The sequence below is a fragment of the Nocardia crassostreae genome, from assembly GCF_001613405.1.
Classification (GTDB): Bacteria; Actinomycetota; Actinomycetes; order Mycobacteriales; family Mycobacteriaceae; genus Nocardia; species Nocardia crassostreae.
The window spans coordinates 114,751-325,187 of record NZ_BDCH01000029.1 but is presented as its reverse complement, the minus strand read 5'-3'; the positions used below and the strand labels follow the sequence as shown (position 1 = coordinate 325,187).

The 210,437-nt window shown below is 67.5% G+C and carries 205 protein-coding genes, 2 tRNA genes, 11 pseudogenes and 1 riboswitch (1 of these 219 running past the window's edge); of the genes and pseudogenes, 84 read left to right on the top strand and 134 right to left on the bottom strand.

Annotation, left to right across the window (positions count from 1 at the left end):
- A partial coding sequence (locus NC4_RS41200) for an RHS repeat-associated core domain-containing protein (RefSeq protein ID WP_501193521.1) occupies positions 1-830 on the bottom strand: 830 nt, incomplete at its 3' end.
- Between the two features lie 28 nt (positions 831-858).
- On the bottom strand, positions 859-4,632 hold the full coding sequence (locus NC4_RS29860) for a DUF6531 domain-containing protein (RefSeq protein WP_084529891.1): 3,774 nt from the start codon (positions 4,630-4,632) through the stop codon (positions 859-861).
- A gap of 160 nt (positions 4,633-4,792) precedes the next feature.
- Between NC4_RS29860 and NC4_RS29855 the strand changes: the two genes are divergently transcribed.
- Complete coding sequence (locus NC4_RS29855; RefSeq protein ID WP_157555296.1) at positions 4,793-5,143, top strand: hypothetical protein; 351 nt, start codon at positions 4,793-4,795, stop codon at positions 5,141-5,143.
- Positions 5,144-5,296: 153 nt separating this feature from the next.
- Here the strand turns inward: NC4_RS29855 and NC4_RS44865 are convergent.
- From NC4_RS44865 to NC4_RS29835, 3 genes and pseudogenes are all read right to left on the bottom strand, one after another.
- Positions 5,297-5,967 (bottom strand): annotated as a pseudogene (locus NC4_RS44865) (putative T7SS-secreted protein); the annotation flags it as partial.
- Positions 5,968-5,970: 3 nt separating this feature from the next.
- Positions 5,971-6,615, bottom strand: coding sequence for a hypothetical protein (locus NC4_RS29840; protein WP_067544747.1), 645 nt, complete (start codon positions 6,613-6,615; stop codon positions 5,971-5,973).
- 4 nt (positions 6,616-6,619) lie between these two features.
- Positions 6,620-7,084, bottom strand: a complete 465-nt coding sequence (locus NC4_RS29835; protein WP_245722007.1) for a hypothetical protein — start codon at positions 7,082-7,084, stop codon at positions 6,620-6,622.
- A gap of 180 nt (positions 7,085-7,264) precedes the next feature.
- On the opposite strand from NC4_RS29835, the gene NC4_RS29830 reads away from it, so the two are divergent.
- Together NC4_RS29830 and NC4_RS29825 are read left to right on the top strand one after the other, a co-directional pair.
- Complete coding sequence (locus NC4_RS29830) at positions 7,265-7,912, top strand: hypothetical protein (protein WP_157555295.1); 648 nt, start codon at positions 7,265-7,267, stop codon at positions 7,910-7,912.
- Between the two features lie 22 nt (positions 7,913-7,934).
- Positions 7,935-8,273 carry a hypothetical protein gene (locus NC4_RS29825; RefSeq protein WP_157555294.1) on the top strand — a complete coding sequence of 113 codons (339 nt, stop codon included), beginning with the start codon at positions 7,935-7,937 and terminating at the stop codon, positions 8,271-8,273.
- A 21-nt stretch (positions 8,274-8,294) separates the two neighbouring features.
- Here the strand turns inward: NC4_RS29825 and NC4_RS29820 are convergent, their stop codons facing one another.
- From NC4_RS29820 to NC4_RS29790, 7 genes are all read right to left on the bottom strand, one after another.
- Entirely contained in the window at positions 8,295-8,876 is a 582-nt protein-coding gene (locus NC4_RS29820; RefSeq protein ID WP_067544741.1) for a dihydrofolate reductase family protein, read from the bottom strand.
- 101 nt (positions 8,877-8,977) lie between these two features.
- On the bottom strand, positions 8,978-9,913 hold the full coding sequence (locus NC4_RS39500) for a thioredoxin domain-containing protein (protein ID WP_218021327.1): 936 nt from the start codon (positions 9,911-9,913) through the stop codon (positions 8,978-8,980).
- 80 nt (positions 9,914-9,993) lie between these two features.
- Positions 9,994-10,851 (bottom strand): bifunctional DNA-formamidopyrimidine glycosylase/DNA-(apurinic or apyrimidinic site) lyase, encoded by an 858-nt coding sequence (gene mutM / locus NC4_RS29810; RefSeq protein ID WP_067544739.1) that lies wholly within the window; start codon positions 10,849-10,851, stop codon positions 9,994-9,996.
- 6 nt (positions 10,852-10,857) lie between these two features.
- Complete coding sequence (gene rnc / locus NC4_RS29805; protein ID WP_067544737.1) at positions 10,858-11,631, bottom strand: ribonuclease III; 774 nt, start codon at positions 11,629-11,631, stop codon at positions 10,858-10,860.
- Between the two features lie 23 nt (positions 11,632-11,654).
- Positions 11,655-11,837 carry a 50S ribosomal protein L32 gene (gene rpmF, locus NC4_RS29800; protein WP_067544735.1) on the bottom strand — a complete coding sequence of 61 codons (183 nt, stop codon included), beginning with the start codon at positions 11,835-11,837 and terminating at the stop codon, positions 11,655-11,657.
- A gap of 2 nt (positions 11,838-11,839) precedes the next feature.
- On the bottom strand, positions 11,840-12,505 hold the full coding sequence (locus tag NC4_RS29795) for a YceD family protein (RefSeq protein ID WP_067544861.1): 666 nt from the start codon (positions 12,503-12,505) through the stop codon (positions 11,840-11,842).
- 122 nt (positions 12,506-12,627) lie between these two features.
- Positions 12,628-13,374 (bottom strand): DivIVA domain-containing protein, encoded by a 747-nt coding sequence (locus NC4_RS29790; RefSeq protein WP_067544733.1) that lies wholly within the window; start codon positions 13,372-13,374, stop codon positions 12,628-12,630.
- Between the two features lie 431 nt (positions 13,375-13,805).
- On the opposite strand from NC4_RS29790, the gene NC4_RS29785 reads away from it, so the two are divergent.
- Positions 13,806-14,357 carry a GtrA family protein gene (locus NC4_RS29785; RefSeq protein ID WP_084529890.1) on the top strand — a complete coding sequence of 184 codons (552 nt, stop codon included), beginning with the start codon at positions 13,806-13,808 and terminating at the stop codon, positions 14,355-14,357.
- A gap of 329 nt (positions 14,358-14,686) precedes the next feature.
- Positions 14,687-15,607, top strand: a complete 921-nt coding sequence (locus NC4_RS29780; RefSeq protein WP_157555293.1) for a putative endonuclease domain-containing protein — start codon at positions 14,687-14,689, stop codon at positions 15,605-15,607.
- Between the two features lie 250 nt (positions 15,608-15,857).
- On the opposite strand, the gene coaD is transcribed toward NC4_RS29780, so the two are convergent.
- Positions 15,858-16,343, bottom strand: a complete 486-nt coding sequence (gene coaD / locus NC4_RS29775; protein ID WP_067544729.1) for a pantetheine-phosphate adenylyltransferase — start codon at positions 16,341-16,343, stop codon at positions 15,858-15,860.
- 105 nt (positions 16,344-16,448) lie between these two features.
- Between coaD and NC4_RS41870 the strand changes: the two genes are divergently transcribed.
- Together NC4_RS41870 and NC4_RS41865 are read left to right on the top strand one after the other, a co-directional pair.
- Positions 16,449-16,586, top strand: coding sequence for a hypothetical protein (locus tag NC4_RS41870; RefSeq protein ID WP_218021326.1), 138 nt, complete (start codon positions 16,449-16,451; stop codon positions 16,584-16,586).
- 15 nt (positions 16,587-16,601) lie between these two features.
- A complete protein-coding gene (locus tag NC4_RS41865) occupies positions 16,602-16,916 on the top strand; it encodes a PaaI family thioesterase (RefSeq protein WP_281186478.1) in 315 nt (104 codons plus the stop codon).
- A gap of 4 nt (positions 16,917-16,920) precedes the next feature.
- Here the strand turns inward: NC4_RS41865 and NC4_RS29765 are convergent, their stop codons facing one another.
- From NC4_RS29765 to NC4_RS29755, 3 genes and pseudogenes are all read right to left on the bottom strand, one after another.
- Positions 16,921-17,562 carry an RsmD family RNA methyltransferase gene (locus NC4_RS29765; protein WP_067544725.1) on the bottom strand — a complete coding sequence of 214 codons (642 nt, stop codon included), beginning with the start codon at positions 17,560-17,562 and terminating at the stop codon, positions 16,921-16,923.
- Positions 17,559-17,828: a hypothetical protein gene (locus NC4_RS29760; RefSeq protein WP_157555292.1), complete on the bottom strand. Its 270-nt coding sequence runs from the start codon at positions 17,826-17,828 to the stop codon at positions 17,559-17,561. The genes NC4_RS29765 and NC4_RS29760 overlap by 4 nt, the downstream gene beginning before the upstream one ends.
- Positions 17,825-21,228 (bottom strand): annotated as a pseudogene (locus tag NC4_RS29755) (pyruvate carboxylase). The gene NC4_RS29760 and the pseudogene NC4_RS29755 overlap by 4 nt, the downstream one beginning before the upstream one ends.
- Positions 21,229-21,453: 225 nt before the next feature.
- A riboswitch (cobalamin riboswitch) is annotated at positions 21,454-21,656 on the top strand.
- Between the two features lie 155 nt (positions 21,657-21,811).
- On the opposite strand from NC4_RS29755, the pseudogene metE reads away from it, so the two are divergent.
- Positions 21,812-24,058 (top strand): annotated as a pseudogene (gene metE, locus NC4_RS29750) (5-methyltetrahydropteroyltriglutamate--homocysteine S-methyltransferase).
- 150 nt (positions 24,059-24,208) lie between these two features.
- Here metE and NC4_RS29745 read toward each other — a convergent pair.
- Both NC4_RS29745 and prpB read right to left on the bottom strand, forming a co-directional pair.
- Positions 24,209-25,345 (bottom strand): bifunctional 2-methylcitrate synthase/citrate synthase, encoded by a 1,137-nt coding sequence (locus NC4_RS29745; RefSeq protein WP_067544720.1) that lies wholly within the window; start codon positions 25,343-25,345, stop codon positions 24,209-24,211.
- Between the two features lie 4 nt (positions 25,346-25,349).
- The gene (gene prpB, locus NC4_RS29740) at positions 25,350-26,258 is read right to left on the bottom strand and encodes a methylisocitrate lyase (protein ID WP_067544857.1); all 909 of its coding nucleotides are present in this window, start codon (positions 26,256-26,258) and stop codon (positions 25,350-25,352) included.
- Positions 26,259-26,284: 26 nt separating this feature from the next.
- On the opposite strand from prpB, the gene NC4_RS29735 reads away from it, so the two are divergent.
- Positions 26,285-26,464, top strand: a complete 180-nt coding sequence (locus NC4_RS29735) for a DUF1737 domain-containing protein (RefSeq protein WP_067544719.1) — start codon at positions 26,285-26,287, stop codon at positions 26,462-26,464.
- A gap of 38 nt (positions 26,465-26,502) precedes the next feature.
- Here NC4_RS29735 and NC4_RS29730 read toward each other — a convergent pair.
- A pseudogene (locus NC4_RS29730) lies at positions 26,503-28,011 on the bottom strand (MmgE/PrpD family protein).
- Between the two features lie 603 nt (positions 28,012-28,614).
- On the opposite strand from NC4_RS29730, the gene NC4_RS29725 reads away from it, so the two are divergent.
- Complete coding sequence (locus NC4_RS29725; RefSeq protein WP_067544718.1) at positions 28,615-29,154, top strand: GNAT family N-acetyltransferase; 540 nt, start codon at positions 28,615-28,617, stop codon at positions 29,152-29,154.
- Between the two features lie 113 nt (positions 29,155-29,267).
- Here NC4_RS29725 and NC4_RS29720 read toward each other — a convergent pair whose 3' ends face one another.
- Positions 29,268-29,639, bottom strand: a complete 372-nt coding sequence (locus tag NC4_RS29720) for an SgcJ/EcaC family oxidoreductase (protein ID WP_067544717.1) — start codon at positions 29,637-29,639, stop codon at positions 29,268-29,270.
- A 4-nt stretch (positions 29,640-29,643) separates the two neighbouring features.
- The gene (locus NC4_RS29715; protein WP_169814889.1) at positions 29,644-30,480 is read right to left on the bottom strand and encodes a helix-turn-helix domain-containing protein; all 837 of its coding nucleotides are present in this window, start codon (positions 30,478-30,480) and stop codon (positions 29,644-29,646) included.
- A 341-nt stretch (positions 30,481-30,821) separates the two neighbouring features.
- Here NC4_RS29715 and NC4_RS29710 point away from each other — a divergent pair, with 341 nt between their 5' ends.
- Positions 30,822-32,036: a DUF445 family protein gene (locus NC4_RS29710; RefSeq protein WP_218021324.1), complete on the top strand. Its 1,215-nt coding sequence runs from the start codon at positions 30,822-30,824 to the stop codon at positions 32,034-32,036.
- A 218-nt stretch (positions 32,037-32,254) separates the two neighbouring features.
- Complete coding sequence (locus NC4_RS29705; RefSeq protein WP_067544713.1) at positions 32,255-33,676, top strand: short-chain fatty acyl-CoA regulator family protein; 1,422 nt, start codon at positions 32,255-32,257, stop codon at positions 33,674-33,676.
- 146 nt (positions 33,677-33,822) lie between these two features.
- On the opposite strand, the gene recG is transcribed toward NC4_RS29705, so the two are convergent.
- Entirely contained in the window at positions 33,823-36,096 is a 2,274-nt protein-coding gene (recG, locus tag NC4_RS29700) for an ATP-dependent DNA helicase RecG (protein ID WP_067544711.1), read from the bottom strand.
- 40 nt (positions 36,097-36,136) lie between these two features.
- Positions 36,137-37,897, bottom strand: coding sequence for a DAK2 domain-containing protein (locus NC4_RS29695; protein WP_067544709.1), 1,761 nt, complete (start codon positions 37,895-37,897; stop codon positions 36,137-36,139).
- A gap of 292 nt (positions 37,898-38,189) precedes the next feature.
- Here NC4_RS29695 and rpmB point away from each other — a divergent pair, with 292 nt between their 5' ends.
- Together rpmB and NC4_RS29690 are read left to right on the top strand one after the other, a co-directional pair.
- The gene (gene rpmB / locus NC4_RS39495) at positions 38,190-38,381 is read left to right on the top strand and encodes a 50S ribosomal protein L28 (RefSeq protein WP_011210730.1); all 192 of its coding nucleotides are present in this window, start codon (positions 38,190-38,192) and stop codon (positions 38,379-38,381) included.
- 107 nt (positions 38,382-38,488) lie between these two features.
- Complete coding sequence (locus NC4_RS29690) at positions 38,489-38,971, top strand: GNAT family N-acetyltransferase (protein WP_245722006.1); 483 nt, start codon at positions 38,489-38,491, stop codon at positions 38,969-38,971.
- Here NC4_RS29690 and NC4_RS29685 read toward each other — a convergent pair.
- The 3 genes from NC4_RS29685 to thiL are packed head-to-tail and all read right to left on the bottom strand — an operon-like array spanning position 38,955 to position 41,009.
- A complete protein-coding gene (locus NC4_RS29685) occupies positions 38,955-39,185 on the bottom strand; it encodes a hypothetical protein (protein ID WP_157555291.1) in 231 nt (76 codons plus the stop codon). The genes NC4_RS29690 and NC4_RS29685 overlap by 17 nt on opposite strands.
- Positions 39,186-39,242: 57 nt before the next feature.
- The gene (locus tag NC4_RS29680; protein WP_067544855.1) at positions 39,243-39,920 is read right to left on the bottom strand and encodes a uracil-DNA glycosylase; all 678 of its coding nucleotides are present in this window, start codon (positions 39,918-39,920) and stop codon (positions 39,243-39,245) included.
- Positions 39,921-39,968: 48 nt separating this feature from the next.
- Complete coding sequence (gene thiL, locus NC4_RS29675) at positions 39,969-41,009, bottom strand: thiamine-phosphate kinase (RefSeq protein ID WP_084529905.1); 1,041 nt, start codon at positions 41,007-41,009, stop codon at positions 39,969-39,971.
- A 432-nt stretch (positions 41,010-41,441) separates the two neighbouring features.
- Between thiL and NC4_RS29670 the strand changes: the two genes are divergently transcribed.
- Positions 41,442-41,999: a DUF3515 domain-containing protein gene (locus NC4_RS29670; RefSeq protein ID WP_067544851.1), complete on the top strand. Its 558-nt coding sequence runs from the start codon at positions 41,442-41,444 to the stop codon at positions 41,997-41,999.
- A gap of 77 nt (positions 42,000-42,076) precedes the next feature.
- On the opposite strand, the gene NC4_RS29665 is transcribed toward NC4_RS29670, so the two are convergent.
- Positions 42,077-42,439 (bottom strand): DUF6191 domain-containing protein, encoded by a 363-nt coding sequence (locus NC4_RS29665; protein WP_245722018.1) that lies wholly within the window; start codon positions 42,437-42,439, stop codon positions 42,077-42,079.
- 10 nt (positions 42,440-42,449) lie between these two features.
- Between NC4_RS29665 and NC4_RS29660 the strand changes: the two genes are divergently transcribed.
- Complete coding sequence (locus NC4_RS29660; RefSeq protein ID WP_157555290.1) at positions 42,450-42,920, top strand: DUF5946 family protein; 471 nt, start codon at positions 42,450-42,452, stop codon at positions 42,918-42,920.
- 35 nt (positions 42,921-42,955) lie between these two features.
- Here NC4_RS29660 and NC4_RS29655 read toward each other — a convergent pair whose 3' ends face one another.
- Together NC4_RS29655 and NC4_RS29650 are read right to left on the bottom strand one after the other, a co-directional pair.
- The gene (locus NC4_RS29655; RefSeq protein ID WP_067544701.1) at positions 42,956-44,053 is read right to left on the bottom strand and encodes a D-alanine--D-alanine ligase family protein; all 1,098 of its coding nucleotides are present in this window, start codon (positions 44,051-44,053) and stop codon (positions 42,956-42,958) included.
- Positions 44,054-44,430: 377 nt separating this feature from the next.
- On the bottom strand, positions 44,431-45,426 hold the full coding sequence (locus NC4_RS29650; protein WP_067544847.1) for an NAD(P)H-dependent glycerol-3-phosphate dehydrogenase: 996 nt from the start codon (positions 45,424-45,426) through the stop codon (positions 44,431-44,433).
- A 117-nt stretch (positions 45,427-45,543) separates the two neighbouring features.
- Between NC4_RS29650 and cofC the strand changes: the two genes are divergently transcribed.
- The 3 genes from cofC to NC4_RS29635 all read left to right on the top strand — a co-directional run bounded on the left by cofC (position 45,544) and on the right by NC4_RS29635 (position 49,516).
- On the top strand, positions 45,544-46,278 hold the full coding sequence (cofC, locus tag NC4_RS29645) for a 2-phospho-L-lactate guanylyltransferase (RefSeq protein ID WP_067544845.1): 735 nt from the start codon (positions 45,544-45,546) through the stop codon (positions 46,276-46,278).
- A 62-nt stretch (positions 46,279-46,340) separates the two neighbouring features.
- Positions 46,341-48,560 carry an RNA degradosome polyphosphate kinase gene (locus NC4_RS29640; protein ID WP_067544699.1) on the top strand — a complete coding sequence of 740 codons (2,220 nt, stop codon included), beginning with the start codon at positions 46,341-46,343 and terminating at the stop codon, positions 48,558-48,560.
- Positions 48,557-49,516, top strand: coding sequence for an NUDIX hydrolase (locus tag NC4_RS29635; protein ID WP_084529889.1), 960 nt, complete (start codon positions 48,557-48,559; stop codon positions 49,514-49,516). Before NC4_RS29640 ends, NC4_RS29635 begins: the two co-directional genes overlap by 4 nt.
- A gap of 1,047 nt (positions 49,517-50,563) precedes the next feature.
- On the opposite strand, the gene NC4_RS29630 is transcribed toward NC4_RS29635, so the two are convergent.
- The 3 genes from NC4_RS29630 to leuC all read right to left on the bottom strand — a co-directional run bounded on the left by NC4_RS29630 (position 50,564) and on the right by leuC (position 53,426).
- Entirely contained in the window at positions 50,564-51,199 is a 636-nt protein-coding gene (locus NC4_RS29630) for an HU family DNA-binding protein (protein WP_067544698.1), read from the bottom strand.
- Between the two features lie 156 nt (positions 51,200-51,355).
- Positions 51,356-51,964 (bottom strand): 3-isopropylmalate dehydratase small subunit, encoded by a 609-nt coding sequence (gene leuD, locus NC4_RS29625; protein WP_067544841.1) that lies wholly within the window; start codon positions 51,962-51,964, stop codon positions 51,356-51,358.
- A gap of 37 nt (positions 51,965-52,001) precedes the next feature.
- Positions 52,002-53,426, bottom strand: coding sequence for a 3-isopropylmalate dehydratase large subunit (gene leuC, locus NC4_RS29620; RefSeq protein WP_067544696.1), 1,425 nt, complete (start codon positions 53,424-53,426; stop codon positions 52,002-52,004).
- Positions 53,427-53,544: 118 nt separating this feature from the next.
- Here leuC and NC4_RS29615 point away from each other — a divergent pair, with 118 nt between their 5' ends.
- The gene (locus NC4_RS29615; RefSeq protein ID WP_067544694.1) at positions 53,545-54,246 is read left to right on the top strand and encodes an IclR family transcriptional regulator; all 702 of its coding nucleotides are present in this window, start codon (positions 53,545-53,547) and stop codon (positions 54,244-54,246) included.
- A 167-nt stretch (positions 54,247-54,413) separates the two neighbouring features.
- Positions 54,414-54,914, top strand: a complete 501-nt coding sequence (locus NC4_RS29610; protein ID WP_067544692.1) for a pyridoxamine 5'-phosphate oxidase family protein — start codon at positions 54,414-54,416, stop codon at positions 54,912-54,914.
- Positions 54,915-54,969: 55 nt separating this feature from the next.
- Here NC4_RS29610 and NC4_RS29605 read toward each other — a convergent pair.
- The 4 genes from NC4_RS29605 to NC4_RS29590 all read right to left on the bottom strand — a co-directional run bounded on the left by NC4_RS29605 (position 54,970) and on the right by NC4_RS29590 (position 57,617).
- Positions 54,970-55,042 (bottom strand) — tRNA-Glu (locus tag NC4_RS29605).
- 69 nt (positions 55,043-55,111) lie between these two features.
- Positions 55,112-55,183 (bottom strand) — tRNA-Gln (locus NC4_RS29600).
- 177 nt (positions 55,184-55,360) lie between these two features.
- Positions 55,361-56,830 carry a glutamate--tRNA ligase gene (gene gltX / locus NC4_RS29595; protein WP_067544690.1) on the bottom strand — a complete coding sequence of 490 codons (1,470 nt, stop codon included), beginning with the start codon at positions 56,828-56,830 and terminating at the stop codon, positions 55,361-55,363.
- Between the two features lie 13 nt (positions 56,831-56,843).
- Positions 56,844-57,617 (bottom strand): fumarylacetoacetate hydrolase family protein, encoded by a 774-nt coding sequence (locus NC4_RS29590; protein ID WP_067544839.1) that lies wholly within the window; start codon positions 57,615-57,617, stop codon positions 56,844-56,846.
- A gap of 336 nt (positions 57,618-57,953) precedes the next feature.
- Here NC4_RS29590 and NC4_RS29585 point away from each other — a divergent pair, with 336 nt between their 5' ends.
- The gene (locus NC4_RS29585; protein ID WP_067544688.1) at positions 57,954-59,108 is read left to right on the top strand and encodes an MFS transporter; all 1,155 of its coding nucleotides are present in this window, start codon (positions 57,954-57,956) and stop codon (positions 59,106-59,108) included.
- 190 nt (positions 59,109-59,298) lie between these two features.
- Here NC4_RS29585 and NC4_RS29580 read toward each other — a convergent pair whose 3' ends face one another.
- A complete protein-coding gene (locus tag NC4_RS29580; RefSeq protein WP_067544686.1) occupies positions 59,299-60,306 on the bottom strand; it encodes a 3-isopropylmalate dehydrogenase in 1,008 nt (335 codons plus the stop codon).
- A gap of 219 nt (positions 60,307-60,525) precedes the next feature.
- Between NC4_RS29580 and NC4_RS29575 the strand changes: the two genes are divergently transcribed.
- On the top strand, positions 60,526-60,765 hold the full coding sequence (locus NC4_RS29575; RefSeq protein ID WP_067544684.1) for a hypothetical protein: 240 nt from the start codon (positions 60,526-60,528) through the stop codon (positions 60,763-60,765).
- Between the two features lie 106 nt (positions 60,766-60,871).
- Here NC4_RS29575 and serA read toward each other — a convergent pair whose 3' ends face one another.
- The 5 genes and pseudogenes from serA to NC4_RS29560 all read right to left on the bottom strand — a co-directional run bounded on the left by serA (position 60,872) and on the right by NC4_RS29560 (position 65,223).
- Positions 60,872-62,470 carry a phosphoglycerate dehydrogenase gene (gene serA, locus NC4_RS29570; protein WP_067544837.1) on the bottom strand — a complete coding sequence of 533 codons (1,599 nt, stop codon included), beginning with the start codon at positions 62,468-62,470 and terminating at the stop codon, positions 60,872-60,874.
- A gap of 435 nt (positions 62,471-62,905) precedes the next feature.
- Positions 62,906-63,271, bottom strand: a pseudogene (locus NC4_RS43400) (globin domain-containing protein); the annotation flags it as partial.
- A 27-nt stretch (positions 63,272-63,298) separates the two neighbouring features.
- Complete coding sequence (locus tag NC4_RS29565) at positions 63,299-63,925, bottom strand: hypothetical protein (RefSeq protein ID WP_067544682.1); 627 nt, start codon at positions 63,923-63,925, stop codon at positions 63,299-63,301.
- Between the two features lie 131 nt (positions 63,926-64,056).
- Positions 64,057-64,398: a ferredoxin reductase domain-containing protein gene (locus NC4_RS41860; protein WP_218021323.1), complete on the bottom strand. Its 342-nt coding sequence runs from the start codon at positions 64,396-64,398 to the stop codon at positions 64,057-64,059.
- 24 nt (positions 64,399-64,422) lie between these two features.
- Positions 64,423-65,223: a globin domain-containing protein gene (locus NC4_RS29560; RefSeq protein ID WP_218021322.1), complete on the bottom strand. Its 801-nt coding sequence runs from the start codon at positions 65,221-65,223 to the stop codon at positions 64,423-64,425.
- Between the two features lie 678 nt (positions 65,224-65,901).
- On the opposite strand from NC4_RS29560, the gene NC4_RS29555 reads away from it, so the two are divergent.
- Positions 65,902-66,702 carry a nucleotidyltransferase domain-containing protein gene (locus tag NC4_RS29555; protein WP_067544680.1) on the top strand — a complete coding sequence of 267 codons (801 nt, stop codon included), beginning with the start codon at positions 65,902-65,904 and terminating at the stop codon, positions 66,700-66,702.
- Here the strand turns inward: NC4_RS29555 and NC4_RS29550 are convergent.
- A pseudogene (locus NC4_RS29550) lies at positions 66,683-66,901 on the bottom strand (cold-shock protein). The gene NC4_RS29555 and the pseudogene NC4_RS29550 overlap by 20 nt on opposite strands.
- 159 nt (positions 66,902-67,060) lie before the next feature.
- The gene (locus NC4_RS29545; protein WP_218021321.1) at positions 67,061-69,028 is read right to left on the bottom strand and encodes an ATP-binding protein; all 1,968 of its coding nucleotides are present in this window, start codon (positions 69,026-69,028) and stop codon (positions 67,061-67,063) included.
- Positions 69,029-69,370: 342 nt separating this feature from the next.
- On the opposite strand from NC4_RS29545, the gene NC4_RS29540 reads away from it, so the two are divergent.
- From NC4_RS29540 to NC4_RS44175, 3 genes are all read left to right on the top strand, one after another.
- Positions 69,371-70,021 carry a dihydrofolate reductase family protein gene (locus NC4_RS29540; RefSeq protein ID WP_067544676.1) on the top strand — a complete coding sequence of 217 codons (651 nt, stop codon included), beginning with the start codon at positions 69,371-69,373 and terminating at the stop codon, positions 70,019-70,021.
- Between the two features lie 54 nt (positions 70,022-70,075).
- Positions 70,076-71,158 (top strand): heparan-alpha-glucosaminide N-acetyltransferase domain-containing protein, encoded by a 1,083-nt coding sequence (locus NC4_RS29535; protein WP_169814888.1) that lies wholly within the window; start codon positions 70,076-70,078, stop codon positions 71,156-71,158.
- Positions 71,159-71,230: 72 nt separating this feature from the next.
- The gene (locus NC4_RS44175; RefSeq protein ID WP_067544674.1) at positions 71,231-72,292 is read left to right on the top strand and encodes an MBL fold metallo-hydrolase; all 1,062 of its coding nucleotides are present in this window, start codon (positions 71,231-71,233) and stop codon (positions 72,290-72,292) included.
- Between the two features lie 7 nt (positions 72,293-72,299).
- On the opposite strand, the gene NC4_RS29525 is transcribed toward NC4_RS44175, so the two are convergent.
- Positions 72,300-72,779 carry a GNAT family N-acetyltransferase gene (locus NC4_RS29525; protein ID WP_218021320.1) on the bottom strand — a complete coding sequence of 160 codons (480 nt, stop codon included), beginning with the start codon at positions 72,777-72,779 and terminating at the stop codon, positions 72,300-72,302.
- 164 nt (positions 72,780-72,943) lie between these two features.
- Here NC4_RS29525 and NC4_RS43390 point away from each other — a divergent pair, with 164 nt between their 5' ends.
- On the top strand, positions 72,944-73,465 hold the full coding sequence (locus NC4_RS43390) for a NaeI family type II restriction endonuclease (RefSeq protein WP_067544670.1): 522 nt from the start codon (positions 72,944-72,946) through the stop codon (positions 73,463-73,465).
- Complete coding sequence (locus NC4_RS43385; RefSeq protein WP_245722005.1) at positions 73,422-74,045, top strand: NaeI family type II restriction endonuclease; 624 nt, start codon at positions 73,422-73,424, stop codon at positions 74,043-74,045. The genes NC4_RS43390 and NC4_RS43385 overlap by 44 nt, the downstream gene beginning before the upstream one ends.
- Here the strand turns inward: NC4_RS43385 and NC4_RS39485 are convergent.
- Both NC4_RS39485 and NC4_RS29515 read right to left on the bottom strand, forming a co-directional pair.
- Positions 74,004-74,444 (bottom strand): SNF2 family DNA/RNA helicase, encoded by a 441-nt coding sequence (locus tag NC4_RS39485; RefSeq protein WP_245722004.1) that lies wholly within the window; start codon positions 74,442-74,444, stop codon positions 74,004-74,006. The genes NC4_RS43385 and NC4_RS39485 overlap by 42 nt on opposite strands.
- 129 nt (positions 74,445-74,573) lie before the next feature.
- Positions 74,574-75,062 carry a very short patch repair endonuclease gene (locus tag NC4_RS29515; protein ID WP_067544668.1) on the bottom strand — a complete coding sequence of 163 codons (489 nt, stop codon included), beginning with the start codon at positions 75,060-75,062 and terminating at the stop codon, positions 74,574-74,576.
- A gap of 95 nt (positions 75,063-75,157) precedes the next feature.
- Between NC4_RS29515 and NC4_RS29510 the strand changes: the two genes are divergently transcribed.
- On the top strand, positions 75,158-76,381 hold the full coding sequence (locus NC4_RS29510) for a DNA cytosine methyltransferase (protein ID WP_245722002.1): 1,224 nt from the start codon (positions 75,158-75,160) through the stop codon (positions 76,379-76,381).
- 55 nt (positions 76,382-76,436) lie between these two features.
- On the opposite strand, the gene NC4_RS29505 is transcribed toward NC4_RS29510, so the two are convergent.
- Together NC4_RS29505 and NC4_RS29500 are read right to left on the bottom strand one after the other, a co-directional pair.
- Positions 76,437-77,642 carry a restriction endonuclease gene (locus tag NC4_RS29505; protein ID WP_067544831.1) on the bottom strand — a complete coding sequence of 402 codons (1,206 nt, stop codon included), beginning with the start codon at positions 77,640-77,642 and terminating at the stop codon, positions 76,437-76,439.
- A 79-nt stretch (positions 77,643-77,721) separates the two neighbouring features.
- On the bottom strand, positions 77,722-78,354 hold the full coding sequence (locus NC4_RS29500) for a TetR/AcrR family transcriptional regulator (protein ID WP_067544666.1): 633 nt from the start codon (positions 78,352-78,354) through the stop codon (positions 77,722-77,724).
- A 125-nt stretch (positions 78,355-78,479) separates the two neighbouring features.
- Between NC4_RS29500 and NC4_RS29495 the strand changes: the two are divergent.
- From NC4_RS29495 to NC4_RS29485, 3 genes and pseudogenes are all read left to right on the top strand, one after another.
- Positions 78,480-79,250 (top strand): annotated as a pseudogene (locus NC4_RS29495) (SDR family NAD(P)-dependent oxidoreductase).
- Positions 79,251-79,775: 525 nt separating this feature from the next.
- Entirely contained in the window at positions 79,776-80,753 is a 978-nt protein-coding gene (locus tag NC4_RS29490) for an alpha/beta hydrolase (protein ID WP_169814887.1), read from the top strand.
- 122 nt (positions 80,754-80,875) lie between these two features.
- Entirely contained in the window at positions 80,876-81,118 is a 243-nt protein-coding gene (locus tag NC4_RS29485) for a hypothetical protein (RefSeq protein ID WP_067544662.1), read from the top strand.
- A 9-nt stretch (positions 81,119-81,127) separates the two neighbouring features.
- Here the strand turns inward: NC4_RS29485 and NC4_RS29480 are convergent, their stop codons facing one another.
- Entirely contained in the window at positions 81,128-81,868 is a 741-nt protein-coding gene (locus NC4_RS29480) for a TetR/AcrR family transcriptional regulator (protein WP_067544660.1), read from the bottom strand.
- Between the two features lie 84 nt (positions 81,869-81,952).
- On the opposite strand from NC4_RS29480, the gene NC4_RS29475 reads away from it, so the two are divergent.
- Positions 81,953-82,540, top strand: coding sequence for a hypothetical protein (locus NC4_RS29475; protein WP_157555289.1), 588 nt, complete (start codon positions 81,953-81,955; stop codon positions 82,538-82,540).
- 132 nt (positions 82,541-82,672) lie between these two features.
- On the opposite strand, the gene ilvC is transcribed toward NC4_RS29475, so the two are convergent.
- The 3 genes from ilvC to NC4_RS29460 form a co-directional block, all read right to left on the bottom strand.
- Entirely contained in the window at positions 82,673-83,674 is a 1,002-nt protein-coding gene (gene ilvC, locus NC4_RS29470) for a ketol-acid reductoisomerase (protein WP_174566905.1), read from the bottom strand.
- A gap of 103 nt (positions 83,675-83,777) precedes the next feature.
- Entirely contained in the window at positions 83,778-84,281 is a 504-nt protein-coding gene (gene ilvN, locus NC4_RS29465) for an acetolactate synthase small subunit (protein ID WP_067544654.1), read from the bottom strand.
- The gene (locus NC4_RS29460) at positions 84,278-86,233 is read right to left on the bottom strand and encodes an acetolactate synthase large subunit (RefSeq protein ID WP_067544652.1); all 1,956 of its coding nucleotides are present in this window, start codon (positions 86,231-86,233) and stop codon (positions 84,278-84,280) included. The genes ilvN and NC4_RS29460 overlap by 4 nt, the downstream gene beginning before the upstream one ends.
- Before the next feature lie 373 nt (positions 86,234-86,606).
- On the opposite strand from NC4_RS29460, the gene NC4_RS29455 reads away from it, so the two are divergent.
- From NC4_RS29455 to NC4_RS43380, 3 genes are read left to right on the top strand one after another with little or no spacing between them, the layout of a single operon-like run.
- The gene (locus NC4_RS29455) at positions 86,607-87,056 is read left to right on the top strand and encodes a PH domain-containing protein (protein ID WP_157555288.1); all 450 of its coding nucleotides are present in this window, start codon (positions 86,607-86,609) and stop codon (positions 87,054-87,056) included.
- Positions 87,057-87,113: 57 nt separating this feature from the next.
- A complete protein-coding gene (gene ilvD, locus NC4_RS29450) occupies positions 87,114-88,955 on the top strand; it encodes a dihydroxy-acid dehydratase (protein ID WP_067544648.1) in 1,842 nt (613 codons plus the stop codon).
- Positions 88,956-88,969: 14 nt separating this feature from the next.
- A complete protein-coding gene (locus NC4_RS43380) occupies positions 88,970-89,269 on the top strand; it encodes a hypothetical protein (RefSeq protein ID WP_067544646.1) in 300 nt (99 codons plus the stop codon).
- A 116-nt stretch (positions 89,270-89,385) separates the two neighbouring features.
- Here the strand turns inward: NC4_RS43380 and NC4_RS43375 are convergent, their stop codons facing one another.
- On the bottom strand, positions 89,386-90,033 hold the full coding sequence (locus tag NC4_RS43375; protein ID WP_067544644.1) for a DoxX family protein: 648 nt from the start codon (positions 90,031-90,033) through the stop codon (positions 89,386-89,388).
- Positions 90,034-90,242: 209 nt separating this feature from the next.
- Here NC4_RS43375 and NC4_RS29435 point away from each other — a divergent pair, with 209 nt between their 5' ends.
- The gene (locus NC4_RS29435; protein WP_067544643.1) at positions 90,243-91,394 is read left to right on the top strand and encodes a PQQ-dependent sugar dehydrogenase; all 1,152 of its coding nucleotides are present in this window, start codon (positions 90,243-90,245) and stop codon (positions 91,392-91,394) included.
- A gap of 110 nt (positions 91,395-91,504) precedes the next feature.
- Positions 91,505-92,221, top strand: coding sequence for a hypothetical protein (locus NC4_RS29430; RefSeq protein ID WP_067544641.1), 717 nt, complete (start codon positions 91,505-91,507; stop codon positions 92,219-92,221).
- An 11-nt stretch (positions 92,222-92,232) separates the two neighbouring features.
- On the opposite strand, the gene NC4_RS29425 is transcribed toward NC4_RS29430, so the two are convergent.
- The 6 genes from NC4_RS29425 to NC4_RS29400 are packed head-to-tail and all read right to left on the bottom strand — an operon-like array spanning position 92,233 to position 98,953.
- On the bottom strand, positions 92,233-93,000 hold the full coding sequence (locus tag NC4_RS29425) for a MerR family transcriptional regulator (RefSeq protein WP_067544639.1): 768 nt from the start codon (positions 92,998-93,000) through the stop codon (positions 92,233-92,235).
- 29 nt (positions 93,001-93,029) lie between these two features.
- The gene (locus NC4_RS29420; RefSeq protein ID WP_245722001.1) at positions 93,030-93,878 is read right to left on the bottom strand and encodes an alpha/beta fold hydrolase; all 849 of its coding nucleotides are present in this window, start codon (positions 93,876-93,878) and stop codon (positions 93,030-93,032) included.
- Between the two features lie 54 nt (positions 93,879-93,932).
- Positions 93,933-95,447, bottom strand: a complete 1,515-nt coding sequence (gatB, locus tag NC4_RS29415) for an Asp-tRNA(Asn)/Glu-tRNA(Gln) amidotransferase subunit GatB (RefSeq protein WP_067544829.1) — start codon at positions 95,445-95,447, stop codon at positions 93,933-93,935.
- A 45-nt stretch (positions 95,448-95,492) separates the two neighbouring features.
- Positions 95,493-97,805 (bottom strand): ABC transporter permease, encoded by a 2,313-nt coding sequence (locus tag NC4_RS29410; RefSeq protein ID WP_067544635.1) that lies wholly within the window; start codon positions 97,803-97,805, stop codon positions 95,493-95,495.
- Positions 97,802-98,599 (bottom strand): ABC transporter ATP-binding protein, encoded by a 798-nt coding sequence (locus NC4_RS29405; RefSeq protein ID WP_084529884.1) that lies wholly within the window; start codon positions 98,597-98,599, stop codon positions 97,802-97,804. The genes NC4_RS29410 and NC4_RS29405 overlap by 4 nt, the downstream gene beginning before the upstream one ends.
- Before the next feature lie 45 nt (positions 98,600-98,644).
- Positions 98,645-98,953 (bottom strand): hypothetical protein, encoded by a 309-nt coding sequence (locus NC4_RS29400; protein WP_067544633.1) that lies wholly within the window; start codon positions 98,951-98,953, stop codon positions 98,645-98,647.
- A gap of 191 nt (positions 98,954-99,144) precedes the next feature.
- On the opposite strand from NC4_RS29400, the gene NC4_RS29395 reads away from it, so the two are divergent.
- The 8 genes from NC4_RS29395 (at position 99,145) to NC4_RS29365 (ending at position 106,209) form a co-directional block, all read left to right on the top strand.
- Positions 99,145-100,533 (top strand): sensor histidine kinase, encoded by a 1,389-nt coding sequence (locus NC4_RS29395; RefSeq protein WP_067544631.1) that lies wholly within the window; start codon positions 99,145-99,147, stop codon positions 100,531-100,533.
- Positions 100,530-101,216, top strand: a complete 687-nt coding sequence (locus NC4_RS29390; protein ID WP_067544628.1) for a response regulator — start codon at positions 100,530-100,532, stop codon at positions 101,214-101,216. The genes NC4_RS29395 and NC4_RS29390 overlap by 4 nt, the downstream gene beginning before the upstream one ends.
- 57 nt (positions 101,217-101,273) lie before the next feature.
- Positions 101,274-103,019, top strand: coding sequence for a serine/threonine-protein kinase (locus NC4_RS29385; RefSeq protein ID WP_067544626.1), 1,746 nt, complete (start codon positions 101,274-101,276; stop codon positions 103,017-103,019).
- A 43-nt stretch (positions 103,020-103,062) separates the two neighbouring features.
- Entirely contained in the window at positions 103,063-103,953 is an 891-nt protein-coding gene (locus tag NC4_RS29380) for a serine hydrolase (protein WP_245722000.1), read from the top strand.
- A gap of 211 nt (positions 103,954-104,164) precedes the next feature.
- Positions 104,165-104,620 carry a serine hydrolase gene (locus NC4_RS43370; protein ID WP_245721999.1) on the top strand — a complete coding sequence of 152 codons (456 nt, stop codon included), beginning with the start codon at positions 104,165-104,167 and terminating at the stop codon, positions 104,618-104,620.
- A gap of 36 nt (positions 104,621-104,656) precedes the next feature.
- The gene (locus tag NC4_RS43365; RefSeq protein WP_067544620.1) at positions 104,657-104,941 is read left to right on the top strand and encodes a hypothetical protein; all 285 of its coding nucleotides are present in this window, start codon (positions 104,657-104,659) and stop codon (positions 104,939-104,941) included.
- A gap of 20 nt (positions 104,942-104,961) precedes the next feature.
- Positions 104,962-105,084, top strand: coding sequence for a hypothetical protein (locus NC4_RS44170; RefSeq protein WP_281186471.1), 123 nt, complete (start codon positions 104,962-104,964; stop codon positions 105,082-105,084).
- A 93-nt stretch (positions 105,085-105,177) separates the two neighbouring features.
- Positions 105,178-106,209, top strand: a complete 1,032-nt coding sequence (locus NC4_RS29365) for an ATP-dependent 6-phosphofructokinase (protein ID WP_067544617.1) — start codon at positions 105,178-105,180, stop codon at positions 106,207-106,209.
- A gap of 62 nt (positions 106,210-106,271) precedes the next feature.
- Here NC4_RS29365 and NC4_RS29360 read toward each other — a convergent pair whose 3' ends face one another.
- Positions 106,272-106,472 carry a DUF397 domain-containing protein gene (locus tag NC4_RS29360; RefSeq protein ID WP_067544615.1) on the bottom strand — a complete coding sequence of 67 codons (201 nt, stop codon included), beginning with the start codon at positions 106,470-106,472 and terminating at the stop codon, positions 106,272-106,274.
- Positions 106,469-107,350 (bottom strand): helix-turn-helix domain-containing protein, encoded by an 882-nt coding sequence (locus NC4_RS29355; RefSeq protein WP_067544613.1) that lies wholly within the window; start codon positions 107,348-107,350, stop codon positions 106,469-106,471. The genes NC4_RS29360 and NC4_RS29355 overlap by 4 nt, the downstream gene beginning before the upstream one ends.
- Positions 107,351-107,684: 334 nt before the next feature.
- Here NC4_RS29355 and NC4_RS40640 point away from each other — a divergent pair, with 334 nt between their 5' ends.
- On the top strand, positions 107,685-107,897 hold the full coding sequence (locus NC4_RS40640) for a hypothetical protein (RefSeq protein WP_157555287.1): 213 nt from the start codon (positions 107,685-107,687) through the stop codon (positions 107,895-107,897).
- A 16-nt stretch (positions 107,898-107,913) separates the two neighbouring features.
- Here the strand turns inward: NC4_RS40640 and NC4_RS41425 are convergent, their stop codons facing one another.
- The 5 genes from NC4_RS41425 to NC4_RS29335 form a co-directional block, all read right to left on the bottom strand.
- A complete protein-coding gene (locus tag NC4_RS41425; RefSeq protein WP_157555286.1) occupies positions 107,914-108,078 on the bottom strand; it encodes a hypothetical protein in 165 nt (54 codons plus the stop codon).
- Between the two features lie 40 nt (positions 108,079-108,118).
- Positions 108,119-109,366: a hypothetical protein gene (locus NC4_RS40630; protein WP_157555285.1), complete on the bottom strand. Its 1,248-nt coding sequence runs from the start codon at positions 109,364-109,366 to the stop codon at positions 108,119-108,121.
- Between the two features lie 262 nt (positions 109,367-109,628).
- The gene (locus NC4_RS44165) at positions 109,629-111,044 is read right to left on the bottom strand and encodes a serine/threonine-protein kinase (protein WP_084529882.1); all 1,416 of its coding nucleotides are present in this window, start codon (positions 111,042-111,044) and stop codon (positions 109,629-109,631) included.
- A gap of 73 nt (positions 111,045-111,117) precedes the next feature.
- Positions 111,118-111,783, bottom strand: a complete 666-nt coding sequence (locus NC4_RS29340; protein ID WP_067544609.1) for a response regulator — start codon at positions 111,781-111,783, stop codon at positions 111,118-111,120.
- A 165-nt stretch (positions 111,784-111,948) separates the two neighbouring features.
- Complete coding sequence (locus tag NC4_RS29335; protein WP_067544607.1) at positions 111,949-113,175, bottom strand: sensor histidine kinase; 1,227 nt, start codon at positions 113,173-113,175, stop codon at positions 111,949-111,951.
- Between the two features lie 167 nt (positions 113,176-113,342).
- On the opposite strand from NC4_RS29335, the gene NC4_RS29330 reads away from it, so the two are divergent.
- The 3 genes from NC4_RS29330 to NC4_RS29325 are packed head-to-tail and all read left to right on the top strand — an operon-like array spanning position 113,343 to position 115,477.
- A complete protein-coding gene (locus NC4_RS29330) occupies positions 113,343-113,846 on the top strand; it encodes a phospholipase A2 (protein WP_157555284.1) in 504 nt (167 codons plus the stop codon).
- Between the two features lie 21 nt (positions 113,847-113,867).
- Positions 113,868-114,017 carry a hypothetical protein gene (locus tag NC4_RS40625; RefSeq protein ID WP_157555283.1) on the top strand — a complete coding sequence of 50 codons (150 nt, stop codon included), beginning with the start codon at positions 113,868-113,870 and terminating at the stop codon, positions 114,015-114,017.
- Positions 114,017-115,477: an alpha/beta-hydrolase family protein gene (locus NC4_RS29325; protein ID WP_245721998.1), complete on the top strand. Its 1,461-nt coding sequence runs from the start codon at positions 114,017-114,019 to the stop codon at positions 115,475-115,477. Before NC4_RS40625 ends, NC4_RS29325 begins: the two co-directional genes overlap by 1 nt.
- On the opposite strand, the pseudogene NC4_RS45320 reads toward NC4_RS29325, so the two are convergent.
- Positions 115,371-117,536 (bottom strand): annotated as a pseudogene (locus NC4_RS45320) (ADP-ribosylglycohydrolase family protein). The gene NC4_RS29325 and the pseudogene NC4_RS45320 overlap by 107 nt on opposite strands.
- A gap of 158 nt (positions 117,537-117,694) precedes the next feature.
- Between NC4_RS45320 and NC4_RS29310 the strand changes: the two are divergent.
- The gene (locus NC4_RS29310; protein ID WP_067544599.1) at positions 117,695-118,585 is read left to right on the top strand and encodes an SDR family NAD(P)-dependent oxidoreductase; all 891 of its coding nucleotides are present in this window, start codon (positions 117,695-117,697) and stop codon (positions 118,583-118,585) included.
- A gap of 75 nt (positions 118,586-118,660) precedes the next feature.
- On the opposite strand, the gene gatA is transcribed toward NC4_RS29310, so the two are convergent.
- Positions 118,661-120,130 carry an Asp-tRNA(Asn)/Glu-tRNA(Gln) amidotransferase subunit GatA gene (gatA, locus tag NC4_RS29305; protein ID WP_067544597.1) on the bottom strand — a complete coding sequence of 490 codons (1,470 nt, stop codon included), beginning with the start codon at positions 120,128-120,130 and terminating at the stop codon, positions 118,661-118,663.
- Complete coding sequence (gene gatC / locus NC4_RS29300) at positions 120,127-120,423, bottom strand: Asp-tRNA(Asn)/Glu-tRNA(Gln) amidotransferase subunit GatC (protein ID WP_067544595.1); 297 nt, start codon at positions 120,421-120,423, stop codon at positions 120,127-120,129. Before gatC ends, gatA begins: the two co-directional genes overlap by 4 nt.
- Before the next feature lie 240 nt (positions 120,424-120,663).
- Here gatC and NC4_RS29295 point away from each other — a divergent pair, with 240 nt between their 5' ends.
- Entirely contained in the window at positions 120,664-121,314 is a 651-nt protein-coding gene (locus NC4_RS29295; protein WP_067544593.1) for an ACT domain-containing protein, read from the top strand.
- An 81-nt stretch (positions 121,315-121,395) separates the two neighbouring features.
- Here NC4_RS29295 and NC4_RS29290 read toward each other — a convergent pair whose 3' ends face one another.
- Together NC4_RS29290 and ligA are read right to left on the bottom strand one after the other, a co-directional pair.
- Complete coding sequence (locus tag NC4_RS29290; protein ID WP_067544823.1) at positions 121,396-121,893, bottom strand: GNAT family N-acetyltransferase; 498 nt, start codon at positions 121,891-121,893, stop codon at positions 121,396-121,398.
- Between the two features lie 104 nt (positions 121,894-121,997).
- A complete protein-coding gene (ligA, locus tag NC4_RS29285; RefSeq protein ID WP_067544591.1) occupies positions 121,998-124,088 on the bottom strand; it encodes an NAD-dependent DNA ligase LigA in 2,091 nt (696 codons plus the stop codon).
- A 301-nt stretch (positions 124,089-124,389) separates the two neighbouring features.
- Between ligA and NC4_RS29280 the strand changes: the two genes are divergently transcribed.
- Positions 124,390-124,809: a PPOX class F420-dependent oxidoreductase gene (locus NC4_RS29280; protein ID WP_067544589.1), complete on the top strand. Its 420-nt coding sequence runs from the start codon at positions 124,390-124,392 to the stop codon at positions 124,807-124,809.
- A gap of 4 nt (positions 124,810-124,813) precedes the next feature.
- Here the strand turns inward: NC4_RS29280 and NC4_RS29275 are convergent, their stop codons facing one another.
- On the bottom strand, positions 124,814-125,185 hold the full coding sequence (locus tag NC4_RS29275) for a hypothetical protein (protein WP_067544587.1): 372 nt from the start codon (positions 125,183-125,185) through the stop codon (positions 124,814-124,816).
- Positions 125,186-125,201: 16 nt separating this feature from the next.
- Positions 125,202-125,993: an AAA family ATPase gene (locus NC4_RS29270; protein ID WP_245721997.1), complete on the bottom strand. Its 792-nt coding sequence runs from the start codon at positions 125,991-125,993 to the stop codon at positions 125,202-125,204.
- 161 nt (positions 125,994-126,154) lie between these two features.
- On the opposite strand from NC4_RS29270, the gene NC4_RS29265 reads away from it, so the two are divergent.
- On the top strand, positions 126,155-126,949 hold the full coding sequence (locus NC4_RS29265; RefSeq protein ID WP_067544584.1) for an ArsR/SmtB family transcription factor: 795 nt from the start codon (positions 126,155-126,157) through the stop codon (positions 126,947-126,949).
- 39 nt (positions 126,950-126,988) lie between these two features.
- On the opposite strand, the gene NC4_RS29260 is transcribed toward NC4_RS29265, so the two are convergent.
- Positions 126,989-127,309 (bottom strand): cupin domain-containing protein, encoded by a 321-nt coding sequence (locus NC4_RS29260; RefSeq protein ID WP_067544582.1) that lies wholly within the window; start codon positions 127,307-127,309, stop codon positions 126,989-126,991.
- Between the two features lie 78 nt (positions 127,310-127,387).
- Between NC4_RS29260 and NC4_RS41855 the strand changes: the two genes are divergently transcribed.
- Entirely contained in the window at positions 127,388-128,176 is a 789-nt protein-coding gene (locus NC4_RS41855; RefSeq protein WP_218021319.1) for an aminotransferase-like domain-containing protein, read from the top strand.
- Positions 128,177-128,822: 646 nt separating this feature from the next.
- Here NC4_RS41855 and NC4_RS29250 read toward each other — a convergent pair.
- The 6 genes from NC4_RS29250 to NC4_RS29225 all read right to left on the bottom strand — a co-directional run bounded on the left by NC4_RS29250 (position 128,823) and on the right by NC4_RS29225 (position 136,491).
- Positions 128,823-129,662, bottom strand: a complete 840-nt coding sequence (locus tag NC4_RS29250; protein WP_067544580.1) for an SAM-dependent methyltransferase — start codon at positions 129,660-129,662, stop codon at positions 128,823-128,825.
- 100 nt (positions 129,663-129,762) lie between these two features.
- Positions 129,763-130,809: a methionine synthase gene (locus NC4_RS29245; protein ID WP_245721996.1), complete on the bottom strand. Its 1,047-nt coding sequence runs from the start codon at positions 130,807-130,809 to the stop codon at positions 129,763-129,765.
- 213 nt (positions 130,810-131,022) lie between these two features.
- A complete protein-coding gene (gene mnmA / locus NC4_RS29240; RefSeq protein WP_067544578.1) occupies positions 131,023-132,144 on the bottom strand; it encodes a tRNA 2-thiouridine(34) synthase MnmA in 1,122 nt (373 codons plus the stop codon).
- Entirely contained in the window at positions 132,145-133,365 is a 1,221-nt protein-coding gene (locus NC4_RS29235; protein WP_067544576.1) for a cysteine desulfurase family protein, read from the bottom strand.
- 218 nt (positions 133,366-133,583) lie between these two features.
- Entirely contained in the window at positions 133,584-134,606 is a 1,023-nt protein-coding gene (locus NC4_RS29230; RefSeq protein ID WP_067544574.1) for a winged helix-turn-helix domain-containing protein, read from the bottom strand.
- A gap of 361 nt (positions 134,607-134,967) precedes the next feature.
- Positions 134,968-136,491, bottom strand: coding sequence for a DUF4419 domain-containing protein (locus NC4_RS29225; RefSeq protein WP_067544572.1), 1,524 nt, complete (start codon positions 136,489-136,491; stop codon positions 134,968-134,970).
- Between the two features lie 82 nt (positions 136,492-136,573).
- Here NC4_RS29225 and NC4_RS29220 point away from each other — a divergent pair, with 82 nt between their 5' ends.
- Both NC4_RS29220 and NC4_RS39460 read left to right on the top strand, forming a co-directional pair.
- The gene (locus NC4_RS29220) at positions 136,574-137,386 is read left to right on the top strand and encodes a class I SAM-dependent methyltransferase (RefSeq protein WP_067544562.1); all 813 of its coding nucleotides are present in this window, start codon (positions 136,574-136,576) and stop codon (positions 137,384-137,386) included.
- A gap of 54 nt (positions 137,387-137,440) precedes the next feature.
- Positions 137,441-137,839, top strand: coding sequence for a hypothetical protein (locus NC4_RS39460; protein WP_084529881.1), 399 nt, complete (start codon positions 137,441-137,443; stop codon positions 137,837-137,839).
- On the opposite strand, the gene NC4_RS29215 is transcribed toward NC4_RS39460, so the two are convergent.
- The 9 genes and pseudogenes from NC4_RS29215 to NC4_RS29180 all read right to left on the bottom strand — a co-directional run bounded on the left by NC4_RS29215 (position 137,784) and on the right by NC4_RS29180 (position 145,433).
- Complete coding sequence (locus NC4_RS29215; RefSeq protein ID WP_067544560.1) at positions 137,784-138,656, bottom strand: lysophospholipid acyltransferase family protein; 873 nt, start codon at positions 138,654-138,656, stop codon at positions 137,784-137,786. The genes NC4_RS39460 and NC4_RS29215 overlap by 56 nt on opposite strands.
- Positions 138,657-138,794: 138 nt before the next feature.
- Positions 138,795-139,643, bottom strand: coding sequence for a GNAT family N-acetyltransferase (locus NC4_RS29210; protein WP_084529880.1), 849 nt, complete (start codon positions 139,641-139,643; stop codon positions 138,795-138,797).
- Positions 139,644-139,906: 263 nt separating this feature from the next.
- The gene (locus NC4_RS45245; RefSeq protein WP_439957567.1) at positions 139,907-140,221 is read right to left on the bottom strand and encodes an S-adenosylmethionine:tRNA ribosyltransferase-isomerase; all 315 of its coding nucleotides are present in this window, start codon (positions 140,219-140,221) and stop codon (positions 139,907-139,909) included.
- 40 nt (positions 140,222-140,261) lie between these two features.
- Positions 140,262-140,942 (bottom strand): annotated as a pseudogene (locus NC4_RS29205) (S-adenosylmethionine:tRNA ribosyltransferase-isomerase); the annotation flags it as partial.
- On the bottom strand, positions 140,939-141,565 hold the full coding sequence (locus NC4_RS29200) for an SDR family NAD(P)-dependent oxidoreductase (RefSeq protein ID WP_067544558.1): 627 nt from the start codon (positions 141,563-141,565) through the stop codon (positions 140,939-140,941). The pseudogene NC4_RS29205 and the gene NC4_RS29200, both read right to left, overlap by 4 nt.
- A 47-nt stretch (positions 141,566-141,612) precedes the next feature.
- A complete protein-coding gene (locus tag NC4_RS29195; protein ID WP_067544556.1) occupies positions 141,613-142,374 on the bottom strand; it encodes an ABC transporter permease in 762 nt (253 codons plus the stop codon).
- The gene (locus NC4_RS29190) at positions 142,371-143,390 is read right to left on the bottom strand and encodes an ATP-binding cassette domain-containing protein (protein WP_084529879.1); all 1,020 of its coding nucleotides are present in this window, start codon (positions 143,388-143,390) and stop codon (positions 142,371-142,373) included. The genes NC4_RS29195 and NC4_RS29190 overlap by 4 nt, the downstream gene beginning before the upstream one ends.
- 58 nt (positions 143,391-143,448) lie before the next feature.
- Complete coding sequence (locus NC4_RS29185; RefSeq protein ID WP_084529878.1) at positions 143,449-144,054, bottom strand: PadR family transcriptional regulator; 606 nt, start codon at positions 144,052-144,054, stop codon at positions 143,449-143,451.
- Between the two features lie 86 nt (positions 144,055-144,140).
- A complete protein-coding gene (locus NC4_RS29180) occupies positions 144,141-145,433 on the bottom strand; it encodes an NAD(P)/FAD-dependent oxidoreductase (protein WP_067544551.1) in 1,293 nt (430 codons plus the stop codon).
- Between the two features lie 112 nt (positions 145,434-145,545).
- On the opposite strand from NC4_RS29180, the gene NC4_RS29175 reads away from it, so the two are divergent.
- Together NC4_RS29175 and NC4_RS29170 are read left to right on the top strand one after the other, a co-directional pair.
- Positions 145,546-146,406 carry a LysR family transcriptional regulator gene (locus tag NC4_RS29175; protein ID WP_067544813.1) on the top strand — a complete coding sequence of 287 codons (861 nt, stop codon included), beginning with the start codon at positions 145,546-145,548 and terminating at the stop codon, positions 146,404-146,406.
- A 36-nt stretch (positions 146,407-146,442) separates the two neighbouring features.
- Positions 146,443-146,877 carry a DUF1707 domain-containing protein gene (locus NC4_RS29170; RefSeq protein ID WP_067544549.1) on the top strand — a complete coding sequence of 145 codons (435 nt, stop codon included), beginning with the start codon at positions 146,443-146,445 and terminating at the stop codon, positions 146,875-146,877.
- A gap of 70 nt (positions 146,878-146,947) precedes the next feature.
- Here NC4_RS29170 and NC4_RS29165 read toward each other — a convergent pair whose 3' ends face one another.
- Both NC4_RS29165 and NC4_RS29160 read right to left on the bottom strand, forming a co-directional pair.
- Entirely contained in the window at positions 146,948-147,886 is a 939-nt protein-coding gene (locus NC4_RS29165) for an aminoglycoside phosphotransferase family protein (protein ID WP_067544547.1), read from the bottom strand.
- Positions 147,887-147,901: 15 nt separating this feature from the next.
- Entirely contained in the window at positions 147,902-148,330 is a 429-nt protein-coding gene (locus tag NC4_RS29160) for a hypothetical protein (RefSeq protein ID WP_157555282.1), read from the bottom strand.
- Positions 148,331-148,562: 232 nt separating this feature from the next.
- On the opposite strand from NC4_RS29160, the gene NC4_RS29155 reads away from it, so the two are divergent.
- Positions 148,563-149,546, top strand: coding sequence for a dioxygenase family protein (locus NC4_RS29155; protein WP_067544545.1), 984 nt, complete (start codon positions 148,563-148,565; stop codon positions 149,544-149,546).
- A 58-nt stretch (positions 149,547-149,604) separates the two neighbouring features.
- Here the strand turns inward: NC4_RS29155 and NC4_RS29150 are convergent, their stop codons facing one another.
- Both NC4_RS29150 and NC4_RS29145 read right to left on the bottom strand, forming a co-directional pair.
- Positions 149,605-150,297, bottom strand: a complete 693-nt coding sequence (locus NC4_RS29150; RefSeq protein WP_067544543.1) for a molybdopterin-dependent oxidoreductase — start codon at positions 150,295-150,297, stop codon at positions 149,605-149,607.
- A 114-nt stretch (positions 150,298-150,411) separates the two neighbouring features.
- Positions 150,412-150,996 carry a TetR/AcrR family transcriptional regulator gene (locus NC4_RS29145; protein ID WP_067544541.1) on the bottom strand — a complete coding sequence of 195 codons (585 nt, stop codon included), beginning with the start codon at positions 150,994-150,996 and terminating at the stop codon, positions 150,412-150,414.
- Positions 150,997-151,081: 85 nt separating this feature from the next.
- Here NC4_RS29145 and NC4_RS29140 point away from each other — a divergent pair, with 85 nt between their 5' ends.
- Positions 151,082-151,468: a nuclear transport factor 2 family protein gene (locus NC4_RS29140; protein WP_067544539.1), complete on the top strand. Its 387-nt coding sequence runs from the start codon at positions 151,082-151,084 to the stop codon at positions 151,466-151,468.
- Positions 151,393-151,677, top strand: a complete 285-nt coding sequence (locus NC4_RS45315) for a heavy-metal-associated domain-containing protein (RefSeq protein WP_501193520.1) — start codon at positions 151,393-151,395, stop codon at positions 151,675-151,677. Before NC4_RS29140 ends, NC4_RS45315 begins: the two co-directional genes overlap by 76 nt.
- 5 nt (positions 151,678-151,682) lie before the next feature.
- Here the strand turns inward: NC4_RS45315 and NC4_RS29135 are convergent, their stop codons facing one another.
- From NC4_RS29135 to NC4_RS29120, 4 genes are all read right to left on the bottom strand, one after another.
- Complete coding sequence (locus NC4_RS29135) at positions 151,683-152,594, bottom strand: RpnC/YadD family protein (RefSeq protein WP_067544537.1); 912 nt, start codon at positions 152,592-152,594, stop codon at positions 151,683-151,685.
- A gap of 103 nt (positions 152,595-152,697) precedes the next feature.
- Entirely contained in the window at positions 152,698-153,960 is a 1,263-nt protein-coding gene (locus tag NC4_RS29130; protein WP_067544535.1) for a glycosyltransferase family 4 protein, read from the bottom strand.
- A complete protein-coding gene (locus NC4_RS29125) occupies positions 153,960-155,513 on the bottom strand; it encodes a 1,4-alpha-glucan branching protein domain-containing protein (RefSeq protein WP_067544533.1) in 1,554 nt (517 codons plus the stop codon). Before NC4_RS29125 ends, NC4_RS29130 begins: the two co-directional genes overlap by 1 nt.
- Complete coding sequence (locus NC4_RS29120; RefSeq protein ID WP_067544531.1) at positions 155,510-156,292, bottom strand: class I SAM-dependent methyltransferase; 783 nt, start codon at positions 156,290-156,292, stop codon at positions 155,510-155,512. Before NC4_RS29120 ends, NC4_RS29125 begins: the two co-directional genes overlap by 4 nt.
- Positions 156,293-156,483: 191 nt before the next feature.
- Between NC4_RS29120 and NC4_RS29115 the strand changes: the two genes are divergently transcribed.
- Positions 156,484-157,269 (top strand): electron transfer flavoprotein subunit beta/FixA family protein, encoded by a 786-nt coding sequence (locus tag NC4_RS29115; protein ID WP_067544529.1) that lies wholly within the window; start codon positions 156,484-156,486, stop codon positions 157,267-157,269.
- A gap of 36 nt (positions 157,270-157,305) precedes the next feature.
- Complete coding sequence (locus tag NC4_RS29110) at positions 157,306-158,265, top strand: electron transfer flavoprotein subunit alpha/FixB family protein (protein ID WP_067544527.1); 960 nt, start codon at positions 157,306-157,308, stop codon at positions 158,263-158,265.
- A 151-nt stretch (positions 158,266-158,416) separates the two neighbouring features.
- Here the strand turns inward: NC4_RS29110 and NC4_RS29105 are convergent, their stop codons facing one another.
- Positions 158,417-158,827, bottom strand: a complete 411-nt coding sequence (locus NC4_RS29105; protein WP_067544525.1) for a hypothetical protein — start codon at positions 158,825-158,827, stop codon at positions 158,417-158,419.
- A gap of 204 nt (positions 158,828-159,031) precedes the next feature.
- On the opposite strand from NC4_RS29105, the pseudogene NC4_RS29100 reads away from it, so the two are divergent.
- Positions 159,032-160,294: pseudogene (locus NC4_RS29100) on the top strand (serine hydrolase domain-containing protein).
- 2 nt (positions 160,295-160,296) lie between these two features.
- Here NC4_RS29100 and NC4_RS44160 read toward each other — a convergent pair.
- From NC4_RS44160 to NC4_RS29085, 3 genes are all read right to left on the bottom strand, one after another.
- On the bottom strand, positions 160,297-160,839 hold the full coding sequence (locus NC4_RS44160) for a DUF1697 domain-containing protein (protein ID WP_067544809.1): 543 nt from the start codon (positions 160,837-160,839) through the stop codon (positions 160,297-160,299).
- A gap of 33 nt (positions 160,840-160,872) precedes the next feature.
- Positions 160,873-161,619, bottom strand: a complete 747-nt coding sequence (locus NC4_RS29090; RefSeq protein ID WP_067544524.1) for an acyltransferase — start codon at positions 161,617-161,619, stop codon at positions 160,873-160,875.
- 77 nt (positions 161,620-161,696) lie between these two features.
- A complete protein-coding gene (locus NC4_RS29085) occupies positions 161,697-163,217 on the bottom strand; it encodes a multicopper oxidase family protein (RefSeq protein WP_067544522.1) in 1,521 nt (506 codons plus the stop codon).
- Positions 163,218-163,653: 436 nt separating this feature from the next.
- Here NC4_RS29085 and NC4_RS29080 point away from each other — a divergent pair, with 436 nt between their 5' ends.
- From NC4_RS29080 to NC4_RS29070, 3 genes are all read left to right on the top strand, one after another.
- Positions 163,654-165,084 (top strand): sensor histidine kinase, encoded by a 1,431-nt coding sequence (locus tag NC4_RS29080; RefSeq protein ID WP_067544520.1) that lies wholly within the window; start codon positions 163,654-163,656, stop codon positions 165,082-165,084.
- On the top strand, positions 165,084-165,746 hold the full coding sequence (locus NC4_RS29075; RefSeq protein WP_067544519.1) for a response regulator: 663 nt from the start codon (positions 165,084-165,086) through the stop codon (positions 165,744-165,746). Before NC4_RS29080 ends, NC4_RS29075 begins: the two co-directional genes overlap by 1 nt.
- A gap of 98 nt (positions 165,747-165,844) precedes the next feature.
- Positions 165,845-167,176: an outer membrane protein assembly factor BamB family protein gene (locus tag NC4_RS29070; RefSeq protein WP_245721995.1), complete on the top strand. Its 1,332-nt coding sequence runs from the start codon at positions 165,845-165,847 to the stop codon at positions 167,174-167,176.
- Positions 167,177-167,231: 55 nt separating this feature from the next.
- Here NC4_RS29070 and NC4_RS29065 read toward each other — a convergent pair whose 3' ends face one another.
- Positions 167,232-167,666, bottom strand: a complete 435-nt coding sequence (locus tag NC4_RS29065) for a MarR family winged helix-turn-helix transcriptional regulator (protein WP_067544517.1) — start codon at positions 167,664-167,666, stop codon at positions 167,232-167,234.
- A 128-nt stretch (positions 167,667-167,794) separates the two neighbouring features.
- On the opposite strand from NC4_RS29065, the gene NC4_RS29060 reads away from it, so the two are divergent.
- On the top strand, positions 167,795-168,799 hold the full coding sequence (locus NC4_RS29060) for an SMP-30/gluconolactonase/LRE family protein (RefSeq protein ID WP_067544515.1): 1,005 nt from the start codon (positions 167,795-167,797) through the stop codon (positions 168,797-168,799).
- Between the two features lie 39 nt (positions 168,800-168,838).
- Here NC4_RS29060 and NC4_RS29055 read toward each other — a convergent pair whose 3' ends face one another.
- Positions 168,839-169,282 carry a MarR family winged helix-turn-helix transcriptional regulator gene (locus tag NC4_RS29055; protein WP_067544513.1) on the bottom strand — a complete coding sequence of 148 codons (444 nt, stop codon included), beginning with the start codon at positions 169,280-169,282 and terminating at the stop codon, positions 168,839-168,841.
- 70 nt (positions 169,283-169,352) lie between these two features.
- On the opposite strand from NC4_RS29055, the gene NC4_RS29050 reads away from it, so the two are divergent.
- On the top strand, positions 169,353-169,823 hold the full coding sequence (locus NC4_RS29050; protein ID WP_245721994.1) for a MarR family winged helix-turn-helix transcriptional regulator: 471 nt from the start codon (positions 169,353-169,355) through the stop codon (positions 169,821-169,823).
- A gap of 5 nt (positions 169,824-169,828) precedes the next feature.
- Here NC4_RS29050 and NC4_RS29045 read toward each other — a convergent pair whose 3' ends face one another.
- From NC4_RS29045 to ctaD, 13 genes are all read right to left on the bottom strand, one after another.
- The gene (locus NC4_RS29045; protein WP_067544509.1) at positions 169,829-171,208 is read right to left on the bottom strand and encodes a THUMP-like domain-containing protein; all 1,380 of its coding nucleotides are present in this window, start codon (positions 171,206-171,208) and stop codon (positions 169,829-169,831) included.
- A gap of 10 nt (positions 171,209-171,218) precedes the next feature.
- Positions 171,219-172,196, bottom strand: coding sequence for a class I SAM-dependent methyltransferase (locus NC4_RS29040; protein ID WP_067544507.1), 978 nt, complete (start codon positions 172,194-172,196; stop codon positions 171,219-171,221).
- Between the two features lie 48 nt (positions 172,197-172,244).
- Positions 172,245-173,012 carry an enoyl-CoA hydratase-related protein gene (locus tag NC4_RS29035; RefSeq protein WP_067544805.1) on the bottom strand — a complete coding sequence of 256 codons (768 nt, stop codon included), beginning with the start codon at positions 173,010-173,012 and terminating at the stop codon, positions 172,245-172,247.
- Between the two features lie 10 nt (positions 173,013-173,022).
- Positions 173,023-173,874 carry an NUDIX hydrolase gene (locus NC4_RS29030; protein ID WP_067544505.1) on the bottom strand — a complete coding sequence of 284 codons (852 nt, stop codon included), beginning with the start codon at positions 173,872-173,874 and terminating at the stop codon, positions 173,023-173,025.
- Between the two features lie 58 nt (positions 173,875-173,932).
- On the bottom strand, positions 173,933-174,115 hold the full coding sequence (locus NC4_RS29025) for a hypothetical protein (RefSeq protein WP_067544503.1): 183 nt from the start codon (positions 174,113-174,115) through the stop codon (positions 173,933-173,935).
- A gap of 30 nt (positions 174,116-174,145) precedes the next feature.
- Complete coding sequence (locus NC4_RS44155; RefSeq protein WP_281186467.1) at positions 174,146-174,268, bottom strand: hypothetical protein; 123 nt, start codon at positions 174,266-174,268, stop codon at positions 174,146-174,148.
- A complete protein-coding gene (locus NC4_RS29020; protein ID WP_157555281.1) occupies positions 174,265-174,576 on the bottom strand; it encodes a hypothetical protein in 312 nt (103 codons plus the stop codon). Before NC4_RS29020 ends, NC4_RS44155 begins: the two co-directional genes overlap by 4 nt.
- Before the next feature lie 211 nt (positions 174,577-174,787).
- Positions 174,788-175,621 (bottom strand): ABC transporter ATP-binding protein, encoded by an 834-nt coding sequence (locus tag NC4_RS29015; protein WP_067544500.1) that lies wholly within the window; start codon positions 175,619-175,621, stop codon positions 174,788-174,790.
- Between the two features lie 53 nt (positions 175,622-175,674).
- Positions 175,675-175,866 carry a hypothetical protein gene (locus tag NC4_RS29010; protein WP_067544498.1) on the bottom strand — a complete coding sequence of 64 codons (192 nt, stop codon included), beginning with the start codon at positions 175,864-175,866 and terminating at the stop codon, positions 175,675-175,677.
- 218 nt (positions 175,867-176,084) lie between these two features.
- Positions 176,085-176,834 carry an aminoacyl-tRNA hydrolase gene (locus NC4_RS29005; RefSeq protein ID WP_067544497.1) on the bottom strand — a complete coding sequence of 250 codons (750 nt, stop codon included), beginning with the start codon at positions 176,832-176,834 and terminating at the stop codon, positions 176,085-176,087.
- Positions 176,835-176,907: 73 nt separating this feature from the next.
- A complete protein-coding gene (locus tag NC4_RS29000; protein WP_067544495.1) occupies positions 176,908-177,348 on the bottom strand; it encodes a protease inhibitor I42 family protein in 441 nt (146 codons plus the stop codon).
- Between the two features lie 96 nt (positions 177,349-177,444).
- Positions 177,445-178,674 (bottom strand): phosphoserine phosphatase SerB, encoded by a 1,230-nt coding sequence (serB, locus tag NC4_RS28995; RefSeq protein WP_067544492.1) that lies wholly within the window; start codon positions 178,672-178,674, stop codon positions 177,445-177,447.
- Positions 178,675-178,852: 178 nt separating this feature from the next.
- Positions 178,853-180,589 carry an aa3-type cytochrome oxidase subunit I gene (ctaD, locus tag NC4_RS28990; RefSeq protein ID WP_084529872.1) on the bottom strand — a complete coding sequence of 579 codons (1,737 nt, stop codon included), beginning with the start codon at positions 180,587-180,589 and terminating at the stop codon, positions 178,853-178,855.
- A gap of 187 nt (positions 180,590-180,776) precedes the next feature.
- Between ctaD and NC4_RS28985 the strand changes: the two genes are divergently transcribed.
- A complete protein-coding gene (locus NC4_RS28985) occupies positions 180,777-181,883 on the top strand; it encodes an iron-siderophore ABC transporter substrate-binding protein (protein WP_084529871.1) in 1,107 nt (368 codons plus the stop codon).
- A gap of 6 nt (positions 181,884-181,889) precedes the next feature.
- Here NC4_RS28985 and NC4_RS28980 read toward each other — a convergent pair whose 3' ends face one another.
- The 3 genes from NC4_RS28980 to mgtE all read right to left on the bottom strand — a co-directional run bounded on the left by NC4_RS28980 (position 181,890) and on the right by mgtE (position 184,832).
- The gene (locus tag NC4_RS28980; RefSeq protein ID WP_067544487.1) at positions 181,890-182,108 is read right to left on the bottom strand and encodes a hypothetical protein; all 219 of its coding nucleotides are present in this window, start codon (positions 182,106-182,108) and stop codon (positions 181,890-181,892) included.
- A 78-nt stretch (positions 182,109-182,186) separates the two neighbouring features.
- Positions 182,187-183,149, bottom strand: coding sequence for a class 1b ribonucleoside-diphosphate reductase subunit beta (nrdF, locus tag NC4_RS28975; protein ID WP_067544485.1), 963 nt, complete (start codon positions 183,147-183,149; stop codon positions 182,187-182,189).
- 234 nt (positions 183,150-183,383) lie between these two features.
- On the bottom strand, positions 183,384-184,832 hold the full coding sequence (mgtE, locus tag NC4_RS28970) for a magnesium transporter (protein ID WP_084529870.1): 1,449 nt from the start codon (positions 184,830-184,832) through the stop codon (positions 183,384-183,386).
- 515 nt (positions 184,833-185,347) lie between these two features.
- Here mgtE and NC4_RS28965 point away from each other — a divergent pair.
- The 3 genes from NC4_RS28965 to NC4_RS44150 all read left to right on the top strand — a co-directional run bounded on the left by NC4_RS28965 (position 185,348) and on the right by NC4_RS44150 (position 187,897).
- Positions 185,348-186,016, top strand: coding sequence for a response regulator transcription factor (locus NC4_RS28965; protein WP_067544483.1), 669 nt, complete (start codon positions 185,348-185,350; stop codon positions 186,014-186,016).
- Entirely contained in the window at positions 186,013-187,317 is a 1,305-nt protein-coding gene (locus NC4_RS28960) for a sensor histidine kinase (RefSeq protein WP_067544476.1), read from the top strand. The genes NC4_RS28965 and NC4_RS28960 overlap by 4 nt, the downstream gene beginning before the upstream one ends.
- 82 nt (positions 187,318-187,399) lie before the next feature.
- Positions 187,400-187,897: a histidine phosphatase family protein gene (locus NC4_RS44150; RefSeq protein WP_218021318.1), complete on the top strand. Its 498-nt coding sequence runs from the start codon at positions 187,400-187,402 to the stop codon at positions 187,895-187,897.
- Between the two features lie 269 nt (positions 187,898-188,166).
- Here NC4_RS44150 and NC4_RS28950 read toward each other — a convergent pair whose 3' ends face one another.
- Complete coding sequence (locus NC4_RS28950) at positions 188,167-189,138, bottom strand: DUF2332 domain-containing protein (protein ID WP_067544474.1); 972 nt, start codon at positions 189,136-189,138, stop codon at positions 188,167-188,169.
- Between the two features lie 125 nt (positions 189,139-189,263).
- Here NC4_RS28950 and NC4_RS28945 point away from each other — a divergent pair, with 125 nt between their 5' ends.
- Positions 189,264-190,076, top strand: a complete 813-nt coding sequence (locus NC4_RS28945) for an NmrA family NAD(P)-binding protein (RefSeq protein WP_067544473.1) — start codon at positions 189,264-189,266, stop codon at positions 190,074-190,076.
- 103 nt (positions 190,077-190,179) lie between these two features.
- Here NC4_RS28945 and NC4_RS28940 read toward each other — a convergent pair whose 3' ends face one another.
- The 5 genes from NC4_RS28940 to NC4_RS28920 all read right to left on the bottom strand — a co-directional run bounded on the left by NC4_RS28940 (position 190,180) and on the right by NC4_RS28920 (position 195,126).
- A complete protein-coding gene (locus NC4_RS28940) occupies positions 190,180-190,794 on the bottom strand; it encodes a DJ-1/PfpI family protein (protein ID WP_281186476.1) in 615 nt (204 codons plus the stop codon).
- 340 nt (positions 190,795-191,134) lie between these two features.
- Positions 191,135-193,216, bottom strand: coding sequence for a class 1b ribonucleoside-diphosphate reductase subunit alpha (gene nrdE, locus NC4_RS28935; RefSeq protein ID WP_245722014.1), 2,082 nt, complete (start codon positions 193,214-193,216; stop codon positions 191,135-191,137).
- A 59-nt stretch (positions 193,217-193,275) separates the two neighbouring features.
- Positions 193,276-193,746 carry a class Ib ribonucleoside-diphosphate reductase assembly flavoprotein NrdI gene (gene nrdI, locus NC4_RS28930; RefSeq protein ID WP_067544466.1) on the bottom strand — a complete coding sequence of 157 codons (471 nt, stop codon included), beginning with the start codon at positions 193,744-193,746 and terminating at the stop codon, positions 193,276-193,278.
- 57 nt (positions 193,747-193,803) lie between these two features.
- Entirely contained in the window at positions 193,804-194,037 is a 234-nt protein-coding gene (gene nrdH / locus NC4_RS28925; RefSeq protein ID WP_067544464.1) for a glutaredoxin-like protein NrdH, read from the bottom strand.
- Between the two features lie 525 nt (positions 194,038-194,562).
- Positions 194,563-195,126: an NAD(P)H-dependent oxidoreductase gene (locus tag NC4_RS28920; RefSeq protein WP_067544802.1), complete on the bottom strand. Its 564-nt coding sequence runs from the start codon at positions 195,124-195,126 to the stop codon at positions 194,563-194,565.
- Positions 195,127-195,225: 99 nt separating this feature from the next.
- Between NC4_RS28920 and NC4_RS28915 the strand changes: the two genes are divergently transcribed.
- Positions 195,226-195,894 carry a TetR/AcrR family transcriptional regulator gene (locus NC4_RS28915; RefSeq protein WP_439957566.1) on the top strand — a complete coding sequence of 223 codons (669 nt, stop codon included), beginning with the start codon at positions 195,226-195,228 and terminating at the stop codon, positions 195,892-195,894.
- A 77-nt stretch (positions 195,895-195,971) separates the two neighbouring features.
- Here the strand turns inward: NC4_RS28915 and NC4_RS43345 are convergent.
- Positions 195,972-196,540 (bottom strand): annotated as a pseudogene (locus NC4_RS43345) (NADPH-dependent FMN reductase).
- Positions 196,541-196,636: 96 nt separating this feature from the next.
- Here NC4_RS43345 and NC4_RS28905 point away from each other — a divergent pair.
- Both NC4_RS28905 and nadE read left to right on the top strand, forming a co-directional pair.
- Positions 196,637-197,266, top strand: coding sequence for a TetR/AcrR family transcriptional regulator (locus tag NC4_RS28905; protein WP_067544454.1), 630 nt, complete (start codon positions 196,637-196,639; stop codon positions 197,264-197,266).
- Positions 197,267-197,275: 9 nt separating this feature from the next.
- Positions 197,276-198,115 (top strand): NAD(+) synthase, encoded by an 840-nt coding sequence (nadE, locus tag NC4_RS28900; RefSeq protein WP_067544452.1) that lies wholly within the window; start codon positions 197,276-197,278, stop codon positions 198,113-198,115.
- Positions 198,116-198,193: 78 nt separating this feature from the next.
- Here nadE and NC4_RS28895 read toward each other — a convergent pair whose 3' ends face one another.
- The 4 genes from NC4_RS28895 to moaA form a co-directional block, all read right to left on the bottom strand.
- Positions 198,194-199,168 (bottom strand): aldo/keto reductase, encoded by a 975-nt coding sequence (locus NC4_RS28895; RefSeq protein WP_067544450.1) that lies wholly within the window; start codon positions 199,166-199,168, stop codon positions 198,194-198,196.
- A 63-nt stretch (positions 199,169-199,231) separates the two neighbouring features.
- The gene (locus NC4_RS28890) at positions 199,232-199,597 is read right to left on the bottom strand and encodes an iron chaperone (RefSeq protein ID WP_067544448.1); all 366 of its coding nucleotides are present in this window, start codon (positions 199,595-199,597) and stop codon (positions 199,232-199,234) included.
- A gap of 5 nt (positions 199,598-199,602) precedes the next feature.
- Complete coding sequence (locus NC4_RS28885) at positions 199,603-199,845, bottom strand: MoaD/ThiS family protein (RefSeq protein ID WP_067544445.1); 243 nt, start codon at positions 199,843-199,845, stop codon at positions 199,603-199,605.
- Positions 199,838-200,896 (bottom strand): GTP 3',8-cyclase MoaA, encoded by a 1,059-nt coding sequence (gene moaA, locus NC4_RS28880; RefSeq protein ID WP_067544440.1) that lies wholly within the window; start codon positions 200,894-200,896, stop codon positions 199,838-199,840. Before moaA ends, NC4_RS28885 begins: the two co-directional genes overlap by 8 nt.
- A gap of 86 nt (positions 200,897-200,982) precedes the next feature.
- On the opposite strand from moaA, the gene NC4_RS28875 reads away from it, so the two are divergent.
- From NC4_RS28875 to NC4_RS28865, 3 genes are all read left to right on the top strand, one after another.
- Positions 200,983-202,188, top strand: a complete 1,206-nt coding sequence (locus NC4_RS28875) for a molybdopterin molybdotransferase MoeA (protein WP_067544438.1) — start codon at positions 200,983-200,985, stop codon at positions 202,186-202,188.
- A 137-nt stretch (positions 202,189-202,325) separates the two neighbouring features.
- Positions 202,326-203,393: a bifunctional molybdenum cofactor biosynthesis protein MoaC/MoaB gene (moaCB, locus tag NC4_RS28870; RefSeq protein ID WP_067544437.1), complete on the top strand. Its 1,068-nt coding sequence runs from the start codon at positions 202,326-202,328 to the stop codon at positions 203,391-203,393.
- On the top strand, positions 203,386-203,805 hold the full coding sequence (locus tag NC4_RS28865; RefSeq protein ID WP_067544434.1) for a molybdenum cofactor biosynthesis protein MoaE: 420 nt from the start codon (positions 203,386-203,388) through the stop codon (positions 203,803-203,805). The genes moaCB and NC4_RS28865 overlap by 8 nt, the downstream gene beginning before the upstream one ends.
- A 64-nt stretch (positions 203,806-203,869) precedes the next feature.
- On the opposite strand, the gene NC4_RS28860 is transcribed toward NC4_RS28865, so the two are convergent.
- Positions 203,870-205,078, bottom strand: a complete 1,209-nt coding sequence (locus tag NC4_RS28860) for a solute carrier family 23 protein (protein WP_067544433.1) — start codon at positions 205,076-205,078, stop codon at positions 203,870-203,872.
- A gap of 183 nt (positions 205,079-205,261) precedes the next feature.
- On the opposite strand from NC4_RS28860, the gene pucL reads away from it, so the two are divergent.
- Complete coding sequence (gene pucL / locus NC4_RS28855) at positions 205,262-206,182, top strand: factor-independent urate hydroxylase (RefSeq protein WP_067544430.1); 921 nt, start codon at positions 205,262-205,264, stop codon at positions 206,180-206,182.
- Here the strand turns inward: pucL and NC4_RS28850 are convergent.
- Positions 206,164-207,948, bottom strand: a complete 1,785-nt coding sequence (locus tag NC4_RS28850) for a PucR family transcriptional regulator (protein WP_067544428.1) — start codon at positions 207,946-207,948, stop codon at positions 206,164-206,166. The two genes, pucL and NC4_RS28850, sit on opposite strands and share 19 nt — an antisense overlap.
- Before the next feature lie 236 nt (positions 207,949-208,184).
- Here NC4_RS28850 and NC4_RS28845 point away from each other — a divergent pair, with 236 nt between their 5' ends.
- Positions 208,185-209,261, top strand: a complete 1,077-nt coding sequence (locus tag NC4_RS28845) for a CobW family GTP-binding protein (protein WP_067544426.1) — start codon at positions 208,185-208,187, stop codon at positions 209,259-209,261.
- A gap of 312 nt (positions 209,262-209,573) precedes the next feature.
- Here the strand turns inward: NC4_RS28845 and NC4_RS28840 are convergent, their stop codons facing one another.
- A protein-coding gene (locus NC4_RS28840; protein ID WP_067544424.1) for a sulfate/molybdate ABC transporter ATP-binding protein crosses the window boundary here: on the bottom strand, positions 209,574-210,437 show its 3' portion. It continues 132 nt past the right edge of the window; 864 of the gene's 996 nt are visible here — the last part of the coding sequence; its start codon lies beyond the right edge, outside the window; the stop codon is at positions 209,574-209,576.

The following is a 210,437-nucleotide window of genomic DNA, read 5'->3' as shown; positions in this document are numbered from 1 at the left end:
ATCGGTGCCGGAATCAATCCAAGCGGGTCCTGCGTGAGAAATCGCCCGGTGCGAGGGTCGTAGACTCGATGAAAGTTGTAGTGGAGATCTGTTTCCGGGTCATGGATCTGCCCAGGGAATCGGAGAAGCGAATGACAGCTACCACTCCATGACATCGAGCCCCACAAGCAGGTGGTAGCTCTGCCGACCGTTTCGACGGCAATCGGATCTACGAGTTCTATCGGCGTTCCGATCAAATCCGTGAGGACCGCACAGAGAGAATGCCCGACAGTGGCATCGTCGGTCGTCTGCGCGAGAGGACTGTTGGTTAGAGGTTCGTAGTGCCAGCGAGTAGTGGCTCCGCGGGTGGTCTGCTCGGTGAGAGTCGTACTGTCCCACATGTACTCGATACGGCTGAGGAGTGCACCGCCGGGAGCGAGGTGTTGCTTGGAGCTGCGGCGACCCAACGCGTCGTAGGTGTAGTGCCACCACTGGCTATCAGGCGTCCAGACATCTGTGAGTTGGTCGAGGCTGTTGTAGTGGTAGTGCCAGATGTCGGCTTTGCGAGACAAGCGGGTGATGGCTTTGCGGATCAGGCGGCCGGATTGGTCGTAGTGATAGCGGGTGCGACCGTCCCGGATCAGAAGGTTGTGTCGGTACTCGCGGTGGGGGCTCTTGTCGGAAGGATCTGTTGCTTCATCGAACTCGGCTACAGAACCAACTGACATAGCAACGGTCGATTCGATGCCGGGGGTGCGACTGCTGGTTATGTTGCTGAGGGCGTCGTAGGTATAGCTCTCGGCGACGACGCCGTCATTGTCGAGTCTGGTGACACGGCCGAGTGGATCCAGGTCATAGGCGCGATAGCGGGTTGAGGCGTCATGGTGCCGTGTGGTGTGAGTGGTGATATATCCGTCTGGGCGCCATGTGTATTCGTCCGCGCGGAGTTGCCGGGGGCCGGAGCTGCCACTCGAGCCGAGACCAAGGTTGAGGAGGCGGACTGGATGGGCGGTTTCCTCTTGGCGTACAAGACGACCGACTGGATCGTGGGCGTGGTTGACGGCGAGTTCGCCAAGTTGCCAGCGGGACAGGCGGCCTGCTGGATCGTAAGTGAAGTCGATGTCGTGGCCGTCGGCTGTGAGGGTGCTGGGGCGGCCGAGGTAGTCGTAGTGCCAGCGGGTTTGGGCGCCGGTGGGGGTGGTGCGGTGGGTGCGGCGGGCGTACTGGTCGTGGGTGAACAGCATGGGCTGTTGGGTGTCGAGTTGTTGGGACTCGAGGAGGCCTGTTGCGGAATAGGTGAATTGGAGGGTGTGGGTGGTGGTGTCGGCGGTGCCGTTGGCGGCTGAGAGGAGGCGGCCTGCGGTGTCGTGGGTGTAGTGGATCCAGTCGCCGGAGTCGGTGGTTATGGAGGTTAGGCGGCCGAGGGGGTTGGCGGGTTATGCCGGTGGCGGGGGTGATGGTGGTGGTGCGGCCCGCTTTGTCGTGGGTGTAGTGGGTGGTGGAGTCGTTGTAGTCGGTTTGGGAGGTTAGGCGGCCTGCGGGGTCGTAGTGGTAGTGCCAGGTTTGGCCGTTGGGGTTGTGGACTGCTGTCAGGCGGCGTTCGGTGTCCCAAGTGAAAGTTGTTGTGGCGCCTGAGGGGTCGGTGCGGGAGGTGAGGAGGTCGAAGGCGCCGTAGGTGTAGGTGGTCAGGCCGCCTGCGGGGTTGGTGTGGGTGAGGAGGTTGTCTTCGCCGTCGTAGGTCCAGGATTCGTGGGAACCATCAGCGGCGGTGCGGTGCAGGAGCTTTCCGCTACTGGACCAGGTGAACAGCGTCGTTGCACCCAGGGGGTCGGTGACTCGGATCGGGCGGCCGAAGCCGTCGCGGGTGATGGTGGTTTCGGCGCCCAAGGGGTCGACTATGCGGGTTGGTAATCCTGCTGGGTCGGTTTCGATTCGGGTGATTGCGCCGTTGGGTTCGGTGATTGTGGCGGTCGCGCCGGAGGGGTGGTGGGTGTATTCGGTGCGGACGCCGTGGGGGTCGGTGGCGGCGGTGAGGTTGCCGGAGTCGTCCCATTCTCGGTGGCGGACGGTGCCGTCGACGTCGGTGATGCGGGTGGGGCGGTGGCGGAAGAGGTAGTCGAGGGTGATAGTGGCGCCGTCGGGCCGGGTTATGGAGGCTACGTCGCCCAACTCGGTGTAGGTGTAGTGGGTGGTGGCGCCGTCGGGGGCAATGACCTTCAGGGGGTTGCGGTCGGTGTTGTAGTCGTAGTGGGTGCGGCCGCCGACGGGGTCCATGAGGTCGCGGAGGCGGAGGTCGGCGTCGAAACCGTAGGCGGTGGTGGCGCCGAGGGAGTTGATGTGGGTGGTGAGGGCGCCGGTGCCGTCGCCGAGTGGGAGGTAGTCCCATTCGCAGTCGAGGACGCCGGATGGGCCGCGCTGGCGGATGACTCGGCCGCGCTCATCGTAGGTGTTGCGCATGTGGTTGCCGTTGGAGTCGGTCCACGACAGCATGCGGTGCTCGGTGTCGTAGGCGTAGTGGGTCGTTCCACCGTTGCCATTTGTCACCGACGTCAATTGGCCTGCGTCATAGCCGAATTCGCGAACACGGACCACGGCTTCGCCATCCACCACATCCAGGGCGGCGACGCGGCCATGCGCGGTGGTGATGTGGACGCGGTAGCCGCCGGTATGAGTAATCTCGGTCGGAGCGCCATCGGCGTCGTAGTGGAAGCGGATACGGTTGGCGTGGTGGTCGGTGATGGCGGAGAGGGCATAATTGCCGAGTTGCACATCGAGACCGGCCCGCACGGGTTCGGGTGCGAAGTGCCAGATGAGTTCTCGGTCCGGGTCCCACAGGCGGTAGGCACCGGTTTCGCTGCGGGTCAACGTCCAGCGCAGCACGCCTTTCAGCGGCGTCATCGGCTGTTCGGGTTCGGAATGGGGATAGGCCAGCAGCACACCGTCCTCGGCGACGACGGTCACGCCCTTCTCCCCCACCACCACACGCATATCCAAGGTCGCCGACCACGAGGGGCCGAACCAGCGGCCGAAGCGATAGTTCGAGCGGTGGCGGCGCTTCAACACCAGCGCGAGGATGCCGGGCAGCGTGAGATCCGTTTCAGGAAGCAGGAATTCACCGGTCGCCATGTCGACCGGGTCGCCGCCCTCGTTGACGTCGTCGGCGGTCTGGTCGTTCTCCTGCTTCACATCGTCGGCGTCGGGCTCCCGATTCTCGGGTGAACCGTCGGAGTCCTCGTCCTGGTCGGACCGACCGTCGTTGTCGTCGTCGCCGTCGGAATCCTGGTCGCTGGAATCCCCGTCGCGGTCAGAGTCTCGACCGTGGTTGGAGTCGTTGGCGTCCTCGTCAGCTCCGTCGGTGTCCTCGTCCCTGTGGTCCGGGTCCTGGTTCGTAGAGCGCTCATTCTCGGAATTGTCGTGCTGGTTGCCGTCGGCGTCCGAGTCCTGGTGCGAGCGCGAGTCGATGTTCGAGTTATGGGCATCCGGATCAGGCGTGGGTCGCGCTCGCGGCTGTTCCGAATCCTCGTCGCCGCGGGGCTTGCCGTTGTCGGCCGAATCGTCGTCGTGACGCTGGGTGTTCTCGTCTCGCCGTTCGGTGTCGTCGTCACGGTGCCCAGAGTCGTCATCACGGTGATCGGTGTCGTCACGGTGATCGGTGTCGTCACGGTGATCGGTGTCGTCACGACGCGGGGTGTCCTCGTCACGGCGCGAAGTGTTCTGATCGCGATTGGTGTCAGGGTCGCGGACCGGGCTGCGCGGGTTGGCGGGATCGGTTGATCGTGGGCCTGGGGTCGTGTCCGGTCCGCGGGGAGCGGTGGGCGCGTTGGGCGATGCGGCGTTGCCGGGGTGCGCGACGCCTGGCGCGGCTGGATTCCGTTGGTCGGTGTCGGTCCGGATGGATCCCGTGTCGGCGGAGTCGTCCGGTCGATTCCGGGGGTCGGTGGAGTCGGCGGTGTCGACGTCCTTCGCCGAGGTCGAGTTGGTGTCGAGGCCGGGCGTCGTGTTGTCCGGGTTGTGCTGGGCAGGAGGTGAATCCGGGGCGCGCACCGGTTCCGGTGAGCCGTCGCGCGGGGTGTCCGCATCGGGATCCGGTGTGGTGTCGACCGGTGGGGAATCCGAGTCGGGCTGAGTGCCCGGGGCGTCGGTATCGGGGTGAGTGCCCGGGGCGCTCGTGTCGGGGTTGGACTCGGGCGTGTCCACAGGATCGCTGGCCGGGCGCTGGTCGGGCGCATCCGGGTCCTGGTTGCGAGGGGCACTCGGGTCGGTGTCGGGGCGATCGGCCGGAATGTCGAAGTCCGGTTGGCGGCCAGCGGGATTCGCATCCGGGTCCGGGGTGGTGTCGCGGGGGAGTTCGGGGGTCTCCGAGCGGGGTGGGATGTCGTCGTCGGGGCTGGTGTTCGGCTCGTTCGTCGGCGCCTCGGTGTCCGGGCGGGTGGGTGGGTGGCGGGTCGTCGTTGCGGGCGGGAGATTCGGGGTTGGTGTGCGGCGCTTCGCTGTTGTCCGGGGTGGCGTCGCGTGGTGAATTCTGGTGGCCCGGTGAGGTATCCAAGCCGCCGGTGTCGTCGGTGGTGTCCTGACGGGCGGGGACTTGTTCTCCGGTGTCTGGACGGGCAGCTGGGGATTCGGGGGCCTGGCCGTCGGGATGGGTGTCGGCATTGATCCCGGATTGCGGGTCGGGGTTCGGGTCGCGGGGCGCGCCAGCGCTCGGCTGGTCGCTTCGCGGATTGTTGGCGGGGGCGTCGTTGGCGTTGGGGGCGTTGGTGTTTCCAGGATCCGTGGCACCGCCGTGGGTGTTGCCGGGGTCGGGGGTGCCGCCGTGGGTGTTGGCGGGATTCGGGGTGCCGCCGTCGGGGAGGGCGTCGGTGGCGCGGTTGGTGCGGCGGGCTACGTCGCTGACTCGGTCGAGGCCCGAGAGGACGGGTTTCAGACCGCCTGCGCCGCCGGTGGCGGCGGTGACGAGGAGGTCGCCGGTGAGGGATCCGGCGAATTCGAAGGGGTTGGCGGCGGCTTCGTCGATCACGGCGTCTACGGCGGCGCCCGGGTCGGAGGCGGCTACGACCAGGCCGGTGCCGAGGTCGGACATAGCGCCGAGGTATTCGGCGGGGTGGGTCATGTTGTAGGTGTCGGTCGGGTTGACCGAGCGGATGAACTGGACCATGCCGGATAAGCCGGTCAGCAGGCCGGATTCGAAGGACAGCTTGGCGTGTTCGCCGATGGCGAGCAGGTCGGAGAAGTCGGCGCTCAGCTTGGTGGTGAAGGGTGGTTCTTCGGGGGCCTTGGCGGTGGCTTCGGTGATTTTGGCGCTGGCGTCGTTGGCGGCGTTGTCGCGGTCGACGCGGGCTTGGCGGAGGATTTGGCGGGCGTTGTCGCGGAGGGAGGTCCAGGTGTCGGCGAGCGGGCCGTGGGATTTCTGTTGGTCGCCGGTCAGGCCGTTCCACCAGTCCTTCTTGGCTTCTCCTCGGTGTAGGCGCGTTCCCATTCGGTGATGGCGTCGGCGGCGCGGGCTTGCGCGGTTTTGACGGCATTGGCCCAGGCATCGAGGATTCCGGCTGCGGCGGTGAAGGATTCGGCGGAGTCCCACTAGAGTTTGGGCTGCTGGTTGTAGACGGCGTTGAAGCCGTCGGCGCCGTCGCCCTCCCAGCCCGCGGCGTCGATGGTGCGCAGCGCGTCCCCGGTCTGGGAGATGGAGGTGGCCATATCGCGTAGCGTGGTGGCGGCCTCGGTAATGGCGGTCGGCTCGCCGCGGATCAGCTCTTTCGGGTCCTTGGTCTGGCCGAGTTGGCGTTCCTCCAGCTCGCCCCCGGCCGCGGAGACGATCTGGTCGCCGAGGTCGTCGAGACCTTCGGCGAGGGAGTCCATGCCCAGCTTCTGCGCCACCGACCCGGCCGCGTCCAGGGCGTCGTCGGCCAGCTCCCCAGCCTTCTCGACGCCCTTTTCCCAGCTGCGGTCGATGATGTCGACGAGATTGTCGAGTTCATCGAAAAGACCCACGGCTCAGCCCTGTTGGCCCTGCTGGCCGGACAGAATGGCGGCGGCCTGCTCCGCGCCATCGGTATTCCAGCCCGCGTCGGGCAGCCCGTCATCGGAGTTGAAGATGCTGACCGGATTGGTCACCGCACCCACATTCGCCAGCGCCTGCGGCCCGACCGTCTGCACCACCTCGAGATTGGTATTGATCTTCGCCACCGCTTGATCGAAGGACTGCTGGGAGTAATCGGGATTCATGAGCTGGTTGATCGGATTGTCGGCCAGCGTCTGATCCCAGGTCCGCTCCTTGATCTCCTCACTCGACAGATGCGGATTGCCCAGCAGATGGGTGTAGATCTGCTTGAACGTATCGGAGCTCTGCTGCTCCATCATGTAGTAGCGCCCCGCCGCCAACCCGAGCGTCTCCGCGATCGAATTCCCCGCCTGCACCAGATACCGCACACCCCGCGACCAGCGCTCGGTGAACTCCTCGAACCCGGACTGCACCACCGCTTTCCCCGCCTCCAGCGGCGACAAACTCAGCAGCGAGAACCCGCGCCCCGACGACGCGGTCTCCTTGAGCCCGATCTCCGACAACTCACTGATGACCCCGGCGATCCCCTGCGCCGCATTGATCAGCACTTCCGGTGACACGTTCAACTTCTCGGCCACGGTCTCACGCCCCCTGTTCCCGCACGATCGCTGCTTGCTGTTCGGTCAAGTTCGGCGGGAACGCCATAGGCGCCGACCCGGTGATATCCACCGCCACCCCGGTCGGATTCACGCACGCGGCCGCGAAATCAGCCAGCCGCCAACCACTGATGGTCTGGAACGGGTACTCCCGATCCGCGTCGAGTTCCTCCCGCCGCGACAACCATCCCGCGTACTCCGCCACGCTGGTGAAAGCGCAAACCCACTCCACACCACGATATTTCGACGTGCTGAGCCGCTCACCCTCCGCCAGCGGCACCAGCAGCACGGCTTCCCGGAACGCCTCCCGCAATGCCACCGGATTGCCGAAACCCGCGTAGAACGACTCGATCTCCGTACGCAGCACGGCGACGCCCGGGCCGAGATCGATCATGAACTGGATCCCCTGCACCCGTGCGACCGCCCCCAGGCCCGCGTTCCCCAGCAGCATAGCCCGCGGCGATAGCGGATGCCTGTCAGGGCTCGAGGGCGGCCGTTGCCGTCTCGATCACACACCCGTGCTGGATGTTTCGGGCTGGAGCGAAATTCGCGCGCTGTGCGATGCGGCCGGTGTTAATCTTCGACGGCCTCTCGGTTGGGTGGGGATTTTCAGCGTATGAAGGAAATACGGATGGTAGAACGCGACGGCCAGCGCGGAAAATGGAATGTTTCGCGAGGAATTTTCTGGCCGGCAGTAATTCTCGCCGTCGCGGCGCTCACCGGATGTCAGTCGTCGAGCAACGAATCCGCCGACAAGACCGCGGATCCGGAGAGCGCCATGAGCGCGGCGAATGCCGTCTCCAACGCCTGCGAACTGCTCGATCCTTCGGTATTGAACACCTGGGAGTCGACGCCGGGCAAGCGGGAGCATCGTGAGGAGAACATGCTGGGCAGGCGGCTGACCTGTGATGTGGAGAACGAGTCGACGACCACCGGACGCCTGGCCGCCATGCATTTGAGCGCGATCGTGCACAGCAATGCGGGTGAGGCGCTGTCGGGCTACGACAGCGGAATCCGTTTCGCCGAGGCCGACTCGGACAAGAGCGCCAGCGGGCCGATTTCCGGAGTCGGAGAACGCGCGTATTTCGTGTGGACGAAGCGGGATTTCAATTCTTCCGCAATGCTCAATACCGCATCCGAATATCAGCTGCTGGTGCGTGACGGGGCGATCGAGATCCAGCTCGTGCTGTTCGTGGCCGCGCCGGACATCGATCAGGAGCAGGCGGCGCGGGTCACGAAGCCGCAGGCGCTGCGCATCCTCGAAACACTGAAGGGATAGACACGAAATGCATCGCATATCGATGGCAGCGGCTGTATTCGCCTTGGGCGCAGGCATTCTCACCGGGTGCGGCGGCGGGGGCGGGGACGACGAGTCGGCGGCCGACGCCTACTGCAACGCCTACAAGGACCTGGGTGGCGGCAGCTACGTCCCGAACACCTACAACTCCGAGACGCTCCCCAAGATCCGTAAGGTCGCCGAGGTAGCGCCCGCCGAAATCCAGAAGGACTGGGTGCGATTCGGCGAGATCCAGGAGCAGCTCGTCGCCGACGCGGGCAAGCCCAACTTCAGCCCACCCGCCGATATGGCCGATGTCGCCGAGCGCATCGTCAACTTCACCGAGAAGACGTGCATGAAATAGCAGCCCCTCCGGACCGCTGCCTCAGCGCACCCGGATGTACTTCAAGAAGGCCACGCCGTCCTCGAACACCCGGCTGGTGAGCACCCGGAAACGGGCGGCTTCGGGCAGGCGCGGCCCCTCGCCGAAGAGTGGGCGGCCCTTACCCAGCACGATCGGGTACAGCTTCAGGAAGACCTGATCGATCTCGGGCATGAGGGTCTGCGCCAGGTCACCGCCGCCGCAGAGCCAGATGCCGAGGCCCTTCTCCCGCTTCAGGTCGCGCACGCGGGCGAGGGGGTCGTCGGAGATCAATTCCACGTCCGGGTCCGGAGCCTCGCGCAGGCTCCGGGACACCACGAACTGCCGCAGATGCGCATATGGGCTGGAGGTGCCGGTGCGGACGCCGAAATCGTGGGTCTTGCGGCCCATGAGGACGGTGTCGAAGTACAGGTTGCGGCGGTCGACGCCGAGGGCCTCGCGCACCTTCGTCGGTAAGGTCTCGGGATACTGCGCGGTAATGGCGGGGCCGTGGTCGCCGCCGACCGGGAAGAAATCGACCGATCCGTCCTCGGTGGCGATGAATCCGTCGATGGTTGCCGCGACGTAATAGGTCAGTTTGCGCATTGGTCCCTCCAGCCGGCACCACACATGCCGCTGTCAAAAAGGTAGCGCTTCAAGGCCATCGACGGGGAGGCCAGATCCCACCCGATCGGATTTCGCCCCCGTCAGCCGAGATGCGGCTCCAGCTCGGCCACCAGGCGGGATTTGCCGCCGAACCCGATCACGCGGTGGATTTCCGCGCCGTCCCGGAACATCAACATGGCGGGGATACCGCGGAAGCCGAAGCGCTCCCAGATGCCGTCGAACTGGTCCACGTCGATCTTGCGGACCACGATCCGACCGGCCCACTCCCGCGCGAGTTCGGCCAGCACCGGTGTCACCCTGCGGCACGGCCCGCACCATTCGGCCCAGAAGTCGACGAGCAGCGGAACACCGGTGGAACTCTCGGCCGCGATATCGTCCGGCGGGATGGCCGGGAGCGTATCGCGTGCCGCCAGGTAGGCCTGCTGCTCCGCGGCCTCCTGCGCCAGCACCTCCGCCGGAACCGGTGTCCCGGCCGACCGCGCCCACTCCGTGAACTCCTCGAAACGCGGACCCGGAGCATCGTGCTTACCGCACGCCTCCGAAATGGCTCCGGACAACGTCTGCAAGGCCGCGCCGACCTGCGGACCCGAGGCCGTCAACCCGAACGCGCGCGCCGTCACCTCCCCGTCGTTCCGCTCCACTTCGAGGCCCTGCCACAGCGGCACCGTGTACTGCTCGTCATCGGTGACATGCCATCGCACGGTCATCTCACGAAGCTGCGCCAGCTCGCGCGCGGCGGCCTCCGCCTCGGTCAATCGCGTGCCCCGGCCGCGGACGTACTCGGTGAACACCTCGAATTCGGGGGAATCCGGTCTGCCGCCGAACCGCTGTCGCAGTGCGTCCATCAGCTCCTGATTCACCTCGGCGACGCTGCCGCCCTTCTTCTCGAAACCGAAGGCGGTCCAGCGGCCGATCATGACCTCGCCGTCCTGCTCGAACTCCACCCCCTCGAGCAGCTTGCAGATATAGGTTGCGTCACCGGGCAGTTCGACGGTGAATTCGTAATCGCTCTCCATGAGGCCCTCCCAGCGCTCGCGGATATGGCACGGACGCATCTCCCCCGATGGAAGCGCCGTAGTCGATTATGCCCGAGCGATCAGCCGCGCGGCCGGGGTTGGCAGCGCGGGCAGGAGAACGACGAGCGGTTCATGAACTTCTCGCGCACCATCGGCGCACCGCAGCGACGGCACGGCTCGTGCTCGCGCCCATAGGCATTGAGCGACCGCTCGAAATACCCGGACTCGCCGTTGACATTCACATAGAGCGCGTCGAAAGAAGTCCCGCCGACCGCGAGCGCCTCGCTCACGACGGCGTGCACCTCGGTGAGCAGCGTGTGCAGCTTGGGCCGCGTCAGCTTGGCGGCAATCCGCTCACCGTGAATACCGGCCCGCCACAGCGCCTCGTCGGCATAGATATTGCCGATACCCGAGACCACGGTCTGATCCAACAGCACCCGCTTGATCTCGGAGTGCTTGGCGCGCAACGCCTTCACCACCCGATCGGCGTCGTACCGCGGATCCAGCGGATCGCGCGCGATATGCGCGACGGGTTCGGGCACCAGCGTCCCGTCGACCTCCAGCAGATCCGACACCTGCCAGCCGCCGAAGGTCCGCTGGTCCACGAAGCGCAGTTCGCTCCCGGAATCCAGCCGCGCGATGATGTGCGCGTGCTTCTCCAAGGGCGCGTCACCGGGCTGCACGAGCATCTGCCCGCTCATGCCCAGGTGCACCACGAGGGAGGTATCCGGCTCATCGAAGGTGAGCCACAAGAATTTCCCGCGCCGCTGCGCGGATTCGACCCGCAGGCCGGTCAATCGGGCGGCGAGATCCTCGCCGCCGAGCACATGCCGTCGCACCGAACGCGGATGCTTGACGGTCACGGATTCGACGACGCGGGCCACCAGATGTTCGGTGAGCCCGCGCCGTACGACTTCGACCTCGGGAAGTTCGGGCATCGGCCCCTAGCTCTCGGAGCTGTCGGCCGTACCCTCGGCGGCTTCGTTCTCGGCGTTCAACGCCTGATACGCCGCGTCGGCGGCCTTCTGTTCCGCTTCCTTCTTGGAGCGGCCCACCCCCTGGCCGTAACCCTGACCACCGATCACCGCGGTCGCGGTGAACTCCTTGTCGTGGTCGGGCCCGGTGGAGGTGATCTCGTACGACGGCACGCCGATACCGCGCTCGGCGGTCAGCTCCTGCAGGCTCGTCTTCCAGTCCAGCCCGGCCCCCATGCGAGGACCGCGCTCGAGCAGTTCGGCGAACAGGCGCAGCACCACGCTGCGTGCCACATCGATGCCGTGCTGCAGATGCACGGCGCCGAGCAACGACTCCACGCCATCGGCGAGAATGCTCGGCTTGTCCCGGCCGCCGGTGAGCTCTTCGCCCTTACCCAGCAGCAGATGACGGCCGAGCCCGCCCTCACCGAGCCCACGGGCGACCTCGGCGAGCGCGTTCATATTGACCACGCTCGCGCGCAGCTTCGCGAGCTCACCCTCGGATTTGTCCGGATGCTCCAGATACAGGCGCTCGGTAATGCTCAGGCCGAGCACGGAGTCGCCCAGGAATTCCAGGCGTTCGTTGGTCGGCAGCCCGCCGTTCTCGTACGCGTAGGACCGGTGTGTCAGCGCAAGGCGCAACAGATCCGGACGCACGTCGACGCCGAGCGCCTCGATCAGGCTGGAATGTTCGGCTGAGTCACCTACGGCGGCAATCTCCGCCGCGTCCTTGCTGGCGGTCACGGTCGGCTGCTCGATCAGGCGAATCAGACCGCCGAGGTGACCTGGCGGCCCTTGTAGGTGCCGCAGGACGGGCACGCGATGTGCGGCAGGGTCTGCTGACCGCAAGCCCGGTTCGGGCAGGTGATCAGGGTCGGCGCGGTGGCCTTCCACTGGCTGCGACGCGCGTGGGTGTTGGCACGGGACATCCGGCGCTTCGGAACGGCCACGACTACTTCTCCTCTGTCCTCTGGCTCGACGCGCCATTGTGGCCCGCGAGGGTGGAATCTGTTGATGGGTCCGGCGCGACACCAGCGGTATCGCCTCCGGGGGCAACGGCGAAATTCGCGAGCCCGGCCCAGCGAGGGTCAAGTATCTCATGACCGTGACCGGAACCCGCAATCGCCATCCGTACACCGCATTCCGGGCACAATCCCGCGCAATCGGGTTCGCACAGCGGCTGCAACGGCAGTTCCAGGCCGACGGCGTCGATGATCACCGGTTCCAGATCGATGAAGTCATCGACCAGACGCGGGATCTCGTCTTCCTCGGTGGTCTGCTCCGTCGCGCTGTCCGGATAGGCGAAAAGCTCGGTGAGCTGCAGTTCGATCTCGTCGGTGAACGGTTCGAGGCAACGCGAGCATTCACCGTCGATGGGCGCGTGCACCGAACCGGTGACCAGCACGCCCTCGGAGACCGATTGCAGCGTGAGATCCAGTTCGACCTCGGCGCCGACGGGAATGCCGACCATCTCCAGGCCGATCTTGTCGGCGGTGGTGACGGTGCGACGCATTTCACGCAGAGACCCGGGCTTGCGTCCGAGACTGCGCGTATCCAGCACGAAGCCCGCGTCCGTCAGATGCTGACGACGCGAGGGCTTACCGGAATCGGCAGACATCACGAACTCACTCCGCTCCATAGACCTGCGCTTGCTCGGTTCCCGTGGAATGGGCAACCACTCAACAATACCGAAGAGCATGCTGCGAACCCAAACCGTGTCCGAGACAGGTGGCGCGGGTGCTAGCGGCGGAACTCCGAGGCGTAATCCGGCACGCTCGTACCGGAACGCACCTGGTGGCGACCGCGGCCGATGATCCGCAGCGTGCTCTGCAGGGTCTCCTCGAAGTCGGCCAGCTTGCCGTCGACGTAGTCGTCGCATTCCCCGCGCAGACGATCGGAGTCGGCCTGGGCGGTGTCGATGAGCCGGGCGGATTCGACATGTGCGGCGCGCACCACCTCGGTCTGCGAGACGAGGCTCTCCTGTTCGGCCTTGCCCTCGGCGACCGAGCGGTCACAGGAGGCCTGCCCGGCGGCGATCATGCGATCGGATTCGGTGCGGGCGCGGCCGGTGACGGCCTCGTACTCCTTATTACCGTCGGCGACGACGCGTTCGGCCTCGGCTTCCGCGGAGCCGACCAGGTGTTCGGCGTGGGCGCGGGCCTCGGCGACCATGCGGTCGGCGTGCGCCTTGGCGTCGGCGAGAATGCGGTCGGCTTCGTCGCGGGCGCCGGTGACGGCCTGATGGGCCTGTTCATTGGCGCCGGTGACGGCGGTCTCGGCGGCGGAGCGGGCATCGTTGACGATCTTGTCGCGGTGATCCAGGACGTCCTGGGCGTCGTCGAGTTCGCCGGGCAGCGCCTCGCGGACGTCGTCGAGCAGTTCGAGCACCTCGCCGCGCGGCACGATGCAATTGCGTGTCGGGGGGATGCCCCGCGCCTCTTCGATGATGGCCACGAGTTCGTCGAGTGCTTCGAATACCCGGTACATACAGCTACCCCATTCTCCTGCCTGGGCTCACGGCGAGACACTCCGCTTGTTGGCCAGTATGCCTGGGATCAGCCCGTCAAGCGTGGACGGTAACGGCGTGTCGGGCACTGTTTCGCACACCACAAAAACAAGTGGAGGAAACGCCTCCAGTTGGTGTTACCTTTGATGAGCAAGAAGGTGTTGGGCCGAGGCAACGGAGCCTCCCGAGTTGACAGTTCGATTCGTCCAGTCGATACTGAACAAATAGTACGAACTGAGACACTTGGCCGATAAGGCCCAACGTGTTCGCGCGAGCCGCGGTGCCTCGCAGTGGGGCGCACGGTGTCAGGCGGTATCAGCGATCTGTCAGAGAGCTGTAAGCGCCGACCGACATCGTGATCTCAACCGCCGGACAACGGCCCGCCGAACACGACGTAGAAATGGGAAAGACAATGGCTGTCCTCGATATCCCCCAGCAGGGCGTTTCGCCCCTCCCGGTCCTGGTCAACACCTATGCCTACGGCGCCCAGGCGCTCAGCGCCTACGGCGCCGACGTACGCGTCGCCGGGAACCGCTGGGCCGGACAGCTCGGCGCCTGGCTGCGCGGCGAGAACGCCTTCGCCCAGCTCATTCGGTTCGCCCTGGTCGGCGGGCTGAGCAATATCAGCTATGTGCTGCTCTTCCTGGCACTGTCGGGCAGCGGGCCGCTGCAGGCCAATCTGGCGGGCTCGGTGGTCAGCACCATGCTGGCCAATGAACTGCACCGGCGGCTCACCTTCCATGCGGGCGAGCGGGTCACCTGGTTCACCGCGCAGCTGGAGGGCGGCGGGCTGGCGCTGGCCGGGCTGGCCATCACCTCGGCGGCGCTGGCCATCCTGGAGACCAATGCGCCCGGGCTCGGCGATGTGATGCAGGCGCTCGCGGTGCTGGCGATCACCGCCGTGGTGGGCGGCATGCGGTTCGTCAGCCTGCGGCTGTGGGTGTTCCGCGCTCCGGCCAACTGACCAGATCCGAATACTCCGGAACCTCGCACTCCCCCGGGCCGAAAACCCGGTAAGAGTGCGAGGTTTCGCTATTTCCGGATCCAGTGGAACCCGATGAGGTCGTCGCTGCGTCAAATCCAGCATCGACCAACGAAAGGGTTCCGTTATGGAGCGATCGCGGGGATGTCTTGGGGGACGGCGGGATACACGCGGCACGAGACCACAACACCCACCCGCCCGGGTGACCGGCGGCTGCGTCGGCCACAGCTGGCGGCGGGGGCGGCCACGCCCGGAGGGGAACTGACCCGGTGGCAGGGGCAACGAAACGACAGTGCGCGACACCCGGTTTGGTGCGGAAGCTGCTCGAGGGGTGCGGCACTCCGACCACGCCGGGCCGCCACGAGGGCAGGCCCGCCCGCAACGAGAGCGGGCCGGGGATACGGGAGCGGCAGCGGCTGCTGATCGAGGCGATCCTGCCGGAGCTGGCCGACGAGTCGGTGCTGAGTCACCAATCGGCGGCGGTGTTGTACGGCACAGCGCTGTGGCGCACACCGCTGGACCGGGTGTGCGTCACCCGGAATCGACGCGGCGGCGGCCGAACCAGGCCTCATACGAAAGTGTATGGGTCACCGCTGGATTCGGTGGCGGAGGTCGACGGGCTATTGGTCACCACACCGGCGCGCACGGTGGTGGATCTGGCACTGACCCTGCCGTTCGATGCGGCAGTCGTCGCAGGCGATGCACTGGCAGGCATGTTCGGCCTCACCCCCGACGACCCCGCCGAGGAACTGGCGCGAGCCAAGTTCCGCCACGGCATCACCCGAGCCAAGCAGGCGGTCGCATTCGTGGACGGTCGAAGCCGCAGCGCGGGTGAGTCGTTGAGCCGAGCCATGATTCGCCGCTGCGGCCTGCCGCCACCCGCAACCCAGGGCACCGTCCTTACCCCCGACGGTCGTTTCATCACCCGCGCCGACTTCTACTACGAACAAGCAGGAGTCATCTGCCAATTCGACGGCCCGATCTACTACGGCCGCGCCCTCCGCCACGGCCACGACCCAGCCGAAGTGGTCCACCGCGAGCAGGCCCGCGAAACCTACCTCCGCGCCTTGGGATTCCACGTCGTCCGCTGGACCTGGAACGACCTCAGAACCGACGAACCCGGTCGCCGACTCCGCGCCGCCCTCACCCGAGGCCGACGCGACCGCCCCGACGCACGAATCGAGCCCACACCGGCAGTACAGGCACGCCAGGTCCCTACCCATCCGCTATGACAGCCCGACAGGCAAGCCGAATCCGCGTAGAAAAGATGCACGCCGGTTCGAGCACAGCCACTGCGAATCGGATGCCCCGCCTCGGCCGCAGCGTTCAGCGATGCGGATGAGGCGGTGGACACAGCCTCCGTCCGCGGCAGGCAGGGCCGTACCTACGGTCGGATGGACACGCGCCCGGCTTGGATCACCCAGTGTCCCTGTAAGACCGGCGATCCGGGCAGGGCGCGGAGGTGGAGGGTGCGCCCCTGGGTCAGCTGCGGCGTTCGGCTATGCGGTCGAGGAGGCGTTTGTGGACGGAAGGGGGGAGGAGGTCGGAGATGTCGCCGCCGTAGGCGGCTACTTCCTTGACCAGGGAGCTGGAGACGAAGCCGAAGGCGGGGTTGGTGGCTATGAAGAAGGTGTCCACGCCGGTGAGTTTGCGGTTCATCTGGGCCATTTGGAGTTCGTAGCCGAAGTCGGTGGCGTCGCGCAGGCCCTTGACTATGGCGGTGAGGCCCTGGCCCTTGGCGAATTCGACCAGGAGGCCCTGCCAGGACTCGACGCGCACGTTCGGGAGGTCCGAGGTGACCTCTCTGATCATTTCGACGCGCTCGTCGATGGTGAACATGCCCTTCTTGTTGGGGTTGATCACCACCGTCACGACGAACTCGTCGAACTGCACGGCAGCCCGCCGGATCACATCGAGATGCCCATTGGTCACCGGGTCGAACGAGCCCGGACACAGTGCTCCAGCCATGGCCGAACGCTACCGCACGCCCACCGACCACCGGATGCGCCCACCACCGGTGTCACCCGGCTGCCGTATCTTCGGTGTCGAAGCCGTTTCTGATCATCGGAGAGAATGTTGAGCGTCGAAGCCGATCTTGACCTGCTGCGCAGTCTGTCCGGCGCCGAATTCATCAACCTGCTGGGCAAAGGCGAGTTCCCCCAGTTCAGCAGTGTCGACGACCATCTCGGCCAAACGGTCGTCACCGCCTAGCGCGGCCGCGTCGAACTGGCCTGGACCCCTTCGGAAAAACTCTGCAATCCCGGCGGCATGATCCACGGCGGCTACGTGGCCATGATCCTCGACAATGCCGTCTGCTTCGCCTCCGCCAGCACCCTCGACCGCTTCATCCCCCAACTCACCCTCAACCTCACCATCGACTACCTACGCCCGGTGGCCCCCGGCCGGACCTACACCGTCGTCGGCACCAACGCCCACGGCGGCCGCACCCGCCTGGTCTCCAATGTCACCATCGTCGACTCCCAGGGCAAACTCCTCGCCCAAGCAGGCGGCAGCACCCTCCCCAACCCCGCCTTCAAATAGCCGATCAGCCCGCAGGCTCGAACTCGGCCAGATCGATCCGAGTCTCACCGTAGGTCCGCGACTTCAACGCCGAATACCCTGCGGGCCAATCCAACTCCGGTGACCGCGTCGACCGCTCGACCACGATGAGCGCACCGTCGTGCAGCCACCCTCCTGCGGCGAGCGCGCGCAGATCCGCGATCACCTCGGCGATATCGAGCGCATACGGCGGATCCGAGAACACCAGGTCATACGGCCCGCCCACGGGAGCCGCCGCACGTCCCGCATCGATCGCCGCCTCAACAGCTCCCCGAGCCCCGCGTCCCGCAGCGGACCCCACTGCCGTCCGTCCCAGCACCCCCGCCACGGTCCCCATGCGCAACTCCGCACCGGGCAGCCCGAGATCGCCGATATTGCCGCGAACAATGGCGGCCGCCTTGCGATCGGATTCCACCAGCAACGCATGAGAAGCCCCGCGCGACAATGCTTCCAACCCCAGCGCCCCGGATCCGGCATACAGGTCGAGCACCCGCGCCCCACCCAGATCCATACGCGCCATGATCACGCTGAACAACGCTTCCCGCACCCGATCCGAAGTCGGCCGCGTCCCGGCGGGCGGCACCCGCAACCGCCGCCCACCCGCGGTCCCGGCGACGATCCGCGTCATCGGCCGACCGCCGCCATGGCGGGCGAATCCAACCGGGGCGCACCGAAGTACACGGCGAGGCCGCGTGCGGCGACCCGTTGGCGCAGGGCCGCGCCAATCCTCCGATTCACATTGTCGGATTGGGCGACGCGGGATCCGGAGGCATCGGCCGATATTCGATTCCGTCGCTCAGTGGTCGCATCCACGCCGGGCATGACGGCAGGCCCGGTTGAAGTGGGCGCCCACCGCACGGCGGCGGTGGGCGGGGTGGGGAGGGTTGGCCTCATTCGGCCGCGGCCTCGTTGGTGCGGATTTCGATGAGGAGGTCGCCGCCTTCCACCTGTTGGACCTTGCCGATGGCGAGGCGCTTGACCAGGCCCGCGCGGGGGGCGGTGATGGCGGCTTCCATTTTCATGGCTTCGATGGTGGCGATGGTGTCGCCCGCGGCGATCGAATCGCCTTCGGAGACGGCCAAGGTGACGACGCCCGCGAAGGGGGCGGCGATGTGGCCGAGGTTGGTTTTGTCGGCTTTTTCGGCGGTGGGAACTTCGCTGGCAATGGAGCGGTCGCGGACGGTGATGGGGCGGAGTTGGCCGTTGAGGATGCACATGACCGTGCGCATACCGCGTTCGTCGGGCTCGGAGATGGCTTCCAGGCCGATGAGGAGGGTGACGCCCTTTTCCAGCTGGACGCGGTGTTCTTCGTCGTGGCGGAGGCCGTAGAAGAACTGGTTGGCGGACAGGCCGGTGGTGTCGCCGAACTTCTCGCGGTGGGCGAGGAATTCGGCGGTGGGGCCGGGGAACAGGAGGCGGTTGAGGGTGGCGCGGCGGTCGGCGGAGGTGCCGGACAAGCCCGCCTCGTCCTCGGCGGTGAGCTGGGTTTCCGGCTTGGCGGGGCCGCGACCGGCCAGGGCGCGGCTGCGGAAGGGCTCCGGCCAGCCACCGGCGGGGGTGCCGAGTTCGCCTCGGAGGAAACCGATTACGGAGTCGGGGATGTCGTAGCGGCCGGGATCTGCGGCGAAGTCGTCGACGTCCACGCCGGTGCCGACCAGGGCGAGGGCCAGGTCGCCGACCACCTTGGAGGACGGGGTGACCTTGACCAGGCGGCCCAGCATGCGGTCGGCCGCAGCGTATTTCGACTCCACCTCTTCGAACTGATCGCCGAGGCCGAGAGCGATGGCCTGCTGGCGCAGGTTCGACAGCTGGCCGCCGGGGATCTCGTGGTGGTAGACACGGCCGGTCGGGCCGGGCAGCCCGGATTCGAAGGGCCCGTAGACCTTTCGCAGGGCCTCCCAGTACGGCTCCAGATCGCACACGTTCTGGAGATTCAAACCCGTGTCGTACGGCGAATTCGCCGCCGCCGCAACGATTGCCGAGAGCGCGGGCTGAGAAGTGGTGCCCGCCATAGGAGCCGACGCACCGTCCACCGCATCGGCCCCGGCCTGCCAGGCGGCCAGATAGGTCGCCAGCTGACCGCCGGGGGTGTCGTGGGTGTGCACGTGCACCGGCAGATCGAAGTTCTGCCGCAGCGCCGTGACCAGCGTGTGCGCGGCGGGCGCGCGCAGCAGCCCGGCCATGTCCTTGATGCCGATGACATGCGCCCCGGCCTCGACGATCTGCTCGGCGAGCTTGAGGTAGTAGTCGAGGGTGTAGAGGTTCTCGTTCGGATCAGACAGATCGCCGGTATAGCTCATGGTGACTTCCGCCACCGCCGTACCGGTTTCGCGCACGGCGTCGATGGCGCGTCGCATCTGGTCGACATTGTTGAGCGCGTCGAAAATGCGGAAGATATCGATACCGGTGGCCGTGGCCTCGGAAACGAATGCGCGCGTGACCTTTTCCGGATACGGCGTGTAGCCCACGGTATTGCGCCCGCGCAACAGCATCTGCAGGTTGATGTTCGGCACCGCTTCACGCAGCGCGGCCAGCCGCTCCCACGGATCCTCGAACAGGAACCGCAGCGCCACGTCATAGGTTGCGCCGCCCCAGCATTCGATGGACAGCAACTCCGGCGTCATGCGCGCCACATGCCCGGCCACATCCAGCAGGCCATTGGTGCGCACCCGGGTGGCCAGCAGCGACTGATGCGCATCACGGAAGGTGGTGTCGGTGACCGCCACGCCCTCGCGATTGCGCAGCCACTGCGCGAAGCCCTCCGGCCCCAGCTCCAGCAGCCGTTGCCGCGAGCCGGACGGCGGCGCCACGGTGGTGTCGATGGCGGGCAGCTTGTCGTGCGGATACAGCTTGGTCGGCCGTGAGCCGTGCGGCTTGTTCACCGTGACATCGGCCAGGTACTGCAGGATCTTGGTGCCGCGGTCGGCCGAGCTCTTCAGCGTGAGCAGCTGCGGCCGCTCGTCGATGAACGAGGTGGTGACCTTGCCCGCCCGGAAGTCCGGATCATCGAGGACCGCCAGCAGGAACGGAATATTGGTCGTCACGCCACGAATACGGAATTCGGCCACCGCCCGGCGCGCCCGCGCAATGGCGGTCTGGAAGTCGCGCCCGCGGCAGGTCAGCTTGACCAGCATGGAGTCGAAGTAGGCCCCGACCTCCGCGCCGACATTCGCGCCGCCGTCCAGGCGCACGCCCGCACCACCCGGCGACCGGTAGCCGGTAATGCGGCCGGTATCGGGCCGGAAGCCATTGGCCGGATCCTCGGTGGTGATGCGGCACTGCAGCGCCGCGCCCCGGATGGTGATCGAATCCTGGCTCAGCCCGAGATCCGCCAGCGATTCACCGGCGGCAATGCGCATCTGCGCCTGCACCAGATCCACATCGGTGATCTCCTCGGTCACCGTGTGCTCCACCTGGATTCGCGGATTCATCTCGATGAACACGTGATTGCCGCGCTCGTCGAGCAGGAACTCCACGGTGCCCGCGCACGAGTAGCCGATCTCCTTGGCGAAGGCCACCGCGTCGGCGCAGATTCGGTCGCGCAGTGCGGGATCCAGATTCGGCGCGGGCGCGAGCTCGATCACCTTCTGATGCCGCCGCTGCAGCGAGCAGTCGCGCTCGTAGAGGTGGATGACATTGCCGTCCTGATCGGCGAGGATCTGCACCTCGATATGGCGGGGGTTGACCACCGCCTGCTCCAGGAACACCGTCGGATCGCCGAAGGCCGATTCGGCCTCGCGCGCGGCGGCCTCGACGGACTCGCGCAGCTGGGCCCGATCGGTCACCCGGCGCATACCGCGCCCACCGCCACCGGCGACGGCCTTCACGAAGATCGGGAAGTCCATGGACTCGGACGCCGCCATGAGCGCGTCCACATCCGCGGACGGCTCACTGGACTTCAGCACCGGCAGCCCGGCCGCCTTGGCGGCGGCAATGGCGCGCGCCTTGTTCCCCGTCAGCTCCAGCACCTGCGCGGACGGCCCGATGAAGGTGATGCCTTCCCGCGCGCACGCCGCCGCCAGATCCGGATTCTCGGACAGGAAGCCGTAACCCGGGTAGACCGCGTCGGCCCCGCGCTCTTGGCCGCCTCGATGATCCCCTCGACCGAGAGATACGCGCGCACCGGATGCCCGGGCGTCCCGATCTGATATGCCTCGTCCGCCTTCAGCCGATGGACGGAGTTGCGGTCCTCGTAGGGGAAAACCGCCACCGTTCCGATGCCGAGTTCGTAGGCCGCGCGGAAGGCGCGAATGGCGATCTCGCCGCGGTTGGCGACCAGGACTTTGGAGAACATGCGCCTTAAGGTACCTGCCCCGCGATATCGAACGGGCATCGAACTCGCTTCGCAGTCATCTTCACAACCGCGGGCCCCGGTCCTGCGAAGTTGTGATTCGCAAAGCTACACACCTCACCCCGTCGTCGCCGGTCGGGTGAGGTTCGGTTTCGAAACCGGGCCAGCTAAGGAATAGACTGCCCGGCGCAAGCGGTTCGCACCGTGGGAGACGAGTCGGAGCCCCGAACGTCCCACGGCAGCGTCGAAACCCGTTAACCGACGGGTGAAGAGGGAACCCGGTGAGAATCCGGGACTGTCCCGCAGCGGTGAGCAGGAACGACCGCCGTCAAATGCACTGGGCTCCACAGCCCGGGAAGCGACGGCCTGTAGGTCGGCCGATAAGGCCGGTGCCCGCGAGTCCGAAGACCTGCCGATTGTGCCGGGTACGCCGTATCCGGCGGTCTCCGCCTCGTGGAATGGGTGGTCGGGCCGGTGGTGTTTTCCGCATGCTCGCGCGAGCGTGTGTTCGGGGTACTCGGGTTCAGCCATGCCTGTGGGCGGCGGCCAGTGGCTCTGGAAACACTGGAGAACAGCTGTGACCAACATTTCCCCTTTCACCGCAACGGTTCTGGGCTTGCCGCGGATCGGTCCGCGGCGTGAGCTGAAGCGCGCCACCGAGTCCTACTGGGCGGGACGCAGCGATGCCGAGGCGCTGCACGCCGTCGCCAAGGAACTCCGGATCGCTCAGCTCACCGAACTGACCGCAGCCGGATTGGATTCGGTGCCGGTGGGCACCTTCTCGTACTACGACCAGATGCTCGATACCGCGGCCATGGTCGGCGCGCTACCGGCGCGGGTGGCCGGTATCGAGGATCCGCTGGATCGGTATTTCGCGGCCGCCCGCGGGAACGATTCGGTCGAACCGCTCGAAATGACCAAGTGGTTCGATATCAACTACCACTATCTGGTGCCGGAACTCGGTGCGGACACCCAGTTCACGCTGCATCCGGGCAAACTCCTCGACGAACTGCGGGAGGCGCTGGCGCTCGGCGTGCCCGCGCGGCCGGTGGTCATCGGGCCGCTGACCTTCCTGAAGCTGGCCAAGGATGCCGAGGGCGATCCGCTGCGGCGGATCGACGCGCTGCTGCCGCTGTACGTGGATCTGCTGGGTCAGCTGGCCGCGGCGGGCGCGCAGTGGGTGCAGATCGACGAGCCGGTGCTGGTGACCGATCTCACCGAGGCCGAGCTCGCGGTGGCCGGGCGGGTGTACGACGAGCTGGCGGCCGCGACGGATCGGCCCGCCATTCTGGTCGCCACCTACTTCGGGCGACCGGGGGCGGCGTTGCCGGTGCTGGCGGGCACGGGCGTCGAGGGTCTGGCGTTCGACTTCACCGCCGGGGCGACGGTCGACGATCTCGCCGGTGTGCCCGCGCTCGCCGGGAAGCTGGTGGTGGCGGGCGTCGTGGACGGCCGCAATGTCTGGCGCACGGATCTGGATCAGGCGCTGAGCACCCTCGGCACCCTGCTGGGCAGCACCGGGGCGCTGGTGGTGTCGACCTCCAGTTCGCTGCTGCACGTGCCGTATTCGCTCGAGGCGGAAACCGGGATCGAACCGGTGCTGCGGTCCTGGCTCGCCTTCGGCGCGGAGAAGATGGCCGAGGTGCGGCTGCTGGCCACCGCGCTGCACGACGGCACGGATGCCATCGCGGGCGAATTGGCCACCGCCCGTGCGGCGCTCGCCTCCCGGACCGCCGATGCGCGCCTGCGCAACGACACCGTGCGGGCGCGCCTGTCGGCCCTCGGCCCGGACGCCACCCGCCGCTCCCCCGCCGCGGAACGCCGTGTGCTGCAAGGGGAACGCCTGCCGCTGCTGCCGACCACCACCATCGGCTCGTATCCGCAGACTCCGGCCATCCGCAAGGAGCGGGCGGCGCTGGTCAAGGGCGATATCACCGCCGCGCAGTACCGCGAGCGGATGCGTTCGGAAATCGCCGATGTGATTGCGCTGCAGGAGAAGCTGGACCTGGACGTGCTGGTGCACGGCGAGCCGGAGCGCAATGACATGGTGCAGTACTTCGCCGAACAGCTGGACGGCTTCTGCGCCACCGCCAATGGCTGGGTGCAGTCCTACGGCACCCGCTGCGTGCGCCCGCCGATCCTGTTCGGCGATGTCACGCGGTAGCAGCCGATGACGGTGGAGTGGATCGAATACGCCCAGTCGCTCACCGACAAGCCGGTGAAGGGCATGCTCACCGGGCCGGTGACCATTCTGGCGTGGTCGTTCGTGCGTGACGACCAGCCGATCGAGGACACCGCGCGGCAGGTGGCCCTCGCCATCCGCGACGAGACGGTGGATCTGCAGGCGGCGGGCATCCGGATCATCCAGGTGGACGAGCCCGCGCTGCGCGAACTGCTGCCCTTGCGGGCGGAAGCCAAGCAGCAGTACCTGGATTGGGCCGTCGCGGCCTTCCGGCTGTCCACGGCCGGGGTGTCGGATGCCACCCAGATCCACACCCACCTCTGCTATTCGGAGTTCGGTGAGGTCATCGGCGCGATCGCAGAACTGGACGCGGACGTCACCTCGATCGAGGCGGCGCGCTCGCATATGGAGGTCCTCGACGACCTCAATGCGGCGGGCTTCGCCCTCGGCGTGGGGCCGGGCGTCTACGACATCCACTCCCCCCGCGTCCCGGATGTCGAGGAGATCACCACCTCCTTGCGTGAGGCGCTGAAAGCGGTTCCCGCCAAACGCCTCTGGGTCAACCCGGACTGCGGTCTGAAGACCCGCGGCCCGGCGGAGGTCGAAGCGTCGCTGCGGAACATGGTGGCCGCCGCGCAAGCCGTGCGCTGAGTGAATCCGGCGCGCTGAGTAGCGAAGTGGCCCCGCAGCCCGTCGGCTGCGGGGCCACCGCTGTCCAAGTATCGAGCCTCGAGCAGCTGACCCGGTACCCAGGTATCCGTGAGCTGCGACCGCCAGTGGAGACGGCTACGCGGGCGGTGCTCAGGCGGCTCCGCTCAGCGATCGCGGCGGCACTCCCGTGTATTCGGAGAGTGGGCGAATCAGCGCATTGGACTGGGACTGCTCGATGATGTGCGCCGTCCAGCCGGTAATGCGGCTCATGACGAAAATTGGTGTGAACATGTCGATGTCGAAGCCCATGAGGTAGTAGGCGGGGCCGGCGGGGAAGTCGAGATTCGGTTTGATGCCGTTCGCCTCGGCCATGGCGGCTTCGAGTTCGGTGTACATGCGCAGCCATTCGCGGCCGCCGGTGAGATCGGCGACATCCTCGAGGACGGCCTTCATGGTGGGGACACGGGAGTCGCCGTCCTTGTAGACCCGGTGGCCGAAGCCCATGACCTTCTGTTTGCGAGCGAGCCTGTCGCGCAACCACTCCCGCGCCCGTTCCGGCTTGCCGATCTCCAGCATCATGTGCATGACGGCCTCGTTGGCGCCGCCGTCCAGCGGGCCCTTCAGTGCGCCGATGGCGGCGGTCACCGCGCTGTACATATCGGATTCGGTGGAGGTGACGACGCGGGCGGCGAAGGTGGAGGCGTTGAAGCTGTGCTCGGCGTAGAGGATCAGCGAGGTCTCGAAGGCTTGCACCAGCCGCGGATCCAGCTGCCGGTCGGCCGGACCGGGCTCGCCGAAGCACATGTAGAGGAAGTTCTCGGCGAAGCCGCGATCCGGGTCGGGCGCAATGGGATCCAGGCCGCGGCGGCGGCGCATGTCGGCGGCGATCACCGTGGGCAGCACGGCGGTCATGCGTAGGGCCTTGGCCAGCAGTTCCTCCGCGCTGCGGCCCCGGTCCTCGAGCGGATCCTCCGCGCCGAGGTAGCTGACCACCGTGCGCACGACATCCATGGGATGACAGGTCTCGGGCAGCCGGTCGACGAGGGCCAGCAGCGACCGGTCCGCGCGCCGCAGCGCGCGCTCGCGTTCGCTCAGGGCGAGCAGTTCGGCGCGCTCGGGCAGCTCGCCGTGCCACAGCAGGTAGGCGACCTCCTCGAAGCGGCACTGCCGGGCCAGTTCCTGCACCGGATAGCCGCGGTAGGTCAGGGTGCTGGTCTCGGGCACCACCTTCGAGATGGCGGTGGTGTCGACCACCACCCCGGCGAGGCCCTTCTTGATCTCGGTCATCAGCTCACTCGCTCACGGTGAAATTGAATATGTCGGAATCGAATTCGTTGTAGCGGGCGTAGTCGAGCAGCTCGTAGAGGCGGGCACGGTGCTGCATGCGGTCCACGAGCGCGGCTTGGGTTCCGGTGGCGGCGATTTCGCGCAGACCGGATTCGACGGCGAACATGGCCAGGCGCAGCGTGGTCACCGGGTAGATGACGGCATTGACGCCCAGGTTCTCCAGTTCGGTGGACGAGAGCAGTTCGGACTTGCCGAACTCGGTCATATTCGCCAGTAGTGGGATATCCACGGCCGCAAGGAATTTTGCGAACTCACCGGCATCGGCGAGAGCCTCGGTGAAGATGAGGTCCGCGCCCGCGTCGGCGTACGCCTTGGCCCGGTCGATGGCGGCGTCGAGCCCCTCGGTGCCGCGCGCATCGGTGCGGGCGCAGATAACGAAGCCCGGATCGCGGCGGGCCGATACCGCCGCGCGCAGTCGTCGCACCATATCCGCCACCGGCACAACGGCTTTGCCGTCGAGGTGACCGCAGCGCTTCGGGTTCACCTGGTCCTCGATATGGCAGCCCGCCAGTCCGGCGTCCTCCAGCATCGTCACGGTGCGGGCGGCATTCATGGGCTCGCCGAACCCGGTGTCGGCATCGATGAGCACCGGCAGATCGGTGACCCGGGCGATCTGGCGGCCGCGTTCGACCACCTCGGTGAGGGTGGTCAGCCCGATATCCGGCAATGCCAGCTCCGCCGACACCACGGCCCCGGAGACATAGACGCCCTCGAACCCGACCTCCTGAATCAGCTTGGCCACCAGCGGATTGAACGCACCGGGAAACCGTTGGATACGCCCGCTCGCCAGCCCCGCCCGGAACGCGGCGCGCTTCTCGGTGGCCGTGGTCACGGCCGCCATCAGCCCGCTCATCGCGACCACCGCCCTAGGCTGGTGACATGACCGATCAACCGCTGCGCTACCGCCTGATCACCGGCCCGGACGATGCGAGCTTCTGCGAACGCATCAGCAAACTGCTCGACGCGGGCTATCGCCTGCACGGGTCGCCCGCGGTGACGTTCAACGGGACGAGCGTGATCGCCGCGCAAGCGCTGATCCTCGATTCGGCGGAGGGCTGACGGGCCGAGCTCGTCCCGGCCGGGGACTGTCGCGGCCATCAGAAGATCCCGCCGCGAATCTCGGGGGCGGTGGCCAGCACGGCCTCGGGGACGGTGAACGACAGCTGGTCCAGCTCACCGGGTTCCAGCGAGGGAGTGCGCTGCGCGGCGTCGAGGAAGCGGTCCTGTTCGGCGGGCTCCAGGACGCCCTCGGCGAGGGTGCGGAACTTCTCGATGTACTGCTCGCGGCCGAAGGGACGTGCGCCGAGGGGGTGCGCGTCGGCGATGGCCAGCTCGTCGATGATGGTTTCGCCGCTGGCCAGAGTGACCACGGCGCGGCAGCCGAAGGCTTTCTCGGCCGGGTCGGTGGAGTGGTAGCGGCGGGTCCACTCCGGGTCCTCGACGGTGGTGATCTTCTGCCATAGCGCGACGGTGTCGGGGCGCTGGGCGCGTTCGGGGGCGTAGGAGCGCTCGTGGTGCCAGGTGCCGTCCTGCAGGGCGACCGCGAAGATGTACGGGACCGAGTGGTCGAGGGTTTCGCGGCTGGCGTGCGGGTCGTACTTCTGCGGATCGCCGGAGCCGCTGCCGATCACCACATGGGTGTGATGGCTGGTGTGCAGCACGATCGAGGCGATCTGCTCGAGGTCACCGATCTGCTCGCGCATGCGCCGGGCGAGGTCGATGGGGGCTTGGCTCTGATTATTCGGCCGAATGCTCCTTGGTGTAGCTGTCCAGAATGCCGCGCTTGGCCTCACCCGGGCCGGGCAGCGGCACCTGGTACTCGGCCTCGAAACCGCCCAGCAGCCAAGCGATCACACCGTCCGCGCCCTCCCAGATCGGGGCGGGCGCGCCCTCACCGCGCATGGCCCGATCCACCGCCTCGACGGCCATCTTCCCGGCGAACGCGGGCGCGAAAGCCTTCCAGCTGGAGATCTCCCCCTTGCGGGACTGCCGCGTCGCCGTCGTCGTGTGCAGCGCCTGCCCGACCGCCTGATAGATGGTGTCGGCATCGAGCCCGAGCAGCGTGCCGATACCCGCCGCGGCCGACGGCCCGAGGTGGGCGACATGATCGATCTTGTGCTCGTGCAAGCAGATCGCGCGCACCAGATCGATCTGAATCTCGTACCCGGTGGCCAGCCCGCGAATCAGCTCCGCCCACTGCGCCCCGTATGCTACGCGACGGCCAGAATCGGCGGAATATTGTCCCCCGGATGCGAGTACTCCGCGGCCAGGAACGTGTCATGGAAATCGAGCTCCCGCACGGCCACCCCATTGGCCCACGCCGCCCACTCCGGTGAGAACCGCCGCCCCGCAGCCAATCCGAACACCGTGGCCCCCGGCCCAAACGGATGCGCCTCCGCCTGCCGCCGCGCCGCACTCACCGGCCGCCGCAATACCGAAGCCGCCGCCACGGCCGCATTGTCGATGATCCGATTGACGATCATCTCCTCGACATCGGCGGGCACCGCCACCGGATCCACAGCCACCCCGGCAATCCGGGTGGCAAGGTGTTCCTCCCTCGGGAACCGTTCCGCCGCAGAGCGGGCACGCACTGGATAGATCTTCATTCCCCCGACGCTACGCAGCCCTCCCACCTGGGAAAACGCCTCGCATCAGCAAAGTTCGGCGAGCGAATCCCATGGCAAAAGCGAATTCGCGAAGATGCCGCGCGCAGCGAACTGCGATTCGGCCACAGGGGTGGCAACCCACGATCCACCCACCCACCGAGGCCCGCACACGGACGAAGACGGCTTCGGTCAGCGGCACGGTGGTCTCTATACGCGGCACAGACCTCGGAAGCGGGGCCCAGGTGTTCGGCCGCTCGGCGGTATCTGCGCGGCCTCGACGACGGGAGCGGCACACCGGTGAGGTCGGGGTTATGGCACCGGGCGGTCTGCGCGGCGGGGGGCGATGCGGGGATCCGGAGGTTGATCAGTGTGTCAGTAGCGTCGCGATATGCCCGAGTTGATCGAACCCGCCGCGCATCTACATGCGGCCTGGCTCGCGGCGCGGCGGGATCGCCGCGATACGCCCCGCTCCTCCTACACGCCGCCCGCCCGCTTGCGCGCCGCCCCAGTTGTGCGGCGACATCGGTGGCGGCCTCCGGAGCGTCGTGCGCGAGGCCGATGTGACCATCCGGGAGTTGATCAGTGGCTCGGTAGGGTCGCGATATGCCCGAGTTGATCGCGCCCACCGTGGATCTGCATACCGCCTGGCTGGCAGCGCATCGGGAATGGGGGCCGGGGATGCACGAGGACGGGTTCGGGCTGCGGGCGACCGATCGGGTCGATGATCCTGCGGAGTTCGCCGCTTGGGTGGCTCGGTTGGTCGAGGATTCGGATCCGGCGCGGCTCGTGTGCACCTATCGGTGGATCGTCGACGGCGATCGGGTGCTCGGCGGTATCGCGCTGCGACACGGGTTCGGGGATTTCGTGCGGCACGCGGGCCATATCGGTTATGGCATACGGCCGTCCGCGCGGCGGCGGGGGCTGGCCACCTGGGCGTTGGGGCGGATGCTCGACGAAGCCCGCGCGCTCGGCATGGTGGAGGTGCTGATCGTGTGCGAGGACGTGAATACCGCCTCCGCCAAGACGATCAAACGGCACGGCGACGTTCTCGAAGGCGTGCGGGACTCCGAATACGGTGTGGTGCGGCGCTATTGGATCAGCCTTGGCGACCACACGCAATCCGCCGACATCATGTCGACGTAGTCGAAGCGGTTCACGGACAGCAATGTGTTGTGGCTCAGCGCGATCGGCCGGAATCCATCCTGGGTAGCGGGATGCCGGACGGCCGGTGTGGCTTCGGCACAAGCCATCGGAACTCAGGAGCCGAACGCGCGGGTGATCGGAGCCAGGTCGAAGTAGTCAAGCCAGGCGGCGATCTTGCCGTCGGTGACTTCGAAGACGCCCATGACGGGCAGGGCAGTTTCGTGGCCGTTGCCGCGCAGGGTGTCGGTGCGCTCGTTCATTACGAGAGTGCCGTGGGAGATCTGGCGGTGGATGGTGAAGTCTATGCCGTCGAGGGCGGCGGAGAATCCGGCGATGAAGTCGCGGATGGCGGTTCGGCCGATCACCGGGGCCATCGGGATGTTGTGGTACACAGCGTCTTCGGTGAAGAACAAGGCGATGTGGTCGGGGTCCGGCTTCGCCCAGGCGGCGCACATTTCGCGGACCAGGGCGTCAGGGTCGGGCATGGGGTTAACTCTCGAGACCGTCGGCTATGCGGCGGGCGGCGGCGGCCAGTTCCGCCAGGTAGCGGCGGCGTTCGGGGCGGGTGGCATCGGGGCGCAGCGGACCGATCTGGAGTTCCATGACGGCGTGGCCGCTGTCGTCGAAGACCGGTGCGCTGATGTAGCTCAGGGGTAGTGGGATATCGCGGTCGAAGGTGGCCTGGTCGTAGGCGCTGCCGACAATGGTGCCGAGTTGGGCGAGGACGCGGCCGCGTAGTTCATTGCTGGCGGGGTGGTCGGCGAGATGGTCGGCGACCTCGGAGAGCACGCGTGCGGTGGGCAGGCTGTCGGGTTCCAGCCGCCAGGCGCAGTAGCCGGTGGCGCGCAGGGTGGCGAGCACCGCGCGGTACTCGTCGCGCCGTTCCGGGCTGCGGGTAGCGAGCCAATACTGTTGGCGGGCAGTGCTGGAGTGGGCGATGATCGCCGCACCGGCGGGGGCGAGCAGGGGTATGCGGGCCCCCGATTCGATGCCTGCGGTGAGACGGTCGCGGGTGACGGCGACGAATTCCAGGTGCGCGCCGCTGAGAGCGGTGAGCACCGCACCGCAGTCGATACGGTCGGCGAGGCGTTCCAGCTCGGCGTCCAGCCACGCCCGGTCGGTATGGCGGTCCGCGGCCCGGTTACCGATGGCACTCAGGGCGGGCCCGAGCTCATAGCTCAGGTCGGGCAGACGACGCACCCAGTCATGTTCGGTCAGTGCGGTGAGGATGGCTCCGGCGGTGGACCGGTTCAGCTCCAAACCACCGGCGATCCCGGCGGCGGTGAGCGAACCCTGCTGTGCGGCCAGCAGTTCCACGATGGCCACGACCCGCTGAGTCGGCGGCGACGACTCAGCGCTCCGGGATCGCTCAGCGCGCGAGGGCTCCATCGGCCGGGCACTGCCATCGAGCCCGGCGGCCGTGCCGTCAGGTCCGACAGGCGCGCCGTCAAGTCCGACAGGCGCGCCGTCAAGTCCGACAGGCGGGTTGTCGGGCCTGGCGGGCGGGTTGTCGGGCCTGGCGGGCGTGCTGGGCGACGCGTCACGGGTCTTGCCAGCGGGCACGCGGGTCTCCTAGCCTGAGTAGCGATACGAATATCCGAATCGTTCGACATGAATAATCGCACCGAGGAGTGGGTCGTGGCAATCACGCAGGGGCCGATCGCGTCGTGATCGCCGATTTCGCCGAGCACTGGCCGCTGTACGCCTCCATTCCCGTCGTGGCCGCGCTCATCGGGTGGATCACCAAGATCGTCGCGGTGCGGATGCTGAAGTACCCGCTCGAATTCCGGGGCATCCCACCGTGGTTCGGCTGGCAGGGCGTGATTCCGCGATCCGCGCCGCGCATGGCGACCATTGCGGTGGATCTCATGTTCACCAAGCTCATCGACCCGCAGGACATCATCGCGCGCATCGATATCGCCGAGCTCACCACGCGCCTGCGCGAACCGCTCGACGCCGGGGTGGAGTACATGGTGCGCGAGATGATGATGAAGCATCAGCCCCGGCTGTGGGTGAACATGCCCGAGGCGGCGCAGCGCGCCATCATCGAACGGGCGCAGCGGGATCTGCCGCAGCTCATCGAGGACATCGTGTTCGATCTGCGCACCAATATCGATCAGGTGATGGACCTGCGCGGTATGGCCATCAGCGCGCTGGTCGACGACAAGGCGCTGCTGGTCGAGATGGTGGACCGGGTGGGCCGCCATGAGCTGCGGTTCATCGTGCGCTCCGGATTGATCTTCGGCACCGTGCTCGGCTTCGTGCAGATGATCACCTGGGCCTTCACCCACTCCCCTTGGCTCATGCCCGCTTTCGGCGGTTTCACCGGATTGGTGACCGACTGGCTGGCGTTGCAGATGATCTTCCGACCGATCCGCCCGGTCGGTATTGGACCGTTCAAGTGGCAGGGCCTCTTCCACAAACGCCGCGACCAGGTCTGCACCGATTACGGCGACCTCATCGCCACCGAAATCCTCACGCCCGCGCGGATTCTGGAAGCCGTCCTGAACGGCGAGCGAGCCGACCGGTTGGCCTCACTCCTGAACCGGCACGTCAGCGAGTTCCTCGAACTCCAGACCGGTCCGGCGCGCCCCCTGGTCATGCTGGTCGCCCGCGACAGCTACACCGCCCTCGAACGCGACGCCCTCACCTTCGTCCTCGATCACGTGAAAGCCGCCGCCCACGCCGATTTCGACCGGCACGCCATGGCGGCCCTGGATGTGCGCAGCCTCGTCATCGAGAAGACCAAGAAGCTCACCGACGACGAATACGAGGGCCTGCTGCGCCCGGCCTTCAAACAGGACGAGTGGAAGCTGGTCGCCATCGGCGCGGTCCTCGGATTTCTGGTCGGCGAACTCCAAGTTCACCTACTTTTGGGTTGAGAACCCCGGTTCCTGGGTACCTTCCCGATGCGGATCACGCCCGCCGCCCCGGGGGGCCGCGTACGATGGGGACCCACAAAAGGACCCGCCCCACGTATCGAATTCGCATGCTACGCAGCCGCGCCCCGGCAGCGAAAACGCTCGCAGAATCACCAAAATACAGGCGAGTCCCGTCATAATGCGATGTTTGCGAAGCAGTATGGGTACCATCTCGCACTGTGCGCAAGATGTATGCGGGGGCCCGACTACGACGGTTGCGCGAGGAACGCCGGATGACCCAGGCGGCCTTGGCCAAATCCCTGGACCTGTCCCCCAGCTATCTCAACCAGCTCGAGCGTGATCAGCGACCGCTGACGATCCCGGTGCTGCTGAAACTGAACTCCACCTTCGATCTGGATGTCCAGTTCTTCGCTGCCGACTCCGACGCCCGGCTGGTATCCGACCTCCACGAAATCCTGCTCGAGGCCGCGGGCGGTAATGCGGCCCCCGTCGCCGAGGTCGAGGATCTGGCCACGCGCATGCCCGAGGTCGCGAAAATCGTTGTGGCCATGCATCGCCGACTACGTGCGGCGACCGACCAGTTGGATCTTTTGTCCTCGAAGGTCGCCACCCCCACCGGCGCGCCCGGCGTCCCCATGCCCTACGAGGATGTGCGCGACTTCTTCTACGACCACCACAATCACATAGCCCAGCTCGACCTCGCGGCAGAGCGCCTCTTCGATGACTGCGGACTCGCCATCGGCTCGCTCGACCGCCAGCTCGCCCGCGTCGCCGAGGAGCGTGCCGGTGTCACCGTCCTGGTCCGCGGCGACGGCGCCGACCCGAATGTGCCCAAGCGCCACTACGAACCGGAAACCCGCACCCTCACCCTGGCCCGCCGCCTACGCCCCGGCCAGCGGGCCTTCCAGATCGCCACCACCCTGGCCTTCCTGCTGCACGGCAGCCTGCTCGACGAGGTCTTGGACGAAACGCCCTCCCTGAGCGGCGAATCCCGCACCCTGGCCCGAATCGGCCTGGCCAACTACTTCGCCGGGGCCCTCATCCTCCCGTACAGCAAATTCCTGCGCTCCGCCGAAGAGCTACGCTACGACATCGACCTGCTATCCCTACGTTTCGAGGTCGGCTTCGAAACCGTCTGCCACCGCCTCTCCACCCTGCAACGCCAAGGCCAACGCGGCGTCCCCTTCTTCCTCATACGCACCGACCGCGCAGGCAATATCTCGAAATGCCAGTCCGCCACCGACTTCCACTTCTCCCGCGTAGGCGGCAGCTGCCCCCTGTGGGTGGTCCACGAAGCCTTCGCCCACCCGGGCCGCATGCTCACCCAGATAGCAGCCATGCCCGACGGCCGCCGCTACCTCTGGATAGCCCGCACCACCACCCCCACCCCCACCGGCTTCGGCACCGCCGGAAAAGAATTCGCCATCGGCCTGGGCTGCGACATCGAATACGCCGACCGCCTCGCCTATTCCAAGGGCCTCCACCTGGACGACCCCGCCGCCGCCATCCCCATCGGCGCAGGCTGCAAGGTCTGCGAGCGCCCCAAATGCCCCCAACGCGCCTTCCCCCAAATAGGCCGCCCCCTAGCCATAGCCGAAAACACCAGCACCCACCTCCCCTACCCCCGCATCCCCCGCTAACCCCACCCCACCACCGAGTTCACACCCAATACCGCCGGTCCACACCCCCAATTGACCACCAATACCGGGTGTGAACCAAGCACAAGGGGTGTGAACCCGAGCTTTGCGCTTTGGGTTCAGCACACCGGAGCACGGCGAATTCGGACTTAAGACTTCGCTAGGTATTCGAGGCGTTCGCCGTCGACGGCGGCGTGCATCATGCTGGCGAGGCCCGGGTGGTTGGTCAGGCCGGGGTCGGACTCGACTACCTCGCGGGCCAATTGCTGTGCGGCGGTGATTACTTCGAGGTCGTCGAGCAGGGACAGGAGGCGGAGGCTTCGGGCGGTGCCGGATTGGGCCGAGCCCAGGACGTCGCCTTCGCGGCGTTGGCGGAGGTCCAGGACTGCGAGTTCGAAGCCGTCCGTAGTGCCCGCCACCGCTTCGAGGCGGGACATGGCTGTGCCCACCGGGTTTGATTCGGTGATGAGCAGGCACAGGCCCGCGTGTTTGCCTCGGCCTACTCGGCCGCGGAGCTGGTGGAGCTGGCTGACGCCGAAGCGGTCGGCGTCGACTATGGCCATGACGGTGGCGTTGGGGACGTCGACGCCGACCTCGACGACCGTGGTGCAGACCAGGACGTCGATGTCGCCGTCGTTGAAAGAGCGCATGACGCGGTCTTTCTCCTCGGAGGGGAGGCGGCCGTGGAGGAGGCCGACGCGTAGGTCCTTCAGAGGGCCGGTGCGCAGCATTTCGTACACGTCGACTGCCGCGTGGGTGGTGGGGCCTTCTTTTTCCTCTTCGGATTTCTTGCGGCCCTTGGCCTTACCGTTTCCGTTCTCGTCCTCGTCGCCGATGCGGGAGCAGACCACATACGCTTGACGGCCCGCCTGGACTTCCTCGTGGATGCGTTCCCAGGCGCGGTCGACCCAAGACGGTTTCACCTTGGCGGGCAACACTTTCGACGTGATCGGGGAGCGGCCGCGGGGGAGCTGGGTGAGGGTGGAGGTTTCCAGGTCGCCGAGAGTGGTCATGGCGATGGTGCGCGGGATCGGGGTGGCGGTCATGACCAGCAGGTGCGGGCTGACGCCGTTCTTGGCCTTGGCACGCAAGGCATCTCGCTGTTCCACGCCGAAGCGGTGCTGCTCGTCGACCACGACCATGCCGAGGTCGAAGAATTCGACGGCCTCCTGAATGAGGGCGTGGGTGCCGATGACCAGGCCCGCCTCGCCGGTGACGGCGTCCAGGAGGGCGGCCTTCTTCTGGCTCGCGGACATGGAGCCGGTCACCAGGACCACCTTGGTGGCATTGTCGGCCGCGCCCAGTTCACCGGCCTCGCCCAGATCGCCGAGCATATTCCGCAACGACCGATAGTGCTGGGCGGCAAGGACTTCCGTCGGCGCGAGCAGGGCGGTCTGCTGGCCGTTGTCGACCACCTGGAGCATGGCGTGCAGCGCGACGATGGTCTTGCCGGAGCCGACCTCGCCCTGCAGCAGGCGGTGCATGGGATGGTTGCGGCACAGATCGGCGGAGATCTCGTCGATGACGGTGCGCTGCCCCTCGGTGAGCTCGAAGGGGAGACGCTTGTCGAAGGCGGCGGCAATGCCGTCGGTGCGGGGCGGGCAGGGCTTGGCGGCGCGACCCTCGGTCTGATGGCGGCGTTCGGCCAGCACCAACTGCAAGGCCAGGGCCTCATCGAAACGCAGGCGGTTGCGGGCCTCCTCGATATCGGATTTGTGCTCCGGTAGGTGGATCAGGCGCAGGGCGTCGGAGATCGGGAGCAGGGAATGCTCGGCGCGCAGGTCCTCCGGGAACGGATCGTCGATGGGATCGAGCTGATCGAGGATCTGACGGACGCAGCGCAGCAGATCCCAGCTCTGCACCTTGGCGGTGGCCGGGTAGACGGGGATGAATTCGCGTTCGAAGAACGAGACATCCACGCCGCCCGCGCCTTTCGCGCTATTGGCCAGACCGCGCAGGGCGCCGCCGCCGCGGACCGAGGTCAGGTTCTCGACCGAACCGTCCTCCTTGTCGGGCAGGATCAGATAGTCCGGGTGCGAGAGGTTCCAGCGATCCGGTCGCCACCAGTGCACGGTGCCCGACATCATCGCTCGCACACCGTCTTTCACCAGATAGCGCACCTTGTCGCCATTGAAGAAAGTGATGTCCACCGGGCGCGGGCCGCCGGTGTCGAGGGCCACCTTCAGCAGGCTGCCGCGCCGGTTCTTCATGGGGCGCAGTTCGGTCTTGGTGACCCGGCCCATGACGGTGATGTGCTGGCCCTCCTCCGGCGCCTCCTCGGTGAGCGGCTGCCCCTGGGTGGCATAGCGCAGCGGATAGTGCCGCAGCAGATCCTCGACCGTGTGCATATCGAAAGCCTCGGCCAGCGGTTCGGCCGCCTTCACACCGAGCACATGGTCGAGCCGGTCACTCAGTGTCGCCATCAGAACCTCCCAAAGTGACCGGCACGGGCGGGTATGTCACCTATTCCACCCCGATCTGCACGAGATCCCCGGGCTGCCCGCCCGGGTACACCACCACCTCCACGCCCGGGAAGCCGGTGGCGACATGTTCGCTCAATTCATTCGAAAGTCCTTCGGGCGCATCGGCTCCCATGAGCATGGTCACCAATTCCCCACCGAGCCCGAGCATCCGATCCAGCAGCGTGCGCCCCGCCGCCCGCACATCCGGATCGATCACCACCACATCGTGCCCGACCAGTCCCAACCCGTCGCCCGCGGCGCAGTTCCCCACAATGGTCAAGGCCCGCTCCGGTGCGACTCGCAAAGCGCCCCACCGCGTTCCGGCCGCCGCCTCCGACATGGCGAAGGCATCGTCCACCGCGATCCGCCCCGCATCGTGCATGGACAAGGCGGCCAGCCCCTGCACCATGGACGCGCTCGGCAGCATCAAAACCTCCCGCTGCCCATCCCGAGCCGCCACACTCACCGCGACCAACTCGTGCGCGGGCAATGCCCCGTTCGGCAACACCAGCACCTCCCGATGCGGCAATCCCCGAATCCCCGCCAGCAATGCCTCCGGCGTCACCTCCCCTTCGAGCACGGCGGCCCCCGAATCCTCGAACAACCGCACCGCACCCTCCCCCGCGGCCACCGCCAGAATCCCCCGATCCACCGGCTGCTCCGGCGCATGCTCGGACACCGCCAGCGTCTCGATCCGGATCCCCGCGAGCACGCCCGCGGCCAACCCCGCCTCCACGGCGGCACCGGCATCCGCGCAATGCACATGCGCCGACCAGGCCCCCGCCCCGCCCCCCACCACGACGACCGAATCCCCCAACTCCGCCAGCCGATCCCGCAACCGCGCCGCCCGCCCGTCATCGGAATCGCTCAGCCGATACATGACCTCGTACATCGGAGCACTCGCCTCACCCACGGATCCCCCCACTCCACCGTAGGCCCGTTCCCCCGAATCCACTCCCACCCCAACAGAATTCGCGCCCCCCGATCGCACGATCACGTCCTGACCCGACGGTGCGAGCGATGCCGTTCCGAACTCGCCCCGCCGGTATGTCGGCCGCGTCGGCGGCTGCCCACCTGCCACGACAACCAACTCGTCCAACAGCACCAGCAACCCCCGCGCCCCGGCATCCACCACCCCCGCCTCGCGCAGCACGCCCAATTGCGACGGCGTCTCCTCCAACGCCTTGGCCGCCCCATCCGCCGCGGCCAGCGCCACCGCCGACAACGACCGCTCCGGACATTCCCTCGCACTCTCCGCAGCACAATCGAGCACGGTGAGCATGGTCCCCTCGATAGGCGAACTCAACGCCTCCCGAACCAATACCGCCGCCGCCCGCAACGCCACCCGAAGCGACCGCTCGGTGAGCGCTCCATCACACACCGCCTCCGCCACTCCCCGCAGCACCTGCGACAGGATGATCCCCGAATTCCCCCGCGCCCCCGCCGTAGCCCCCCGAGCCAAGGCCCCCGCAACCGAATAGGCGCTCACCGCCCCGCCCAACTCACGACCCGCGACCTCGGTCACACCCACGGTTTCGCCAGGAGACAACGAATCGGCGGATTCGGCGGCGCGGAGGGCGGCGCGCATGGTGTTGAGGAGGTTGGTGCCGGTGTCGGAGTCGGGGACGGGGAAGACATTGAGGGCGTTTATTTCGTCTCGGTGGCGTTCGAGGGCGGTCAGGCAGGCCTGGGCCCAGCGCAGTAGCGCGGTACCGTCGAGTGCGTCCCCTACCGCGGGCACCGTCACCGTCCTCTCGCTCATAGCGTGTTGTCGCGACCCCGGTGGCCAGCCTAGTCGCGACGGCCGACACCGTGCTGTCACCTGGTGTTGGTGCGATGGGCGAGGGTCAGCGAACGGGGGGCCAATTGGACATCGGACAGCAGGGGCGGTTAGTCTCGCAGGGTTGCCCGACGCGGGCACCGGTCCTGCCCTCTCAGGTTTCGGCTCGCGTTCGCCAGCTATTCGCTGGTAGGCACGTCCACGACATTTAAGTTTTCGGACACGCTGTGCACTGTGCAGCGGGTCCCAACATGACATGAAGGAGCTCGCGACTATGGCTGCCGTCTGCGACGTTTGCGCCAAGGGCCCCGGCTTCGGTAAGTCGGTTTCGCACTCGCACCGGCGCACCAACCGTCGCTGGAACCCGAATATCCAGACTGTTCGTGCGCAGGTTGCCCCGGGCAACACCCGCCGCATGAACGTGTGCACCTCCTGCCTGAAGGCCGGCAAGGTCGTGCGCGGCTGATTTTCAGCTTTCGAGAACCCCGGCACCCATAATGGGGTGGCCGGGGTTTTTGTCGTTCTCGGGAAGGGAGCCCGCACGTGCCGTCCGCATCGATGCCATGGCGCGTCGTGCCATTGGCAGCCGAGCACGTCCGCTCCCTCGCGGAATGCCATATCGCGTGCTGGCGCGAGGCATATCAGGAGCTGGTGCCCGCGCACGTGCTCGACGCCTTCGATGTCGATCGGCTGGCGGAGCAGAACGAGCGCATGCGCGTCGAATATCCCGACCTCAACACCGTCGCGGTCGTGGGTGACGAAGTCATCGGATTCGCTCGCGAAGGCGCGGCGCCGGACGAATCAGCGGTAACACCCCGCCAGCTCTTCGCACTGTATGTGCGCGCCGCCTGGTACGGCACGGGCGTGGCGCACGATCTGATGCGCGCGGTGCTGGTCGAGGATGCCGACACCAGCCTGTGGGTCTTCGAGGAGAATCCGCGCGCGCAGGCCTTCTACAAAAAGTACGGCTTCGAACTCGACGGCGAACGCCGAGTCGAAGCCTTCACTCCCGCACTCGAAGTGCGAATGGTGCGTCGAATTACTGGTGACCGGTGAAGCAGTCCAGCTGCTGACTGATCGACTGGAAGATGCACGCCACCCGGGACGTCACGCTCGACGACATCGTGGTCGCGCTATTGGTGTCGAACAGGCTCGCGACGGGAGCGGCCGGGGCCGTCTCGACGGGGGCCGGTTCCAACGTCAACGGCGCGGCATTCGCGGCGGGGGGCCACAGCGAAAGCGGCACCCGCGGCAAGCGCGACGAAAACACCACGGGCAGTCTTGTTCTGCATACACATGCTCCTGATCGGATCTACGGATACGCGCCCTACGGCAGACGCCAGTCCACCGGCGCGGCCCCTAATGTACCCAGCAATTCGTTGGTACGTGAGAACGGACGAGATCCGAAGAATCCTCGCGAAGCAGACAATGGTGAGGGATGGGCGGATTCGAGGTAGGGCGTCGACCCCAGCATCGGCTTCAACGTCGAGGCGTCCCGGCCCCACAGAATGGCGACAAGTGGCTGGTCACGGGCGACCAGCGCCCGAATCGCCTGCTCCGTCACCGCTTCCCAGCCCTTGCCCCGATGCGAGGCCGACTCGCCCGGGCGCACGGTGAGAACTCGGTTCAGCATGAGCACGCCCTGATCCGACCACGGCGACAGATCGCCGTTCGACGGCGTCGACAACTCCAGGTCCTTGGAGTACTCGGAGAAGATATTGGCCAGACTGCGCGGCACCGGCGAAACATCCGTCGCCACCGAGAAACTCAATCCCATGGCGTGACCCGGGGTCGGGTAGGGATCCTGGCCGACAATGAGCACCCGCACCTTGTCGAACGGCCGCTGGAAGGCGCGCAGCACATTCTCCCCCTTGGGGAGATAGCCACGCCCGGCGGCGTTCTCGGTACGCAGGAATTCGCCCATCTCGGCAATGCGGTCGGCCACCGGTTCGAGGGCCTCGGCCCAGCCCGAATCGATGACTTCCGACAGTGGTTTTCCGCCCATGTCGGGATAACCTATCCGGCCCACTTCCACGACGAAACCCCCACCCTCCTATGCGAAGGATTCCCAACCGGTAGGTCCGGACCGAGCGACCCCATCCACGGTCACCCCCGTGCCCGCGACCACGCGTCCAATGGCCACCCAACCCGCAGGCAGATCCCCATTTCCGGAAAACGTCGCCGCGAACGCATGGTCCTCCCCACCCGCCAGCACCCAGTCGAGCGCGTCCGCCCCGAGCGCCTCCGCCACCGTTTCGAGCGCCGCATCCCGCAGGGCCACCGAATCGAGATCGACAGCCACACCGGAAGATTCGGCGATATGCCCGAGATCGGCGAGCAGCCCGTCGGACACGTCCGTGAGCGCGGTGATGGCCACTGCGCCCGCCGAACTTCGGCCTGCCACAGCCTCACCCGTCCGCGCGGCGTCCGGTCTCGCCGCGGCACCCGGATGCGGTGCGGCCGACGGTCCCGGCAGCGCGCGACTGGGCAGTTCGAGTACCGCCTCGTAGCGCGGCTGTGGAACCCTGTGTGCGGCAACGGCTTCCGCGAAGCGGTCGAGATCCGCTCCGGCCGAGAGCGCGGCCAGGCCCGCCGCCGACCAGCCTAGGCGACCGGCCACCGCCACGATGTCGCCGGGGCGGGCGCCCGAGCGTGTAATCACTTCGGGCCCAAGAGGATCGCCGAATGCGGTTACCGAGATGACGATCTGCGAACTGCGCACCATATCGCCGCCCGCGATGGACGCTCCGGCGCGCTCGGCCTCGGCCCACATGCCGTCGGCGAGGGCTTCGACGAAGGCGACCGGGGTGTCGGAGGGGCAGCCCAGGGCGACCACGAAGGCGCTCGGGCGGGCGCCCATGGCGACCACGTCCGCGGCGTTCTGGGCGATGGCTTTGCGGCCGATGTCCTGGGGGCTGGACCAATCCAGACGAAAGTGACGATTCTCCAGCAGCATGTCGGTGGTCACCACGAACCGCCCCGCCGGTGCGGCGACCAGCGCGGCATCGTCGCCCGGCCCCATCAATACGCCCGGCGCCTGGGTGCGCCCGGCATTGATGCGGTCGATCAGCGCGAACTCCCCGAGCTCGCGCACGGTGGCGGCCGCTGACGGCTTGGACAGGTCCGGCCCGCTGCTGGCGGTGATGACGGTCTCCTCGGTACTGAGTGTGATGCGGCTGGCAAACGTATGAACGGTACCCTCGAACCCGCAATCGACGACCACCAGCCGGGCTCCGCTGTGCCCGGCGCGGCACGATCGGGGACCGACGACCGGATGAGCAACGACACCCGCGGCAGCGAACCGGAGAACACCCACCCGGACGCGACGGACCAGCCCGCAGCCCCACCCACCGCTGCACAGGATCCCGATCTCGGCGCGAACGCCACCCCTGCGGGAAGCCCCGACCGGTCCGATACCGCAGCCGCCGCGAACGGCACCGATTCCACCGACGACGCCGTCACGCTCGGAAAGTCGAGCGCCCCCGCCCCGGCCGAGACGAAGGCCGCCGATGCGGCGGCGCGTGAGCTGTCCGATGAGGATTTCTCTCCCCGGCGCTCCCCCGCGCTCATCGCGACCGCGGTCGCCCTCCCGATCGCGCTCGTGGTCGGTGTTCTCGTCGCGGGCGTCATCGCCAATCGCAATCCGGTCCGCGAACCCCTCGCCCTCGGCGCGGTGGATGCGCCCGGGGCCACCGGTCCGGCCTGCTCGACGCTGCTGCCCGAACTTCCGGACAAGATCGGCGATTACACGGCCGCCGAACTGCGGCAGCCCGCGCCCGCCGCGACCAAGGCGTGGCAGCTGCCCGAAGGCGGCGAACCCATTGTGCTGCGCTGCGGGCTGGGGCGGCCGCTGGAATTCAACCGAGCTTCCTCGTTGCAGGTGGTGAACGGTGTCAGCTGGTTCGAGGTGAAGGACCCCACGAGTGGGGCGACCTCCGGCACCTGGTTCGCCGTCGACCGCGGCACCTACATCGCCCTCACCATGGCCAACGACGCCGGACCCACTCCCCTACAAGAGGTCTCGAACGCCATCACCAAGGCCGTCCCCGAACAGCCCCTGGACCCGAACCCCCTCCCCAACTAGCTGGACAGGCGATCACCGGGAAGTGGTGGCGGCATCGGCCGAGTAGCCTCCGCCATCAGTTCCCGGTCGTGGTCGTTTCAGACCTTGCGGAGGACGGCTTTGCCGGAGGTGAGGTCGACGTCGATGCCGTCGACGCCGTCGCCGGGGTTCTCGCGGTGCATGAGGACGGATTGGCGTTGTTCGAATTCGGCCTGTTTGCCGGAGCTGAAGAGGGCATCGAACTGTTCGAAGCCGATGCCCGCGGCGCTGCGCGGGCCGTCAATGTGGCGCATCCAGGGCAGGACGGTCCGGCCGGTCAGTTTGCGGTAGGCCACCTCGGCGAAAGCTATCGCGATAATCAGCAGTGCCAGCCCGGGAATCGTCATGGCCACGATCACCTCACCGAGAGTACGCGCGGACGCGCCGATAGCGGGCTGCGCGGCGTGGCCCGAAAGTGCCATGCTCACCGGTATGACCGCAACAGCTGGGCGCTGCCGGGAATGCGGCGCCGCGCTACCCGAGTCCGGCGACTGCGCCGACCGGATTCCGGAGTTGCTCGAGATCGAGTGGCGGGTCCTGGACGGCAGCGAGGACAGCCTGCGCGCACCCTTCTTCGCCATCGCATCGTTCCAAGTGCAGCACCCGTCACGAATGACACCGGAAGCGACGGCCGGACTACGCATTCAGCTGACGCGCATGGTGCGCAACCCGATTCCCATCGCGAACCTGCGCATCGACGTCCGACGCGCCTTCCGCGACGTGAAGGTCAACAACCCCCAACCGGGCGACCGCTCCGCAGTGGACCCCCGCTGGCCAACCGTATGGCCGATGACCGCCGCCGATATCGTCACCCGCCCCGCAGGCGAATACATCGCCGCGGTCAGCGAATGGGCGCGCACCACCGCCGACACCATAGACCTGGCGATACCGCGCGAACACTGACCGAGCTCCCGCCGCGCGGACGGGAGCTCGATTCGTCAGCACAGGCCGGTGCCGCGCGCCAGGGCGGTCTCGATCAACGTGCTCACCAACGTCTTGTTATCGATCCCCGTGGCATCCCACATGCGCGGGTACATGGAGATCGCCGTGAACCCCGGCATGGTGTTGATCTCGTTGATGACCGGCCCTTGCTCGGTCACGAAGAAGTCCACCCGCGCCAGTCCCTGGCAGTCCAGGGCCCGAAATGCCTGTACCGCGATATCCCGAACCTGTTGCGCCACATCGTCGTCCAGCTTGGCCGGAACATCGAACTCGCAGACATCGTCGAGATATTTGGTATCGAAGTCATAGAACTCCGGGCCGTCGGAGCTTTTCTCCGGCATGCGGATCTCGGCCACCACACTGGCCTGCACCCGCCCGTCCGGAAACTCGAGCACTCCGCATTCGACCTCGCGCCCGACAATGCCCGCCTCGATGATCACCTTCGGATCCACCTGGCGCGCAACGGCAATGGCAGCCTCGAGCTCGTCCCAGCCGTCCACCTTGGTAATGCCGATGGAGGATCCGCCACGCGCGGGCTTCACGAAGACCGGCAGGCCGAGGCGCGCCTTGTCGTCCTCGGACAGCGTCGGCACACCGGGGCGCAGCACCACCTGCACGCCGATCGGAAGTCCTTCGGCGGCAAGGAGTTTCTTGGTGAACTCCTTGTCCATCCCGGCCGCGCTGGCCAGCACGCCCGGACCCACATAGGGAATCCCGGCCAGTTCCAGCAGACCCTGGATGGTGCCGTCCTCACCGAAAGCGCCGTGCAGCACCGGGAACACCACATCGACGCCGCCGAGCACGGTATCGGCGCCGTCGAGGGGAACCAACGCGCCGGACCGAGACGGGTCCGCGCTCAGGGTCAGTTCGGTGCCCGCACCGGTCACGGCCGGTAGCCCGCGCTCGGTGCGCGTCAGCTCGCGCGGATCGCCACTGGCCAGCACCCAGGTGCCGTCCTGCGTAATCCCGATCGGAACCGCCTCGTACCGTTCGGGATCGAGGCTGCCCAGCACGGTCCGGGCCGAAACGCACGAAACACCGTGCTCATTGCTCCGGCCGCCGAAAACCACCGCCACCCTGATCCTGTTGGTCATGCCCGGAACCGTACCCGGTCGCGGATAGCGGTGGTGTTACACGGTCGACTCAGAGCCCGGCGACCGCGGCCGCCGAGCTCCCGCTGACACAGTCGCGCCCGGAATGCCCGTTGTTACGCCGATCCGAGTCGACCGCACTCCACCGCCCGCACTCCACACAGAAACAGACCGGTCTCCAATAAGCCGCGAGCGCCCAACGCCCCGGTCGACGCCTCATCTCACCGGCATCGAGTGGGCCGAGCAACGGCAGTCGATCGCACGGGTTCCAGCAGACGCTTCCCCGGCGGAGAGTCCCTCGTGGCAGACCACATGCACCGCATTGGTGAGCGGTGCGGGACAACCGCGCGCCATGGGATACGGCGGGTGGGAGGGCCCGCTTACTCGGATTTGAGTCGCCGCCCCAGCAGTTGGCCGACCGCTTCCTCGGCAGAGAGGCCCTCGTGGCAGACCTGGTGCACCGCATTGGTGAGCGGCATCTCGACACCGTGCGCGGCGGCCAGTGCGCGCACCGATGTGCAGGACTTCACACCCTCGGCGACCTGGCCATGGGTGGCCAGTTGGGCGGTCTCCATGCTGCCGCCCTCGCCGAGCACGTAGCCGAAGGAGCGGTTGCGGGACAGCCTCGAGGTGCAGGTGGCGACCAGATCGCCGATTCCGGCCAGGCCCGCGAAGGTCACCGGTTCCGCGCCTACGGCCACGCCGAGGCGGATGATCTCGGCCAGGCCGCGGGTGATGAGGGTGGCAATGGAGTTGTCGCCCAAGCCCATTCCCGAGGCGGCGCCGCAGGCCAGCGCGATGACGTTCTTGCAGGCCCCGCCGATCTCGCAGCCGATCACATCGGAATTGGTGTACGGCCGGAAGTAGCCGGTGGCGATGGCGTGCTGCACGGCCTCGGCGCGCGCGGTGTCGGTGCAGGCGACCACGGTGGCGGCCGGTTGCCGCGCCGCGATCTCGTCGGCCAGATTCGGCCCGGACAGCACCGCGACCCGGCTCGGGTCGGCGCCGCTCACCTCGGCGATCACCTGGCTCATGCGCAGCAGCGTGCCGGTCTCGATGCCCTTGGCCACGCTCACCAGGGTGGAGTCGGCGGGGATGATGTCCCGCCAGGCCGCGAGATTCGGGCGCAAGGTCTGTGAGGGCACCGCCAGCACCACGATGTCGGCCCCGGCCAAGGCGAGCGCCGGATCATCGGTCGCCGCGATGGGCGGCAGTTCCACCTCCGTCAGATACGAGGGATTGCGGTGCTCGGACGTGATCGCCTTCGCCACCTCCGGCCGCCGAGCCCACATGGTGACCTCGGTTCCGGCCTCTGCCAACACCTTCGCGAGCGCGGTCCCCCAGGAACCCGACCCCATCACTGCAGCCCTAGCCATCAGCCCAATATAAGCGGGTGCACGGTACGGCATGCCGAGCACCACAAACCTCCGAATCTGGGCGCGAGTCCGACGCCCGCTCACCCGCCGGTCACCTTGGAGTGGGAGGATTCCGATATGTCCGCGGCCCGCTCCGAATACACGAATGGCGCAACCCACCGCCCGTCCGTGCACGCCGTGATCGCCGTCAAGAGCCTGGGCCAGGCCAAGAGCCGACTGTCCGATCGATTACATCCGCACGATCGGTCGCGACTGGTGCTGGCCATGCTCGCGGATACGGTGACAGCGGCCGTCGCGACGCACGGCATTGCCAGCGTCACCGTGGTGACCCCGGATCCGGCCGTCACCGATGTGGTGAGCGAGCTCGGCGCGCACGTGCACCCCGAACCGCATGATCATCCGACCGGCGGCCTGAACGCCGCCCTGTCCGCGGCCGCCGCGGCGGTCCGCCTCCGGCACGGTGCGGTCGATCTGCTTGCGCTGCAAGCCGATCTGCCCGCTCTGCGCCCGCACGAACTGTCCGACATGCTGGCCGCCGCCCCGCATCGCCGCTCGGTGGTGGCCGATCACGAGGGCAGCGGCACCGTCGCCCTGCTCGTCTGCGACGGATCCGCGCCGCTCGACCCGCTCTTCGGCCCGGATTCGGCCCGCCGCCATATCGCGGCGGGTGCTGTGGAGTTGCTCGGCGCGTGGCCGGGCCTGCGCCAGGACGTGGACACCGCGGCCGATCTGGAGCGCGCCGAAGCGCTCGGAGTCGGCGAGGCCACCGGGACGCTATTGCGTGAAATCAGCGTGTCGCGGGCGTGTCAAGGAGCGAAACAAGTCCGCCGAGCCGGGTCGTCGATGTGCTGACCCGGCGTGATGTGCGCTGCAATGGACGGTGTCACGTCGGCGCGACATACGGGACATAAGGAATGATCGTGAGAGTGAGCGATACGGAAACCGTGAAGCAAACACCGCTACGACCCGCGGCGCCGCCCGCGGCGACCCCACCGCCCACCGCCGCCCAGACGCGGTTGCCGCGGGACCGGTACGTGAACCGGGAACTGAGCTGGCTCGACTTCAATGCCCGGGTGCTGGCGCTGGCGGAGGACACCTCGCAGCCCTTGCTGGAGCGCGCGAAGTTCCTCGCGATCTTCGCCTCGAACCTCGACGAGTTCTACATGGTGCGGGTTGCCGGATTGAAGCGGCGCGCTGAAACCGGGCTGTCGGTTCGCTCGGCGGACGGGCTCTCGCCCACCGCGCAGCTGGAGGTGATCGCCGCCCGCACCCAGGATCTCGCGGGCCGCCACGCCCGCGTCTTCCTCGACCAGGTGCTGCCCGCGCTCACCACCGAGGGCATCGAGATCATCCGCTGGGCCGGACTCGACGACGCCGAGAAGCAGCGTCTGTCGGGCTACTTCCAGGACCAGGTCTTCCCGGTGCTGACCCCCCTGGCCGTCGATCCCGCGCACCCGTTCCCCTACATCAGTGGGCTGAGCCTGAATCTCGCCGTGACGGTGAAGGATTCGGTGACCGGCGGCGAACACTTCGCCCGAGTCAAGGTGCCCGACAATGTCGATCGCTTCGTGCGCGTGCGCCGCACCGTGGCCGCGGCCGGGCGCGACGGCAACTCCGCGGTCCGCGATTCCGCTGCCGCACAGGCTTCCAGCATGGCCGCCTTCCTGCCCATGGAAGAGCTCATCGCCGCGCACCTCGAACAGCTGTTCCCGGGAATGGAAGTGGTGGAACACCATTCGTTCCGGATCACCCGCAATGCAGATCTCGAGGTCGAGGAGGATCGCGACGAGGACCTGCTGCAGGCCCTGGAACGCGAACTCGCCCGCCGCCGCTTCGGCTCGCCGGTGCGCCTCGAGGTCTCCGACGATATGACCGAGCACATGCTCGATCTGCTGCTGCGCGAGCTCGACGTCGACCCGGCCGACGTCATCCAGGTGCCCGACCTGCTGGATCTGTCCTGCCTGTGGCAGGTATACGGCGTGGAACGGCCCAATCTCAAGGACGCGCCGTACGTCCCCGCCACCCCGCCCGCCTTCGGCGAACGGGAAACGCCCCGAAACGTTTTCGCCGCCCTGCGCGAGGGCGATGTGCTGGTGCATCACCCCTACGACTCGTTCTCCACCAGCGTGCAGCGGTTCATCGAACAGGCCGCCGCCGATCCGCAGGTACTGGCCATCAAGCAGACCCTGTACCGCACCTCCGGCGACTCCCCCATCGTCAACGCCCTCATCGACGCCGCCGAGGCCGGTAAGCAGGTGGTGGCGCTGGTGGAGGTCAAGGCCCGCTTCGACGAACAGGCCAATATCAAATGGGCGCGCGCGCTGGAGCAGGCGGGCGTGCACGTGGTCTACGGCCTGGTCGGGCTCAAGACGCACTGCAAGACCTGCCTGGTGGTGCGCCGTGAAGGCGCCACCATCCGTCGCTACTGCCACATCGGCACCGGCAATTACAACCCGAAGACCGCGCGGCTGTACGAGGACGTCGGATTGCTCACGGCCGCACCGGAGACCGGCGCCGACCTGACCGACCTGTTCAACTCGCTGACCGGGTACTCGCGAAAGGCCAACTACCGCAATCTCCTGGTCGCGCCCAGCGGCGTGCGCGCCGGAATCATCGAGCGGATCGAACGTGAGGTCGAACTCGCCGCCCAGGGCGAGCAGGCGCGAATCCGGCTGAAGGCCAACGCCATCGTCGACGAGCAGATCATCGACGCGCTGTACCGGGCCTCCCAGGCGGGCGTGTCGGTGCAGATCGTGGTCCGCGGCATCTGCGGCCTGCGCCCGGGCGTGCCCGGTATGAGCGACAACATCGAGGTGCGCTCGATTCTCGGCCGCTACCTGGAACATTCGCGCATCCTGCACTTCGAGGCGCAGAACGAGTACTGGATCGGCAGCGCCGACATGATGCACCGCAATCTGGACCGGCGCGTGGAAGTGCTGGCCCAGGTGAAGGATCCGCGCCTGGCCGATCAGCTCGGCGCGGTCTTCGACTCCGCGCTGTCGGAGACCACCCGCTGCTGGGTGCTGCAACCCGACGGCAGCTGGGCCGCCCAACCCGATCCCGATGTGCCCGGTGAGCAGATCCGGGATCACCAGGAGTACCTGATGAGACTGCGACGTCCGGACCGCCGGTGAACAAGTCGAGTTCCGATCCGGCCGCGGCGCTGAACGACCCGAAAGTCAGCGCCAATACCCTCGCCGCCGGTGCGGTGCTCTGGCGCTACGCCCGCGACGGCGGCATCGAGATCGCCATGGTGCACCGGCCCAAGTACGACGACTGGTCGCTGCCCAAGGGCAAATTGGATCCCGGTGAGACCCCGGCCGTGGCGGCGGTGCGCGAGGTGGCGGAGGAAACCGGCCTGAATTCGCGCCTGGGCCGCTATCTGGGCCACGTGACCTATCCGGTCACCGGCCACCGCAAGCTCAAGCGGGTCGACTACTGGGCCGCCCACGTGCTCAACGGCGCGTTCGAGTCCAACTCCGAGGTCGACGAACTCGTGTGGTGCGGCCTGGACGGCCTCATGGATGCGCTGTCGTACCCCATGGACCGCTCCATCGTCCGCAATTTCCTGCGCCTGCCCGCCGATACCGTGAACCTGCTGCTGGTCCGGCACGGCAAGGCGGGCCGCCGCGACCGCTTCCACGGCCCCGACGACGATCGGCCGCTCGAAAAGGCCGGTCGCGCACAGGCTCGCGACCTGGTCCCGAACCTGCTCGCCTTCGGCGCCGCCGAAATCTACTCCGCCCCACCGCTGCGCTGTGTCCAAACCGTGACCCCCGTGGCCGAGGCGCTGGGGGTCGACATCAAACTCGACCCGCTGTTCTCCGAATCCGGTTATGCCGCAGCCCCCGCGGCGGCCCTCGCCCGCGCCCGGGAGCTGGGCACCGACCCCACGGTCCAGGTGATCTGCAGCCAGGGCAAGGTGATTCCCGACCTCCTCGACTCCTGGGCGGCCGAAGACGGCCTGACCCTGCCCGCGGCGCGCAATCGCAAGGGCAGCGTCTGGGTGCTGTCGCTCTACAAGGGCCGGTTGGTCGCCGCCGACCACCTCGACCGCATTCTCGTCTCCCCCGATATCCCACGCGTGTAATTCCCCTCCCCGCACGGCATCCGGCCGGTCAAACGCCGGATTCCCCTCCCCCGCCGAGGATTTCCCACCCCGCCGCAGGGCCGAAAGCCGACCGGCTCGGGACACATCGGGCCGGTCACGGCCGGGATTCGGCGGCACACCGGCGCCGGTTCCCGATCCGCCTGAAGATCGAATTACACCGCCCCGCAGAGGTTCCGGTCGGTCAGAGGCCGGAACCGCGCGGCTCCGGACCACCCTCGGCCGGTCACAGCCCGAGTTCGCCGCCGAATCGGGAGCGATCTCCGCTCCCCATGAAGATCGAATTCCACCGCCCCGCATGGCCTCCGGCCGGTCACAGGCCGGATCCGCTGCCGATCGCGGGATTCCGGGACCGCTGCCCGCGGCCCGGATCCACGGCCGCCCCACGACATTCGGCCGGTCGCGGCGTGGATCTCACCATTCGGCTGGGGACTTCGGAATCGGGCGTGCCCCCGGATGCTCAGATCCCCCGCCGCCCTGTGACTTCCGGCCGCCTCCCGGACGGCATCCGGCCCGTCAGAGGCCGGATTTCGGTAAACATCAGATGATTTTCGCCGCATGCGGGGAATCGTCCGAAATCATTCGGCCGGTCGGACATTCGGCCGGTTGCACGCGTATTCCGCCATCCTGCGAACGCCAGGGCCGTGTTTGGCTACTTCTCGGTTGAAGATCGAATTCGTGCCCGCACACCGGACTTCCGGCCGCTCGAGGGCCGGATTCCGGGCCATAATCGACCATTTCCAAAGCCCGGATCGAAGATCGGATTCACCCTCGCCGCACGGCATTCGGCCGGTCACGGGCCGGATTTCGCCCGGCCGCAGGGCTTCCGGCCGATCAGGACCGATTTGCGGCCGCTCCGACGCTCGCGGCGGCTGCCACCGGGGCGGAGTGAGTTTCGCGGCGCACAGGGCGTCCTGGCGGGCCGTAGCGGCGCCGGGAATCCGCCGGGGACGCCGGGATTCGGCCCCGGACATGTGAGACGGCCCGGCAGGGCCGGGCCGTCTCACATGTCGTCCTGCAGAAAAACCGTCAGCGACGGGCAGTCCGCTTCGCCGCGGTCTTCTTGGCCGGAGCCTTCTTCACGGTCTTCTTGGCGGCCGTAACCTTCTTGACCGCGGTCTTCTTGGCCGGAGCCTTCTTGGCGGTGGCCTTGACCGTGGTCTTCTTGACCGTGGTCTTCTTGACCGCCGTCTTCTTCGCCGCCGTCTTCTTGGCGGTGGCCTTCTTGGCGGGAGCCTTCGACGCGGCCTTCTTCGCCGTGGTCTTGGCCGGAGCCTTGGTGGCCTTCTTCGCGGTCTTCTTCGCCGTGGTCTTCTTGGCGCCCGCCTTGCCCGACACCGGGGCAGCCACACCACGTTTCACGGCGGGGCCGCTCGACGCGATCTTCTGCTTACCGGCGATGATCGCCTTGAACTGAGCGCCCGGACGGAAGGCCGGCACGGAAGTCGGCTTCACCTTCACGGTTTCACCGGTGCGCGGGTTACGAGCCACGCGAGCGGCCCGCTTACGCTGTTCGAAGACACCGAATCCGGTGATGGTGACGCTCTGACCTTTGTTCACCGCGCGCACGATCGTGTCGACAATCTGCTCGACTGCCGCAGTAGCCGTACGCCTGTCAGTACCCAACTTCTCGGTCAGAACATCGATCAGTTCCGCCTTGTTCATTGAATCCTCCGCAGACTAATGGCCCGTCGTCGGACCGACTAGGTACCACGGTAAACCTTCTTTGGGCAAGAGTCTATGTGCCACGCCTATTTTGATGAGACATGGCACACGCCCAGCAACCGGGTTCAAGCGGTTTCAGCTAACCCGCACCAATGATTACGCTTGCGAAATACGGGCTGGAATGGTGGTGGGTTTCCAACTCGGCCTTGCGTTTTCGAACTCGCTGATCTGGTCGACGCGCCGGAGTGTCAGCCCGATGTCGTCCAGACCTTCGAGCAGACGCCGCCGTGTGTAGTCGTCAATATCGAACGGCAACACGACGGTTCCGGCGGACACTGTGCGGGCCTCGAGGTCCACCGTCAATTCCAAACCGGGCTGTTCCTCGAGCAACTTCCAGAGCAATTCCACATCGCTCTGCGGCATCCGGGCCGTCAGCAGCCCGTCCTTGCCCGCGTTCCCGCGGAAGATGTCGGCGAACCGGGAGGAGATCACCACCCGGAACCCGAAGTCCTTGAGCGCCCAAACGGCGTGCTCGCGTGAGGAACCGGTACCGAAATCCGGACCGGCGACCAGGACAGAACCCCGGTTGTAGGGCTCGGTGTACAGAATGAAGTTCGGATCCGAACGCCAGGCCGCGAACAGCCCGTCCTCGAATCCCGTTCGGGTGACGCGCTTCAGATACACCGCCGGGATGATCTGATCGGTGTCGACATTGGACCGGCGCAGCGGAACGCCGATCCCCTTGTGGACCTTGAACGCTTCCATCATTTCTCCTGGGTCTGGGGGCCGAAAGGGGCTGGGATCAGTTGAGATCCGCAGGTGAGGACAGGGTTCCGCGCACCGCGGTAGCCGCCGCCACCAGCGGCGACACCAGATGCGTGCGGCCGCCCTTGCCCTGGCGCCCTTCGAAGTTCCGGTTCGAGGTCGAAGCACAGCGCTGACCGGGCGAAAGCTGATCCGGGTTCATACCGAGGCACATCGAGCACCCGGCCTGCCGCCATTCCGCGCCCGCGGCGGTGAAAATCTCGCCCAGGCCCTCCTTTTCCGCCTGCAGCCGCACCCGCATGGAGCCCGGCACAATCAACATGCGTACGCCGTCCGCCACTTTCCGGTCCTTCAGCACATCGGCCACGGCACGCAAATCCTCGATCCGGCCATTGGTGCAGGAGCCGACGAAAACCGTGTCCACGGCGACATCTCGCAGCGGAGTACCCGGTTTCAGGTCCATGTATTGCAGCGCTTTCTCGGCCGCCGCGCGCTCGTTCTCGTCGAAGATCTGCTCCGGGTCCGGCACCGTGTCGCCCAGGGGCGCACCCTGTCCCGGGTTGGTGCCCCAGGTCACGAAGGGGGTCAGCGCCGCGGCGTCGATATGCACCTCGGCGTCGAACACCGCGCCCTCGTCGGTCTTCAGGGCATCCCAGGCCGCCACGGCCGCATCCCAATCCGCACCCTCGGGTGCATGCGGGCGGCCCTTCAGGAATTCATAGGTGACCTGGTCGGGGGCCACCATGCCCGCGCGGGCGCCCGCCTCGATCGACATGTTGCACATGGTCATCCGCGCCTCCATGGACATGGCGCGCACCGCTTCGCCGCGGTATTCGAGCACATAGCCCTGGCCGCCGCCGGTGCCGATCTGCGCGATGACAGCCAGAATGACGTCCTTGGAGGTGACGCCCTCGGGCAGCTGCCCGTCGACATTGATGGCCATCGCCTGGAACGGCTTCAGCGACAAGGTCTGCGTGGCCAGCACGTGCTCGACCTCGGAGGTGCCGATACCCATGGCCAGCGCGCCGAAGGCGCCGTGCGTGGAGGTGTGGGAATCACCGCACACCACCGTGGTTCCCGGCTGGGTCAGACCCAGCTGCGGGCCCACCACGTGCACGATGCCCTGATCCAGATCGCCCATCGGGTGCAGGCGGATGCCGAATTCCGCGCAGTTGCGCCGCAGCGTTTCCACCTGGGTGCGGGAAACAGGATCGGCGATCGGCTTGTCGATATCGATGGTCGGGACGTTGTGGTCCTCGGTCGCGATGGTGAGATCCGGGCGCCGCACGGGGCGATCGGCCGCACGGAGGCCGTCGAAGGCCTGCGGACTGGTCACCTCGTGCACCAGGTGCAGGTCGATGTAGATGAGGTCGGGTTCGCGGTTCGCGCCCTCGCCCGCGCCGCGGACGACGACGTGCTGATCCCAGACCTTCTCCGCCAGAGTGCGTGGCCGGTCGGCCATAGCTCCATCACCTCTCGATAGACATTCCCGCGCCCGGGCTGGTGACGCGGGGAGCGCGGCTCGCGAATCGGGCGGCTGGATTTGCATTTCCCAATATGCGAGACGCTAATATCGTTCTATGAGACAGCATAGCGGTATCGGTGTTCTGGACAAAGCCATGGCGGTCCTGCACGCCGTCGCCGAGCAACCCTGCGGCCTCAATGAGCTGTGCGCCCGCACCGGCCTGCCCCGCGCCACCGCGCATCGCCTGGCCGTGGGCCTGGAGACGCATCGCATGCTGGCCCGCGACAGCCAGGGACTCTGGCGTCCCGGCCCCGCGCTATCGGAGCTGGCGACAACCGCCAGCGACCCGCTCCTGGACGCCGCCGCCACAATTCTTCCGCGACTGCGCGAGATCACCGGCGAGAGCGTCCAGCTCTACCGCCGCGACGGCAATGCCCGCGTCTGCGTGGCCTCCATGGAACCCGCGGCCGGACTGCGCGACACCGTTCCGGTGGGCGCGCGCATGCCCATGACCGCGGGCTCGGCCGCCAAGGTCCTGCTGGCCTGGGCCGATGCCGACCTGCAGCGCACCGTGCTCCCGGAAGCGGTATTCGGAGAGCGCGCCCTGGCGGAGGTGCGCCGCCGCGGCTGGGCGCAGTCGGCCGCCGAGCGCGCGGCCGGGGTGGCCAGCGTGTCCGCGCCGGTGCGCGATGCCACCGGGGGCGTGGTCGCGGCCGTCTCGGTATCCGGACCCATCGACCGCATGGGCCGACGCCCGGGTGCGCGGTGGGCCGCCGATCTGGTGGCCGCCGCCGACGCCCTCCACAAGCGCCTCTGACGCCTCCGCGACCCCGTCGACGCCCTCGCCCCTACCCGGCGGGGGCGTCGACGTTTCAGCGGCCGTTCAGCACCCGGCACGGCCGTGTGACCCTCGCCATACGCCGTATGCCGGTTCATCCTCGACCAGTATTGGACCCGGGCAACTGACGGTGTAAGGAGTTACCCATGGGAGTTAATCAACGCGCGCAGATTGTGATGTCCGAGTCGGAGATCAGCGAATTTCTGGAGCGCAGCCGCATCGCGACCATGGCCACCGTGGGCGCGACGGGCAGGCCGCATCTGATCGCCATGTGGTACGGCCTGATCAACGGCGAGATCTGGTTCGAGACCAAGGCCAAATCGCAGAAGGCGGTGAACCTGCGCCGCGATCCGCGCATCACCGTGATGGTCGAGGCGGGCGATACCTACGACCAGCTACGCGGCGTATCCATCGAGGGTCGCGCGGAGATCATCGACGATGCCGAAGCGCTGTTCCAGGTGGGAATCAGCGTGTGGGAGCGCTACACCGGGCCCTACAGCGAAGAGGCCAAGCCGTTCGTCGAGGCCATGCTGAACAAGCGGGTGGCGATTCGCGTGGTGCCCGAGCGCATCCGCAGCTGGGATCACCGCAAACTCGACATGCCCGCAATGCCCAAGGGCGGCAGCACCGCAGCGCCGCTGGATTGAAAAGTCCGCACAAAAGCAAAGGCCCCCAGCCGATTGGCTGGGGGCCTTCACCTTGTAGTCCCGACGGGATTTGAACCCGCGCTACCGCCTTGAGAGGGCGGCGTCCTAGGCCGCTAGACGACGGGACCAGGATGCCGAGAATCAGGCGGACCGACCGCGTCATCTCGAACAAAACGAGAGTCTCGCGACTCTCGAAGCTGGGGTACCAGGACTCGAACCTAGAATGGCTGAACCAGAATCAGCTGTGTTGCCAATTACACCATACCCCATTGACCTGGGCTTTCGGTCTGCCCCGCTCGGGGCTTTCCGACCGCTTTCCGACCGCTTTCCGGCCGAGAAAGAGATTAGCAGGACTTGGCCGGTAATACACAAATCGGCTGTTCAGGGGCCGGTTTGGGCGGCTGTTCGACTGCCGTCACCGGCCCCACGACCCGGCCCGGGGACCGCTACTGCGCGATTCCCGCGAGCGCGGCCCGCAACCGGTCCATCGAGACCTCGCGGCCCAGCAGTTCCATCGACTCGTACAGCGGCGGGCTGATATGCGATCCGGTGACCGCCACGCGCACCGGACCGAAGGCCTTGCGCGGCTTGAGACCCAGCTCGTCGATGAGCGCCGTTTTCAGCGCCTCCTCGATCGCGGCCGCATTCCACGCCGAAACACCGGCCAGCGCCGTCACGGACGCCTGCAATACCGGAGCAGCATCGGCGGTGAGGTTCTTTTCCTTCGCGGCCTCGTCGATCGCGAACGCCCCGGCGGGTACGAACAGGAACTTCAGCAGACCCCACGCATCACCCAGCACGACGATTCGCGTCTGTACGAGTTCGGCCGCGGTAGCGAACAGCTTCTCGTCGATCTCGGCGCCGATATGCCCATGCTCGGTCAGATACTCGCGCAGCCGGTGAGCGAAATCACCCGCTTCCAGCAAGCGAATATGTTCGGCGTTCAGAGCATCGGCCTTCTTCTGGTCGAAACGGGCCGGGTTCGAATTAACTTTCGAAATGTCGAACACCTTGACCATCTCCGCCATGGAGAAAAGGTCATGATCATCCGCGATGCTCCAGCCGAGCAGTGCCAGATAATTCAGCAAACCTTCCGGAATGAACCCTCGGTCGCGATGGTGGAAGAGATTCGACTCGGGATCGCGCTTGGACAACTTCTTGTTGCCCTGGCCCATCACGAACGGCAGATGACCGAACTCCGGGGTGCGCTCGGCGACGCCGATCCGCTGCAAAGCCTCGTACAAAGCCAGCTGCCGGGGGGTCGACGACAACAGATCCTCGCCACGCAAAACGTGAGTGATCTTCATCATCGCGTCGTCGACGGGATTCACCAGCGTATAGAGCGGATCGCCATTACCGCGGGTGAGCGCGAAGTCGGGGACCACACCGGCCTTGAAGGTGGTCTCGCCACGCACCAGGTCGTGCCAGGTGAGGTCGCGATCGGGCATGCGCAGGCGGATCACCGCCGGGCGACCCTCGGCCTTGTAGGCGGCGATCTGCTCGGGGCTCAGATCCCGGTCGAAGTTGTCGTAGCCCAGCTTCGGATCGCGTCCGGCGGCCTTGTGCCGGGCCTCGACTTCCTCAGGGGTGGAGAAGGATTCGTAGGCCCCCCCCGCCTCCAGCAGCCGCCGCACCACGTCGAGGTGCAGGTCCTTGCGCTGCGACTGCCGGTACGGGCCGTAGGGGCCGCCGACCTCGGGGCCCTCGTCCCAGGTCAGGCCGAGCCAGCGCAGCGCGTCGAGAATCGCCTGGTAGCTCTCCTCGGAATCGCGTGCGGCGTCGGTGTCTTCGATGCGGAAGACGAAGGTGCCGCCGTGGTGGCGCGCATACGCCCAGTTGAACAGGGCGGTGCGAATCAGACCGACATGCGGTGTGCCGGTGGGTGACGGGCAGAATCGGACGCGAACGTCGGACATGTCTCTCCCTCGATCAGCGTTTGGCGGCAACGGGATTGGTGAGGGTGCCGATGCCTTCGACGGTCACCGACACGGTCTGACCGGCCTGCACCGGGCCGACGCCCTCGGGGGTGCCGGTGAGGATGACATCGCCGGGCAGCAGCGTCATCACGGTGGTCACCCATTCGATCAGCTTCGGAATATCGTGCAGCAGTAGCGAAGTGCGGCTGCGCTGTTTCACCTGGCCGTCGAGCTCGGTGACGATCTCCAGATCGGAAGGGTCCAGCGCGGTCTCGATCCACGGGCCCAGCGGGCAGAAGGTGTCGTAGCCCTTGGCGCGGGTCCACTGGCCGTCCTGACGCTGCTGGTCGCGGGCGGTGACGTCATTGGCGACGGTGTAGCCCAGGATCACGTCCTTGGCGCGGGCGGCGGGCACGTCCTTGCACGGGCGGCCGATGACAATGGCCAGTTCGCCCTCGTAATCGACCTGAGACGAGCTGGGCGGCAAGATGATCGGCGCGTTGGGGCCGACGATGGAGGTGTTGGGCTTCATGAAGATGACCGGATCGGCCGGGGCGGGGCCGCCCATTTCCGCGGCGTGCGCGGCGTAGTTCTTACCGATGCAGATCACCTTGCTGGCCAGAATCGGCGCCAGCAGGCGCACATCCGCGAGCTGCCAGCTGCGACCGGTGAACGTCGGCGTGCCGAACTGGTGTTCGGCGATCTCGCGGACGGTGGCGTCGCCACCGTCTCCCTCGACACTGACGAACGCGACTCCATCTGGGCTGGCAACTCGACCTAGGCGCATGGTTCGCATCCTATCGACCGGTCGCCACCTGCCCGAACGCGCCCGACCGCGGGGCGCGAGCGGGACGCGGGCGGCGGGCGGGCGCACCGCTGGCGGCCCGGTTTCCGGAGCGCGCGCGGGCTCGGCATCCCCGCGAGCATCGGGGCGCGCCGGATGTGGAAAGAGCTTGTACGCAAGACAACTGGCGGTACGGACCGGCCGCGCCGGAGCGGGATGAGCACTGTGAGCAAATAGACAGCTTGCCCCTCGAATAGCCACGCGCATCAGGTGTAACGTAACCAGCGATGTTCAAATGGTAAGATATCAGTTCCATATTGTGAGATGCGAGGTGAAGCCATGACCACCGTGACACAGATCGGGACGGCGAAACGGTGGAACATGCTCGCCCTCGGCGTCTTCGCCCAGGCCGCCAGCGCGGTCTTCGTACACGGCACCCCATTCCTGCTGCCCGCCCTGACCGATCGCGGAATGCCGCTGGCCACGGCCGGTCTGCTGGTGTCCATGCCGACGGTCGGGCTGGTCTGCACGCTGATCGCGTGGGGCTACATCGTGGACCGCATCGGTGAGCACAAGGTGCTGGCGGCCGGGCTGGCCGCCGCGTCCGTTTCCAGCTATGTCGTCCTGGGCGTGTTCCTGTTCCTGGGCGGCATGGGCGCGGCGAGCACCAATGGCGCGAGCGGGCGGGTCATCGTGGGCTGGTTTCCGAAGGATCGGCGCGGGCTGGCCATGGGGATTCGGCAGACCGCACAACCGCTGGGCGTCGGCATCGGCGCGCTGAGTATTCCGGCTGTCGCTGCGGCGCACGGGTTCTCGACCACCATCCTGGTTCCGGCCGTCATGGCGGGCGCGGCCGCGATCGGCTGCCTGATCGGCATCGTGGATCCGCCGCGGCCCGAATCCCCCAGCGACGCAGGCCGACCCGTGAATCCCTACCGTGGTGATTCAACGCTGTGGCGGATCCACCTGGTGTCGGTGCTGCTGTGCGTGCCGCAGGGCACGCTGTGGACCTTCGCGCTGCTGTGGCTGCATCGCGATGTGGGCTGGTCGCTGGCCGCGGCCGGGGCGCTGGTCACCGCGACGCAGATCCTGGGCGCGGGCGGGCGTATCGGGGCGGGGGTGTGGTCCGATCGCGTCGGGAGCCGGTTGGGTCCGCTGCGGATCGTCGCCATGGCGGCCGCAATCTCCATGGCGGGCTTGGCCTTCGCGGCCTGGACGCACTGGTGGTGGGCGGCGATTCCGATTCTGGTCGCGGCCTCGGTCATTACCGTCACCGATAACGGGCTGGCCTTCACCGCGGTCGCGGAGATCGCGGGTCCGTACTGGTCGGGTCGCGGGCTGGGCATTCAGAACACCGGGCAGAACCTGGCCATGGCGGCGCTGGCGCCCGCCTTCGGCGCGCTCATCACGGTCGCGGGGTTCCCGGTCACCTATGCGCTGACGGCGCTGATCGCCCTGGCGGCAGTCCCCTTGGTCCCCAGAGGTTCCCACTAGATCGGCCGTCATTCCGCAAATCCGGAAGGGATGCGCCCGTTACGTTTTCGCATCCCCTTGACAGTGCGTCGATTTCATCACAGTTACGACATCGACGTATCACGCTGTGTCGCAGCATAAATCGGAACCGGCCTGAACGGAACGGCCCCGCACCCGGAAGGGGTGCGGGGCCGTTCGGTCCGGGGGCGGCTCAGACGGCCGCGGCGATCCGATCGCCGATCGCCACGGTCGAGGCCGGAGCGGTCCGCGAGGCGAGATCCTTGGCAATGGCCGATTCGATCCGCGCGGCCGCTTCGGCATTGCCGAGATGGTTGAGCAGCAACGCGACCGAGAGAATCGCGGCGGTCGGGTCGGCCTTGGACTGACCCGCGATATCGGGGGCCGAACCGTGCACCGGCTCGAACATCGACGGATTGGTCCCCGAGGCGTCGATATTGCCGGAGGCGGCCAGGCCGATACCGCCGGAGACGGCGGCGGCGAGATCGGTGATGATGTCGCCGAACAGGTTGTCGGTGACGATCACATCGAAGCGGCCCGGATCGGTGACCATGTGGATGGTCGCGGCATCGATGTGCTGGTAGGCCAGCTCGATGTCCGGGTACTCCACGGCGACCTCGTTCACGGTGCGCTGCCACAGCGAACCGGCGAAGGTGAGCACATTGTTCTTGTGCACCAGGGTGAGATGGCCGCGGCGCTGCTCGGCCTTCTCGAAGGCGGAGCGCACCACGCGCTCGATGCCGAAGCGGGTATTGGTGGAGACCTCGGTGGCCACCTCGTGCGGGGTGTTCACGCGGATGGCGCCGCCGGTGCCGGTGTACGGGCCCTCGGTGCCCTCGCGCACGACGACGAAGTCGATCTCCGGATTGGCGGCCAGCGGCGAGGTGACGCCCGGGTACAGCTTGGACGGGCGCAGGTTCACATGGTGGTCCAGCTCGAACCGGGTGCGCAGCAGCAGACCGCGCTCGAGCACGCCGCTCGGCACCGACGGATCGCCGATGGCGCCCAGCAGGATGGCGTCGTGCTGCTTGAGTTCCGGCAGCACAGTGTCGGGCAGGATCTCCCCGGTCGCATGGAACCGCTTGGCTCCCAGGTCGTATTCGGTCTTCTCGACACCGGGCACCACCACGTCGAGCACCTTGAGCGCCTCGGCGATGACCTCGGGACCGATACCGTCTCCCGGGATGACAGCGAGTTTCATGACAACAATGCTCCGTTCAGCTGGGAAGAGAGTCCGCCCGCCACGATAGCGGGTGGATATCCGGCCGCTCCCACCAGGGCAAGCCGCTCCCACCCAGTGAGATTGGGCAGCAGCAGTTCGAACGGGATTCCTCCCACCCTGTGAGACTGGCGGCATGACGCCTCGGCATTCCCGGTACGCGATCGTCGAGTGCGCGGCGGTCCCGGTAGGTTCGGGGCCATGTTCGACAACTCTCGACTCGAGCACAAGATCGATCGCCTCGAACACAAACTCGACCTGATCATGAAGCACCTCGGCATCGAGGACCCGAGCCTGACGCTCGACTATGCCGAGATCGACGAACTCATCCAGCGCGGCAAGAAGATTCACGCGATCAAGGTCTATCGCGACCTCAACCCCGCGGCGAGCCTGGTGGAGGCGAAGGACGCCGTCGAGGCGCGGGAGCGCCGGGTGCGCTGACCCGTGCTGCTCGCCGTCTCACACCGCTCTCCTCATTTATCGGAAATGCGCCGAGCCCCTTCCACATCCGTGGAAGGGGCTCGGCGTCAGTGCTTCTCGAACCGTGTCAGCTCAGGTCGACCTGGGCGACCTTGGCCGCGCCGACGGCCTCGGCGATGGCGGTCTGGACGTCGGCCGGGACCTCCTTGTTGATACGGAGGACGACGGTGGCGCCGGTCTTGTCGAGGTCCTGCGACAGCTGGGCGGCGAGGATGTCGATATCGGCCTCGCCGAGCTTGGTGGCCAGGCGGCCCAGCTGGCCCGGCTTGTCCTCGTAGTTGAGGACGGCCAGGTTGAGGCCCTCGGCGCGCATGTCGTAGTTGCGGCCGTTGATGTTCACGATCTTCTCGACCTGCTGCGGCTCGGTCAGGGTGCCCGCGACATTCAGGGTGCGGCCGTCGCCGAATACGGCGCGCAGGTCGACCAGGCTGCGGTGGGTCGGGCTCTCGCTGTGCGTGGTGACGGTGGCCTCGAGGCCGCGGTCCTTGGCCAGCGACGGCGCGTTGACGAAGGTGACCGAATCCTCGATGAGCGCCGAGAAGACGCCGCGCAGGGCCGAGAGCTCCAGGATGGCAACGTCATTGGCGGTCAGCTCACCGCGGACCTGGACCTCCAGGCTGACCGGCAGCTCGGAGGCCAGCGCGCCGAGCAACGCGCCCTGCTTGCGGACGATCTCCAGCCACGGGGCGACCTCTTCGCTGACCGCGCCACCGGCGACATTGACCGCGCCGGGGACGAACTCACCGGCGAGGGCGAGTTGCACGGACTTGGCGACATCGGTGCCCGCGCGATCCTGGGCCTCGGCGGTGGAGGCGCCCAGGTGCGGGGTCACCACGACCTGCGGCAGCGCGAACAGCGGGCTGTCGGTGCAGGGCTCGGTCTCGAACACGTCCAGACCGGCGGCGCGCACGTGGCCGGAGGTGATGGCGTCGGCCAGGGCCTGCTCGTCGATGAGACCGCCGCGGGCCGCATTGACGATGATGACGCCCTTCTTGGTCTTGGCCAGGGTCTCCTTGTTCAGCATGCCCTTGGTCTCGGGGGTCTTGGGCAGGTGAATGGAGATGAAGTCGGCGCGCTCGAGCACCTCGTCCAGGGTCAGCAGTTCGATGCCGAGCTGGGCGGCGCGAGCCGGGGAGGTATAGGGGTCGTACGCGACGATCTTGGTCTCGAAGGCGGCGAGGCGCTGCGCGAACAGCTGGCCGATGCGGCCCAGGCCGATGACGCCGACGGTCTTGCCGAGGATCTCGACGCCGTTGAACTTGCTGCGCTGCCAGGTGTGCTCGCGCAGGGTGGCATCGGCGGCCGGGATCTGTCGGGCGGCGGCGAGCAGCAGGGTGACGGCGTGCTCCGCGGCGGTGTGGATATTCGAGGTCGGCGCGTTGACGACCATGACGCCGCGCTCGGTGGCGGCGGGCACGTCGACATTGTCCAGGCCGACGCCGGCGCGGGCGACGATCTTCAAGTTCTTACCGGCCTCGAGGACCTCGGCGTCGACGGTGGTGGCCGAGCGCACCAGTAGCGCATCGGCTTCCGGGACGGCCGCGAGCAGCTCAGGTCGGTTGGGGCCGTCGACCCAGCGAACCTCGACGCCGTCGCCGAGCGCGTCGACGGTCGACTGGGCGAGCTTGTCGGCGATCAGAACAACAGGGCGTCCGGCTTGGCTCACTGTGGGGTACTCCTGAGGAAGGGTTCCGGGATTTACGGGCGTCAGCTTAGTGGGCGCGATTTCGGCTGCCCTTACCGCCCGGTAGGCGGGTGCCGTCACACCGGTGACATGGGGGTTTTCCCACTCGGCGGGAATCTTTTGGTCGATTGTCCGATTCGGCTGCGGAACCGTGGTGCATGGCTCACAATCCCGGTCGCACGGCCCCGACCGGACCCCGAATCCGGCAATCTTTCCGCAACTTCGCTGCGGCCGGATCTGGTTTGTTGATCTTGATGAGCCGGATTCCGTTCTGCCGCTCCCGGGTTCGTGCCATCGCACGAACCGTGCGGGTACCGCGAAAGCCGGTCCCGGCGGTATTCCGGGACCGGCTCGCATGGTTCGCGCCGCGGCGCGGTATCGGACGGCGTACCAGTTCGCGGAGATCATGATGTCCGCGACGGCGCCGTAGGCGGCAGCCCAGGTATCGGCCAGTTCCGGCGTCCACGCCTCGCCGTGGAAATGCTCGAGGGTGGCCAGCAGCGAGGCGCCCGCCACCGGGTAGTGCGCGGCCACGACGCCGAGACCCGCGTGATGGCGGCCCAGCTGCTGCACGAACGACGGATCGGCGGCGAGGGTTTCGACATTGGTGAGAATGCGGCCCAGACCGGACAGGAAGCGGGCGCGCTGTTCGGACATATCCTCGGCGAACATGCCGCGGACCTCGGGGTGGCTGTCGAACAGGTGGTTGTAGAAGTACTCGACCGCTTCCGGGCCGACCGCTTCGACCTGCTTCCAACTGGCTTGCAAGGCTTCGATATTCATGTGTTTCTCCGTGGGCTGAACGGTGAATCAGTGGTGTTGTGCCGGTTCCGAGCCGTCGGCCGGTAGGCCGCGCGACGGGAAGGGGTCGCCGGGGAATGCCACGGCGGTGGCCTGGCCGCCCGGCAGCGGGAGCAGCGCCAGCTTGTCGACCTCAACCGAGAGGGTCGCGATCATGGTTTGCAGCTGGGAGCGCAGCAGATCGGAGTAGGCGCGCAGCTGCTCGTAGCGCTGGTCCTCGAGCTCCGGGTCGAGATATCCGTTGAATCTGGTGGATCCGACGGATTCCCTTGCCTGCTGCAGCATTTCCCGCTGTTGCGAGCGTGCCACGGCCATCAGGTCGCAGGCGTGCTGCTCCGCTTGTTCGACTATGGCATCCGCGGACTGCTGCGCGCGATTGAGCACATTCACCGCGCGGGTGCTGATGCCGAGCTCGTCCTTCTCCAATTCGCCTTGGAGCCTGGCGATTTCCCAGTGCGAGTTGGCCAGCTGCTGCTGCAGTTCGGCGACATCGCCGGGCGAGGCCATGGTCTGCATCTGCATCTGCAGGGCTTCGCTCTTGGCGGCCAGCTGCATGTTCTCGCGCTGCAACCGGGCCAGTTCCTGAGAGTTGCTGGTGAGGGTCAGATTCCGGTTCTCCCGGGCCAGCCGGGCCATGCGGGCGTGCAGCTGTTCGAGGAAGCGGTCGACCTCTTAGGCGTCATATCCCTTGCGCCCCAGGCGCGCTCCCCTGAACTTGGTGTTCCGGATGTCCTCGAACTTGTTGTTGTTCCGAATGTCCTCGGGTTTCACATCCATTGGGCAACCTTGTCCACGCTGCGGCCAACCTGATCGGTGGTGGGCGCTTGGCCGAACGTCTCGAATCTGATGGCGTGGCGCGGCATTCCGGCGGTGGTCAGCGCGGCGACCGTGGCGGTGACCATGGCGGGCGAACCGCAGACCAGCGCGGTGACGCCGGTCAGATCGCGGCCGCGCGCGGCAACCGCGCCGACCGTGCCCTGTACGCCGTGGAATCCCGGATCCTCGGATACGACGGGGGTGTAGCTGAACCACGGGTGCTCGGTGAGCGCCTGTAATGCCTCGCGGTCGTAGAGGTTCCACGAGGTGCGCACGCCGTGCAGCAGCTGCACGCGCGGCACGGCGCCGTGGCGGGACTACTGTTCGATGCCGTCCAGCACCGCGCGCAGCGGGGCCAGCCCGGAACCACCGGCGATGAGCAGCAGATTGTCGACCGCGCCGGGCGGAATCACGAAGGCATTGCCGACCGGGGCGCCCAGGCGCAGGCGATCGCCGGGCCGGGCATTGCGGGCGAAGGTCGCGCTGACCTCGCCGCCGTCGACGACCTGGACGTGAATATCGAAGGTGCCGTCGGGGCGCGGCGCGTTGGCGGGCGAGAAGTAGCGCCACAGCCGCGGGCGCTGCGGGATCTCGATGGCCAGGGACTGACCGGGCTGGTACCGATACGGTTGCTGCGGCCGGATGGTGTGCACGGTGACATCGATGCTGCGCTTCTCGGTGGCGACAATGTCGGCGTCCCACCAGGCCGGGGTGTCCGCGGCCTGTTCGGCGGCATTCACCATGATGTCGGCGACCGCGTAATAAGCGTCGGTCCAGGTCTGCGCGAGCTCATCGGTCCAGCGCTGGCCGTGGAAGTGCGCGAGCGTCGCGAGCAGCGAGGCCCCGGCGGCCGGGTAGTGCGCCGCCACCGCGCCGAAGCGGCGATGGTCGCGACCCAGCTGGACGACGAATTCCGGGTCGGCGGCGAGGCTTTCGACATTGCTGACAATGCGGCCGAGGGCGGCGAAGAACTTGTCGCGCTGGCCGGTCATCCGGATAGGGAACATGTCCCGCACCTCCGGATGGGCCAGGAACAGGTGCGAATAGAAGTATTGGATGGCCTCGTCGCCGATCCGCTCGACCGCGCGCCAACTGGCCTGTAGTGCCTCGATGTTCATGTGCGGCCCACCCGACGGGGCCTGGGGCGCCGGGGCGCTACCCGCTTCATCAACACTCTCCTCTGGACGGCCGCGACCGCACCTCTCGCAGTGCGGCAGATCCTTGGACGACCGTCCGAATAACGGTCAACCTAAGGCATGGGATCGGCGCTGTCTAAACGAAAGGGACGCAGTCGGATTCGGCTAACAATCAGCGAATCATGTACTCGGGAGGCGGATTTTCACTATTAGAGGAGGCGGCTATGAATAGCCGAAAGCCCGGCCTCGCCGCTGCGGAGCGCGAGGCCGGGCTTTCGAAGTCGAATTAGTTCGACGTCAGCAAGTCTTTACTTGCCGAAGGACCCGGTCCACAGGGTGTTCAGCAGGCCGTACAGAGCGGCGGAGCCGGTGTCGAGCAGGCCGTTCAGAGCAGCGGAACCGGTGTCAATGATAACGGGGATCATGAAATTACCTCTCAGTTTGAACTTACTGACGACGAGCCTATCGGGGGCATTTCACGACTCGTTACGAGGCATTAACACTCTGTGACCCAGGTCATAGGTTCTTAGTCATGTGACCTGGTTCATCACTAATCGAAATACGCCGCTATAACGGGCAAATCACGCCCCTGTTTTCAGGGGCATGACCGGCAGGAAATCGCGTGGACCAGCGCGCCCGCGGGCGCTAGCGTCCACGGGCATGACACTGCGTTCGATCCCCACTTCCATGGACACCGCGGTGGTCGCGACGATCGACGGCGAGCTGGATCGGATCGAGCGCGAGCACCGGGTGAAAGTGCTGCTCGCAATCGAGAGCGGCAGCCGGGCCTGGGGCTTTCCCTCGCCGGATTCGGACTACGACTGCCGGTTCGTCTACGTGCGGACGGCAGCGGACTATCTGACGCCGTGGGCGGGCCGGGACGTCATCGAGACGCCCCTGGTGGGGCTGCTGGATGTCAACGGCTGGGATCTGGTGAAGGCGCTACGGCTGCTGGTGAACGGGAACGCGGTGCTCATCGAGTGGCTGATGTCGCCGATCACATACCGCGGGGACGCGCAATTCCGGGATGAATTGCGGGCGCTCGCGGACGCGGTCGCCGATCGCAACCGTATTGCCCGGCACTACCTGCATCTGGGGCGACGACAGTGGCAACTGTTCGATTCGAACCGGTCGCTGAAGAAGGTGTTCTATTCGCTGCGACCGGCCATGGCATTGCGATGGCTGCACGAACATTCCGATAAATCGGTGGCTCCAATGCATTTGCCGACACTGCTCGCGGAATGCGATTTGCCAGCTGATTTCATGGCGTCGGTCACGGAATTGACGGAGTTGAAATCACGGACCCGGGAAATGGGATCCGGCGGTGTTCCGGCGCCGATAGCGGAATTCATCGAGGCCGAGTTCGAACGGGCCGCAGTGGAATTCGTCAAGGACGAACCGGCACAGCGGGAGCGCGCGAAAGAGCTCGCGGCGGAGTTCTTCAGAAGCCGCGTGCTCTGATCACGCGTACGCCGACGGCTTCCGGTCCCGGCTTGGTGCGGCGCACGTCGAATTCGACGCGTTGACCTTCCTCGAGGGACCGGAAACCGTCGCCCTCGACCTCGGTGTACTCCACGAACACGTCAGGGCCGCCATTGTCGGGCTGGATGAAACCGAAGCCCTTCTCACTGTCGAACTACTTGACGGTACCGTGCAACATTCCCCAAACCTTCTCGGATTTCAGCGCACGTCATGTCCGCGTGCGTGCGGACCATGGTGTCATGTCAACGGATGTGACGTGTACCCCACCCATCACATCCGCACCATCAATACCTCTTGATTCGAGCAAGCCTCAGCCCGCGCGGACGCCGCCGTCCGCCTACTCGTCGTCGCCGTTGTCGCGCATGGCGTAGACGCGCTCCAGGAAGTCGCGGTGGGCGCGCAGGGTGGAATCGAGCAGTTCACGCCAGGTGCGGCGGTCGACGCGCTGATCACTCATGAGCGAGGAGAGCGAGGCCGGGCCCAGGCGGTCGATGTGGTCGACGATGAATGTCAGTCGGCGGCGCGGGAATTGGGCGCCGATACGCGGATTCTCCTCGAGGAAACGGTCGAGTTCGTAGAGGTAGTTGACCGCGCGGTTGTACTCCTCGTCGGTGAGGTGGTAATACATGCGCTTGATCTCGACGATCCACAGTTCGCCGGAATCGTGCAGCAGTACGAAATCGGGTTCGCGCTTGTGGCTGCCGATGGCGGTGGTCACCAGGGCGGCGCCGAATTTCTGCGCGTACCAGCGTTCGAAGCTGGCGCGGACGCGTTTGAGGGATTCGTTCATGCCCAGCGGCGTCCATTCCGGGGCGAGCAGCCACGGGGCGGATTCGATGAGCTCCTGGAAAGGTCGCTCCAGCGAGCGGCAGTCGTCGATGAGGGCGCGCAGGCGGTCCACGACGGCGACGCGCTCGCTGGCGATCTGGCCGAGGGAGTAGATCTCGGCGACGCGGGCGCGTTCGAACAGGGCGACCACGACATCGAGTTCGGGATCGTCGCCGTCCTCGGCGATCTCCTTGAGGGTCTCGAGCAGGCTGCGCTGCGGACCCAGCGAGAGCGCCAGGCGCAGCATGTTCTGAATGTGAGCCGGATCATCGAGCGAGGCACGATCCTTGTGCGCCAACAGGATTCGCGCCGCTTCGACCACGGAATCGCGGAACATGCGGTCCCCCGGGGCAATTGCCTCCAGGGTTTCGTGCAGGCGGGAGCGTTCGACGAACTCCTCCCACACGCGGCGGCGAATGGATTTCTCACCGAGCCTGCCGATTTCCTTGATGAGGGCCTGCCCCCAGTGCGCGAGTGCTTCACCGCGCGGGGAGTTCCGGATGATGTCCTGGCGGTCGGAGCGCACCAGGTCCTCATCGTCGTCGAGCCAGTCGACATTGATGGCGCCGACCAGATAGGAGCGCAGTTTGAATTCGCCGGTGAATCCGGCGGGAATGCCGAAATCCCTTGTCTGAGCGACGATTTTGCCGCGCGCGTAGATACGCACACCGGCCATCGCCTCATCCCGGTACGGCTGCTTCGAGTAGGCGATCCAGCCGGTCACCGGCAGGTACTGATGCCCGAAACGCACCGGTACCCGCGCGGTGTCTATGCGGGTCTCCTCCATGACATCGATCGGCAGATCGCTGAGTGTGAAGCTCTCGCGGCCGTTGCTGTTGCGGACCTCGACCCGCCAATCGGCGCGCTCGATGCCGAAACGCGAGGCCAGCTGGCGATTCAGTTCGGTGCCGGTATTGACGCGCTTGCGGAAGAAATTGCTCAGGATGACGGTGGTGCCGCGCCTGGCGGTGAAGGTGCCGTCCAGGGCGCCGGGCTTCGGGTAGTAGTCGCGTTCGGTGTCGGTGAGCATCTCGTCCAGGTCCATGATGAGATGTGAGACCGGCCAGCCGAGATCGGTGTAGTCGCCGGGATAGCTGCCCGCGCTGATCACTTCGATGGTGCGGCAGATGCCGAAGGCCGCCAGTTTCCCGATTCCCTTGCGGCCCATGACAGGTCGCCGCCGTTCCCGGGACAGATCCGACCCGGTCCGCACCCGCCGGTCCGAGCCGACCATCAGATAATGGCTGTTGATCTCCTCGGTGGTCATGCCGTGCCCGTTGTCGGACACCACGATCCGGTAGGCGGGTTCGTCCGCGGCGCGGATATTCCCGGTGAGCGTGACACCCCACGGCAGTTCCACCGCCACCTCGGTGGCATCGGCATCGTAGGAATTGGCGATGAGTTCCGCCAGCACCGCCGAAACCCGGTCATAGAGCCGAATCCCGAGCTTGTCGATCGCCAGTCGGCTGATCCGCATCGTATACTTGTGGTCTTCGCATTCCTGCGTGGCCGCATGTACCTCGTTGTACATGGTGAGCCCCCAATTGCCCTACCGGTAGCCTTCGTTCAGCTACCACTGAATTCGATAGAACGCGACCCGGTTAACAAGGGGCTGAACATTTACCAACCGGTTCGTCACAGTGTGGTTCCGGCATTCACCAACCGGTAGCCCATGGCAACGGCAAGGTCTCGGTTACCGCATTCCGACGTCGGGAGCCCTTCGGAAGGGCTCGGTGCGACCCCGGCGGGACCGATTACTTCTCGCATCCCGCGGCGTCCTATCACCGACGGACAACGGCACCCACATGCGAGGTTCACCATGCCCAAGCTGCGCGTACACAACCTTTCCATCTCCCTGGACGGCTATGTCGCCGGGCCGAGTCAGGGGCCCGAGCATCCCCTCGGCATCGGTGGCGAGGACTTGCACACGTGGCTCTTCGACACCGACTACGGCCGCTATATGCAGGGCGAGCCCACCACGGGCATCCAGACCCTCGACGAGGAATACGCCGTCGCGGGTGATGTGAATATCGGCGCGACAATCATGGGGCGCAATATGTTCGGGCCGATTCGTGGCGAATGGCCGGACAACTCGTGGACCGGTTGGTGGGGGCCGAATCCACCGTATCACCACGATGTCTTCGTGCTCAGCCACTACCCGCGCCCGTCGGTGGAAATGGAGGGTGGAACGGTTTTCCACTTCGTGGATGACACGCCTGACACCGTATTGAAGAGCGCCTTCGAAGCGGCCGGGGGTCAAGACGTCCGATTGGGCGGCGGTGCGGCCACCGTCCGCGAATTCCTCCGCGCCGGGCTGGTCGATTCCCTGCATCTGGCGGTCGTCCCCATTCTGCTGGGTTCCGGGGCCCGCCTGTACGACGATCTCGGCGCCCTGCCCGGCTACGAATGCAGCCGCGTGGCGGCATCCACGGCGGTCACGCACGTGACGTTCACGCGTAGCGCGGGCTGAGGGCGACGAAAAACCTCATGACTTCCTAATGGTCGTCCCGGCACCATGCCCGGTATGACCACAACCGTTGCCGCCGCGCCCGCAGCGGTTACAGTGCCGTCGAGTTCGCGCATCATGGCCATCGACGCCGCCCGCGGGCTGGCGGTGCTGGGCATGATCGTCGCCCATATCGGCCTCACGCAGCCCCTGGCGTGGAACGAGCCCGGCAGCTGGCTGTCGATCGCGCACGGCCGCTCCTCGATCCTCTTCGCAACCCTGGCCGGGGTGTCCATCGCCCTGCTCAGCGGCAAGCAGCGGCCGCCCGCCGGTACGCAGCTGGTGACGGCCCGACTGCGAATCCTGGTGCGCGCCATCGTCTTGTTCGCCTTGGGCGGGCTGCTGACCGCGCTGGGCACCGATATCGCGGTAATCCTGCAGACCTACGCTCTGCTGTTCGCGCTGCGCATTCCCTTTCTGACGTGGACTCCGCGCCGTCTGCTCGTCCTCGCGGCGGGTTGGGCGCTCGTGGCGCCGCCGCTGACCGTGTGGTTGTCGCACATCCTGCCCGAAACCTTCCCGCCGACCGCCGAAATCTGTTCCGGCGCAAAGGTAACCGATCTCGCCGTGCTCGGCACCTATCCCGGTCTGGTGTGGATCACGTTCGCGCTCACCGGACTTGCCATCGGACGATCCGATCTGAGCTCGTCACTGCTCCGGATCCGGCTGGTCGCCGCCGGGATCCCCCTCATGGTCCTCGGCTACGGCAGCGCGTGGATGCTCGGCCGTTCCGTCTCCCCGGAAGCCTCCGACTGGGCCCAATTGCGCACCGCCGAACCGCATTCCGGCACCACCTTCGAGATCGCGGGCTCCCTCGGCTTCGCCCTGACCGTCCTCGGCGTCCTCCTGTTCATCGCGACACGCATTCGCCCCCTGCTGTTCCCGATGGCGGCCGTAGGCTCCATCCCCCTCACCGCCTACGCCGCCCACATCATCGCCGTCCGTTTCCTCCGCGACGCGGACATGACCGACAACACCCCCCTGGCCATCTTCGTGATAGTCACCCTCGCCGCCGCCACCCTCTGGGTCCTGGCCTTCGGCCGCGGCCCCCTCGAACGCCTGGTGACCTGGATCGGCGCCCGCTCCACCCGAGTTGCGTGACACCCTCGCCCGGTCCGTGCAGAATGCGGATCGGGCCGGGTGGCGCCCACCCACAACAACGGAAGGGGCCCGATGGCAAGCATCCCTCGCATCCTCACCACCCGCTTCGCCACACCTCCCCTGCCCCAACCCACCCTCGCGGACACCATCGCCGCCCGCCGCCACTTCTTCGGCGATTCGGCCGTAGACCCTGCCACCGGCGCCGTCCGCGACGACCAGGTCCTCATCTCCTGGTTCGGCTGCTCCAGCTTCGCAATAGCCATGTCCGGCACCGTCTTCCTCCTCGACGCCTGGATCCCCCGCGGCCTCACCTCCGGCTACGTCCCCACCACCCCCACCGAAGTAGCCGCCCTCCGCCCCACCGCCATCTTCATAGGCCACGCCCACTTCGACCACGCCGCCGACGCAGGCCCCATAGCCCAAGCCTCTGGCGCAGTGATCCACGGCACCGCCGACCACTGCGCCACCATCCGCAACCAAGTCAAGTCTCCCGAATTCACCTGCGTAGAACTAGGTTCCAGCTCCAACCTCCCCGGCGACCGCTACGACTTCACGCTGGCCCCCGGCCTATCCGTGACCGCGATCCGCCACCTCCACTCCGCCCGCACTCCCCGCGACGAATCTCCCAGCGCATCGTCGCCCGTCCGGCTCACCCCCTGCCCCTGCGACATCCGCACCCACCCACCAACCCTCACCGACGCCACCCACCTGGCCCGCAGCCTCCCCGCCTCCGAAGGCGGCGTCCTCCTCTACCAATTCCGCACAGAAACCTTCACCCTCACCTGGCACGACTCCAGCGGCCCCCTCCTAGACAAGGCCCCCAACGTCCTCGACCTCCTCCGCACCCTCCCCCCATCCAACGTCCACATAGGTGCCATCCAAGGCTTCAACCAATTCACCAACGGCCTCCGAGACCCCCGCACCTACATAGAAGCCCTCCGCCCAAAGTTCTTCATCCCCAACCACCACGACAACTGGCTCCCCCTCCTCACCGCCCGAGGCAAGGCCTTCCAAACCCCACTCCACGAGGAACTAGCCCGCATCCCAGAAGCCAACCGCCCCGACCTCCGCATGCTCCTCGACCCCACCGACTACTTGTCCTCCGGCCGCCTGACGTTCCCCACCACTCCCTGACCCGTACTCAACTGAACCGCAACACCATGGTGACGCTATTCCCCCCAGACCGATCGACCACCTCGGTCCCAGGAACCTCCACAAACCCCATCCGCTCATAAAGCCGCAACGCCGGATTAGTAATCCGCACACTCAAACTCACCCCCGGAACCCTCATCCGCGCCCGATCCAACAGCTCCCCGAGCAACGCGGTCCCCACCCCCGCCCCCCGCATCCCCGGCATCACTCCGATCGCCAACTCAGGCGTCTCATCATCCACATACCCATACGCCGGCCTCCCATGCGAAAACCGCCGAACCCAAGCCGCCCCCTGTACAACCCCGCCCACACCCCCAACCACCCCGAAGTCCCCTTCCCGGCCCCACCCCTCCACATAACAAGCCAACTCCGGCACCGCCTTCAACTCCTCCGGCGACACCATCCCTTCCTCCCCAGCATGCGCCGCCTCGAAAAGCATTGCCCACAAGAACTTCTCGTCCTCCAGCATGGCCTGCCGTACGAACAATCCAGATGTCATGGGCCAATCATGCCGCCAAGCCCGAGTCGTCACGCAACACCTGTGGGACAACTTCGACGAAGATCAACATAGACGCGGGGAAAACCTGCCACACTCCATCTGTGGAACCACGGGCTGAGGGAGAGTTTCGCGGGATGCTGTTTCAGCATCTGGACGAGGTCGATGCTTACAAGGAAACTCTTGAACGCCAGGAGCTTGAAGCGCTCGGCTCTGGCAGCGCAGGCTCTGATGCCTTGGCAAATACTGATCCCGGACTCGATCAGGTCGCAGCGGAACTCTTGCGTCTTGATCCGACCGGGCTGAGAACCGCAAAAGTCCTGCGCGATACCATCGACCAGCTCCTCAACGGGGAGGTGACCGGCAGATACGACTGGAACACCCTCATAAAGACGGAGAAAACGCACGCCGGAACGCTGGTCGAGATCAATATCCAGCGAGAGTTCCAGTTCGGCGACGGCCAGTTCATGGATTACTCGATCGCCGGGTTCAAGGTTGATTGCAAGTACTCCCAGAAGTTCGGCGGATGGATGATTCCGCCGGAAGCTGTCGGCCATCTATGCCTGCTGGTATGGGCTGACGACCGACTATACGAGCAAGTGGAGCGCCGGCCTTGTGCGCATCGAGTCGGGCATACTCGGCACAGGCAAGAACCGTGACTCCAAAGCGACAATCAGCGCTGCTGGCCGCGGCAAGATCCTCTGGCTGTGGCGTGACTGCCAACTCCCCGAAAACGTCCTCCTGCATCTTGATGATGTGACTCGAGAGCAGATCCTGATCAAAGGAACCCGCAAAGGGCAAGCACGCGTTATCGAGTTGTTCAGACGCGTACACGGCCGCCGCATCGGACGCGGAGTGGTCCGGACTGTCGCACAGCAAGTGGACTACATGGCCCGTGTCAGGGAAGGTGACCGTGGACGCGCCCGGCCGAAGCTCAGGGAAGAAGGCATCATCATCCTGGGCGACTATCCTGCGCACCAGGCTATTTCTCGTGATCTGGGTGGCCCGGTTCCGCAAGATGACGAATTTGTAGCCCATCGGGTTGCACGCGCCAGACCGGAACACGGTGACCGCCCGCGCGCAGAGATCCGAGGAGAGGACTGGGTTGTGGCCAAGCCTGGCGAAGCTGCGGACAGGCCGGCTCCCAAACTTCCTGATCCGCAAGGCGGTGTCAGCTCACCCGGAATGCCACCCGAGTCAGGACTCGCTGCTGGCCGACGCATCGAGATGCCGCAATAACGCACGAACGCCCGCAGCATCCATCCCAGCACCAGCCGCTGGCTCTTCCTGCAGATCGGCGAGCTGCTGAACAGCAGGGTCATCGAGAATGCGGCCCATGAACTCTAGCTTCTCCTCCAGCCACACGCGTACAACTTCGTCGACAGTCTTGCGTGTAGCAAGAATTGTCACTCTGTTCTCTGTGCCGGGAGCCAAGCTAAGACGGTGAATGCGATCCAAACTCTGCAGAAAACGCCCTGCCATGAAGTCACGGTCGACGTAGACCGCATCGTGGCAGACTGGTGGAGGCTTAGGCCCTCTCCCAGAATGGCCGGGTTGGAAAATAAATACCTGACAGTCCGGGTCCTGGCGGAAACGACGCAGCTGTTCCTCACGATCGAGGGAGCCCCCGTAAACCACAGCCGGACCGTAACCCCCGAGAAGCTTCTCCAGTTGCCCTCGGCGAGCCAGCAATCAACGTGGCTTTGACGCGCCCGTGGCAGCAAACCTAGCGTGTCGCTGGCGTCTCACGATCCGCTGTCCCAGTGATCACATATGATCGCTCACATGTTCGGATCCGCCCGTCAAGACACTGGTGACCGCAGTCACGGCATGCTCCAGCGTCTCGTGCTCCCACAGGCGGATTACCGTCCAACCAGCCTCTGCCAGAGCGGTATTCGCTGCATCGTCACGCGCGATGTTCCGCCGGAGCTTTGGCGCCCAATACCATTCGTTGGTTGTCGGTTGCCTGCCGTGTTCCGGGCAAACATGCCAGAAGCAGCCATCCACGAAGACCGCTACCTTCCGGGCCGTGAAAACGATGTCCGGCCGGACTCTCATCGATCCGAGGTCGAGCTTGAAATCCTTGCGATATCGATAGCCCAGCCGATGCAGCGCGGTTCGCAAGGCAACTTCCGGCTTCGTTCCGGTCCGACGGTTGGCCCGCATGTTCCGGGAGCGGCCCTCGTTGAGTGGAGCGGGGTAAAGCCCCCGCTCGTGGGCCCTTCTCCAGGCCTCTTCAGATCGGCTCTCAGTCACAGCTGTCCCAGTTCGAGGCAGATGGATGTCGTGCGGAAAGATACCCCCGCACACACGACCACTCGACCCCGGCCCCGTCATCGAAAGGCATCAGTGTGACCGACACTCGCGGCATCGAAAGCGTCGGCGCTGGTGACGTGGAGCCACCGTTCACCTCGATCGAGATCTGCGCAGGCGCAGGCGGCCAAGCCGTCGGCCTGCATCAGGCAGGTTTCGGCCATTTAGCCCTGGTCGAGATCGACCAGCATGCGATCCAGACACTCGAGCTCAATATCAGGGATCACAAACTGTGGGCGTGGGAGCGGGAGTACTGCGACATCCTCTCGGCCGACGTCAAAGATTTCGACCCTTTTCGTGACCTGGGCAAGGGTGCTGAGCTGCTGCAGAAGCGCGGGCTGGATCTCCTCGCTGGCGGCGTGCCATGCCCCCCGTTCTCCCACGCGGGCAAACAGCTGGGTAAGCACGACAAACGAGATCTCTTCCCGCGCATGCTGGAGCTGGTCGAGGTCTTGAAGCCGCGCGCGGTCATGATCGAAAATGTGCGCGGGATCATGGATCCGAAGTTCTCCGGCTACCGGGAATGGATCGTTGCAAAGCTTCAAGGTGGTACGTATTTCGGTGACGATGGCCAGTTCGCCGAGGAACCTGGACTCGGATACACGGTCTGCAAATGGGATGTTCTGGAAGCCAGCGACTTCGGCGTTCCACAGCTCCGGCCTCGAGCGATCCTCGTAGCGTTCCGAAACGACGTAATCGCGGATCTCAAGTATGAATGGCCCACGGCTACGCATGAGGATCCTGTCAGCGTCGCTGAGGTCCTGGAGCCATCGATGCGCGAGCGGTATGGGCGGTATTTCGAAGGCTTGCACGCCGAGCAATCGCACGCTGCATTCGACCGGTGGTTGCAGAAAGCGCGCGAACGTGACGCTGAGCTCAAAGGCCGTGGCGGAGGTATTGCCCCAACTCTTGTGGGCGGCTCGAAGAAGCACGGTGGTGCGGACCTCGGCCCGAATCGCGCAAAAACAGCGTGGAAGCAACTGGGAATTTCCGGCATGGGCGTTGCCAATGACATCGATACTTGCGCCCAGAAGCAGAGTGAGGACCGCGACCTGTTCGGGCCAGACGGGCCGATGCTCACGGTACGGCAGGCCGCCATGATCCAGGGATTCCCCTCCGAGTGGGACTTTTCGGGCGGAAAAACGGCACAGTACCGGCAGGTCGGCAATGCATTCCCGCCTCCCGTAGCGCGGGCGGTGGGTCTGTCGATTGCAGATGTCCTGAAGGCATCGGAAGAACGCGACCGGGAGTCAGGCAGCTGACCCGGTTCGAGGAATGCCACCAACCAGGTGCTCGGGTAGCAAGTAATCTGTTCGACTACTGGCTGCCCAGCTCTGGGAACTGGTTGTCCAGCCAAGACTGCACGGTTGGGACATCGCCGTAGCCTCGTTGGCGAAGGACATCAACAACATCCCTGCCGCACACCATCACGATGGGGTGGGCGTCTGTCCGAACCTCTTGATAGACCTGCTTGTTGAAGTACGACAACGTGACGAACACGCCGAACTGCCTGTGGCGCAATCGCGATATCAATCGGCTCATTTCCCGGACACCCACGCCATGCTCCTGGGAATAGCACTTCGCTTCCAGCGAGAACGCTATGCCAAGCCGGTCACCAGCAGGACCGAGGAGATATTCACCGATGGCGTCGCGGCCCCCGTCTCCGCTGGGAGGTGTGACCTCGCATTGCCCGGTCGACGGCGCGAACATCCTCCAGATCGCGACGGCGCAGTGCTCGAAGTCGGTCTCACGGCCTTCGAAGTGCCTGCGAATCGCCTGAAGAATCTTCACACCACCAGGATCGGCGGGGAGTTGCTGATCCTTTTCCCTGACAGTGAGAGTCGAGGGTGCGACGAGGGCATGATATGCGCGGCCCTCCACCCACTCCCTCCAGACCTTCGGGCATTCCAAAGCAGCGAGGGCGGACTGACCCGACTGGACTGCGTTCAGCCAAACCCTTGGCACGGCGTCCGCATCCAGGACGGTGAAAACCGCACGATAGTTCTGGAATCGCTCGCCGGATTTACTTCGCCAGATCGCCGTCAGATCCTCGTCCGCTGGCAGATTCGAGGCGCCCGGCGCCAGTAATCCGCGAAACCGGACCGCCCGTCCAGGTGCCGCCTTCTCGAAGAGGAGAAACGGCGGGACCTTCGCCCGCTCGGCCGACGAGCCGTGCGCAGCCTGGAAGACGTCGCTGAGCAGCCGGTTGCCACTTCGCGCGGTCTCGTGCAGACTCCGTCCAGGCTCACGGTTGTCGCCGTAGTAGGTAAAGATGCCGGTCTGGACATCGAGGTTGTCTGGCCAGTCCGGCACGGTGCCGCTCGTATAGAGCACCACCAGCCTGACCGTTGCCTCCTTCACCGACCCCTTGTACCGGAACCCGCCCTGATTACCTACCTGCAGCAGGCGAGCGAGTGGATCGTCCGCGGTACTGCCCTGATTCCCACCGAGATAGACGTGCTCGACACGGAGGTCCGACGCGGAGAGCTGATCAAAGGGAATGGCATAGTTACCGTCCGGCACGAAGGAATTGTAAACCGAACTGTCGCTTTTTCTTTCGCAACAAACAACCCTCGCCTCCTGCTCCCTGACGGAGCACACTTCATCGACCTATACCGAACCGGAACCCGCGGAGGCAGCGCACAACCAGATCTGCCGGCGATCCTTCGCCTGCCATCGGGCCTTCGCTGGCCGCCCACTGCTCCAAAGCAACACGGATAGCTCCGGCGGCGGCAGCCGCAGTCAGCCGCAACTTCAGCGAATCAGCTTGCAGACCAGCCAAATCAGTAAAGATTCGCAGCAACTCGCGTTCGCCCTCGAGGTTGATGCGCTGCCACATTGCGCGTAGAGCCGGATCGTCCCCCATAGCGCGCAGGAGACCGCGCGTGATTTCGAGGTCGTCGTTGTCGGGGTCGAGTGTCAGGGAGCGGACGGCGGCTGCTTCCAGTTCAGGGAAGGTCGGGAGGCGGTGGGTACCGACGGCTACTTCGGCTAGCCAGCGGCGGGCACCGGCGGCGAGCATGGGTTCGACTGCTTCTTCCTTGGTGCCGGCGTAGCGGTAGAAGGTGCGGAGGGCTATGCCGGATTCGGCGGCTATTTGGTCGGCGGTTACGGCGGCGGTGCCGTGGGTGGCGAAGAGGCGGGCGGCGGTGCGGGCTATGTCCAGGCGGGTTTCGGCTTTTCGGCGTTCGGCCAGGGTGTGGCGGGGGGAACGGTCGGGGGTTGGTGGGGGCACTTCTGCGCCTCTCTCCTGGGGGTGACCTCGGTAATCCTAGTTGGCGGGATGCCATTGTGTCATGACGTGCCATATCGGCGTAGCGTGCCAGGTGAGAGTTCGGATCGATTCGAGGAGAGTTCGCGATGGAGCGTTTTGCCGAGCGGCGGGTGCTGATTACGGGGGCTGGGTCGGGTATTGGGCGGGCTATTGTGTTTCGGATTCTGGCCGAGGGTGGGCGGGTTGTGGCTGCCGATATCAGTGCGGAGGGGCTAGCAGAGACTGTGAAACAGGCTGCTGAGTAGGGGGTTGCCGATCGGTTGAGCACTGTGGTCATCGATATTTCCGGTGAGGACTCGGTACGGGGTGGTGTTCGGGAGGCCGTTGCTTCGCTGGGCGGGGTGGATGTGCTGGTTAATGCGGCGGGGATTTTGCGGTCTGCTCATACGCATGAGATGGCGTTGGCGGACTTCAATCGGATTATCACGACCAACCTCACGGGGACGTTCTTGATGATTCGGGAGGCGCTGCCGAGCTTGTTGGAGTCGGAGAAGGGGGTGATTGTGAACTTTGCTTCTACGTCTACCTTTTTCGCACATCCCTACATGGCTGCTTACGCCGCTTCCAAGGGCGGGATCATGTCCATGACGCATGCGCTGGCTGCGGAGTACAGCAAGCGGGGATTGCGTGTGGTTGCGGTGGCGCCGGGGTCGATTTCCAGTGATATGACCGATGGGCGGGGGCCGGGGCTGCCCGCGGATGCGGATTACACGCTGTTCACGAAGCTGATTCCGGGGATCGGGCAGGGGTTCGCGGGGCCGGAGACGGTTGCGGGTGTGGTGGCTATGCTGGCTTCCGATGATGGGGCGTTCATTACGGGGACCGAGATTCGGATCGATGGCGGGACGCATTACTGACCCGTACCGGAGGGTGAGGCAGGAATCGCTCGGGATGGTGATGTGGACGCGCGGGATGCGCTCGGAGGATCACGGGTATGCGATTCCGCCTCTTATCCGTATGTCTTGCAGTGAGCTCGGTGGCCTGGATGGTTGCCGGAGGCTTCGCCTCGGCGACACCTGACGGGTCGTTGGGGTGGGAATCGTGCGCGGAGAAGGCCGAGTAAGAGTGTGCGATGTTGACGGTTCCGATCGATTGGGCGGAACCGTCGGGCGCGACGATCGAGATTGCGGTGATTCGGGATCGGGCCGATGAGCCGGGGGCTCGGATCGGGACGTTGGTGTCCATGCCGGGTGGGCCGGGGACCTCGGGGGTGGACGAAATTCTGCGTGGGGGAAAGTTCTCCGCGGAGTTGGGGAAGCGGTTCGACATCGTGAGTGTGGATCCGCGGGGCGTCGGGCGGAGCAATCCGGTGCGGTGTGATGGCGGGCTGGCCCGCAATCGGCCGAATATGGTGCCGGAGGCCGGGGGGGAATCTGGCGGAGGTGTGGCGGTACGCTCGCGAGCTCGCGGACAGTTGCCGGGAGTACACGGGGGCGCTCATGGATCATCTCGATGCGGAGAGTGTGGCGCGGGATGTGGAAGCGCTGCGGATTGCGCTCGGGGACAACGAGATCAGCTTGTACGGGCGGTCGTATGGGACCATGCCGGAGCAGTCGTATCTCGAGCTGTTTCCGGAGCGGGTGCGGGGGATGATTCTCGACAGCGTGGATGATCACAGTCTCGCGGGGGACGAATTCCTGGCGTCCGAGGCGCGAGCCGCCGAGGACAACTTCGCGGAGTTCGCGGCCTGGTGTGGACGCGACGCCGGATGCGCCTTGCACGGCAAGGACATTCCCGCGGTGTATCGGAGCTTGTACGAGCGAGCCGAGCGTGGGGAGTTGCGGAGCGGGGACAAGGCGTTGGGGCCGCTGGAGTTGAGTGCGGCGACGACACAGCGGCTGTACAAGCCCGAATGGTCAACTCTGGCAGGCGAACTGAAGATACTCGCGGAGCAACCGGCAGCGGCGCCGGGACCGGCGGTGCGACCGCAGCGCAGCGGGACGCCCGTCGAGATGCCGGAGATCATCTTCTGTTCCGATTGGGAATTCGAGATCGGGGATCAGGCGGAGTGGGTGCGGTTGTGGGGTGAGCAGAATCGGAATGCGCCCACGATCGGCACGCATTTCGCGTGGGGTGCGGGCAGTATCTGCTCCGGATGGCCGGTGCGGGCCGCCAATCCGCAGCACCTACCGCGGGTGGCGGGCGCTCCCCCGGTTCTCATTCTGAATTCGCGCCACGATCCGGCGACGCCGCACGAGTGGGCGGTCGGCGTTGCGGCGAATACGCCTGGTACAACACTGGTTACGTATGAGGGGTGGGGGCATGGGATCTACAATCGCAATGGCTGCACGACGGCCATTGCCGATCGTTATCTCATCGATCGAACCGTGCCGGTGGCGAATACGTTCTGTCCTGTGTAGCCGTCATCCCTGAGGACTACGAAACCCTGAATCTTCCCGAAATCGTGGCAGCACCATGGCGTTCGGAGTGGAAGAGGGAGGAGAGTCGGAGTATGCAGTCGACATTCAGCGGATCACGTCGGATGCTGGCACGCGCGGTCGTGGCGGGCGCGATCACCATCGTTCCGGTGGCGGCCCTGGCGGCTCCCGCCACAGCGGCGCCCTCGGTCAGCCAGGTAGTACACGACAGCGAAAAACCCAAGTGCCGGTACGAGTGGGATATGCGCTACGACCATCACGACAGGCAATGGGAACACGATTGGGTGTGGGTCTGCCCCGATAGAGACCGCGACGACCACGAGTACGACAACAATCCCAATCGCTGATCCGATGCCCTAGCCCATGATCGCGGCCGCGACGCCGTCGAGCACCAATTCGAGGCCGAAGGTGAAGTCGTCGTCGCCGGTGTCGGCGGACGCGGGCATGGCCTCGAAGATGCCGGAGGCGAAAAGCGCGGCGGCATCGGGGAATCGGGCCGGATCGACCAGTTGCACCACCTCGGCGCTGTAATCGCGCAGCGCCTGCGCCTCGTTCACCGCGGCGGCGCGGCGGCTCTCCGCGAGCTGGCTGCCCAGGACGAAGGCCTGGCGGACATAGCCGCCGACCACGGTGATGACACCGATCTTCGCGGGCCAATCCAGCTCCGTGGCGCGCAGGGCGCGTAGGCCCGCGTCCATCCAGCCGATGGCGTTCGGGCCGCGCGGCGGGCCGCTCACCGGGAGCTGCGCCAGCCAGGGATGACGGCGGAAGACCTCACTCTGCGACAGGGCCCAGGCACGCAGTGCGGCACGCCATTCGAGATCCGGGCCGGGTTCCGGGGCCGGACCGAAGGCGGCGTCGCCCATGAGGTCGACGAGTTCGTCCTTGGATCCGATGTGCCGGTACAGCGACATGGGCGTGACCCCGAGCGCCGCGGCGATCTTGGGCAGCGTCGCGCCCGCGGTTCCGTGGCGGTCGGCGAGATCCACGGCGGTCCCGACAATGCGATCCACGTCGAGTTCGGCGCGACGGCCGAGTCTCGAACCGGTCGGCAGCCGCCACAGCCGCGCCAAATCCTCCGGAGCCTTGCGCTCCACCGTGAATACCTCCTGGGCATCGGGACCGGTTCAGGTTAGCATATGCCTTATAGTATAAGAGATATACTTTTGAAAGGCGCAGCCATGGACACTCCCACCCTCCAGCGTGCGACCGGTCTCGCGGCCGTCACCGGCGCGATCTTCACCCTCATCGAACTGCCGCTCTACTTCGTCTACGGCGGCCCCCCGCCGGACTGGAACATCTTGACCCGCAGCCTGTTCGGCCTCCTCGGCCTGACGGCGCTGGTCGTCTTCATGACCGGATTCGGCACCCTGCTCAAACGCCTCGACGCGAACTACGACTGGGCCGCGACACTGGCCACGACGGCCGGATCCATGTGGCTCACAGTCGCTTTCATCGGCATGGGCGCGGAGGTCGGGGCGGCGATCCAGTCCCCCGAGGACATCGATCCCACCATCAGCGTCTCCCTCACCTACATCCTCTACGGCAGCATCTCGCACCTACTCGAGGCATTGTTCTTCTACGCCTTCGGAATCGCGGTCCTGAAGACCCGCCTGCTCCCCGAGTGGACCGGCCGCTCCGCCTTCGTCCTGGCGGTGATCAACCTGCTCTTCGTCCTGTCCCTGTTCTTCGGGAACACCCCGGCCAACTTCTACGCGGCCAATGGCTGGGGCACCGCCGCCACCCTCGGCGGCATCGTCATGCTGTGACTGCTCGCCATCGGCATCACCATGAGCCGCCGCACCACCGTCAACGCGTAACCCCCTGCCCCGGAACACGAAACGACCCGGCACCCCCGAAAAGTGCCGGGCCGTTTCCGCGCGTCGAACCGCGCGCGAGACTTATGCAGTCTCGGTGATCGGGCGGTCCACCCAGCTCATCAGACCGCGCAGCTTGGCGCCGGTGACCTCGATCGGGTGCTCGGCATTGGCCTTGCGCAGACCCTCGAGCTCCTTGTTGCCACCCTCGACATTGGCGACCAGGCGCTTGACGAAGGTGCCGTCCTGGATATCGGCCAGGATGGCCTTCATGCGCTCCTTGGTGCCCGCGTCGATGACGCGCGGACCCGACAGGTAGCCACCGAACTCGGCGGTGTCGGAGACCGAGTAGTTCATGCGGGCGATGCCGCCCTCGTACATGAGGTCGACGATCAGCTTGAGCTCGTGCAGCACCTCGAAGTAGGCCATCTCCGGCGCGTAACCGGCCTCGACCATGACCTCGAAACCGGTCTTGACCAGTTCCTCGGTGCCGCCGCACAGCACGGCCTGCTCACCGAAGAGGTCGGTCTCGGTCTCTTCCTTGAAGGTGGTCTTGATGACGCCCGCGCGGGTGCCGCCGATGCCCTTGGCGTAGGACAGCGCCAGCGCCTGGCCCTCGCCCTTCGGGTCCTGGTCGACGGCGATCAGGGCCGGAACGCCCTTGCCGTCGACGAACTGGCGGCGCACCAGGTGGCCGGGGCCCTTGGGGGCGACCATGGCGACGGTGACATTGGCCGGAGCCTTGACCAGGCCGAAGTGGATGTTCAGGCCGTGGCCGAAGAACAGCGCGTCGCCGTCCTTGAGGTTGGGCTCGATGTCATTGGTGAAGATGGACGCCTGCGCGGTATCGGGCGCCAGCACCATGATCACGTCGGCCCAGGCCGAGACCTTGGCGGGGGTGCCGACGGTCAGACCGGCCTCTTCGGCCTTCGGGCGGGACTTGGAGCCCTCGGCCAGGCCGACGCGGACGTCGACGCCGGAGTCGCGCAGGCTCAGCGAGTGGGCGTGGCCCTGGCTGCCGTAGCCGATGACCGCGACCTTGCGGCCCTGGATGATCGACAGGTCAGCGTCGTCGTCGTAGAACATCTCGACTGCCACTTTGGATTTCCCTTCTGATTACTGATGACGTTGTAGTCCCGGCTACAGCATGCCGGGTGTTCGGGCGTCGGGCCGCAGCGCGACCCGGTTACTAGCGGGTCGCGGTAATGGACTTGGGTCCGCGGCCGACTGCGACAACGCCCGACTGGACGATCTCGCGGATGCCGTACGGCTCGAGCATGCGCAGCAGTGCGTCGAGCTTGGAGCGGGTGCCGGTGGCCTCGACGGTGAGCGCGTCCGGCGAGACGTCGATCACCTTGGCGCGGAACAGGTTCACGGCCTCGATGACCTGGGTGCGGACGCTCGCGTCGGCGCGCACCTTCACCAGGATGAGTTCGCGGGCCACCGAGGAGTCGGCGTCCTGCTCCACGATCTTGATGACATTGACCAGCTTGTTGAGCTGCTTGGTGACCTGCTCGAGCGGCAGATCCTCCACCGTCACGACAATGGTCATGCGCGAGATCTCGGGGATCTCGGTGCCGCCGACCGCGAGCGATTCGATATTGAACCCGCGGCGGGAGAACAGCGATGCCACGCGCGCCAGCACGCCCGGCTTGTCCTCCACCAGCACGGAGAGGGTATGGGTGGTGCTCATTGTTCGGTCCCCTTCTTGGCGGCGCGCTCGTGAGCGGCCAGGGTGGCCTTCTCGTGGGACATGGCCTCGTGGATGACGGCGGGCTCGGAGGCCGATTCGTCGTCGTCGAACAGCGGGCGGATACCGCGCGCGGCCATGATCTCGTCATTGGAGGTGCCCGCGGCGACCATCGGCCAGACCTGCGCGTCCTTGCCGACAATGAAGTCGATCACTACCGGTCGGTCGTTGATGGCCTGCGCCTCGCGGATGGCGGTCTCCACATCCTCTTCCTTCTCCACGCGAATGCCGTGGCAGCCCAAGGCTTCCGCGAGCTTCACGAAATCGGGAATGCGCAGGGTGTGGGTGCCCAGATCGGTATTGGAGTAGCGCTCCTCGTAGAAGAGGGTCTGCCACTGCCGCACCATGCCCAGATTGCCGTTGTTGATAAGCGCGACCTTGATCGGCACGCCCTCGACGGCGCAGGTGGCCAGTTCCTGATTGGTCATCTGGAAGCAGCCGTCACCGTCGACCGCCCAGACCTCCTTGTCCGGTGCACCCATCTTGGCGCCCATGGCGGCCGGAACGGCGTAGCCCATGGTGCCCAGACCACCGGAATTCAGCCAGGTGCGCGGCTTTTCGTACTTGATGAACTGCGCGGCCCACATCTGGTGCTGGCCGACGCCCGCACAGTAGATGGCGTCCGGACCGGCGAGCTGACCCAGCTTCTCGATGACGAATTCCGGCGACAGCGACCCGTCCTTGGGCGGGGTCCAGCCCAGCGGGTACGACTCGCGCACGCTGCCCAGGTAGGTCCACCACTCGGTCAGGTCCAGCAGCGGGGCCTCGCCCGCGGCCGGATCCGCCTTCAAAGTGTCGATGAGTTCCTGGATGACCTCGCGGCAGTCGCCCACGATCGAGACGTCGGCGTGCCGGTTCTTGCCGATCTCGGCCGGGTCGATATCGGCGTGGATGACCTTGGCGCCGGGTGCGAAGGAGTCCAGCTGCCCGGTGACGCGGTCGTCGAAGCGCGCGCCCAGGGTGATCAGGAGATCCGAACGCTGCAGGGCGGCGACCGCGCCCACGGTGCCGTGCATGCCCGGCATACCCATATTGAGGGTGTGCGAGTCGGGGAACGCGCCGCGCGCCATGAGGGTGGTGACCACCGGAATGCCGGTCAGCTCGGCCAGTTCCAGGAGTTCCTTGGAGGCGTCGGCCTTGATGACGCCGCCGCCCACGTACAGCACCGGCGACTTGGCTTCCATGATCATCCGCGCGGCCTCGCGCACCTGCTTGCCGTGCGGCTTGGTGACCGGACGGTAGCCGGGCAGCCGCATCTCCGGCGGCCAGCTGAAGGTGGTCTGCGCCTGCAGGACGTCCTTGGGGATGTCGACGAGCACCGCGCCCGGACGGCCGGTGGCCGCCAGGTGGAAGGCCTCGGCGATCATCCGCGGGATGTCCAGCGGATCGGTGACCAGGAAGTTGTGCTTGGTGATCGGCATGGTGATGCCGGAGATATCGGCTTCCTGGAAGGCGTCGGTGCCGATCAGGCTGCGCCCGACCTGGCCGGTGATGGCCACCAGAGGCACCGAATCCATCTGGGCGTCCGCGATCGGGGTGACCAGGTTGGTCGCGCCGGGACCGGAGGTCGCCATGCAGACACCGACCTTGCCGGTTGCCTGGGCGTAGCCGGTGGCCGCGTGGCCCGCGCCCTGCTCGCGCCGGACCAGCACGTGGCGGACCTTGGTCGAGTCGAACAGCCGATCGTAGACGGGGAGAATCGCACCGCCCGGAATACCGAATACCGTGTCCACCTCGAGCTCCTCGAGGGTGCGGACGACCGATTGCGCGCCGGTGACCCGCTCGGGCGGGACCTGGCGACGATTCGGAGTGCTGGCCGGGGCCGCGCTCGGCTGGGCAGCTGAGGGCGCGGGCCTGCGGGCCGAGGGCCCGGGTCGGGCGGTAGGTGCGCTCACCGTCTGGTTCCTTACTGCTTGTCGTTCGAGTCCATGGGACTTGCCTGAACACAAAAAAGCCCTCGACAGCCGGGGCTGTTCGAGGGTGGCGCGTCGCAGTTGCGAGCTGACGTAAAAGACCTGGAAGTCGTCGGCTCAGCGCTGGACGCGCCGGCCGATTACGAGCAACTCGATTCGATTCACGCGGATGACGGTAAGCGTGCGCGAGTCGATGAGTCAAACATCTGACCATGTGTGTCTCATTATGTGAGACAGAGCGGTTGTTCGGGTTCGTTCAACACAATGCGAGGATGGGGGTGTGTCATCACCGCATCAGTCCGTGCCACCGGCTCGATCGTCCCACACGCCCGACTCTGGATCGGACACGGGTCGCGTGATCCGCATCCCCAGACTCGCCCACCTCGGGGTCTTCCTGCTGCTGTTCTCGGTGGCTTTCCCCTTCTTCGGGGCGCCCAAGGTGCTCTGGGTGCTCTTCGCCATTCCCATCGCCCTCGCTGTCTGGGTCGAGCGCGTCCGGACCAAGGTCTCGAGTTCCGGCATCGATGTGCGCTCCATGTTCGGATCCCGGCATATCGACTGGTCCGAGATCAAGGGCCTGCGCATCCCCAAGCGCGGCTGGCTGCAGGTGCATCTGGCCGATGAGACGGATGTGACATTGCCCGCGGTCGGCTACGACCGCCTCCGCGATCTGGTCGCGGCAAGCAATGGGCGAATCCCGGATCCGTTCATCGAGCCCGAGGACGCCGACGCCGAGGAAGAGGCGGCGGACACCGAGGCCGACGCCGAGAAATCGGGGCGGGAGCCCGGGAGTACCGTGGAATAGCTGTCGGATACGTTCCGGCGCGTCGCTACCAGCCCCCGCGACGAAATTCGAGGACCAATGCCACCGCTTCGCTCACGCACCACCACCATCGGCCGCAATGCCGCAGGCGCCCGCGCGCTCTGGCGCGCCACCGGTATGACCGACTCCGACTTCGGGAAGCCGATCGTCGCCATCGCGAACTCGTATACCCAGTTCGTCCCCGGCCACGTGCACCTGAAGAACGTCGGCGAGATCGTGGCCGACGCGGTACGGGCGGCGGGCGGCGTCCCGCGTGAGTTCCACACCATCGCGGTGGACGACGGTATCGCCATGGGTCACGGCGGCATGCTGTACTCGCTGCCCTCGCGCGAGATCATCGCCGACTCGGTGGAGTACATGGCGAATGCGCACACCGCCGACGCGCTGGTGTGTATCTCCAACTGCGACAAGATCACTCCCGGCATGCTGAACGCCGCCATGCGGCTGAACATCCCGGCCGTATTCGTCTCCGGCGGCCCAATGGAGGCCGGTAAGGCCGTGGTCGTGGGCGGCGTCGCCCAGGCCCCGACCGATCTCATCACCGCCATCGCGGCCAGCGCCTCCAGCGCGGTGTCCGAGGCCGGTCTGGACGAGGTCGAGCGCAGCGCCTGCCCGACCTGCGGCTCCTGCTCCGGCATGTTCACCGCCAACTCCATGAACTGCCTCACCGAGGCCCTCGGCCTGGCGCTGCCGGGCAATGGCTCCACCCTCGCCACGCATGCGGCCCGCCGTGCGCTGTTCGAGCGGGCGGGCACGGTCATCGTGGATATCGCCACCCGCTGGTACCGCGACGACGACGCCTCGGTGCTGCCGCGAAATGTGGCCAACGAGAAGGCTTTCCGCAATGCCATGGCCCTGGACGTGGCCATGGGCGGTTCCACCAACACCGTGCTGCACACCCTGGCCGCCGCACAGGAGGGTGAGATCGACTTCGATCTGGGCACCATCGACGAGATCTCGCGTCGCGTGCCCTGCCTGTCGAAGGTGTCCCCCAACTCCGACTACCACATGGAGGATGTGCACCGCGCCGGTGGCATTCCGGCCATCCTCGGCGAACTGCGCCGCGGCGGGCTGCTGGAGACCGATGTGACCACCGTGCACACCGCGTCCTTCGACGAGTGGCTCGATACCTGGGATATCCGCTCCGGCAAGGCTTCTCAGGAGGCCGTCGAGCTGTTCCACGCCGCACCCGGCGGTGTCCGCACCACCGAGCCGTTCTCCACCGAGAACCGCTGGTCCTCCCTGGACACCGATGCCGAGAAGGGCTGCATCCGCTCGGTCGAGCACGCCTACACCGTCGAGGGCGGGCTGTGCGTGCTGCGCGGCAATATCGCTCCGGACGGCGCCATCCTCAAGACCGCCGGTATCGACGAGGATCTGTTCACCTTCGAGGGCCCGGCCGTGGTGGTCGAATCCCAGGAGGAGGCGGTCTCGGTCATTCTGAACAAGCAGATCCAGCCCGGCGATGTGGTCGTGGTCCGCTACGAGGGTCCCGCGGGCGGTCCGGGCATGCAGGAGATGCTGCACCCCACCTCCTTCCTCAAGGGCGTCGGCCTGGGCAAGGTGTGCGCTCTCATTACCGACGGCCGGTTCTCCGGCGGCACATCGGGCCTGTCCATCGGCCATATTTCGCCCGAGGCGGCCAGCGGCGGCACCATCGGCCTGATCGAGAACGGCGACCGCATTCGCATCGATGTGCACACGCGTGCTCTCGAATTGCTGGTCCCCGATTCGGTTCTCGCCGAGCGGCGCGCCAAAATGGATGCGTCGGAACGGCCTTGGCAGCCCGCGCATCGCGATCGCCCGGTCACCACCGCGCTGCGTGCCTACGCCGCGCTGGCGACCTCGGCGGACAAGGGTGCTGTGCGGCGGGTGCCGTAAGAAGAGAGCAGGGAATGACAATCGAATACATCGGCAAGGCCGACTCCATGCTGGCCGAGTACACGGCGATGCTGGAGCGTAGCGGCTCCCGCAATGCGCAGGCGAAGGTCCTGCTCGCCGAGGCCGAGGAACTCGCCGCGGAGTCGCGGGAGCTGGAGTCGCGGGAATTCATGGCCAGCGCACCGGAACTCGCGCAGCTGAATGCGCACCGCGCGGCCTTGCACGAGCAGATCGACGCGAAATCCTCGCAGGTGATGCGCCTGCACCAGGAGACCTACGACGAGTGGGAGCGATTCACCAACACGCGGTGGTGATTTCGCGATCGACTGATCCGATGCGGCGACGGCGATCACCAGTACCGCGAAGGAGCCCACGAACGGCCGTGCCGCCCACCCGCGATTGCGGTCGAAGGCCAGTCGGCCCGGACCGGTCAGGATGAGCGCCGCGACGGCGCCGAGCAGAATGGACTCCAATTCGACGCCGGTCTCGGTCCGCGAGTTGTACTGGAATCCGGGCACCATGCCCTGCTTCCACATCCACGCGTCGAGAATGACGGCCAGCAGCGCGCCCGCCGCCAGCGGCGTGGCCAGGCCCAGAGGCCCAGCACCACCAGGATGCCGCCGCCGAGCTCGCCGACGATCAGGAGGCTGGCGGCGACGCTGGGCTGATCCCAGCCGCCGTTCTCCATCATGTTCTTGGTGCCCTCCAGCCCCGGGCCGTGGAACCAGCCGGTCAGCTTCTGCAGGCCGTGGTAGATGAAGGTGCCGCCGATGACCAAGCGCAGCACCAGCAATCCCAGATCCAGGGTGCCGCGCCGGTCGTCGCGGCGCAGCGGGCGCGAGGGCGCGTCGCCGGGGGCCGCCGGTGCGGGCGGAATGGAGGCGAAGCCGTAGGTGGGTGCGGTGTCGGCGGGTGACGACGCGCCCGGAATCGAATTCTTCAGCTCCGAGTAGAGCGGCACATCGGGTTCCAGCCCCAGATCCTCATCGGTGCGGGGCAGATCCTTGGTGAGCTTCTCGGTCTTGGCACCGGCCGGAGCGGCGAACTGCTCGGTGGGCGAATCGAAGGGGCTGCGCACCGGTTCACCCCCCCGACCGGGGCTGGGCGCTGCCCGGTGCGGCGGCGGACGGTTCGTTCGGCTTATCGGTCACGCGGGCAACACTATGCGCCCGAAGCGTCCGGCACACGGTGATAGGTGGGCGTGTCCACTGTCCAGTTCGCGCCGATAGACCGGAACGGGCCACCCCGTCCGCGCATCCGCGCCGGGTTTTCCGTAACGTCTGAGCCATGAGTTTGGTTGCCGCAGGCCGTATCGGGAGGGGCGCACGGAAGGTCGTGCTGGGCGTGACGCTCGGCGCCGTGCTGCTGTCCGGCTGCGCCCGGTTCGACGACAGCGCGTCGAGTCCGTTCACCACCGAGCCCTCCTGGCAGGACGCCGAACCGGAGACCAAGGATCCGCAGTCGCCGTCCACCTCGGCGCAGCGGCCGACCGGGCCGTGTATCGATCCGGATCCGGCGGTGGTGGTGTCCTGCCTGGGGATTACGGGCGGGGTGGTGACCACCTCCGAAGGCGCGCTGGTGGCGGAGCGGACCGTACCGGCCATCATGCGGGTCACGCCGACGGCCGATCCGAGCCAGGCGCCGCTGACGCCGGAGAAGGTGCGCGATATCCAGCAGGAGATCGACGTGTCGACAGCCGACGGCGGGCTCATGGATCTCGCCCTGTCGCCCTATTTCAATGAGGACGGGCTGATCTACGCCTATGTCACCAGTCCGTCCGACAACCGGGTGATCCGTATTTCCGAGGACGGGTCGGTGAAGCCGATCCTGACCGGAATCCCCAAGGGGCAGACCGGTAATCGGGGCGCCATCGATTTCTCCGGGCCGGAGGAGCTGCTGTTGCTCACCGGTGACGCGGGTAATCCGGCCGCCGCCGAGGATCCGAACTCGCTGGCGGGCAAGCTGCTTCGGGTCGACAATCCGGCGCCGAACAGCCCGCGGCCGACGGTGCTGATCTCGGGTATCGGAGTGGCCGGGGATGTGTGCGTCAGCAGCGACAGCGTCTGGGTGACCGACCGCACCGCCGTCGAGGATCGATTGCAGCGGGTCGCGCCCGACGGTGCGGTGACCAAGGCGTGGTCGTGGCCGGATCATCCCGGCGTCGCCGGATGCGCGGCCGCCACCGACGGGGTCGCGATCGCCATGACCGAGGCCAAGGCGCTGGCCTTCGCCAAGGTCGACCCGCCGACGCAGACCATTACCGAAGCGCCCTCGCTGACCGTGCAGGGCAAGTACGGCCGGTTGAACGGGGCCTCGCTGGGCGCCGACGGGGCCGTATGGGTCGGCACCGTGAACAAGGAAGCCGCTCCCGGTGAGTTCGACGACCGGATCGTGCGGATTCCGCCGCCTTCCGCGGGCAACGGCAGCGGACCGGATTAATACGAACCGTCATTCCCGGAATGGCGGCGGCGTTATCGCAATACAATGTGGTCGTATCACGTTCGAACGTTCGTCGAGTTTCGACCCTCTCGAGAGGGGTAACGGCCGAAATGATCACCGCGAGAATCGCCGCCGCCTGCGCCGCCGTCATCACGCTTACCGGCGCCCTGCTCACCGCGGCCACGGGCGCCGCCGCGGCCTACGGCCCCGCCTCCTGCGCGCCCGGTAATCCCTTACAGCCCACCGCGGAACTGTTCGGCACCTGGAATCGGGACACCATCACCGATCCGGCCGACCCCCGCATGAACGATCCGCTCACGCAGTTCGAGATCGAAGTGAACCTCACCGCGGCCATGGAACTCGGCCTCACGGTGCACTCCGAACCCATCGACGGCGTCTTCTGGTCCGAAGAGTCCCAGCAGATCACCTACGAGCCCGCCCGCCGCTTCGAACTGGCCTGCACCGGCCGCGACAACCTCTGCTGGATCGCCGACGACATCAAGGTCCGCTACAGCCAGGAAGCCGTCCTCGGCATCGAATTCCTGCCCGCCGACCACGAACGCGCCGACGGCTTCCTGGTCCGCGTCCCCGGGGTGGACGTGACCCGCTTCCACGACGCCCTCCTCTCCGACCCCGCGGCCCGCGACCGCCTGGGCGGCGGCTCGGTCACCGAGGACGGCACCCTCATCCTGGTCGCCGACCGAGCCGACCTCGACGCGGTCCAATCCTTCGTCGAAGGTCTGGGCGCACACTGGGATCCGGCCGCCGTCCGCTACGGCGACCGCCAACTCGTCACCGGCTACTGCTTCCCGGGCATCTATTTCTGAACGGCCGCAAGTCATTCGGTCCGGGTTCGGGCGAGGTTGGTCCAGCCGGTCCAGCCGCGCTCACGCAGTAACTCGATGAGTCTGCGTGCCGGAGGCGCGGTTTCGACGGCGAGCGTGTCCAGCAGGTCGGCCAGCGCGGGGGCGATATCGGTGCCGACATAGTCCTCGCCCTGCTCGTCGGCCAGTCGGGTGAGGTAGGCGGCCGTGGTGTCGGCCAATTCGACCAGCATCGGATCGTTGTCGGTCCCCTCGAGGGCTCGGCCCAGGGTGAGATAGAAGTCGAGGAGGGGACCGTCGAGCTGCTCCTGCTTGCGCGCGATCAGGTCCGGGACGTGTTCGGCGGCGTGCGCCACGAGCGGGATCCAGCCGTCGCGTTCCACGGCGATGATCCGCTCGTCGACACCGAGTGCACGCAAGCGGTCGAGGAATTCGACCACCTCGGACGGCAGGGCCAGGCTGTCGCCCGCGACGAGCCGCGCGATCCGCTCGCGGTGCCGCTCGCGCTGCCGGATCTCCGCTCGTAGCCGCTCGTCGATCCGCACGACGGCCGCGGCGAACTCCTCCGCATCGGCGCACAGCAGCTCCCGCACGCGTGCCAGCGGGACACCCGCCGCGGCGAGGGTCCGGATCTTGATCAGCTCGACCACCGCTGCGGCATCGTACCGGCGATAGCCGGAGTGGTCCCTTTCCGGTTCCGGCAGCAGCCCTTTCGCGTGATAGTGCCGCACCGCGCGCACCGTCACCCCGGCGTAGGACGCCAGTTCGCCGATGGTCAGCATGGGACCAGTCTCCTGAAACCGAGCGCCGGTTACGAATTCGCCCGGTCCGCCGGACCGTACGCATCCCGGATGATCCGCGCGACCTCGGCGGCATGGGTGACGACCAGCGCGTGGGTGGCGTCGAGCCACGTGGTGGCGATCTCGGGCCGCTCGCGAAGCAGCCGGTCGATACCGGCCCGCCAGAGCCGATTGTGGCGCGGAGCGCGCTCTCCGCCGTCACCGGCCATCGAAGCCGACATGATCATGTGGATCGGGCAGTCGATCATGCGGTAGCGCTCGATGATGCCAGGTCCGGCGATATCGATGTCGAGATCGATTCCGGAGCGGATCACGTCGAGCTCGAGATTGAGGTCGAGGATTTCCCGCGCGGTGAGCGATACCTGCCGCGGGGTGCCCGCAACGGTCCGCTGCCAGATCGCCAGGTTCTCCCACATGGCACGCAGCTCGGGGAGATCGGCCGCGGTGACGAACGGTGCGGGCACCGGGTTCGCGCCGTCGATGAGCACGAGCCCGGCGACGGCGCCGGGATGCTCGGCGGTGTAGTGCAGGATCAGGTCCGCACCGTAGGAATGGCCCGCGAGCACGGGCGCCGCGAGGCCCAGACGGTGCAGCGCGGTCAAGACGGCGGTGAGATCGCCGAGGAGCGCCTCTAAGGAGTAGTGCTCGGCGGGCGAGGTGTGGCCGTGACCGCGCAGGTCGAAGGTCACCAGGTGGTGGTCACGACGCAGGAGTTCGACCAGTTCGTGTAGTTCGGCCCGGGTCGAGGTCAAGCCGGGGCACAGGACCAGTGGGCGTCCGGCGCCGCCGTGCGACACCGGGATGGTGACGCCGTCGTGGTGGACCGTGAAGTGCTGGAGCGCATCGGTTTCCGCAGTCATGCCGACCATGCTGCGAGGTTGACCCTGCGTCAGGGTCAACCTGCTACGAGCTGCCTACTCCGCGACGCCGCAGGCGGCGAGGACGAGTTCGCGGACGCGGGCGGCGTCGGCCTGGCCGCGGGTGGCCTTCATGACGTCGCCGACGACCTTGCCCGCGGCCTGGATCTTGCCGGAGCGGATCTTGTCGGCGATGTCGGGGTTGGCGGCCAGGGCCTTGTCGACTTCGGTTTGGAGGGCGGAGTCGTCGGAGACCATGCCGAGGCCCTTGGCTTCGACGATCCGGGCCGGATCGCCCTCACCGGCGAGGACGAAGTCGACGACCTGCTTGGCGACCTTGTTGTTGATGGTCTTGGCCTCGACCAGGGCGGCGACCTCGGCGACCTGCTTGGGGGTGATGGGCAGGTCCTCGATGGAAACCTCACGCTCCTTGGCCTTTTCGGTCAGGGAGTTGACCCACCAGGCGCGGGCGGCCTCCACCGACGCACCGGCGTCGACGGTGGCGATGATGAGGTCGAGGGCGCCCGCGTTCACCAGATCGCGGAAGACCTCGTCGGACAGGCCCCAATCAGCCTGGATGCGGGCGCGGCGCAGCCACGGGTATTCGGGGATGGTGCCGCGCAGCTCCTCGACCCAGGCCGCGTCGGGGGCGATGGGCTCGAGGTCGGGCTCGGGGAAGTAGCGGTAGTCCTCGGCGGTCTCCTTGATGCGACCCGAGGAGGTGGAGCCGTCGGTCTCGTGGAAGTGGCAGGTCTCCTGGATGATGGTCCCGCCCGCGGCCAGCACCGCGGCCTGGCGGCGCATCTCGAAGCGCACCGCGACCTCGACGCTCTTGAGCGAGTTCACGTTCTTGGTCTCGGTGCGGGTGCCGAATTCCTTGGCGCCGATGGGCATGAGCGAGACATTGGCATCGCAGCGCAGCGAGCCCTGCTCCATCTTCACATCGGAGACATCGAGGGATTTGAGCACCTCGCGCAGCGCGGTCACATACGCGCGCGCCACCTCCGGGGCCCGCTCCCCCGCACCGGTGATGGGCTTGGTGACGATCTCGATGAGCGGCACACCGGCGCGGTTGTAGTCCAGCAGCGAGTGCGAGGCGCCGTGGATGCGGCCGGTCGAACCGCCCACGTGCAGCGACTTGCCGGTGTCCTCCTCCATGTGCGCGCGCTCGATGTCGACCCGGAAGACCGAGCCGTCATCGAGCACCACATCGAGGTAGCCATCGGTCGCGATCGGCTCGTCGCACTGGCTGATCTGGTAGTTCTTCGGCTGATCCGGGTAGAAGTAGTTCTTCCGCGCGAACCGGCCCCACGGGGTGATGGAGCAGTTCAGCGCCAGGCCGATCCGGATCGCCGACTCCACGGCCTTCTCGTTCACCACCGGCAGCGAACCGGGCAGGCCCAGACACACCGGGCACACCTGGGTATTGGGTTCCGCGCCGAACTCGGTGGGGCAACCGCAGAACATCTTGGTCGCGGTGCCCAGCTCGACATGCACCTCCATACCCAGCACCGGTTCGTACCGGCTGATGACGTCGGTGTAGTCCATCAAGTCGACCGTGGCTGCGCTCATGCGCACCATCCTATGAAATGCGGGATCGACCGGACGCATCAGTGCTCAGTCGACCGCGATGGCCTCCACGATGGGCAGCCGCGCGGCGCGCACCGCGGGCGGGATGGAATCGAGCAGCGCCAGGATCAAGGCGATGACCGCGTACACCACCAGCAGCGGACTCGGCTGGTAGACGACATCCACGGAGACCGTATTGGTCATGGCGATGGTGACCAGATAGTGCACGGCCGCGCCGATCGCCAGGCCCAGGCCCGCGCCCACCACGCCGATACCGGCGGCCTCGGCCAGCACCGCGCGCAGCAGGAAGCGGCGGCTGGTGCCCATGGCGCGCAGGACGCCGAGTTCACGGCGGCGTTCCAGGACCGAGAGCATGAGCGTATTGAGCAAGGCGATGGTGGCCACCAGCACCACGATCCAGAGAATCGAGGAGCTGAGCGACGTGCCCTGTTGCAAGCTCGACGAAATGGCCGCGACCGAGGCCGTGCCGGAGTCCACGTGCAGATCGGCCGGGACCACTTCGCGGATGGCAGCCTGCACCTGCGCCGGATCCGCGCCGGGCAGGAAGTCCACGCCGAGAATGGTTTCCCCGGGCCGCTGATACCACTGCCGCAGCACCTCGAGATCCATCAGCACCACGCCCGCGATGGCGGAGAAGTACGGGACCACCTCCAGCACCTCGACGCGGTGGATGCCGGTGGAGGTGGGCAGCTCGACCGTATCGCCCTTGCTCACGCCGAGCGACCGTGCCACATCACGGGATACGACCACGCCCTCGCCGAGTGCCATGCGGCGGAACACTTCCGCGCTCAGCGAATCGGTGACCGAGCTGCGCCCCTGGCCATCCTCGAAGGCCTGCAACATGACCCGGCCGCCGCCCAGGGTGGCGAAGGCCATCTGTGCCGAGCCGACACCCTCGACACCGGGCACTGCGGCGACCTTGGCCTTGAGGTCCGCAGGCAGGATGGGCCCGGTGGGGAACTCCGCCATCGAGCTCGGGCTGATGAACACGTCGGTGACGCCGAGCCCCTCGAATGTCTCGGCCGCGGAATCGACCATATTGCGGGTCGCACCGCCGATGGCCAGCGCGCTGGCGGTCATCGACAGACGGCCGAAATCGCCATTGGCCATATAGATTCCGGCGCCGACCAGCAGCCCGCCCAGCACCACCGCACCCCAGCGCAGCACCGGACTCGCGGTATCGGCCGTGGACGCGCCGACCGGCGCGAGCGCCTCGATGGGCTCCACCTTGTACACCTGGCGGGCCGCAATGGCCGCGGCGGCGACGCTGGCCAGCACGCAGGCCGCGACCGCCACGGGGACGGCATAGCCCGGCACGATGTACTCGGTGCGCGCCTCCACCGCATTGAGCATGGCCGCGGGTAGCCGATCGATGGCGCCGCGGCCCATGAGCAGGCCGAACAGCGATCCCACCAAGCCGCCGAACAGGCCGAGCAGCGCCGCCTCCGCGATCAGATCCCGCACCATGGGCCCGCGGCGGCCACCGATGGCGCGCAGCAGCGACAGCACCGGGCGGCGTTGCGCCACCGCCATACTCATGGCGTTGTAGATCAGGAACGCGGACACGATGAGCGCCGCCGCCGAGGAGGCGAGGGTCGAATAGCGCACCAGTTGCACGGTGCCGCCCGCCTGCACCGCGCGCAGTCCCGGATCGGCGACCACGGCGCGCCCCGCGACCACCTCCGTGAGCTTCGAACGCAACTGTGCCACATCGGCATTCGCGGTAGGCACGACCTGGATGGAGTCCAGCCGCCCAGCGCGGTCGGTGAGCTGCTGTGCCACCGGCAGCAGAGCGATGACGATATGCCCGCTGTTGAGCCGTTGCGACGCCTCGTCGTCGAGCACGCCGACGACCGTCGCGCTGACCGAGCCCAGCCGAAGCTGCTCGCCCACGTCGTAACCCATGGCCGCACCGGCCAGCACGCTGCCGGGCAGCAGTAGCTTGCCCGCCTGCTCGCGCAGCGCGCCGTTCACCTCGCCGCCCAGTTCGGAAGCGCTGGCGTCCGCGCCGATGAGCAGCGCCCGCTTGTCGTCGCCGCCGATGGACTGCCGCAGCATGGGCACGGCCGCCCGCACCCCGTCCACACCCCGGATCTGTTGCAGCAGGCCTTGATCGAACCCGGCATCGGTAACGCCGCTGACCTCCAGGACCGCATTGCCGCCCAGGCTGCGGCTGAGTTTGTCCACCGAGCCGGTAATCGATCCGGAGATGCTGAAGACCGAAACCAGCAGTCCGGCAGAGACTCCCATCACCACCATGGACATGGTGGTACGGCCGCGGTGCGCGAGCAGTTCGCCGATATTGAACAGCCGCAGCCGATCCCAGGCCGCGCGGATCATGCGCGCACCGCCCCGGCACCATCGGACGCAGCCCCGGCGTCGTCGGATTCGGGCGCGCCGAAATCGGTGGCCTTGCGGAAGGCTTCCGGAATGGCGCGTACCGCACCGTCATCGGTGCGTTCCACCCGCTCGGTGGAGCCGATGTGTCCGTCGCGCAGCGTGATGACCCGATCGCAGTAGCGCACCGCGCCCATATCGTGGGTCACCATCACCACCGAGTTACCGGCCTTGGTGATGTCGCCGAGCAATTCCAGAATGGCCGCGCCGGTCTTGGAATCCAGGTTCCCGGTGGGTTCGTCGGCCAGGATGAGCGGCGGATCCATGATCAGCGCCCGCGCCACCGCCACGCGCTGCATCTGCCCGCCGGACAGTTCCGCGGGGCGGTGCTCGGCGCGCTCGGACAGGCCGACCAGCTCGAGCAGTTCCAGGGCGCGCGGCTTGGCCTTGCGTAATCCGGTGCCGTCCAGCAGTTTCGGGATGGCAACGTTCTCCCAGGCCGACAGGGTCGGCAGCAGGTTGAAGAACTGGAAGATGAAACCGACCTTATGTCGCCGGAACTCGGACTGCCGATCGTCGTCGAGGTCGCCGATCTCCTTGTCCTGGAAGCGGATCGACCCCGAAGTCGGGGTGTCCAGCGCACCCAGCAGATGCAGCAGCGTGCTCTTGCCCGAGCCGGACGGCCCGATAATGGCAGTGAACTCACCCGCCTCGATGCGCAGGCCGATGCCGTCCAGCGCTCGCACGGACTGCTCCCCCACCCGGTATTCCTTGACGACGTCGGTCAGTTCCAGCATGGTCTTCCCCTTTTGGTGCGGCCGCCGCAGCGACGGCCCGATCTATCAGCTCGCGAGCGCTCGCGGACGCGGGCTGCGGTAGAGACGGTCGGTGTCGTAGGCGTCCAGGATCGCGCGCAGCGCGGGCTGTTCGGCGGCCAGTTCGTTGTGCACGTCCACCATCGATTTGCCTTGTGCCAGTGCGTGATCGAGTTTCACGGTGAGATGGTTCTCCCAGCGGTGCCGCAGGGCGAGCAGCACGCGGTCGAGGCCCGGCAGCTCGTCGAAGAGGTTCGGATCGAAGGGATCCCGGGCCGCCCGGTCCAGGACGGCGTGCAGGATGTCGGTGCGTGCGTGCAGGTCTGCCCAGGACATAGCCCCAGCCTTTCGTAACGCGCCCCAGATTCCGGTTGTGATCGGGCGCTGTGCCGATACCCCAGACGCTACGGACGGGCCGTGTTCCTGTCGTCGTGCCGCGGACGCGACTCGAGCTACTACCCCGGTAGGAGCCGCACACCTGCCCTCGGACGATGTACGCGGTCATCTCCGGCCATTAGCCTTGCAGAATGAACGTGACCAGCGCCACCCCGGCGGCCCTCGGGCGGGCGTTGCGGGAGCTGCGGGGCGTTCCGCGGGCCAGTGCGGAGCGAATCCGGCGGTTCGCCCGGAATCCCGCCGAGGAGTTCCGGCGCAATGTCGAGCGCACCGAGTACGGCTATCCCGTCCCGGTCGTCGCCATGATCGACGTCGTCGTCGTCCTGGTGGTCGGGATCATCGCCATGCTGCACCGCTACCAGGACGGATATTTTCCGAGCGTGCTGCCGATCGTCGCCCTGGTGGTGCTCAACCTGCACCTGCCGCTGTACGCCTTCCTGGGCATCTTTCCCAAACCGCTGATCGTCACCGTGCTCACGATGTCGGCCGCGGCGCTGTTCCTGGTACAGCCGGTTCCCACCGATATCGCGCCGTTCGTCCTGTTCGCCGCCGCAGGCGAGGTCGCCGCCATCACGCCGATGCTGGTGAGCATCCCCGTGGCCTGTGCCATGCTGGCCGAACTCGTGTTCTTCACCTCCATCGGACATGTCGACCTGCCGCTGCCGGTCTGGGTGGTCGGCATCCTGTGCGGCTGGATGGTCGGGCAACTGCTGAACTACCAACGCCGCTACCTGTTCCAGGAACGCGAGAATCAAGAGGTCAGAGCCGTGCAGGCCGCCGACGACGAACGCCGCCGCATTGCCCGCGAGGTGCACGATGTGATCGCGCACTCGCTGTCCATCACGCTGCTGCACGTGACCGCCGCCCGGCACGCGCTGCAAACCGACCGTGATGTGGACGAGGCGGTGGACGCGCTCACCGATGCCGAACGGCTCGGCCGCCAGGCCATGGCCGATATCCGGCGCACCGTGGGGTTGCTCGATCAACGGCCCGCATCGCAAGCGCCGGAACCCGGTCTGGAGGACGTCGGCGATCTGGTGGCGGATTTCGTCCGCGCCGGTATGACGGTGGACTACCGCCTCGACGGTGATGCCGCGTCGGTCTCGGCCGGTATCGGCTTGGCGCTGTACCGCATCAGCCAGGAATCCCTGGCGAATATCGCCAAGCACGCACCCGGGGCCAGGGCGCGGCTGCGGATCGCGATATCCGCCAGCGAGATCCGCGTCGATGTGAGCAATACGCTGCCTCCCGGCGCGGCCGCGCGCCCGGGCCGGGGTATGGGCATCTCCGGGATGCGCCAGCGCATCGGATTGCTCGACGGCACCCTGACCGCGGGTCCCTACGACGGCGGTTGGCATGTGCACGCGCGCATCCCGCTGACCGGCGAGCCGGTGACCGGCCTGGGCTGTATCGCCGTCGCCGCCGAGGATTCGCTGCGCACGGCCCTGCAATCGATGACCCGCAAGTTCGAGGCCCGCCCGGATGCGTTGGCGCCCAAGGAGATTCAGGAGGGTGCGTGACCGCGAACGCGGGCGAGGAGTTCGTCAATGTCCTCGTTGTGGACGATCAGGAACTGGTGCGCGGCGGGTTACGCCGAATCCTGCGCCGCCGTGACGGTTTCGCGGTCAGCGAATGCGCCGACGGCGACGAGGTGCCCGCCGCCGTCGCCGCCGATCGGCCCGATGTGGTGCTCATGGATCTGCGCATGAAGCGCATCGGCGGTATCGAGGCCACCCGCACGCTGCGGCTGCGCCCGGACGCGCCGCCGGTGCTGGTGCTCACCACCTTCGACGACGATCAACTGCTCTCCGGCGCGCTGCGCGCGGGGGCGGCCGGATTCCTGCTCAAGGACTCCCCCGCCGAGGATCTGATCCGCGCCGTGCGCACCGTGGCCGCGGGCGGGGCCTGGCTGGATCCGTCGGTGACCCCGCGCGTGCTGACCGCCTACCGCTCGGCGCGCCCGACGCCCGCGCCCGGCGACACCCACCTGTCCGAGCTCACCGTGCGTGAACTCGAAGTTCTCGAACTCATCGGCCACGGTCGGCTCAATGCCGAGATCGCGAACGAGCTCGGTATCTCCGAGGTGACCGTGAAAAGCCACGTGGGACACATCTTCGGGAAGCTCGGGTTACGGGATCGGGCGGCGGCGATCGTGTTCGCGTTTGACCACGGTGTAGTTTCCCCCGGAGAATCCACTTCTTAGAGGGGTGGGTCGCGGACATTTCGTCGTGCCCTCCCGGGAAGTTGGAGGTTTGACGGGGTGGAAGCACCGCCATCACGGGCCGGCGGCAGGTTCGGGCCGTACGAGTTGCGCTCGCTGCTGGGCAGAGGCGGTATGGGTGAGGTCTACGAGGCCTACGACACCGTCAAGGATCGGGTGGTGGCGCTCAAGCTGCTACCCGCCGAACTCGCGAAAGATCCCTCCTACCAGGAGCGTTTCCGCCGCGAATCACAGGCGGCGGCCCGGCTGGCCGAACCGCACATCATCCCCATCCACGACTGGGGCGAGATCGACGGTGTGCTCTACATCGATATGCGGCTGGTGCGCGGCCAGGATCTGCGCAGCCTGCTCGACTTCCAGGGCACCATGGCGCCGCTGCGCGCGGTCAATGTCGTCGACCAGATCGCGGCCGCCCTCGACGCCGCGCACTACTCGGGTCTCGTACACCGGGATGTGAAACCCGCCAACATCCTTGTCACTGATGCGGATTTCGCATATCTCGCCGACTTCGGCATTGCCCGCGCGGAGGGCGACACCACGCTCACCATCGCGGGCAGCGCCGTCGGCTCGTATGCGTACATGGCCCCGGAGCGGTTCGACTCCGGTCCGGTGACCGGGCGGGCCGATATCTACTCCCTCGGCTGCGTGCTGCACGAATGTCTCACCGGCAGCAAGCCGTTCCCGGCGGACAATATGAGTGTGCTGATCCGCGCGCACCTGTCCGAGCCGCCACCGCGGCCCAGCGCGCAGCAGGGCGGGATTCCGCCCGCCCTGGACGCGGTGGTCGCGCGGGCGCTGGCCAAGGATCCGAACAGCCGGTATCTGACGGCGGGCGAATTCGCGCGGGCCGCGCGCATCGCGCTCAGCGGCGGGACGGTCGCCGCCGCGCCGACCGAGGTGCTGCCGCTCGGGCGCACCGTACCGCCCGCACCGGAGCCGAGTGCGCCGCCGACCGTGCGGACCGCGCCGCCGGGTGTCCGCAATACCGATCCCACTGTGGTGCAACCGAATACCGGGAACTTCCCGCCGTACACCACGGGCAGCTTCCCGGTGGCGGGCGAGGAACCGGCGCCCACGGGCGAGCTGCCGGTCATCGTGCCCGCGGATCCGACCGTGGTGCGGGTCAGCGATCTGCACTACACGCCGCTGCCGCAGCAGGCGCAGCCGCGCGGACAGCAGCAACCGCAGCCGGTGTGGGGACACGCACAGCCGCAGGACTTTCCGTACGCGCCCGCGCCCGACCCATCGCTGTATCCGACCTCGGATCATCCGCGCTACGAGGATCCGCAGCCGCCGCCGCGGCGAACCTCGCGCAAGTCCATCGCGGTGCCCATGGCCATCGGCGTGCTGGTGATCGCCATGGCCGCCATTGCCGGTGCGGTGGGCTGGCAAGTCCTGGACGGCTCCCGTTCCGAATCACCGAAGACGACGGTGGCGCAGGACGATCCGAATATCACCGTGCCCTTGACCCAACCGAAGACCACGACGACCTCCGCGGCGCCCACGACGGTACAGCTGCCCGCGGGCGCGACACCGTGCACCCCGGTGTACGCCACCCTCGGCGGCTACACCACCTCCGCGATCGGAACCACTGTCACCAGTTGTCCTTTCGCGGAAGAAGTGCGCCGGGCGTATGCTGACTCGACGGCTGGCCGGCCGGGGACGGCAACCACGGTTGTGGCGGTCAGCCCGGTCACCGGCCGGGCGTACACGATGAACTGTACGGCGACAGGCAAATTGGTCACCTGCATCGGTGGCGAGAACGCGGTGGTGTATGTCTACTGATCCTATTCCGGCCTGTCGCAAGGCCGTTGCCCGAGGACTTGCGATGGCGGCCGTGCTCGCCGTCTCCGCCTGCGGAGTGGACCGGGTCGCGGGCAATCCGTTACCCGATCCGGCCGCCGTGGCGCTGGGCGCCGCCGGGGGTCCGGGCATGTCGATGATCGGACCTACCCTGCCCGATATGTTCGGGCTGCCCAATGTGGTTTCTCTCGCAGCCGATTTCGCCGATCTGGAGGCGGGACTGGACGGCAGCATAGGACTGGCCGTCATGCCCGTCGGCGGCGGCGATATGACGGTGCTGGGCGACTGGGTCGTCGGCGATGCCTGGTCGACCATCAAGGTGCCGCTGGCGCTGGCCGCGCTGCGCCAGGATCCCGAGGGGTTGCGCGATACCGCCGAGGCCGCCATCACCTATTCGGACAATGATGCGGCGCAGGCGCTTTGGGATTCACTCGGCACCGGCAACGAGGCGGCCGACGCGGTGAAGGCGGTGTTGCACGAGGCCGGGGATATGAATACCGATGTCGGGTCCCGGCACTCCGAGCTCGCCGCGCTGGGCGGCAATCAGCTCTACGAATTCGGCGCCACCGATTGGACACTGACCGATCAGGTGCGGTTCGCGGCGCAGTTGCCCTGCCTGCCGATGGCCAATCGGGTGGTCTCGTTCATGAGTGAGATCACCCCCAGCCAGAGCTGGGGACTGGGCCGGTTGATCGACGCCCAGTTCAAGGGCGGCTGGGGGCCGCACGACGATACCGGCAAGTACCTGGTTCGCCAGTTCGGTTTGATCCCAACGCTGTCCGGGCCCATCGCGGTGGCCATGGCCGCCGAACCGGAGTCCGGCTCCTTCGACGACGCCACCGACATGATGGACAAGATGGCCATGCTGATCGGGGAGCACCTACCGAACCTGCACGGCGGGCTCTGCAGCCACTGACACCGCCGTGCAGCCACTGACGCAATTGCGCCCGGACCGATAATCCGGGCGTACCTGCCCAATCCGGCAAATGGCGCTGAAATGCGGCTATACGCACTGCGTTTGACCCTGTCGCCCGGACCCATAACAATCCCTTGCGAATTGACGGGTTTATGTGTGTCTGCTAGGAACAGGGACTTACATGTACCCGGACACGATGGAGGTAAACCGGGTGGACGCATCGCAATCGCGGGCCGCTGATCGACAAGGCCTGCGAATTTCGCTGCGCCGCCGCTTCGCACGCGCGGCGGGTTGTGGTGCGGTGGCGGTACTACTGGCCGGGGTGATCGGCTGCACCGCCGAGGATCCGGTCATGGTGCCCAAGACCACCACCACCTCCGCCGGGCCCGCGACCACCACCGCGGGCATCGTCATGGCCATGCCCGGCAGTCTGGCCTGGGATTTCGGCAACGAGCTACGCCCGGCGCTGAACGGCAAGGTGGCCCTGGCGATTCTGCCGGTGGGCGGGGATCGCGTGGTGACCCTCGGCGATTGGACCAGTGGTCCGGCCTGGTCCACCATGAAGGTGCCGCTGGCCCTCGCCGCGCTGCGCCAGAATGCCGGGTACTCCGGCACCGCCGCCACGGCCATTACCTACTCCGACAATTCGGCCGCCGATACGCTCTGACAGTCGCTGGGCGCGCCCGCGGCCGCGGCACAGGCCGTGGAGGCGGTGCTGCGCGAGGGCGGCGATACCGTCACCACCGTGCCGTCGGCCCGGACGCGCTCGGAGTATTCGGCCTTCGGGCAGGCGGATTGGTCCATCGACGAGCAGGTGAGATTCGCCGCCAAACTGCCCTGCCTGGCGCAGTCCGAGAGCGTCACCAGCCTCATGGGGCAGATCAGCTACGGACAGCGCTGGGGACTGGGAATCTGGACGGCGCCGAATTCAAGGGCGGCTGGGGGCCCGATACCAGCGGAAACTATCTGGTCCGGCAGTTCGGGTTGATTCCGGTCGAGAAGGGCCAGGTGGCCATTGCGATCGCCGCCGCGCCCACCTCCGGCTCCTTCGACGACGGCACCGTCATGCTCAACAAGGTGGCGGCGCTGATCGGCGAGCATCTGGGCGAGCTGCAGGGCGGGGTCTGCTGAAACACGCGCCGACCGGCGCATCGGGCAGGTCTTAACCCGCGGTTCACGGGGGTGCGCCCCACGGACTCCCGCGCTCGGGGCAAGATAGGTCACATGCGCATCGGAGTCTTGACCGGAGGCGGGGACTGCCCTGGCCTGAACGCCGTGATCCGGGCCGTCGTTCGTACCGCGAACGGCCGCTGGGGGGATGCGATCGTCGGCTTCCAGGACGGGTGGCGCGGGCTACTTGAGGATCGCAAGATCCAGATCCTCAATAACGATCGCACCGACCGGCTGCTCACCAAGGGCGGCACCATTCTCGGCACCGCCCGCACCAATCCGGATGTGCTGCGCGCCGGCTTGCCCCGGATCAAGCAGACTCTCGACGACAATGGCATCGACGCGCTCATCCCCATCGGCGGTGAGGGGACACTGACCGCGGCCAGCTGGCTGGCCGACGAGGGCGTGCCCGTGGTGGGCGTGCCCAAGACCATCGACAACGATATCGACTGCACCGACACCACCTTCGGGCACGACACCGCCATCTCCATTGCCACCGAGGCCATCGACCGGCTGCACACCACGGCGGAATCGCATCAGCGCGTCATGCTGGTGGAGGTCATGGGGCGGCATGCGGGCTGGATCGCCATCAACTCCGGGATGGCGTCGGGGGCGCATCTGACGCTGGTGCCCGAGGTGCCCTTCGATGTGGACGAGATGTGCGCCATGATGAAACGGCGTTTCCAGCGCGGGGATTCGCATTTCATCTGCGTGGTGGCCGAGGGGGCCACGCCCGATCCCAAGTCCATGAGCCTGCGCGACGGCGGGATCGACGAGTTCGGGCATGTGCGGTTCACCGGTGTGGCGCAGCAGCTGGCGCCGGAGATCGAGCGGCGCATCGGCAAGGAGGTGCGGGTGACCGTGCTCGGGCATGTGCAGCGCGGCGGGACGCCGACGCCGTACGACCGGGTGCTCGCCACGCGTTTCGGCGTGCATGCCGCAGAAGCCGTGCATGCGGGGCAATTCGGGCAAATGGTTGCGTTGCACGGCACCGAAATCGAACTGGTGCCGCTGTCGGAAGCCACCAAACAGCTCAAACTGGTTCCGCAGGAACGCTACCGGGAAGCTGCGGCCTTCTTCGGCTGAGCACAGTGCTCGGGCCCCGTTTCGCGCGCGGGGCCCGATGCGTTTCCGTTCCGCGCCGCGCCCTAGCGGCGATCGAAGCGGCCGGTCACCAATGCCGCGGTGAACCGATCCCATTCGGCCGGGCCGAAAAACAATTTCGGACCGGTCGGATTCTTGCTATCGCGTACTCCCACACCGCTGTCCAGGAAGGCGATTTCCACGCATTCCTTCGCCCCGGTGCTGCGGGCGCTCTTGAACCACCGGACACCGGACGGTTCGTTCACGTCGCGTACTCCTTCGCTGCCTTCCGCAAGAGATCTCTGCTGCTCGCCTCATCCAGCGCCGCGCGCTCGATGGACTGGTACGCCTGGTGATATTTCTCGACTGCGGCCTGCTTCTCGAGATACAGGTCGCCCAGAAAGTTCTCCAGGTACACCACGGTGGGTTCGACCGGTCGGTTTCCGCTGTCCCGGCCGAATTCCAGAATCACGAACGGCCCGACGGTATGCCCGATCGGGACGCCCGCGGAGAAGGGTAGTACACGAACCGCTATCGACGGCAGTGTCGACATGTCCGCCACGCGCCGCAATTGCGCCGCCATGATCGGCGGAGCGCCCACGACCCGGCGTAATGCGGTTTCGTGGATCACGACGGCGAAGGTTGCGGGACTGCGTTTTCTGGTCAAAAGGGACTGGCGGCGGATCTTCAACTGCACCCGGCGGTCGATCTGATCGGGGGCAGCATCCGGCCAGTAATCGCTGATGAGAATGCGTGCGTAGTCGGTGGTCTGCATGAGGCCGGGGATCAGATCGGGCTGATAGGAGATCAGTGCGCGGGCCGAAGCCTCCAGGCCGACATACACATTGAAACCCTCCGGAATGAGGTCGTCGTATTCGTGCCACCAGGACTTGACACTGGCCTGCTGGGCCAGACCCAGCAGGGCGGTGGTGAACTCCTCGTCGAAGTCGTAGATACGGCACAATTCCCAGATATCGAGCACCCGGATCTTCTCGGCGTTACCGGTTTCCAAACGCTGGAGTTTCGATTCGCTCCACTCCATCAGGCCGGCCGCCTCGGCGATGGTCATATTGCATTGCATGCGCCCCTCGCGCAGGTATCGGCCCAGCTGGCGGCGCGGCAGAGTGGAACCATGGTCGGACATCGAATCCTCCCCCACGAAGGCGGTTTTCGGTCACTGTGAACGATGCTCCCATGCGATATGAATGCTGACCTGGCGGTTTCACAAAACTCCGCCGCCGCATGCGGAATCGATTGCTGTGTCGTCGCCCGGATGCTGTACTCGAGGCGCGCCCGGTGAGAGCCGGAACCCTGATGTCTGGACCACTCGTCCCCGAGCCGGGCGCACCACTTTTTCTACGCGCCCGTGAACAACCGTCGGCGAGCACGCGTATTCCTCATGCGAGCGGCCGAATCTCGATACGCTTGCCTCAGGTCCGACGCAGTGACCGCCCCGTGCACCCGCGCCGGATCACGTTTTGCACAGGACCCTGCGCTGCACCCCGGCGGAAACCATGATGTATCTCTTCGACTGCACCATCGACCCCGGCGACCTCACCCTCCCCCAGGCCCACCAAGCCATGCAGATCCACATGTGCTGCACCGTCGACAACTGCCTGGTACGCCGCCGCGCCCGCCAGATCCTCGTCGACACCGGCCAAATGGTCCTGGCCCAAGACGCCGCCCCCTAACCCCACCCGCCCACCGTCACCCCACCAGCGCCACCACCAACCCCCACGCCCCCACCGCCGTAGCCCGCGCCCCCTCCGCCCCCCAGAAACTCTTGTAGCCCCACCAAACCGGCCACAGCCGCCCACCGACGCTGCCCGCACCCTTGCGGCAGCAACCGGCCGCCTGGCAGATCGTCGTCACCGGCCAGATGGTCCCGGGCCCGCGCCGTCGTCCCCGGCACTCACCCGCCCAGTGTCACGACCACCAAGGCCAGCATCAACACCAGGGCCACCACGGCCAGGCCGAGCACCACCAGCGCGGTTGTCTGCGACGCCTCGGCTCGCGGGGGGTGTTGTGGCCCAACCAGACCGGGCGGATACGAACCGGGCGGTTGCTGCCCGAAGACCTGGAGGGCGAGACCGCCGCCTGCCGGGTACGCCCCGAACTCCCCGCCGAGGGCGGGTGGAGCGATCCGCCCCACGCCACTGCCCTCGACCTCGTCGCCAGACGGGACGAAGGCCCCGGACTCCGGATTCCTCAGTTCGGCACCGGGATACGCACCCGGATCCTCGGCCAGGGACGGTTGCGCACGGGATTCATCCGCGCGCACAGCCAGCGGCGTGACATCGGTCCGTGCTCGTGCGCGCTGCTCCGCCTCAGGCGAACTGCGCTGCCCTGCTTCCGGATAACACACCGACCCCGACTCGCCGCCGGGCTCTCGACTCGCGCCAGCACCTCCCGCTGCGGCCACATCCTCCGAATAGGCTGCGGTTCCAGACAATTCCGGCGTCACACCGGCCGCACCCCGAGTCGTCTCCACCGCGCCCAGCGGTATCCCCGTCGAGCCCGCAGCCATACCCGGCCCGGCCTCCGGGGTAGCGGCATGCGCTCCGGCCGCGCCGCGCGCCGGACTCTCGCCGAACGGTGCCGCAGCCTCGGAGCTCGGTGAATCCGACTCCTGCCGGAGGGTCTCGCCGCCTGGCGAATGCTGTGCGGCATTCCCGAACTCGGCATCCTGACCCGGCCGCGCCCAGCCGAACGCCACATCGGCGGCAGCTGCCCCGGCCTCCGCACCCGAGTAGCGTGCGGCAGTACCAGGGTCAGCCGCGTCGTCCTGCGCGCCTCCCCACGCTGGGTCCTGGTGTGCGTGGACGGCGGCGGGACCACCCACAGCCGGTTCGTCCGTGGCGCTGTCACCGCCGCGTGTCGCAGACCCGAATCCCTCGCGAGGTCTGGTCGCGGCCCCGCCCGAATGCGGTGTCGCTCCCGGGGATTCGTCTGCCTCGTCGACCGGCGGAGATCCCGTCGGCGACGGGCTTGCCGCCGCCGCGGTCCACTGCGGCGGGCACACGTGCTTCTTCTCCTCCGGGTTGAGCACCGCGTCGCCGCGCTGCGGCGTGTCAGGCCGACTGGCCGCCCCGGCACCGGAATAGCCTGCGGCGGTCGCCGGGTCCACCGGCTCGTCAACCGGAGCAATCGTTGTCGGCATCGCGCCGAACGCCGCGCCCAGCTCCGGTGCTGCGGCTTTGTCGATGGGTCGGCTCTGCGCCGCCTGTCCGGACCGCTCGGCCGCAACGCCGGAATGGGATGGGGGGTCCGCCGATTCGGGACCACCGGTGGCCGGTGCTTCGGGCCGAGGCAACAGGTCGGCCCGCTGCTCGGCGGCATCCGGGGGGCGTGATTCTGGACTTGCGGACCGGGCAAGGCCGGGGGCGGGCGACGCTGCGGCGGCGGCAACCTGTGGTTCCTCGTCAGTCGATTCGGAGGCACGGGGATCGTGTGAGCCGGGCGGTGCGGCCGAACTCGGTGCCTGAGATCCGGCCCGAGGGTCGGGTGGGGTGGCCGCGCTGGGCTTTTCGGCGGTACCTTCGATTTTCGATCTGGGCGATCCCGGGGGCGGCGCGGGGGCTCCGGGGCGGGGCAGTAGGTCGGTGCGCTGCTCGGAGGAATCCTGCTGGCGTGGTTCCTGGCTCGCGGGCAGGGGTGCGCCGGAATAGCCGGGGGGTGGAGCGGACGGCTGCGGAGCGGGGGCTGCGCGGGATAGCCGGAGGCCGGTTGTGGGGCCGGGGGTTGTTGGGGCACAGGCTGTTGCGGCGCGGGGTAGGCGGGAGCCGGGTAGCCCTGGGGTGGGGCGGGGTAGTTCTGGGCGGGGTAGCCCTGCGGGGGGACCTGGTAGCCGGGGGCGGGGTAGGACTGGGGGGTTGGTAGGTGGGGGGTGTGGCCGGATAGCCCTGTTGCGGGGCGTAGCCGGGTGGGGCGGGCTGGTAGCCGGGCTGGGCGGGTGGGTAGGGGGTGGCGGGGGTGCCCATTGGTTGTGGGGGCGTGGGGATTCTGGTGTCGGTGAGGGCGCGGCGGGCGGCCTTGGCGAAGGCGGAGCAGGAGGGGAAGCGGTCGGCGGGGCGTTTGGCCATGGCCTTGGTGAGGACGGCGTCCATGGCGGGGGTGAGGCCGGGGCGGCGCAGGCTCACGGGTGGGGGGAGGAGTTGGAGGTGGCCGCGGATGAGTTCGGCAGGGTGGGGAGAGTCGTAGGGGCCGATGCCGATGAGGAGCCAGTAGAGGGCGCAGGCCAGGGAGTACTGGTCGGTTGTGTGGTCGAGGTGGGCGCCGGTCATCTGCTCCGGGGAGGCGTAGGCGAGGGTCGCGGTGAACATCCCGGCCTGGGTGAGGTGGGTGGAATCCTCGCGCAGGCGGGCGATGCCGAAATCGGAGAGGAAGACGCGTTCGCCGTGACCGGCCACGGCGCGAGCCAGAATAATGTTGGCGGGCTTGACATCCCGGTGCAGGACGCCGCGAGAGTGGGCGTAGCCGAGCGCGGCGGCCACGCCCTCGATGATCTGCACCGCGCGCTCGGGGGGCAGCGTCACCGGATTGACGCTGGCGGCGTCGATACCGTCGATGAACTGCATGGAGATCCACAGTTGATCGTGCTCGGTGCCGCGGTCGTAGACCTCGACGATATTGGGGTGGTCCAGTTGCGCGACCAGGTCCGCCTCGCGTTCGAAACGCGCGCGAATCTCCCTGTCGGCGAACAGTTCCCGGTTCAACAGCTTGAGCGCGGTCAGCCGCCCCAGGCGGGGGTGACGAGCGAGATAGACCGAGCCCATCCCGCCCTGGCCGAGCAGTCGTTCGATGGTGAAACCGGCGAACACGTCACCGCTGTTCAGCACTTACGACCCCCTTTTCGGTGACGTACGGATCCGTGAGCCTACCGTCGGCGCGCCGCCGCGCCACTGCTCCGGATCAGCCGGGGGTGACCAGTCCCGATTCATAGGCCAGCACCACCGCCTGCGCCCGATCGCGCAGATTCAGTTTGGCGAAAACCTTCGAAACATGCGTATTCACCGTCTGTTCCGCGACGAACAGGCTCTCCGCGATCTCCGCATTGGACATACCGCGCGCCACCAACTCCAGCACTTCCCGCTCGCGCGGGGTCAGCGCCGCCAGCGCCGGGGCCGGAGCGCGGCGGGTATTGCTGCGCCGCCTGGTCACATCGGCGATGAGCCGCCGCGTCACGGTGGGCGCCAGCAGTGCGTCACCCGCGGCGACCACGCGCACCGCCCGCACCAACTCCTCGGCGGGCGCGTCCTTGAGCATGAACCCGCTCGCCCCGATACCGAGCGCCTCGTAGACATAGTCGTCGATATCGAAGGTGGTGAGCATGAGCACCCGCACCGGCGGATCGAACCCGGCCGACAGAATGGCGCGCGCCGCGTCGAGCCCATTCATCTCGGGCATGCGCACATCCATGAGCACCGCATCCGGGCGGAGCCGCTTCGCTTCCGCCACAGCGATTTTCCCGTCCGCGGCATCACCGACGACACTGATATCGGGCTGGGCCGCCAGCAGCGCCCCGAAACCCGCCCGCACCATCGCCTGATCGTCGGCGATCAACACCGTTATCGCCATAGTCCCACCTCGCGCACGCCACCGAGTTTGCCATGTCGCAGGCCGCCCGGCCGACGCCATGGCAGGTTCGCACCCCGACACGCTGGTAGGAGCCGTGGCATCCGACAACGCACCCGCCACGGCGCGCCCGCAGCGGGTGTATCCGACCCCGCAACGCGGGTGGCGCTAGCGGCCCGGCTCCAGCGCCACTGCGCCGGGCTCACCCGCGAGTACCGGCACCAGCGGCAGTTCGGCGTGGACGACGAACCCGCCGTCCGGGCGCGGTGCGGCGCTGAGGGTGCCGCCGACGGCGGTGGCGCGCGCCTGCATACCGGTGAGTCCGCTGCCCGGCGTCCCGGAGGGGTCGGCCGGGCGGGAGCCGATGGCGGGACCGTTCTCGACGGTGAGGGTCAGCGCCGCGCCGCGGGCGATGTGCACGCGCACCGGCGCCCCCTGCGCATGCCGCGAGGCATTGGCGAGGGATTCCTGCACGATGCGGTAGAGCGCCAGCCCGGTCGTCTCCGGAATGCTTTCGAGGGCTCCGTCGATGGTCCAGGCGAGCGGCACGCCCGCGCGCTGCGCGCCCTCCAGCATGGCCTGCACATCGGCCGCGGTGGGCTGCGGCGCGTGCTCGGGCAGCTGGCCGTCGCTGCGCAGCACGCCCAGCAGTCCGCGGCTCTCGTTGAGCGCCGAGCGCGCGCCCGTCCCGATGGATTCGAACTCCGCCCGCGCCTCGGGGGACAGATCATTGATCCGGTACGGCGCGGTCTGCGCCTGCACCACCACCATGGACATGTGGTGGGCCACCACATCGTGCAGGTCGCGGGCGATGCGGGCCTTCTCCTCCAGAATGGCGCGCCGGGCCCGCTCCAGTTCGGTCTCCTCCTCCTGCCGGACCAGAGCCTGGCGCGAGGACACCAGCCAGCGCACCAGCAGGCCCAGCACCACCAGCCCGGTAATGGCCACCGGCCAGCCGAACCCGGCGTCGGCGAAGCTGTCGCCGGTCGCGGCCATGGTGGTGCCGAACAGCAGCGAGGTCGCCACCCACACCACGCCGACGATCTGCATGGGCGATTGCACCGCCACGGCGGCCACCAGCGCGAACAGCGCCAGAATGTGAATCACCTGGAAGGGGATCGTATTGCCCGGTTGATGCGGGATGGCCATGGCGATGAGCGCCGCCGAGCCCGCGGAGATGGCCCAGCCCAGCGCCGGATTCACCCGCACCAGCAGGATCGGGAAGGCGGCAAGACCGGCGATGAAGGGTTGGGCGGCCGCCGGGACCTGATGGGTGATGTGCAGGGTGGGCCACGCCACCGCGATGAAGATGAGCGCCACCAGCACGGTGACCGCGTCGAACCACAGTCGCGCGTTCTTCGGACGGCGCTTGGGCGCCACGGTTGTTCCGAGCATGTCTATGACAGTAGAAACCATTATGGCTCCAGACCTCATACGGCCGGGGTATCTGTCACCCCCTACCGGAGTATTACCGGCTCATCCCGCTCCCCCGGCCCGCCCATGCGGGAACGGCCCCGCAGCGGGAGGCGGCATGATCACCCCGATTTCTAGCGTCGTTGTCCATGAGAGCGATCCGTTTGGCGTCCGCCGCGACCATGCTGTTCTCCGTTGCCGTGGTGTTCGCACCCGCCACCGCCGTCGCCGCCACCGCGCCGACTCTGCCCGAAGACAGCGCCGCCCGCCGCGCCATCCTGGAATCCACTGCCGCGCACCCGGATCCGTCCGTGGCCCCCGCCGATTTCGCGGCCGAGTTCGGCTACGCCCCCGTCCTGGAGTCCGGCCTGCTGGTCAACCCCGCCGGTGGCTGCTCCTCCCCCGTGCCGCTGCCCGCCGAGTTCGAACTCGCCTGCAAGGCCCACGATTTCGGCTACGACCTGCTCCGCTACGCCGACACCCACAACCAGCCCCTCGGCCCCTGGGCCCGCCAAACCCTGGACGCCACCCTCGAACAGCGCATGCACGCTTCCTGCGCCACCCGCCCCACCGCCTTCACCCGCACCCAGTGCCAGGTCATGGCCAGCGTCGCCACCACCGCCGTGGACCTCAACTCCATCCGCCAGAACTAAGGCGTCCCCATCCACGAGGCCATGTTCGACGACACCCCCGCCACCACCCCCTCTCCCCTGCGCATAGCCGGATTTGCCCTCGCGGCAACGGGTTCCCTCGCCCTCCTGCTACTCCTCCTCGGCGCCGCCCGCACCCGCTACACCGTCGCGCCCACCCCGGCGGTCGCGTGATGACCGACATCCGCACCACCGAGGTGGCAACCCACGCCGGACCCGTGCCCGACGAGTCACCGCTCTCGCCCGCGACCGCGGCGCGCGGCCGGGGCGCGCGGGGGCTGCCGAGAATGCGTCGTACGGGAGGTGGGGTCTCGTGGCCGCGGCTGGGTACCACCGCCGGGGTGGGGCTCGGGGCGCTGGCGTCGCTGGCTCCGGGGTTGTTGCCGCGGACCGCGTCGGCGCAGGCGGTGCTGACATCGTTGCTGGTGGTGCTCGCCTTGGCCGGGGCCGGTGTCGCACAGGTTGTGTTGCACCGCTTGCGGTTCGATACATCTCGGTGGGCTCGGTTCCGGAAGCCCGCACTGGGCGTGGCCGTGGCGCTGGTGATCGCGGCCGCGCTGCGAGCGTGGCATTGGCAGAACCGGCTGCGAGATGCCATGGGGGTGGCGCGGATCGGGCCGGAGTACTGGTTCCACTGGGGCGTCGGGGTCACCTTGATCGTCGGGGTTGTCGTCGCCGTCTGGATTGGATTGCGTTGGATCGCACGGCGATTGGGGCGTGCTCGGGGGCTGGCCGCACTGACCGTTGCCGCGATTGCCACACAGCTGGTGGTGGTGCCCGCGATCGTGGATTGGCGGCAGGCGGCGTATGCGGCCGCCGATGCGCGATTCGATCCCGCTGTGGTGCGGCCGGATTCGCCGACCCGGTCGGGGAGTCCGGAGTCGGCGATCGGCTGGCCCGCGCTGGGGGCGCAGGGGCGGCGGTTCGTCGCGGCCGATCCGGGGCGCGGGGTGCGGGTGTATGTGGGCCTGCATTCCGCACCGGATCTGGATGCGCGCGTGGACCTGGCGATTCGGGAGCTGGAGCGGTCGGGCGGATACGAGCGGCGCAATCTGGTGATCACGGTGCCGACCGGATCCGGCTGGATCGACGGCGAGGCCGCCGCCGGAATCGATGAGCGGTTCGGCGGGGATGTGGCGCTGGTCGGGTTGCAGTACTCGGCCGCGCCGAGCTGGGTGACCTTCCTGTTCGGCCGCACCGCCGCCCAGGAGTCGGCCCGGGCGCTGTTCACCGCCATCGAAGAGCGGGCCGCCCGCATGCCGGATCCGCCCCGGCTGTTCGTCTACGGCCAGAGTCTCGGCGCGCTGGGCGGCAGCTCGATCTTCGCGGACGATGCCGCCCAGGATCGGCGCACCTGCGGAGTCCTGTGGGCCGGTCCGCCCGCCGGGCAGGTGCATCGCGGCGGCGCGATGGTCCTGGCCAATTCCTCCGACCCGGTGGTGCATTGGTCACCGTCGCTGCTGTGGAAACCACCGAACCTCACCGGCACGCGCCCGGATGCCCCCATCCCGCAATGGATTCCCGGCATCAGCTTCGTCCAGACCGCCGCCGACCTGCTCGGCGCCCTGGACGCGCCCTCGGGCCACGGCCACCGCTACGGCACCGATCAAGGCACCACCATCCCCGACTGTTGAAGCGCGCCTTCCTATCCCGGATATCGGGTGAACCATTCGTCGGTCGGCTCGCCGTAGGCGTTGGGTTGGGGCCGAATTCGCGGCAGAAGTCGTCGGCCAGTCGTTCGATGATCGGGGCCGCGTCCAGGCCGGAGCGCCACTGGCCGGGCACGGCGCTCACGCCGAAGCGCGCGCCGAGCAGGGCGCCGCAGACGGCTCCGGTGGAGTCGCTGTCGCCGGAGTGGTTGACCGACAACAGCACTCCATTGCGGAAGATCTGCTCCGGCGTGCCACCGGCCGATTCCGCGCACAGGGCCGCGTAGACTCCGATGGCCAGGGCCTCGGGGCCGACCACACCGGAACCCAGCGATTCCAGGACCTCCAGCGGCGGCATGGGACTGCCCAGCCGCGCCGAGCCGTGCGCCAGCCGGATGGCGGCGGCCAGGGCCTGCGAGGTCTCCTGGTGCTCGCGATGCCGGACCAGTTCGGCGCGCGCCTGCTCCACCGCCGCCCGCAGATCCAGGCCGCGGCACAGTCCGAAGACAATGGCGGCGAGGGTCCCGGCGGGCAGCCAGCCGCCCGGATTGCCATGCGTGAGCGCGCCTGCGTCACAGGCTGTTTCGAAGGCGTACTCCAGCGAGTGGGTGAACCCGAACGGCACCGCGCGCACCAGCGCCGCGCAGCCCTTGGAATCGTTGATCGGGCGATTGCGCGTCCCCAGCGGCGCGCTCGGCTGCGCCTGCGCCGCCACCCGCTGCATGGCCGAGGTGGTGGTGTGCGTCGGGCCGCGATAGCTCATCAACTCCGGATATCCGGTCAGCCCGCTGCGCAACAGCAGCGGCTGCGCGGGCACGGTGATCCCCTGCCCCTGCAACCACACCAGCAGCGACTCCTGCACCAGCCCAACGGTAATGCCTTGAATCAACCCGTCGGTGGCGTCAGCCAGGCCGCGCGCCCGCACCCGCACCGACCCCCGGATGAGCGCGTCCATGGTGAACAGCGTCAGCTGTGTCTCATCGGAGATCCTGCCCCGGAAGCTGTTTCGCTCACCGGTCACGCCCCGCGGCCCGAATCGGTGCTTGATATCGCGCAGCAGCAGCATTTCCACCGGCGCGCCCAGCGCATCGCCGACGGCGCCGCCCAGCAGGCAGCCGTGCACCAGTTCGAGATGCGCCGACACCCGCCGGATCGGATCGACCGGCGCCGGGAGCGGACGGGTATCGGTGAGCACGGGCCCGGGCGGCGGCGCCACCGCCTCCCATGCGGCCTGGGCGAATTCGGTGCAGGAGGCGTACCGCTGCTGCGGATCCTTGGCCAGCGCCCGGTCCAGTACCGCGTCCAGGGCGGGAGTCAGCTTCGGATTCAGCGAACTCGCCGGGGGCGGCGCCGCCTGCAGATGCCCGAGCATGACTGCGGCGATATTGTCCGCGTCGAAGGGCCCCGCGCCGGTCAGCAGCCGGTACAGGGTGCAGGCGAGCGAATACTGATCGGACCGGTGATCCAGCGGCACCGCGCTCAGCTGCTCCGGCGAGGCGTAGGCCAGCGTCGCGGTCAAGGTGCCGGATCGGGTGATGGGCGCATTGCCGAGCACGCGGGCAATCCCGAAGTCGCTCAGCAGGGCCTACTAGGAGAACCCGGCCCCCGCCCCGGCCGAGCGCGACAGCAGGATATTGGCGGGTTTGACATCCCGGTGCAGCACGCCCTTACCGTGCGCGTAGTCGAGCGCGGCCGCCGTCTGCAGAATGATCTTCACGACCCGTTCCGGGGTGACGGTGTCCGGCCCCAGATCCGCCCCGTCGACGCCGTCGACGTACTGCATGGCGATCCACAGCTGCTCCCCTTCGGCGCCGCGGTCGTAGACGGTGATGATGTTCGGGTGATCCAGCTGCGCCACCACATCGGCCTCGCGCTCGAATCGGATACGAGTCTCGTTGTTCCCGAACATTTCCGGATGCAACAATTTCAGCGCCGTCAGCTTCCGCAACCGAGGGTGATGCGCGGCGTACACCGATCCCATCCCGCCCCGGCCCAGTTCGCGGTCGATCACATAACCCGCGAAAACTTCCCCCGGTAGCAGCATTCCCCAATCCCTCTTATGGCGTCTAACGGCTTGCAGCCTACCCGTCCGCGCGATATCGCCGCAGCCGGACGATCCGCTCCCCCTGGTTCCGGGGGGCACCGCGGCGGCTTTGGCATCGTTTGTACCGAGACAACGTGTCTCATGACGAAAGGACTTCGATGACTCGGACATGGTTCATCACCGGCGCAAGCCGCGGGCTCGGCCGCGCGTTCACGGTCGCTGCCCTCGAGGCCGGTGACCATGTTGTGGCGACCGTGCGCGACCCGCACGCCCTGGACGATCTGGCCGCCGAGCGGCTGCTGGTGCTGCCGCTGGACGTGCGCGATCGCAAGCAGGTGTTCGACACCGTCGCGGAGGCTTACACCTTCACCGGGTCGTTCGACGTGGTGGTCAACAATGCCGGGTTCGGCCTGGTCGGCGCGATCGAGGAACTGTCCGAGGACCAGATCCGCGATCAGATGGACACCAATTTCTACGGGGCGCTGTGGGTTTCGCAGGCGGCGGTGCCATTGCTGCGCAACCAGGGGTCCGGCCACATCGTGCAGATCTCGACGGTCGGCGCGGTCGGCTCGCTGCCGCTGTTCGGGCTCTACAACGCCAGCAAGTGGGCCCTGGAGGGCTTCAGCGCCTCGCTGGCGGATGAACTGCGCCCGTTCGGCATCAAGGTCACCATCGCGCAGATGGGCGGCTTCGACACCGACTGGGCCAAGACGAGTATGAAGTTCGCCGAAGGCGATCCGGCGTATCAGGAAGTGCGCAGCGCCATCCTGGGCATGCCCGACTATCCGACCCCGGAGGTGGTCGCGGCGTACGTGGCCGAGGCGCAGGCCGCACAGGCCGAGCCCGCCGAATCCGCGGAGCCCGCCGAGGGCGAATGGATCGAAGCCGCACCAGAAGTCGGCGCGGCCGCCCTGCTGGAACTGGTGAACGATCCGAATCCGCCGCTGCGCAAGATCATCGGCCCCGGCGCGCAGACCATGGTCGCCATGGCCCTGGACCAACGCCGCCTGGACTACGCCACCGACCCGGAATTCACCTGGCCCGCCTGACAGGACAATTCGGCTCCCGGCCGATGAATTCCATCGGCCGGGAGCCGAATCAGCGTGTCCCGCTCGGTCGCTCGCTCAGGCGATGGGCCCGCGCGCCGCCTCGTAGGCCGCGCCGACCCGGTACAGCCGGTCGTCGGCCAGCGCCGGGGCCATGATCTGCAGGCCCACCGGCAGCCCGTCGTCCGCGCTCAGCCCGGACGGCACCGACATGGCGCAATGCCCGGCCAGGTTGGTCGGCAGCGTGCACAGATCCGACAGGTACATGGCGAGCGGATCGTTGACCTTCTCGCCCAGCTTCCACGGCGTGAACGGGCTGGTCGGCGAGACCAGCACGTCGACGGTCTCGTAGGCCCGGTCGAAGTCCTGCGCGATGAGCGTGCGCACCTTGAGAGCCTGGCCGTAGTAGGCGTCGTAGTAGCCCGCCGACAGCGCGTAGGTGCCGATCATGATGCGGCGCTTGACCTCCGGGCCGAATCCGGCCTCGCGGCTGAGCGACATGACCTGATCCGCGCTGTGCGTGCCGTCGTCGCCGACGCGCAGCCCGTAGCGCATGGCATCGAAGCGCGCCAGGTTCGACGACACCTCCGACGGCATGACCAGGTAGTACGCCGAGAGCGCGTGCTCGAAGTTGGGGCAGGACACCTCGATGACCTCGGCGCCCAGCTCCTCGAGCTGCGCGACGGCGGCATCGAAGGAATTGATGACGCCCGGCTGGTAGGAGTCCGAGTGCAGCTCCCGCACGACGCCGACCTTCACGCCGGTCAGATCGCCCTTGGCGCCCTCGCGCGCGGCGGCCACGACCGGGGCCACCGGCACATTGCGGGAGGTGGAGTCGCGCGGGTCGTATCCGGCGATGACCTCGTGCAGCAGCGCGGTGTCGAGCACGGTGCGCCCGCACGGCCCGCCCTGATCCAGCGAGGACGCGCAGGCGACCAAGCCGAAGCGGGACACGGTGCCGTAGGTCGGCTTGGTGCCGACGGTCGCGGTGACCGCGGCGGGCTGGCGAATGGAACCGCCGGTATCGGTGCCGATGGCCAGGGGCGCCTGGTAGGAGGCCAGCGCCGCAGCCGAACCGCCGCCGGAGCCGCCCGGAATCCGCTCCTTGTCCCACGGGTTGCGGGTGGGGCCGTAGGCGGAGTTCTCGGTGGAGGAGCCCATGGCGAGCTCGTCCATATTGGTCTTGCCGAGAATCGGGACGCCCGCCTCGCGCAGCTTGCTGGTGAGCGTCGCGTCGTAGGGCGCCACCCAGCCCTCGAGAATCTTCGACCCGCAGGTGGTCGGCATATCCGTGGTGGTGAAAACGTCCTTGAGCGCCAAGGGAACACCGGCCAGCGGCGAGGCCGTCCGGCCCGCGGCAATGGCTTGATCGACCTCGGCGGCGGTCACCAGGGCCTGCTCACCGGCGACGTGCAGGAAGGCGTTGATCTCCCCGTCGACCTCGGCGATGCGCCGGATGTGCGCCTCGGTCACCTCGACCGAGGAGACCTCGCGGGCGTGGATCTTCTCGGCCAGCTCGACCGCGGTGAGCTTGGTCAGGTCGCTCATTCGCCCTCCCCCAGAATCTGCGGAACCATGAACCGCTGGTCCTCGACGGCCGGTGCGCCCGAGAGCGCCTCGTCCGGAGTCAGGCACGGCTGCACCGCATCCGGGCGCGTCACATTGGTCTCCGGATTCGGGGACGCGGTGGCGGGAACATCGGCGGCGACCTCGGCGATCCGCTTCACGTGGGTCAGGATCGAATCCAACTGACCGGCGTACAGATCGAGCTCGTCGTCGGTCAGGGCGAGCCGGGACAACCGGGCGAGGTGTGCGACCTCGTCCCTGGAGATGGCGGGCACCGCGGGACCCCTTTCAGCATGGTTCTAGCTTGGTGATTCGGCCGTACACAGCCTAGCGAGTCGCGACCGGCGGTCCGTGACTGGACTGTCCAGCCCCGATAGGTAACCATTCGGTAAGTGGCTCGGGTCACTCTGGTTGCTTCGATTCGATAACCGGCTACCAAGGGTGTAAGTATTGGCGAAGCCGGGTATCCACCCCAAGGTTTCGGTCGCTCGAGAGAAAAAGAGAAAGGAAGGCACGTGTCTTACTTGCTTCGCGTGCAACTTCCGGATCGGCCAGGCAGTCTCGGTTCGCTCGCGCTCGCGCTGGGTTCGGTGGGCGCGGACATCCTCTCGCTGGATGTGGTCGAACGCGGTGACGGCTTCGCGATCGACGACATAGTGGTGGAGGTACCGCCGGGGGCCTTGCCCGACACTTTGATCACGGCGGCCGAATCGCTGCACGACGTGCAGGTGGATTCGCTGCGGCCGTACTCCGGAATGCTCGATACCCATCGCGAGCTTGAGCTGATCGATCAGGTCGCCAATGCGCGCGACGATCGGCTGCAAGTGCTCGTGGACGGCGTGCCGCGCGTGCTGCGCGTCGGCTGGTCCACCGTGATCGATATCGGCCCGCAAGGCGCCTATCGCGTGGTGGGTTCGCAGAGCGCACCGTCGACCCAGGCGGGTTCGGCGCCGTGGATGCCGCTGGAGAAGCCCGCGGTCCTCGACGGCGAAGCCGACTGGGTGCCGCAACTCTGGCGGGACATGGACACCAAGCTGGCCGCCGCGCCGCTGGGCACCACCGGGAAGGCCCTGCTGCTGGGCCGCCCGGGCGGGCCGGACTTCCGGCCGTCGGAGGTCGCGCGCCTGGGCTACCTCGCGGGGATCATCGCCACGGTCCTCGGCTAACCCTCGAACTCCGGTGTCCTCGTGACACCTTGCCGCCGTTTCGCGTCGGTGCGCTCATCGCGCACCGGCGCGGAATGCTCTTCAGTTCAACGGCATCCGCATGACGGTCAGCGGCGTGCCCGCCATGGTCAGCCAATCCCGTTCCGGCACATGGGTGAAGCCGAGGCGGTCGTACATGCGGCGGGCGTCCTTCATGAGCGGCATGGTGGTGAGCACGACCGCGTCGAAGCTCTCCGCCCGCGCCGTGTCGATGACGTGGCGGACCAGAGCGGAACCGACGCCCAATCCGCGTGCGGACTTGGCCACCGCCAGCATGCGGAACTCGAGTTCGCCCGGCCGGGCGATATCGGCGAACGGCGTGCCCGGGGTCGCGAGGGTGAGCGAGCCGACGATCCGGCCCTCGTGGACCGCCACCAGAATGCGCGCGGTCTCGGCGCGGGTGTCGGTGTCGGCGAGTTCCGGAACGTAGTCGCTCTGCGGGTTGATGTACCCCTCGCCCACGTAGACGTAGACGGTGAGGGCACCGACCGCGCCGTACTCCTCGGGGGTCGCCTGCCGGATCTCGACCGCGCCGCTCATGAACCGCCTCCCGTCGTCCTCGTCTTCCAGATCATCGAACAGCAACGCCGGTGCGATATTCCGCACCGGCGTTCGCCACCACCCTAGGTCGAGATCCGGGTCAGCTATTCCGCCGGGGGCGTGACGGCCTCCGGGCCGTCCACGAGCAGCCGCTTGAAACCGTCCTCGTCGAGAATCGGGACGCCCAGCTCCTCGGCCTTGGCGGCCTTGGAGCCCGGGGCGTCGCCGATGACCACGAAGGCGGTCTTCTTGGAGACCGATCCGGAGGCTTTGCCGCCGCGCACCAGAATGGCCTCCTTCGCCCCGTCGCGGGTGAAGTCCTGCAGCGAACCGGTCACCACGATGGACAGGCCCTCGAGATTGCGCTCGATGGATTCGTCGGCCTCGTCCTCCATCCGGACCCCGGCCGCCCGCCACTTGTCGATGATGTCCAGATGCCAAGGCACGGTGAGCCATTCGCTCAGCGCTGCGGCAATGGTGGGGCCGACGCCGTCGGTGGCGGCCAGCTCCTCGATCGAGGCTTCCTGAATGCGGTCCATACTGCGGAATTCCGAGGCCAGCGCGCGGGCCGCGGTGGGACCGACGTGCCGGATGGACAGCGCGACCAGCACCCGCCACAGCGGACGGTCCTTGGCCGCATCGAGATTCGTGAGCAGGCGGTTGCCATTGGCCGAGAGGGTTCCGGCCTTGTTGGTGAACAAGGTGGTGCCGAGCAGCTTCTTCTCGTCGAGGGAGAACAGATCGCCTTCGTCGCCGATGGCCCCGGACTTCAGCAGATCGATGGCGGCCTGGTAACCCAGCGCCTCGATATCGAACGCCCCGCGTCCCGCCACATGGAATACGCGCTCCCGCAACTGCGCCGGGCAGTACTGCTGATTGGGGCAGCGGATATCGGCGTCGCCCTCCTTCTCCGGGGCGAGTTCCGTACCGCACTCGGGGCAGTGCGTGGGCATGACGAATGCGCGTTCGGCGCCGGTGCGCGCATCCACCACCGGGCCGAGCACCTCGGGAATCACGTCACCGGCCTTGCGAATGGTGACCGTATCGCCGATGAGCACGCCCTTGCGCTGCACCTCGGCGGCATTGTGCAGCGTCGCCATGGCGACGGTCGAACCGGCGACGGTGACCGGCGCCATGACCGCGAACGGCGTAACCCGGCCGGTGCGACCGACATTCACCTGAATGTCGAGCAGTTTGGTGGTGGCCTCCTCCGGCGAATACTTGTACGCGATGGCCCAGCGCGGCGCGCGCGAGGTGGCGCCCAGCCGCCGTTGCAGGGCGAAATCGTCGACCTTGACGACCTGGCCGTCGATCTCGTGCTCGATATCGTGGCGGTGCTCGCCCCAGTAGCTGATGCGATCGATCACCGCGTCCGCGCCCTGCGCCTGCACCGTATGCGCCGAGACCGGCAGCCCCCACGCCGCGAGCGCCCGGTAGGCCTCGTATTGCGATTGCGGCGCAAAGCCTTCCAGGCGGCCGAAGCCGTGGCAGATCATCTTCAACCGCCGCCGGGCCGTGACCGCCGGATCCTTCTGCCGCAGCGAGCCCGCCGCGGTATTGCGCGGATTCGCGTACGGCGCTTTGCCTTCCGCGACGATCGAAGCATTGAGGTTCTCGAAGTCGGCGAGCGTCATGAACGCTTCGCCGCGCACCTCGAGGAGTTTCGGCACCGGGAATTCGGCGGTTCCGGTGAGCTCGTGCGGAATGTCCTCGATGGTGCGGGCATTCAGCGTGACGTCCTCACCCGTGCGCCCGTCGCCGCGGGTCGCGCCGCGCACCAGCTTCCCGTCCTCGTACACCAGATTGAGCGCGACGCCGTCGATCTTCACCTCGCACACGAAGTGCGTGCCCGCCCCGGTCTCGGCCTCGACGCGCGCGATCCACGCCCGCATCTCCTCCTCGTTGAACACATTGTCCAGGGAGTACATGCGCTCCAGATGATCCACCGGCGCGAACTCGGTTGTGAAGCCGCCGCCGACCACCTGGGTCGGCGAATCGGGCGTCCGCAGGTCCGGGTGCGCCTCCTCCAGCGCCACCAGCTTCACGAACAGCTCATCGAATTGCCCGTCGGAGATGGTCGGCGCGTCCCGCACGTAGTACCGGAACTGATGCTCGCGCACCTCCTCCGCCAGCCGCTGCCACTCGACCCGCTCGTCCCCACTGGCCTGGGTGATCTCGATGCCCGATTCGCTCACAACAGGCAGACTAGCCGGTTGGACCGACACCAATGCGCGACATTCCCGCACTTCGCGCCGTGTTCCGCGGGTGGCGGGGGCCCGGGTCGGCAGGTGATCGCCCGGCACGACGCCGCGCGCCCCGCCAGCTGAAACACCCGGTGCTTGCGGGCGCTCGCGCGGATCGGATCGATGTCCGGCAGCGACCTCCGGACGGCAGCGCCGGGCCGAGGGCCACGGCCGGGCGCGCATGCGCGGCGATATCGGCTCTCGCCATTGTGACGCGGGGAACAGGGCTGCCACCCAGGGAGTTCGACCGTGTATGGACCTCGCCAAAGCAGTCGACTTCGCTCGCTCCACGCAGAACTCCGTCCTCACCACCTTGCGCCGCAACGGGCTGCCGCAGCAGTCCAATGTGAACCATTGGGTCGGCGAGGACGGGCTGATCCGCGTCTCCATCACGGCCGGGCGCGCCAAGTATGTGAACCTGTCGCGCAATCCCTGGACCGCGCTGCACATCAGCGCCCCCGACTTCTGGTCGTACGCGGTGATCGAGGGCGAGGCCGCGCTCTCTCCCGTGGCCGCCGAACGCGACGACGCTGTTGTCGAGGAGCTCATCGCCTACTACCGCGCGCTGTCGGGCGAACACCCGGACTGGGACGACTATCGCCGCGCCATGGTCGAGGATCGCCGCGTCGTGCTGAGCATCACGCCGACGCGCGCCTACGGAGCGCTTCCCTGATCGGTCACAACTGTTTCGGCGGATCGCTGTGCCGGGAACCGAAATACGGCCGCGAACCGGGGTGATCGATGGCCCAGTTGTCCGGCTTGCCCGCCGGGTAGACGACTGTAATCTGATCACCCACCGACGGCCACTGGTTCACATCCCACGCGAAACGGCCGTACACCTCGTGCGCCACCAGCGAGGGACCCGAGATGCTCCCGCTGATGGTGACGTACTGCTCCCCGGTCGCGTTCGGCCGCGGGCTCACCCCGGTCACGTACAGGGTGCCGGACTCCGGCGCGGCGATCGGCGCGCCGCTGCGACCCCGCCGGTACAGCAGGACCGTCGCCACCAGCGCGCCGCCGATCAACAGGATGAACGCGAACTCCATCATGAGCCCATGCTATGCGTCACTGCGGAGTGAGCTCCGAGGTGCCGTCGGGGGTGCGGCGCACCTGCCAGACCGTGGTGCGGGTGGCCTGGGAGCGGCCGTTGCCGCGATCGATGAGGGTGCGGTTGGCGGTGGTGAAGACCAATTGCGCGCCGTGGGTATTGGTTTCGGGGTTCTGGAACAGCTGAATGAGGCTGTCGGCCGCCTCGGGGGTCAGATTGGCGGCGATATCGTCCACGGCGAACACGCCCCCGGCGTCCAGGGCGTCGAGCATGGGCGGCAGCAGCCGCAGCATGGCCAGCGTGGCCGTGGACTCGTCGGCGATATCGAAGGCGGTGTCGATGCCCTCGTGGGTCAGGCCCAGGCCGACGCCGCGGCGGGCGACCATGCGGGAGTAGAGGGCGTCTCGGGCGGCCTCGAACATGGGGCCGATGCGGATATCGTCACCCGCGCGTTCGAAGACGATGCGTTTGCGGTTGTGCGGATGCGAATGTAGCCATTCCGCTTGCACATCGGCATTGCCGAGCCGGAAGCCGTAGGTGTACGGGCAACCCTCGGCGACGAAGTGGGCGACGAATTCCGAAGGGCGGTCGGCGAATCCGAGGTACGGGGTGCGCACCGGACCGCTGTAGGGATCCCAGCCGGTGACCGAGTTGAGGACGGCGTCGCGCATTCGGTCCAGGGCGTCGACCAGGCCGGTCTTACCGGTGGCGGCGGCGCCGTAGACGGCGGTGACGGAGGTGGCAATCGGGCCGTTGCCACGGGTGAGCCGCAACTCCTGCGGCTCGGCGAGTGAGCGGTGATTCGTCACTTGGAAACTACGCAACACCCTGCACATATTGCCGGTCGGCGGGCCGGAAAGCGATTCGCACCTATCGGACACCCCGGTTGACAGGAAACCCAACGGTTGCCTATTCTCGGATATGCAACCACAAGGTTGCCTATGGCGAAGGGGCACGGGCGAGGCATCCGATGGACGAGGTCTTCAAGGCACTGGCCGATCCCAGCCGCCGCAGGCTGCTCGACAGCCTCAACGAGCGGAACGGTCAAACCCTGCGTGACCTGTGCACCGGGCTCGATATGACCCGCCAGGCCGTGAGCAAACACCTGGCCGTGCTGGCAGCGGCCAACCTGGTGACCACGCGACGGCACGGCCGCGAAAAACTGCACTACCTCAATGCCGAACCCGTCAATGCCATCGCCGACCGCTGGATCAATCGATACGACCGCGGGCGGGTGCGCGCACTCGCCGACCTCAAATCCGTACTGGAGAGCGCGACCATGAGCGACGAATTCGTCTACACCACATACATCAAGACCACACCCGAGCAGTTGTGGCGGGCCCTGACCGATCCGGCCTTCACCGACCGGTGCTGGGGCGCGACCTTCGATACCGACTGGAAGACCGGATCCACCATGACGTGGGAGCAGTCCGGCTGGGTCAGCAAGGATCCCGAACAGGTGATCCTGGCGTCCGAGCCCTATCGGCTGCTGTCCTACACCTGGCATTCGGTGGACCGCGCCTTTGCCGACCAGTTCGGTTTCAGCGCGGACGATTTCGAGAAGATGTCCACCGAGCCGCGGTCGAAGGTGACCTTCGAGATCGAACCGCTCGGGGAGATGGTGAAGCTGACCGTCGTCCACGACGGCTTCGCCCCCGGCAGCCGCATGCTGGAGGGCGTCCGCGAGGGCTGGCCCGCCATTCTGGCGAATCTGAAAACGCTACTGGAGACCGGGGATACGATGCCCGAACCACCCGAGCAGTAGAGACGGCGGGGGCGACGACTGGGCCGTCGCCCCCGGATATCAGTTTCCGTACTGCTTGGTCTCCGGCCACTCGATCAGCAGCACGTGCGCGGGCTGCTCGGCCACCGGCCGATGCTGGACCCCCTTGGGCACCACGAAGATATCGCCGCGCCGCAGCGTCACCGGATCGCGATCGCCGAGCTCGATCCGGAATTCCCCGTCCCAGCACAGGAACAGCTCGTCCTCGTCGTGGTGATGCCAGGGGAATTCGCCGTGCAGCCGGGCGGCGCGCACCACGGTGTCATTGGCGAGGGCGAGATCCTGCGGCTGCCAGGGGCCGGGCAGTGCGGCGACGGTATCGGTGATGGAAACCTTGCTCATGGATTCATCGTCGCCAACCTGAGCTCGCCATCCCAGAGCCAATCCGGCAGAATTGGTCCCGATATGGAGCCAATTGAATTGGCCGATCGACTCGGCCGCTGGTCGGCGGGTCGCGGCCCGCTGTACGTGCTGCTGTCCGCCCGCCTGCGCACCCTGATCGACGAGGGCGAACTGCCACCCGGCACCGGGCTCCCCCCGGATCGCGCCCTGGCCAAAACCCTTGCGGTGGGCCGCAATACGGTGGTCGCCGCCTACGATCTGCTCACCGTCGAAGGCCGCGTGGTGCGCCGCCGGGGCAGCGGCACCCGGGTCGCCGGACCCGAATCCGCGCCGGTGCGCGACACCACCCACTCCCCCGCCTTCCTGCAACTCCTCGAACCCGACAGCGGCATCATCGCCCTGGCCTGCGCGGCGCCCGGCACGCCCTCGCCCGAGGTGGCCGAGGCCTATCAGCGCATGGTCCCCGACCTGGCCGCCCTCGACGGCGATATCGGCTACCACCCCGCCGGACATCCCTTGCTGCGCAGGGCGATCGCCGATCGCTACCGTTCCCGCGGCGTCCCCACCGACCCGGCGCAGATCCTCATCACCGGCGGCGGCCAGCAGGCCCTGTCCCTCATCGCCCACGCCTTCCTGCGCCCCGGCGACCGCGTCCTTGTCGAAACCCCCACCTATCCAGGCGCACTGGAAACCTTCCGCGACGCCGCCGCGATCCCCGTCCCCGCCCCCATCGGCCTGGGCAAGATCGCCCCTGCCGCCCTCGCCTACGTCGTCGCCACCCACCACAACCCCACCGGCGCAATACTTCCCGCCGCCCACCGCCGCGCCCTGGTCAAATCCGCCGCAGCCGCCGGAACCCCCCCCTGATCGACGACGAAGTCCTGGCCGAACTGCCCTTCCCCGGCACCCCCGCGCCCCCACCCCTGGCCGCCTACAACGACGACATCATCTCCATCGGCTCCCTGAGCAAAATCATCTGGGGCGGAATGCGAGTCGGCTGGGTCCGCGCCCTCATCCCCGTCATCGACCGCCTGGCCCGCCTCCGCGCCGTCCACGACCTCGGCGGCAACATCCCCGCCCAACTGGCCGCCGCCCACCTGTTCCCCCCCCCCACCCCCCCACCTCGACACCATCCGCGACCGCATCTCCCACCAGCGCAAAGCAGCCCACGACCTCCTACACGCCGACCTCACCCGCCTCATCCCCACCTGGACCATCCCCAAAGTCCCCGGCGGCCAAACCCTCTGGATCCGCCTCCCCCACGGCGACGGCACCTCCTTCGCCCAACGCGCCCTCCGCCACGGCATAGCCCTCCTCCCCGGCGCGGGCCTCGACCCCTCCGGCAACAGCCACGACCACATCCGCCTCAGCTTCGTAGCCCCCGAAGAAGACCTCCGCAAAACCGCCCACCGCCTAGCCGAAGCCTGGCGAACCTACGACCCGCCCGCCCACCCTCTCCCAGGCTCACCGCCCCTCGCTGTCTGAGCACTACACTCGGACGATGTCGGCCCCGTCAGCGACGAATCGCGCGGATCGTTCCGATGCGCGGATCGTTAACGGCCACCGGCCTGCCGTACGGTGCGACGAGGTCGTCCCAGCTGTGGAATTCGGTGCTCCAGCCGATATCCGTGAGCCACTGCTCGGCGTCGGGGCCGAGGCCGCCCGGGGAACGCGGTGGTGCGGCATCGCCCGACACCATGCGGCGCAGTTCGACGTACGGGGCGCTGTCCGTGTCGACCGCGAACCGGCCGAATCCGAAACGGCTTCCCGGCGCTGCGATTTCGGTGATCTTCTCGACCACGCCGCGGGCATCCTCGTCCAGGTAACCCAGCACGCCCTCATCGATCCAGTGGGCGGGCTCCTCGAACCGGAAACCATTCGCCACCAACTCTTTCGGCCAGTCAGCACGCAGATCGGCCGCGATGACCCGGCGCTCACAGCGCGGCGCCGCACCGGCCTGCGCCAGGACCGGTTCCTTGAACGCGAACAACTCCGGCAGGTCGATCTCGAACAGCCGCACGCCTTCCGGCCATTCCATCCGGAAGGCGCGGGTATCCAATCCGGCGCCGATGAGAACGATGTGGCGGCAGCCCGCGGCGAGTGCGGCTCGGACCGAGTCGTCGACGAGCCGCACACCGACGCTGCGGCCCTCGTAGAACTGGTCCGCCAGCGCTTCCAGTCGTTCCCAGCGCGCCGGATCGAAGCTGCGCGCGGCGGCATCGGCGAATACGCGCGCCAGCGGGTCGTCGTAGAGCCGGTCGGGGCGATCGGATTCGCGCGCTCGGATCACGGCCACGCCGATGGCGGTCATGGCCACTCCGGCGATGGGTGCTTGCGGGTGGGTTCCGGTCATCGATTGCTCCCCGTTCGAGTCCGCTCCGGCCCGGTGGCTCTCCGAGCCGCAATCGACGGTAGACCCAATTCGTGAGCAAACGTAAGGATTTGCCGGATTCTCAGTCGAACGTGAGGGATTCGGGTTCGTCGGCGTAGGCGTGGGCGGTTTCGGAGGCCAGGGTCAGGGCTTTGCGGGCCCAGGACAGCGGGGCGCCCGAGAGGCCACAGGCCGGGGAGACGATGACTTGTTCGGCGAGCAGGCGGCGGCGGAAGCCGAGGCGATCCATCAGGCGCACACCGGGTTCGGCGATCTCGCGCCAGGTGAGCGGCTTGCTCGGCGCGGTCGTCGGCACCAGGCCCAGGGCCAGATACTTTCCGTCGTCGAGCAATTCGCCGATGCGGTCGAGGTCGGCGGTGGCGATGGTCGCCATATCGAAGCCGACCGCGGCGGCGGCGCTCTTGCGGAGGAAGCCGAGGGCCGGGGGTGCGGCGCAGGTGTGGACCAGGACCGGTCCGGGCTGGGCGGTGACGACCGTGTCGAGGACGTGCAGGGCCTCGGGTTCGGGCATGGCGCGCACCGTGTTCAGGACGCTGACCCCGCGCAGAGAGCCGTCGAGGATCGCGGTCAGCAAGGGTTCGTCCAACTGCACCAGCACATCCGCGCCGAGGCGCTTGCCGAGTTCTGCGGCATGATTGGCGAGCCCCTCCGCGAGGGATTCCGAAAGATCGCGCAGCGCACCGGAATCGGTGATCACACGGTGCCCGAGCGGCAGCTCCACCTCGGCGGCGAGGGAAAGCGGGCCGATGGCCTGAAGTTTGACCGGTCGGCCGGATCCCGCGAAACCGGCCGTCTCCCAGGCTTCTTCGAGAGCGTCGAGATCGGTGCGCAGCAGGTCGTGGGAGCGGCGAGCCACCGCACCGGGCCGCACCGCGAGCCGGTAGCCGCGCGTAGTGCTGTCGAATCGCATATCGACGAGGAGCGCCGAGGCGCGCCCGACCATATCCGAACCCACACCGCGACCGGGCAATTCGACCAGGTGGGGCAACTCTCCCAGCTCGCCGACCACGGTGGCGGCTGCCTCCCGCGCATCGGTTCCGGGCCAGGACCCGACGCCGGTGGCGATCCCGCCCCGCAGCACGCCCGAACCCGCTCCGCCGTCACTCACTCACGCCACCTCGCATCGCACTCGCCATCGGACCACCCGCACCCGGCCGAATCTCCATCGTCCACAACCCCGGAGCACGCGCCACCGTCCGTCCGGCCGATCGTGCCGCGCAATCCGAAACAACGTCGACCGGGAAATGGTGGCGGGGCCTACTCGACCGATGCCGCCACCATTTCCCGGTGATCGTCTGTCCAGAAAGGTACGAGGGGTGGGTCACCGGGTGGGGTCGGCGGCGACGCCGGTCGCGTGCGCGTGGAGTTCGCGTTCGGTGCCGGAGATGGTGCCGCTGCCGAGGACTTCGTCGCCCGCCTCGTCGGGGCGGTAGAGGACCACGGCCTGGCCGCGGGCGACGCCGGTGAGGGGCTCGCGGAGGCGGACGACCAGGCCGTCGCCGACCGCTTCGGCGACCGCGGGGGCGGTGCCGCCGTGGGCGCGGACCTGGGCGATGCATTCGACGGGCTCGGTGGGGGTCACGCCGGAGGTCCAGATGGCGCGGTCGGCGAGGACCGTCCACACCTCGAGGTCCTTGGCGGAGCCGACGTGCACGGTGCCGGAGTCGGCGTCGATGCCGGTGACGTAGCGGGGCAGGCCGTCGGCGGCCGGGCCGGGCAGGCCGAGGCCCTTGCGCTGGCCGATGGTGAACTCGTGCACGCCCTTGTGGTCGCCGAGCTTGGTGCCGTCGGCGTCCACGACCGCACCCGGGCGAATGCCGATCTTCGCGCCCAGGAAGGCCTGGGTGTCGCCGGAGGGGATGAAGCAGATGTCGTGGGAGTCGGGCTTGTTCGCCACGGCCAGCCCGCGGGCGGCCGCCTCCTCGCGGATCTGCGGCTTGGGGGTGTCGCCGACCGGGAACATGGCGCGCTGCAACTGATCCGCGTTCAGGACCGCGAGCACGTAGGACTGGTCCTTGTCCGCGTCCCCGGCGCGGCGCAACACACCGTCCTCGAGGCGGGCGTAGTGCCCGGTGACGACGGCGTCGAAGCCCAGCGCAACGGCGCGGTCGGCCAGGGCCGAGAACTTGATCTTCTCGTTGCAGCGCAGGCACGGGTTGGGGGTCTCACCGGCGGCGTAGGCGGCGACGAAATCGTCGATCACGTCTTCCTTGAACCGGTCCGCGAAATCCCAGACATAGAACGGGATTCCGAGCACGTCGGCGGCGCGCCGGGCATCCCCCGCGTCCTCCTTGGAGCAGCAGCCGCGCGATCCCGTGCGCAGCGTGCCCGGGGTCGGCGACAGCGCCAGGTGCACGCCGACCACCTCGTGTCCGGCCTCCACGGCGCGGGCGGCCGCCACCGCGGAATCCACGCCACCACTCATCGCGGCAAGTACACGCATCTAGAAGCCTCCCTTCGCTCCGGCCAGTCCGGCCGCTTTCGCCCGCTCCACCACCTGCGGCAGCGCGGCCAGCAGGGCATCGATATCGGCGTCGGTCGAGTTGTGTCCCAATGAGAATCGCAGCGACCCGCGCGCCAGCCGCGGCTCCACGCCCATGGCCAGCAGCACATGGGAGGGTCCGGCGACACCGGCATTGCAGGCCGATCCGGTCGAGCATTCGATCCCGGCCGCATCCAGCAGCATGAGCAGCGAATCGCCTTCGCAGCCGGGGAACGTGAAGTGGGCGTTGCCCGGCAGCCGTCGCTCGCCGGTCACGCCATTGAGCACGGCATCGGGCACCAACGCCCGCACGCCGTCGATGAGCCGATCCCGCAGCCGGATCAATTCGGCTGTGCGCACGGGCAATCCGGCCACGGTCTCGCGCACGGCCGCGGCCAGTCCGATGGCCCCCGGCACATCCGAGGTCCCCGACCGCAGATCCCGCTCGTGCCCGCCGCCGTGCAGCAGCGGCACCGCCGCCACCTGCCGCCCCAACAGCAGCACGCCGACCCCGTGCGGCCCACCGACCTTGTGCCCCGCGAAACTGGCCGCCGCCAGCCCTCTCGCCCCGAAATCGATCGGCAGCTGCGCCGCCGCCTGCACCGCGTCACTGTGCATGGGCACATCGAATTCCTGTGCCACCGCCGCGAGTTCGTGAACGGGCTGCACCGTGCCGACCTCGTTATTGGCCCACATGATGCTCACCAGCGCGACCTCGTCCGCATACCGGGCCAGCGCCTCCCGCAGCGTCCCCGGCGAAACGACGCCCTCGGCATCGGCCTCCAGCCACGTGACCTTCGCGCCCTCGTGCTGCTCGAGCCACTCCACGGTATCGATCACCGCGTGATGCTCCACCGCACTGGCCAGAATCCGAGTCCGCCCCGGCTCCGCGTCCCGCCGCGCCCAGTAGATCCCCTTGACGGCGAGATTGTCGCTCTCGGTCCCCCCCGAAGTGAAAATAACCTCCGAAGGCCGCGCCCCCAGCCCCGCCGCAATCGACTCCCGAGCCTCCTCCAACGCCCGCCGCGCAGCCCGCCCCGACCCATGCAGCGAAGACGCATTCCCCGCCGTCCCCAAGGCAGCACACATCGCCTCGACGGCGACCGGGAACATGGGTGTCGTGGCCGCGTGATCGAGGTAGACCGTCTGGGCACCGACCGGACCCGGGAAAGCCGACTTCATGACCAGTAAAGGATAGCCGCCGCCGTCTCGCCGATATTCCCGCCGTACCCGCCCCCCCATCGAAAGCCCACTTCCCGAGCACACAGCGACGCGACCGACCCAATCTCTTCCGTATGCTGATGCACGATCCCGGCGCGGGTGCGGTTCACCGTTGGCGCCCAGGATTCGGCGAGGCGGCCGCGCAGACCACCGCCAGTGCCCGGGATGGCCGGGGCGGGTCAGGCGATGCGGACGCCGCTGTCGAGGTCGCCGTCCAGGAGGGCGGCGCCCAGGGTGGTGAGGTGGTGGCGCATGGTGTTGCGGTGGCGGAGGCTGGCGATCAGGCCCGCTTCGCGGAGGATCGAGGCGTGTTCGCTGGCGGTGGCGCCGGAGACGCCGAGGCGGCGGGCCAGTTCGGTGGTGGTGCAGCCGTCGGCGATGGTTTGCAGGGCGGCGGCGCGGGTGCGGCCGAGGAGGGCGTTGAGGGCGTCGTTGGGGGCGCGCGGGCCCCAGGCGGCGGCGAAATCGCCGATATTGCGCAGGGCGGGGACGATCAGGTTCACGGGCGGATCCGGATCGACCGATGATTCCAGGAGGATCGGCTCGGGCCCCACGAACAGGGAAGGCACGATCACCAGGCCGCGGCCGCGCAGGTGCAGATCGCGGCAGATGCGCGGTTTGTGGATCTCGAGAACCGGGGCACGCCAGCGGACATGCGGGGTGAGGGCCGCGAAGAGGGCCTCCACTCCTTCGTTGGCCATAGTTCGAGCCCAGCGCTCGGCGGTCACCTCGAGGAAGGAGTGGATGTGCGCCCAGCGGCCGTCGAAGGCGACCGTGTGGAACGACTCCACGGCCGCAGCGACCATGCCGAGTGCGGCGCCGTCGCGGTCCGGAATATTCGCGGCCCAGGCGGGAATCGGGCCGCGGCCCAGTTCCCGTTGTTTGTCGACCGCGCATTGGATTTCGCGGCGCAACTCGTCGCGGGACGCCAGCCGCAGGGCGGTGATGCCCTCGGACATGGTTCGCGCGCCGCGGGTCGGAGTGATGAGATCGACGAAGCAGTCGTCGGGATGGATGAGATCGGCCAGCACGCCGAAGTCGGCCGGGAGGACGCGCCGCACCGAGCCCGCCCAGCCGTCGAACACCGCCAGGCCGTTGCGCCGGACCGCTCGGGTCGCCATGATCGTCTCGCCGAGCGCCCCGAGCGGCGCGCCGATCCGGACGCGCAGCAAATCGTCGGTGGTGAGATGGACCTGCTTCACGATCTCCCCCGTCCCGCCGAAAACCGGTAGCGCCCAAGGCTACCCCGGCTCATCGCGCGCCGCGCCCGTGCGCCGCGGTCAGAGGATCCAGCCGCATCAACGTGTCCTGCACCGATCTCCGCGGAATCCGACGCGTCGGCTCCGTGCGGCCTTGCTCCCGGCCCCGTACCCCAGCCACCGCCCCGCTCACTGCCTCGGCCAGCCGGGTCAGTACCGCGCCGGGCTGGGCACCGCGCTGGGCAACCACTCCGTTCATGCTGTGCTACCTCCTCTTTCGCTCCCGCCGCCGAGCGTAGGAAGAGGTAACGCGCCACCGCATCAACGTTAGGCTGTGGCCTAAACATCCGGGTGGCGGAGGCGATCAGCGGGTCGGCCGGGCGAGCCGCCCGGTTTCGAGATGGGCGATATCGCCGCCGGTGTCCAGTGCCGCGTCGAGCAGCCGGGCGAGCGAGGTGCCGTAGACCGGGACTTCGCTGGGCGGTTCACTCAGGCGGTAGGTCGTCCGCGCGGGGAACGAGCCGGGCTGCTCGGCCTCCTCGAGGCGGCAGACGATCCAGTGGGTGGTCTGGGTGTGGAAGTCGAAATGGTCGACCGCCGCGATGCTGCGTCCGTCCGGGAGATCGATCATGGTCACGATCGTGTCGTGGTCGGCGCCGAAGTAGGCGGTGCGGCGTTCGGCGGAAGGGACTATTCGCCAGGCGCCGTCGAAGAGGGTCGCGGCGCCGATTCTGCGGTAGAGGGCGATGACATCGGCGCAGGCGGCCTCGTGGAGCAGATCGTGCTCGTTCGGCTGCGGCGGGCTCGCGTCGTGCTCGCGGATGATGCGATCGATCACATCGTCGATCTCGACGGCCGCCGCGGTGAGATGCCAGCCCGCGATCGGGCGCAGCGCGCCGTCGTCGTCTTGTGCGATCCCCACCAGACCGGCATGCAGCGCGACCGCGGTGGCGACGCCGCGCACCCGGTCGTCGACTCGGACGGTGACGCGCGACAGGGTGGCGGGCACACTGTCGCTGCGGATGCCCGGACCGTGGTAGTCCCAGCCGTCGACGGTGATATCGCGGGGTTCGTCGATCGGCAACTCCAGCAACGGATTCGGGCGCTCGATCGTGCCCGTGGCGCGCAGGTACGGATAGAACCGGGCGATCCAGCCGGTGATCACCTCGCCGCCGTAGGCGTCGACCGGGTTGTAGATGCGTTGCCAGAACGCGGTATCCACATCACCGGCGGCGGCGCGGACGAATTGATCGGCAATGGGCGCCAGCGAACGACGCCAGGATTCCAATCCGAGTTCGGTGAGAGTGTCGATCCGCGCGCGGATCTTCCGCCAGTCCTCCACCGTTCCGGTCAGCGTGATCGCCGGGATGCCGCACACGCACACCAGCAGATAGGAGAAGTACGGCGAGTACGCGTCGAGCGCCACGACACGCCCCGCCATGCCCTCGATCTCGGTGCTGGTGGAGAAGTCGCAGTCGAACAGATCGGTGGACCGGGCCTCGGCCTCCAGCAGCTTGTGGAACATCCCCACCAGTTGCTGCCACGATTCCGAATCCTGCGGCATCGGCCCGTCAACGGTCACGGCGAGCGTTTTGCGACCGGAATGATCCACCAGATCGGCCCGCAATTCCGTTGCGCGCAAACGAATATTCTGTGCGACTCCCTGGATGATGGTCAGCCACACGGCATCCGGGGTCAGCACCAGCGGACGATGATCGGCGAACGCGCGCCCGACCGCGCTCAGCAACGGGTGCACGCCATCCGGGACCAGCACCGGCATGGTCGGATCGCCACCGATCGCCAACGCCTCCCCGTACAGCTCGCCGATCGGCTGGACGGGCAGGGCATCGACTGCGGGGGTTACGTCGTCCACCCCGAAAACCACCATCGCGCGATCCTATGCCGCCCGGAAAATCCGGGCACCACAATAAATCTAGATAAGTTAGTGCACCCTAAGTTAAGGTGCTGGGGTGGGTGAAACGGTATCGCTGGGAGCGATCCAAGAAACGCTGTTGATTCCGCTCTATGGCCGGGCACAGGATGCGCGGCGTCGATCGAGTGTCCTGGCCGATCGCAAGGCGATCGAACTCGTGGAATCGATCGACTACGACTTCGCGAAGTTCCGGGGGCCGTCCCTGTCCGGCTCGGTGCTGCGCGCCTCCATCTTCGACGAGTACGTGCGCGGGTTCCTCCGGGAGCATCCGGACGGGACGGTGGTGGATCTCGGGTGCGGCCTGTCCACCCGGTTCCACCGGCTCGACAACGGGCAAGTGAGCTGGATCGATCTCGATGTCGAGGACACCATGGCGCTGCGCCGCCGCTTCTTCGACGACGGCGACCGGTACACCATGATCGCGGGCTCCATTCTCGAAACAGACTGGTTCGCACGGGTGAAGAAGAATCCGGGCCCGATTTTCCTCATGAGCGAGGCCGTCCTGCTCTACTTCCCCGAGGACCAGGTCCACACCACCGTCCGGCAGATCGCGACGGCCTTCCCGGACACGCCCCTGGCCCTCGACACGGGCGGCAGCCTGATGATGAACGGCCAGGAACGCAATCCGGTCTTCAAAGCGGTCTCCGCCCGCATGAAATGGACCTGCGACAACCCGGCCACCCTCGAACAGCACGGCCTGCGCCTACGCGAATCCCGCTCCTTCGCCAACCCGCAGCCGTCCGTCGCCCGCACCTGGCCGCTCCGCTACCGCTTCGCCATGCGGGCCTTCGGCCGGACCGGCCCGGTGACCACCTACAAGATGAACCTCTTCACCACCGAATCGGCTTGAGCCGGAACCGTAATCGACTCGCGCGGCGCCGGGCGGCGGACCTACACTGCGGCCATGTGCATCTACCCCAGTACGGCGCACCGGGTGTGTGTGGACTGCCGGGTGTCCTACAAACGTCCGACCCGGCGTTACGGGCCGGACCTCTGCTTGCGATGCCATGCCGAACTCATCTATGCCGGTGCGCATCTGGCGGTTCCCAGGAAGTCCGACAAGGCGGGCTGGCGGGTGCTCGAGACGGTGCTGCGCTCCGGGCTGACATTCCGCGGCGGCTGCTGCGGGACCGGTCCGGGCTACCGCCCCCGCACCAATCGTGAAGTGCGGGAACGGATGAACCTCGCCGAGCGCACCGGCATACCACTGGACCAGGCCCTGGCGCTGCGCGATCCCGAACTCGCCGCTACACCCGGGACGGGAGTTCCGCGGGCTGCGTCGCGCCGAGAACCGTTGCGGTGAAAGCGGCCTGCTCCGCGAGCCGCTCCTGCGCCAGGGTGTGGATGACGCCGGTGAAGGCGCGATCCACGCTGTCGCCGTAGACGGCCCGCTCGCAGCGGCGGGCCAGTTCGCGGCGATCGGTGCCGGGTTCCTCGAGGGGTTGCAGGGCGATTTCCGCGACGACGCCCTTCGAGCGGAGGACGCGGCGGAAGGAATCGGCCATGGTGTCGATGCCGACGAAACCGGGGACGGTGGATCGTTCGCCCGCGGCGTCCAGGTAGCGCAGGCGGATCGGCTGCACCGGGACGCCGGTGTCGACGGCGGCCTGGAACAGGGCCGGACGGAGGGTGCTGTGGGCGCGGCCGCACCAGGTGGTGCCCTCGGGGAAGATACCGATGCGGTCCCCCGCGGTCAGGCGGGCGGCTATGCGGCCGACGACATCGGGGAGGGCGCGCAGGCGTTCCCGTTCGATGGGGATGACGCGCACCCGGCGGGCGACATTGCCGAGCACCGGCCAGTCGACCATATCGGCGCGGGCGACGAAGCTGAGTGGCTCCACCGCGGTGAGGGCAATGATGTCGGTCCAGCCGATGTGGCTGGACACCACCAGGACACCGCGGTTCTCCGACGACGACGCGGGCCCCTCAACGGCTCCCTGCGCGGTCGGCTCGACCTCGCGATTGTCCACAATGCGGACGCGAATACCGCAGCAGAACAACAGGCTTCGGGCATAGCGGCTGTGCAGCTTCGGACGCCAGCGGCGCGGGGTCGCGATGTAGGCGAAAGGGAAGGAGATCAGGACGGCGCCGATACCGGCAATGCGGGCGGCGACCCGCAATCTGCCTGCCTCAGGCGCGATTTCGACGCATTCGGGAGTGCAGGGACTACTCGGCATCCAGGCGTGGGCGGTGGGCGGGGCGGGCGGGCAGTCCATCGCACCCGAGCCCGGAGAAAGGAAGGCGGGCATCATCATTCATCACCGGGCATCCAGGCTGTTGGCCGCGCTCTGCAAGCGCTCCAGGTAGCGGGTGTTGACGGTCGACAGGCCCAGCAGGGCGACGAAGTCGGCGACGGCGAAGTCCGGATCGTGGGCGGGTTCGCCGCAGATCTGGGCATTGAGCCGCAGGTAGCCGCTCAGCAGCGGCGGCAGCTTGGGGCGGGCCGGGGGTTCCAGCTCGTCGAGGGTACGGCCGTCGACCACCACCGGGTTGTACGGGCGCACGTACCGATCGGCTTCCAGCGCATGCTTTTTCAGCACCAGATCGCGCACGCCGCGCACATTCGCGCCGGGCTGGTCTTCAGGCGTCATCCGCATGGGCACCGAGACGCAGCCCATGACCCATTCGTAGCCGGTCAGCTGGATGTAGTGCAGGATGCCCGCCCACATGAGGGTGAGCACCGAGCCGTTGCGGTGATCGGGCACCACGCAGGCGCGGCCCATCTCCACAATGCGGTGGCCGCCGGGATCCAGTGCGGTGAGATCGAATTCGGTGGCGGAGTAGTAGCCACCGGCGGCGGCCACCTTGTCCGGGGGCAGCATGCGGTAGCAGCCGACGAACTGATCGGTCAGCTCGTCGCGGACCAGCAGGTGGTCACAGTGGTCGTCGAAACGGTCGGCATCCAGGCCGGTACCGTTGTCGGGGATGGTGAATCCCGGTTCGGCGGCGAAAACCTGGTAGCGCAACCGCTGCGCCGCCTCGCGATGCTCGGCATCGGAGGAGACGACCAGGGAATACTGGGACCGGCCCGGGCTGCGGGGCGGTTCCGGAGCGACATATGACGCGGGTGCGAGCAGGTTGGAATTCGACGCTGCCATGGTGGTCATACGGTTGATCAAGCCAGCCCGAAACTGCGCCGGAGCAACTCGCAGATGGCCTTCCGATGCCAGTCCGGTGAACGCGACACAGACCGCACCCGGCGTTCATCCGAGCGCTTCTAAAAGTTCTCTACCAGGACAAACGCCCGTATCCCGGCGGGGTACGACCCCGACCGCGCAGGCCCGCGCGAGCCATCGGCTACCGATGGAGATCGCAAGATTACGGCATCGCCGTGCAGGCCTGCACGCCGGGTCGCGCACCGAAAACGGCGTCATTTCCGGAACAACAGTGCGGTATAGCCGAATTCGTGCCAGAGATAGCCGGAGCCGAGCGCGGCCCGATACGCCTCCCGCACCACCCCGCCCCCGGCAACCGCTTCGAGCAGTTGTAGATGGGAGGCCCCCGGCGCATGCCAGCCGGTAATGATCCCGTCGACGGCGCGGGCCGGACGCCCCGGATGCAGCACGTGTTCGGTCCAGCCGGAAGCGGCGTGCACCAGGCCGTCGGCATCGACCGCCGATTCCAGCGCCCGCGTCACCGTGGTGCCGACCGCCACCACCCCGCCCGCCCATCGCATGCGTGGCATTCACCAGCCGGGCCGTCACCTCCGGTACCGCGAATCGCTCCGGGCTCGGCGGCTCGCCCGTCTCGGGCGAGGACACCCCGGTGTGCAGGGTGATCGGCGCTAGTCCGATGCCGCTCGCGACCAGCTCCGTCACCAGCGCCTCCGTGAACGGCCGTCCGGCACTGGGCATTTCCGCGCTGCCGGGTTCGCGCCCGAACACGGTGCGATAATAGGAGGCCGACCACCGCTCGGAAACATAGGAATACGTGATGGGGCGACCGTGCCGGGCCAACAGTCCGGGCACGTCGATCTCGATGTCGGCGACCCACAGCCGATCCCCGCCCGGCAGCCACGGATGCCGCAGGACCGCCGCGGAGTCCTCCGGAGGCCGCACCCGCGCACCGGCTTCCGGCGGCTCGCCCGCCCAGGGCGTGCCCGCGGGATCACGCAGCTCGAGCACCCATCCCCCGTCGTCGAGCCGGGTCGAGAAGTGCACCACCGCGTCCGCGCCGCCGAACCGGGCATCCACCGCCGCGTCGACCATGGCCGAATTATTGACCACCACAAGGTCTCCCGACCGCAGGAACGACGGCAGCTCCCGGAAGCGCGCATGGGTGAGCACGCCCCGGTCGCCCACCAGCAGCCGCACGTCGTCGCGCGCCAGCCCCCGGGCCTCCGGCGGGCTGGTCGCGGAAAGAGCTTCGGGTAGCGTGAAGTCGAGACGATCCAGCTCGACGGTCATGACGCCACCGGCAGTTCCGACGCGAGGTACCGTCCGCTCGGCGGCCGTGTCTCGAGCAGGTGCAGCAGTGCGGGCACAACGGTTTCCGGCTCCGGCCGGTCGGAGATGTCCTCGCACGGGAAGGCCGCCTGATGCATCTCGGTCCGCATATCTCCGGGATCGAAGCTGTAGATCCGCAATCCGGGATTCTCTGCGCCCAGCACATTGGTGAGCTGATCGAGAGCGGCCTTGGACGCCCCGTACCCGCCCCAGCCCTCGTAGGCGCCCAGCGCCGCATCGGAACTGATATTCACCACGATGCCGTCCGCGGCGCGCAGCGCGGGCAGCGTGCGCTGAAGCACCTCCAGCGGCGGCAGCGGGCTGGGCCCGAGCGCACTGGCATTGTTGATCACCAGATCCAGCCGCCCGGAGCCGACCGCCCGCGCGATCTCGTCCCGGTGCGCCGGATCCGCGATATCCCCCGCCAGCGCGTGCGCGCCGGTCTCGGCCCGGACCTTTTCCAACCGCTCGGCCCCGCGCGCCGTAATGATCAGCTCCCAGCCCCGCTCGGCCAGGGCCAGCGCGACCGCGCGTCCGAATCCGGCGGACGCTCCGGTGATCAGTGCTCTTCTGTTCTCCGACATACCGCCATCGTGAAACCTCAACCTCTGTTGAAGTCAAGGATCCGCTCTTAGGCGTTCTCCCGGGCGAAACTGCGAGCCCCGATCACCATGAGCGCCACCGCGACCACCAGCGTGACCACCGTCCCGACAATGGCCTCGGACGCCCCGAAGTCCCCGCGGAACAGCGCGCGGGCCGCATCCACGGTGTGCGAGAACGGATTCGCCTTGGCCAGGTTCTGCAACCAGGTCGGCCCCACGCTCATGGGCAGCAGGATGCCGGACAGCAGCATGACCGGCACCGCCACCGAGTTCAGCACCGACGCCAGGGTCGACTCCGTCTTCGCCCACAACCCCAGCGCATACGAGGCCGCCGCCAGCCCGGACCCCATGACCGCGATCAACAGCACCGACAGCAGCAGTCCGAGCGCGTTCACCCGCAACTCGAAGGCCACCACGGCCAGGCCCACCAGCAGCAGCGCCTGCACGATCAGCGTGACCATATCCTTGAGCACCCGCCCCAGCAGCAGCGCCCCGCGCGCCGCGGGCGTGACCCGCTGCCGCTCGACCACACCCGAGCGCAGTTCGGCCACGATCCCGAATCCGGCGAACAGCGAACCGAACAGCGCGATCTGAATAATGAGCGCGGGCGTCAGGATCTGCCAGGGATCCGCGTTCGCGCCCAGCGACGGCGCGATGCCCTTCACCAGCGGCCCGAACAGGACGAGATACAGAATCGGCTGTGCGACACCGATGATCACCCACACCGGATTGCGCAATTGGGTGCGCAACTGCGCCCAGAAGATCAGCCCGGTATCGCGCAGGAATGTCATGATCGGTCCCCTTCCCGGAGCGAACGCCCGGTGAGCGTGAGGAATACATCGTCGAGACTGGGCCGCTTGACCGTGAGCGCACCGAGGGTGATGCCGCGCTCTGCGAGGGCGTGCAACAGCGGAACCACCGCCTGATCCCCGTGCTCGACGGTGAGGTGGACGAGCGTCTTCCCGGCATGGCCGTTGCCGGACTCCGCGGTGCGCATCCGTTGCCGGATCGGGAGCACCGATGCGGCGATTTCGATCGCGAGATCCGCACTGCCGTCCTCGATTTCGAGACTGATCACATCACCGGAGATGCGCCGTTTGAGCTCCTCCGGGGTCCCTTCGGCGACAATGCCGCCGTGGTCCATGACCAGGATCCGGTCGCACAGCGCATCGGCCTCCTCGAGGTAGTGAGTGGTGAGCACGACGGTCGTGCCTTCGTCGCGCAGCCGCCGGATGTGCTCCCACAGATTCGCTCGGCTCTGCGGATCCAATCCCGTAGTGGGCTCGTCCAAGTAGAGGAGCGAGGGCCGGTGCACCAGCCCGAGCGCGATATCGACGCGCCGCCGCTGGCCGCCGGAGAGCTGCCCGCATTTTCGCCGCCCCAGCCCTTCGAATTCGAGGGCCTTGGCCAGATCCCGCGCGCTCGCCACCGCCTCGGCCTTGGACAGCCCGAAAAGCCGTGCCTGCAGGATCAATTCGTCGTCGACGAGTTCGACCTCCGAGGTCGATCCCCCCTGCGGCACGTAACCGATGTGCGAGCGCACCGTCCGCGGTTCGGTCCGCAGATCCGCGCCCGCGACCGTGGCCTCCCCCGCGGTGGGCGCCAGCAGTGTGGAGATCATCCGCAAGGTGGTGGTCTTCCCCGCACCGTTGGGCCCGAGCAGCCCGATGATCTCACCGTCGTGCACATCGAAGTCGATACCGGTAACCGCTTGCACGGCACCGGCTTTGGTCTTGAAGGTCCGGGCCAGACCGCGGACCCGGATGACCGGGCCGAGGGTGTGGCCCGGCAGTCCCGCCGTTTCCACCCCTCAACGGTAGGAATTCCAGGCTTAATAATCAAGCTTGAATATTCTTAGGCGACCACTATCGGTCGAGCGCACCGCTCGCCCCCCGCGACCACACATCCAACTGCCCGGATTCGATGCGGTCCAGCGTTTTTCGCGACCAGTTCAGATCCGCCCGCACATGATCGGCGGCCAATCGGATGGCATCGGCGACCTGATACGGCTCGATCTCCATGGGATCGCCGCTGCCCGCGAGAATGCGCTGCTCATCGCGCTCCAGGAACACCAGATCCGATTCGAACTTCAGAATCCGGCTGCGCAGCGCCGCCACCACATCCGCGCGCGGCATATGCGGAAACAGCGCCACCGCAGTGTGATACGGATGCTTGGGCAGTTCGGCGGAGAACACTGCCTCGCGCAGCAGCTCGGCCAGCTCCTTGTCACCCTCCGAGGTCAGCCGGTACATGGTGCGCTCCGGCCGCGCCCCCGCCTGCCCCACGCCCTGCACCGAGATCAGCCCGTCCCGCTCCAGCGTCTTCAACGCCCCGTACACGGAACCGGGCTTGACAGTGGCCCATTCGTCGGCACGCCAGGACAGCAACTCGCGGCGCACATCGTAGCCGTGCACCGGTTGCAGTTGCCGGACCACGGCGAGCACCAGCAATCGGGTTGTGGGTACAGCCATAATTCGCAGGTTACAGCGGCGGAAAAGTACCCGTGAACAGCGGACGGGCCGCCCGGAAAAATTCCGGACGGCCCGTCGGGCGGCGCTCAGGCGGCGCGCCGCTGCTCCGGAATCGATGGCGCGGGCCGCTTTTCGACCTCCTGGAACCCGGGGCGGCCGGTGCCGATGAAGGCGACCGGCCACGAGAACACCGCCATGAAGCGGTTGCGGAAACCGACCAGGTAGAACAGGTGCACGGCCAGCCAGGTGAACCAGGCGATGACGCCGGTGAACTTGATGCTGTCGTTGATCTTGGTGACGGCACTGAAGCGGCTGATGACCGCCATGCTGCCCTTGTCCCAGTACTTGAACGGGGTGGCCGCCGCCTTCTTGCCGCGAATGATGTCGGCGACGTGGCGGCCCTCCTGCATGGCCACCGGCGACTGGCCCGGGTAGCCGTTGAGCGAGGTCATATCGCCGATGGCGTAGATATCGGCGTGCCCGCCCACGGTGCAGTCCGGATTGATGAGCAGCCGTCCGGCACGGTCGGTTTCGCACCCGGTGGCCTCGGCCAGCAGCTTGGCGAACCCGCCCGCCTGCACGCCCGCCGACCACACCACGGTCTCGGCGGCGATGCCGCGCTCGACGCCGTCCTTGCTCTTGACCGTCACCTTGCCGTGATCGATATCGGTGACGAAGGTGTCGAGCAGCACCTCGACGCCGCTCTTGGCGAGCGAGGTCTTGGCGTACTCCGACAGCCCACCGCCGAAGGGCGGCAGCACCGCGCCCGCGCCCTCGACCAGGGTCACCGAAACATCCTGGTGGTAATACCGTTTCGACAGCTCCTTGAGCTGACCCGCCACCTCGACGCCGGTGGCGCCCGCGCCGACCACCACGAAGCTCAGCAGCCGCTGCCGGGTCGCCGGATCGGCGTGCTTGGCGGCCTCGAAGACGCGCTCGATCTGCGCGCGCAGGCGCTTGGCATCGTCGATGGTCTTCAGCGAGAAGGTCTTGTCCGCGAAATCGTCGCGGCCGAAATAGGACTGGCTCGCGCCCGTGGCGGCGATGAGCGATCCGTATCGAATTCTGCGCGGCCCCTGGGGGGTTTCGTAGGTGAGCACCGCGGCGTCGGCGTCGATATCGACGACCTGCCCCAGGCGGGCCTCACCGTTCTTGTGATGACGAATGATATTGGCAATGGGCGGCGCGATCTCGTCCGAAGCCAGCACACCCGTCGCTACCTGATACAGCAGCGGCTGGAAGAGATGTTCGGGCGTGCTCGAGATGAGCACGTACCGGACCCCCGACTTGTTCAGCTGCTTCGCGGCGGCGACACCACCGAAGCCCGATCCGACGATGACGACATCAGCGGTTTCGATTCCCGCATCCACGTATTGCATGACAGCCTCCTTCTCTCATTACCAACCGTGATTCGAAGCGGGAATGTTCCAGGGGTCAGGGCGCATAATCTAGATGACTCTTATCTCGGTTGATCATGAATTGGAGAAGCCCGTGGAGCTGCGACCACTGGCCTACTTCGTGGCGGTCTGCGAGGAGCTCAGCTTCAGCCGCGCCGCCACCCGCTGCTTCATCTCGCAGTCGGCGATCAGTCATCAGATCGCGCGGCTCGAACGCGACCTCGGCGTGCCGCTGTTCGAACGGTCGACAAGATCAGTTGTGCCCACTGATGCGACCACTCGGCTACTTCCTCTTGCGAAGCAAATGCCGAGCCTGGAATCCGCCATTCGCGCAGCTGTACGGGCCTCCGGGCCGCGGATTCGCCTGGCCGCCAATATGAGCTTCGCAACAAGATCACTGTCGGCCATCGCCGGAGCGCGCGAGGCGCACCCGGGCGCGGAGATCGAATTCGTCATCAAGCCGTTCCGCCAGCGCATTCAAGCGGTGGCGGACGGGGACTGTGACCTTGCTCTCATTCGGGGCAGCGTGGATCAGCCCGGGCTGACCGTGGAGAAGCTCTGGGTCGAGGATCTGGTCATCGCGACCTCCACCGCGCACCCGCTCGCCGGGCGCGACGATGTCACCCTCACCGCGCTCGGGGCATACCCGTTGCTGCTGCCGCCGGAGACCGATCAGGTGCTGCTGCACAATGTCGTCCGCTCCGCCTTCGCCGATCTGCCGACCGGCCCGGCCTTCGGCCCGCCCATTCCGCCGGACCACACCGCCACCATGGAACTCATCAATCGGCCCGACGCCTGGACGATTCTCTATGCCGATTCGCAGACCGAGGGCATCGCGACGCTGCGGCTCACCGGACGGCATCCGCTACGGGTCCCCGTATCCGCGGTGTTGCGCAGCGATATTCGCAGTTCGCCCATCCTGACCACACTGCTCGCCGCCCTGCACTCGGCGTGATGGCGCGCCGCCGCCAACGCACATACGCTGGCATTCGTGAGCCAGGAGCACATGCGGGCCTCCGATGCCGACCGCCAGCAGATCGTCGACCGGCTGCGGGTGGCCATGGACGAGGGCAGGCTCGGACTGCACGAATTCGATGAACGACTCCAGCAGGTGTACGCCGCCAAGACCTACGGCGAGCTGGCGCCGATTCTGTCCGACCTACCGGCGCAACGGGTTCAGCCGGTCCGGCCGCAGGGGAAACCCAAGGGCCGGGTGCCGCAGTGGATCAAGATCATGTGGATTCCGTGGGTGTTCGTCAACGCCCTCATGGTGCTGATCTGGCTGGCCACCGGACTGGGCTACTTCTGGCCGTTCTGGGTGGCGGTGCCGTGGGGGCTGGCGCTGCTCATCCCGACCACCATCGGCATGGTGGTGGACGGGGACGACAAGCGGGTCGAGAAGGCGCGCGAGCAGCACGGCCACTGAAGCTCGGCGCGGCACGGCCACTGAGGCACGGTGCGGCACGACCACTGAGGCACGGTGCGGCCGCAGGCGGTCAGGCCAGCGCGGTTGCCACGGCCAGATGCAGGCGGAGGTCTTCGGGCTCTTCGTCTTCGAGGGCGTAGACGATTTCCTCCATGGCGCGCATGAACGCCCAGCCGCGGGCGCGATCGGCATCGACCTCCAGGGCCGCCGCGGTGCGTTCGACCACGGCGCGGGCGTGCTCCGGCGTCGGATCGCTCTGCACCTGGATCATGATGAGGAATCCGGCGTCGAAGGCCGCCTCGCCCAGGTACGCCTTGGGGTCGATGAGCAGCCACGGTTCCCGCTCCGCCGCAACGATATTGCCCAGATGGGTATCGCGATTGACCACCAGCAGCGGGCCGTCGGGCGTCGCGAGCCGGGCGCACCACCGAGCGGCCTGCTCGAACAGCGGGGCCGGAATCACCTGCGCGAGCTCGGGTTCCGGGTCGATGAACAGCCCGGTCCACTCCGCCACCATGTCGGCGGCGGGTGGCAGCGGCGGGTAATCGGCCGGGATGTCGAGCGGTTCACGGCGCAGCCGCCGGTACAACCGGCAGGCCTGCTCGATCTTGTCGATGTTCTCCGGTCGTCCTTCCAGACTCGGGAAGCCGGGCTGCTCGAGCAGCGGGTCGCCGGGGCGCGCCCATTCGAGGAGCATGGCCCCGCTGGCGGAATCGAATTCGTACAGGCGGACCGCGCCGTCGCCCTGATAGGCGAACAGGCCAGCGGCCTCACCGATGTTCTCCGGATCCACCACCGGGATCTTCAGCACCGCCACCGCACCGTCGGCACGCCGCACCGGGGCGACATAGGAGTGCGTGCCGCCGCCGAACGCCGCGCCGGTCACCTCTAGACCCCATGCCGCACAACGCTCTTCGATCACTCGCGGGAGATCAGCGAGCCACTGCTCACCTCGCTCTTCGAAAATGTCTCTGATGTTCTCGGCGACGTCGACGGGCAACAAGGTCATGTTCCCAGCATGGCATCAGCCGGGATCGGCGGGCGCGGGGGTCTCGTGCACCGTGCGCCATTGACAGGTGCGACCGTCGGTGACCAGGACCGCGGTCACCCAGCGGGCGGTCCGGGTCTCGGCGAGGCTGTTCTCGGCGAGGAAGCGCACCACGATGAGATTGCCGCTGCGGGCGAGCTCGCGCACCTCGCGCACCTCGATCTCGAGGCCCGGTTGCAGGTTTCGGATCTCGAGGCCCGGTTGCAGGTTTCGCGCCGACCACAGACCCGCCAGCAGGGTTTCGCGATCCACCGCCTGACCTGTGGTCACCACCGAGGTGAATTCCTCGTCCAAGGCCCCGGAGATGCGGTCGAACACCTTGGGCAGCGCATCGGAACCCAGCCATTCGGCCAGATCCCAGTGCAGGGCGGCGACCACATCCGCCAGTTCGGGATTCATTGACATAGCGGCAATCTCGATCTCTGCGTCGGCCGGACCACCCTCACCGGTTTCCCCCGAATGCAAGCCCCCGGCCATTTCCCGGCCGCAGGTCACTCTATGCGCTCGGAGTCGCCCGGCGCGGAGAATCGAATCAGCACTCCCCCGCTCCCAGGGACCTCACAGCCGACGCCCAGCCGCCCGGGAGACTGCGCTCCTAGCGTTGCCGTCGACCGAATGATCCGACACAGGAGGGATCATGAGCCGATTGCGCGGCCACGACGACCGCGAGGTCCACGAGCACAACCTCGGGCTGGCCCACGACCTGGGCGTCATGTCCCGCCGCCGGGCGCTGCGCTTCTTCGGCGCGGCGGGTGTGGCGGCCGGTGGTGCGGCGCTGGTCGCGTGCACGACCGAGGGAACGACCACCGCATCCACCACCGCCGCGAGCACGACGACAACGACCACCGGGACGGTGGCGGAGACGCCGGGCGAGACGGCGGGGCCGTATCCCGGCGACGGCTCCAACGGGCCCAATGCGCTCATCGAATCCGGCGTGGTGCGGGAGGACATCACCACCAGTTTCGGGGCGTATTCCGGTGTCGCCGAAGGCGTTCCCGCCACCATCGAACTGGATCTGCGCGACCTCACCAACGACGGCGCGGCGGGTGCGAATATGGCCGTCTACCTGTGGCATTGCGACCGCGACGGCAAGTACTCGCTCTACAGCAGCGGTATCCAGGACCAGAACTACCTGCGCGGAGTCCAGGTCGCCGATTCCTCCGGCAAGGTGAAGTTCACGTCGATCTTCCCCGCCTGCTATGACGGGCGCTGGCCGCATATCCACTTCGAGGTCTACGACTCCCTCGCGGTGGCGGTCGCCGGATCCGACGCCCGCCTCACCTCGCAGATCGCTCTCCCCCAGAATGTCTGCGACCAGGTCTACGCCTACGATTCCGCCTACTCCCAGAGCGTTTCGAACCTGTCGCGAGTATCCCTGTCCTCCGACAACGTCTTCGGCGACGGCTGGGACGCCGAACTCGCCACTGCCACCGGCACTCCCGCGCAGGGGTTGAACATCGCGCTCACCATCGGGGTGGGCGACGGTTCATCCTCAGGGTCGGGCGGTGGGGCTCCGAGCGGCGGATCCCCCGGCGGCGGTGCTCCAGGCAGCGGCGCACCAGGCGCAGGCGGCAATCCACCGAGCGGCGGGCCCGGCGGCGGAACTCCGCCCGCACGCTGACGTCACGGCAGATCCGAGAGGTTGCGCCCTGTAGAGATCCGGGGTTCGCCGCGCGATCTCACCGGCTGTGCGATCGGCCGTTCGGTGATCGACTCTGGCTCCCGCGGGCGCTGAGCGCACGGATCGGGGCGATCAGCATGCGGTAGATCGGACGGACCACACGGCCGGGGAGATAGCGGTTGCGTTCCTCGTGCCAGACCCGCGCCCGGGGATGTCCCGCGATGGGTGACCAGCGGTCGGAGGGTGGGGGTTCGGAGGTGCGGAATTCGATGCGGCACAGGTGCTTCGTATTGACGAAGCCGTATTGGCTGGGGCTGACCAGGCGCAGCGGCGCGCCGTGGTCGCCGTCGAGTGGCAGACCGTCGAGGCGGTCGGCAATGAGCACGTCCGCGGCCAGGGCGTCCTCGAGCGCGACGATCGACACGAATCCGTCGAGGCCCTCGAAGAGGACATGGCTGATGGCCGCGCCCGGTGCGAGCAGCGGTTCGACCAGGGTGCGGTAGACGGTCTCGAAGGGGGTTCCCTCCCACAGCAGATCGACCGCCGACCACCCTGCGACACAGTGGAAGTCGGCTTTCAGCTCGGCCCGCGGCAATGCGGCCAGATCGGCCAGGGACAGGGTGACGGTCTCACTCACGGCCCCGCCGATCTCGATCACCGGTGCGGCGGGAACCGGAGGCGGCGGATGGTGCATATGCGTACCGAACCGCGGAAACCCTTCGACGGCGCGCTGGCCCGGGGGAAGTGTCATGCCGATCCTCCATGTGCACGGAACCGCGGCGCCGGGTGCGCCGACAAGGTCAGGATCCGCCGAATACCGCTGGGCGTCTTGAACGAATGTTCCGCCCGGCGCACGCGAACGGTCTCACCGGACGCCGAGCATCCGCCGCAAGCTGGTGTGCATGGCACGGCTGGCCTCGGCCTCCGACATCCGGCCGCTGTCGCGCTCTTCGCTCGCCACGTGGGCGAGCCGGATGGTGACCGCGACCAGCCAGTCCACCGGCAGGCCGTCGTCGAACTCCCCCGCTGCTCGGCCGCGGAGGATCACCTGTGCGATGCGGTCCGCGATCGAGGTGTGCTGTTCGCGGTCATCGCGTGAACTCCCCGGCAGCGCATTGATCCGTTGCAGCAGAACCGGGTAGCGGCAGGCCTCGACCGCCGCGGCCTCGATCACCCGTTCCAGCGCCGCGGCCGCGGGCCCGGCATCGGGCTCCGCCGCATCCATGGCCGCGGCCGTCCGCTCGGTGAGCCGGTCGAGCACCGCCAGTAGCAACCGTTCCCGCGACGGAAAATGCGCGTACACGGTCTGCCTGGTCACCCCCGCCGCCTCGGCAATGGTCTCGACACTGGCCTCCGGATGCGCATCCAGAACCCGTGCCGCCGCATCCAGAATCGCCGCCTGACTGCGATCGGAGTCGGCCCGCCGCTTCCGACCCGGAGAACCACTCATCTCTTACACCTTGTCAGCGTTTCCATATGGATATATCTTACAGCTTGTCAGAGTTATCAGATCGTAGGCCCCGCCAGGAGGCGCCATGCCCGCATTCACCGGCACCGATCCAGCCCAGTTCATCGCCGACTTCTACCACCGCTTCAACGAAGAACTACTGGCCACCGATGAAGACGCCGCCACCATCGTCGACCGCTTCCACACCCCCGACATCATCCAGTTCGCCGACGGCCATCGCATGGACCGCGCCAAACTCATCGCCCACACCCGCCCGGTCCGCAAGAACCGCCCCTCCGGCCGCATAGAAGTGCACTCCGCCCTGTCCGACGGCGACCACCTCGCCGCCCACTACACCATGCACGTCACCCAACGCGGCAAAACCCTCGCCATAGAAGTCTGCTTCTTCGGCCGCTTCACCCCCGACGGCCGAATGCGCCAGTCCCACATGCTCACCCGCACCATCACGGAGTAACCCCATGCCCCAGCTACCGCTACACCGTCCTCGGAATGTCCTGCGACCACTGCGCGAAATCCGTCACCGAGGAAGTCGAGCGCATCCCCACCGTCACCGCCGTAACCGTCCACCTCGACACCGACACCATCGAGGTCACCAGCACCACCCCCCTCAACCCCGAAACCGTCCGCGCCGCCGTCGACGAAGCCGGTTACGAACTGCAATAAAGGTTTCAGCCCTCCTCATCCCGATACAAATCATCGACAGTCCGCGCCGAAACAGCCTTGTCCAGCCAGCTCAGCAACTGCTCGGGGTCGGCGCAGGAATTGATTCGACTCCGGGCATCGTCCGAAACCGCCACCCCCGCCCGATCGAGCATATGCAGCACCGCCTGCGCGAGCCCCTCGGATCGGCCTTCGGCAAGCCCCTCGGCAAGACCCTCCGACCGAGCCTTGGCACGCAGGCGCTGGGAGGTTTCCGAGCGGAAGAAGGAGAGGTCCACGGTCATCAACTGCCTCCAGTAGTTTCCGGCTTGGCTTTTGCCCAAACCCAGTTCGGTGAGTTCAGCGAAGATGAGGGCATCGTCTTCGTCGATGGTTTGCAATGCGGTGGCCAGCGTTTTCAGTATGTCACCGATGCCTGGATCGTTGGCGTGGGTGATGGCTGACAGAGTGGCCAAGGGGACGTCCTCGACCGCGGTTCGGAGGTCGGTGACCCGCTGCACATTGTGCGGGCCGAGAACCAGCGGGCGAACGGTAAGGCTGGTCCATTGTGGTGGGCCGATCCGGTGGGGGCCTGCTGCCCAAGCAGCGGTGGTCGTGTCCTGGCAGATGACCAGGAGTACCGGGTGCAGGTCATATTTCGCGTGTACGTGAGCAAGGTAGTACGCCCATGCGCTGAACTTCTTCTTGTCGTCACGGCCTTGGGCCTCGACCAGCAGGAGGAATGGGCCTTCCCCGGTGTCGATGCGCAGCAGCGTGTCGACGCGGCGCTCCAGCGGTTCGATCTCGGTGAGGTCGTTCGGTAGCAAAGCGACCGAACGGGGCTCAGGGAAAGGCAGATTCAGTTCGGCGAAGGCGTGGCCGAAGACTTCGGGGTGTCTTCGGAAAAGCCGGTGCATCGCCTCGTGCTGAGAGCTGACCATGAGGCGAGACTATTGCTGCGGATCGAAGGTTTGTTCGATCCGCAGCAAAGTCGTCTGGACTGTCCTGATTCGCTGGGGCGGCGGGCGATTCGATACCGCGCGGTCAGTACGGCTGGTTCGGATCCCGTTCGGGGAGAGGGCGTTCCACGATGGTGGGGCGGCCGAGGGCGTTGCGGACCTTGCGTTTGGCGGACTGGTAGACGAGGGCGGTTTCCTGGGCGACCACGTCCCAGGCGAAGTCGGCGGTCAGGCGCTCGCGAGCCGCCCAGGCGCGCTCTTGGGCGGCGGCCGGGTCGTCGAGGACCGAGTTCACGGCTTCGACAAGACCGTTCACATCGGCGGGTTCGAAGGATGCGCCGGTTACGCCATCCGTCACGAGGTCGCCGAGGCCGCCCGCGGTGGAGGTGACGAGGGGGGTGCCCGCGGCGGCGGCTTCCAACGCCACGATGCCGAAGGGCTCGTAGCGGCTCGGGAGGACGATGGCGTCGGCGCCGTGCAGCCAGCCGAGCAGGTCCGTATGGTCCAGGCGGCCCACGAAATTCACGGCGCGGGCCACGCGGTGGGCGCGGGCGCGCTCACGGAGCCAATCGAATTGGGTTCCGATGCCCGCCACGGTCAGCGTCGTTCCGGGGTGCGCCTTGCGAATACGGGGCAGGGCGGCAATCGCGTCCTGGATGCCTTTCTCGTATTCGAGGCGGCCGACGTAGAGCAGACGCGGCGGGCCCGAGCGGGGGGCGCGTTCGCGGAAGGTCCAGGAGCCCACGTCGATTCCGTTGCGGATGACCGTGACCGGGACTCGTTCGGGGCTGTAGAGCCGCTCGACCTCGTCCTTCATGGATTCCGAACACGTGATGAGCGCATCGGATTCGTGGGCCAGCCACCATTCCACCGAATGCACCTGGCGGTTGACGCGGCCGGAGACCCAGCCGCTGTGCCGCCCGGCCTCGGTGGCGTGAATGGTGGAAACCAAAGGGACGTCGTAGAACTCGGCCAGGGCGATGGCGGGATGGGCGACCAGCCAGTCGTGCGCGTGCACGACATCCGGGATCCAGCCTTCGCCGATGCCGCCCTTCTGCAATGCCATGCCCGCGCGCACCATGGCGTGACCCATGGCCAGCGTCCAGGCCAGCATGTCCTCGCCGAAATCGAAGCACGGCGGATCCTCGGCGACCGCCACCACGAGCACGCCGTCCTCGACGAACGAATGCGTCGGATGCGTGCTCGCATCGGTGCCCATGGGGCGGCGGGCCAGCACGACCACCTCGTGTCCGGCGGCGGCCAGCTCGGTGGCCAGGTGATGGACGTGGCGGCCCAGCCCGCCGACAACGACGGGTGGGTACTCCCACGACACCATCAAGATCTTCATTAGGGTCCTTCTGCCACAGAGCCGAGACGGCGCGCATCGAGCACTGGGAACAGTCCGTCGGCCGCGTACCATCCTGTGGCAAGCTGCCCCGCTTTGGCCAGTTGACCGGCGGCGACGGCGGCCGCGATCTCGCGCACGGCGTGGGCGTGCTGATGGGCCCGGTCCCGGGCGTATCCGGCGGCCGAATCCTTGGACACCATGAACGCCCAGTCGCTGGACACGGTCAGGATGGCCTCGCGCAACAGCTGATCGGCGACTGGATTGCGCAGCCCGCCCAGTCCCGGTCCCGCGATATCGGATCCGGTCTCGACGCGCATCTTGTCGAGGGTGTCCAGCGCCAGCCGCACGATGTCGGCATTGAGTTCGACCAGATCGGCGACCTGATCCCCGGCCCACACCCGCCAGTCCTTGCCCGAACCCCAGGAGGAATCGCTGAGCTGCACCGATTCCCCGACATAGCCGTTCGCGCGCGCATCGGCGAGAGTGCCGACGGTGACGCCCGCCTCGGGCAGCGCCCGCAGCACCTGCTCCAGCCACTGCGGTCCCTCGTGCCACCAATGGCCGAACAATTCGGTATCGAACGCGGCCACCACCAGCGCGGGGCGGCCGATGCGCTCGGACTCGGAGATCAACCGTTCCCGCACGGTCTCCACGAAGTCGGCGACATCGCGCCGCACCGCCTCGGCGGCGAGTGCGGGATCGTAGGGAGCCTTGTCCGGACCCGCCACGGTCTTACCGGTCACCCGGGACGGTTTGAGGCCGGTGGCGTGATCGTAGTGATGGAAATCACGGTAGGCGGCCTGCCCCGGATACCCGGATTTCGGCGACCACACGCGGTAGCTGACATGCAGATCGCGCCCGAACGCCACCACATCCGAATCCCACACCGGCCGTCCGAGGGTCGTATCCCCGCGCAGCGCGGGGCCGTCGACCATGAAGTGCGTCACACCGGCGGCGGCATAACCGGGCTCTATGCCCGGCGTGAATCCGCATTCCGGAGCCCAGATTCCGGTGGGCGTATGCCCCCACCGCTGCCGCGCGTCGGCCAGGCCCTCGCTCAGTTCGAACGCCCGCAGCCGCGCATCCAGCAGCGGCTGGAACGGATGCGCCAGCGGCCCGCCCAGCAATTCGATGGCCTCGGCATCGATGAGCTGCCGCCACACCGGCGACGCGCCGTGCCGCCAGCGTGTCTCGAAATCCTCGAGGGCCTCGTCGGCCAGCCGGTGCTCATGGCTGCCCAGTGCGGTATTGCCCGCCATGGACGCCTCGTCCGCGCGCAGTCGCCAATTGCCCAGCCAGTGGTGCATGCCGGACAGGCTGTGCGGATCATCCAGCTGCGCCGCCAGCACCGGCGTGATGCCCAGGCTCAGCAGATGCGAACGGCCTTCGGCGGCAAGGTTTCTCAGCACCTTCGCCACCGGCAGATAGGACGCCGCCCAGGACTGGTACAGCCATTCCTCACCCACCGGCCAGCGCCCGTGATGGGCCAGCCACGGCAGGTGCGAATGCAGTACCAGCGTGAACTGCCCTGGAACGGAACCCTTCTCGGTCACGGCTTCACCGCAATCGCGACCAGGTCGAGGCTGGCATCGATATCCGCCTCGGCAGCGGCGAGCAGTTCGAAGTCATCGGTCGCGACCGCAGCCACGTCGGCGGCCAGTTCGGCGGGCCATGGTTCGCCCGCGACGGCCCGCTCGATCTGCGCGTCGATGATCGACCCGCCCCACTTCTCGTCCAGCGCGCGCAGCGCCGAACCGTGGAACACGCCCGCCATCAGCTCGACCTGGAAACCCGCCTCGACGCACAGTTCGGTGAGTTCGGCGGCATTGAGCTCACGGGTGTGGAAGGGGTTGAGCGGCGTATCCCGCCCCGGCGAGAAGGTGATCCGGTTGGGCGTGCTGATCAGCAGCGTCCCACCCGGCCGCAGCACCCGCAGCACCTCGCGCATGAACTGCGCTTGATCCCAAAGATGCTCGATGACTTGGAAATTCACCACGACATCGACGGATTCGTCCTCCAGCGGCAGATCCGCCAGATTCCCCTGCACCATGTCCACCCGCGGGTACTTGGCCCGCACGTGCGCGACCGCGCTGTCGTCGTAGTCGAGCCCGATGACGCGTTCGGCGACGCCCGCGATCATATTGGCGCCGTAGCCTTCTCCGCTTCCGGCTTCCAGTACGACCTTGCCAGCGCAGCGCTGTAGCAGTCGCACGTAGGCGATCTCGTGGCGGCGGAACCAGTAGTTCTCCTCGGCGATACCGGGCACCGTCCGTTCACCGGTCAAAGGCAGGGGATCGGTGGGGGTTTCGGTGGGTATCACGGCCTCGCTCATCCGTCCGACGTTAGCGGTTGCCCATATCACAGCCGCAGCCGGATCTGGTGATGCAGAACATCACAGCCTAAGTTACCCATGAGTAACTTAACGTAGGGTAATCTCCCCGACGAGCTACTTGTGGACGTACGGCCAGCCGATCGTGCGACCGCCACACCCGTGCCATCAGAACAGGAGGTCGACGAAGACCAATGCCGAACATCGTCGTACTGATCAAGCAGGTTCCTGACACCTGGTCCGAGCGCAAGCTGACCAGCGGTGACTACACCCTCGACCGCGAGGCCGCCGACGCGATCCTCGATGAGATCAACGAGCGCGCCGTCGAGGAAGCGCTGCTGATCAAGGAGGCGCAGGGCGGCGAGGTCACCGTGCTGGCCATGGGTCCCGAGCGGGCCACCGAGGCCATCCGCAAGGCGCTGTCCATGGGCGCCGACAAGGCCATCCACGTCAAGGACGAAGCCATCCACGGCTCCGACGCCGTGCAGACCGCCTACGTGCTGGCCGCCGCGCTGGGTCAGATCGAGGGCATCGAACTCGTCATCGCGGGCAACGAGGCCACCGACGGCCGCTCCGGCGCCGTCCCGGCCATCATTGCCGAGTACCTGGGCCTGCCGCAGCTGACCCACCTGCGCAAGCTGACCGTCGACGGCGAGCGCATCTCCGGTGAGCGTGAGACCGACGAAGGCGTGTTCAAACTGGAGGCCACCCTCCCGGCCATCGTCTCGGTCACCGAGAAGATCAACGAGCCGCGCTTCCCCTCCTTCAAGGGCATCATGGCCGCGAAGAAGAAGGGAGTTCAGACCTTCACCCTGGCCGATCTGGGCGTGGATCCCGAGACCGTTGGCGTCGCCAATGCGGGCACCCAGGTCACCGGTGTGACCCCGAAGCCGGCGCGCACGGCGGGCGAGAAGATCGTCGACGAGGGCGAGGGCGGTCAGCAGATCGCCACCTACCTGGTCGGTCAGAAGATCATCTAAAGCCCCCCGAGCCCAACGAACTTCAGGAGAAAGACAATGGCAGAAGTACTCGTGCTCGTGGAGCACGCCGAAGGTGCGCCCAAGAAGGTCACCACCGAACTCCTCACCGCCGCTCGCACCCTGGGCACCCCGGCCGCCGTCGTGGTCGCCGCCCCGGGCACCGCGGACAAGCTGGGCGACGCCCTGGCCGCCGCGGGCGCCGAGAAGATCTACGTCGCCGAATCGGATGACGCCGAGGGCTTCCTGGTGACCCCGAAGGTTGACGTCCTGGCCGGTCTGTCCGAGTCCGCCGCCCCGGCCGCGATCCTGGTCGCCGCCACCGCCGACGGCAAGGAGGTGTCGGGCCGCCTCGCCGCCCGCATCGGCTCCGGTCTGCTGGTCGACGCCATCGCCATCAATGCCGACGGCTCGGTGCAGCACTCCATCTTCGGTGGCGCGTTCACGGTGGATGCCAAGGCCACCGGCGATGTCCCGGTCATCTCGGTGCGCCCCGGCGCCATCGAGGCCGCCCCGGCCGCCGCCGCGGGCGAGAAGGTCGCCGTCGAGCTGCCCGCCCAGGAAGAGGGCGTCACCAAGGTCGTCTCCCGCGAGCCGATCGTCGGCGGCGACCGTCCGGAGCTCACCGAGGCCGCCATCGTGGTCTCCGGTGGCCGTGGCGTGGGTTCGGCCGAGAACTTCGGCAAGGTCGTCGAGCCCCTGGCCGACGCCCTCGGCGCCGCCGTCGGCGCCTCCCGCGCCGCCGTCGACTCGGGCTACTACCCGGGCCAGTTCCAGGTCGGCCAGACCGGTAAGACGGTCTCCCCGCAGCTGTACATCGCCCTCGGCATCTCCGGCGCCATCCAGCACCGCGTCGGCATGCAGACCTCGAAGACCATCGTGGCCGTCAACAAGGACGAAGAGGCCCCGATCTTCGAGATCAGCGACTACGGCATCGTCGGCGACCTCTTCAACGTCGCCCCGCAGCTGACCGAAGCGGTCAAGGCCCACAAGGGCTAAACCCCTTCGCGCTGAGCGCAATCGAATGTCCCCCGGCCGTTTCCGGCCGGGGGACATTCGCATTCAGCCCCAACCGTGGCGACCCCGTCGAGCAGGTACTGGTGTAGGGGATTCGCCCGAATTCCCTACACCAGTACCTGCTCTTGGGTTATCAGGCTAGGGAGACGACCTTGTTCTGCCCGGAGATGACCGTGTCGGAGAGGTCGACGAGGGCTACGCGGACTTGGACTGTTTGGCCTTTTGTCAGCGGTGCGGGTTCGCCGGATACTCCGGTGACCGTGACTACGGCCTGTTGTTGGGTGCCATTGCAGACGATCGCGTTTTCGGCGCCGGTGGCGGAGGGGCTTTCCGCGTCGGGGGCGCCGACCATCACTTTGATGGCGGACGCCCCGGCTGAGGCGTCGCAGCTGTAGTCGACTCCCACGTTTGCGGGGCCGACTCCGGTTATGTCGATGCTGTTTGCGGCGAGCGCGGGGGCGGCGGTCGAGACGAGGGCTGCAGTCGTCGCGGCGAGGGTGGCTGCGATGAGGGTGGAGCGGCGGTAGTTCCGAGTGGTCACCATTGATCTTCGTCCTCCTGCGTAGCGGAAACGGATCATCGGACGCAATCAGGGATCGCGGCGTGGGTGATGCCGCATGTCCATCCTCCTCCGGCGGTGCTCGGAGAGGGAGGGCGGGTTCGGTGCGTCAAGGGGGCGCAGTGCGGAAGGTGACGGGTGTGGGGGCCGGGCCGTGCGGGTCGGGTCGCTCTTGCGGGGCGCGATTCGATGTGCCCTTCCACGGCAGTGATGTCACCGGATTCGCGCATTGGGACACCATGGCATCGGGGTGCGGCACAACGCGCGCACAGAACTAGAACGTGTTCTAACTGTGGAGTGGGTGCACGGGTGGAAGGCCATGTCGATCCGGCGTTCCGGGCTGTCCGGGAGCTTTTCGAGGCCGGGCTCGCGGCGGGGGACGACCTCGGGGCGGGAGTCGCCGTTTTCGTGGACGGGCGGGCGGTGATCGATCTGTGGGGCGGGACGGCCGATGAGCGGACCGGGCGGCGGTGGGCGCGGGATACGGCGTGCCCGGCGTTTTCGTGCACGAAGGCCGTCACCGCTACCGCGGCGCTCATGGTCGCCGCACAGCAGGGCATCGCGTTGGACGGGCCGGTCACGCAGTGGTAGCACGAATTCGTTTGTGCGGGAAAGGAAACCACGACAACCGCGGATCTCCTGACGCATCAGGCCGGATTGCCCGCCTTCGAACTCCCCCGCACCACCGAGCAGGCCGCCGACCCGCGCGGTATGGCCGAGGTGCTCGCCGCGCAGCGGCCGCTCTGGAAGCCGGGCAGCCAGCACGGTTACCACGCACTGACATTCGGCTGGCTGGCCGGTGAGCTCGTGCGCCGCAATACCGGCGCGACGGTCGGCGAGTACACGCGACGTCATCTGGGCGCCGACCTCCATATCGGCCCGCCACCGGACGTGGCCGAGGAAGCGGCCCGGGTGACCTTTCCACCGGCCGCCCAACTGACATGGTCCCCCGAAGCGCCCCCGATCGACGCCGCGACCATATCCCGCATGACTCAGGCCTACCGCGACCCGAACTCCCTGGCAATGCGCGCCTCCACCAACCCTTTCGGCGCCTACAACAAACCCGAGGTCCTGACCGGCGGCTGGCCCGCCACCGGACTCGTGACCACCCCGCGCGCCCTCGCCACCTTCTACCGCGACCTCACAGCGGGCGCCCTCCTCCCCGAACCCCTACTGCACGAAGCGATCTGGGAACGCGTCCGCGGCGCCGACGCTGTCCTCCTCCTGGAAAGCGCCTTCGCCCTCGGCTACATGCTCCCCTGCCAGAACCTCCCCCTCCCGGATTCCGCCCGCCCCACCGCCTTCGGCCACCCCGGCGCAGGCGGCTCCCTCGGCCTCGGCGACCTCGACAACAAGATCGCCTTCGCCTTCATCCCCAACCTCCGCCGCGACTGGCTGGCCGGTGACCGCCGGGCCTATCGCCTCGTGGAAGCCGTCTACGCGGCTCTCTAGATTCAGGAGTCGAGTTTCTTCAGGGCTTTCTGGACGGTGAGGTAGGTGCGGGTGGTGATGTCCTTGCCGTGGGTTTTTTCCAGCCAGGCCATGAAGCTGGGGGTTTTCGGGTCGCTGTTGTCGATGACCGAGATGACGGCGGCGGCGGTCTTGTCGTAGCCGAGGATGCGGGCCAGGTCGGTGCTGGCGGTGGCAGGGTCGGGGAGACCGGCGGCGGCGTTCTTGATGAAGGTGACGGTGAGATAGGTTTCGCGGCAGTGGGTGAGGCCGGGGAACCAGTCGGCGTCGACGAGGGAGCGGAGTTGGGCCTGGCTGCGGACCAGGGTGCCGCCGGGGATGCCCAGTTCTGCGTTCAGAGCTTGCTGGATCCGGGATTCCAGGGCGGGCATATCGGTTTCGTCGGTGTGGAAGGTGACGTTGCCGCTGGAGAGGAGGGTGCTCACCCCGGTGAAGCCGAGGCCCTCGAACACGGCGCGGAGTTTCTCGTTGCGCATGTTCGGGTTGGTGGGCATGATCCCGCGCAGGAAGGCGGCGTAACCGGTCATGCCGGTGACCTTAGCCAGCGCGGGGGACAATGCTCAGGAGGCGGTGACGCCGTTCTTCTTGCGTTCGATATCGGCCAGGGCGGCAAGGTATTCGGCGCGCTTGTCGGCGGCCGCGTCCCAGGCGTCCTTGCGGTTCTTGACCACGCGGGCGGGGGCGCCGACGGCAATGCTGAAGTCGGGATAGTCGCCCTTGACGACGGCGTGGGCGCCGAGCACGCAGCCGCGGCCGACGCGGGTGCTGCGCAGCACCGTCACCTTGGCGGCGATCCAGGTGTCCGGACCGATGCGGACGGGGCTCTTGACGATGCCCTGATCCTTGATGGGCAGGGTGATGTCATCGGTGACATGGTCGAAATCGCAGATGTAGCACCAGTCGGCAACCAGGGTCGACTCGCCGATCTCGATATCGATGTAGGTGTTGACGACATTGTCCTTGCCGAACACCACCTTGTCGCCGATGCGCAGCGAACCCTCGTGGCAGCGCAGCGCATTGCCGTCACCGATGTGCACCCACTTGCCGATCTCCATGCGCGCCAATTCGGGCGTGGCGTGGATTTCGACATTGCGACCCAGGAAGACCATGCCGCGCAACACGATGTGCGGGTTGGCCATCTTGAACTTCCAGAGGCGGTAGTAGCGCACCAGATACCAGGGGGTGTAGGCGCGATTGGCGAGCACCCATTTGAGCGATGCCACGGTCAGAAAACGCGCCTGCTCCGGATCCCGGCGCCGCGATCCCGCCCAACGCGAGCGCAACGGCGCGCCCCACATGCTCGTCACGAACTGCTCCCTGTAATCCTCTGGGCTCAACTGTCGCCCTGGTCGGGCATTTCAGCTTCACACCATATACGTCGCGGCTAACCGTGCCCGCCCTGTCCGGCGCTCATGCCCGGCATGGACATGCCGGGCATATCCATGTGCATGGGCGCTGGCTGCTGGCCGGGCGCGAGCACCAGGAATTGGCCCATCATGCCTTCGTCCTCGTGCAGGAGGAGATGGCAGTGATACATGTACGGATAGGTCGGGTCGCTGTGGCCGGAGAAGCGCATAGCGAGTTTGTAGGTGACGCCCGGGGCTGTGTAGACGGTGTCCTTCCAACCGGACAAGGCCGGGGGCGGGGTGCGGCCGTCGATGTCGACGATCTGGAATTGGACGTCGTGGACGTGGAAGTTGTGCGGCCAGTTGTCGTTGTTGCGGACCGACCACACCTCGGTGGTGTCGACGGGGATGGACATGTCGATGCGGTTCATGTCCATGCGCTGGCCGTTGATCATGAACCACTTCAGTTCGAAGGCGCGGTCGGGCCGGGCGGTCGCGGCGGCCAGCGGCGCGATGGCGGCGAGCGCGGCGGGGACGGTCGCATTGGCCGCGAGGCGCGGCGCGGGTCGCAGCCGCAGGATGTCGAAGGTGTCGTCGAAGCCGTAGGCGGCGGCCTCGTCGATACCGTATCGCTGTTCGATGGGCAGTGATCGCAGGGTGACGGGCTCACCGGCGCGCAATTCCACCACCAGCTCGACCCGTTCGCCGGGGCTGATCTGAATGCGGCGCAAGGCGACCGGCGCGGTGAGCAGCCCGCCGTCGGTGGCGATGAGCTGGAATTCGCGGTCGTCGGAGAGGGCGAGGTTGTAGAGGCGGCCCGAGGAGCCATTGAGAATGCGCAGCCGCACCCGCTGGGTCCGTACGTCCAGATGCGCCCCGGCGAGACCATTGGTGACGATGACATCGCCGAGCAGGCCGATATCGGTGGGATCGGATTCGTCCAACTGCCCGTCCGAGGTGAACCGGCGGTCCTGGATCACCAGCGGAATATCGTCCACGCCATAGTCGCTCGGCAAGTCCGGGCCGTCGTCATCGACGAGGAAGAATCCGGCCAACCCGCGATAGACGTGCTTCTCGGTCGTCCCGTGCGGATGCGGGTGATACCAGAGCGTGGCGGCCGGTTGGTCCACCGTCCACGACGGCTCCCAGATGCCGCCCGGTTCGATCGTCTGATGCGGGCCGCCGTCATGGCGGGCGGGCACATGCATGCCGTGCCAGTGCACGGTGGTCGGCTCGGGCAGCGATTTACCAATGGTGAACGCGACGGTCTCACCGCGGCGGGCCCGCAGCGTCGGCCCGAGGACCGAACCGCTGTATCCCCAGGTGGGAGTGGACTTTCCGGGCAGCATCTCGGTGGTTCCGGTCTGCGCCTTCAATGTGAACCGGCGAATGCCGTCGGCGCCGACGGTCGAAGCGGCCAGCGGCGGAACAGGCAGCGGCCTGGTCGCGGAACCGGCTGTCCCGGGCGCGGGTGACCCGGACCGCCCGGCCGTGCAGCCGGAGGCGGCGGCCAACGATGCCACGGCGAGCCCGGTGAGAAAGCCCCGTCTGGAGACCACGAAAACACTCCTTCGTTCGATGAACCTCCAGCCTCGTTTTCCGGGCGATCGCGGAACTCGTCCCACCGGCCCGAGACCGGCCCCCGTCGGCTCCTCCCTCCGGACCTTGTGCACGGGCGCGGAAAATGCTAACTCGCCCGATATCAGAAATCCGCCCCTACCTGCGGCCACCGCAGGATCCGAGTTCCTCGACCGTGCAGGGTCGGCGGAGAGCCGGAGCGCGATCCCCCGCGCAACCGCGACCGGGACCGCGACCCCTCGCTCCTCCCGAGGATCGTGCAGCGGCGCGACGCCTCGCTCCTCCGCGCGACTTCGACCGGAAGTGCGACCCCTCACTCTTCCTCCGGGACCTTGTGGCGGGGACTCACTTGCACTGAACCGCGCACCTACCCCTGCCTGCGCAAACGACTTCGGACCAGTCCCCTACCGTGGAGGCGTGACAGAGACCCGCTCCCGGAGGAATCTGGAACCGGTCGTGCGCTGCCTGCCGCTCGTCCTGGTTCCGTTGCTGCTGGCGGTGAGCACTTTTCCGGGCGAATACGGGGTGCCGGGGATGTACTGGCTGCTGGCCATGACCGCCGCCCTGCTGTTCGCGGTCGGCGGGCGCTGGCCGCTGCCGCTGTCGCTGGCCCTGTCCGCCCTCGCGGTGCCGATGTTCCGGATTCCGGCCTGGGGCCTGTCCGGCCTGGTGCCGCTGATCGGAGCGCTCGCACTCGTCGATGTCGTCCGGCGCACCCAGCGCACTCCGCCGCTGATCCTGGCGACAGTGTGCTGGGGCGTGGCGGTCCTGCTCGGCCGCTGGAACAGCCACACCACGAGCGTCACCCAAGCCGCGATAGCGCTCGAGGTCGGCACCTATGTCGCGCTGCCCGTTCTGCTCGGCCTGTATCTGCGCGGCCAGGCCCGCCTCGCGGACTCGCTGCGACTGCGCGCCGCCGAGGCCGAGACCCGCCGCGCCGAGGCCGAACAGCGCACCCGTTTGGTCGAACGTGGCGCGCTGGCACGCGAATTGCACGATCTCGTCGCACACCACATGGCCTCGATCGTGCTGCGCATCGGTGTGGCCCGTCACGTGGTGGCGGAAGCCGATCCACGCGTGCGCGCGGTGCTCGACGATGTGCACGACACCGCATCCGACGCGCTCGCCGATATCCGGCGGCTGCTGGCCGCGCTACGTGATCCCGAACTCGGGGAGGTCGCGCTGATGGATGCGGCGGCGGTGCGCACGGAACTGGAGGCGGCCATCGACCGGGTCCGCGCGGCCGGTTTCACCGTCGAGGCCGATACGCGTTCGCGGATAGCGGGTTTGGACGCGATCGGACGGCTCACCCTGTTGCGGTTGATCCAGGAATCGCTCACCAATGTCATGAAGCACGCCGACCCCGCCGCACCCGTCGTCCTCACCGTGCGCGACGCCGAGGGCGGGATCGCGGTCGGCGTGCGCAGCGGCGGGACGAGGAGCGACTCGAATCCCACCGCCGCGAGCGGCTCGAATCCCACTGCCGGTCACGGCATTATCGGCATGCGGGAGCGGGCGGAACTGGCGGGCGGACGACTCACGGTCGGGGGCGACGGCGCGAGCTGGGTGATCGACGCCTGGCTGCCAGCATCGGCCACACCGGACATCGCGGGCACGCCGGAGCCCGACCCCGCAGCGGATTTCGACTCCGCAGCCGAGCTCAACGGTGCGGCCGACCTCGACCCCGCACCCGAGGCCGATAGCCCGCGCGATGTCAACGGCACACTCGATCTCGGCGCCGCCCCGGATCGCGAAGCGGCGCCGGAAATCGATGCACGACCGCATGTCGGCCCAGCACCGGAGGCGCCTGCACTCGGTGGGCAGCGGTCCACTAGGAGTGAGCGCTGATGATTACCGTGCTGCTGGTCGACGATCAACGGTTGGTGCGGGCGGGGCTGCGGATGCTCATCGAATCGACCGAGGATTTGCGGGTGGTCGGGGAGGCGGCCAATGGGGTGGAGGCGATTCGGCTGGCCGCCGAGCTGGGGCCCGATCTGATTCTCATGGATTTGCGCATGCCCGGGCTCGACGGGGTCGCGGCGACCGAGCGGCTGGTGCGGGGTGGGTCGAGTGCGAAGATCCTGGTGCTCACCACGTTCGACGATGACGACCATCTCTTTCCGGCATTGGCGGCGGGGGCGACCGGGTATCTGGTCAAGGACACCGAACCGGGCGAATTGCTGACCGCCATCCGGCGCACGGCCGAGGGGGAGATACTGTTCTCGCCGCCGCTGTTGCGGCGGCTGGTGGATCGGGTGGTGGCGGCGCCGCCGGAATCGCCTGCCCCGCAGGTGGATCTGACGGTGCGGGAGCGCGAGGTGCTGAGTCTGGTGGGTGAGGGGTTCGGGAATCAGGAGATCGCGGATCGGCTGCACCTGGGTGTGACCACCGTGAAAACCCATATCGCCAACCTCATGGACAAGACCGGATGCGACAACCGTGTGCGGCTCGCGGTGTACGGCTATCGCATCCATCGTTTCGGGGACTCCGCCGATCTCCGGAAGGGGTAACCGTCCCCCTCCCGCGAGGCGAAAGTAGGCTGTGCTGCGGCTGCATCAGCCCCCGGAAGGACACCAGAGAAACGTACTGGCAGAAGGGACACCAGCAGGTGCGAAGCGGCAGGCGGCACACCGGACGTGACCAGCACCGACCGCGGATCGGCCGCACCCTGGCAGCTGCGGCCGCCGGATTGCTGACGCTCACCGCGTGCGGCAGCACCACGGTCGACGACATCAAGGTCGGCAATGGCGCGGGCTGGCCGCTCGCCTTCCACGATGCGCGCAACAGCGGATCCACTCCGGTGACCGGATCGCGCAATCTCTCACTGAGTTGGCAGCGGCCGGTCGGCGGACCCGTGGCCGCGCCGGTGACGGTCGGGCCGGAGGGGCAGATGTTCGTCACCACGCGCACGCCCTCGTGCCAGGTGTTCTCCTTCCTCATGCAGACCGGGCGCAAGCGGTTCTGCAACGCCATGGGCCCCAGCGCCGTCGACGGTGGCGCGGCCGTGGACGGCAGCACCAATGTGTATCTCGGCGACGACGGCGGGGTGTACTCGTTCAACCTGCTCGGCCAGCCGCGCTGGCGCACGCCCGTTGCCGGGGTGCCGATCTCGGTGCAGTTCACCGGTGACGGAAATGTGCTGTCGGTGACCCAGTCCGGGCAGGTGGACGTGCTCAGTCGGCAGACCGGAGACCGGCAGGTGCCCACCTTCCAGCTGCTCGGCGAGCCGGACTTCCTGGAGAACCCAGGCCTGAACCGGCCGCCGGACGGGCAGGGCATCGAGGACTGCGCGACCGGCGGGCCGCAGTGCCCGGTCGCGAATGTGTCCGCGGTGGATCAGAAGACGGGGCGGTTCTACGCCACCGTGTGGCGGCCGGGGGCGGGCACGGCCGATCTGATGGCGCTCGGCTACGACGGCAAGGAAGTCCGCGTGGAGTGGAGCGCGGAGATGCTGAACGGCGGCAGCGCGACCAGCCCGTCGCTGTCGGCGGACGGATCCACGGTGTACGTGGGCGACAACAGCAATCGGCTGATGGCCGTCGACACCTCCGACGGGCACACCAAGTGGGTGCACGATCTGGGATTCCCGGCGCGGGGCGCGATCTCGGCCGCGGACGGGCTGCTCGTGCCCGCCGGAGACGACGGGCATCTGCTGGCCATCCGGGACAATGGGGACAGCGCCCAGATCGCCTGGGAGCGCAAGGATCTGGCGCTACGCGGTAAGCCCGTGCAGACCGCGGGCGGTACCGGGTACACGGTCGCGCCGATCGGCGAGCACCTCACCCTGGTCACCTTCGACACCAAGACGGGTGCGACCGTCGACTCCGACGACATGCCCGGCGCGGAAGGCACCACCGTCGGCACCTCGATCGGGGCGAAGGGCGAGGTCGTGGTGACCACGCGCATCGGCGAGATCTTCGTCTACAAGCCGGAGAAGTAACCAACTCTCGGGACTCTCAGGGGCTGACGCCCCTGAAATCCCAGAGCCCGGGACGCTATTCGGGGCGGGTGGAGTCCAACACGGCTACGGCGCGTTCGAGCATGTCCATCAGGGCTTTTCGTTCCTTGGCGGTGAATTCGGCGGCGAGGGCGCGCTCCACGGGGACGGCTCGGGAGTCGGCGTCGCGCAGGACCGCAGCTCCGGCGTCGGTGAGGCGGGTCTCGAGGACGTTGCGGTGCCAGGCGTGGGGGGTGCGTTCGATGAGGCCGCGGTCGCGGAGGTTGGCCAGGACCGTGTTCATGGTGGGTGGGGTTACGCAGCATTGACGGGCCAGCTCGGCGGCGGAGATGCCCGGGTTCTCGCTCAGCACCAGGAGCGCGGCGTACTGCGGGACCGTCACGCCCGCGGGTTTGACCGCGGCGAGTTTGGCCGCTTGCAGGGCCTGTTCGGCGCGCTTGAGGTAGGCGCCCAGGCGTTCGGCGGTTGGCATCGACGTCACTCAGGCATGGTATTCGACTCTTCCTGGTGTTCGAATATTGACTATCATTAGAAATCTAATCTATGTTCGAATTCGCACTTAGGTGTTACCTCTACTGATCTGCCCCGGAAGGCACACCCATGTCTCGTCTGCCCCGACTCCGCAGCGCCATGCCCGCCGCCCTGCTGCTGACGCTGGCGGCCTGCTCGAACAGCGCGGAACCCGCCGCGCCGAGCGATCCGGCCGCGCGCGTCAGCACCGCCTTCGAACTGCCCGAGGAACGCGCGTATCCCGAAGGGATCGCGGTGGATTCACGCACCGGGGATGTCTACGTCGGCTCCTGGACCACCGGCGCGGTCTACCGCGCCACAGCGGGCAGCGGCAGGGCCGAGGTCTTCCTCCCCTCCGGCACGGATGGCCGGATGACGGCCAACGGCCTGCGCGTCGACAGCGCCGGACGACTCTGGGTCACCGACCACACGACCGGAGTAGCGGTGTACGACACCGGAACTCGCGCTCTGCTGGCCCGCTTCGACACGGCGGCCGCCGATCAGCCGTTCATCAATGATCTGGCCGTGACACCGGACGGCAGCGTCTACATCACCGACAGCGTCCGCCCGATGATCTACCGCGTCGGCCCGGAACAGCTCGCGGCCGCCGTGGCGAACGGCGGGCGTGGAACCCTGCCCGTCTACGCGGATCTGAGTACCGCCGTCGGAGCCAGCGCGCCCGGGAGCTACCTCCTCAACGGCATCGTCGCCGACGAGGCCGGTCGCTACCTGCTCACCGTCGACATGGCCTCCGGCGACCTCTATCGGATAGCCCTGCAATCCCAGCCGGTGATCACCAAAGTCAACCTGCAAGGCGGCAACCTAATCAATGGCGACGGCCTCGAATTGCACGGCGACACCCTCTGGGCCGTGCACAACAAGGACAATGCCGTGAGTCGGTGGCGCCTCACCGCCGACGGTACGGCCGCCGAGCTCCAACACCGCATTACCGATGAGGCCCTGCGCATCCCGACCACCATGGCGCACAGCGGTGATCGGGTCCTCGTGGTGGTCTCGCAATTCGACCGCGGCGGCCCCATGGGCGCGGGCACGCCGAGCAATCCGTTCCGGGTCGTCGCGGTCGACGGCATCTGATCGAGGCGGTCGCGCTCGTGACGGAAGTATTGCCATGAGCTAGCCGCGGGCGCGGGCGATGGCGTCGACATTGTCCGCGATCCGCTGCATCATGCCGATCAGGGTGGCGTAACCGTCGGGGCCGAGGCCGTCGATGACGGCGGCGCGTTCGGCGTCGATGAGTTCGGCGACGGAACGGCATCCGGTCTCCCCCGCAATGGTCAGGGTGTGATTGCCGTCCGCGTCGACGGCCAGCCATCCGCGGTCGACGAGATCGGCGACGTGCGGGGCGACGGTGGGTTCGGCCGCATCGAGGAAATGCGCGTGGGCGCGATCGAGGTCGGTCAGGGTTGCGGGTGCGGCGGAGATCGTGTTCACGATCTGCCACGAGCGACGGACCAAGCCGTGGGCCGCCAGCAGGGCGGCGAAGTTCTGCTCCAGCATCTGGTCGATATGGCGGAGGTAGTAGCCGAGCGGCTTTCCGGGTGCTTGTGCGGTGATCATGATCTTCCTCTCAGGTATATGTTCAATTACATGTAATTGTAGTTTAGCAAGTAGTTGTAGAATGACAAGGGTGACGGAGAGAGATCCCGCGACTGCTGCCATCGAGCGGGCGATGGTGGCGATCCGGCGCAGCCAGACCCGGCGCAGCCTCAGCAGGCTCGGCGCCCTCGGTGACGGACCCGCCATGGACCCCACGCTGTTCGGCATGCTCGATGTCGTCGAGGCGCGCGACGGAGAGGCGACCGTCACCGATATCGCGACCACGCTCGGGGTCGATCAGCCGCGCGCCAGCCGCCTCGTCGCGCGCGCGGTGACGGACGGACTGTTGGAACGCCGCGCCGATCAGGCCGATGCGCGCCGCGTGCTGCTACACCTGACCCGCAAGGCGCAAGCGGCGCTGGAACGCGCGCACACCGCGCGCCAAGCCGTCTTCGCCCGCGCAACCGCAGACTGGGAGGACGCCGAACGCGCCGAATTCGCCCGGCTGCTCACGCGATTCGTCGCCGACTTCCAAGCGACGACCGTCACCCCCGAGGACTGACGCCACTACGGCGTGGCACAGATGAAAACCGTGGCCGTACGGCCGATACACGTGACGACAAGCGTATGCGGTTGTGTGCCACGCGGTTTGAGCCTCGCACGCAACGCATCCGGGTCGATATCGACACCGCGCGTGAGGATTTCGAGCGGACCACAATCCCGGCGATGCAGTTCCGCGCGCAACGGCTTCTCCCGGAAGTCCATGCGCTCGAGAATCCGGAACCCGCGCACCCCCTCCGGCACGCTGTCGCCGGTGAGATAGGCGATACGGGGATCCAGTTGCCACAGACCGTGTTTCGCGCCGTAGTGGCGAACCAGGCCCGCCCGCACAACCGCCCCGTCCGGATCGATGATCCACTCCCCCGGCTCGCGCTCGGGAATGTCGTCGGGCTCGGCATCAGTGATGTTCCACGACTTCCCGGTCGACGAGAGCACCGTGGCGCGACGCGTCACACCGGCCTCCGCCAAGCCGGGCGACCACAGACAAGCTTCGCGCACCGCGCCGCCCAGCGAGGTCACCTCCACCTCCCCCGCCCACCCGAGCTTGTCGAAATCCATTCCGGGAGCGCACTTCACGACCAGATCCCGTCCCGCATAGGCAGTGAGCAGATCCGGCAGCGGCGGCTGCAGCTTCGCCGGATCATGCGTCCGCCGCCCGTCCGCACGCCGCGCCGGATCGGCGATGATCACCTCGGCGCTGCTGCACGGCGCCAGCGCATCAGCCTTGACCAGCAACACATTTCGCGCCGCCGAACCCGCCGCTCGAGCGGCAGACCCGAGGGCGCCGAGGATCCGTGAGTCGGCGACAGCGCCGGAAGGCCCTCCCGCGCCGGAGTTACGGCCGGTCGCCGCAAGCCCGTGCGTACCGGCCCCAGCATCGGAAAGTGCCCCTGGATCAGAGCGCTCGCCGGTGGCAGCGACGCCTGTCGTGTGGGTGTCGGAGCGCGGATTCCCCAGTGCCGCACCGAGATTATGGGCTGCCATGGCGAGGCGCACCGAGTCCAGGTCGCTGCCTATGACGGCGGGGCAGACGCGAGCCAGCTCGGCCAGTTCCGCGCCGATGGAGCAGGTGACGTCGTGGACGGCGCGACCGGTCAGGCGTTCGGCGCGGTGGCGGGCCACCGCGGTGGGGGTTGCCTGTTGCAGGGCGTCGTCGGTGAAGAGCCAGTCGGTCGCGGCGTCGAGTTTGGCGGCGGCGCGGCGGCGGCGGAGGCGGAGGGTTTCGGCCAGGACGGCGGCGCGGTCGCCGTGGGCGCGGCGCAGCTGTTCGAGGTCGCGCAGCAGCGACTTGGGGGTGAGGTCGAGGTGATTCGCCTCGGTCAGCGCGGCGGCACCGGCCGCGCTGCCGAGGTAGGCGACGTCGTCGCGAGTGAAGGCGTAGCCCAAGGGATTTCGTTTACTTGGCGGAGGCGCCGGGCTTCACGCCGGTGATCATGACGTTGTAGAAGAACTGGCGCGGGACCACGTGGCGCAGCACCTTCTCGTCCAGCTTGGACAGACCCAGCCAGGCCTTGTACTGGGCCGTGCGGTAGCGCCAGGTGAGCTTGGACTCCGGCACGGCGGCCTCGAAGGTGCGGACCGGCCAGCCCCACAGGGCGGCGGCGAATTCCTCGGTCTTGGCCAGCACGTCGACCGCGCCCGCGCTGCGGGCCATGCGCTCCAGATCGGAGGGATCGAAGGTGTGCAGGTCGACGACGGCCTCGAGCGCGGCGGCGCGGGAGGACTCGTCCAGTTCGGCCTGCGGACGCCGCCAATCGCTCAGGAACGGCAGCTTGGTCACATTGGTGGTGACCTTCCAGGTGATCTGGCCGAGCTTGCGGGCATAGAGATTGCCGATGGTGGTCGGCTCGCCCGCGAAGACGAAACGGCCGCCGGGCTTGAGCACGCGCAGGCATTCCTTCAGCGCCAGTTCCACATCCGGGATGTGGTGCAGCACCGCGTGACCGACGACCAGATCGAAGGTGTCGTCCTCGTACGGAATCGTCTCGGCGTCGGCGACGCGGCCGTCCACCTCGAGACCCAGGTTCTGGCCATTGCGGGTGGCGACCTTGACCATGCCCGGGGACAGGTCGGTGACCGAACCGGCCTTGGCCACACCGCCCTGCATGAGGTTCAGCAGGAAGAAGCCGGTGCCGCAACCGAGTTCGAGGGCCCGCTCGTAGGGCAGCTGCGCGTCGGGGACCACGGCGTCGAAACGGCCGCGCGCGTACTCGATGCAGCGCTCGTCATAGGAGATGGACCACTTCTCGTCGTAGGTCTCGGCCTCCCAGTCGTGGTAGAGCACCTGCGCGAGCTTGTTGTCGGAATACGCGGCCTGGACCTCCGCCTCGGTGGCGTGCGGGTTCGGCGCTGGGTCTTCAGGACGAGCGGTCATAACAGGGCAGCCTAATGAACGCCCCGGTGAGCCTGCTTATCGGCCCGGTTATCCGCGCGTGAATTGCGCAGAACCCGGCCCGGCCGCCAAATAGGAACGTGTTCCAACCTGCTGATCTTCGGTCCCGAACAGTCCGGCCCACTCCTTGCGCGCCCGATCGTGCCCGTGCGTACCGGCCTCGAACACCCGCTTGGCGGCGGCCAATGCCAGCCGCGGAGCACCCGTGAACTGCCCGGCCCAGCGCAGCGCGGCGGCGAACACATCGTCCGGTGCGACCACCTCGTCGACCAGGCCGATCTTCTCCGCTTCCTCCGGATCCACGAACCGCCCGCTGTAGACCAGATCCTTGGCCTTGGACGGCCCGACCAGCAGACTCAACCGCCGAATCCCGGCGAGCGGAATCAGCCCGGCCTTGATCTGCGGCAGCCCGAGCTTCACGTTGTCACCGATGATGCGGCGATCCGCGGCGAGCGCCAGCTCCAGCCCCGCGCCCAGCGCATAACCACTGATGGCCGCCACGGTCGGCTGCGGCAGCCGCGCCAGGCAGCTCAACGCCGACTGGAAATCGGCCACGACCGCCTCGGCCTGCTCGGGCGTGAACGCCGCCAGCTCGGCCATCTCGTCCCCCGCCGAGAACACCCGCTCGTCCCCGTAGACGATGACCGCCGAAACCCCGGTATCCGCCGCGATCTCCGCGGCGGCGGCGGAAACCTCCAGCGCCACCTGCAGATCTATCAGATTCATCGGCGGGCGCGCGATGCGCAGCACGGCAACGCCCTCCGCCACACCACGGTCCACGGTCACAAACTCGGCCACAGCCGACACCCTACTGGGCCTGCTCCGGCCGCTTGGAGCCGCGCAGGCGGGTGGTGTCGGGGAGGTCGGCGAAGTAGCGGTCGGCGTGGGGGAAGGCGAGGGCGGCCTTGCCCGCGGTGGGGTCGTAGACCGGCATGATCGGGTCGATGCTGCGGGTGGCGGCGAGAATCTCCGCGGTGGAGGCGAAGTCGGCGAGGCCGACCAGTTGGGTCCAGGTGGGCGGGAGGAGGACGTCGAGGCCGTCCTTCCAGCGGGTGATGGCTTCGGCCGGGGTGCACCAGGTGACGACTTCGGCTTCGGAGGTGGCGTCGTCGGCGTGCTGGCCCGCGGGGAGCACGGCGACGAAGAAGCGGGTGTCGTAGCGGCGGGGCTCGACGACGGGGGTGATCCAGTGATCCCAGGGGCGCAGCAGATCGGCGCGCAGGACCAGGTTCTCGCGGGTGAGGAATTCCGCGAAGGACAGTTCGCGGCGCTCCAGCTGCCCGCGCGCCTCGGCGTAGACGGCGGTGTCGGAGACCACGGAGTCCGCGGTCGGACCGGCGAGCAGTACGCCGCACTCCTCGAAGGTCTCCCGGACGGCGGCGCAGACCAGGGCTTGGGCGCGCGGGGCATCGGCGCCGAAACGCTCACCCCACCAGGCCGGTTCGGGACCGGCCCACTCCAGTTCGGCCGCGGCGTCGGAGGGGTCGACGCCACCGCCGGGGAATACCGTCATCCCGGCCGCGAAGGCCATCGCGTTCACGCGACGCTGCAGGAACACCTCGGGCCCCCGCGCGCCGTCACGCACCAGCACCACCGTGGACGCGTCCTTGATGGGCCTGGCGGCGGCCTGAGAGCCGGGCTGGGCAACTGTCTCACTCACACCCGCACCCTAACGTTTGCCACGGAGTCGCGATAGAACCCGTTCCGGTCCGCGTGGTTCACGGCTCGCGTCGCGAATCCTGTTCGCCGTCCTCGGGAGTCGAGGTCCGTGCGTCCTCGCGCGGCGCCAACTCGATTTCGACCGAGCCCAGGCGCAGCATGCGCAGCACGAACCACACCAGCACACCGATTGCGAGCACCACCGCCGCGAGGGCGAGGACTGCCAGAATCTCGGTGATCACGGAAGTCCACAGTACCCGGACAACGCATGATCAGTTCGTCAGGTGGACCGAGCCGGTGCGCGCCTCGATGGTGAAGGGGTTGGTCGCATCCGGCCGGTGCGACCAGGTGCCGGTGAGCATGCCGGTGCGATAGTCCTGCACCTGGCTCGTCACATCCCGCTGCCCGCCTCGGCCCAGGTCACCAGGAAGACACCGGTTTCCAGATGTTCGATGGTCACCGGCGCGACGGTCTTGCGCCCACTGTCGGCGGCGACGTAGGTCAGCGTGCGACCGTCGCCCGCGAAGGTCACGGTGCCGCCCGAACCGCTGTCGTAGCGCAATTGCACGGTCTTGCCGTGCAGATCCGACGGCACGGCGGCGGGACCCAGCCCCTCGGCGGAATGGATCGACGAAACCGTTTGCGGCGCCGGTGGATCGGCCACGCACCCGGCCGCGGCGCACGCGCTCGCCACGAGTGTCACCACAGCAATGGTCCGGCCCACTCCGCTCCCTCCGTCCGCGGTGCACCCAACCCGTGCCACCGCCCCGCGCCGAGCATTCGCCAATTATTGGCTACACAACGGCGATTGGCTCGATATCCCAGCTCACAGCGATATGGGATATGCTGCGGACAGTTTGCCCGCTACGAGCCGGTGACGCAATGGCAGCGCGCCGGGATACCCGGACGGGGATTCAGCGGGTCCGATGCCGCCCGAACCGCTGGCTGCGGCGCGCGAAGTAGCGGCCGTCGATGCGATCGAGCGTGATCGACTGGCGGAAGGCCTCGCTCAGATTCTCGGCGGTCAGCACCTCCTCGAGCAGACCCTGCGCCACCACCGCGCCCTCGTTGAGCAGCATGCCGTGGGTGAAGCCCGGCGGGATCTCCTCGACGTGATGGGTGACCAGCACGGTCGCGGGCGCGTCCGGATCGGCGGCCAGATCGCCGAGGCGCTCCACCAGTTCCTCGCGCCCGCCCAGATCCAGTCCGGCGGCGGGCTCGTCGAGCAGCAGCAGTTCCGGATCGGTCATGAGCGCCCGCGCAATGAGCACCCGCTTGCGCTCGCCCTCCGACAGCGTCCCGTAGGCGCGATCGGAAAGGTGTTCCGCGCCCAGGCTTTCCAGGATGTCCACGGCCCGGTCGGTATCGACCTCGTCATAGCGTTCCCGCCAGCGGCCCATGACCGCGTAACCCGCGGACACCACCAGATCACCGACCTTCTCGTCGCGCGGTACGCGACTGGCGACGGCGGCGGAGGACAGGCCGATGCGCGGGCGTAGCTCGTTCACGTCGACACGGCCGAGAGTCTCACCCAGCAGGTTGGCGCTGCCCGAGGTCGGGTACATCTCGGCCGCCGCCATCCGCAGCAGCGATGTCTTCCCGGCGCCGTTGGGGCCGAGCACAACCCAGCGTTCGTCGAGCTCCACCTGCCAGGTGACATGTCCTACGAGCGTATGGCCCGAGCGTCGGACGGTGATATCGTTGAAATCGATGAGCAGATCAGGATCCGGTTGTGGCACGGGGTCCATCTTTGCCCACCGCCCTGGACGATCGTCAACGTGGTGCGAAATATCGGTACGTGTCATCGCCTCCGGAAGGGTCCCGAGGTGGATTCGTCGGCCGGGCCGCCGAATTCCACGGGCGCGGATAGTTCTTCGCGCTCACCACGAGCGCGGCGGTCTACCTTCGTCGACCGGAACATGCGTGCGAACAGCAGTGCGGCCGGAACCGAGAGCAACGCCCATACGATGAGAATCACCAGCAGTGTCGTCATTTCCGTTGGTTTCCTTTCAGGAAACTCGTGCACCGATCATTGCCCTCTGATCCGGGGAAGTCGAGCGGGCGTGCACAAATATGCCAGCACAACGACCATCCGGTTCGCAGCTGGGACACGGCGATTTTCGCAATCCGCGCGAATGCCCCAGCCACCACGGTCAGTACCCGAACCGATACCCGGGCCGTGGCGAGCGCAAACCCGCCGATCCGAAACCCTCAGGGCACCGCGATCACGGTCGTCGACCCGGGGGCCACTTCGGTGAACCCGGCATCGCGCACCGCCACCGCGGTACGGTCGGCCTCCCGGCGCAGCAGCTGCCGCCACTGCTCCGGATCCGCCTCGGCGACGGTGCATCGGAAACCGCGCGCCGCCCAGGCATACGCCCGCTGCACCGGCATGGCGCCGGCCAGCAGCATACTCGCATGCCCGACCTGCGCGGCGGCCTTACCTACCGTCATACCCAGATCCGCGTTCACCCATAGCACCGGATACGTGGCGTCGATCTCCGCGAGTTCATCGGAGGGTAGTTCGGTGCCGCCGATCTGCAGGCGTTTGATGCGCGGATCGATTTCTCCGACCGGGCCGGGCACGAAGGCCCGCGCCTGCGCGCCGTCGAATTCGACCGTCACGCCATCCACGTCCTGAGCCGCCAGCCACTGCGCGCCGCGCGCCCGCCGCGCCACCTTGCGAATGCGGGAGCGCTTCCAGCCCAGATAGCGCTCCTCCCATGCGCCGTCCGGGCCGACCCGCTCGTCGAGGCACAGCGCCACCACCGCCGTGGCGGCCGCCGCCAGCAACGCGCTGCGCTTGGGCGGATCGTTCTTCGGGATGTGCAGCACCATCTGCATGGCCTGTACCAGCGCCGGATCCTCCGGGTCTCCCCCGCCGCCGTATCCGCGCGCCAGCTCGGCGTGCCTGGCCGCGAAGCCCGTGTCGACGATCGACCCCACGCTGGACAATGGCATCACTCCTCACGAGAACGGCTGCCAGCCAGCTTAATCGGGCCGTCGGTGTGCACCGGAGCACACTCGCCCCGGGCTACTGGACGGTGAGGTTCAGCGTGTAGGTCTGCACGGGCGGCGCGTCCTTCTCCCAGGGGCGGCCGTAGTTCAGCACGAGTTTGGTCGTGCCCGGGTTGATGCCGATGAACCACCATGTGGTCTCGCCGCCCTGACCGGGCTTGGGGCCGCCGTCGCTGGTGTCCTGTTCGAAGACCTGCTCGCCGTTCTGCTTGACGATGTTCTGGTCCAATTCCCCCAGTTGCCACGAGGATCCAGTGCTGGGATTGGCCTTCAACTCCACCTTGATCGCCTGGCCGACCACCAGCGTGCGGGCCTGGCCGTTCTCGTCCTCGTCCACATCGATGGTCTCGGCCGCGCCGGGCGAGGTGGTGGTGGCCTGCACGGTGTTCGGATTCTCGTTGTCCCCGCATCCGGTCAGTGCCAGGCCGAGCAGCAGCACCGCCAGTGATGTACGCACCCGCACGGACCATCTCCCATCGTCGTGGCCGGATTGACTCCGGCTCACGCTACCGACGCGAGCGCCGCGGATACCGCAGGCGAATCGGACGAGTCGTCAGCGGCCCAGCGGGACCCGGCGCACGCCGCCGTCCAGCGCGTCCGCGGCCTCGACCTCGTCGCGTGTCACGCCCAGGATGAACAGGATGGCGTCCAGGTACGGATGCGAGAGCGCCGCGTCGGCGACCTCGCGCAGCGCGGGCTTGGCATTGAAGGCGATACCCAGTCCGGCGGCATTGAGCATGTCGATATCGTTCGCGCCGTCGCCGACCGCCACGGTCTGCTCCATGGGCACCCCGGTCTCGGCGGCGAAGCGGCGCAGCATGACGGCCTTGGCCTCGCGGTCCACGATCTCGCCGACGACCTTGCCGGTGAGCTTGCCGTTGACGATCTCGAGGGTATTGGCCTGGACGAAGTCCAATTCCAGTTCGTGCGCGAGCGGTTCGATGACCTGGCGGAAGCCGCCGGACACCACACCGCAGCGGAAGCCGAGGCGGCGCAGCGTGCGAATGGTGGTGCGCGCGCCGGGGGTCAGCTCGGTGCGATCGGCGACCTCGTCGATGACGGAGGCGTCCAGCCCGGCCAGGGTCGCCACCCGCTGCCGCAGCGATTCGGCGAAATCGAGTTCACCGCGCATGGCGGCCTCGGTGACCTTGCGGACCTCGTCTTCGACACCGGCGTGGGCGGCCAGCATTTCGATGACCTCGCCCTGGATGAGGGTGGAGTCCACATCGAATACGATGAGCCGCTTGGCCCGCCGCGCCAGCCCGGCGCGCTCGACGGCGATATCGACGCTCTCCTTGGCGGCCACGACGGACAGCGTGGTGCGGAGCTTGGTCTCGGTGTCGGCATCGGCCGAGGGCACGGTGACGCCGAGTTCCAGACCGGTCACCGGGTAGTCGGCGATGCCGCGGATGGAATCGATGTTCACGCCTTGCTCGGCGAGCTTGCGCGAGATGGCGCTGAAGGCGCGCGCGGTGACCGGGCTGCCCAGCACCACCACGGCATGGGTGGAAAGCTTCGCGCCCGTCACCGAATTGGGGCCGATCTCCACATCGACATTCATGCCGATGCTGGCCATGGCGTCCTCGAGCTGATCCTGCAGATCCTCGGGATCGGTGTGACAGGAGACCAGCACGCCCAGGGTGAGGCGGCCGCGGATGACGACCTGTTCCACATCGAGCAGGCTGACGCCATTGTGGGACAGCGCCGCGAGCAGTACCGATGTCACGCCCGGCTTGTCGGGTCCGGTGACCGTGACCAGAACCGTCGTGTCAGACGTGCTCAATCGAAACTCCGTTCTCGCGGCTGGCCGCGTGCGTTCAGCGGCCGACTCATTCTGTCAGGTGTTAGTCGAGCGACCCGCGTCGCCCGTTAACCAGGTGGCGGGTCTCACGCCGCCCGGTCGGATAAGACAAACGCGGCGCCCGTCTCTCGACGGACGCCGCGTTGCGTTGCTGAGGGAATTACTTCTCGATCTTCTCCAGCTCGTGCACGGTGTGGGACTTGGAGCCCCAGCCCACATGGGCCTCGGCGCGCATGCGCTCGACCATGTGCGGGTAGTGCAGCTCGAACGCGGGGCGCTCGGAGCGGATGCGCGGCAGCTCGTAGAAGTTGTGCCGCGGCGGCGGGCAGGAGGTCGCCCACTCCAGGGAGTTGCCGTAACCCCACGGATCGTCCACGGTCACGACCTCGCCGTAGCGGTAGGACTTGAAGACGTTCCAGATGAACGGCAGCATCGACGCGCCCAGGATGAAGGCGCCGATGGTGGAGACCGTGTTCAGGCCGGTGAAGCCGTCGCTGTCCAGGTAGTCGGCGTATCGGCGCGGCATGCCCTCGTTACCCAGCCAGTGCTGCACCAGGAACGTGGTGTGGAAGCCCACGAAGGTGGCCCAGAAGTGCCACTTGCCCATGCGCTCGTCCATCATGCGGCCGGTCATCTTGGGGAACCAGAAGTAGATGCCCGCGAAGGTGGCGAACACGATGGTGCCGAAGAGCACGTAGTGGAAGTGCGCGACCACGAAGTAGGTGTCCGACACGTGGAAGTCGATCGGCGGGGAGGCCAGCACGACACCCGACAGACCACCGAAGAGGAAGGTCACGAGGAAGCCGATGGAGAACAGCATCGGGGTCTCGAAGGTCAGCTGGCCGCGCCACATGGTGCCGATCCAGTTGAAGAACTTCACACCGGTCGGAACCGCGATGAGGAAGGTCATGAACGAGAAGAACGGCAGCAGCACCGCGCCGGTGGCGTACATGTGGTGCGCCCACACCGCGATCGACAGCGCCGCGATACCCAGGGTCGCGTAGACCAGCGTGGTGTAACCGAAGATCGGCTTACGGCTGAACACCGGGTAGATCTCGGAGACGATGCCGAAGAACGGCAGCGCGATGATGTACACCTCGGGGTGCCCGAAGAACCAGAACAAGTGCTGATAGAGCAGCACGCCACCGGATGCCGGGTCGTAGATGTGACCACCCAGGTGACGGTCGTAGGCCAGCGCCATCAGCGCGGCGGTCAGCAGTGGGAAGGCCAGCAGCACGAGCACCGAGGTCACCAGGATGTTCCAGGTGAAGATCGGCATGCGGAACAGCGTCATACCCGGGCAGCGCAGGCAGACCACGGTGGTGATCATGTTGACGCCACCGAGGATGGTGCCCAGACCGGACACGGCCAGGCCCAGGATCCACAGGTCGGCGCCCACGCCGGGCGAGTGCACGATGTCCGACAGCGGGGTGTAGGCGGTCCAGCCGAAGTCGGCCGCGCCGCCGGGGGTGATGAATCCGGCGGTCGCCATGGAGCCGCCGAACAGGTACAGCCAGTAGCTGAACGCGTTCAGACGCGGGAACGCCACATCGGGCGCGCCGATCTGCAGCGGCAGGATGATGTTGGCGAAGCCGAACACGATCGCGGTCGCGTAGAACAGCAGCATGATCGTGCCGTGCATGGTGAACAGCTGGTTGAACTGCTCGGGCGAGAGGAACTGCATACCCGGGCGAGCCAGCTCCGCGCGCATCAGCAGCGCCATCAGGCCGCCGACGAGGAAGAAGGACATGGCCGTCACGAGGTACATGACGCCGAGGACCTTCGGGTCCGTGGTCGTGACCATCTTGTAGATGAACGATCCCTTGGGACCCGTCCGTTGCGGATATGGCCGAGCCGCTTCCACTTCACGGACTGGGCGTGGCTCTACGGCAGTCACTGAACCTCCTGACAGGTACCTTTGTCGTTCGTCGCGGGTGCTACCGGCGTCCGGATTCGTGCAACGACGAACGACGGGCGGCATGCGCTGTCAGGAATCGTAAACCGTGCTGCCGCACCGGTCGCGAGGTGGTCCTACTCTGTGTCGTAATTGGGTGCCGGGCGCAGTGGTGAGTACGCTGCCAGCCATGCCGGTGCGCGAGTCCGCTTCCACCCGAAAGACGTTCGCCTCCACGTCCACCCCTGCGCGACGTTTGCGCACCTGGGGGGTGGTTCTGACCGCGGCGGCGGCGCTACCGGGCCTACTCGCCGGATGTTCGGGATCCGATGATAACGCCATGAGCTCGATTGTGCGCACCACCACCAATATCGCCGGGGCGGGCGTGGTGGGCATCGAGCGCGATACCGCCAAGGCGTGCGCGCTGCCGAGTTCGCCCGATTCGACCTCGGGCACGCGCACCATTGCGAATGCGGCCGGGACCGCCGAGGTGCCCGCCGATCCGAAACGGGTCGTGGTGCTGTCCACCGCGGCCCTCGACGCCACCTGCGCGCTCGGCCTGTGGGAGCGCGTGGTCGGCGCGGCCACGATGTCCGGGCCGACGGCGCAACCGTCGTATCTGGGGTATGGGATCTCCGAGATTCCCGGTATCGGCATGGTCGGGCAGCCCGATCCGGCGAAAGTCGCTGCGCTGAAACCGGATGTGATCATCGGCTCGGCGGCGGACGGGGCGCAGTACGAGGCGCTGCGCGAGATCGCCCCGACCGTGCTGGTCGGCGACGACTACGGCTGGCAGGCGGAATTCGCCTCCTTCGCGGAGGCGCTGGGGCGCAAGACGGCGGCGGAGCAGGTCCTCGACGACCATCGGACCGCGGCCACGGACACCGGTAATGCGGTGGGCGCGAATCTGACCCAGGCGTCGGTGCTGCGGTTCGAGTCTAACGATATCCAGGTGCAGGGCGCCGACAGCTTCGCCGGGCAGGTGCTCGGCGATGCCGGGGTGCAGCGCCCGGCCCGGCAGCGGGTCGTCTCCTACGATGTGGGCGCCGACCTGAGCGCCCAGGAGACCCGCGACAAGCTCGAGGGCGATATCGCCTATGTCATGTTCGACGGGCCGGAGGGCCTGGAGCTCGGCAAATCGACCATGAACGGCGATGACTGGAAAGAGCTCAGCGTCTCCGGCGACAAGCGAGTGTTCGCGGTCGAGGACGACATCTGGCACGGTTCCGGGGTCATCGCCGCTCGGGCGCTGCTCGACGATATCCGCAAGACGCTCAACGGATATGTCACGGACTGAGCGAAATCAGCCCTGCAGGTAGAGGTTCCAGGTGCCGTCGACGGCTTCGCGGCACTGGTAGTTCGTCCAGTCGGGGTGGGCCGGGCCGTTGGCGCCATCGGCCTGGCAGGCTTCGAAGGTGCCGTAGTTGCCGTAGTAGACCTCGTCGGCGTTCGCGATGGCGGAGCCGGAGGCCACGACACCCAGGGCCAGGGCGCCAGCGGCGAGAACAGTCTTGAACTTCATGTGTCGCAAATCCTTTCGTGGCGGCGGCCGTTCGGCCACCGCCACGAATTCATCATGCGAACCGTGAAGGATTCGTGATCAGAACTCCCAGTCCTCATCCTCGGTGTTCACGGCCTTGCCGATGACGTAGCTCGAACCCGAGCCGGAGAAGAAGTCGTGGTTCTCATCGGCATTGGGCGACAGCGCCGACAGGATCGCCGGGTTCACATCGCACTCGTCCTTGGGGAACAGACCCTCGTAGCCGAGGTTCATGAGCGCCTTGTTGGCGTTGTAGCGCAGGAACTTCTTGACGTCCTCGGTGAGACCGACCTCGTCGTAGAGATCCTGGGTGTACTCGACCTCGTTCTCGTACAGCTCGAACAGCAGCTCGAAGGTGTAGGACTTGAGCTCGTCGCGCTCGGCCTCGGAGACCAGCTCCAGGCCCTTCTGGAACTTGTAGCCGATGTAGTAGCCGTGCACGGCCTCATCGCGAATGATCAGGCGGATCATATCGGCGGTATTGGTGAGCTTGGCCCGCGAGGACCAGTGCATCGGCAGGTAGAAGCCGGAGTAGAACAGGAAGGACTCCAGCAGCGTGGAGGCCACCTTGCGCTTGAGCGGATCCTCGCCGTTGTAGTACTCCAGCACGATCTCGGCCTTGCGCTGCAGGTTCCGGTTCTCCTCGGACCAGCGGAAGGCCTCGTCGATCTCCTTGGAGGAGCACAGCGTGGAGAAGATCTGGCTGTAGCTCTTGGCGTGCACCGACTCCATGAAGGCGATATTCGTCAGCACCGCCTCCTCGTGCGGGGTCAGCGCGTCCGGAATGAGGCTGACCGCGCCGACCGTGCCCTGGATGGTGTCCAGCAGGGTGAGGCCGGTGAAGACCCGCATGGTCAGCTGCTTCTCATTGGGGGTCAGCGTCGCCCAGGAGGGGATGTCGTTGGACACCGGCACCTTTTCCGGCAACCAGAAGTTGCCCGTGAGACGATCCCAGACCTCCGAGTCCTTGTCGTCCTGCACGCGGTTCCAGTTAATCGCGCTTACGCGATCGATCAGCTTCACGCCCGCTCACTCACCTTTCCCAGCTCACCGTGACCATGCGGATTTCCTTGCCCTGAACACTACTACTGGTAGGTGACAACCTCATGCAGCACAACACCTTGTGTCGGGCGTTGTCCTGGGAGGATGCCGGAAAGCGTGCGGCAGGGCACTGCGCCGACCGGAAATCTACAGCGGTGCAATCGGTCACAGCTGGCCGGGGCGGGTATGGAACCCGCCCCGGCCGCCGGTTGCCGATCAGATGCCGAGCACCAGTTTCGCGGTGGTGAAGTAGATGATGAGGCCGGTCGCGTCGACCAGGGTGGTCACCATCGGGGCCGAGATCACCGCCGGATCGATGCGCAGCTTCTTGGCCAGCAGCGGCATGGTGCCGCCGATGGTGGCCGCCCAGCCGCAGATGAGAATGAGCGTAATCCCCACCACCACGGCGATTTTCGCGCCGACGAACAGCGCGCCGATGACCATGCCGACCACCGCCAGCATGCCGCCGAGCACCAGGCCGACCCGGCATTCGCGCCAGACCACCTTGAGCAGATCCGAGACCCGGACCTCGCCGACCGCCAGCGCGCGCACGCACGAAGTCGCCGCCTGCGCACCGGCATTGCCGCCCGCGCCGATGAGCAGCGGAATGAACAGCGCCAGCTGCGCCACCTGCTCGAGGGTGCCGGAGAAGAAGTCGGTGACGCTGACCGTGAGGGTCGCGGCCAGCAGCAGGAGCATCAGCCACAGGGCCCGGTAGCGGGCCAGCTGGAACACGGTGGCGGCCATGTAGTGGCCCTCCCACGGTGCGGCGCCCGCCTGGCGGGCCACGTCCTCGCTGTCGGCGGCCTCGATGACCTCGATGGCGTCGTCGATGGTGAGCAGGCCGACCAGACGGTCCTCGCTGTCCACCACCGGCAGGTTCATGAGGTTCGTGCCCTGCATGAGGCGCGCGGCCTTCTCCGCGGAGTCGGTGGCGCGCACGAAGACGGGCTCGGACTCCACCAGATCGGCGATCATGGCGTCCGGAGAACTGAGCACCAGTTCGCGTAGCTCGACAATGCCGATGAGGCGGCGGCCCGCGTCCACCACCGGCAGGGTGTAGACGGTTTCGGCGTTGGCGCCCTCGGTGCGGACCATGTGCAGCGCCTGGGCGACGGGCAGATTACGCGGCAGCGCAACGACTTCCGGCGTCATGTAGAGGCCGACCGAGCCCTCCGGGTAACCCAGCAGGGCCGCGGTCATGCGGCGTTCGCGCGGGCTGAGTCCGGCCAGGACCTTCTTGGCGACCTTGGCGGGGGCCTCGCGCAGCATGCGGGCGCGGTCGTCGGGATCCATCTCCTCCACGAGTTCGCGGAAGGCGTGATCGCGCAGACCGGTGAGGATCTGCTGCTGGTCGACCGGTTCCAGCTCCTCGAAGACGTCGAGGGCGCGGTCCTTGTCGAGCAGGCGGAAGGCCATGCCCGCCGAGACGGCGTCCATGCGCGAGATCTCGTCGGCGATGACGTGCGGCGGATGGTTGTCCAGCCACTCCAGGGTCGCGGCCACGTGATGGCCGCCGGCGATATCGCGCAGCGAATCACCCTCGGAGCACAGGGTGGTGCTACCGGAGCGCCGCGGATCGCGGTCGTCGGGCAGGGTGGTTTCGGGCAGCGTCGGGAGGACGGCAGGCAGCGTCGAAACGACGGGCAGATCGGTCTGCGTCATGGCGGAACCTCGGCCGGAATGGCGAGTCGTGGGTGAGCGGATGGATACACCGAGTCACACCGCGAGGCACCGACCCTTGCCGCCGGTCACGGAACTACCGGCAGATCGAGGGGGCGGCGCCGCGCGGCCTTCGACTGGGGGGTTCGCTACGCATGCAACCCACCTCCTCGAAGCCCGTCGTGCACCATGTACGTCACCCGCCACCGGCGGGTGGGCCGCACCGGGTGGACACGAATTCACCCGGTAACGACGCAAAAAGCATCCTTGTGCAGGATACCGGCCGACACCAAATCGCGCCCGGCGCGGTGCGCGACACACCGATGTGGAAGGTCAGACACACCGGCTGGACGGCAAGATCACCGAAAGGGCTCGACCCGGCGGGTGTTCCGTGAGAAGGTCTGGCGGGCGAGGAGTCGCGCGGGCCCACTCGGTCGATAATTTTCCGATCATTTCGAGGTAATGCGCCGGTCGCGAGCCGTTGGGCGGGTGATCGGCATGGCCTAGTCTCTGGCTCTGTGCGTGTTTTGGTGCTGGAGGACGATCAGCAGCTCAGTCGTGAGGTGACCGATGGGTTGTGCTCGGCGGGTTTCGCGGTGGACCACGCCTGCGATATCGCGGATGCCGATTTCAAGATCGCCATCAATCGGTACGACTGCCTGGTGGTCGATCGCGGGCTGCCCGACGGGGACGGCCTGGATCTGGTCGCGAGCACCCGCCATGCCGGGCACACCGTGCCCGCGCTCATGCTCACCGGGCGCGACGGGCTCGACGATCGGCTGGCCGGATTCGAGCACGGGGCCGACGACTACCTCACCAAACCCTTCGCGCTGCCCGAGCTGGTCATGCGGGTGCGGGCGCTGTGCCGACGGCGCGAGCAGCCCACCGCCTCGCGAATCACGCTGGGCGACATCGATATCGACCTCATGCGGCGGCGGGTGTCGCGGGGCGGCATCATGCTGACGCTCACCCCCAAGGAATTCGCCGTGCTGGAACTGATGGCCGCGCGCCGCGGCAGCGTGGTGACGCGCACCGATCTCATCGAATGCTGCTGGGACGAAATGGCCGAGCCCGCATCGAATGTGGTGGATGCCGTGGTGGCGAAGCTGCGGCTCAAGCTCGGTGAGCCCTCGGTCATCGAAACCGTGCGCGGCACCGGGTTTCTCATCTCCGGCGAGGCGGCATGAGCGCACATCGCTCCCCCGCCGTCGCCCGGCTGCGGCGGGCCCGGTGGATGATGACCGGGCTGGTCACCGTGATCACCACGGTGACGGTGCTGATCTTCGGATTCGTCGCGGCGTCGGTTGATTCTCGTTCTCGCACAGTCGATTCGGATCTGCTTGCGCAGAAGGTGTCGTCCGGGCTGGCGCGTGCGATCCAGTTCGACGACGAGTCCAAGAGTCTCGACCTGTCGCAGGTCGTCGACGACGAGCTCGCCATGGGCACGGCCGGGGTGATCGTGGCGGTGCGGGCGCCGGGTGAGCCGTGGAAGCAGGCGCACACCTACGAACGCTCGAAAATGCCCAGTGACAGCGAGATCTCGACGCTGGCGACGCAGACCGAGGATCACTCCGACGGCATCATCTACACCGAGTCGGTGTTCACCACCACCGATATCACCGGGCGTACGGTGCGCGTGGTGGGGACGCCGGTGTACTGGACGGATTGGGACAATATCGTCGTCATTCTGGCCAGCAGCGATGCGGTCTCCGATGCCGGTGGGCATCGCATGCTGGTGTTCTGGCTGACGGTCGGCGGCATTGCGCTGGTGGTCCTGGCCACCGCCGCCGCCTATCTGCTCTCCGGGCGCAGCCAGCGGGAGGCGCTGCGCATGCTCGACGAGCACGAGCAGTTCCTCGGCGATGCCGCGCACGAATTGCGCACGCCGCTCACGACTTTGAAGCTGCTCACCGAGTCCCGGCCCGGGCCCGAGGAGGTGCAGCAGACCCTCGCCGAGGCCCGTCGGCTGGCCGATCGCATGGCCCGGCTCGTCACCGGGCTGCTGGCGCGGGCGCGCATGCAGTCCGGCATTGCCGAGCCCGAGCGCACCATGCTGCGCCTGGATCAACTCGCCGAGGCCGTGGCGGAGGAAGCGGGGGATCCGCGCATCACGGTCACCGCGCACCCTTCGGTGGTCGTGGGCGATCCGGCGCTGCTCAGCCTGGCCATTCGGAACATGCTGGAGAACGGTCTCACGCACGGTGCGGTGAACCTGGCCGCGCCGGTGGAGGTCCATATCGCCGAGGGCCGCGTCTCGGTCCGCGATCATGGTCCCGGCGTCGATCCGGTCATGTCCGCCAGCCCCTTCAACCGGGGTGCGGCCGGGCGCACGGGCCGCAATGGCATCGGTCTGGCCCTGGTCGCCTGGGTGGCGCAGGCGCACGGCGGCAATGCCTCCATCGAGCCCGCCGTGGGTGGCGGCACCATCGCCACGCTCTGGCTCCCGCCCGCCGATATCACCGCGGGTCCCCAGCCCGCGCGCATGTGAATCGGCCGGTCATTTCCACCTGGTAGATAACAAACCAATCGGTCCGGTGGCGGTCGCCGCCGACCTGTGCTGGGCTACCCCCGTGGCGTTGGAATCACTGACGATGGTCCGGCACGGCGAGAGCACGGCCAATGCGGCCCTGGCCGCCGCGATCCGAGTCGAAGCCGAGGAATTCGACAAGGGCACAAGAGATCCCGACGTCGGCATGTCCGACCGCGACCGCGACACCGGCATCCTGCACGGCCTCACCGCCCTCGGCGTCCGCCGCCGCCACCCCGCCGAGCACCGCGAACGAGAACGCCTGGGCCGCTTCTACTACCGCCCACCCGGCGGCGAATCCTGGCCCGACGTAGCCCTCCGCCTCCGCCCCCTCCTCCCCGAACTCTCCGGCCACACCCTCGTCTTCACCCACGACATAGTCATAGTTATGACCCGCTACATCCTCGCCAACCTCACCGAACCCGAAATCCTCAAAATCGAATCCACCCAACTCGCCAACGCCTCCATAACCCGCGGGCAACGCACCCCCACCGGCCTCCGCCTCACCACCTACAACGACACCACCCACCTGAACCCATAGCGAACGCGGATTTCGCCGAACTCCGCGTGTCCACGACACCCACTCGGTATGACGGGCTCATGCACCCACCGGACGAACCCGCCACCCGCGCCCTGCTGGCCGAATTCCCTTGGGCCGAGACGCTACCGGCCGACTCGCAAACCCAGTTGGTGCACGACTTCACGCAAGCGTGCCCGGAAGCGGTCCAGGGTGGGGCGTGGTCGGCTCACCCGCCCGCCGGAAGGCGATTTCGGGCCGGTGCCACATCCCAAACTGGAGGCTGAGCGCGATTACTGCGCAAACCAATCCAGCGTCTGGCCGTGCGGGGCCGCGTAGGCGCGTGGGGTACCGTCCAGGGCTTGGATGAACTGGACTCCGGAATTGGGGGGCGCGGGTAGCGGGGTGGGGCCGAAATCGAGGACTGCCGAGCCTTCGCTGGTGATCCAGTGGCAGTCCAGGGTGTTGATCGTTTCTTGGAGGGAAAGGCGTTCCGCCGGGGTCAGATACGGCTGGACGGCGCTGCTGAAGACGATCTTTTCGGCGTCTCGGGGGGCGGCGTGGACCAGGTCGGCGATGGTGTCGGTGAGGTTGCCGGTGACGAGGTGGGGTGGGTCTTGGCGGACTATTGCGGCGGCGGTGCGCAGGCGGTCCAGGCGGTCCTGTTGCTCCGGCCAGACGAGGCATTCGAGCCAGCGCATATCGGCCGGGTTGTGGACGTCGATGGGGTGGAGGTCTACGCCGGTGCGGTGCACTATCTCCGGGAGTGATCGGGGAATCGGGGCGGCGCCGGATGTGGTGCACGAGAGGAGCACCGGTGAGCGGCCGGAGGGCGGGTCCAGGATCGGGTGGTCGTCGTAGCCATAGCTGTAGCGGTCTGGGTAGAGGCACAGACCGGCGGAGGGGCCTATTTCGATCAGAGCCACCGGTTTCGGCTCGAGCACACAGAGATTCAGGAGCGGCAGGAGCGTTGCGGCGCGGCCCGCCTCGTTCGTCTGGGTGCGGTGAGTCATGATGATCTCGCGAATGTCGGGCCAATCGCGGGTGAGGAAATCCTTGAACTCCGCGCATGACGCAGCCTCGGCACCCGTGTATCTGGCGGCGGCCAGAACGAGGTTGGGCTGGCGCTTCGGGACCGGCAACTCATCGATCAGCGTGAGCAGTGCCGGATCGCTCGCTATACCGAGCGCCCACTGCTCATAGCATGGCGAATATCCGCGAACCTGCTGCTCGGCGAACAGGCGGTAGCGTTCTGCTGTCTCCACAATGCCTCCCCTGCAAAGACTTTCGTGATCCTTCGATCCTATTCCCGGTTTCGCTCAGAGCGATCGGGGTTGACCTCGAGTTTTGTTGAGCTTCTAGCGTCGTCGGGGACGGAAGGAGAAGGATTGTGACGACGCTGGTAACCGGGGCTACGGGGAATACGGGGCGGCATGGGGTGGCGGAGTTGGTGCGGCGGGGGGAGCGGGTACGGGCGTTGACTCGGAATCCGGCTGCGGCGGGTGGGGTTTTGCCGTCGGGAGTGGAGTTGGTGGCGGGAACCCACACGGCGCCTGAGACTTTGGGAGCGGCGCTGGAAGGGGTTGATCGGCTGCACATCACCGTGACGGCGGGGCTCGCCGAGGTGGGGCCGGAGTTGGTGTCGAAGGCCGTGGCGGCGGGGGTGCGGCGGATCGGCGTGGTGTGGGGCGGCGGTGTGGGGCCGGTCGAGGAGGCGGTGGCGGAGTCGGGGGTGGAGTGGACGCGGCTGGAGCCGCAGGAGTTCATGTCCAACACGTTGACCTGGGTCGACTCGATTCGGGGCGAGGGCGTGGTGCGGGAGCCGTACGACAATCTCAGTGCGCTGGTGCACGAGGCCGATATCGGGGCGGTGGCCGCGGCCGCGCTGCTCGAGGACGGGCACAACGGGCGGGCATACAACCTCACCGGGCCCGAGGCGCTCACGCCGACCGAACGGATCGCCTTGCTGTCCAAGGTGATCGGGCGCGACATCGGCTTCGTCCGGCTCACCCACGAACAGGCCGTCGACCGACTGATGAGCACCGGCGTCTCACGAGCCGACGCCGACTACGTAATCGGCTGGTACGCCTCCCCCACCCCCGACTCCACAACGGTCGACGACACGGTCGAACGTGTACTCGGCCGCCCCGCCCGCACCTTCGCCCAGTGGCTGGACGAGCACGCCGCCCGCTTCCGCCCCTGACCCCCTGCGGTTCACACCCATTGCCGACGGTTCACACCCCTTGTTGGGCGCCGCTATGGGGTGTGAACCGACTGGATGGGGTGTGAACCCGCGATTTCGCGGGCTATGGAGTCAGCTTCCACTCTTCGCCTGCGGGCCAGTCGGTGCCCGCGGGGGGTTGCGGGTCGTATTGGATGCCTCGGCGGACCCAGCGGGCGCGGTCGTCACCGGCCAAGCGCTGGAGTAGGTGGAGGGCCATGTCGGTGCCCGCTGAGACGCCCGCGGAGGTGATGATGTCGCCGTCGTCGACGTAGCGGTCGTCGGGGCGGACGTCGATGCTGGGGTCGATTTCGGTGAGGCGGGTCAGGGATAGCCAGTGGGTGGTGGCGGGGCGTCCGGCCAGCAGGCCCGCTGCCGCGAGTACGAGGGCGCCGGTGCAGACGCTGGTGATGAGCGGGGTCGTTTCGCGCACGGCGCGCAGCCAGTTCAGCATCGGCTCGTCGTGGATCATGGGGCGGGTGCCCATGCCGCCGGGCAGTACCAGTACATCCAGGCCCGGCATCGTTTCGAAGGAATGGTCCGGGGTCACGCGCAGGCCCTTCGCGCAGGTGAGGGGTTTGCCGTCGCGCGAGACGGTGTACACCTCCCAGCCGTCCTCGGGGACGGTGCGCGTCCAGAAAGCCAGCACCTCCCAGGGCCCGACGAAGTCGAGTTCCTCGACGCCGTCGAAGAGCACGATGCCGATCTTGCGCGTGGATTAGCTCATGGTTCGATCGTGCCACTGGGCATCCGGGTGGGGCGGTATCGGGCGGACCGCGATCGGCAGTGGCGGCGTGACATGCCACCGGCCGAGCGGAGCAACACCACTGGCCAAGCGGGGGCAACGCCACCAGCCGAACGGGGCAACGCCACCAGCCAAGCGGGGCAACGCCACTGGCGAGGCGGGGCAATGCCACCCGCCATGCGGAATCGGGCGGCTTGACGGGTACCGGTGCGCGGCTCGATCTGCGGCGGGGCCGTGGGTGAAAAGCGATGGGCGCTCCCGGATTTCCGGGAGCGCCCATCGAATCTCGCTGTGGCTACAGCTTGCAGCTCACGCAGCCCTCGACTTCGGTGCCCTCCAAAGCCATTTGGCAAATGCGGATGTAGTACAGGGTCTTGATGCCCTTGCGCCAGGCGTAGATCTGCGCCTTGTTCACATCGCGGGTGGTGGCGCTGTCCTTGAAGAACAGGGTCAGCGACAGGCCCTGGTCGACGTGCTGGGTGGCGGCCGCGTAGGTGTCGATGACCTTCTCGTAGCCGACCTCGTACGCGTCCTGGAAGTAGTCCAGGTTGTCGTTGGTCAGGTAGGGGGCCGGGTAGTAGACGCGGCCGATCTTGCCTTCCTTGCGGATCTCGATCTTCGACGCCACCGGGTGAATGGAGCTGGTGGAGTGGTTGATGTAGGAGATCGACCCGGTCGGCGGGACGGCCTGCAGGTTCTGGTTGTAGATGCCGTGCGCCATGACCGAGGCCTTCAGCTCACGCCAATCCTCCTGCGTCGGAACGTGAATCCCGGCGTCGGCGAAGATCTGGCGGACCCGATCGGTCTGCGGCTCCCACGCCTGCTCGGTGTACTTGTCGAAGTACTCGCCCGAGGCGTACTTCGACTCTGCGAACCCGCCGAAGGCGCGACCGCGCTCGATGGCGATCATGTTCGAGGCCCGGACCGCGTGGTAGGCGATGGTGTAGAAGTAGATGTTCGTGAAGTCGATGCCCTCTTCGGAACCGTAGAAGACCCGCTCCCGAGCCAGGTAGCCGTGCAGGTTCATCTGCCCCAGGCCGATGGCGTGAGATTCGTTGTTGCCCTGCTCGATCGAGGGCACCGAGTAGATGTGCGTCTGATCCGAGACGGCGGTCAGCGCGCGAATGGCGGTCTCGACCGTCTTGCCGAAGTCCGGCGAATCCATGGTCTTCGCGATGTTGAGCGAGCCCAGGTTGCAGGAGATGTCCTTGCCGACCTTGGAGTAGGACAGATCGTCGTTGAACTCCGACGGCGTGGAGACCTGCAGGATCTCCGAGCACAGGTTGGAGTGGGTGATCTTGCCCTTGATCGGGTTCGACCGGTTCACGGTGTCCTCGTACATGATGTACGGGTAGCCGGACTCGAACTGCAGCTCGGCAATGGTCTGGAAGAACTCGCGCGCCTTGATCTTCGACTTGCGAATGCGCTTGTCGTCGACCATCTCGTAGTACTTCTCGGTCACATCGATATCGGCGAACGGCACGCCGTAGATGCGCTCCACGTCGTACGGCGAGAAGAGGTACATGTCCTCGTTCTTCTTCGCCAGTTCGAAGGTGATGTCCGGAATGACCACACCCAGCGACAGCGTCTTGATGCGGATCTTCTCGTCCGCGTTCTCGCGCTTGGTGTCGAGGAAGCGGTAGATGTCGGGGTGGTGGGCGTGCAGGTAGACCGCGCCCGCGCCCTGACGCGCACCCAGCTGATTGGCGTAGGAGAAGGAGTCCTCCAGCAGCTTCATGATCGGGATGACGCCCGAGGACTGGTTCTCGATCTTCTTGATCGGCGCGCCGGTCTCCCGAATATTGCTGAGCAGCAAGGCCACACCGCCGCCGCGCTTGGACAGCTGCAGGGCGGAGTTGATGGAGCGCCCGATGGACTCCATATTGTCCTCGATGCGCAGCAGGAAGCAGGACACCGGCTCGCCGCGCTGCTTCTTGCCCGAGTTGAGGAAGGTCGGGGTGGCGGGCTGGAAGCGCCCGTCCATGATCTCCTCGACCAGTTCCTGCGCGAGGGTCTCGTCACCGGCGGCCAGGGTCATGGCCACCATGCACACGCGATCCTCGAAACGCTCCAGATAGCGCTTACCGTCGAAGGTCTTGAGCGTGTACGACGTGTAGTACTTGAACGCGCCGAGGAAGGTCGGGAAACGGAACTTCTTGGCGTACGCCTGCTGGAACAGCGTCTTGATGAACGCGCGGGAGTACTGGTCCAGCACCTCGGTCTCGTAATAGTTCTCCTTGACGAGGTAGTCGAGCTTCTCGTCGAGGTTGTGGAAGAAGACCGTGTTCTGGTTGACGTGCTGCAGGAAGTACTGGTGCGCGGCCTCGCGGTCCTTGTCGAACTGGATCTCGCCATTGGGGCCGTACAGGTTCAGCATCGCGTTGAGCGCGTGGTAGTCCAGTCCCGCGGTATTCGAGTCGCCGCTGACCGGGCGCTCTACGCGGGCAGTCTTTCCGACCGGTGCTGTTGTCGTTGCCAAAACAATCCCAATCCCTCTCGGACGCGATCCACGTCCTCGGCAGTTCCCATGAGTTCGAAGCGATACAGGTACGGGACCCCTGTCTTGCGCGAGATGACTTCTCCCGCAAAGCAGTACGTATCGCCGAAGTTCGTATTGCCGGCCGCGATGACGCCGCGCAGAAGCGCACGGTTGTGGGGATCGTTGAGGAATTTGGCCACCTGGCGGGGGACGAATTCCTTCTCGGATCGCTCACCACCCAAAACATGCCGACCGCCACCGTAGGTGGGGACGATCAGCACGTAGGGTTCGTCGACTCGCAGTGAGTCGGCAGTATGCAGCGGTATGCGGAGAGCGGGTACTCCCAGCTTCTCCACGAAGCGGTGCGTGTTCTCCGATGCGCTGGAGAAGTAGACCAGAGTTCCTGTCCCGGAAGACATCTCGGTCATCTCCCCTCCTCTCGCCTCGGGGCGAACCCGCGAAGGCGGCTGACGCCGCCCGGCCCGCTAAGCGACGGCGGTGGCGAGCGCCTTGATGCGGTCCGGGCGGAAGCCGGACCAGTGGTCGTCACCGGCGACGACGACGGGGGCCTGCAGGCAACCCAGTGCCATCACGTAGTCGCGGGCTTCGGGGTTCTCGGAGATGTCGACGACGTCGTAGTCGACGCCGATCTTGTCGAGGGCTTTGTAGGTGGCGTTGCACTGAACACAAGCGGGCTTCGTGTACACGGTGATGGTCATTGGCGTCCCCTTCTCCTTGCCTTCGATCCGTATGCAGTGCACGGCTGAAACAAGATCCTCTGATTGCTTCGCAAACCCCTGGAAGCGAGACCGAAGCCCCTGGTCGCGCGGCCCCGGACCGAGCACGTTTCTTGTGCCCTTCCAGCTCCCAAGACACTACACCTAGTGGCCGACAGATTCATACAACACGACATGTTGCGACTCACATAGATGAAATTCGATCGCCGGAAGTGCCAGCACGCTCGATTCGCAACTCGACACGACTGAGATGTAGATCACAATTTGGACATCCAGCTCATTTCCAGCAAACCCACCATTCACCCTGATCAACACCCATCACGGCAGTAACATCCGCCCCGCCCCACGAGCCCTTTCCCGGCCCGACCGGACCGTGCCCCCAATTCCTGGGTCCCATCCCGCATCGGCGTGTCGCGGAGCGACAGGCGGCACTACCCGAAACGCGCGAAGGCCACGGCTGGAAAGCCGTGGCCTCGTGCCGGATTCGGTTGTGGGTGAGTGTGGCGACTAGGCGTTCGCCTTCACGGTCGCGGCGGCCAGTTGGCGGACGGTGGCGGCCAGTTGGGTGAGGGCCTCGGCGTCCTCGGCGGGGTGGGTCGCGCCGAAGCGCTGGCCGATGGCGCCGAAGTTCAGGGATGCGCCTTCGACTACCTCGGCGCCTGCCACTCCCAGGGCCTTCACGGCGTCGCCGTGGGACCATTTACCGGCGTTCGAGCTGATCGACGCGCTGACCACGGCCACCGGCTTGGCCTTCAGTGCACCTGTGCCATAGGGGTGGGAGGCCCAGTCGATGGCGTTCTTCAGGACGGCGGGCAGGGTGCCGTTGTATTCGGGGGTTACGAGCAGCAGGCCGTCCGCGGCGGCGACGGCGTCGCGCAATGCCTGCGCGGCGGGCGGGACTTCACCGGCTACATCGAGATCCTCGTTGTAAAAAGGAATATCGGCCAGGCCCTCGTAGAGCTCGACCTCGACACCCTCGGGGACGGTCGTGACGGCGGCCTCGGCGAGGCGGCGGTTGATGGAGGCGGCGCGAAGGCTGCCCACTAATGCGAGAAGACGGGTCTGCGACATGGTCATCACTCCTGCGATACCGATCCAGCGGCGGAATATTCATCAACCACCAACCGGACCGCAGTCCGCTTTCATTCCCGCTATGAGTGCGGCCGCGCTGTGACCTCCGACACGCCAACCGACGAACCCTGTCCGCCGACCCTGTCCATCGAACCGGTCGCCTCCCAGTCGCCACCTTCGCACGCGGTCCCGCTGCTCACAACCGGAAGCCAGGAACGCAGCGATGCCGCCCGCAACCGGCAGCTGCTGCTCGACGCGGCCGAAGCCCTGGTCCGCGAACAGGGCGCGGACGCGGTGACCATGGACGCGGTCGCCAAACGCGCGGGCGTCGGCAAGGGCACCGTCTTCCGGCGCTTCGGCAATCGCGCCGGGCTCATGCTCGCCCTGCTCGATCAATCCGAGCAGAAGCGCCAGGCGGCGTACATGTTCGGCCCGCCCCCGCTGGGCCCCGGCGCCCCGCCGGTCGAGCGCCTGGTCGCCTTCGGCCGCGCCCGCCTCTCCGATATCGATATCGAGGGCGATGTCCGCCGCGCCGCCGATGCGGGCGAACGCTATTCCAGCGCCCCCTACAACATCATGAAGACCCATGTCGCACTGCTGTTGCGCCAGGCCGGAACTCCCGGCGACATCCCCCTGCTGGCGGATTCCCTACTGGCCGCTCTCGACGCGGCCCTGGTCCTGCACCAAACCCGCGCCCTCGGCTACGCCCTCGACCAGATAGCCGACCACTGGGAAGCCCTGGTTCGCCGCGCCACCAGTTCCCGGTGATCACCCGTCCAGGAATACGGCGCGAGGCCACGACCGGAATGTCGTGGCCTCGTGGCGGATTCGGGTGCGCCGGAGGGTCAGGCGGAGGCGCCGACGAGGGCGTGGCGCTGGATCTGGACGACCAGGGCGGCGATCAGGCCCGCGATGAGATTGCGGCTGGTTTCGTCGACGAGGTTGCCCTGCTCGTCGAAGCGGGTGCCATTGAGGCCGACGTAGACCTCGGGCTTGCTGACGACCTTGCCGTCCACCTGGTGGAAGACGTCGCACAGGTGGTTCTGGGCGCGGACGGTGCCGAACGGGCCGCCGGAGGCGCCCATGATGGCGATGTTCTTATCGGTCAGGACCGACTGGGCGTAGGGGCGGGACAGCCAGTCCAGCAGGTTCTTCAGGCCGCCCGGAATGCTGTAGTTGTACTCGGGGCTGGCGATGAGCACGCCGTCGGCGGCCGCGACCCGCTGCGCAGCTCGGTCACCGCGGCGGGGACGTCGCTCTCGAGATCCTCGTCGAAGTAAGGCAGATCGCGCAGGCCCTCGTAGATCTCGATCTCCACGCCCTCCGGGGCGAGCTGCTGGGCGGCGCGCAGCAACGCCGTATTGGAGGATGCGGCCCGCAGGCCACCGGAAATGGCGAGGATCTTGATCGTCATAGCTAACTCCTAATGCTCTCTGGCGCTGTGCCGCGCTTACGCTAGCATCTAACCGGACCGTGGTCCACTTTCATCCCGGGCACAGGAGGCGACGACGTGACACCACACACACCGGCGCTGCCGGTCGGCGGCTCGCTGCCGCTGGCCGGATCCGTCACCCCCGAGCGCGCCGATGCCGCGCGCAATCGAAAACTCTTGCTGGACGCGGCATCCGAGCTGATACGACAGTACGGCGCGGATGCCGACACCATGGACGCGGTCGCCCGGCAGGCGGGCGTCGGCAAGGGGACGGTATTCCGGCGCTTCGGCAGCCGGGCCGGGCTGATGAACGCGCTACTGGACGAATCCGATCGGGAACTGCAGGGCGCGTACATGTTCGGGCCGCCGCCGCTGGGGCCCGGCGCGCCGCCGCTGGAGCGACTGGTGGCGTTCGGGCGAGACCGGTTGTCGCACACCGAGATCGAGGGCGATGTGCTGCGCGCGGCGACGAATCTGCCGCAGCACTATGCGGGCGCGCCCTACGCGTTGATCAGAACCCACGTCTCGATGCTGCTGCGCCAGGCCGGGGCGCCCAGCGATATCGCGCTGCTCGCCGACACTCTGCTCGCCTCCCTGGAGGCCGCGCTGGTGCTGCATCAGATGCGCGACCTGGGCTACTCGCGCGAGCAGATCGGCGATAGCTGGGAGGCGCTCGTCCGCCGCGTCGTCCCCGCGACCACGCAGTAGAGTGTGGCCATGGGGAACCTGCGCGAACAGATCATCGCCGAATTGGGCGTGCTGCCGTCCATCGAACCGAAAACCGAAGTGCGGCGCCGCATCGACTTCCTCAAGGATTATCTACGGTCCACTCCCGCACAGGGTTTCGTGCTCGGCATCAGCGGCGGCCAGGACTCCACCCTGACCGGGCGGCTGTGCCAGCTGGCCGCCGAGGAACTGCGCGCCGAGGGCCGCGAGGCCACCTTCGTCGCCGTGCGCCTGCCCTACGGCGTGCAGGCCGACGAGGCGGACGCCCAGGTCGCCCTGCGCTTCATCGTCCCCGACAAGTCGATTGTCGTGAACGTCAAACCCAGCGCGGACGCCGCGGCCGAGGAAGCGGCCTACGGCATCGACGAACTGCTCGGCGGTGAGACCCGGCTGCGAGACTTCGTGCGCGGCAATATCAAAGCCCGCGAGCGCATGGTGCTGCAGTACGCCGTGGCCGGTCAGCTCAACCTGCTCGTCGTCGGCACCGATCACGCCGCCGAGGCGGTCACCGGGTTCTTCACCAAGTACGGCGACGGCGGCGTGGACATCACCCCGCTGACCGGTCTCACCAAACGCCAAGGCGCGGCCCTGCTTCAGGAGCTCGGCGCACCGCCCAGCGTCTGGCAGAAGGTCCCCACCGCCGATCTGGAAGACGACCGCCCCGCCCTCCCCGACGAGGAGGCCCTGGGCATGAAGTACTCCGAGATCGACGACTACCTCGAAGGCAAGGACGTCACCCCCGAGGTCGCCGAGCGCGTGGAAACGATCTTCCGCAATACCCTCCACAAGCGAGCGGTCCCCGTGACCCCGCTCGACACCTGGTGGAAGTAGCCCGGTCCCGCACTTCTCGTGCCCGCTCCGCCACCGCGGAGCGGGCACGGTCATAGCCGGACGCAGGGCGGCGACGGGTCAGCGCGGGTCGAGTCGGGTGGCGGCGTGGCCGAAGGCGTAGGGGTGGGGTTCGCATTCGGCGATGAAGTCGCCCGGGAAGCCGAGTTCGAACGGGGCGGCGGACTCCAGTTCGAGGACCGCTTCCGCGGGGAGGGTGAGTTCGGCGGCGGCGAGGTTCTCGGTGAGCTGGTCGGCGGTGCTGACGCCGATGATCGGGACGACCGCGCGGGAATGGTGGCGGGTCCAGGCAATCGCGACCTGCGCGGGGGTCGCGCCCAGTTCGGCGGCGACCTTCGCCACGGCGGAGGCGGCGGCGCGGTCGCGGTCGGTCAGGGTGGAGGCGTCCACGCGGCGGCTCGCACCGGTGACGGTGAGCTTTCCGGCCGCCATCGGAGCCCACGCCGTGACCGTCATGCCGAATGCTTCGGCCACGGGCAGCAGTTCGCGTTCGATATCGCGGGTCAGCAGGTTGTAGGGGACCTGGAGACCGGCGAACTCGGTCCGATCACGCCACTGCGCAAGGGTGTTCGCGCGGGCCACCACCCAGGCGGGTGCGTCGGAGATGCCGATGTAGAGGACCTTGCCCGACCGCACGGCGTCGTCGAGGGCGCGCATGGTCTCCTCGAGGGGCGTGTGCCGATCCCACAGGTGCACCCAGTAGATGTCGATGTAGTCGGTGCGCAGGCGCTGCAGGCTGCGGTCGAGGGAAAGTCGCAGGTTCTTGCGGTGATTGCCGGAGGCATTGGGGTCGTCCGGGTCCCGGCTCAGGGTGTATTTGGTGCCGAGCACGAAACGGTCGCGGCGGGTGAGGATTTCCCCGAGCAGCGCCTCACCGTCCCCGTAGGCCGAGGCCGTGTCGAGGACATTGCCGCCCGCGTCGGCATAGGCGTCGATGATGCGCTTCGACTCGGCCGGGTCGCTGAAGGCCATGGTGCCCAGAATGAGCTCGGAGATGCGCAGGCCGGTGGTGCCGAAGAGACGGTATCGGAGCATGCGGCCAGTCTCGCCGGAGCTCGCGGCCGTAGGGATCCCCTGGCAGGGCCAGTCTCCGGGGGCTCAGCAGATGGGACCGCGGGTGGCGGCGGTGGTGGCCAGCAGGTCGCGAATCAGGTCGAAGTCGATCTTGGCCGGATTGCGGAAGCGGAGGCAGCCCTTGCCCATATCGTGGGCGGCGAGCCGGTCGGCGTGGGCGTCGCGGACGGCGGTGCGCATCAGATAGAAGGAGATGTACTGCTTCTGGCTGGCGAACCCGATCTCGACGGTGCCGTCGCGTTGGTAGGACGGCATGCCGTAGGCCATGGCCTCGGTGAAGCCGGGGAGTTCGGTGCGGCAGAGGTCGCGCAGGCGGGTGAGGGCCGCGCGGCGGTCGGCGGGCAGTTCGGCCAGGTAGGCATCGACGGTGGCCGCCGCGCTCTGCACCATGACGGTTATCCGCCCGCGAAAGGCGGGAGGACGTCGACCCGGGGGGTCAGCGGGGTGGCGGCGTCACGGGTCAGTTCGTCGCCGATGAGGTAGGCGCAGACCTTGAGCATCAGGTCGAGGTCCGGGCCGTAGGTGGTGGACAGGGCGGTGCGGAGGTCGGCGATGGTGGCTCCCGGCGGGAAGTCCAGGGTTTCGCTGGACTTGCCTACCGCGTCGGCTATGGCCGCGAAGTAACGGACCTCAACCACCGATTGCTCCCATCGTCCGGGTGGGCGGGACGAAACCGGCGGCGTCGATGCCGTGCCCCGCCGACTTGTTCCACATGGCGCCGCGCCACAGGGTAGCGATATCGGCATCGCTCGCGCCGGAGCGCAGGGCCGCGCGAATGTCGTATTCCTGATCGCTGAACAGGCAGGACCGGATGCGGCCGTCGGCGGTGAGGCGGGTGCGGTCGCAATCGGAACAGAAGCTGCGGGTCACCGAGGCGATAATGCCCACGGTGGCCGGGCCGCCGTCGACCCGCCACTGTTCGGCGGGCGCGGAGGGGTCGTCGCGGCCGACCTCGGTGAGGGTGAAGCGCTGGCCGAGGACTTCGAGGAGTTCCTCGGCGGTGATCATGTTCGCGCGCGCCCACTCGTGGTCGGCATCGAGCGGCATCTCCTCGATGAAGCGGAGTTCGGCCTGCTCGTCGATGCACCACTGCAGCAGATCGGCGGCGCCGCTGAGGGTTTCGCGCATGAGCACGGCATTGACCTTGATGGGCGTCAGGCCCGCCCGGCGCGCGGCGCGGATTCCGGCGAGCACCGAGTCCAAGCGGTCGCGCCGGGTCAGGCGCGCGAAACCGTCGCGGTCCACGGTGTCGAGCGAGACATTGATCCGGTTCAACCCGGCCTCGGCGAGTTTGCGGGCGCGGTGCTCGAGTCCCACGCCATTGGAGGTCATGGCCAGCGGTATATCGGGCAGCTCCGCGCGGCAGCCCGCGATGATCCGCTCCAGATCCCGCCGCATGAGCGGTTCGCCGCCGGTGAAGCGGACCTCGTGCACACCCAGTTCGCGCACGGCCAGCACCACCAGGCGCACGATCTCGTCCGCGGTCAGCAGTTCATCGGCCGGAATGGGCGGCAGCCCCTCCTCCGGCATGCAATAGGTGCAGCGCAGCGAGCATTTCTCGGTGATCGACACCCGCAGGTCCCGGCCGATCCGGCCGAAACGATCCACCAGGTACGGGGTGTCGGGCCGCCCGTCCATCGAGGGGCGCCCAGTTCGTACTGCGGGCATTCCCATAGCGACGACGGTCATTCGACCATTATTACCGGTCTCAGGACCCAGTCGTGTTGTGGAATCATTCAATTTTTCTACAGCGAACAGGCATTAGGCTCAGCCATATGAGCTATCGGCACACTCTCGCCCCGGCGAGGTCCGTGGACGACCACCGGCAACGCATCGAGAATCTGCTGAGCCCGCTGACCGCCCGCACCAGCGAGCGCGTGCCCATGACCGAGGCGCTCGGACGGCGACTCACCGAGGATGTGTACTCCCCTCTTGACCTGCCGGTCTTCCGCAATTCCTCGATGGACGGCTATGCGGTGCGCGCGGAATCGGTGGCCATCGTGCCCGCGACGCTGCCGTTGGCGGGCGTGGTCGCGGCCGGGAACACCGGCGAGCTCACCCTTCCCGCGGGCGCGGCGCTCAAGGTCATGACCGGTGCGCCTCTCCCCGAGGGTGCGGATTGCGTGGTGCCCGTCGAACACACCACGGTGCACGGCGAGGCCGTCACCATCGAGAAATCCCGTGCCGCCGGGGACTTCGTCCGCGAGCCGGGTACCGATGTGCGGGCCGGTGAGCTGCTCGTCGCCGCGGGCACCGTGCTGTATCCCCGCCATATCGCCGCCCTGGCCGCCGTCGGCCTGCCCGACCTGCTGGTCACCCGCCGCGTCTGCGCCGCCGTCCTCACCACCGGCGATGAGCTGGTGCCCGCCGGATACCCGCTGCTCCCCGGGCAGATCTACAACTCCAACGGCATTGCCCTGGCGGCCGCGCTGGCCGACAACGGCGTCGAAGTGGTCTCGCTCGCGCACTCGACCGACAACCACGACGAATTCCGGCGGCGTCTGGCGGAGGCGACCGCGGACGCCGACCTCGTCTTCACCTCCGGCGGTGTGTCCATGGGCGATTTCGAGGTCGTCAAGGATGTCCTCACCCCGCTCGGCGGCGAATTCGGCCCGGTCGCAATCCAACCCGGCGGACCCCAGGGCGTCAGCGTCATCGACGGCGTCCCCGTCCTCAGCTTCCCCGGCAACCCGGTGAGCACCATGGTCTCCTTCGAGGTCTTCGCCCGCCCGCTCCTGCGCCGCCTGGCCGGACTGCCCGAGATCGAGACGACCGACCTGCCTCTCCTGGACCCGGTCCGCTCCCCCGCCGGAAAGCGCCAGTTCCTGCGCGGCCGCCGCACCGAGACCGGCGTCGCACTCGTCGCCGGACAGGGCTCCCATCTGATCGCCTCCATGGCCCAGGCCGACGTCCTCATCGATATCCCCGCCACCGCCACCGAACTCCCCGCGGGCACGATCGTCTCCGTCCAGCAGCTGTAGCCCCGACTCGCGCGGCCCCGGGCCGTCGACGGCCCGCGATTACTCGGGTGATCGCACGAGGGATTCCCGGGAAGGCGGACGGGTTCGGTGGATGACCACAGACGCGACGACGCGGGTGGCTGTGGAAGGCTGGGGGTATGAGTGAGTTGTCCCATGTCGACCAGGAAGGTCGCGCTCGCATGGTGGATGTGAGCGCCAAGGCCGAGACGGCGCGGGTGGCGGTGGCGGCCGGGGAGTTGGTGACGACCGCGGAGGTCGTGAAGCTGGTGCGGGCCGATGACATGCCCAAGGCGGATGTGCTGACCACGGCGCGGCTGGCGGGGATCAATGGGGCGAAGAAGACTTCGGAGTTGATTCCGCTGTGTCATCAGCTGGCGTTGTCTTCGGTGAATGTGACGTTCGGGTTCACGGAGAACGGCATCACCATCGAGGCGACGGCCAAGACCAAGGGGCCCACCGGGGTTGAGATGGAGGCGTTGACGGCGGTCGCCGTCGCGGGGCTCACGCTGCACGACATGGTGAAGGCGGTGGATCCGGCAGCAATGCTGACCGGGGTGCGGCTGCTCACCAAAGACGGTGGGAAGCACGGGCATTGGGTGCGCCCCGGAGGAGCTCCGGAGGGCGGCGTGAATGCGGGTGCGGGCCACGCGGATTCGCATCCAACCTCGCACCAGGCGCACGGCTCCGAGCCGCAGCAGGCGGGAGACGCTGGAGCCGCGGCGTTCGGGGCGGGGCGCGCCGCGGTCGTGCTCGTGGCGTCCACGGGGGCGGCGGCTGGATCCCGTACCGACACGACCGGGCCGAAGTTGACGGAATGGCTTACCGGACTGGGGTTTTCGGTGGGCGTGCCGCGGGTGTACGCCGACGCCGATGTCGCCTATGGGCTGTCGGAGGTCTTGGCGGGGGAACCGGCGCTGGTGATCACCACCGGCGGGACGGGGGCCTCGCCCACGGATGCGACGCCCGAGGCCACGCTGGCCGTGCTGGATCGTGAGCTGCCGGGGGTCGCGGAGGCGATTCGGCAGCGCGGGACCGCGAAGTTCCCGCTGGCCTCACTCAGCCGAGGCGTGGCCGGACTCGCCGGGCGCACCGTGATCGTGAACCTGCCCGGATCGCCGGGCGGTGTGAAGGATGGAATCGCGGTGCTGGAACCGCTGCTCGAGCATTTGCTGGCCCAGGTGGCCGGAGGAGGCGACCATGAGTGAACTGCTGGTGCGGATCAGCGAACAGCCGCTGAATCCGGACGAGGTCGAGAAGGCCGTGAGCGAGCCGGAGCACGGGGCCGTGGTCGTGTTCACCGGCAAGGTGCGCAATCACGATGGCGGGCAGGCGGTTTCGGCCCTCGAATACTCGGCGCACCCGGATGCGGAGAAGTTCATGCGCCGGATCTGCGACGAGTTCACCGCGTCGACGGGGCTGCCGGTGGCGGCGGTGCATCGCATCGGCGCGCTCACCGTCGGGGATCTCGCGATCACCGTGGCGGTGGCGGCTCCGCATCGCGGGGAGGCTTTCACCACCTGCGCCGAGCTGGTGGATCGGATCAAGCACGAGGTGCCGATCTGGAAGCGGCAGCTGTTCGCCGACGGCATGTCGGAGTGGGTCAACGCCTGCGGATGACCCCGGCTCTCGGGGGGGCTCGCAGGGGCTTCGCCCCTGAAACCCCTCGAGACCTCCCCGGGCGCTACGCGGTAATCGGGTCCTGTGGCTCCGGTTCGGTTGGTGCGGATCCCATTGCGCCGCGCGCCAAGTCGCCCAGCTTGGTGTGGTTGAACAGCAGGTTGAGCGCGAAAGCCGTGGCGGCGGCCAGGGTGATGCCGCTGTTGAGCAGGATCTCGGCCGCGGACGGGAACTTGTCGAACATGCCCTTGGTGAGGACCGGAACCAGGCCGATGCCGATGGCCACGGCAATGATGGTCAGGTTGACGCGATCGGTCAGGTCGGCCTTGCGCAGGGTGTCGATGCCGATGACCGCGATGGTGGCGAACAGCACCAGGCCCACGCCGCCCACCACGGGCTTGGGCACCGCGGCCACGAACGCGCCGAAGCGGGGCACCACGCCGAGCAGGATCAGCAGGCCACCGGAGACGGCCGTGACATAGCGGCTGTAGACGCGGGTCTGGGCGACCGCGCCGACATTCTGGTTGAAGACGGTGTCGATGAACGAGTTGAAGACGCCCGCGAGCACGGCTGAGAGACCGTCGCCCGCGAGACCGCGCGCGATATCGGCGCGGCCCACCTTCTTGCCGGTGATCTCACCGAGCGCGAGCATGCTGGCGGTGGATTCGGCGAAGACCACGGCCATCACGATGCGCATGGCCACCACGGCGGTGATCGGGAATTCCGGTGCGCCGAAGTAGAACGGATGCGGGGTGCCCAGCCACGCCGTAGCGCCCACGCCGTCGAGCTTGACCAACCCCATCGGAATGGCGATGAGCACGCCCGCCACACCGATGAGCGAGATGCCCACCACCGTGAGCACGGTGCCGGTGACCAGGGGCGGGAAGAAGCGCACGATCATGGCGAAGGGCCAGGCCAGCGCCAGGCCGAGCAGGCCGCCCAGCAGCATGGAGCCGTAGACGGCGGGCAGGCCGTACTCCTTGGCAATGAGGATCATGGGCGACATGGCCACGAAGGTGGCGCCGGTGATGATGGGCAGTTTCGCGCCCGCGAACTTCCCCAGTCCGAGGCTCTGCACCACCGTGATCGCGCCCGCGACCAGCAGGTCGGCGCTGATCAGCATGGCGACGACGGATTTGTCCAGGCCAGCGGCCGCGCCGAATACCAGTGGGACGGTGACACATCCGGTGTACATGATCAGGACGTGCTGGATGCCGAACACCAGCAGCCGATGCCAGGGCAGCCGGGTGTCGACGGGATGGGGCGAGGTCATGGTGGCTCCTTGCGGCGCGTCGGTTCGTGGTCAGGGTAGGCAGCCGCGCCGGTCCGGGGGTTTGTCCGTTCGGCCGAATCGGAGTGTGCCCGGGCCGGTGTGTTTTGTCTTCGGAACCAGCGTGTGCGGCGGCGCGGGTCGGCCAGGGTGAGGCAAGGTGTTCATCGACCACGGGAGGCAGCCATGTCCGAAATGACCGGCAAGATCGTGCTCGGCCCGCACCAGTACGGGAAGGCCGAGAACCGCGTGGTGCGCATCCACCGCGACAGCGATCGGCACGAGATCCGTGATCTGAACGTATCGTCGTGCCTGCGTGGCGCGTTCGACGAGGCGCACACCACCGGCGACCAGGGCGCGGTGCTGCCCACCGATACGCAGAAGCAGACCATCTACTCCTATGCCAAGGAGCACGGCGACGGCAGCATCGAGGACTACGGGCTGGCGCTGGCCCGGCATTTCGTCGATGACGTGGCGCCGGTGGATTCGGCCCGCATCGAGATCGAAGAGTATGCCTGGCAACACGTTCCGGTGCGCGGCGCGGGCCACGACCACACCTGGACGCGCATCGGCCCGGAGGTGCGGCTCGCCGCGATCACGGTGAGCGGCAAGGCCGCCGCGCAACAGGAATGGGTCATAGGCGGCGTCAAGGACCTGGTGATCCTCAAATCCACCGGTTCCGAATTCACCGGCTTCCTGACCGACCCCTACACCGTCCTCGAACCCGCCTCCGACCGCATTCTCGCCACCAGCCTCACCGCCCACTGGCGCTTCGCCACCCCGCCCGCCGACTGGGACGCCACCTACTCCGGCATCCGCTCGGTCATGATCGAGAAGTTCGCCACCGAACACTCGAAAGCCTTGCAGCAGACCCTCTTCGATATGGGCGCCGCCGCCCTCGAAGCCTTCCCCTGCCTCGCCGAGATCCGCATGTCCGCCCCCAACAAACACCACTGGTACTTCGACCTGTCCCGCTTCGGCGTCGAGAACAACAACGAGGTCTTCCACGCCGACGACCGCCCCTACGGCCTCATCCAAGCCGCCGTCCTGCGCGAGGACGCCCCCGATCCGGGCACCTCCTGGGACCCCTACACCGGCGCGGTCTGACCACTCAGCGTCCGCACCGCCAGGTACAGATCGAGCCGATCGTCGAGCCGCCCCAGATCCCGCCCGGTCAGCTCCTCCACCCGCCCGATCCGATACCGAACAGTATTGAGATGCAGGTGCATCCGCTCCGCCGCCTGCCGCCAGGACCCCTCGCACCCCAGAAACACCTCCAATGTCTCCAGCAACCCCGCCCCCGTCCGCCGGTCGTACTCCACCACCGGCCCCAGCACCCGCTCCGCGAACCGCCGCTGCAACCCGCCCGGTACGGCGGTGAAAAGCCCCACCGCCGAATCGATATCGGCGGGCCGAACACTCACCACCGCATCGTCGTCATGAGCGGTCGCGGCCGCCGCAGCAGCCGCCGCAATCGCACCGGACAGCGATTCGTCCCGCTGCCGCGCACTGACCCCCAATGCCAGCCGTACACCTGCGAGCACGGGACTCAACCGCCCAATCCCCTTGCGCAGCAACCCCACAATCTCGTCCTGGGTCCCCGCCGCCACAGCCACCAGCCGACCATCCCGATCGATCGAGGTACTGGCATCGGGCAGCACATCGTGCAATGCCGCCCGCACCCCGTCCACACCGACCGCCCCGACCCACGCCCCATCGGAAACCTCCCCGGCCCCACGGCTACTCACCGCCGCGCCCCCGAGCACCACCCCGTCAAGCCCGCGCGCGACCCCGGAACCGTGCGCGCCCGCACCCGCCCCGGACGCTCTGCGGTCCGCATCCAACTCGCACACGGTGCGGTCCGGATCCGATACCGCACCGCTGGCGTTCCGTCGATCGCGAACTCCACCGCCGGGTTCATGCCCGGCGGGAGCCGAGTCGCCCGAGCGATCGTCGGCGAGGTCGAGTTCGGCGACCACGCGATCGGCCGGGGCAGGTAACCGGGCAGCGCGCGGACTCGGACCGGGATTCGGTGTGGCGGCGAGGGCGGGAGGCACGGGCGCGGTCGGATGGATTTCGGCGACCACAGCGACGGTTGGGACGCTGGCGCGGTCGGCGCGCGGGAGACGGTCGCCGAGTTCCCAGTCCAGGTGCAGGCGGTCCGCGGCTCGCTGGCGGTAGAGCTCGGCGATGGCGGCCAGATCTGCGCCGGAGGAGTCGGTGTCGGTGGTGGGGCGGATGACCAGGTACCAGGCGGTGATTCGGTCACCGTTGCCGACCTGGAAGATGCGCAGGGCACCGGCGGTGACGGCGGGTAGGCGGGGCGCGCCGAGGGCTGTCGCGATGATGCGGTCGAGGTCCTCGTCCGACAGCGGTCCGGATCCGGCGATCACACGACCCGTCGCCGTCACCAGCCAGGCCGGAACGTCCTGTTCCGACGAGATGTCCGCGAGCAGATCGCCGATGCCGCTTCCCGCGGCGACGGCGGCCATGAGCCTGCGCTGCCGATCCACCCTGGATTGCACGCGCTGCCAGCGCAGTTCGGCCGCCTGCTCGGCGAGATGCTCGATGATCCGGCTGAAGGGCACGCTCTGCGGCGCGGACAGCAGCGGTAACCCGGACCGCGCGCAGGCCGCGACCACATCGTCGGGGACGTGCCCGTGCAATGCCTGCCCCGCGACGACTCCGGCCACTCCCGAGCGGGCCAGCATTCCGACATAGTGATCCGAGTCCGCCGGATCCCGCCGCCACACCAGCCCCGTGCACACCAGCGCCCCCGCGGTGACGAACGGCCGCGGGTCGGGCATATCGGTCGCGCACACCCGGGCGACCGACCGCTCCAGCGCCGCCGGATCCCCGTGCAGCAACCGCATCCGCAACTACGGCGCGTCCAAGAAATCCCGCACCCGCACGGCGCATCCTCCCGTGATCGGACCGACTGGCGTCACGGTAGGACGCCAGTGTTGCCGCGACGTTTCGGCGATGCTGCGGCCGCCTCAACTACGGCCCCACACCGTAGATCGCGGCCAAGGTAGGCACCACTATCGCTGGTCGGCCCGTTTCCGGTGGCGGATTCGACGCAACCGCGCGGATCGGTAGGGTGGTCGGGATGAGTCGGCGGATTCCTGTTCTGATCGTGGCCGGATTTCTCGGGGCCGGGAAGACCACGCTGCTCAATCGGCTGTTGCGGAGCCGGAGTGTGCGGATCGGGGTGGTGGTGAACGACTTCGGGGCCGTGAATATCGATGCGATGTTGGTGGCGGGGCAGGTCGATGCCATGGTGTCGCTGGGGAACGGGTGCGTGTGCTGCGCGGTCGATGTGAGTGAGTTGGATGGGCTGTTCGACCGGCTGGCGGAACCGCGGCAGAAGATCGATGTGATCGTGGTGGAGGCCAGTGGGCTGGCGGAGCCGCGGAATCTCATTCGAATGGTGAGCGGGAGCGACAATCCGCGGATTCGGTACGGCGGGCTGATCGAGGTGGTGGACGCGGAGCATTTCGGCGAGAGTCGCGCGCGGCATCCGGAGCTGGGCACGCATCTGCGGATGGCGGATCTGGTGGTGGTGAACAAGGCCGATCGGGTCGAGCCCGGCGCGTTGGAGCAATTGCGAACGGAGATAAGCGAACTCGTCGGCCAGGTGCCGGTGTACCCGACCAGCCACGGGCGGGTCGATCCCGGGCTGCTCTTCGATATCCCCGCACGGGACAGCGGCGAGCCCCACGTCGGTGAGCAACTCAGCTTCGACGAACTCTTCCACGACGAACACGATGAGCACGAACACGATTGCACCGGCCACGAATGCCATGACCACCGGCATCTGCACGACGGCTACGACAGCGTGTCCTTCACCAGCACAACGGATCTCAATCCGCGCGAGCTGATCGCCGGCCTCGAGGACCCGCCGCCCGGCTTGTTCCGCGCCAAGGGCGTCCTGGCCTTCGCCACCGAGGATCAGCGAAAGTTCCTGCTGCACATGGTCGGCCGCCACATCACCATCGAACCGACCACCTGGGCCCGCCACGAGCCCCGAACCAGCACCCTGGTCCTCATAGGCACCGGTCTGGACGCCACCGCCATCACCGCCCGCCTCGACGCCACCGCCCACACCTCCCCCGAGCCCCTCAACGACGAAGCGCTCCTGCCGATCTGGCGCTACGTCACCCCCGAACCCTCCTGGAGCGAGTGACGCCAGTGTGAAACACCCACGACCGGGAGCTGATGGCGGCGACACGCCGATAAACCCCGCCACCATTTCCCGGTCGATGACGTTTCACATTTTCTGACCCCGATGGAACCAACTGGCACGTACGATCAGGTACGTACGCCCGTTGTGTCTCGTTCTCCCTCATAGACAAGGAGTTCGGTCATGGGTTCTGTGCAATTGGTGCTCTCCGCGATTTCCACCGCCATTCAGGCGCTCGGATTGGCGAGCATGTCGGGTGGCCTGTCCTAGCGCCACGATCTACGAAAGCGCCACAACCCACGAGAGCGCCGCGGCTCACGAAACGGGCAGCTCCGGAATTCGGGTGGCCCGCGCGTAGACCGTCTCACCTTCGGCCAGATGCAGCGCTTCGGCGTCACCGCGCGTGACCTGTGCGGTGAAGAGATCGCCGGTGGCGGCATTGCGGAGTTCGACGCGCGCTTCGAAGCCCAGGTGGACGACTCGCTCGACCGTGGCTCTGGTGACGCCCGCGGATTGTGCGGTGCCCTCGTGGGCGGCCAGGGCCATGGACGGGTCGCGGCCGACGCGGATGTCGTGCGGACGGACCATGTGCCCGTTCAGTCTCGCCACCGCGCCCAGGAAGGACATGACGAATTCGTTTGCGGGACGGTCGTACACGTCCTCGGGGCTGCCGACCTGCTCGATGCGGCCCTTGTTCATCACCGCGATGCGGTCGGCCACATCCAGGGCCTCCTCCTGGTCGTGGGTGACCAGCACGGTGGTGACGTGGACTTCCTCGTGCAGGCGGCGCAGCCACTGGCGCAGATCGGCGCGGACCTTGGCGTCGAGGGCGCCGAAGGGCTCGTCCAGCAGCAGCACCTGCGGGTCGACGGCGAGGGCGCGGGCCAGCGCCATGCGCTGACGCTGGCCGCCGGAGAGCTGTGCAGGGAACCGATGCTGGAAGCCGTCGAGGCCGACGATTTCCAGGAGTTCGTCGACCTTCTTCTTGATCTCGGCCTTGGGCCGCTTGCGAATCTTCAGGCCGAAGGCGACATTGTCGCGCACGGTCATGTGCTTGAACGCAGCGTAGTGCTGGAAGACGAAGCCGATATCGCGCTTCTGCGGCGGCACGTGGGTGACATCGCGCCCGGCAATGGTGACGATGCCGTTGTCCAGGGATTCCAGTCCGGCGATCGAGCG

Bases quoted from the DNA above. Each gene is read 5' to 3' on its own strand.
- NC4_RS29860 (WP_084529891.1), bottom strand. From the start codon at position 4,632: ATGCCGACACCCATCCCGACGGCCAGGCCCCCGAATCCCCAGCTGCCC.
- NC4_RS29835 (WP_245722007.1), bottom strand. From the start codon at position 7,084: ATGCTGCTGGGGAACGCGGGCCTGGGGGCGGTCGCACGGGTGCAGGGG.
- NC4_RS29830 (WP_157555295.1), top strand. From the start codon at position 7,265: ATGGTAGAACGCGACGGCCAGCGCGGAAAATGGAATGTTTCGCGAGGA.
- NC4_RS29825 (WP_157555294.1), top strand. From the start codon at position 7,935: ATGGCAGCGGCTGTATTCGCCTTGGGCGCAGGCATTCTCACCGGGTGC.
- NC4_RS29820 (WP_067544741.1), bottom strand. From the start codon at position 8,876: ATGCGCAAACTGACCTATTACGTCGCGGCAACCATCGACGGATTCATC.
- NC4_RS39500 (WP_218021327.1), bottom strand. From the start codon at position 9,913: ATGGAGAGCGATTACGAATTCACCGTCGAACTGCCCGGTGACGCAACC.
- mutM (WP_067544739.1), bottom strand. From the start codon at position 10,851: ATGCCCGAACTTCCCGAGGTCGAAGTCGTACGGCGCGGGCTCACCGAA.
- NC4_RS29795 (WP_067544861.1), bottom strand. From the start codon at position 12,505: ATGTCTGCCGATTCCGGTAAGCCCTCGCGTCGTCAGCATCTGACGGAC.
- NC4_RS29790 (WP_067544733.1), bottom strand. From the start codon at position 13,374: ATGTACCGGGTATTCGAAGCACTCGACGAACTCGTGGCCATCATCGAA.
- NC4_RS29785 (WP_084529890.1), top strand. From the start codon at position 13,806: ATGGCTGTCCTCGATATCCCCCAGCAGGGCGTTTCGCCCCTCCCGGTC.
- coaD (WP_067544729.1), bottom strand. From the start codon at position 16,343: ATGGCTGGAGCACTGTGTCCGGGCTCGTTCGACCCGGTGACCAATGGG.
- NC4_RS41870 (WP_218021326.1), top strand. From the start codon at position 16,449: ATGTTGAGCGTCGAAGCCGATCTTGACCTGCTGCGCAGTCTGTCCGGC.
- NC4_RS29765 (WP_067544725.1), bottom strand. From the start codon at position 17,562: ATGACGCGGATCGTCGCCGGGACCGCGGGTGGGCGGCGGTTGCGGGTG.
- NC4_RS29760 (WP_157555292.1), bottom strand. From the start codon at position 17,828: ATGAGGCCAACCCTCCCCACCCCGCCCACCGCCGCCGTGCGGTGGGCG.
- NC4_RS29745 (WP_067544720.1), bottom strand. From the start codon at position 25,345: ATGACCGAGATCAAGAAGGGCCTCGCCGGGGTGGTGGTCGACACCACC.
- prpB (WP_067544857.1), bottom strand. From the start codon at position 26,258: ATGAGCGGGCTGATGGCGGCCGTGACCACGGCCACCGAGAAGCGCGCC.
- NC4_RS29735 (WP_067544719.1), top strand. From the start codon at position 26,285: ATGACCGATCAACCGCTGCGCTACCGCCTGATCACCGGCCCGGACGAT.
- NC4_RS29725 (WP_067544718.1), top strand. From the start codon at position 28,615: ATGCCCGAGTTGATCGCGCCCACCGTGGATCTGCATACCGCCTGGCTG.
- NC4_RS29720 (WP_067544717.1), bottom strand. From the start codon at position 29,639: ATGCCCGACCCTGACGCCCTGGTCCGCGAAATGTGCGCCGCCTGGGCG.
- recG (WP_067544711.1), bottom strand. From the start codon at position 36,096: ATGGCGACACTGAGTGACCGGCTCGACCATGTGCTCGGTGTGAAGGCG.
- NC4_RS29695 (WP_067544709.1), bottom strand. From the start codon at position 37,897: ATGAGCGAGAGGACGGTGACGGTGCCCGCGGTAGGGGACGCACTCGAC.
- rpmB (WP_011210730.1), top strand. From the start codon at position 38,190: ATGGCTGCCGTCTGCGACGTTTGCGCCAAGGGCCCCGGCTTCGGTAAG.
- NC4_RS29680 (WP_067544855.1), bottom strand. From the start codon at position 39,920: ATGGGCGGAAAACCACTGTCGGAAGTCATCGATTCGGGCTGGGCCGAG.
- NC4_RS29665 (WP_245722018.1), bottom strand. From the start codon at position 42,439: ATGGCACTTTCGGGCCACGCCGCGCAGCCCGCTATCGGCGCGTCCGCG.
- NC4_RS29660 (WP_157555290.1), top strand. From the start codon at position 42,450: ATGACCGCAACAGCTGGGCGCTGCCGGGAATGCGGCGCCGCGCTACCC.
- NC4_RS29655 (WP_067544701.1), bottom strand. From the start codon at position 44,053: ATGACCAACAGGATCAGGGTGGCGGTGGTTTTCGGCGGCCGGAGCAAT.
- NC4_RS29650 (WP_067544847.1), bottom strand. From the start codon at position 45,426: ATGGCTAGGGCTGCAGTGATGGGGTCGGGTTCCTGGGGGACCGCGCTC.
- cofC (WP_067544845.1), top strand. From the start codon at position 45,544: ATGTCCGCGGCCCGCTCCGAATACACGAATGGCGCAACCCACCGCCCG.
- NC4_RS29640 (WP_067544699.1), top strand. From the start codon at position 46,341: ATGATCGTGAGAGTGAGCGATACGGAAACCGTGAAGCAAACACCGCTA.
- NC4_RS29630 (WP_067544698.1), bottom strand. From the start codon at position 51,199: ATGAACAAGGCGGAACTGATCGATGTTCTGACCGAGAAGTTGGGTACT.
- leuD (WP_067544841.1), bottom strand. From the start codon at position 51,964: ATGGAAGCGTTCAAGGTCCACAAGGGGATCGGCGTTCCGCTGCGCCGG.
- leuC (WP_067544696.1), bottom strand. From the start codon at position 53,426: ATGGCCGACCGGCCACGCACTCTGGCGGAGAAGGTCTGGGATCAGCAC.
- NC4_RS29615 (WP_067544694.1), top strand. From the start codon at position 53,545: ATGAGACAGCATAGCGGTATCGGTGTTCTGGACAAAGCCATGGCGGTC.
- NC4_RS29610 (WP_067544692.1), top strand. From the start codon at position 54,414: ATGGGAGTTAATCAACGCGCGCAGATTGTGATGTCCGAGTCGGAGATC.
- gltX (WP_067544690.1), bottom strand. From the start codon at position 56,830: ATGTCCGACGTTCGCGTCCGATTCTGCCCGTCACCCACCGGCACACCG.
- NC4_RS29590 (WP_067544839.1), bottom strand. From the start codon at position 57,617: ATGCGCCTAGGTCGAGTTGCCAGCCCAGATGGAGTCGCGTTCGTCAGT.
- NC4_RS29585 (WP_067544688.1), top strand. From the start codon at position 57,954: ATGACCACCGTGACACAGATCGGGACGGCGAAACGGTGGAACATGCTC.
- NC4_RS29580 (WP_067544686.1), bottom strand. From the start codon at position 60,306: ATGAAACTCGCTGTCATCCCGGGAGACGGTATCGGTCCCGAGGTCATC.
- NC4_RS29575 (WP_067544684.1), top strand. From the start codon at position 60,526: ATGTTCGACAACTCTCGACTCGAGCACAAGATCGATCGCCTCGAACAC.
- NC4_RS29565 (WP_067544682.1), bottom strand. From the start codon at position 63,925: ATGGCCCGGCTGGCCCGGGAGAACCGGAATCTGACCCTCACCAGCAAC.
- NC4_RS29560 (WP_218021322.1), bottom strand. From the start codon at position 65,223: ATGAACATCGAGGCACTACAGGCCAGTTGGCGCGCGGTCGAGCGGATC.
- NC4_RS29555 (WP_067544680.1), top strand. From the start codon at position 65,902: ATGACACTGCGTTCGATCCCCACTTCCATGGACACCGCGGTGGTCGCG.
- NC4_RS29545 (WP_218021321.1), bottom strand. From the start codon at position 69,028: ATGCGGATCAGCCGACTGGCGATCGACAAGCTCGGGATTCGGCTCTAT.
- NC4_RS29540 (WP_067544676.1), top strand. From the start codon at position 69,371: ATGCCCAAGCTGCGCGTACACAACCTTTCCATCTCCCTGGACGGCTAT.
- NC4_RS29535 (WP_169814888.1), top strand. From the start codon at position 70,076: ATGACCACAACCGTTGCCGCCGCGCCCGCAGCGGTTACAGTGCCGTCG.
- NC4_RS44175 (WP_067544674.1), top strand. From the start codon at position 71,231: ATGGCAAGCATCCCTCGCATCCTCACCACCCGCTTCGCCACACCTCCC.
- NC4_RS29525 (WP_218021320.1), bottom strand. From the start codon at position 72,779: ATGCTGGAGGACGAGAAGTTCTTGTGGGCAATGCTTTTCGAGGCGGCG.
- NC4_RS43390 (WP_067544670.1), top strand. From the start codon at position 72,944: ATGCTGTTTCAGCATCTGGACGAGGTCGATGCTTACAAGGAAACTCTT.
- NC4_RS29485 (WP_067544662.1), top strand. From the start codon at position 80,876: ATGCTGGCACGCGCGGTCGTGGCGGGCGCGATCACCATCGTTCCGGTG.
- NC4_RS29475 (WP_157555289.1), top strand. From the start codon at position 81,953: ATGGACACTCCCACCCTCCAGCGTGCGACCGGTCTCGCGGCCGTCACC.
- ilvC (WP_174566905.1), bottom strand. From the start codon at position 83,674: ATGTTCTACGACGACGACGCTGACCTGTCGATCATCCAGGGCCGCAAG.
- ilvN (WP_067544654.1), bottom strand. From the start codon at position 84,281: ATGAGCACCACCCATACCCTCTCCGTGCTGGTGGAGGACAAGCCGGGC.
- ilvD (WP_067544648.1), top strand. From the start codon at position 87,114: ATGCCACCGCTTCGCTCACGCACCACCACCATCGGCCGCAATGCCGCA.
- NC4_RS43380 (WP_067544646.1), top strand. From the start codon at position 88,970: ATGACAATCGAATACATCGGCAAGGCCGACTCCATGCTGGCCGAGTAC.
- NC4_RS29435 (WP_067544643.1), top strand. From the start codon at position 90,243: ATGAGTTTGGTTGCCGCAGGCCGTATCGGGAGGGGCGCACGGAAGGTC.
- NC4_RS29430 (WP_067544641.1), top strand. From the start codon at position 91,505: ATGATCACCGCGAGAATCGCCGCCGCCTGCGCCGCCGTCATCACGCTT.
- NC4_RS29425 (WP_067544639.1), bottom strand. From the start codon at position 93,000: ATGCTGACCATCGGCGAACTGGCGTCCTACGCCGGGGTGACGGTGCGC.
- NC4_RS29420 (WP_245722001.1), bottom strand. From the start codon at position 93,878: ATGACTGCGGAAACCGATGCGCTCCAGCACTTCACGGTCCACCACGAC.
- gatB (WP_067544829.1), bottom strand. From the start codon at position 95,447: ATGAGCGCAGCCACGGTCGACTTGATGGACTACACCGACGTCATCAGC.
- NC4_RS29410 (WP_067544635.1), bottom strand. From the start codon at position 97,805: ATGATCCGCGCGGCCTGGGATCGGCTGCGGCTGTTCAATATCGGCGAA.
- NC4_RS29405 (WP_084529884.1), bottom strand. From the start codon at position 98,599: ATGCTGGAACTGACCGACGTCGTCAAGGAATACCGGGTGGGGGAGCAG.
- NC4_RS29400 (WP_067544633.1), bottom strand. From the start codon at position 98,953: ATGTCCTGGGCAGACCTGCACGCACGCACCGACATCCTGCACGCCGTC.
- NC4_RS29395 (WP_067544631.1), top strand. From the start codon at position 99,145: ATGAACGTGACCAGCGCCACCCCGGCGGCCCTCGGGCGGGCGTTGCGG.
- NC4_RS29380 (WP_245722000.1), top strand. From the start codon at position 103,063: ATGGCGGCCGTGCTCGCCGTCTCCGCCTGCGGAGTGGACCGGGTCGCG.
- NC4_RS29365 (WP_067544617.1), top strand. From the start codon at position 105,178: ATGCGCATCGGAGTCTTGACCGGAGGCGGGGACTGCCCTGGCCTGAAC.
- NC4_RS29355 (WP_067544613.1), bottom strand. From the start codon at position 107,350: ATGTCCGACCATGGTTCCACTCTGCCGCGCCGCCAGCTGGGCCGATAC.
- NC4_RS40630 (WP_157555285.1), bottom strand. From the start codon at position 109,366: ATGCCGACAACGATTGCTCCGGTTGACGAGCCGGTGGACCCGGCGACC.
- NC4_RS29340 (WP_067544609.1), bottom strand. From the start codon at position 111,783: ATGGCGATAACGGTGTTGATCGCCGACGATCAGGCGATGGTGCGGGCG.
- NC4_RS29335 (WP_067544607.1), bottom strand. From the start codon at position 113,175: ATGCTCGGAACAACCGTGGCGCCCAAGCGCCGTCCGAAGAACGCGCGA.
- NC4_RS29330 (WP_157555284.1), top strand. From the start codon at position 113,343: ATGAGAGCGATCCGTTTGGCGTCCGCCGCGACCATGCTGTTCTCCGTT.
- NC4_RS40625 (WP_157555283.1), top strand. From the start codon at position 113,868: ATGTTCGACGACACCCCCGCCACCACCCCCTCTCCCCTGCGCATAGCC.
- NC4_RS29325 (WP_245721998.1), top strand. From the start codon at position 114,017: ATGACCGACATCCGCACCACCGAGGTGGCAACCCACGCCGGACCCGTG.
- NC4_RS29310 (WP_067544599.1), top strand. From the start codon at position 117,695: ATGACTCGGACATGGTTCATCACCGGCGCAAGCCGCGGGCTCGGCCGC.
- gatA (WP_067544597.1), bottom strand. From the start codon at position 120,130: ATGAGCGACCTGACCAAGCTCACCGCGGTCGAGCTGGCCGAGAAGATC.
- NC4_RS29290 (WP_067544823.1), bottom strand. From the start codon at position 121,893: ATGAGCGGCGCGGTCGAGATCCGGCAGGCGACCCCCGAGGAGTACGGC.
- NC4_RS29280 (WP_067544589.1), top strand. From the start codon at position 124,390: ATGGACCTCGCCAAAGCAGTCGACTTCGCTCGCTCCACGCAGAACTCC.
- NC4_RS29275 (WP_067544587.1), bottom strand. From the start codon at position 125,185: ATGATGGAGTTCGCGTTCATCCTGTTGATCGGCGGCGCGCTGGTGGCG.
- NC4_RS29265 (WP_067544584.1), top strand. From the start codon at position 126,155: ATGGACGAGGTCTTCAAGGCACTGGCCGATCCCAGCCGCCGCAGGCTG.
- NC4_RS29260 (WP_067544582.1), bottom strand. From the start codon at position 127,309: ATGAGCAAGGTTTCCATCACCGATACCGTCGCCGCACTGCCCGGCCCC.
- NC4_RS29250 (WP_067544580.1), bottom strand. From the start codon at position 129,662: ATGACCGGAACCCACCCGCAAGCACCCATCGCCGGAGTGGCCATGACC.
- mnmA (WP_067544578.1), bottom strand. From the start codon at position 132,144: ATGCGTGTACTTGCCGCGATGAGTGGTGGCGTGGATTCCGCGGTGGCG.
- NC4_RS29235 (WP_067544576.1), bottom strand. From the start codon at position 133,365: ATGAAGTCGGCTTTCCCGGGTCCGGTCGGTGCCCAGACGGTCTACCTC.
- NC4_RS29225 (WP_067544572.1), bottom strand. From the start codon at position 136,491: ATGGTGGTTTTCGGGGTGGACGACGTAACCCCCGCAGTCGATGCCCTG.
- NC4_RS39460 (WP_084529881.1), top strand. From the start codon at position 137,441: ATGTGCATCTACCCCAGTACGGCGCACCGGGTGTGTGTGGACTGCCGG.
- NC4_RS29210 (WP_084529880.1), bottom strand. From the start codon at position 139,643: ATGACCACCATGGCAGCGTCGAATTCCAACCTGCTCGCACCCGCGTCA.
- NC4_RS45245 (WP_439957567.1), bottom strand. From the start codon at position 140,221: ATGCCACGCATGCGATGGGCGGGCGGGGTGGTGGCGGTCGGCACCACG.
- NC4_RS29200 (WP_067544558.1), bottom strand. From the start codon at position 141,565: ATGTCGGAGAACAGAAGAGCACTGATCACCGGAGCGTCCGCCGGATTC.
- NC4_RS29195 (WP_067544556.1), bottom strand. From the start codon at position 142,374: ATGACATTCCTGCGCGATACCGGGCTGATCTTCTGGGCGCAGTTGCGC.
- NC4_RS29185 (WP_084529878.1), bottom strand. From the start codon at position 144,054: ATGGCTGTACCCACAACCCGATTGCTGGTGCTCGCCGTGGTCCGGCAA.
- NC4_RS29180 (WP_067544551.1), bottom strand. From the start codon at position 145,433: ATGCAATACGTGGATGCGGGAATCGAAACCGCTGATGTCGTCATCGTC.
- NC4_RS29165 (WP_067544547.1), bottom strand. From the start codon at position 147,886: ATGACCTTGTTGCCCGTCGACGTCGCCGAGAACATCAGAGACATTTTC.
- NC4_RS29160 (WP_157555282.1), bottom strand. From the start codon at position 148,330: ATGTCAATGAATCCCGAACTGGCGGATGTGGTCGCCGCCCTGCACTGG.
- NC4_RS29155 (WP_067544545.1), top strand. From the start codon at position 148,563: ATGAGCCGATTGCGCGGCCACGACGACCGCGAGGTCCACGAGCACAAC.
- NC4_RS29150 (WP_067544543.1), bottom strand. From the start codon at position 150,297: ATGACACTTCCCCCGGGCCAGCGCGCCGTCGAAGGGTTTCCGCGGTTC.
- NC4_RS29145 (WP_067544541.1), bottom strand. From the start codon at position 150,996: ATGAGTGGTTCTCCGGGTCGGAAGCGGCGGGCCGACTCCGATCGCAGT.
- NC4_RS29140 (WP_067544539.1), top strand. From the start codon at position 151,082: ATGCCCGCATTCACCGGCACCGATCCAGCCCAGTTCATCGCCGACTTC.
- NC4_RS29135 (WP_067544537.1), bottom strand. From the start codon at position 152,594: ATGGTCAGCTCTCAGCACGAGGCGATGCACCGGCTTTTCCGAAGACAC.
- NC4_RS29130 (WP_067544535.1), bottom strand. From the start codon at position 153,960: ATGAAGATCTTGATGGTGTCGTGGGAGTACCCACCCGTCGTTGTCGGC.
- NC4_RS29120 (WP_067544531.1), bottom strand. From the start codon at position 156,292: ATGAGCGAGGCCGTGATACCCACCGAAACCCCCACCGATCCCCTGCCT.
- NC4_RS29115 (WP_067544529.1), top strand. From the start codon at position 156,484: ATGCCGAACATCGTCGTACTGATCAAGCAGGTTCCTGACACCTGGTCC.
- NC4_RS29110 (WP_067544527.1), top strand. From the start codon at position 157,306: ATGGCAGAAGTACTCGTGCTCGTGGAGCACGCCGAAGGTGCGCCCAAG.
- NC4_RS29105 (WP_067544525.1), bottom strand. From the start codon at position 158,827: ATGGTGACCACTCGGAACTACCGCCGCTCCACCCTCATCGCAGCCACC.
- NC4_RS44160 (WP_067544809.1), bottom strand. From the start codon at position 160,839: ATGACCGGTTACGCCGCCTTCCTGCGCGGGATCATGCCCACCAACCCG.
- NC4_RS29075 (WP_067544519.1), top strand. From the start codon at position 165,084: ATGATTACCGTGCTGCTGGTCGACGATCAACGGTTGGTGCGGGCGGGG.
- NC4_RS29065 (WP_067544517.1), bottom strand. From the start codon at position 167,666: ATGCCAACCGCCGAACGCCTGGGCGCCTACCTCAAGCGCGCCGAACAG.
- NC4_RS29060 (WP_067544515.1), top strand. From the start codon at position 167,795: ATGTCTCGTCTGCCCCGACTCCGCAGCGCCATGCCCGCCGCCCTGCTG.
- NC4_RS29055 (WP_067544513.1), bottom strand. From the start codon at position 169,282: ATGATCACCGCACAAGCACCCGGAAAGCCGCTCGGCTACTACCTCCGC.
- NC4_RS29040 (WP_067544507.1), bottom strand. From the start codon at position 172,196: ATGACCGCTCGTCCTGAAGACCCAGCGCCGAACCCGCACGCCACCGAG.
- NC4_RS29015 (WP_067544500.1), bottom strand. From the start codon at position 175,621: ATGGACCCCGTGCCACAACCGGATCCTGATCTGCTCATCGATTTCAAC.
- NC4_RS29010 (WP_067544498.1), bottom strand. From the start codon at position 175,866: ATGACGACACTGCTGGTGATTCTCATCGTATGGGCGTTGCTCTCGGTT.
- NC4_RS29005 (WP_067544497.1), bottom strand. From the start codon at position 176,834: ATGCCATTGTCCAGCGTGGGGTCGATCGTCGACACGGGCTTCGCGGCC.
- NC4_RS28985 (WP_084529871.1), top strand. From the start codon at position 180,777: ATGCCGGTGCGCGAGTCCGCTTCCACCCGAAAGACGTTCGCCTCCACG.
- NC4_RS28980 (WP_067544487.1), bottom strand. From the start codon at position 182,108: ATGAAGTTCAAGACTGTTCTCGCCGCTGGCGCCCTGGCCCTGGGTGTC.
- mgtE (WP_084529870.1), bottom strand. From the start codon at position 184,832: ATGACGCAGACCGATCTGCCCGTCGTTTCGACGCTGCCTGCCGTCCTC.
- NC4_RS28960 (WP_067544476.1), top strand. From the start codon at position 186,013: ATGAGCGCACATCGCTCCCCCGCCGTCGCCCGGCTGCGGCGGGCCCGG.
- nrdE (WP_245722014.1), bottom strand. From the start codon at position 193,216: ATGCTGAACCTGTACGGCCCCAATGGCGAGATCCAGTTCGACAAGGAC.
- nrdI (WP_067544466.1), bottom strand. From the start codon at position 193,746: ATGACCGAGATGTCTTCCGGGACAGGAACTCTGGTCTACTTCTCCAGC.
- nrdH (WP_067544464.1), bottom strand. From the start codon at position 194,037: ATGACCATCACCGTGTACACGAAGCCCGCTTGTGTTCAGTGCAACGCC.
- NC4_RS28920 (WP_067544802.1), bottom strand. From the start codon at position 195,126: ATGTCGCAGACCCGTCTTCTCGCATTAGTGGGCAGCCTTCGCGCCGCC.
- nadE (WP_067544452.1), top strand. From the start codon at position 197,276: ATGGGGAACCTGCGCGAACAGATCATCGCCGAATTGGGCGTGCTGCCG.
- NC4_RS28895 (WP_067544450.1), bottom strand. From the start codon at position 199,168: ATGCTCCGATACCGTCTCTTCGGCACCACCGGCCTGCGCATCTCCGAG.
- NC4_RS28890 (WP_067544448.1), bottom strand. From the start codon at position 199,597: ATGGTGCAGAGCGCGGCGGCCACCGTCGATGCCTACCTGGCCGAACTG.
- moaA (WP_067544440.1), bottom strand. From the start codon at position 200,896: ATGACCGTCGTCGCTATGGGAATGCCCGCAGTACGAACTGGGCGCCCC.
- NC4_RS28875 (WP_067544438.1), top strand. From the start codon at position 200,983: ATGAGCTATCGGCACACTCTCGCCCCGGCGAGGTCCGTGGACGACCAC.
- moaCB (WP_067544437.1), top strand. From the start codon at position 202,326: ATGAGTGAGTTGTCCCATGTCGACCAGGAAGGTCGCGCTCGCATGGTG.
- NC4_RS28865 (WP_067544434.1), top strand. From the start codon at position 203,386: ATGAGTGAACTGCTGGTGCGGATCAGCGAACAGCCGCTGAATCCGGAC.
- NC4_RS28860 (WP_067544433.1), bottom strand. From the start codon at position 205,078: ATGACCTCGCCCCATCCCGTCGACACCCGGCTGCCCTGGCATCGGCTG.
- pucL (WP_067544430.1), top strand. From the start codon at position 205,262: ATGTCCGAAATGACCGGCAAGATCGTGCTCGGCCCGCACCAGTACGGG.
- NC4_RS28850 (WP_067544428.1), bottom strand. From the start codon at position 207,948: ATGCGGTTGCTGCACGGGGATCCGGCGGCGCTGGAGCGGTCGGTCGCC.
- NC4_RS28845 (WP_067544426.1), top strand. From the start codon at position 208,185: ATGAGTCGGCGGATTCCTGTTCTGATCGTGGCCGGATTTCTCGGGGCC.